Annotated in this window: 187 protein-coding genes, 9 tRNA genes, 2 pseudogenes and 1 riboswitch (1 of these 199 running past the window's edge); of the genes and pseudogenes, 122 read left to right on the top strand and 76 right to left on the bottom strand. The window is 66.6% G+C overall.

Annotation, left to right across the window (positions count from 1 at the left end; translation table 11 throughout):
* Positions 1-296: 296 nt before the first annotated feature.
* Positions 297-3,179 (top strand): hybrid sensor histidine kinase/response regulator, encoded by a 2,883-nt coding sequence (locus tag ORK51_RS06240; RefSeq protein ID WP_266084550.1) that lies wholly within the window; start codon positions 297-299, stop codon positions 3,177-3,179.
* A 15-nt stretch (positions 3,180-3,194) separates the two neighbouring features.
* Here the strand turns inward: ORK51_RS06240 and ORK51_RS06235 are convergent, their stop codons facing one another.
* The 10 genes from ORK51_RS06235 to ORK51_RS06190 all read right to left on the bottom strand — a co-directional run bounded on the left by ORK51_RS06235 (position 3,195) and on the right by ORK51_RS06190 (position 15,747).
* The gene (locus ORK51_RS06235; protein WP_070427419.1) at positions 3,195-3,575 is read right to left on the bottom strand and encodes a response regulator; all 381 of its coding nucleotides are present in this window, start codon (positions 3,573-3,575) and stop codon (positions 3,195-3,197) included.
* Positions 3,576-3,714: 139 nt separating this feature from the next.
* Positions 3,715-6,144, bottom strand: coding sequence for a hybrid sensor histidine kinase/response regulator (locus tag ORK51_RS06230; protein ID WP_261996870.1), 2,430 nt, complete (start codon positions 6,142-6,144; stop codon positions 3,715-3,717).
* Positions 6,137-6,610, bottom strand: a complete 474-nt coding sequence (locus ORK51_RS06225) for a response regulator (protein ID WP_019184186.1) — start codon at positions 6,608-6,610, stop codon at positions 6,137-6,139. Before ORK51_RS06225 ends, ORK51_RS06230 begins: the two co-directional genes overlap by 8 nt.
* Positions 6,607-8,844, bottom strand: a complete 2,238-nt coding sequence (locus tag ORK51_RS06220; RefSeq protein WP_266084549.1) for an ATP-binding protein — start codon at positions 8,842-8,844, stop codon at positions 6,607-6,609. Before ORK51_RS06220 ends, ORK51_RS06225 begins: the two co-directional genes overlap by 4 nt.
* Before the next feature lie 176 nt (positions 8,845-9,020).
* Entirely contained in the window at positions 9,021-11,579 is a 2,559-nt protein-coding gene (locus tag ORK51_RS06215) for a TonB-dependent receptor plug domain-containing protein (RefSeq protein WP_266084548.1), read from the bottom strand.
* Positions 11,580-11,716: 137 nt separating this feature from the next.
* Complete coding sequence (locus ORK51_RS06210) at positions 11,717-12,253, bottom strand: TlpA family protein disulfide reductase (protein ID WP_266084547.1); 537 nt, start codon at positions 12,251-12,253, stop codon at positions 11,717-11,719.
* Complete coding sequence (locus tag ORK51_RS06205) at positions 12,250-13,251, bottom strand: cytochrome-c peroxidase (protein WP_266084546.1); 1,002 nt, start codon at positions 13,249-13,251, stop codon at positions 12,250-12,252. The genes ORK51_RS06210 and ORK51_RS06205 overlap by 4 nt, the downstream gene beginning before the upstream one ends.
* A gap of 14 nt (positions 13,252-13,265) precedes the next feature.
* The gene (locus ORK51_RS06200) at positions 13,266-13,715 is read right to left on the bottom strand and encodes a protein-disulfide reductase DsbD domain-containing protein (RefSeq protein ID WP_266084545.1); all 450 of its coding nucleotides are present in this window, start codon (positions 13,713-13,715) and stop codon (positions 13,266-13,268) included.
* Positions 13,712-14,293, bottom strand: a complete 582-nt coding sequence (locus tag ORK51_RS06195) for a YceI family protein (protein ID WP_266084544.1) — start codon at positions 14,291-14,293, stop codon at positions 13,712-13,714. Before ORK51_RS06195 ends, ORK51_RS06200 begins: the two co-directional genes overlap by 4 nt.
* Before the next feature lie 113 nt (positions 14,294-14,406).
* Positions 14,407-15,747, bottom strand: coding sequence for a peroxiredoxin family protein (locus ORK51_RS06190; protein ID WP_266084543.1), 1,341 nt, complete (start codon positions 15,745-15,747; stop codon positions 14,407-14,409).
* Positions 15,748-16,058: 311 nt separating this feature from the next.
* Here ORK51_RS06190 and ORK51_RS06185 point away from each other — a divergent pair, with 311 nt between their 5' ends.
* From ORK51_RS06185 to ORK51_RS06145, 9 genes are all read left to right on the top strand, one after another.
* Positions 16,059-16,667, top strand: a complete 609-nt coding sequence (locus ORK51_RS06185) for a hypothetical protein (RefSeq protein WP_266084542.1) — start codon at positions 16,059-16,061, stop codon at positions 16,665-16,667.
* Between the two features lie 117 nt (positions 16,668-16,784).
* Positions 16,785-17,825, top strand: a complete 1,041-nt coding sequence (locus tag ORK51_RS06180) for a hypothetical protein (protein WP_266084541.1) — start codon at positions 16,785-16,787, stop codon at positions 17,823-17,825.
* 355 nt (positions 17,826-18,180) lie between these two features.
* Entirely contained in the window at positions 18,181-19,041 is an 861-nt protein-coding gene (locus tag ORK51_RS06175; RefSeq protein ID WP_266084540.1) for an STAS domain-containing protein, read from the top strand.
* Between the two features lies 1 nt (position 19,042).
* Positions 19,043-19,414, top strand: a complete 372-nt coding sequence (locus ORK51_RS06170) for an STAS domain-containing protein (RefSeq protein WP_261996861.1) — start codon at positions 19,043-19,045, stop codon at positions 19,412-19,414.
* The gene (locus tag ORK51_RS06165; protein WP_019184174.1) at positions 19,411-19,812 is read left to right on the top strand and encodes an anti-sigma regulatory factor; all 402 of its coding nucleotides are present in this window, start codon (positions 19,411-19,413) and stop codon (positions 19,810-19,812) included. Before ORK51_RS06170 ends, ORK51_RS06165 begins: the two co-directional genes overlap by 4 nt.
* Positions 19,803-20,819, top strand: coding sequence for an ATP-binding protein (locus ORK51_RS06160; protein ID WP_046273392.1), 1,017 nt, complete (start codon positions 19,803-19,805; stop codon positions 20,817-20,819). Before ORK51_RS06165 ends, ORK51_RS06160 begins: the two co-directional genes overlap by 10 nt.
* Positions 20,816-21,676, top strand: coding sequence for a sensor histidine kinase (locus ORK51_RS06155; protein WP_019184172.1), 861 nt, complete (start codon positions 20,816-20,818; stop codon positions 21,674-21,676). The genes ORK51_RS06160 and ORK51_RS06155 overlap by 4 nt, the downstream gene beginning before the upstream one ends.
* Positions 21,663-23,603 (top strand): response regulator, encoded by a 1,941-nt coding sequence (locus ORK51_RS06150; RefSeq protein ID WP_266084539.1) that lies wholly within the window; start codon positions 21,663-21,665, stop codon positions 23,601-23,603. Before ORK51_RS06155 ends, ORK51_RS06150 begins: the two co-directional genes overlap by 14 nt.
* 55 nt (positions 23,604-23,658) lie before the next feature.
* On the top strand, positions 23,659-24,447 hold the full coding sequence (locus ORK51_RS06145; protein WP_266084538.1) for a CHAD domain-containing protein: 789 nt from the start codon (positions 23,659-23,661) through the stop codon (positions 24,445-24,447).
* A gap of 16 nt (positions 24,448-24,463) precedes the next feature.
* On the opposite strand, the gene ORK51_RS06140 is transcribed toward ORK51_RS06145, so the two are convergent.
* The 3 genes from ORK51_RS06140 to ORK51_RS06130 all read right to left on the bottom strand — a co-directional run bounded on the left by ORK51_RS06140 (position 24,464) and on the right by ORK51_RS06130 (position 28,962).
* Positions 24,464-27,211 (bottom strand): UvrD-helicase domain-containing protein, encoded by a 2,748-nt coding sequence (locus ORK51_RS06140; RefSeq protein WP_266084537.1) that lies wholly within the window; start codon positions 27,209-27,211, stop codon positions 24,464-24,466.
* Positions 27,212-27,355: 144 nt separating this feature from the next.
* A complete protein-coding gene (locus ORK51_RS06135; RefSeq protein ID WP_070425360.1) occupies positions 27,356-28,570 on the bottom strand; it encodes an MFS transporter in 1,215 nt (404 codons plus the stop codon).
* A 164-nt stretch (positions 28,571-28,734) separates the two neighbouring features.
* Positions 28,735-28,962, bottom strand: a complete 228-nt coding sequence (locus ORK51_RS06130) for a hypothetical protein (protein WP_046273396.1) — start codon at positions 28,960-28,962, stop codon at positions 28,735-28,737.
* 211 nt (positions 28,963-29,173) lie between these two features.
* Here ORK51_RS06130 and ORK51_RS06125 point away from each other — a divergent pair, with 211 nt between their 5' ends.
* Positions 29,174-30,178: a GAF domain-containing protein gene (locus ORK51_RS06125; protein ID WP_254427884.1), complete on the top strand. Its 1,005-nt coding sequence runs from the start codon at positions 29,174-29,176 to the stop codon at positions 30,176-30,178.
* A gap of 93 nt (positions 30,179-30,271) precedes the next feature.
* Positions 30,272-30,799 carry a hypothetical protein gene (locus ORK51_RS06120; protein ID WP_261996856.1) on the top strand — a complete coding sequence of 176 codons (528 nt, stop codon included), beginning with the start codon at positions 30,272-30,274 and terminating at the stop codon, positions 30,797-30,799.
* Here the strand turns inward: ORK51_RS06120 and ORK51_RS06115 are convergent.
* The 4 genes from ORK51_RS06115 to ORK51_RS06100 form a co-directional block, all read right to left on the bottom strand.
* Positions 30,796-31,035 carry a DUF1653 domain-containing protein gene (locus tag ORK51_RS06115; protein WP_261996855.1) on the bottom strand — a complete coding sequence of 80 codons (240 nt, stop codon included), beginning with the start codon at positions 31,033-31,035 and terminating at the stop codon, positions 30,796-30,798. The genes ORK51_RS06120 and ORK51_RS06115 overlap by 4 nt on opposite strands.
* A 69-nt stretch (positions 31,036-31,104) precedes the next feature.
* A complete protein-coding gene (locus tag ORK51_RS06110) occupies positions 31,105-32,889 on the bottom strand; it encodes a putative bifunctional diguanylate cyclase/phosphodiesterase (RefSeq protein WP_266084536.1) in 1,785 nt (594 codons plus the stop codon).
* Positions 32,890-33,001: 112 nt separating this feature from the next.
* Positions 33,002-33,370, bottom strand: a complete 369-nt coding sequence (locus ORK51_RS06105) for a response regulator (RefSeq protein WP_019184164.1) — start codon at positions 33,368-33,370, stop codon at positions 33,002-33,004.
* Complete coding sequence (locus ORK51_RS06100) at positions 33,363-34,565, bottom strand: two-component system sensor histidine kinase NtrB (RefSeq protein ID WP_429000619.1); 1,203 nt, start codon at positions 34,563-34,565, stop codon at positions 33,363-33,365. The genes ORK51_RS06105 and ORK51_RS06100 overlap by 8 nt, the downstream gene beginning before the upstream one ends.
* A 108-nt stretch (positions 34,566-34,673) precedes the next feature.
* Between ORK51_RS06100 and ORK51_RS06095 the strand changes: the two genes are divergently transcribed.
* The 4 genes from ORK51_RS06095 to ORK51_RS06080 are packed head-to-tail and all read left to right on the top strand — an operon-like array spanning position 34,674 to position 40,307.
* Entirely contained in the window at positions 34,674-37,787 is a 3,114-nt protein-coding gene (locus ORK51_RS06095; RefSeq protein WP_266084534.1) for a response regulator, read from the top strand.
* Positions 37,760-38,608: a CheR family methyltransferase gene (locus ORK51_RS06090; RefSeq protein WP_172838023.1), complete on the top strand. Its 849-nt coding sequence runs from the start codon at positions 37,760-37,762 to the stop codon at positions 38,606-38,608. Before ORK51_RS06095 ends, ORK51_RS06090 begins: the two co-directional genes overlap by 28 nt.
* Complete coding sequence (locus tag ORK51_RS06085; RefSeq protein WP_070425354.1) at positions 38,608-39,192, top strand: chemotaxis protein CheB; 585 nt, start codon at positions 38,608-38,610, stop codon at positions 39,190-39,192. The genes ORK51_RS06090 and ORK51_RS06085 overlap by 1 nt, the downstream gene beginning before the upstream one ends.
* Entirely contained in the window at positions 39,189-40,307 is a 1,119-nt protein-coding gene (locus ORK51_RS06080; RefSeq protein ID WP_266084533.1) for a hybrid sensor histidine kinase/response regulator, read from the top strand. The genes ORK51_RS06085 and ORK51_RS06080 overlap by 4 nt, the downstream gene beginning before the upstream one ends.
* Positions 40,308-40,353: 46 nt before the next feature.
* Here the strand turns inward: ORK51_RS06080 and ORK51_RS06075 are convergent, their stop codons facing one another.
* From ORK51_RS06075 to ORK51_RS06065, 3 genes are all read right to left on the bottom strand, one after another.
* A complete protein-coding gene (locus ORK51_RS06075; protein ID WP_019184158.1) occupies positions 40,354-40,536 on the bottom strand; it encodes a hypothetical protein in 183 nt (60 codons plus the stop codon).
* A gap of 60 nt (positions 40,537-40,596) precedes the next feature.
* Complete coding sequence (locus ORK51_RS06070) at positions 40,597-40,776, bottom strand: hypothetical protein (protein ID WP_019184157.1); 180 nt, start codon at positions 40,774-40,776, stop codon at positions 40,597-40,599.
* Between the two features lie 123 nt (positions 40,777-40,899).
* On the bottom strand, positions 40,900-41,514 hold the full coding sequence (locus tag ORK51_RS06065) for a peroxiredoxin family protein (protein ID WP_070425352.1): 615 nt from the start codon (positions 41,512-41,514) through the stop codon (positions 40,900-40,902).
* 240 nt (positions 41,515-41,754) lie between these two features.
* Here ORK51_RS06065 and mntR point away from each other — a divergent pair, with 240 nt between their 5' ends.
* The 5 genes from mntR to ORK51_RS06040 all read left to right on the top strand — a co-directional run bounded on the left by mntR (position 41,755) and on the right by ORK51_RS06040 (position 45,604).
* Positions 41,755-42,213, top strand: a complete 459-nt coding sequence (mntR, locus tag ORK51_RS06060; RefSeq protein WP_019184155.1) for a manganese-binding transcriptional regulator MntR — start codon at positions 41,755-41,757, stop codon at positions 42,211-42,213.
* Positions 42,206-42,730 (top strand): tRNA adenosine(34) deaminase TadA, encoded by a 525-nt coding sequence (gene tadA, locus ORK51_RS06055; protein WP_070425351.1) that lies wholly within the window; start codon positions 42,206-42,208, stop codon positions 42,728-42,730. The genes mntR and tadA overlap by 8 nt, the downstream gene beginning before the upstream one ends.
* A gap of 99 nt (positions 42,731-42,829) precedes the next feature.
* Entirely contained in the window at positions 42,830-43,399 is a 570-nt protein-coding gene (gene orn / locus ORK51_RS06050; protein WP_019184153.1) for an oligoribonuclease, read from the top strand.
* A 105-nt stretch (positions 43,400-43,504) separates the two neighbouring features.
* Positions 43,505-44,374: an EcsC family protein gene (locus tag ORK51_RS06045; RefSeq protein ID WP_046273417.1), complete on the top strand. Its 870-nt coding sequence runs from the start codon at positions 43,505-43,507 to the stop codon at positions 44,372-44,374.
* Positions 44,375-44,491: 117 nt separating this feature from the next.
* Entirely contained in the window at positions 44,492-45,604 is a 1,113-nt protein-coding gene (locus ORK51_RS06040; RefSeq protein WP_266084532.1) for an alkene reductase, read from the top strand.
* A gap of 296 nt (positions 45,605-45,900) precedes the next feature.
* Here ORK51_RS06040 and ppsA read toward each other — a convergent pair whose 3' ends face one another.
* Positions 45,901-48,279: a phosphoenolpyruvate synthase gene (ppsA, locus tag ORK51_RS06035; RefSeq protein WP_266084531.1), complete on the bottom strand. Its 2,379-nt coding sequence runs from the start codon at positions 48,277-48,279 to the stop codon at positions 45,901-45,903.
* Between the two features lie 143 nt (positions 48,280-48,422).
* Here ppsA and ppsR point away from each other — a divergent pair, with 143 nt between their 5' ends.
* From ppsR to ORK51_RS06020, 3 genes are all read left to right on the top strand, one after another.
* On the top strand, positions 48,423-49,244 hold the full coding sequence (gene ppsR, locus ORK51_RS06030; protein ID WP_019184148.1) for a posphoenolpyruvate synthetase regulatory kinase/phosphorylase PpsR: 822 nt from the start codon (positions 48,423-48,425) through the stop codon (positions 49,242-49,244).
* A gap of 144 nt (positions 49,245-49,388) precedes the next feature.
* Positions 49,389-49,898 (top strand): DUF1249 domain-containing protein, encoded by a 510-nt coding sequence (locus ORK51_RS06025; RefSeq protein ID WP_019184147.1) that lies wholly within the window; start codon positions 49,389-49,391, stop codon positions 49,896-49,898.
* A 57-nt stretch (positions 49,899-49,955) separates the two neighbouring features.
* Positions 49,956-50,444 (top strand): NUDIX hydrolase, encoded by a 489-nt coding sequence (locus ORK51_RS06020; protein WP_266084530.1) that lies wholly within the window; start codon positions 49,956-49,958, stop codon positions 50,442-50,444.
* A 25-nt stretch (positions 50,445-50,469) separates the two neighbouring features.
* Here ORK51_RS06020 and ORK51_RS06015 read toward each other — a convergent pair whose 3' ends face one another.
* Positions 50,470-51,123 (bottom strand): class I SAM-dependent methyltransferase, encoded by a 654-nt coding sequence (locus ORK51_RS06015; protein WP_266084529.1) that lies wholly within the window; start codon positions 51,121-51,123, stop codon positions 50,470-50,472.
* Between the two features lie 377 nt (positions 51,124-51,500).
* Here ORK51_RS06015 and ORK51_RS06010 point away from each other — a divergent pair, with 377 nt between their 5' ends.
* Genes ORK51_RS06010 through phaC form a run of 3 tightly spaced genes read left to right on the top strand, consistent with a single transcriptional unit; the run spans position 51,501 to position 54,413 of the window.
* On the top strand, positions 51,501-52,115 hold the full coding sequence (locus ORK51_RS06010) for a CDP-alcohol phosphatidyltransferase family protein (RefSeq protein WP_019184144.1): 615 nt from the start codon (positions 51,501-51,503) through the stop codon (positions 52,113-52,115).
* Positions 52,116-52,167: 52 nt separating this feature from the next.
* Positions 52,168-53,349: a class III poly(R)-hydroxyalkanoic acid synthase subunit PhaE gene (phaE, locus tag ORK51_RS06005; RefSeq protein WP_266084528.1), complete on the top strand. Its 1,182-nt coding sequence runs from the start codon at positions 52,168-52,170 to the stop codon at positions 53,347-53,349.
* The gene (phaC, locus tag ORK51_RS06000; RefSeq protein ID WP_266084527.1) at positions 53,346-54,413 is read left to right on the top strand and encodes a class III poly(R)-hydroxyalkanoic acid synthase subunit PhaC; all 1,068 of its coding nucleotides are present in this window, start codon (positions 53,346-53,348) and stop codon (positions 54,411-54,413) included. The genes phaE and phaC overlap by 4 nt, the downstream gene beginning before the upstream one ends.
* Before the next feature lie 3 nt (positions 54,414-54,416).
* Here the strand turns inward: phaC and ORK51_RS05995 are convergent, their stop codons facing one another.
* Complete coding sequence (locus ORK51_RS05995) at positions 54,417-54,911, bottom strand: DUF4822 domain-containing protein (RefSeq protein WP_070425345.1); 495 nt, start codon at positions 54,909-54,911, stop codon at positions 54,417-54,419.
* A gap of 61 nt (positions 54,912-54,972) precedes the next feature.
* On the opposite strand from ORK51_RS05995, the gene ORK51_RS05990 reads away from it, so the two are divergent.
* From ORK51_RS05990 to ORK51_RS05960, 7 genes are all read left to right on the top strand, one after another.
* A complete protein-coding gene (locus tag ORK51_RS05990; protein WP_429000618.1) occupies positions 54,973-55,368 on the top strand; it encodes a YfeK family protein in 396 nt (131 codons plus the stop codon).
* Positions 55,369-55,415: 47 nt separating this feature from the next.
* Entirely contained in the window at positions 55,416-55,619 is a 204-nt protein-coding gene (locus tag ORK51_RS05985; protein ID WP_019184139.1) for a PspC domain-containing protein, read from the top strand.
* A 32-nt stretch (positions 55,620-55,651) separates the two neighbouring features.
* A complete protein-coding gene (locus ORK51_RS05980; protein ID WP_051010514.1) occupies positions 55,652-56,086 on the top strand; it encodes a hypothetical protein in 435 nt (144 codons plus the stop codon).
* Positions 56,087-56,218: 132 nt separating this feature from the next.
* Positions 56,219-56,434, top strand: a complete 216-nt coding sequence (locus ORK51_RS05975) for a hypothetical protein (RefSeq protein WP_019184137.1) — start codon at positions 56,219-56,221, stop codon at positions 56,432-56,434.
* 206 nt (positions 56,435-56,640) lie between these two features.
* Positions 56,641-59,016: a Tex family protein gene (locus ORK51_RS05970; protein ID WP_266084526.1), complete on the top strand. Its 2,376-nt coding sequence runs from the start codon at positions 56,641-56,643 to the stop codon at positions 59,014-59,016.
* Between the two features lie 251 nt (positions 59,017-59,267).
* Complete coding sequence (locus tag ORK51_RS05965; RefSeq protein ID WP_266084525.1) at positions 59,268-61,475, top strand: PAS domain S-box protein; 2,208 nt, start codon at positions 59,268-59,270, stop codon at positions 61,473-61,475.
* Positions 61,476-61,754: 279 nt separating this feature from the next.
* The gene (locus ORK51_RS05960) at positions 61,755-63,611 is read left to right on the top strand and encodes a methyl-accepting chemotaxis protein (RefSeq protein ID WP_323053982.1); all 1,857 of its coding nucleotides are present in this window, start codon (positions 61,755-61,757) and stop codon (positions 63,609-63,611) included.
* Between the two features lie 322 nt (positions 63,612-63,933).
* Here the strand turns inward: ORK51_RS05960 and ORK51_RS05955 are convergent, their stop codons facing one another.
* From ORK51_RS05955 to ORK51_RS05890, 14 genes are all read right to left on the bottom strand, one after another.
* Positions 63,934-64,962: a site-specific integrase gene (locus ORK51_RS05955; protein WP_266084524.1), complete on the bottom strand. Its 1,029-nt coding sequence runs from the start codon at positions 64,960-64,962 to the stop codon at positions 63,934-63,936.
* A complete protein-coding gene (locus tag ORK51_RS05950) occupies positions 64,962-65,180 on the bottom strand; it encodes a DUF4224 domain-containing protein (RefSeq protein WP_266084523.1) in 219 nt (72 codons plus the stop codon). Before ORK51_RS05950 ends, ORK51_RS05955 begins: the two co-directional genes overlap by 1 nt.
* A gap of 84 nt (positions 65,181-65,264) precedes the next feature.
* Complete coding sequence (locus ORK51_RS05945) at positions 65,265-66,365, bottom strand: DNA-methyltransferase (protein WP_266084522.1); 1,101 nt, start codon at positions 66,363-66,365, stop codon at positions 65,265-65,267.
* Complete coding sequence (locus tag ORK51_RS05940; protein ID WP_266084521.1) at positions 66,362-66,580, bottom strand: DUF7220 family protein; 219 nt, start codon at positions 66,578-66,580, stop codon at positions 66,362-66,364. The genes ORK51_RS05945 and ORK51_RS05940 overlap by 4 nt, the downstream gene beginning before the upstream one ends.
* Positions 66,577-66,762: a hypothetical protein gene (locus ORK51_RS05935; protein ID WP_266084520.1), complete on the bottom strand. Its 186-nt coding sequence runs from the start codon at positions 66,760-66,762 to the stop codon at positions 66,577-66,579. The genes ORK51_RS05940 and ORK51_RS05935 overlap by 4 nt, the downstream gene beginning before the upstream one ends.
* Positions 66,759-67,727 carry a DNA cytosine methyltransferase gene (locus ORK51_RS05930; protein ID WP_266084519.1) on the bottom strand — a complete coding sequence of 323 codons (969 nt, stop codon included), beginning with the start codon at positions 67,725-67,727 and terminating at the stop codon, positions 66,759-66,761. The genes ORK51_RS05935 and ORK51_RS05930 overlap by 4 nt, the downstream gene beginning before the upstream one ends.
* Entirely contained in the window at positions 67,720-68,100 is a 381-nt protein-coding gene (locus ORK51_RS05925; RefSeq protein WP_266084518.1) for a hypothetical protein, read from the bottom strand. Before ORK51_RS05925 ends, ORK51_RS05930 begins: the two co-directional genes overlap by 8 nt.
* Positions 68,101-68,460: 360 nt before the next feature.
* Positions 68,461-69,216 (bottom strand): hypothetical protein, encoded by a 756-nt coding sequence (locus ORK51_RS05920; protein ID WP_266084517.1) that lies wholly within the window; start codon positions 69,214-69,216, stop codon positions 68,461-68,463.
* Positions 69,213-69,755 carry a hypothetical protein gene (locus ORK51_RS05915; RefSeq protein WP_266084516.1) on the bottom strand — a complete coding sequence of 181 codons (543 nt, stop codon included), beginning with the start codon at positions 69,753-69,755 and terminating at the stop codon, positions 69,213-69,215. Before ORK51_RS05915 ends, ORK51_RS05920 begins: the two co-directional genes overlap by 4 nt.
* Positions 69,748-69,930 (bottom strand): hypothetical protein, encoded by a 183-nt coding sequence (locus ORK51_RS05910; RefSeq protein ID WP_266084515.1) that lies wholly within the window; start codon positions 69,928-69,930, stop codon positions 69,748-69,750. Before ORK51_RS05910 ends, ORK51_RS05915 begins: the two co-directional genes overlap by 8 nt.
* A complete protein-coding gene (locus ORK51_RS05905) occupies positions 69,918-70,052 on the bottom strand; it encodes a hypothetical protein (protein WP_266084514.1) in 135 nt (44 codons plus the stop codon). Before ORK51_RS05905 ends, ORK51_RS05910 begins: the two co-directional genes overlap by 13 nt.
* On the bottom strand, positions 70,049-70,285 hold the full coding sequence (locus ORK51_RS05900; RefSeq protein ID WP_266084513.1) for a hypothetical protein: 237 nt from the start codon (positions 70,283-70,285) through the stop codon (positions 70,049-70,051). Before ORK51_RS05900 ends, ORK51_RS05905 begins: the two co-directional genes overlap by 4 nt.
* Positions 70,282-70,521, bottom strand: a complete 240-nt coding sequence (locus ORK51_RS05895; protein ID WP_266084512.1) for a hypothetical protein — start codon at positions 70,519-70,521, stop codon at positions 70,282-70,284. The genes ORK51_RS05900 and ORK51_RS05895 overlap by 4 nt, the downstream gene beginning before the upstream one ends.
* The gene (locus ORK51_RS05890; protein ID WP_266084511.1) at positions 70,518-70,769 is read right to left on the bottom strand and encodes a hypothetical protein; all 252 of its coding nucleotides are present in this window, start codon (positions 70,767-70,769) and stop codon (positions 70,518-70,520) included. Before ORK51_RS05890 ends, ORK51_RS05895 begins: the two co-directional genes overlap by 4 nt.
* A 214-nt stretch (positions 70,770-70,983) precedes the next feature.
* Between ORK51_RS05890 and ORK51_RS05885 the strand changes: the two genes are divergently transcribed.
* A complete protein-coding gene (locus ORK51_RS05885) occupies positions 70,984-71,583 on the top strand; it encodes a YajG family lipoprotein (protein ID WP_266084510.1) in 600 nt (199 codons plus the stop codon).
* A 55-nt stretch (positions 71,584-71,638) separates the two neighbouring features.
* Here the strand turns inward: ORK51_RS05885 and ORK51_RS05880 are convergent, their stop codons facing one another.
* Positions 71,639-72,022, bottom strand: a complete 384-nt coding sequence (locus ORK51_RS05880; RefSeq protein ID WP_266084509.1) for a hypothetical protein — start codon at positions 72,020-72,022, stop codon at positions 71,639-71,641.
* A 1-nt stretch (position 72,023) separates the two neighbouring features.
* A complete protein-coding gene (locus ORK51_RS05875) occupies positions 72,024-72,707 on the bottom strand; it encodes a helix-turn-helix domain-containing protein (RefSeq protein ID WP_266084508.1) in 684 nt (227 codons plus the stop codon).
* 67 nt (positions 72,708-72,774) lie between these two features.
* On the opposite strand from ORK51_RS05875, the gene ORK51_RS05870 reads away from it, so the two are divergent.
* Complete coding sequence (locus ORK51_RS05870) at positions 72,775-73,224, top strand: hypothetical protein (RefSeq protein WP_266084507.1); 450 nt, start codon at positions 72,775-72,777, stop codon at positions 73,222-73,224.
* A gap of 4 nt (positions 73,225-73,228) precedes the next feature.
* Here ORK51_RS05870 and ORK51_RS05865 read toward each other — a convergent pair whose 3' ends face one another.
* Positions 73,229-73,432 (bottom strand): hypothetical protein, encoded by a 204-nt coding sequence (locus ORK51_RS05865; RefSeq protein WP_266084506.1) that lies wholly within the window; start codon positions 73,430-73,432, stop codon positions 73,229-73,231.
* Between the two features lie 17 nt (positions 73,433-73,449).
* On the opposite strand from ORK51_RS05865, the gene ORK51_RS05860 reads away from it, so the two are divergent.
* On the top strand, positions 73,450-73,617 hold the full coding sequence (locus tag ORK51_RS05860; protein ID WP_266084505.1) for a hypothetical protein: 168 nt from the start codon (positions 73,450-73,452) through the stop codon (positions 73,615-73,617).
* A gap of 212 nt (positions 73,618-73,829) precedes the next feature.
* On the opposite strand, the gene ORK51_RS05855 is transcribed toward ORK51_RS05860, so the two are convergent.
* A complete protein-coding gene (locus ORK51_RS05855) occupies positions 73,830-74,048 on the bottom strand; it encodes a hypothetical protein (protein WP_266084504.1) in 219 nt (72 codons plus the stop codon).
* A gap of 156 nt (positions 74,049-74,204) precedes the next feature.
* Between ORK51_RS05855 and ORK51_RS05850 the strand changes: the two genes are divergently transcribed.
* The 39 genes from ORK51_RS05850 (at position 74,205) to ORK51_RS05665 (ending at position 102,906) form a co-directional block, all read left to right on the top strand.
* A complete protein-coding gene (locus ORK51_RS05850; RefSeq protein WP_266084503.1) occupies positions 74,205-74,735 on the top strand; it encodes a hypothetical protein in 531 nt (176 codons plus the stop codon).
* A complete protein-coding gene (locus ORK51_RS05845) occupies positions 74,732-75,043 on the top strand; it encodes a winged helix-turn-helix domain-containing protein (RefSeq protein WP_266084502.1) in 312 nt (103 codons plus the stop codon). Before ORK51_RS05850 ends, ORK51_RS05845 begins: the two co-directional genes overlap by 4 nt.
* 3 nt (positions 75,044-75,046) lie before the next feature.
* The gene (locus ORK51_RS05840; RefSeq protein ID WP_266084501.1) at positions 75,047-75,934 is read left to right on the top strand and encodes a helix-turn-helix domain-containing protein; all 888 of its coding nucleotides are present in this window, start codon (positions 75,047-75,049) and stop codon (positions 75,932-75,934) included.
* The gene (locus ORK51_RS05835) at positions 75,924-76,577 is read left to right on the top strand and encodes a hypothetical protein (protein ID WP_266084500.1); all 654 of its coding nucleotides are present in this window, start codon (positions 75,924-75,926) and stop codon (positions 76,575-76,577) included. Before ORK51_RS05840 ends, ORK51_RS05835 begins: the two co-directional genes overlap by 11 nt.
* Positions 76,577-76,825, top strand: coding sequence for a hypothetical protein (locus ORK51_RS05830; RefSeq protein WP_266084499.1), 249 nt, complete (start codon positions 76,577-76,579; stop codon positions 76,823-76,825). The genes ORK51_RS05835 and ORK51_RS05830 overlap by 1 nt, the downstream gene beginning before the upstream one ends.
* Positions 76,822-77,751 (top strand): DHHA1 domain-containing protein, encoded by a 930-nt coding sequence (locus ORK51_RS05825; protein WP_266084498.1) that lies wholly within the window; start codon positions 76,822-76,824, stop codon positions 77,749-77,751. The genes ORK51_RS05830 and ORK51_RS05825 overlap by 4 nt, the downstream gene beginning before the upstream one ends.
* On the top strand, positions 77,751-77,984 hold the full coding sequence (locus ORK51_RS05820; RefSeq protein ID WP_266084497.1) for a hypothetical protein: 234 nt from the start codon (positions 77,751-77,753) through the stop codon (positions 77,982-77,984). Before ORK51_RS05825 ends, ORK51_RS05820 begins: the two co-directional genes overlap by 1 nt.
* On the top strand, positions 77,984-78,352 hold the full coding sequence (locus tag ORK51_RS05815) for a Ref family recombination enhancement nuclease (RefSeq protein WP_266084496.1): 369 nt from the start codon (positions 77,984-77,986) through the stop codon (positions 78,350-78,352). The genes ORK51_RS05820 and ORK51_RS05815 overlap by 1 nt, the downstream gene beginning before the upstream one ends.
* A complete protein-coding gene (locus ORK51_RS05810; protein WP_266084495.1) occupies positions 78,349-78,825 on the top strand; it encodes a hypothetical protein in 477 nt (158 codons plus the stop codon). Before ORK51_RS05815 ends, ORK51_RS05810 begins: the two co-directional genes overlap by 4 nt.
* Positions 78,822-79,130 carry a hypothetical protein gene (locus ORK51_RS05805; RefSeq protein ID WP_266084494.1) on the top strand — a complete coding sequence of 103 codons (309 nt, stop codon included), beginning with the start codon at positions 78,822-78,824 and terminating at the stop codon, positions 79,128-79,130. Before ORK51_RS05810 ends, ORK51_RS05805 begins: the two co-directional genes overlap by 4 nt.
* The gene (locus ORK51_RS05800) at positions 79,123-79,539 is read left to right on the top strand and encodes a hypothetical protein (protein WP_266084493.1); all 417 of its coding nucleotides are present in this window, start codon (positions 79,123-79,125) and stop codon (positions 79,537-79,539) included. Before ORK51_RS05805 ends, ORK51_RS05800 begins: the two co-directional genes overlap by 8 nt.
* Complete coding sequence (locus ORK51_RS05795; RefSeq protein ID WP_216359459.1) at positions 79,529-79,966, top strand: hypothetical protein; 438 nt, start codon at positions 79,529-79,531, stop codon at positions 79,964-79,966. Before ORK51_RS05800 ends, ORK51_RS05795 begins: the two co-directional genes overlap by 11 nt.
* Before the next feature lie 62 nt (positions 79,967-80,028).
* The gene (locus tag ORK51_RS05790; protein WP_266084492.1) at positions 80,029-80,574 is read left to right on the top strand and encodes a hypothetical protein; all 546 of its coding nucleotides are present in this window, start codon (positions 80,029-80,031) and stop codon (positions 80,572-80,574) included.
* Positions 80,575-80,722: 148 nt separating this feature from the next.
* Positions 80,723-81,211: a glycoside hydrolase family 24 protein gene (locus tag ORK51_RS05785; protein WP_266084491.1), complete on the top strand. Its 489-nt coding sequence runs from the start codon at positions 80,723-80,725 to the stop codon at positions 81,209-81,211.
* Positions 81,208-81,525, top strand: coding sequence for a hypothetical protein (locus ORK51_RS05780; RefSeq protein ID WP_266084490.1), 318 nt, complete (start codon positions 81,208-81,210; stop codon positions 81,523-81,525). Before ORK51_RS05785 ends, ORK51_RS05780 begins: the two co-directional genes overlap by 4 nt.
* Positions 81,525-81,995: a lysis system i-spanin subunit Rz gene (locus ORK51_RS05775; RefSeq protein ID WP_266084489.1), complete on the top strand. Its 471-nt coding sequence runs from the start codon at positions 81,525-81,527 to the stop codon at positions 81,993-81,995. The genes ORK51_RS05780 and ORK51_RS05775 overlap by 1 nt, the downstream gene beginning before the upstream one ends.
* Positions 81,992-82,216 carry a hypothetical protein gene (locus tag ORK51_RS05770; RefSeq protein WP_266084488.1) on the top strand — a complete coding sequence of 75 codons (225 nt, stop codon included), beginning with the start codon at positions 81,992-81,994 and terminating at the stop codon, positions 82,214-82,216. Before ORK51_RS05775 ends, ORK51_RS05770 begins: the two co-directional genes overlap by 4 nt.
* On the top strand, positions 82,216-82,665 hold the full coding sequence (locus tag ORK51_RS17910) for an HNH endonuclease (protein ID WP_429000617.1): 450 nt from the start codon (positions 82,216-82,218) through the stop codon (positions 82,663-82,665). Before ORK51_RS05770 ends, ORK51_RS17910 begins: the two co-directional genes overlap by 1 nt.
* 9 nt (positions 82,666-82,674) lie before the next feature.
* Positions 82,675-83,103, top strand: a complete 429-nt coding sequence (locus ORK51_RS05765) for a hypothetical protein (RefSeq protein ID WP_266084487.1) — start codon at positions 82,675-82,677, stop codon at positions 83,101-83,103.
* Positions 83,033-84,787, top strand: coding sequence for a terminase large subunit (locus tag ORK51_RS05760; protein ID WP_266084486.1), 1,755 nt, complete (start codon positions 83,033-83,035; stop codon positions 84,785-84,787). The genes ORK51_RS05765 and ORK51_RS05760 overlap by 71 nt, the downstream gene beginning before the upstream one ends.
* Positions 84,784-85,356, top strand: coding sequence for an HK97 family phage prohead protease (locus ORK51_RS05755; protein ID WP_266084485.1), 573 nt, complete (start codon positions 84,784-84,786; stop codon positions 85,354-85,356). The genes ORK51_RS05760 and ORK51_RS05755 overlap by 4 nt, the downstream gene beginning before the upstream one ends.
* A 107-nt stretch (positions 85,357-85,463) precedes the next feature.
* Positions 85,464-86,867 (top strand): phage major capsid protein, encoded by a 1,404-nt coding sequence (locus ORK51_RS05750; protein WP_266084484.1) that lies wholly within the window; start codon positions 85,464-85,466, stop codon positions 86,865-86,867.
* A 57-nt stretch (positions 86,868-86,924) separates the two neighbouring features.
* On the top strand, positions 86,925-87,281 hold the full coding sequence (locus ORK51_RS05745) for a hypothetical protein (RefSeq protein ID WP_266084483.1): 357 nt from the start codon (positions 86,925-86,927) through the stop codon (positions 87,279-87,281).
* A complete protein-coding gene (locus ORK51_RS05740; protein ID WP_266084482.1) occupies positions 87,278-88,711 on the top strand; it encodes a phage portal protein in 1,434 nt (477 codons plus the stop codon). Before ORK51_RS05745 ends, ORK51_RS05740 begins: the two co-directional genes overlap by 4 nt.
* The gene (locus tag ORK51_RS05735) at positions 88,704-89,570 is read left to right on the top strand and encodes a hypothetical protein (protein WP_266084481.1); all 867 of its coding nucleotides are present in this window, start codon (positions 88,704-88,706) and stop codon (positions 89,568-89,570) included. Before ORK51_RS05740 ends, ORK51_RS05735 begins: the two co-directional genes overlap by 8 nt.
* Complete coding sequence (locus ORK51_RS05730) at positions 89,563-89,958, top strand: hypothetical protein (RefSeq protein ID WP_266084480.1); 396 nt, start codon at positions 89,563-89,565, stop codon at positions 89,956-89,958. The genes ORK51_RS05735 and ORK51_RS05730 overlap by 8 nt, the downstream gene beginning before the upstream one ends.
* Positions 89,959-90,018: 60 nt before the next feature.
* Entirely contained in the window at positions 90,019-90,222 is a 204-nt protein-coding gene (locus ORK51_RS05725; protein ID WP_266084479.1) for a hypothetical protein, read from the top strand.
* On the top strand, positions 90,219-90,554 hold the full coding sequence (locus tag ORK51_RS05720; RefSeq protein WP_216636695.1) for a phage head closure protein: 336 nt from the start codon (positions 90,219-90,221) through the stop codon (positions 90,552-90,554). The genes ORK51_RS05725 and ORK51_RS05720 overlap by 4 nt, the downstream gene beginning before the upstream one ends.
* Positions 90,547-91,083, top strand: a complete 537-nt coding sequence (locus ORK51_RS05715; protein ID WP_266084478.1) for an HK97-gp10 family putative phage morphogenesis protein — start codon at positions 90,547-90,549, stop codon at positions 91,081-91,083. Before ORK51_RS05720 ends, ORK51_RS05715 begins: the two co-directional genes overlap by 8 nt.
* Positions 91,080-91,445 carry a DUF3168 domain-containing protein gene (locus ORK51_RS05710; protein WP_266084477.1) on the top strand — a complete coding sequence of 122 codons (366 nt, stop codon included), beginning with the start codon at positions 91,080-91,082 and terminating at the stop codon, positions 91,443-91,445. The genes ORK51_RS05715 and ORK51_RS05710 overlap by 4 nt, the downstream gene beginning before the upstream one ends.
* A 70-nt stretch (positions 91,446-91,515) precedes the next feature.
* Positions 91,516-92,232: a phage tail tube protein gene (locus ORK51_RS05705; RefSeq protein WP_266084476.1), complete on the top strand. Its 717-nt coding sequence runs from the start codon at positions 91,516-91,518 to the stop codon at positions 92,230-92,232.
* On the top strand, positions 92,229-92,648 hold the full coding sequence (locus ORK51_RS05700) for a phage tail assembly chaperone family protein, TAC (RefSeq protein ID WP_266084475.1): 420 nt from the start codon (positions 92,229-92,231) through the stop codon (positions 92,646-92,648). The genes ORK51_RS05705 and ORK51_RS05700 overlap by 4 nt, the downstream gene beginning before the upstream one ends.
* Before the next feature lie 29 nt (positions 92,649-92,677).
* Entirely contained in the window at positions 92,678-92,944 is a 267-nt protein-coding gene (locus tag ORK51_RS05695; RefSeq protein WP_266084474.1) for a phage tail assembly protein T, read from the top strand.
* A 6-nt stretch (positions 92,945-92,950) separates the two neighbouring features.
* On the top strand, positions 92,951-95,548 hold the full coding sequence (locus tag ORK51_RS05690) for a phage tail tape measure protein (RefSeq protein WP_266084473.1): 2,598 nt from the start codon (positions 92,951-92,953) through the stop codon (positions 95,546-95,548).
* Complete coding sequence (locus ORK51_RS05685) at positions 95,548-96,006, top strand: hypothetical protein (protein WP_266084472.1); 459 nt, start codon at positions 95,548-95,550, stop codon at positions 96,004-96,006. Before ORK51_RS05690 ends, ORK51_RS05685 begins: the two co-directional genes overlap by 1 nt.
* Complete coding sequence (locus tag ORK51_RS05680) at positions 96,003-96,485, top strand: DUF1833 family protein (RefSeq protein ID WP_266084471.1); 483 nt, start codon at positions 96,003-96,005, stop codon at positions 96,483-96,485. Before ORK51_RS05685 ends, ORK51_RS05680 begins: the two co-directional genes overlap by 4 nt.
* On the top strand, positions 96,482-96,859 hold the full coding sequence (locus tag ORK51_RS05675; RefSeq protein ID WP_266084470.1) for a nitrite transporter: 378 nt from the start codon (positions 96,482-96,484) through the stop codon (positions 96,857-96,859). The genes ORK51_RS05680 and ORK51_RS05675 overlap by 4 nt, the downstream gene beginning before the upstream one ends.
* Positions 96,856-99,921, top strand: coding sequence for a host specificity factor TipJ family phage tail protein (locus ORK51_RS05670; RefSeq protein ID WP_266084469.1), 3,066 nt, complete (start codon positions 96,856-96,858; stop codon positions 99,919-99,921). Before ORK51_RS05675 ends, ORK51_RS05670 begins: the two co-directional genes overlap by 4 nt.
* A 21-nt stretch (positions 99,922-99,942) precedes the next feature.
* Positions 99,943-102,906 (top strand): SGNH/GDSL hydrolase family protein, encoded by a 2,964-nt coding sequence (locus tag ORK51_RS05665; RefSeq protein WP_266084468.1) that lies wholly within the window; start codon positions 99,943-99,945, stop codon positions 102,904-102,906.
* 2 nt (positions 102,907-102,908) lie between these two features.
* Here ORK51_RS05665 and ORK51_RS05660 read toward each other — a convergent pair whose 3' ends face one another.
* Complete coding sequence (locus tag ORK51_RS05660) at positions 102,909-103,577, bottom strand: SOS response-associated peptidase (RefSeq protein ID WP_266084467.1); 669 nt, start codon at positions 103,575-103,577, stop codon at positions 102,909-102,911.
* Between the two features lie 96 nt (positions 103,578-103,673).
* Between ORK51_RS05660 and ORK51_RS05655 the strand changes: the two genes are divergently transcribed.
* Both ORK51_RS05655 and ORK51_RS05650 read left to right on the top strand, forming a co-directional pair.
* Positions 103,674-103,997, top strand: a complete 324-nt coding sequence (locus ORK51_RS05655) for a hypothetical protein (protein ID WP_266084466.1) — start codon at positions 103,674-103,676, stop codon at positions 103,995-103,997.
* Between the two features lie 540 nt (positions 103,998-104,537).
* Positions 104,538-105,332 (top strand): KilA-N domain-containing protein, encoded by a 795-nt coding sequence (locus ORK51_RS05650; RefSeq protein WP_266084465.1) that lies wholly within the window; start codon positions 104,538-104,540, stop codon positions 105,330-105,332.
* A 69-nt stretch (positions 105,333-105,401) separates the two neighbouring features.
* On the opposite strand, the gene ORK51_RS05645 is transcribed toward ORK51_RS05650, so the two are convergent.
* The 3 genes from ORK51_RS05645 to ORK51_RS05635 all read right to left on the bottom strand — a co-directional run bounded on the left by ORK51_RS05645 (position 105,402) and on the right by ORK51_RS05635 (position 107,667).
* Positions 105,402-106,652: a Y-family DNA polymerase gene (locus tag ORK51_RS05645; RefSeq protein WP_266084464.1), complete on the bottom strand. Its 1,251-nt coding sequence runs from the start codon at positions 106,650-106,652 to the stop codon at positions 105,402-105,404.
* Positions 106,636-107,118: a LexA family protein gene (locus ORK51_RS05640; protein ID WP_266084463.1), complete on the bottom strand. Its 483-nt coding sequence runs from the start codon at positions 107,116-107,118 to the stop codon at positions 106,636-106,638. Before ORK51_RS05640 ends, ORK51_RS05645 begins: the two co-directional genes overlap by 17 nt.
* Positions 107,119-107,580: 462 nt before the next feature.
* Positions 107,581-107,667 (bottom strand) — tRNA-Leu (locus ORK51_RS05635).
* 124 nt (positions 107,668-107,791) lie between these two features.
* Here ORK51_RS05635 and ORK51_RS05630 point away from each other — a divergent pair.
* Positions 107,792-108,172, top strand: a complete 381-nt coding sequence (locus ORK51_RS05630; RefSeq protein ID WP_070425340.1) for a response regulator — start codon at positions 107,792-107,794, stop codon at positions 108,170-108,172.
* 7 nt (positions 108,173-108,179) lie between these two features.
* Here the strand turns inward: ORK51_RS05630 and ORK51_RS05625 are convergent, their stop codons facing one another.
* Positions 108,180-109,136 (bottom strand): SOS response-associated peptidase family protein, encoded by a 957-nt coding sequence (locus ORK51_RS05625; protein WP_266084462.1) that lies wholly within the window; start codon positions 109,134-109,136, stop codon positions 108,180-108,182.
* Between the two features lie 114 nt (positions 109,137-109,250).
* Here ORK51_RS05625 and ORK51_RS05620 point away from each other — a divergent pair, with 114 nt between their 5' ends.
* The gene (locus ORK51_RS05620) at positions 109,251-109,667 is read left to right on the top strand and encodes a GNAT family N-acetyltransferase (RefSeq protein WP_019185021.1); all 417 of its coding nucleotides are present in this window, start codon (positions 109,251-109,253) and stop codon (positions 109,665-109,667) included.
* Between the two features lie 50 nt (positions 109,668-109,717).
* On the opposite strand, the gene ORK51_RS05615 is transcribed toward ORK51_RS05620, so the two are convergent.
* The 10 genes from ORK51_RS05615 to ORK51_RS05570 all read right to left on the bottom strand — a co-directional run bounded on the left by ORK51_RS05615 (position 109,718) and on the right by ORK51_RS05570 (position 113,724).
* Positions 109,718-109,793 (bottom strand) — tRNA-Glu (locus ORK51_RS05615).
* A 49-nt stretch (positions 109,794-109,842) separates the two neighbouring features.
* Positions 109,843-109,918 (bottom strand) — tRNA-Ala (locus ORK51_RS05610).
* Positions 109,919-110,022: 104 nt separating this feature from the next.
* Positions 110,023-110,098 (bottom strand) — tRNA-Glu (locus ORK51_RS05605).
* A gap of 49 nt (positions 110,099-110,147) precedes the next feature.
* A tRNA-Ala gene (locus ORK51_RS05600) sits at positions 110,148-110,223 on the bottom strand.
* Between the two features lie 139 nt (positions 110,224-110,362).
* Positions 110,363-110,438, bottom strand: a tRNA-Glu gene (locus ORK51_RS05595).
* Between the two features lie 52 nt (positions 110,439-110,490).
* Positions 110,491-110,566: transfer RNA gene (locus tag ORK51_RS05590), tRNA-Ala, on the bottom strand.
* Positions 110,567-110,709: 143 nt separating this feature from the next.
* Positions 110,710-110,785 (bottom strand) — tRNA-Glu (locus tag ORK51_RS05585).
* Positions 110,786-110,838: 53 nt separating this feature from the next.
* Positions 110,839-110,914 (bottom strand) — tRNA-Ala (locus tag ORK51_RS05580).
* Positions 110,915-110,995: 81 nt separating this feature from the next.
* The gene (locus tag ORK51_RS05575) at positions 110,996-113,329 is read right to left on the bottom strand and encodes a heavy metal translocating P-type ATPase (protein WP_266084461.1); all 2,334 of its coding nucleotides are present in this window, start codon (positions 113,327-113,329) and stop codon (positions 110,996-110,998) included.
* Positions 113,326-113,724 (bottom strand): heavy metal-responsive transcriptional regulator, encoded by a 399-nt coding sequence (locus ORK51_RS05570; protein ID WP_070425338.1) that lies wholly within the window; start codon positions 113,722-113,724, stop codon positions 113,326-113,328. The genes ORK51_RS05575 and ORK51_RS05570 overlap by 4 nt, the downstream gene beginning before the upstream one ends.
* A 211-nt stretch (positions 113,725-113,935) precedes the next feature.
* On the opposite strand from ORK51_RS05570, the gene ORK51_RS05565 reads away from it, so the two are divergent.
* The 9 genes from ORK51_RS05565 (at position 113,936) to map (ending at position 124,441) form a co-directional block, all read left to right on the top strand.
* The gene (locus ORK51_RS05565) at positions 113,936-115,000 is read left to right on the top strand and encodes a GlxA family transcriptional regulator (protein ID WP_083279761.1); all 1,065 of its coding nucleotides are present in this window, start codon (positions 113,936-113,938) and stop codon (positions 114,998-115,000) included.
* A gap of 114 nt (positions 115,001-115,114) precedes the next feature.
* Positions 115,115-115,915 (top strand): TlpA disulfide reductase family protein, encoded by an 801-nt coding sequence (locus ORK51_RS05560; protein WP_266084460.1) that lies wholly within the window; start codon positions 115,115-115,117, stop codon positions 115,913-115,915.
* Positions 115,916-115,956: 41 nt separating this feature from the next.
* On the top strand, positions 115,957-116,778 hold the full coding sequence (dsbG, locus tag ORK51_RS05555) for a thiol:disulfide interchange protein DsbG (RefSeq protein ID WP_019185026.1): 822 nt from the start codon (positions 115,957-115,959) through the stop codon (positions 116,776-116,778).
* A 473-nt stretch (positions 116,779-117,251) separates the two neighbouring features.
* On the top strand, positions 117,252-118,685 hold the full coding sequence (locus ORK51_RS05550) for a DcaP family trimeric outer membrane transporter (protein ID WP_266084459.1): 1,434 nt from the start codon (positions 117,252-117,254) through the stop codon (positions 118,683-118,685).
* Between the two features lie 51 nt (positions 118,686-118,736).
* Complete coding sequence (gene adiC, locus ORK51_RS05545; RefSeq protein WP_102789585.1) at positions 118,737-120,086, top strand: arginine/agmatine antiporter; 1,350 nt, start codon at positions 118,737-118,739, stop codon at positions 120,084-120,086.
* 21 nt (positions 120,087-120,107) lie between these two features.
* A complete protein-coding gene (locus ORK51_RS05540) occupies positions 120,108-122,396 on the top strand; it encodes an Orn/Lys/Arg family decarboxylase (RefSeq protein ID WP_266084458.1) in 2,289 nt (762 codons plus the stop codon).
* A 28-nt stretch (positions 122,397-122,424) separates the two neighbouring features.
* Positions 122,425-123,327, top strand: a complete 903-nt coding sequence (locus ORK51_RS05535) for a cation diffusion facilitator family transporter (protein WP_019185030.1) — start codon at positions 122,425-122,427, stop codon at positions 123,325-123,327.
* Between the two features lie 137 nt (positions 123,328-123,464).
* On the top strand, positions 123,465-123,677 hold the full coding sequence (locus ORK51_RS05530; protein WP_019185031.1) for a ParD-like family protein: 213 nt from the start codon (positions 123,465-123,467) through the stop codon (positions 123,675-123,677).
* Positions 123,674-124,441: a type I methionyl aminopeptidase gene (gene map / locus ORK51_RS05525; RefSeq protein WP_266084457.1), complete on the top strand. Its 768-nt coding sequence runs from the start codon at positions 123,674-123,676 to the stop codon at positions 124,439-124,441. Before ORK51_RS05530 ends, map begins: the two co-directional genes overlap by 4 nt.
* Before the next feature lie 27 nt (positions 124,442-124,468).
* On the opposite strand, the gene ORK51_RS05520 is transcribed toward map, so the two are convergent.
* On the bottom strand, positions 124,469-125,395 hold the full coding sequence (locus tag ORK51_RS05520; RefSeq protein ID WP_266084456.1) for a LysR family transcriptional regulator: 927 nt from the start codon (positions 125,393-125,395) through the stop codon (positions 124,469-124,471).
* Between the two features lie 141 nt (positions 125,396-125,536).
* Here ORK51_RS05520 and ORK51_RS05515 point away from each other — a divergent pair, with 141 nt between their 5' ends.
* The 5 genes from ORK51_RS05515 (at position 125,537) to pnuC (ending at position 132,399) form a co-directional block, all read left to right on the top strand.
* Entirely contained in the window at positions 125,537-125,926 is a 390-nt protein-coding gene (locus ORK51_RS05515) for a RidA family protein (RefSeq protein ID WP_019185037.1), read from the top strand.
* 72 nt (positions 125,927-125,998) lie between these two features.
* Positions 125,999-128,197, top strand: coding sequence for a translocation/assembly module TamB domain-containing protein (locus ORK51_RS05510; protein ID WP_266084455.1), 2,199 nt, complete (start codon positions 125,999-126,001; stop codon positions 128,195-128,197).
* A gap of 103 nt (positions 128,198-128,300) precedes the next feature.
* Entirely contained in the window at positions 128,301-129,437 is a 1,137-nt protein-coding gene (locus tag ORK51_RS05505) for a phosphotransferase enzyme family protein (protein ID WP_266084454.1), read from the top strand.
* A gap of 40 nt (positions 129,438-129,477) precedes the next feature.
* A riboswitch (TPP riboswitch) is annotated at positions 129,478-129,573 on the top strand.
* Between the two features lie 67 nt (positions 129,574-129,640).
* The gene (locus ORK51_RS05500; protein WP_266084453.1) at positions 129,641-131,806 is read left to right on the top strand and encodes a TonB-dependent siderophore receptor; all 2,166 of its coding nucleotides are present in this window, start codon (positions 129,641-129,643) and stop codon (positions 131,804-131,806) included.
* On the top strand, positions 131,803-132,399 hold the full coding sequence (pnuC, locus tag ORK51_RS05495) for a nicotinamide riboside transporter PnuC (RefSeq protein WP_266084452.1): 597 nt from the start codon (positions 131,803-131,805) through the stop codon (positions 132,397-132,399). The genes ORK51_RS05500 and pnuC overlap by 4 nt, the downstream gene beginning before the upstream one ends.
* Before the next feature lie 48 nt (positions 132,400-132,447).
* Here the strand turns inward: pnuC and ORK51_RS05490 are convergent, their stop codons facing one another.
* The 4 genes from ORK51_RS05490 to ORK51_RS05475 form a co-directional block, all read right to left on the bottom strand.
* Positions 132,448-134,502, bottom strand: coding sequence for a TonB-dependent receptor domain-containing protein (locus ORK51_RS05490; protein ID WP_266084451.1), 2,055 nt, complete (start codon positions 134,500-134,502; stop codon positions 132,448-132,450).
* Positions 134,503-134,693: 191 nt separating this feature from the next.
* On the bottom strand, positions 134,694-135,605 hold the full coding sequence (locus ORK51_RS05485; protein ID WP_266084450.1) for a hypothetical protein: 912 nt from the start codon (positions 135,603-135,605) through the stop codon (positions 134,694-134,696).
* 64 nt (positions 135,606-135,669) lie between these two features.
* On the bottom strand, positions 135,670-136,026 hold the full coding sequence (locus tag ORK51_RS05480) for a bleomycin resistance protein (protein ID WP_088433407.1): 357 nt from the start codon (positions 136,024-136,026) through the stop codon (positions 135,670-135,672).
* 10 nt (positions 136,027-136,036) lie between these two features.
* A complete protein-coding gene (locus ORK51_RS05475) occupies positions 136,037-136,414 on the bottom strand; it encodes an H-NS family nucleoid-associated regulatory protein (RefSeq protein WP_266084449.1) in 378 nt (125 codons plus the stop codon).
* Positions 136,415-136,638: 224 nt separating this feature from the next.
* Here ORK51_RS05475 and ORK51_RS05470 point away from each other — a divergent pair, with 224 nt between their 5' ends.
* The 4 genes from ORK51_RS05470 (at position 136,639) to ORK51_RS05455 (ending at position 140,045) form a co-directional block, all read left to right on the top strand.
* Complete coding sequence (locus ORK51_RS05470; RefSeq protein WP_266084448.1) at positions 136,639-137,016, top strand: glycine zipper 2TM domain-containing protein; 378 nt, start codon at positions 136,639-136,641, stop codon at positions 137,014-137,016.
* Between the two features lie 301 nt (positions 137,017-137,317).
* Positions 137,318-138,592, top strand: a complete 1,275-nt coding sequence (locus ORK51_RS05465) for a hypothetical protein (protein ID WP_266084447.1) — start codon at positions 137,318-137,320, stop codon at positions 138,590-138,592.
* A gap of 346 nt (positions 138,593-138,938) precedes the next feature.
* A complete protein-coding gene (locus tag ORK51_RS05460; protein ID WP_019185050.1) occupies positions 138,939-139,208 on the top strand; it encodes a membrane protein in 270 nt (89 codons plus the stop codon).
* Between the two features lie 81 nt (positions 139,209-139,289).
* Positions 139,290-140,045: a hypothetical protein gene (locus ORK51_RS05455; protein ID WP_266084446.1), complete on the top strand. Its 756-nt coding sequence runs from the start codon at positions 139,290-139,292 to the stop codon at positions 140,043-140,045.
* Positions 140,046-140,052: 7 nt separating this feature from the next.
* Here ORK51_RS05455 and ORK51_RS05450 read toward each other — a convergent pair whose 3' ends face one another.
* On the bottom strand, positions 140,053-141,537 hold the full coding sequence (locus ORK51_RS05450; RefSeq protein ID WP_266084445.1) for an FAD-dependent oxidoreductase: 1,485 nt from the start codon (positions 141,535-141,537) through the stop codon (positions 140,053-140,055).
* Positions 141,538-141,630: 93 nt separating this feature from the next.
* On the opposite strand from ORK51_RS05450, the gene ORK51_RS05445 reads away from it, so the two are divergent.
* The 3 genes from ORK51_RS05445 to acuI all read left to right on the top strand — a co-directional run bounded on the left by ORK51_RS05445 (position 141,631) and on the right by acuI (position 144,229).
* Entirely contained in the window at positions 141,631-142,071 is a 441-nt protein-coding gene (locus ORK51_RS05445; protein WP_266084444.1) for a MarR family winged helix-turn-helix transcriptional regulator, read from the top strand.
* A 70-nt stretch (positions 142,072-142,141) separates the two neighbouring features.
* The gene (locus ORK51_RS05440) at positions 142,142-143,005 is read left to right on the top strand and encodes a S1 family peptidase (RefSeq protein ID WP_266084443.1); all 864 of its coding nucleotides are present in this window, start codon (positions 142,142-142,144) and stop codon (positions 143,003-143,005) included.
* A gap of 237 nt (positions 143,006-143,242) precedes the next feature.
* The gene (gene acuI, locus ORK51_RS05435; protein WP_266084442.1) at positions 143,243-144,229 is read left to right on the top strand and encodes an acrylyl-CoA reductase (NADPH); all 987 of its coding nucleotides are present in this window, start codon (positions 143,243-143,245) and stop codon (positions 144,227-144,229) included.
* Positions 144,230-144,428: 199 nt separating this feature from the next.
* On the opposite strand, the pseudogene ORK51_RS05430 reads toward acuI, so the two are convergent.
* A pseudogene (locus ORK51_RS05430) lies at positions 144,429-144,872 on the bottom strand (aldo/keto reductase); the annotation flags it as partial.
* A 1-nt stretch (position 144,873) separates the two neighbouring features.
* Between ORK51_RS05430 and ORK51_RS05425 the strand changes: the two are divergent.
* Positions 144,874-145,194: pseudogene (locus ORK51_RS05425) on the top strand (helix-turn-helix transcriptional regulator); the annotation flags it as partial.
* Between the two features lie 271 nt (positions 145,195-145,465).
* On the opposite strand, the gene ORK51_RS05420 reads toward ORK51_RS05425, so the two are convergent.
* Together ORK51_RS05420 and ORK51_RS05415 are read right to left on the bottom strand one after the other, a co-directional pair.
* Positions 145,466-145,702: a hypothetical protein gene (locus tag ORK51_RS05420; RefSeq protein ID WP_019185061.1), complete on the bottom strand. Its 237-nt coding sequence runs from the start codon at positions 145,700-145,702 to the stop codon at positions 145,466-145,468.
* Positions 145,699-146,466 (bottom strand): YggS family pyridoxal phosphate-dependent enzyme, encoded by a 768-nt coding sequence (locus ORK51_RS05415; protein ID WP_266084441.1) that lies wholly within the window; start codon positions 146,464-146,466, stop codon positions 145,699-145,701. Before ORK51_RS05415 ends, ORK51_RS05420 begins: the two co-directional genes overlap by 4 nt.
* Before the next feature lie 88 nt (positions 146,467-146,554).
* On the opposite strand from ORK51_RS05415, the gene ptsJ reads away from it, so the two are divergent.
* Positions 146,555-147,883: a MocR-like B6 salvage transcription factor PtsJ gene (ptsJ, locus tag ORK51_RS05410; RefSeq protein WP_266084440.1), complete on the top strand. Its 1,329-nt coding sequence runs from the start codon at positions 146,555-146,557 to the stop codon at positions 147,881-147,883.
* Here the strand turns inward: ptsJ and ORK51_RS05405 are convergent.
* From ORK51_RS05405 to ORK51_RS05380, 6 genes are all read right to left on the bottom strand, one after another.
* Entirely contained in the window at positions 147,850-148,356 is a 507-nt protein-coding gene (locus ORK51_RS05405) for a hypothetical protein (protein ID WP_019185064.1), read from the bottom strand. The genes ptsJ and ORK51_RS05405 overlap by 34 nt on opposite strands.
* Before the next feature lie 110 nt (positions 148,357-148,466).
* Positions 148,467-151,568, bottom strand: a complete 3,102-nt coding sequence (locus ORK51_RS05400) for an error-prone DNA polymerase (RefSeq protein WP_261996812.1) — start codon at positions 151,566-151,568, stop codon at positions 148,467-148,469.
* Positions 151,565-152,980 (bottom strand): Y-family DNA polymerase, encoded by a 1,416-nt coding sequence (locus ORK51_RS05395; RefSeq protein WP_266084439.1) that lies wholly within the window; start codon positions 152,978-152,980, stop codon positions 151,565-151,567. The genes ORK51_RS05400 and ORK51_RS05395 overlap by 4 nt, the downstream gene beginning before the upstream one ends.
* Positions 152,981-152,989: 9 nt before the next feature.
* Complete coding sequence (imuA, locus tag ORK51_RS05390) at positions 152,990-153,607, bottom strand: translesion DNA synthesis-associated protein ImuA (protein WP_019185067.1); 618 nt, start codon at positions 153,605-153,607, stop codon at positions 152,990-152,992.
* Positions 153,608-153,864: 257 nt separating this feature from the next.
* A complete protein-coding gene (locus ORK51_RS05385) occupies positions 153,865-154,299 on the bottom strand; it encodes a VOC family protein (protein WP_070425312.1) in 435 nt (144 codons plus the stop codon).
* Positions 154,221-155,561: an MFS transporter gene (locus ORK51_RS05380; RefSeq protein WP_266084438.1), complete on the bottom strand. Its 1,341-nt coding sequence runs from the start codon at positions 155,559-155,561 to the stop codon at positions 154,221-154,223. The genes ORK51_RS05385 and ORK51_RS05380 overlap by 79 nt, the downstream gene beginning before the upstream one ends.
* A gap of 75 nt (positions 155,562-155,636) precedes the next feature.
* Here ORK51_RS05380 and ORK51_RS05375 point away from each other — a divergent pair, with 75 nt between their 5' ends.
* Together ORK51_RS05375 and ORK51_RS05370 are read left to right on the top strand one after the other, a co-directional pair.
* Positions 155,637-156,080, top strand: coding sequence for a winged helix-turn-helix transcriptional regulator (locus tag ORK51_RS05375; RefSeq protein ID WP_266084437.1), 444 nt, complete (start codon positions 155,637-155,639; stop codon positions 156,078-156,080).
* A 268-nt stretch (positions 156,081-156,348) separates the two neighbouring features.
* Positions 156,349-159,168 carry a beta-glucosidase gene (locus ORK51_RS05370; RefSeq protein ID WP_083279757.1) on the top strand — a complete coding sequence of 940 codons (2,820 nt, stop codon included), beginning with the start codon at positions 156,349-156,351 and terminating at the stop codon, positions 159,166-159,168.
* A 38-nt stretch (positions 159,169-159,206) separates the two neighbouring features.
* On the opposite strand, the gene ORK51_RS05365 is transcribed toward ORK51_RS05370, so the two are convergent.
* Positions 159,207-160,103, bottom strand: coding sequence for a LysR family transcriptional regulator (locus ORK51_RS05365; protein WP_266084436.1), 897 nt, complete (start codon positions 160,101-160,103; stop codon positions 159,207-159,209).
* A gap of 106 nt (positions 160,104-160,209) precedes the next feature.
* Between ORK51_RS05365 and ORK51_RS05360 the strand changes: the two genes are divergently transcribed.
* From ORK51_RS05360 to ORK51_RS05350, 3 genes are all read left to right on the top strand, one after another.
* Positions 160,210-161,565 carry an MFS transporter gene (locus tag ORK51_RS05360; RefSeq protein ID WP_266084435.1) on the top strand — a complete coding sequence of 452 codons (1,356 nt, stop codon included), beginning with the start codon at positions 160,210-160,212 and terminating at the stop codon, positions 161,563-161,565.
* Entirely contained in the window at positions 161,562-161,957 is a 396-nt protein-coding gene (locus ORK51_RS05355; RefSeq protein ID WP_266084434.1) for a hypothetical protein, read from the top strand. Before ORK51_RS05360 ends, ORK51_RS05355 begins: the two co-directional genes overlap by 4 nt.
* A gap of 99 nt (positions 161,958-162,056) precedes the next feature.
* Entirely contained in the window at positions 162,057-163,952 is a 1,896-nt protein-coding gene (locus ORK51_RS05350) for a CocE/NonD family hydrolase (protein ID WP_266084433.1), read from the top strand.
* Between the two features lie 100 nt (positions 163,953-164,052).
* Here ORK51_RS05350 and ORK51_RS05345 read toward each other — a convergent pair whose 3' ends face one another.
* Positions 164,053-165,147 (bottom strand): alkene reductase, encoded by a 1,095-nt coding sequence (locus tag ORK51_RS05345; RefSeq protein ID WP_266084432.1) that lies wholly within the window; start codon positions 165,145-165,147, stop codon positions 164,053-164,055.
* 208 nt (positions 165,148-165,355) lie between these two features.
* Here ORK51_RS05345 and ORK51_RS05340 point away from each other — a divergent pair, with 208 nt between their 5' ends.
* The 7 genes from ORK51_RS05340 to dld all read left to right on the top strand — a co-directional run bounded on the left by ORK51_RS05340 (position 165,356) and on the right by dld (position 172,661).
* Entirely contained in the window at positions 165,356-166,114 is a 759-nt protein-coding gene (locus ORK51_RS05340; protein ID WP_070425303.1) for an SDR family NAD(P)-dependent oxidoreductase, read from the top strand.
* Positions 166,115-166,213: 99 nt separating this feature from the next.
* Entirely contained in the window at positions 166,214-166,672 is a 459-nt protein-coding gene (locus ORK51_RS05335) for an MgtC/SapB family protein (protein ID WP_019185078.1), read from the top strand.
* Entirely contained in the window at positions 166,669-167,103 is a 435-nt protein-coding gene (locus tag ORK51_RS05330) for a VOC family protein (RefSeq protein ID WP_019185079.1), read from the top strand. Before ORK51_RS05335 ends, ORK51_RS05330 begins: the two co-directional genes overlap by 4 nt.
* 185 nt (positions 167,104-167,288) lie before the next feature.
* Positions 167,289-168,947 (top strand): L-lactate permease, encoded by a 1,659-nt coding sequence (lldP, locus tag ORK51_RS05325; protein WP_266084431.1) that lies wholly within the window; start codon positions 167,289-167,291, stop codon positions 168,945-168,947.
* A 67-nt stretch (positions 168,948-169,014) separates the two neighbouring features.
* A complete protein-coding gene (gene lldR, locus ORK51_RS05320; RefSeq protein WP_070427410.1) occupies positions 169,015-169,779 on the top strand; it encodes a transcriptional regulator LldR in 765 nt (254 codons plus the stop codon).
* Between the two features lie 3 nt (positions 169,780-169,782).
* The gene (gene lldD / locus ORK51_RS05315; protein WP_266084430.1) at positions 169,783-170,943 is read left to right on the top strand and encodes an FMN-dependent L-lactate dehydrogenase LldD; all 1,161 of its coding nucleotides are present in this window, start codon (positions 169,783-169,785) and stop codon (positions 170,941-170,943) included.
* A complete protein-coding gene (gene dld / locus ORK51_RS05310; RefSeq protein WP_266084429.1) occupies positions 170,940-172,661 on the top strand; it encodes a D-lactate dehydrogenase in 1,722 nt (573 codons plus the stop codon). Before lldD ends, dld begins: the two co-directional genes overlap by 4 nt.
* 79 nt (positions 172,662-172,740) lie before the next feature.
* On the opposite strand, the gene ORK51_RS05305 is transcribed toward dld, so the two are convergent.
* Positions 172,741-173,046: a hypothetical protein gene (locus ORK51_RS05305; protein ID WP_266084428.1), complete on the bottom strand. Its 306-nt coding sequence runs from the start codon at positions 173,044-173,046 to the stop codon at positions 172,741-172,743.
* 170 nt (positions 173,047-173,216) lie between these two features.
* On the opposite strand from ORK51_RS05305, the gene ORK51_RS05300 reads away from it, so the two are divergent.
* From ORK51_RS05300 to ORK51_RS05270, 7 genes are all read left to right on the top strand, one after another.
* Positions 173,217-173,711 (top strand): DUF1543 domain-containing protein, encoded by a 495-nt coding sequence (locus tag ORK51_RS05300; protein ID WP_266084427.1) that lies wholly within the window; start codon positions 173,217-173,219, stop codon positions 173,709-173,711.
* Between the two features lie 100 nt (positions 173,712-173,811).
* A complete protein-coding gene (locus ORK51_RS05295; protein ID WP_266084426.1) occupies positions 173,812-174,447 on the top strand; it encodes a decarboxylase in 636 nt (211 codons plus the stop codon).
* A 98-nt stretch (positions 174,448-174,545) separates the two neighbouring features.
* The gene (locus ORK51_RS05290) at positions 174,546-175,322 is read left to right on the top strand and encodes a CDP-diacylglycerol diphosphatase (protein ID WP_266084425.1); all 777 of its coding nucleotides are present in this window, start codon (positions 174,546-174,548) and stop codon (positions 175,320-175,322) included.
* Positions 175,323-175,623: 301 nt separating this feature from the next.
* The gene (locus ORK51_RS05285; protein WP_019185088.1) at positions 175,624-176,391 is read left to right on the top strand and encodes a SapC family protein; all 768 of its coding nucleotides are present in this window, start codon (positions 175,624-175,626) and stop codon (positions 176,389-176,391) included.
* A gap of 198 nt (positions 176,392-176,589) precedes the next feature.
* The gene (locus ORK51_RS05280) at positions 176,590-179,313 is read left to right on the top strand and encodes a TonB-dependent receptor plug domain-containing protein (RefSeq protein ID WP_266084424.1); all 2,724 of its coding nucleotides are present in this window, start codon (positions 176,590-176,592) and stop codon (positions 179,311-179,313) included.
* Between the two features lie 106 nt (positions 179,314-179,419).
* Positions 179,420-179,887 carry a GNAT family N-acetyltransferase gene (locus tag ORK51_RS05275; protein ID WP_019185090.1) on the top strand — a complete coding sequence of 156 codons (468 nt, stop codon included), beginning with the start codon at positions 179,420-179,422 and terminating at the stop codon, positions 179,885-179,887.
* Between the two features lie 127 nt (positions 179,888-180,014).
* Positions 180,015-180,449, top strand: a complete 435-nt coding sequence (locus ORK51_RS05270) for a hypothetical protein (protein ID WP_266084423.1) — start codon at positions 180,015-180,017, stop codon at positions 180,447-180,449.
* 17 nt (positions 180,450-180,466) lie between these two features.
* Here ORK51_RS05270 and ORK51_RS05265 read toward each other — a convergent pair whose 3' ends face one another.
* Together ORK51_RS05265 and ORK51_RS05260 are read right to left on the bottom strand one after the other, a co-directional pair.
* Positions 180,467-181,846 (bottom strand): serine hydrolase domain-containing protein, encoded by a 1,380-nt coding sequence (locus tag ORK51_RS05265; RefSeq protein WP_266084422.1) that lies wholly within the window; start codon positions 181,844-181,846, stop codon positions 180,467-180,469.
* 120 nt (positions 181,847-181,966) lie between these two features.
* Positions 181,967-182,356: the 3' portion of a DUF2968 domain-containing protein gene (locus tag ORK51_RS05260; RefSeq protein ID WP_266084421.1), read on the bottom strand. Its footprint extends 330 nt past the window's final position; the window shows 390 of its 720 coding nt (coding positions 331-720); its start codon lies beyond the right edge, outside the window; its stop codon occupies positions 181,967-181,969.

Here is a 182,356-nt window from a genome sequence, read left to right as displayed (position 1 = left end):
GCAGGCCGGGCTGCAGTGCGGCGCTGAGCGGCCGGGGCTGTACCCGCCGCCCGTGGCGCGGGACAATCCGTGGCCGTGGGCAGCGGTCCGTTACGGCTGCGGGCGTTGACATGGAGTTGGCCCCGCGTGGATTAAATTGCTCTCCCCCTACCGGCCGGCCGACCGCTGCCTGCCGTTCCCCCTGCTGCTGCGATGCCTTTCAGTTCAAGGTTCGGTGACCCGATGATGTCTGTCCTTCCCTGGTCTGTCGCGCGGCTGCGCGGCGCGCGTGCCCCGGCCGTGTTGGAGCAGCGCGCATGAGTGCAGGGGTGGGGCGTTTTCCCGGCAGCACCGGCCCGATGGCCGAGCAGGTGCGTGGATGGAACTGGCAGGCGACGCCGGTGGGCCCGATCGACCAGTGGCCCAGTGCGCTGCGCAATGCGGTCAACCTGATCCTGGCCTCGCCCGAGAGCATGTACGTGGTCTGGGGCGATGACCTGACATTCTTCTTCAACGATGCCTACAGCCCGATCCTGGGGCCGCGCCTGGAGGGGGCGCTGGGGGCGCCGCTGAGGCAGCTGTGGGCGGATGCGTGGGACGCCGTGCGCGCACCGATCGAGACTGCCTTCGCAGGCGGGTCCTCCCGCTACGAGAACCTGCCGGTCTCCATGAGCCGCCAAGGCGTGCCTGAAGAGACCTGGTGGACATTCTCCTTCTCGCCGATCTTCCTGGACGATGGCAGTGTCGGCGGCGCGTTCTGCGTGACCAACGAGGTGACCAGCATCATCGTGGCGCAGCAGCGCCTGGCCAAGGAGAACGAGCGCCTGATCGCGCTGTTCGACAAGTCGCCGATGTTCATGGCCTTCCTCAGCGGGCCGGAGCATCGCGTCGAGCTGGCCAACCCGGGCTACCAACGCCTGGTCGGCAACCGCCACGTGCTCGGGAAGTCGATCCGGGAGGCGCTGCCGGAAATCGTCGACCAGGGTTTCATGCCGTTGCTGGACGAGGTGTACCGCACCGGCAAGCCGTACATCGGCAGCGAGATGGTCTACGACGCGCCGTTCCCGTCCGATCCCTCATCGGCCCGGCGCCTGCTGGATCTCGTCTTCCAGCCGGTGGCCGGCGAAGACGGCAGCACTGCCGGCGTGTTCGTGCAGGGCCTGGATGTCACCTCCCACATCGAGCTGCAGCGCACGATGCGGCAGGTGGAGGCGCGCAATCGCCAGATCATCGACAGTGCCAGCGACTACGCGATCGTCGCCTCGGACCTGCAGGGCAACGTGACCCTGTGGAATGCCGGCGCCGAGCACATCTTCGGCTGGACGGAGGCCGAGATGCTGGGCCAGAAGGTGGAGCGGATCTATACCCAGGAGGACATCCTGGCCGACCGCCTGCGCCACAACCAGAGCGTCTCGATCGCATCGGGCGGGGTCAGCGGTGAGCGCTGGCTGGCGCGCAAATCCGGCGGGCGGTTCTGGGCCAGCGGCGCCATGACCGTGCTGCGCGATGAAGATGGCGCCGCGCTGGGCTTCGTCAAGGTGCTGGGCGACCGGACAGAAGAGCGCCGCGCCAGCGATGCACTGGCCCATAGCGAGCGACGCCTCGGCGCGCTGGTGAGCGCCTCCTCGCAGTCGCTCTATGCGGTCACCGCCGACTGGCGCGAGATGCGCCAGATTCTGGCCACTGGACCGGTCGCGCAGGACGACAGCCTGCCCGCGCTCAGCGACTGGAAAGAGCGCTACGTACATCCGGAGGATCTGGGCCTGCTGGAGCAGGCGATCGCCCGCGCGCTGGCGCAGCGGGAGCCGCTGGCGCTGGAACACCGCAGCCTGCTCGCCGATGGCAGCGTGCGCTGGGTGCAGATGCGCGCGGTGCCGCTGCTGGACGGCAACGGCGAGATCACCGAATGGTTCGGCACTGCCTCGGACGTGACCGAGCGGCGCCTGGCCGAAGACCAGCTGCGCGAGCTGACCTTGACCCTGGAAGAGCGGGTGCAGGCGCGCAGCGCCGAGCTGCAGGTGGCTGAAGAGCGGTTGCGGCAAAGCCAGAAGATGGAGGCCGTGGGCCAGTTGACCGGCGGCCTGGCGCATGACTTCAACAACCTGCTGACCGCCATCTCGGTCGGCCTGGAGCTGCTGGAGCTGCGCATCGATCAGCGTCGCTACGATGATGTGGGCCGGTACCTGGAGATGGCGCAGTCCAGCGCGTCGCGCGCCACCGCGCTGACCCAGCGGCTGCTGGCCTTCTCCCGCAGGCAGACGCTGGCGCCGACGCCGGTGGTGGCCGATGCCCTGGTGCGCGGGATGCTGGACATCATCTCGCGCACGCTGGGGCCGTCGATCGCGATCGCCACGCAGCTCGATTCGGATCCATGGTCGGTGCTGGTGGATGTGCCGCAGATGGAGAATGCGCTGTTGAATCTGTGCATCAATGCCCGCGATGCCATGCCCGAGGGCGGCCCGCTGATCATCAGTGCGGCGAACGTGACGTTGCAGGGCGAGGCTGCGGCAGCGCTGGATACGCCCCCGGGCGATTACGTGCGGCTGGCCGTCAAGGACGCCGGAACCGGCATGGAGGCGGCGGTGATCGAGAAGGTCTTCGAGCCGTTCTTCACCACCAAGCCGATCGGGCAGGGCACCGGCCTGGGCCTGTCGATGATCTATGGCTTCACCCGCCAGTCCGGCGGCCAGGTGCGGATTGATTCGCAGGTCGGCCAGGGCACGACGGTGGAGCTGTACCTGCCACGCTTCATCGGCGAAACCGCGGCCAATGCGGTGCAGGAGACCGAGCAGGATGCGCCCGCCACATCCACGCCCAGCGTCGGGACGATCCTGGTGGTTGAAGACGAGGGGGCGATCCGCGCGCTGCTCAGCGAGGTGCTGGGCGGCGCCGGCTATCGGGTGCTGGAGGCGCCGGAGGGCGGCCAGGCGGTCGAGCTGCTCCACTCCGGGCAGCCCATCGACCTGCTGATCACCGATGTTGGCCTCACTGGCGGGCTCAATGGCCGGCAGGTCGCCGATGCAGGGCGCCAGGTGCGGCCCGGGCTGCCGGTGTTGTTCATCACCGGCTATGCGGCGTCGGCGGCGGTGGGCGCCGGGCAGCTGGAGGAGGGGATGGAAGTGCTGACCAAACCCTTCACCACTGCCGAACTGGAGCGGCGTGCGCGCGCGCTGTTGGCGACTGCAGGCAGCAGCCAGTGACGGTGTTGGCTGCGCTCAGAGCAGGGACCTGACCGAGCTCACCAGCTGTTTGAGCGTGAAGGGTTTGCGCAGCAGTTTGATGTCCTCGCCGAGAAAGTCCGGCCGGGCCCCGGCCGCCCCGGCATAGCCGGTGACCAGCAGGATGGGCATGGCCGGGTGCAGCGTGGTGGCGATCGTGGCCAGGTCGCGGCCGTCCATTCCGGGAAGCCCGACATCGGACACCAGCAGGTCGAACGGGCCGTCATGCCTGAGGCACCCCAGAGCGGCCTCGGCGTCGGCAACGTCGAGGACCTCGAAGCCATCGTCGTTGAGGATGTCCTTGGTCATCTCCCGGATGGGCGCATCGTCTTCGACGAGAAGCACGCGGCATCGTGGGTGGGAACGGGCAGCAGTCATTGCGGGCGCGGATCCTCGTGGCATGCTGCCACCTGTGCGGAGCTCCACCTTAGCGCCCGCGCGCGTTAGCCGGCCGTGCATCGCGCGCCAGCCCGGCGTCATGATCCCCGGGAGGCGCCGATGACGGCAGCCTCCTTCATTACCCTCGGTCCAAGGTCTCACCGCCCTGGGCGGGGCTCTCGTCCTGCAGGGAGGCCCGGATCGAGCGGGCCAGATCGGTGCGGGTGAACGGTTTGGCGAGCAGCGCGATGGTCCGGCCGACCGTGCCGCTTGCGTCGATATCGCGCGGATAGCCCGAGGTGAACAGGACCCGCAGCCCCGGTTTCCGGCCGATCGCCTGCTTGGCCAGTGCCCAGCCGGACATGCCCGGCATCACGATGTCCGAGAACAGCAGGTCCACGCTCACGTCCGGCCGCTCCAGCAGGCGCAGGGCGGAGGGTCCGTCATGCGCTTCGAGCACGCGGTAGCCCAGCTGGCGCAGGGTATCCACGGTGTAGGCACGGACATCGTCATTGTCCTCGGCCACCAGCACCGTGGTTTCCTCCTCCACCTCGTAGGCGTTGGCTTCCTGCGCCTCGGCCTGGCGGGTGCCGGGCAGGGCCGAGGCCGAGCGCGGGAACAGCAGGGTGATCGTGGTGCCGCTGCCTTCGATGGAGTCGAGCAGCACATGGCCACCGGACTGCTTGGCGAAGCCGTACACCATCGACAGGCCCAGCCCGGTGCCGCGGCCGACCTCCTTGGTGGTGAAGAACGGTTCGAACACCCGGCCCATCACCTCGGCGGACATGCCCTGGCCGCTGTCGCGCACCCGGATCATGGCGTATTGGCCGGGCGGCACATCCGGGTGCTGCGCTGCGTAGTCCTTGTCCAGATGGATGTTGTCGATCTCGATCGTCAGGCGCCCGCCCCCGGGCATGGCATCGCGGGCATTGACCGCCAGGTTGAGGATGGAGGCCTCCAGCTGGTTCGGGTCGATCTCCACGCACCAGATATCCGGGCTGTGCAGCATGTCGATCTGCACCAGCTCGCCCAGTGAACGCTTGAGCATGTCCTGCATGCCGCGCATTTCTTCGTTCAGGTCCACCGGCATGTTCTTCAGCGGCTGCCGGCGCGAGAACGCCAGCAGGCGCTGGGTGACGTTGGCCGCGCGCATCACGCCCTTCATCGCGTTGTCCAGCGAGCGCGAGGAATTGCCCGCAGCGTCACCCAGGCGGTCGGTCAGCATCTTGGCGTATTCGATGTTGCCGGCGATCACGGTCAGGATGTTGTTGAAGTCGTGCGCGATGCCACCGGTCAGCTGGCCGACGGCCTCGATCTTCTGGCTGTGCCGCAGCGCCTCTTCGGCCTGCCGGCGCGCGGTGGTTTCCACCGCTTCGGAGACGACCGCGGTGATCCGCGCCTGATGGTCGAACAAGGGGCGGAAGGAGAAATCGAAGGTCCGCTTGCCGGTGGGCAGGCGCAGCTCCAGCTCATGACGAGAGGCGGTGCCGGCCGCCGCCTCGAGAATGGCCGTGCAGACCACGCCAGGTACCCCGGGGGTATCGGCGAACCAGGCAGACTCGCAGTAGAGGCTGCCGCGGACGTCTTCCTTGTTGGCGAGGATGGCCGCCAGCGACGCCGAATTGGTGTCGATGATGTGGCCATCCAGGGTCAGCAGGTTCTGGTGCTGGAAGCTGGATTCGAACAGCGCCTGCAGTCGGCTTTCACTGCGGTGCAGCGCCGAGGTCCGCTCGTCGACCTGGCGTTCCAGGGATTCGTTGTTGGCCCTGAGCAGCGCCTGCGCGTGCTTGAGCTCGCTGATGTCGCGCGCCATCGCGTAATAGCCGAGCACCGCGCCGTCCGGCGCCAGCTCGGGTACGCAGTCCACCTGCGCGTGGCGGGGCGTGCCATCGCTGCGCAGCGAGAGCAGGTCGAAGCTCACCTTCTCACCGAGCAGGACCCGGTCCAGGTGCTGCTGGATGCTGTTGAAGGTGTCCTCGCCGATCACCTCGCGGGTGTGCCGGCCGATCAGGCTCTCCGGCGTACGGCCGTGCCACTCGACATAGGCGTTGTTGGCGAAGCGGTAGCGATGGTCGTGACCGAAGTAGGCGATCAGCGCCGGCAGCGAATCGGTGATCAGCCTCAGCCGCTGGTGGCTCTCATGCAGCTCGGCCTCCACGCGCTGCAGCCGGCGGCGCTCCTGCGCTTCGCCGATGGCCCGGAGCACGGCATCGGGCAGGCGCTGCAGGCGTGACTTGACCACGTAATCGCGCGCACCGCGCTTGAGCGCCTGCACTGCGAGTTCTTCGGTGAGCGTGCCGGAGACGAAGATGAAGGGAATCTGGGGGGCGATCTCGCTGGCCAGGGCGAGCGCGGCGTCACCATCGAAGCCCGGCAGGACGTGGTCGGCCAGGATCACATCGAACGGCGTCGTGGTCAGGGCATCGAGCATGCCCTGGTGCGACCAGGTGCGCTCGGCGGTGAACGGCACCCCGGCGCGCTTGAGCTGCGCGGTGATCAGTTCTGCATCAAGTGCACTGTCTTCGACCATCAGGATCCTGATGGTCTTTGCTGTGGCGGCCTCAGCCATCGTGTCTACTCTTCCCGCCGAACAGCGTGCCGTGCGGTGGCGGCTGGTTGGTGATGCCCCAGAACATGCCCAGGCCCTGGATCGCTTCAAGGAATTCCTTGAAGTCCACCGGCTTGACCACGAACGCGTTGACGCCCAGCTCGTAGCTGCGGATCAGGTCCTGCTCTTCGCGCGAGGAGGTCAGCATCACCACCGGGGTGCTGCTGAGCGCACGGTCGGTACGGATTTCCTTGAGCACTTCCAGCCCGTTGAGCTTGGGCAGTTTCAGGTCCAGCAGCACGACCACCGGGCCGCCATGCATGGCCCCTTCATAACGCCCCTGGCAGCGGAGATACTCCAGCGCTTCCACGCCGTCGCGCACATGGGTCACGTCATTGAGCAACTGGCAGCGGGCGAGCGCGGCCATGGTCAATTCAGCGTCTTTCGGGTTGTCTTCTACGAGCAGGATCGGTCGCAGATCTCTCATAGGTGGTCTCCAGTAACAAAGGGAATGGTGAAATAGAATGTCGCGCCGGCGCCGACCTGGCCTTTCGCCCAGGTCCGGCCGCCATGGCGGGTGATGATGCGGTGCACGTTGGCCAGGCCGATACCGGTGCCTTCGTACTCATCGACGTGATGCAGCCGCTGGAACACGCCGAACAGCTTGTCCACGTAGCGCATGTCGAAACCACAGCCGTTGTCCTTCACGAAGAAGATGTCCTCCGTGTCGTTGCGTTCATGCCCGACCTCGATGCGTGGTTCGGGCGTGTCGCGGGTGAACTTGATCGCATTGGCCAGCAGGTTCTGCCAGACCAGCCGCAGCATGCCGGGGTCGGCCTGCACCTTGGGCAGCCCCGCGATCTGCCAGTCGATGGCGCGCCCGGCGTACTCCATGTCGAGTTTGTGGCGCACGTCTTCCACCAGGGCGGTCATGTCCATCGCGATCTGGCCCATCGTCGAGCGGCCCATCTGCGAGAAGCTGAGCAGGTCATCGACCAGGGTCCCAGCCGATTTTGCCGACTCCACGATGGTGTCGAGAAATCTCTTTTCTGAATCGTTCAATCTTTCGCCGGCCGAGGACCACAGCAGTTCCGAGTAACCGACGATGTGCCGGAACGGGGCGCGCAGGTCATGGCTCACCGAGTAGGAGAACGCTTCGAGTTCCTTGTTGCTGCGCAACAGCTGCTCGTTCAATGCCGCCATCTCTTCGGCCTTGCGCAGCACGATATCCACGATGGCCGTGCGCAGTTCCAGCGCAGCATCGCGGTCCACGTCGTTCCAGGGCAGCGACTGCTGGCGCACGGTCTGCTTCCAGCCCTCGAAGGAAGTGCGCGGCGACAGGGGCTGTCCGGTCTCTTCCTTGCGCGGGTCGCCGCCCCAGCGCACGGTGCGGACCACTTCGGGACGGAACCAGATCACGAAGCTGTCGTGGATCTGCGAGATCGAGATGGCCAGCACGCCGCTGGCCACGCCGGCGAAGGCTTCGGCCTCCTTCCAGTCCAGCGGCAGGGTATCGGTGCAGAAAATGTCGCCCTCGATCTGTTGCGCGGTCAGCCATTGCACCAGCTGCATCACGTGGCGCTGGCCGGGGCACTGGCCATGCAGGATGCACTCGCCACGGTGCACGATTGCCGCGCCGGTGGACTGGGTGAGCGCGAGCAGGCTCTGCTGGTCGCGGCCGAGTGCGGCCATGAAGTCGGTGTCACCGGCCATCCGCCCGAGCAGCCGGACCTGGATCGCGCGGCGTGCGATGCGCTCTTCGACCAGGACCGCGCGCTGTTTCACCGCGATCTGCAGCGACAGGATCTGACCGATGAACTCGCAGGCCGTACGTACGTGGTAGGGCACCCGGCGGGCGACCTGGTTGTGACAGGAAATCAGGCCCCACAGCTCGCCCTCGGACAGCACCGAGACCGACATCGAGGCGCCCGTGCCCATGTTGCGCATGTACTGCAGGTGCACCGGGGAGACGCTGCGCAGCATGGCCGGGCCCAGATCGATGGGCGCCGCATCGGCGAGGGCCGGTACGCGCACCAGCGGCACGGGGGTGTAATGGCTGTCGGCGATCAGGCGGACGCGGTTCTGCCGGTACAGATCGCGCGCCTGGGCGGGGATGTCCGATTCCGGGAAGCGCAGGTCGAGGTAGGAGGGCAACACGTCGTTGCGGTCCTCGGCCACCACCGCGCCGTTCCAGTCCTTGTCGAACTGGTAGATCATCGTGCGGTCGAAGCCGGTCAGCTCGCGGATATGCGTGGCAGCGAGTTCGCACAATGCCTGGGTCGTCGGCGCGTGCTCGATGGCGGCCATGAAGCGGCGGATCGAGGGATACAGGTCCTCCAGCGAGCCCGGTTCGCCCGGCACCGGGGCCTCCAGCTCGATGATGACGTCATCACCGATCCGGTGGGCCACGGTGTGGTGGTTGCCCGCCGTGCCCACCGGGTGCGCGCCCAGGAAATGCGAGGCACCCTCCTGCAATGCCTCCAGCACCGGCCTGCATGGCGCCAGAGTGCCGGCCAGCACCTGCTCCAGCGGCTGGCCCAGCGGATCGCCAAGCGCCTCCAGCAGGCCCGGCTCGGCCATCGCGCGGGCGTTGACCGTCAATGTCGTGTGATCGAGGACCAGGATCAATCCGTACGGCTGGATGGCACCGGGGGTACGGATCGGCTCACGCGCGCAGCTGGACAGATCCAAGGCGCTTGCGCCGGAATTCCTCGAGGACATTCATTGACTCCTGATCTTTACCAGTACTGGCCACCGCACGAATGGCACGGCTGCGCCTGGTTGTCAGGAGCACACACCGTCACCTGCGACGCGGCGTGCCACAGTTCCCTTATTTTTGCATAGGCGGGGGCCCGGATCTGTGAGGATGCGACGGTGTTCCTTGCGCTTCGCGCGGATCAGTCCCAGCGGTAACGGAGGGTGGCTGACCACAGCCCCCCCGAGCCATCGACCGGTCCGCCATTGGCATACCGGTAGTATTCGTTCGCGGCAAGCAGCGGCTCGGGCAGTCTGGTGACTTTGCGGTCGAACACGTTGTTGGCGTTCAGCGCCACGTCCCAGCCGCCGGGCAGGGTGGCCCCCAGCTGCAGATCGGTGATCCAGAGGCCGCCGATGTCATAGGCGATCTCGGCCTGGCCGGCATACGGCCCACTGCTGGCGACCGTGGTCGGCGAACCATAGCGCTGGATGTCGCCATAGCGGCTCTGGCGCAGGCCGACCCGGTAGCGGCCCAGGCTCCAGTCCAGGCCCAGCACCTGCCGGGACTTGGGCGCCTTGTAGAGCAGCTCGTTCTGCGATCCGGTGCTGAACACCGGCACATTGAAGGCGGCGAGCACGGCGGGGGTGGGGGCCAGGCCGGTGATCCTGGCGCGGTTATGGCTGCTGGCCAGCGTCCAGCGCAGGCTGCCGCCGCGGCCCAGATCGACGCGGCCTTCGAGCGTGGCTTCCACGCCATCGGTGCGGGTATCGGCGGCATTGATGAAGTAGCGCACCCCATCCTGTGCGCCGAGTCCCACCGAGGTGACCAGCACGCCGGAGCCGGGATACAGCCCCTCGCGGAAGGTGGTGGACAGGGCGATCCGGTCATCCACATCGATGCGGTAGGCATCCACCGTCAGTGATGCGCCCTGCCATGGCTCGGCCACGATGCCCAGGCTGAGGCTTCGCGAGGTTTCCGGGCGCAGCGGCTGCGCACCCAGTGCAATGGCCTGCGGCGAACCGGCCTGCAGGATGTGGTCGGTGTAGAAATTGCCGTTGGAGGTGTTGCGATACGCCTGCGCGGCCAGTGACGGCGCCTGGAAACCGTTGCTGATCGTGCCGCGCAGGGCGAGCCGGGGATGCAGCGCGAAACGGGTGGACAGGCGGCCGGTGGTTTCGCTGCCGAAATCCGAGTAACGCTCATGCCGGCCGGCCAGGTCCACGCGCCAGCGCGAGCCCAGGTCGGCCGCGACGCCGAGGTACAGCGCACCGCTGTTGCGGCTGACATCGACTGCGTCCTCGGGCCGGTAGCCGGGCAGCGCCTGCGAGCCGCCCAGGCCGATCCCCAGCACCGTGCCCGCGTAGGGACCGTCGAGCACCCGCTGCCCGCCATGGGTGTAGGACTGCACGTCGCCCGCGCCGATCCGGTAGCGCTCGTCGCGATACTCCGCCCCTGCACTGAGTTCCAGTGGCGCGGCCAGCCACGCCGTCTGCAGCTGGCGGCGCAGATCCAGGTTATGGGTCCAGGCGCTGTAGCGCAGGTCGCCGATGTAGAAATCGGTCTGGCTGTCCAGGCCGTAGGTGGGGTTGATGCTGTTGTGCAGGTTGATATCCATCGCATCGCGCCCGTAGCCGCTGCTCAGGTCCCAGTCCCACTCGCCGAACTGGCCGCGTACCCCCAGCGTGAGCGCGCCGTCGTTCTCGTCGATGTGCTCGGTCGGTGCAAAGCCATCCGGATCGATCGCGCGTACTACCTCATTGCGCAGCGGTTGGCGGAAGTTCTGCGGTGCCCAGGCATCACGCTGGGCCAGGGTCAGCAGCCCGTAGGCCTCTACCGTGGCAGCCAGTGGGATGCTGGCATTGGCCGTGGCGGTCTTCGTGCGGAACGCGCGGATGCCCCGGTTGCGCCAGGCATTGTTGTCGCGCGTGGCCTCGCGCGGATCCGGCGTCGCGCCGGGTGGCAGCGTCGGGTTGCTGGCCTGGTTGCCGCCGGGGCGGATCGCATTGCCGGCCGCGTTGCGCGGAAAGTAGTACAGGAATGTATCGCGTGCGGGGCTGGTGTAGTTGGTGGCTTCCTGGTCGTCCAGCTGCGCCGCCAGGTGCAGATAGCCGCCGTCGCCCAGGCCGAACCCGGCATCGGCCTGCACCACGCGCGCGCGGCCATCGCCGGCGAAGTAGGTGCCATCGCGGTAGGAGACGTTGCCGCCGCGGGCAGCCTTTTGGGTGACGATGTTGATGACCCCGGCGATGGCGTCCGAACCGTAGATCGCCGAGGCGCCATCGCGCAGCACTTCGATGCGTTCGATCGCACCGGTAGGGATCAGGGCGAGATCGGCGGGCGCCGCGCCACCGAAGCCACCCGCGCCCAGCAACGCGGTGGCGTGGCGGCGCTTGCCGTCCACCAGTACCAGCACGTGGCTGGCATTGAGGCCGCGCAGCTGCCCGGCACGCACCATGCTGTTCAGATCCCCGGTCTCCAGCGGCAGGTTGAAGCTGGGCACGGTGGTGTTGAGCACATCCAGCAGGCTGCTTGCGTTGGCGGCGCGGATGTCCTCGGCGGACAGGACATCGATCGGCGCCGCGCTTTCGCGCACGGTGCGGCCCTGTGCACGGGTGCCGGTCACGGTGACCGTATCCAGGGTGGCGGTGCTCACGCTGGTGGCAACCTCCACCTCGGCTGCGCCGTATGCGGCGAGGGGCAGGGACAACGCGGACAGGACGGCGAGAACCAACGGCAGGCGATGGTGCGTGGACAGCATGGAAGATCCCCAGGAGAAGGAGGGCCGATGCACAGCGGCATGCGGCAGGCAGGCGAGGGCGGATGGACCGGATCAGCCGGTGGCTGGCGTACCCGTGCAACAGCACTCGGCAGCGGTGGCGGCACGTCCGGTGCCGGTCATGGCGCACCGCCGGCCGCGGCAGCCCAGCGGGCGAGGTCGGCAGGATGCAGCGGGCCGTTGTGGACCTGCAGCACGGTGCCGTGCGCATCGATCAGCACCGAAAACGGCAGTGTGCCGATGCGGTTGCCGAACGCGGCGGCGGTGCCGGGCGGCCCGTCGCCCTCCGCCAGTTGCGGGTAGGTGAGGCGCAGCTGGTCGCGCAGGGCCTTGGCCGATTCCACATCATCGAGCGCGACACCAACCACGTGCACGCCGTTCGGCCGCGAGGTCTGCGCCTGCGAGAAATCCTGCAGGTCGGGCAGTTCCTTCAGGCACGGGCCGCACCAGCTGGCCCAGTAGTTGAGCAGCACCGGGCGGCCGCGCCATTGCGCCAGCGACGCCGGGGCGCCGTCGAGATCGGTCCAGTGCAGGACCGGTGCCGCCTGGCCGGCAGGCGCGGCCGTGGTGGGCGGGGCGGCGAACGATGCCATGGGCAGCGCGATCATCAGCACGGTAGCCAGCAGCGCCAGGCGGCGCAAAGCGGAAGAGGTCATGGAGGTGAGGCCGTCGAAGAGGTCGCGCGCGACGCGAAGCGGTCGTCGGTGAGGGTGTGCAGGAACTGCTCGATGTCGTCGATCTCCGCCTCGGTCAGGTGCAGCGGATCGCGCAGCTGCGCGTCCCGGCCGATCGAATCGGGGATGACCTTGCCGGGGTCGTCGTAATACACGATCACTTCGCGCAGGCTCTTGAACATCCCGTTGTGCATGTAGGGCGCGGTCAGCGCGACATTACGCAGGCCCGGCACCTTGAACTCGCCCTTCTGCGCCGGATCGCCGGTGATCCCGCCGCGGCCTTCGTCGTTGAACTCGCGGCCGTTGTAGATGCCGATGTTCTTGAAGCGGTCCGAGGTGAAGTCCTCCCCGGCGTGGCAGCTCACGCATTGGGCCTTGGTGATGAACAGCAGGCGGCCGCGCTTGGCCGCGTCGCTGATCGAGTCCTCCTGGCCCAGCGCGTAGCGGTCGTACGGGCTGTCCACGGTGTTGAGAGTCTTCTGGTAGGCGGCCAGGGCGCGGCCCAGCGTGCGCGCGCTGGGAGCGGTGCTGTAGGCATCCTGGAAGCGCGCCACCCACGCAGGATCGGCACGCAGCCGCGCCACCGCGTCATCCACCGGCAGGTCCATCTCCAGCGGGTTGGCGATCGGCGCGAGCGCCTGTTCCTCCAGGGTCTCGCTGCGGCCATCCCAGAAGAAGCGGGTGCGCCCGGCACTGTTCATCACGCTGGGCGTGTTGCGGGTGCCCAGGCGACCGTCCACGCCCAGGCTGAGCGCGCGGTCATCGGCGAAGGCGCGGGCCGGCTGATGGCAGCTGGCGCACGACACCGTGCGGTCACGCGACAGGATGGGATCGAAGAAGAGCTGTCGGCCCAGCTGGGCGCGCGGGTTGTCGGACAGATCGCCGTCGTAGGTCGGCGCATCGGCGGACAGCACCGGCGCCAGGAACGCGCCGCCGGCCAGTGCCGCAAGCAGGGAGAGGGACAGGGCAGGGCGTAGCATGGCGGGCACCGCGCTCAACGCGCGGCGATCTCCTGCTGGACCAGCTCGCACAGGCCGCTCTCTTCGAAGCAGACCTGCGCGCGCAGGGTGCCGTTCACCGGCGTGCCGCCCGCCGCCACGGGCAGGCGCAGCTGCCCTTGTTCGCTGAAATAGGTGTAGCGGTAGTCACCGGCGAAACTGCGGCCGTGGCCTTCGCGGGCATCGACCGAGCGCAGCGGGCCCTGCGTCTGCGCCCCGTCCGCCAGGATCACCCGCGCCGCGCGCGGGCCGATCTGCGGTTGCTCGAAGTCCGAGGCGTACAGGATCCAGCCCGGTTCGATGCGGGCATCGATGACCAGCTCGCGGGACCCGTCGGGCGCGGCCTCCAGCCGCGGCTGGAGGGCGACCTTTGGCGTATCGGCGGCGATCGCGTTGCCACCGCTCAGCAGCAACGCAATGCCCAGGGGAAGGATGCCGTACCTCACTCCTTGCCCCCTTGCGCCTCGGTGGTGATGCGCAGCTGCACTTCGTCGGCGATGTTGGGCAGGAACGCATCCAGCCCGAATTCGCTGCGGCGGATCACGCCCGTGGCGTTGAAGCCGATGGTTGGCACCTTGCGGCTGGGATGCTCGCCCACCTTGTTGAGGGTGGCGTCGAGCACGACCGGGCGGGTGACGCCATGCAGGGTCAGCTCGCCGGTGATCTTCAGGCGGCCGGCGCCCTGGGACACGACCGAGGTGCTGCGGAAGGCAGCCTGCGGGAACCTGGTGACATCGAAAAGTTTGTCGCTCTTCACGATCTCGTCGAGTTTTGGCACGTGGGTGGCCAGCTCGGCCAACGGCAGCTCGACCTGTACCTGCGAGGCGGCGGGCCTGGCGGCGTCGTAGACCAGTGTGCCGCTGCTGATCGCGGCGCGGCCGGTCGGGAACGAAAAGCCGTTGTGGTTCCAGGTGAACAGCACATCGGTATGGGTCGGGTCGAGCTGGTAGGTCACCGGCGCGGCGATCGCCACGGCAGGTGCGATGGCAGCGGTGAGCAGGGTCAACAGCACGGTGGTGCGCATGGGGCAGGTCTCTTTGTGGTGGCCCGCAGCCGCCCGCGGCATCGCGGGGAGGCCGGGCGTGCAGCGCAGGAGGGAGGACCGCGGCGGGCAGGCAGGCCGGCCGCCGCGGAGGGTTACGGGGCGACGGCCAGTGCCGGCGTCGTGGTTGCGGTCGCGGCGCTTGCCGCATACGGATCGGGCTCGGCAATCAGCCCGTCGAGCAGGCTGTTGAAGCGCGCCACATAATCCTGGTGATACTCCCCGGTCACGGTGCCGGTGTAGCCGGTGTAGATCTCGCGGACCTTGCCGTCACGGCCGATGATGATCGTGGTCGGGAAGGCGGCCATGTAATTGAGGCCCTTGAGTTTCTCGGTAGCGACTTTCTTGTCGGCGATGCCGCCGAACACGATGTCGTAGCGGATGTCGAAGTAATCCTTGAACGTGGTCAGGGTCTTCTTGAAGTAATCGAAGTTGTCTTCCTGCTCGAAGGCGACCGCCACCGCCTCCACGCCACGGTGCTGGTTCTGCTTGAACCACGGGGCCAGGAAATAGGTCTGGTCGGTGCAGTTCGGGCACCAGGTACCAATTACTTCAACGATGACCACCTTGCCGCGGTATTTGTCGTCGCGCAGCGAGACCTGCTTGCCCTGCAGGTCGGGGAAGCTGAAATCGATGCGTTCCTGGCCATCCTTGAGGAAGGTGAGCTTGTACGGATCCGGCAGCTCCACCTTGTCGCTCTTCTCGGCCTCGAACTTCACCACGTTGTAGATGCCGCTGCCGAACGCGCCCTGGATGTTGCCGTCTTCATCGATCGTGCCGCGGATCAGCAGCGGGCTGGGCCCACTGAAGCCGGACAGGTAGAAACGGTTGCCCTGCACGGTGCCTTCCAGCTCGCGGGTATCACCCACCACGGTCATGAACACGCCGGAGAGGCGATTCCCTTCCTGTTTGAGCAGGGCGATCTGGTTGCGCTTGTCCTGGCGGGCGGCCTTGTCGATGGTCTGCACGGCCCACTTGCCGCTGAGGTCCGCCGCCGGTGCCTCGTCCTGGCCGGGCTTGACGAAGCGCCATGCCGCGCCCTGTTCGGCGGTGAAGGCAAGGTTGCGCGCCCCGTTGCGGCTGGGCACCAGGTCCTTGTACTGGCCGACCAGGTGCTTGCCATCCTCGGAGACCTTGCCTTCGAGCACCGCATCGTAGGTGTTCATCCGCACCGAGAAGGTCCCGTCATCGCGCGGGGTGACCTTGAATCTGTCGGTGCGGCTGCCGTTGAGCAGGGTGAAGGTCGCGTCCTGCGCACGCTTTCCCTTTACTTCGAAGTTGAAGGGAATGGGATCGCCATCGATATTGAATTCGCCGCGCCACACCCCTTCCGCAGGAAATGGGGCGGTGGCTGCGGCCGCTGCAGGCAGGACCACGGACAGGCTTGAGGCGAGGAACAGGGCCGCGACGACGCGACCGGATAATGCCAGTGTCATGAGAGTGCTTCCAGATAATCCCCTTGGACGCGCCAAGTCGCCGGCGATGCAGCCCCCGTTCCACTGCATCCGCTGAAAGGCCATCCCTGGCCGGTCACGTGCCATCCGTGGCGTGACTGGATTATTGCCACGTGAATGTCGTAAAAGTTCATCGTGGCTTGGAACGCATGTTCATCAGCATATTCACCGGCGCGACGATGGCAGGCTGATAACCGTTTTGACATCAGCGCATTTGCCGCCGTGGCCGGCATCGAAGACCATGGTGGCCCGAGGCGCCCGGCCCCGCGCCGATACTGAGGAGGGAACCCGTCGTGAAGCCAAGGGAAGGTATCCAGGTCTCGGTTTATACCCGCTGGCACCAGCTGGCCGTCCCGCTCGCATTCCTGTTGGCTGCGGGCAGTTTCATGTTCATCGTGCTCAATCGCGGTCCGGTGGGTATCGCCATCGTGGTGGCACTGCTGTGCCTGGTGCTGCCGCCGTTGTTGGCCTTCCAGGGCTTCCCGACGCGCAATGAAGTGATGGTCATGGCCGATGGCCTGATGTTTTCGCGACGCGACGCAGTGCCCTTCGATCAGTTGTCCAGCTGGGGCACCGATGACTATCTGAAACTGGTGCGGCCGGGTCGGGCGACACTGATGGTGAGTGCAGCCGATCTGCAGAGCCGTGACCGCCTGCTGCGCGAATTCGAACACGCACTGGAGGCTTGGCAACGCAGGCAGCCTGCGCTCAGCGAGCCGATCCGGCGTACTCACTTCTATGGCTCGGCGCGTGCGGCGGCCCTCGGTGCGGTGATCATCGGGCTGGGCGCGCTGTGCATCGTCATGGCATTGCGGTTGCGTGAGCCGTCCATCGAGCTGGCGGTTGTCGGCGCGCTGGGTGGGCTGGTCGGCGTGATCATGCTGCTTGGCCGGCGGGTGTGAGTCTGGCGCGGCCGTCCACACGGTCTTGTTTTCAGCGTCTCGCGTATTTCACGACCTGAAGCGCAGCCTGCCGATGCGAGCTGCATCCGCAGCGCATGAAAAGGAGTGCCATCCGCTATGAATACCCGAGGCGATTACGCCCACCCCGAGCCCGTCGCTGCCGCGACCGTGGCCGTGGTCACCCCACCGCCGGTGGTGGATCTTCCGCGCGAGAGCGCCGTGTCATGGGGCGCTATCCTGGCCGGTGCCATCGCCGCAGCCGCGCTTTCGTTGATCCTGGTGATTCTCGGCGTGGGCCTGGGCCTGTCGTCGGTCTCGCCGTGGTCGTTTGAAGGCGTGACTGCCGAGACCTTCGGCTGGTCCAGCATTGCCTGGTTGACCTTCACCGCCATCGCAGCCTCCGGCCTGGGTGGCTATCTGGCCGGTCGCCTGCGCACGAAGTGGAGCAACCTGCACGGCGATGAGACCTACTTCCGCGACACCGCACATGGTTTCGTGTCGTGGGCGGTGGCTACCCTGCTGACCGCCGCACTGCTGACCTCCGCGATCGGCGGCATTCTCGGCGCTGGCGCCAAGGTGGCCGGTGCCACCGCAGGTGCGGCGGCGTCCACTGCCGGCGGTATTGCCGCAGCAGGCGCAGGCTCGGCCGCAATGGGCAACGAAGAGGGTGACGTGCAGTACTGGGTGGATTCGCTGTTCCGTGCCAACCCGACCGCAGCGCAGCCCGCGCCGCCGGTGGGTCCGGCCGATGCAGCGGCACCCCCGGCACCGCCGGTCAACGGCGCACCGCCGCCGCCGCGCCCGATGCCGGGTGCCGACCGTCGTGCGGACAGCCGTGAGGTGCGTACCGAGGTCAATCGCATCATCGTCAACAGCCTCAAGTCCGACACCATGGACCCGGCCGATACCCAGTACCTGGGCCAGCTGGTGGCGGCACAGACCGGGATGAGCCAGGCCGAAGCACAGGCCCGCGTGACCGATGTCCAGACCCGCCTGCGCGCTGCGCTGGACAACGCCAAGCAGCAGGCCAAGCAGGCGGCCGACGATGCCCGCAAGGCGAGCGCCTATGCCGCGCTGTGGCTGTTCATCACGCTGCTGATCGGTGCCTTCATCGCCAGCCTGAGTGCCACCTGGGGCGGCCGTCGCCGCGACCTGTGAACCTGACCATCCCAAGGGAGGAAACACCATGAAGTACATTCTGCTGTGGATGCTCGGCATTCCGATTCCGCTGCTGCTGCTGTTCGCGCTGCTGCGCTGACCGTTCCACCATCAGGCCGCCTTCGGGCGGCCTGATGCGTTGTGGCGGCCCGGCCTGGAAACGGGCCAGGCGAACAGCCCAGGTCCGGTCTTTCTGAATGAGTCAGGGAGGTGCAAACAACCTTCACGCCATCAGCATCTGCCGTCATGCCCAATCTTCCTGAATTCATTTAAGCTTGGATGATTGCGACCCCCATTCATATCGGTGATGGGTCGCCCGTCCACCCGGTGTTTCCCTTCTTTCAGGACCTTTTCCATGGCGGCTTTGCAGCAGCGCACGATCGATCTCATTCGCAGCCATCAAGAGCCCCTGCTGGCCGCATGGGCCGGCAATCTGGCCGGTTCCAGCCAGGCCCAGGACGGCCGCCTGTCCTCCCGCGAGCTGGACCAGCAGGTCCGCGAGTTCTGGCGTCTGTTCCTGGAGGCGCTGTCGGCTACGGAGGTCAGTTCCATCGCACGGGTCGAGTGGCAGGACATCCGCCGCTTCCTGGAGGAACTTTCCCGCGAGCGCGTGCTGAAGGGCTTCAACTCGTCGGAGACCGCCAGCTTCATCTTCTCGCTGAAGCGACCGCTGTTCGAGGTGATCCAGCAGGGCTACGCGAATGATCCGGCGCAGCTGGGCGACCAGTTGTGGGCGGTCTCCGAGCTGATCGACCAGTTGGGACTGCACACGGTCAGCGTGTTCCAGAAGACGCGCGAGGACGTGATCCAGCGCCAGCAGGAAGAGATGCTGGAGCTGTCCACGCCGGTGGTGAAGCTGTGGGAAGGCGTCCTCGCGCTGCCGATGATCGGCACGCTGGATTCGCAGCGCACCCAGGTGGTGATGGAGTCGCTGCTGCAGCGCATCGTGGATACCGGTTCTGAAATCGCGATCATCGATATCACCGGCGTGCCCACCGTGGACACGCTGGTCGCACAGCATCTGCTGAAGACCGTGACCGCCATCCGCCTGATGGGTGCCGATGCGGTCATCAGTGGCGTGCGGCCGCAGATCGCCCAGACCATCGTGCACCTCGGGCTGGACCTGCAGGGCATCGTCACCAAGGCCAACCTCGCCGACGCACTGGCGCTGGCGCTCAAGCGCACCGGCCAGACCGTGACCCGGACCGCCCGCTGAGATGGAACGCATCCCGATCCTGCAGATGGGCGATCTGCTGCTGGTGACCATCCAGGTGGACATGCACGATCAGCTCGCGCTGACCCTGCAGGATGACCTCACCGAGAAGATCCGCAACACCTCCGCGCGCGGCGTGCTGATCGATATTTCCGCGCTGGATATCGTCGATTCGTTCATCGGCCGCATGATCGCGACCATTTCGTCGCTGGCCCGGATCATGGATGCCACCACGGTGGTGGTGGGCATGCAGCCGGCCGTGGCGATCACGCTGGTGGAGCTCGGCCTCACCCTCAGCGGCGTGCGCACCGCACTCAACGTGGAGCGCGGCATGAAGCTGCTGCAGCGCACCGACGAAGACGAAGCGGCCTCATGAGTGCCAACAGTGGTTCGCTGCCGATCCGCATCGAGCAGGATGTGGTGCTGGCCCGCCAGGCCGCGCGCCAGGTGTGCGTGGCCTGCAAGCTGCGCCTGATCGACCAGACCAAGCTGGTCACTGCCGCCAGTGAGCTGGCCCGCAACGCCGTGATCTACGGTGGCGGCGGGACGATGGACTGGGACGTGGTCGAGAAGGGGCTGCGCAAGGGCGTGCGGCTGGTCTTCGCCGACAACGGGCCGGGCATTCCGGATGTCGCGCAGGCGCTGACCGATGGCTGGTCGTCCGGCTCGGGCATGGGCCTGGGGCTGTCCGGCTCACGCCGGCTGGTGGATGAATTCGAGCTGGAGAGTGCGCCGGGGCAGGGCACCCGCATCACGATCACCAAATGGAGCTGAACTTCGCAGGTCAGGTAACGCGGGTCGTGGTGGTCGAAGAAACCTCACAGGTCGGACAGGCGCGACGCGAAGCGCTGGCACTGGCCGATCATGTCGGCCTGGATGAAATGGACGCCGGCCGCGCGGCGCTGGTGGCGACCGAAATGGCGACCAACGTGCTCAAACATGGGCGCGGTGGCCGCATGTACCTGTCCGTGGTCTGCGGCCGCGGCGGCAACGGGGTGGAGCTGTGCACCGTGGACGCCGGCCCGGGCTTTTCCCTGGCCGAGTGCCTTCCGGACGGGTATTCGACCGGCGGCACCCAGGGCCTCGGGCTGGGCGCGATCCAGCGCCAGGCCAGCGTGCTCGATGCCTGGTCCGATGCCAAGGGGGCGGTGGTCGTGGCGCGGATCTACGCCAGCCGCACCCCGCGCGACATCGACGTGGCCTACGGCGCCCTGCGCCTGCCGATGCGCCACGAGCTGGCCTGCGGCGATGCATGGCATATCCGCGCAGACGCACGGACCGTGTCGCTCACGGTGATCGATGGCCTCGGCCACGGGCTTCCTGCGGCCGATGCTGCGTGGGCCGGTGTGGATGCGGTCGCGCATTCTGCCGCGGGCGGTGCACCGGCGTTGATCGGCGTGCTGCATGCCGGTATGTCCGGCACCCGGGGTGGCGCGGCAGCGGTGGCCTGCGTGGATGTGGCGACGGGCCAGGTGGAGTTCGCCGGCATCGGCAACATCGCCGCCAGCCTGTGCGAGCCCACCAGTTCGCGTGGGCTGGCCTCGCACCCGGGGATCGTCGGCGTGCAGTACCGCAAGGCACAACCATTCCATTTTCACGCGGCCACAGGCACGCTGCTGGTCATGCACAGCGATGGACTACAGGCGCGTTGGAGCCTGCGTGATTACCCCGGCCTGTTCCACCGTCATCCAGCAGTGATCGTGGCGGTGCTGCAGCGTGATTTTGATCGTGGCCGGGATGACGCCGGCATTGTTGCCCTGCGTCTTGGAGATCTGCATTGAGCGTCACCCCCAATGATGAGGAACTGCAGCGGCTGCGCCTGGAAGCCGATGCGCTGCGTGCCGAGTTGGATGAAACCAACCAGGGCGTGCTCGCGCTGTATGCCGAGCTGGACCAGCAGGCCGAGCAGCTGCGCGAGGTCTCCGAGCTGAAGAGCCGGTTCCTGTCATACATGAGTCATGAATTCCGCACGCCGCTGGGCTCGATCCTGAGCATGACGCGGTTGCTGGAAGACGGCATGGACGGCCCGCTGACCGACGAGCAGCGCCGCCAGGTGCGCTTCATCAGTGCCTCCACCAGCGAGCTGCGCGAGATGGTGGACGACCTGTTGGACCTGGCCAAGATCGAGGCCGGGCGGATCACCATTTCACCGGCCTGGTTCGACCTGATGGACCTGTTCTCGGCCCTGCGTGGCATGTTCCGCCCGCTGGTGGAAGGCAACCAGGTGGACCTGGTGTTCGAAGATCCGCCGGTGATGCCGTTGCTGTACACCGACGACAAGAAGCTGGCGCAGATCCTGCGCAACTTCATTTCCAACGCACTGAAGTTCACGCCCAATGGGCAGGTGGTGGTGTCGACCCGGTTGGAAGGGGAGAGCGCCGTGCGCTTCAGCGTGCGCGATACCGGCATCGGCATCCCCGCCGAACTGCAGTCCACCCTGTTCGAGGATTTCGTGCAGGTGGATACACCGCTGCAGAAACGGCTGCGCGGCACCGGGCTGGGGTTGTCACTGTGCAAGCGCTTTGCCGAGCTGCTGGGTGGGCACGTCGGGGTCGAAAGTGAAATCGGCGCAGGCTCGGACTTCTATGTGGTGTTGCCGCTGACCTTGGCCACGGAGGCCGCGAATGGCGAACCCTGATCGCATCCTGGTGGTGGACGACAACGTGGCGACCCGCTATGCGGTGCGCCGGGTGCTCGAGCATCACGGGTTCCATGTCGAGGAAGCCGGTACCGGCGGGGAGGGGCTGGAGCGCCTGGCCGAGCATGATTTCGATGCGCTGGTGCTGGATGTGAACCTGCCGGACATGAGTGGCTTCGATGTGGTCCGCCAGCTGCGCGAGAACGCGCGGCTGCAGCTGCTGCCGGTGGTGCACGTCTCGGCGGCCTCGATCGCGACCGGCGACATGATCACCGGTCTCAACGCAGGCGCCGATGCCTATCTGATCCATCCTGTGGACCCGGATGTGCTGCTGGCCACGCTGCGCAGCCTGCTGCGCGCCCGCCGCGCGGAGGAAGCGCTGCGCGAGACTGAAGCGCGCTTCCGCGAGATCTTCCGCCATATCAATGCGCCCATCGCGGTGCTCGATGCCGACCTCAACGCGCACGACGCCAACGACGCGTTCACCCGTCTGCTGGGCCAGCAGATCGGTCCGGGCCAACTCGATCAGCTGCTTCAGGATCAGGCCGCGCCGCTGAGTGCGTTGAAGGTCGCCCTCGCCGAGGGCGAGCGCTGGCAGGGAACCTTCAGCCTTCGCGTCGGCGGTGCGATCCGCATGACCGAGTGGCGGGTGACCCCCTATCAGGCCGCCGGCCAGGGGCTGGTGCTGATCGAAGACACGACCGAGCACCATGCGCGTGCCAACGAGCAGCGCCAGGAGCTGGAAAGCGCCACGTCCGAACTGGCCTTTCAGATCGCCGAGCGCGAGCGCACCGAGATCGAGCTGATGCAGGCGCAGAAGATGGATGCGCTCGGCCAGCTCACCGGCGGCATCGCGCATGATTTCAACAACCTGCTGACCACGATCATCTCCGGGTTGGACATGATCGAGATCGCCGCCTCCAGCGGTAAATGGGACAAGGCCTCGCGCTACGTCGAGATCGCCACCGGTTCGGCACACCGTGCCGCGGCGCTGACCCAGCGCATGCTGGCCTTCGCGCGCAAACAACCGCTGGACCCGCAGACCTTCGACGTCGTGGCGCGGGTGCGCTCGCTGGAAGACATGCTGCAGCGCTCGATCGGGGAGAACATCGAGCTTGAACTGGAGCTGGGCCCGGAGCCGTTGATCGCGGTGGCCGACCCGAACCAGTTCGAGAACGTGATCCTCAACCTGGTCATCAACGCCCGCGATGCGCTGGCCGGCCAAGGCCTGATCCGCATCCGCGCCGGGCGTGCGCAGATCGAACGTGACCATGAACTGGCCCCGGGCCACTACATCGCCGTGACCGTCCTGGACAACGGCGTGGGCATTCCCACCGAGCTGCTGACCAAGGTGTTCGAGCCGTTCTTCACGACCAAGCCGCAGGGCGAGGGCACCGGGTTGGGGTTGTCGATGACCTACGGGTTCGCGCGTCAGTCCGGTGGCAGCGCACGCATCGCCAGCGAGCGTGGCGAGGGGACGGAAATCGAGCTGCTGCTGCCGGAGGGCCAGCTTCAGCCGGTCGCCCAGGCATCGTTACCGGCACAGCTGCCCCGTGGCAGCGCCGAACGCATCCTGCTGGTGGACGATACCGATTCGGTGCGGATGATGGTCCGGGAGATGCTGGTCGAAGCCGGATACCAGGTGGTCGAGGCCATCAACGCGCAGCAGGCGCTGCTGGAACTGCATTCGGACCGTGAGCTGGACCTGCTGCTGTCCGACGTCGGCCTGCCCGGCATGAACGGCCGCGAGCTTGCCGATGCGGCCCGGGCCCTGCGGCCGCACCTGCCGGTGCTGTTCGTCACCGGCTATACGGAAAGCGCCGCTGTCCGCAATGAATTCCTCGGGCAGGGGATGTCCCTGCTGCCCAAGCCGTTCAGTGTCAACGAACTGCTGCGGGGCGTGCGGCAGATGTTCAACCCGGGCTGACAGGCTTCGCCCGCAGCCTGGGTACAATCCCCCGACGCCTCCGGGGGAAACCACCATGTCGCCACCCGCAATCGGCCCGGCCGCCCGCGCACTGGCGGCGCGTGAGTGTACGGCCATCGCCGAGGCGCTTTCGCCCCAACCCGATGTCCACGATGCCGTGCATCGCGCGCGCAAGACCATCCGCCGCCTGCGCGCGCTGCTCGCGCTGCTGGAGAACAGCCGTTTTGAGACAGGCCAGGCCGATGCGGCCCTGCGGCGCCTCGGGCAAGGGCTGTCGGCATTGCGCGATGCCCACGTGGTGGTGGACACCTGCCAGCGCCTGGCCGCGCAGCAGCCCGCCCTGCCATGGGCGGAGGTCGGCAGACGGCTGACGGTGCGCCGCGACGCACGCCTGGCCCAGGCGCTCGCACGCGACCCGGCGTTTGCACGCCGCCACGCGGCACTGGGACGTATCGTGCGGGATCTCCAAGGCCAGCCATGGGAGTCCCTTGCAAGGCGTGACCTGCGCAAGGGACTGGCGCGTAGTGAGCGGCGTACCGCCAAGGCGGAAAAGCGCGCCGCACGCAGCCGCGATACCGAGGATCTGCACCGCTGGCGCCGGCGGGTACGCCGCCTGCGCATGCAGCTGGAAGCACTGCCAACGCTGGACAGCGCGCTGGCTGCCTCGATCAAGCGCAGCCGCCCGGGCCGACAGGCGCGGGCACTGCACACGCTGGGCGATCAGCTGGGCTGGCAGCAGGACCTACGGATGCTGCGCAACCTGGTGCGGGTGATGCCGGGTGTGGAGGGCCGCCGTGCACTGCTCGCGCAGATGGATGCGGAGGGGGTGGCTGCGCTGGGCTGAGCCATGTGCGCGCCGCTCAGGCCCCCGCGAAGGTGCGCACGCCCGGGTGTCCCCCCGCCTTCGGCGGCTTGTACTCGCACCGCGGATACCCCGAGCACGACTGGAACGCGCCATACGGCCCGGTGCGCGGCACGATCACGCCCACCCTGCAGGCCGGGCAGGCCTGCTCGTGGATGGTCTCACCCGCCATCGAGGTGACGCGCACCGCACCGTCATTGACCAGCTCGGTCAGGAAGGCCGAGCGCCGACCCTGCACGGTGAACATCGCCACCGAGCGGCGCGCGCGCGTCAGCGCTACGTAGAACAGGCGGCGTTCTTCGCCCAGCGGATACGCATCGCTGTCCGGCATCGCCAGCGCGAGCACGGGATCATCGGCGCGGGTATTGGGAAAGCGCCGGTCCAGCATGCCGGGCAGGATCACATAGTCCGCCTCCATGCCTTTGGAGCGGTGCACGGTGAGGAAGCTGACCTCCATGTGCTGCCCGTGCCGTGCCCGCCACGTGGCCGGCAGCATCGCGCGGTCTGCGTTGTAGCGGCCGAGTACGAACACCGTGACCTTGCCATCGCGGCCGGGCGGCACCTGGCCGGACAGCAGCTGCTGGTGCAGTCGCTCCAGATACTGCTCGACCGCACCGGCCAGCCGGTCGCGCGAGGCGACCTGGTAGGCCTGCAGCACCGCGCCGTACGCCGGCGTGACCGACTGGACGTCCTTCGGGATCTGCGCAGGGTTACGGGATACGAAGGCACTGGACACATCGCACAGCGCCTGCGGGCAGCGGAACGTCTGCTGCAGCTTGAGCACCTGGCCCTGACCGAACCAGTCCACGAAGCCGGTCATCACCGACACGTCCGCGCCGGCAAAGCGATTGATCGACTGCCAGTCGTCACCGACCGCGAACAGGTGTTTTCCCGGTGCCTGCACCAGTGCCCGGCACAGCCGCGCACGGGCGCGCGAGGCATCCTGGAATTCATCGGCCATCACCAGGTCGAAGGGAGCGACGTAGCGCCCCTGTTCGAGGTGCTCGGCGGCCTGGTTGAGCATGTCTTCGAAATCGATCCCGCCCTCGGCCACCAGCGCATCGTCCCAGCCTTCCAGGATCGGGACGATCAGCGTGAGGAAGAGGCGGTAGCGGTGCTTGAAGTGATCGTCGGGCAGGCGGCGCAGGCGCTCGACCATGTCCTCCACGTGCAGCGTGTTGCTCTTGGCGTGGCTGATGAAGGTACGGACCAGGCCGATCAGGTCGCTGTCCGGCATCGGCGTCGCGCCGCCCTCGGGCAGGTCGCGATCGGGATTCGGGTCCAGTTCGATACCGCGCTGCGACAAGGCCTCGCCCAACCGCACGAACAGTTCGCCGGTGCGCAACTGCAGCGGGGTGGTCTCGATCCGCGCGATGCCATCGCGGGCGCCCGGCTCGCCAGCGCGAGGCGCGGGCGCGCGGTCGTGTCCCGCCGGGGCGAGGTGGTCGTGATACAGCGCAATGCCGGGGTAATGGAAATCCGGGCGGTACGGGCGGTACGCATCGGTCCCGGCATCGAATGCATCGCGGCGTGCATAGGTGTACGCCACGCCGTTGTAGAACAGCCAGTCGGCGATCACGCACGCTTCGATGCTATGCACGCGCTCGCCCTGCAGGGTGCGCACATACCCCTGGCCATCCTTGTCCCACTCCTCGGCGTCCAGCGACCCGCCGGTGACGGGCAGGTCCCGGCCGAACACCAGCCGGAACATGTCCCACTGGGTACGGAAGGCGAGCGAGCGGTCCTTGAGCTGGTCGATGATCTCGGCCAACCGATGGAAACCCTGGGTGGCATCGACCGCCCAGTCCGGCACCTGCGGCATCCGGCCGGTGGCCTGGGCGATGATGTGCCGGCCCAGCGCATGGAAGGTGCGCGCTTCCACCCGCACCTGATCCAGGCCGAGGCGCTGGAACGCGCGGTCCGCACGCGCCTGCAGCTCGGTGGCGGCCTCCTTGTTGAAGGCGAGCATGACGATGCGCTCGGGCGCGACCAGCCCGCGTTCGATGGCGTACGCCGCCTTGGCGACCATCGTGGAGGTTTTGCCCGAACCTGCTGCGGCCACCACCTGGACGCGGTTGTCGAAGCAGATCACTGCGCGGGCCTGCTCATCGGTGAGTGGCCGGCTTTCGATGCGGTCCAGAAACGCACGGCTGGCGACCCGTTCGCGCGCCTGATGGACCTCATTGCGGCGCGCCCACATCGTTGGCCAGTCGGCCAGCCACAGCATCAGCGCTTCTTCGATCGCGGCCGGGTCGCCATCGAGCTGGCTGCGCAGGTCGGCATCATCGAACACCGTCCACAGCGCGTCCTCATCCAGGGGCAGGGTGGGGCGTGCCTGCAGCAGTGCCTGCTGCTGCTCGCAGGTCAGCCACAGCGATTCCTCGTCGGCCAGATCGGTAGCCGCCTGCACCTGGGCGAGCCAGTGCTGGATGGCGGTGTGGGACTGCTGGAACAAGGCCACATGGTCGCGCTGGCGTTGCTTGCCGCTTCGCTCCTCCAGGGCCGACACCAGCAAGCGCGCGGCCGCAGCGGGCAGGCCGCCGAGGATCAACGGTGGGTGCCCTTCACGATGGAGGCTCAGCCGTGCCCAGGGCAGGCGCGGGTACACCTGCAGTGCATCCAGCGGCGCGTGGTACCGATGACCGTCAATGGTCAGTAGCAGCTGGTCGTCTTCCAGGCGCAGGCGCCAGTGCGGCGATCGCGTGAGGCGTTGGCCCCAGTCGCTCGGGGCCCATTCGTACGTCATCGGTGTTCCAGGTGCGGCCCGCGTTGCGGCCGTGGCCGGAACAGCATGGGTGGCGCGGTTTGATCGGATGCCCATGATAGGGGAAATAAAAAAAATCCCCGCCTGGGCGGGGATTCGGATCGAGCGGTGGTTCGGGGCGCGCGCCTACTGCTGCAGCACCGGCACGCTGCGCGCGCGGCGGTCCACCAGCATCGCCACGCACCACAGCAGCAACCCGCCCAGCGCGGTGGCAGCGCCAACGTAACCGGTCACCGCAGGGCTGAAGCCGGCGCCGATCGCCATGCCACCGAACCACGGGCCCAGTGCGTTGGCGGTATTGAATGCGGCATGGTTGGAGGCGGCGGCCAGCGTCTGCGCTTCGCCGGCCACGTCCATCAGGCGGGTCTGCAGCACGGCCGCCAGGGCGCCCATGGTGCCGACCGCAATGATCATCGGGAACACGCTCCACACCGATTGCGCGGCCAGCGGGAAGGCCAGCAGCACCAGGATCGACCAGACCAGCACGACGGCGGCGGCGCGGAACTGGAAGCGGTCCACCAGCCAGCCACCGGCGACGTTGCCGATGATCGCGCCGATGCCGAAGATGCCCACGGCCAGCGGCATCCACGATTCGGCCAGGCCGGTGACCTGCACCAGCGTGGGGGCGAGATAGGTGAACACGCAGAACATGCCGGCGAAGCCGACCGAACCGATCGCCAGTGCCAGCCACACCTGGGGACGATTGAAGGCACGCAGTTCGCGCATCGGCGAGGTACGCACCTCATCCGGATCGGGCAGCAGGAAGCGCGCAATCATCGCCACGGTGGCCATCGCCAGCACGCTCACCAGGGCGAACGCGGTGCGCCAGCTGACCTGCTGGCCGAGCCAGGTGGTGAGCGGATTGCCGACCAAGATCGCCACGGAGAGGCCGAGCAGCACTTTGGACACCGCCGCGCCACGCTGCGCTGGCGGGCTGATCGCCGCCGCCACCAGCATCGCCACGCCGAAGTAGGCGCCATGCGGCAGCCCGGCGACGAAGCGGGCCAGCAGCATCGTGCCGTAGTTGGGCGCCAGCGCGCTGGCCAGATTGCCGATGGCGTAGAAGCCCATCAGCGCCAGCAGCAGGTTGCGGCGCGCGAAGCCGGCGCCGGCAAAGGCCAGGACCGGGGCGCCGACCACCACGCCGATGGCATAGGCGCTGATCAGGTGGCCGACCTGGGTTTCGCTGATCGACAGCCCGCGGCTGATCTCCAGCATCAGGCCCATGCTGGCGAACTCACTGGTGCCGATGGCAAAGCCGCCCAGCGACAAGGCCAGCAGGATCAGGGTGCGCTCGCGCGGCGAGAGCCGGGCGGCCAGAGGGACGGAGGAGGAGCTCATGCAGGCGGCGGCGTCGAACGGGGAAGCGCGGCATTGTACTGCTGCGACGCAGCATTAATCAGCCGGGCCCATGGAACGCTGGATCTGCCTGGTGCGCGCTGCCCCCGTGAGCGGCCTACCGCAGCGTCCGGACAGCCCCGCCGCGCTTGGCTATCGCCGCCTTTTCACGGATACGGCCGCGCCCTGAACGGCTGCGGCTCGGGCGCCGCCGGCGGAAGGCGCTCGCCGTGCACGCGGCTGAGGATCTCATTGGTGCGCCGTTGTTCGGCCACGATCTGTTGCAGCAGCCCCTTGATGCCGAAGATGGCAAACGGAACGAACAGCCACAACAACCCGAGCAGCGCGCCGATGAGCGCGACCAACAGCGAAAACCCTGAACCCGCAGGACCCATGTCTTACTTCCTTGTCGTTGAGAGGTGCTAGATCACCTCAATGATAGCCGCAGCCTTTTGTACCCGGGCCGCATTGCGCGCCCAGGAGCATTGCCCGGTGTGCGGCGACGAAATATCACTAGTCGATCACGGCCAGTCTCGCCCATTCATGCGACAATTTGGCTTCAAGGCCACCCGTCGATGGCTGCGCGATGCCGCCAGAGAGGTTGCGATGTCTTCCAGTCCAGGCTTTCCTGCCCTTATCGGTTTCGATCTGCCCGGCCCACAGGCGGGGACCCGTTCGCAGCGGGTGATTGTCACCGCGTTGCTGGATGACACCCCGCGCGCTGACTGGCTGCGCATCCTGCACCGCCTGGCGTGGCCATCATTGCGGCTGGATCACGGCGTCGAGCAGATCCGCCTGGTCGGGCAGGGCCTCCATTTCGTGGGTGCGATCACCGATGCCAGGGCGTTGTCGGCCTCGGTGCGTGGCCTGTTCAACGAGGTCAACGCGAAAGCGCTGGACCGCCGCCTCGCCGCGATGGAGAACCCGCTGGATGACGATGGTCCGGGCAGCGCGCCTGCGGCGTCGTTGGCCCATGCCACGGATCCGCGCCTGGACGACGTGGCCGCACTGCTTGCGATGCCGGCCGTGCCGGGCATGCTGGAGCTGGCGAGTGCGATGACCGGCATGCGGTTCGTTGCAGTGGCCCGTGTCACCGCCGATCGGTGGACCGCCTGCGCCGTGCATGATCGTCTGGATTTCGGTCTGCGCCCGGGCGATGACCTGGTGCTGGAGACCACCATCTGCGATGAGATACGCGAGCATCGCCATCTGGTCCAGTTCGATCAGGCCAGCACCCATCCGGTGTTCTCCAGCCATCCCACGCCCGCGCTGTATGGGTTCGAGAGCTACATCTCGGTCCCGATGTTCCGCCGCGATGGTGGCTTCCACGGCACGCTGTGCGCGTTGGATCCCAATCCTTCCAGACTCGACGCCGCGACGGTGAAAGGCTTCGAGGTGCTGGCGGGGCTGATCGGCGCGCAGCTGGATGTGCAGGATGCGCCAGCCGGGGAAGGGCAGCCAGTGGTCAGCATGGCCGAGGCGCTGTCGGTGCTTTCGCGTCAGGTGGACGCGCTCGACGCGCTCGACGCGGCCGCGCTGCCGGAGCAGTTCCGCGCGGTGAGCACGCAGTTGCGTGCGCTGGTGGACGGGGCGCGGGCTGTGGCGGGCTGAAACAAGCGGGCCATTCCCGACGTGGCACGACGCGACAGCCCCAATGCTGAAACCTCTGGCTAGACTGCAAGGCCCTCTGAAGCAGCGCCACCGATGTCGCACGTTTTGTCATGCACCCGTCCGCGCGTCGTGGCTTCCTTGCTGACCGTCTTCTTTTCTCTTGCAACCCCGTCTGTGGAGGCGTACTCCCGCAGAGGCACCATCGACGTGCGCTGGATGGAGGGAAGCGCCTGTTTCGGTCTGCCGGCTGCCGAGCTTCGCCGTCTGAAGCGGGTAGTGAAGCTGGAATCGATCAGCGTCTTCGACCTGGAACGTTCGAGCACTGTCCCAGTCTGGCTGGATGAATATCCATGGAGTGAGCCTCGTCCACTGGATCCCGACGGATGCCTTCTCTTCGGCGATGCGCAAGGCAGCGCCGCGCGGAAACCGCTGCAGCCGCTGCGCGTCGGGGTGCCTTACGAGGTCGTCATGAAACTCGAGCGCACCAAGGGCACAGACCCGACGATGTTTCATTCTGCGCGCTTCTGCCTGCGTCGTCAGCTCGACGGAGAAACGGGTCTCATCACCCTCAAACATGTCGGGGCGAAGGGCTGGAACACCTGGGCCTGCGAACACACCTAGTTCCCAGCCTCCACCGGCGCAAAGCGCGCCCGCCAGTGCCCCTCCACCTCCACCCGTGCGACGAACATCTCGTACGGACGCACCCACAGGCCGACATCCGAATCCAGCGGCCGGTACAGCACCATCGGCGCCAGCGTTTCACTGTGGCGTACAACTCCGATCACCTCGTAGTTGCCGCCCTTGAAATGGCGGTAGTGGCCGAGCGGCAGGGTGGGCAGCGGGGAAAGATCGGACATGGCGGCGGTAGCAAAGACGGGCGGCCCATTATCGCCCCGCGCACCGGTTGGCGGTGATGTTCCGTCGGGTCAGCCGGCATCCGGCAACGGGCCGGCGCGGCAGGCGTTGACCAGGTGCAGCACCGCGTCGGGGTGCATCGGCCGGGCCAGCTGGTAGCCCTGCGCTTCATCGCAGCCCCACAGCCGCAGCAGCGAAAGCTCGGCCTCGTTTTCCACGCCTTCGGCCACGGTGCGGTAGCCCAGCTGCCGGGCCAGCTTGATGATGGCTTCCACCTTCAGCCGGGCGGTGCGTGAGCGCGCCAGCCCGGTGACCAGCGTCTGGTCGATCTTGATATGGCTGATCGGCACCTCGCTGAGATAGCCGAAGTTGCTGTAGCCGCTGCCGAAGTCGTCGATCGCGATGCGCACGCCGGCCGCCGCCATCTCACGCAACTGCGGCAGCGCCGCCGGATGGTGGTTGAGCCACTGGCCTTCCGTGATTTCGATTTCGATCAGGCCCGGGGCGAGGCCGTAGGCATGCAGCCGCTCGGACAGCACGCTCCACACGCACTGGTCATCGAAGTCGCGCGGGGAGAGATTGATGGACAGGCTGAAGCCGGGCACGGTCTTCTGCCAGTGCGCGGCCTGGGCCAGGGCGTGGTCGATGACCCAGCGGCTGAGCGCCGGCATCAGCGCCGTGCGCTCCAGCACCGGGATGAATTCGCCCGGGCTGATCGGGCCCAGCATCGGATGGGTCCAGCGCAGCAGGGCTTCGGCCGACACCGGCTGCCCATCGATCAGATCGAAGCGCGGCTGGTACACCAGGCTGAACTGGTGCTGGGCCAGGCCGCGTCCGGCATCGGAGGCCAACCGGTAACGGCGGCGCAGGGCATCGTCGCGTTCCTGCGAATACCAGCACAGGCAGGCATCGGTCTGCAGGGCATGATGCATGGCGACCAGGCATTTGCGGACCAGATCCGCGGTCTCCTCGCTTACCGCGCGGAAGTCGCAGACGCCGGCATGGAACTGCGGTGACATCGGGATGCTGCCGGCCATCAGCGGCCGGCGCATGCGCACGCGCAGGCGGTCGAGCAGGCCCTCGGTCTGGTGATGCGAGTGGTCCGCCAGCAGGAAGGCGAAGCGGGTCACTCCCACGTGGTAGACCTGCGTAACATCACGCAGCACGTCCTGCACGCGCAGCGCCGCCTGGCGCAGCAGGGTTTCCACGGGTTTCATGCCCAGGGCCTGGCCGGCGTCGTTGGCGCTCTGCAGGTCGAACACATCCAGCAGCACCGCCGTGAACCTCCGGCCTTCACCGCGGCGGGACAGGGAGGTGAGGTCGGCCTGGAACTGCTGCCGGTTGGGCAGGCCGCTGACCTGATCACGGCGGCCGAGCGACATCTTCAGTTCCATCTGCGCAACCACCACGCGCGAGAGCGTCTGCAACTGCACCTGCTCTTCGGCAGAGAGCCGCCGCGGCTCACGCCCCATGATGCACAGGGTACCCAGCGCGACGCCGCCCTTGGTGATCAGCGGCGTACCGGCATGGAAGCGCAGCTGCTCGGGGCCGGCGACCAGCGCATTGCCGGCAAAGCGCGGGTCCTGGCGAAGATCCTCTATCTGCAGCACCTGGCTGGAACCCAGCGCGTGCGCGCAGATCGAGGCATGCCGTTCGTTGCGGGTCAGCGCCAGCCCCACGCGCGAGATGAGGTGCTGGTGGTCGGCATCGAAGATCGACACCAGCGCGATCGGCACGCCGAAGGTGAAGGCCGCCAGTTCGGTGATCGGGTCCAGCGCCGTGCCCAGCGCAGGGTCCATCACGTTGAGTGCTTCGATCAACGCGATCCGGTCAACATCGTTGCGTCTGTCCAGCATGTACCGCGCCCTGTTCCGACTTCATCGCTACTATCACGATGGCAATGCAGAACCGGTGTGAAGCAGGGGCGAGGCGGATGAAGCGTTCACGCAGGCTGGGCGGAACCCTGGCTCAGAGCGGTGCGTCCGGCGACTGCAGCAAGGTGACCAACTGGCGCAGGCGATAGGGCTTGGGCAGGAATTCGACATGGTCCGGCAGTGGCGGCAGCTGCGAGCGCGCATAGCCAGAGGCCAGGATCATGCGCGCATTGGGCAGCACGTCGGCCACGTGCTCGCTGAGCTCCACGCCGCTCATGCCGTTGGGCATGCTGATATCGCTGAACACCACATCGAACCCACCCGGGTCCTGCATCAGGCGCAGGGCGGTCGGACCGTCGTCGGCCGTGTGGATTTCGATACCGAAGTCCTGCAACGCCTGGCCGATCAGTTCACGCAGGTCCTGCTGGTCTTCGACCATCAATACGCGTAGGGGCTCAGACATGCTCGACTTCCTCAATGACAGGTAACAACAGGCGGACGGTGGTGCCCCTTCCGGGGGCGGTTTGTACGTCGACGAAGCCGTCGCACTGCGAGACGAAGCCAAACACCTGGCTCAGGCCCAGACCGCTGCCCTTGCCGACTTCCTTGGTGGTGAAAAACGGCTCGCTGGCGCGCTCGGCGATGTCCGGGGGCATACCGTCGCCCTCATCGGTCACCGCGATGGCGACATAGTGGCGGCGCATGGGCTGGGACAGATCCGGTGCCAGTCGCTGTTCGACCTCGGCCGTGATCGTGACCGTGCCGCCCTGGGGCATCGCTTCGGCACTATTGAGCACCAGATTCAACACGGCGCTGTGCAACTGTACGCCATCGGTGACGATCGGTGGCAGGTCCGCCGTCAATTCCAGCTGCACCTCGATGCCAGCCGGGCAGGCGCGGCGCAGGACGGGCAGGGCATCGCGCAGGAACTCCTGCACGACCACCGGCTCGCGCACCAGGGTCTGATCGGCCGAGAACGCCAGCAGCTGGCGGGTCAGCAGCGACCCCCGGTCGGCGGCGGCCTGGGCCAGGTCCACCAGCTCCTGGGTGCGGTTGTCGGCGTCGGGGCGCAGGGCGATCAGGTCCAGTGCGTTGCCGATGGTGGTCAGCAGGTTGTTGAATTCATGGGCCAGGCCGCGGGTCAGCCGGCCCACGTTGTCCAGCTGCCGTTGCTGGACATGCGCGCGCTGCGCATCCTGCAGCAGGCGCTGGGCCTGGTAGCGCTCGGTGACATCCTGAGTGACCTTGACGAACCCGAGCAGGCAGCCGTCCTCGCGGACCGGCTCGATCACTTCGCCGGCACGGAACCGCTCGCCAGTGCAGCGCACCCGCCAGCCCTCGCCGACGAAGCGGCCATGGTCACGCGCATACGCCAGCGCCTGCTGGGGCACGCCCAGCTGTTGATCCTCGGGGGTATAGAACAGGCCGACATGCTTGCCGATCACGGCCTCGGCGGTGTAGCCCTTGACCCGCTCGCAGCCACGGTTCCAGCTGCAGATGTTGCCCTGCGTATCGAGCAGATAGATCGCGTGATCGCTCACGTTGTCGATCAACAGCTTGAGCTGCCGGCTTTCGTCGGCAAGCGGTGCAACGCTGGATACGGCCTGGACCACGACGGTTATCGACTCCCCGATAAGGGACCGAACCGTAGGGGCCATGATGTGAAGAAAATGTCAAGAACGTGCCGCAATCACGCTGACTTCTGGCGCTTAACACCCGTTTACCGCTTCGGGTACCATCAGGCCCCTTTTGAGCTGGAACACGGCATGAATTCTGCGCCTACCTCCCGTGACCGTTGGATCTGGCTTGCGTCGGCCGCCTTGATGGCCGCCACGCTGGGCACGGAGATGGTGGTGCCGCTGGGCTATGCGGTCTGGCTGACCTACTTCATGGCAGTCGGAATCACGCTGTTCCAGCGTCGCATGGAAGTGCCGCTGCTGGTGGCGATCGGCTCGTGCATCCTGCTTGCGGTGGGCTACAACGTGGCGCCGGCGAGCAGCAATTCGGCGTTTTCCTTCGTCAATCGCAGCATCGGTGGCGTCGCGTTCCTGATGATGGCGCTGACCGTGATGAAGGCCATCGGTGCGCGCCGTGAAGCGGCCGATGCGCTGTGGCTGCAGGCCGGAGAGAACGTGGTCGGCACCAGCCTGCAGGGCGATCCCACCCCGCGCGAGCTGGCTGACCAGGCCATGCGCGCCCTGTGCGCGCAGCTCAATGCCGATGTCGGCGCGATGTACCGCCTGCAGGGCGAGCGGTTGGTGCTGGTCGGCGGCTCCGCGCTGCCGTCGCAGCTGCCCGAAACCCTGCCGGCACATGCCGGGCAATGGGGCGAGATCATCCGCGAAGGCCGCGCGCGTCGCCTGGAGGACAGTGACAGCCCGCTGGATATCGATACGCCACTGGGCCGCACCACCGTTCACCAGCGCCTGCTGGGGCCGATCACGGCCGATGGCGTGGTGATCGGCGTGATCGAGCTGGGCCGTGCCGGCGTCTCGCCCGCGCGCAGCCTGGAAATGGCACTGCTGCTGCAGTGCGCCGAGCCGATCGGCATCGCCCTGCGGGCGTCGCTGCTCAATGCGCAGCTGGTGGAGCTGCTGGAAGAGACCCAGCGCCAGAGCGAGGAGCTGCAGACCCAGCAGGAAGAGCTGCGGGTGGCCAACGAAGAGCTGGAAGAGCAGAGCCGCAGCCTGCTGCATTCCCAGGCCAACCTGGAGCAGCAGCAGGCCGAGCTGGAGCAGACCAACGTGCAGCTCGAAGAGCGCACCCACGAGCTGGAGTCGCGCCAGCAGGCGCTGCTGCTGGCCCAGGCGCAGCTGGTCCAGAACAGCAACGAGCTGGAAGCCAGTTCACGCTACAAATCCGAGTTCCTGGCCAACATGTCCCACGAGCTGCGCACGCCGCTCAACAGCGCACTGATCCTGGCCAAGCTGCTGGCCGACAACAAGGACGGCACGCTGACCGCCGAGCAGGTCAAGTACGCCCAGGCGATCCACTCGTCCAACAACGATCTGCTGGCGTTGATCAACGACATCCTCGACCTGTCGCGGATCGAGGCCGGCCACGTGGAGCTGGTTGAAGAGAACCTGGCCGTGTCCAGCGTGCTGCAGCGCCTGAAGGAAACCTTCGAGCCGATGGCCTTGCAGAAGGGCCTGGCCCTGGAGATCAGCGCTGCCCCGGAGGCGCCGACCCAGCTGCTGGCCGACAGCCAGCGCCTGCAGCAGATCCTCAAGAACCTGCTGGCCAATGCGGTCAAGTTCACCGAGCACGGCAGCGTCTCGCTGAAGGTGCGCAGTGCGGGGGCAGGGCGGATCCAGTTCGCCGTCTCCGATACCGGCATCGGCATTCCCGAAGAGCAGACCGCGGTCATCTTCGAGGCGTTCCGCCAGGCCGACGGCAGCACCCGCCGGCGTTACGGTGGCACCGGGCTGGGGCTGTCGATCTCGCGCGACCTGGCCGCACGCATGGGCGGCAGCATCACCGTCTCCAGCGAGCCCGGCCGCGGCAGCTGCTTCACGCTTGAACTGCCGCTGTTGGCCGGTGGCGGCACGGGCAACGCCCAGCACGTGGTGCATGACGTGCGCCCGGCTGCCGTAGCAGCGCCGTCCCGGCCGGCTTCCACACCGCTGGGGCGGGCGCATGGCGAACCCACTGCCGCGCCGGCGCCGGCCCAGGACAAGGTGGTCGATGACCGCGGCCGCCGCAGCCGCGCCGGCCGGATGATCCTGGTGGTCGAGGATGACACTGCATTTGCCAGCGCCCTGGTCTCGATGGCGCACGAACTGGACTTCGACTGCGTAGTGGCCGGCACCGCCGAAGAGGCGTTGAGCCTGGCTGCCGAGCTGCGCCCGAACGGCATCCTGCTGGATATCGGCCTGCCCGACGTCTCCGGCCTGAGCGTGCTCGAGCGCCTCAAGCGCGACCCGGCCACGCGCCATATCCCGGTCCACGTGGTCTCCGGGCTGGAGCGCTCGCAGGTGGCGATGGAGCTGGGCGCGATCGGGTATGTGATCAAGCCGGCCACGCGCGAGCGCCTGGTCGGAGCGATCCAGCAGCTGGAAGCCACCAGCCAGCGCGACATGCGCCGCCTGCTGATCGTGGAGGACGACAGCGAGCTGCGTTCGAACCTGCAGCTGCTGCTTGGCCGTGACCAGCTGGAAATCACCGCGGTGGGCACCATCACCGAGGCGATGGCCGAACTGGCCGGGTCCACATTCGATTGCATGGTCACCGACCTCGCGCTGCCGGACGGCACCGGGTATGACCTGCTCGAGCGCATGGCCGGCAATGATGCGGTCGCGTTCCCGCCGGTGATCGTCTACACCGGCCGCGCACTGACCCGCGATGAAGAACAGCGCCTGCGCCGCTATTCCAAGAGCATCATCATCAAGGGAGCGCGCTCGCCCGAGCGCCTGCTCGATGAGGTGACCCTGTTCCTGCACAGCGTGGAGGCCTCGCTGCCGACCGACCAGCAGCGCCTGCTGCGCGAAGCGCGTCGCCGCGATGCGGTGCTCGATGGCCGTACCGTGCTGCTGGCCGAGGACGATGTGCGCAACATCTTCGCGCTGTCCAGCGTGCTGGAGCCGCTCGGCGTCACCCTGGATATCGCCCGCAACGGCCGCGAGGCGCTGGAGAAGCTGCGCCCGGAAATCGACCTGGTGCTGATGGACATCATGATGCCCGAGATGGACGGGCTGACCGCCATGCGCGAGATCCGCGCCGACAACCGCTGGCGCGACCTGCCGATCATCGCGTTGACCGCCAAGGCGATGCCCGATGACCGCGAGCACTGCCTGCAGGCCGGCGCCAACGATTACATCGCCAAGCCGATCGACGTGGACAAGCTGGTGTCGCTGTGCCGCGTGTGGTGCTCGCGCCGATGAATGAAGCGGAGCTGTTCGATCTGGAGCTGAAGGTGTTGCTGGAGGCGGTGTACCAGCGCTACCACTACGACTTCCGTGACTATGCGCTGGCATCGCTGCGGCGGCGCATGCGCCATGCCATGGCCCGGTTCGACTGCCCGACCATGGGCGCGCTGCAGCACCGCCTGCTGCACGAGCCGGACACCTTCGCCCAGGCGATGCAGTACTTCACCGTGCAGGTCTCGGAGATGTTCCGTGACCCGCCGTACTTCCGGGTGCTGCGCGAGCATGCCGTGCCGGTGCTGCGCACCTATCCCTCGATCAAACTGTGGATCGCCGGGTGCAGTACCGGCGAAGAAGTGTGGTCGCTGGCGATCCTGCTGCACGAGGAAGGCCTGCTGGACCGGGCGATCATCTACGCCACCGACATCAATCCCGAAGCGTTGCAGGCGGCCGAATCCGGGGCCTTCGCGCTGGACCGGCTGGCGCAGTTCAGCCGCAATTACCTGGCGGCCGGCGGCACCGGCTCGCTCTCGGATTACTACAGCAGCGGCTACGGCAGCGTGGTGTTCGATCGCCGCCTCAAGCGCAACATCGTGTTCGCCGACCACAGCCTGGCCACCGATACGGTGTTCTCCGAAGTCCACCTGGTGTCCTGCCGCAACGTGCTGATCTATTTCCAGCGGCCACTGCAGGATCGCGCCATCGGCCTGTTCCATGAGGCCCTGGTCCATCGCGGCTTCCTGGGCCTGGGCAGCAAGGAGTCGCTGCAGTTCGGCGCGCACGCGGATCTGTTCGAAGCCTGCGCGCGCGACCAGCGCCTGTACCGGAAGCTGGCCTGATGAGCACGGCCTCCCAGCGCAGCCGGTTCGACCTGGTGGTCATCGGCGCTTCGGCCGGTGGCGTCAGTGCGCTGCAGGCGTTGCTGTCGGCGCTGCCGGCCACGCTGGCGCTGCCGGTGCTGGTGGTGCTGCACCTGCCGCGCGACCGGCCCAGCCGCATTGCCGACCTGCTCGATGCCGGTTGCCCGCTGCCGGTGCGCGAGGCCGAGGACAAACAACCGCTGCGGGCCGGTACGGTGACGTTCGCGCCGCCGGATTACCACCTGCTGGTGGAGGACCGTGACACGCTGGCACTGTCGGTCGATCCACCGGTGCTGTTCTCGCGCCCGGCGATCGATCCCCTGTTTGAAAGCGCCGCCGATGTGTTCGGCGGCGGCGTGTTGGCGATCCTGTTGACCGGCGCCAGCAGTGACGGCAGCGACGGTGTCGCCGCGGTCCGCCAGGCCGGTGGCGAAGCCTGGATCCAATGCCCTGAGGAGGCCTATTCCTCGATGATGCCCGCATCGGCCCTGGCACACGCCGGCGCCGACGCGGTGCTCCCGCTCACCTCCATCTGCACGCGTATGAAAGGCCTTACCCGATGAACCTGATCGAGCCCGCCGGGTCGACTGCCACCACCGATTGCGTGAAGCTGCTGATTGTCGATGACATCCCGCAGAACCTGGTCGCGATGGAAGCGCTGTTGCGTCGCCCGGGTCTGGAGATCCTGTGTGCGCTGTCCGGTGCTGAAGCACTCGAGCTGCTGCTGGAGCATGAAGTCGCGCTGGCCCTGCTGGATGTGCACATGCCCGAGATCGACGGCTTCTCGCTGGCCGAGCTGATGCGCGGCTCGCAACGCAGCCGCGACGTGCCGATCATCTTCCTCACCGCTTCGCCGAATGATCCGGTGCGGGCCTTCAAGGGCTACGAATCCGGCGCCGTGGATTTCCTGCACAAGCCGATCGAGCCGCAGGTGATCATGAGCAAGGTCAATGTGTTCATCGAGCTTTACCAGCAGAAGCAGCTGCTCAAGGCGCGCAACGAGGCGCTGGAGCACGCGCTCAAGCTCAATGAAACGATGATGGCGGTGTTGACGCACGACCTGCGTACGCCGTTGGCGGCGATCCTGCTGTGTGCCGACAAGCTGTCGCTGGATCTGCCCGATGACAGCCAGGTCCAGCGGACCCTGGTTCATCTGGAAAACAGCGCACAGCGCATGGTGCGGATGGTCGAGCAGCTGCTGGATTTCTCCAGGATCCGTACCGGCGGCCTGCGCCTGCACAGCACCGAGTGCGACCTGGCTGAACTGGCCTCGGCGGTGGTGGCCGAGATCAGCCGTGCGCACCCGCAGGCGACCATCGAGCTGCAGGTACAGGGCGATGCCCAGCTGCAGGGCGATCCCGATCGCCTCGCGCAGTTGCTGTCCAACCTGATCGGCAACGCGGTGCTGCATGGCGGCGATGCGCCGGTGGTGGTGCGGCTGGAAGGCGAGCGCAGCGCGCCACTGCGGCTGCAGGTGCGCAATGCCGGTCAGATTCCGGAGGCATTGCTGCCGCGGTTGTTCGAGCCGTTCAAGGCCAGTTTCCACGACAGTCGCGGGCTGGGGCTGGGGCTGTTCATCGCCAGCGAGTTCGCCCGTGCGCATGGCGGCACGCTGGTGGCCCACAACATCGAGGGCGCGGTGATCTTCGAGACCGCGCTGCAGCGCCGGCCGCGCTGAGGCCGGAAAGAACCATCCCGGCGCAGGGCCGGGATGGTGGACGTGCTTACAGTGGCTCGCAGCACAGATACAGCCCGTGCCCACCGTAGGTGCAGCCCGGCTGGTCTTCACAGCCGGCCAGCGGCTTGGGCTGGCTGGAGGTAGCCAGCGCCTGGCTGGATGCGAAGGCCAACGCGCAGATCAGGGTGACGCCGCTCAGGGCTGACAACAACCGCGTTTTCGACTTCATGGTCTGTCTTTCCTTCTGTGGATGAGGCTGACGGGGCGCGTGTTGCCACGCAGTCACGCGTTACACCGGCTGGCAGCACCGGATCTCGCTGTGCCCGCCATAGGTGCAGCCGGGCTTGTAGGGACAGCCATCCAGCTGCTTGGGCTGGCTGGAGGTCGCCACTGCCTGGCTCGATGCGAACGCCAGGGCGCAGACAACAGCGATACCGCCAAAGACCGAAAGGAACTTCCTGGACTTCATGGTGCTTCTCCTGTTGTGGTGACGCGGATGCAACGGGAACACGGACGGAACTGTCGATCCGCCCCCGGCGAGCGGGCGCGGAGGGACCTGGTCATGTCGCCTTGGCGGCGACGTGGGATGACTTCAGCCTGCCGGCGCGGGCGCCTGGTTACGGGCGGCGTTGATCACGAATGCGCCGGTGATCGCATCCACCGAGCGCTCCTTGAGCTGGCCGACATGGCGGTAGATCACCTTGCCGTCCTGGATGACGACCACCATCGGCACCATGGTCGCGGTGTAGCGCTGCCGGAGCCGGTCATCGGTATCGTTCACCACCGGAAACGCGAAACCATGCTGGCGCGCGTAATCGGCAGCGGTTTCGTGGGGCGGCAGGCTGATGCCGACCATCTCGAAGGCGCGGTTGCCGTTGTTGCGACCGGCCGCGTCCAGCGCCTGGATCTGCGGCACCGAGGCCAGGCAGAACCTGCAGGCAGGGGAGAAGAAGTACAGGACCTGGCGACCGCTGGCCGGGCCGGCAAGGGTAACCGCCTGGCCGTCGAGTGCCGTGGTGGTGAGGGCCTCGGGCTGGGCGCCCTCGGGAAGGCCGTGGGCGGCCTTGGAGATCTGTTCGACCTTGCTCACCAGCAGCGCCTGCTCCTGGCGGAGCTGCCGGTTCTGTACCGCCAGCGCGGTCATCAGCACGGCCAGGACAACGATGAGCGCGAGGCTGCCGTACTTCCGGAATGCGGATGCGTCCATGCTGCTCCTTGGCCTTCGGCCGGGTCCATGGCTGAGTAGGTGGTGTATGTATCCGGCAACAAAAATCATTTGTCAAATACAAGATCCTGTGAATGAGACATGGGTTTCATTCTGGTCGTTGCCTATCGAAAGATCGGCGCGCGCGGCGCCCGCCGGGCCGCCCGGATCAGTCGCAAACCCCCGTGAGGTAAACTGTCCGGGCGCCGAAGCCCTTCGCCAGCGGCCATTGCTGGAGCCACCATGCCGTCCTCGACCCGTAAAGCCGTCTCGCCCCTGATCGACGCCCAGGTGCATGTCGAGGGCTTCGTGCAGGTGCGTGAAGCGCGCCGGTCCGAGCTGGTCGAGGATTACGTGGAGCTGATCGCGGACCTGATCGCCGATGGCCGTGAGGCCCGGCAGGTGGATATCGCGACGCGGCTGGGGGTTGCGCAGCCGACGGTGGCCAAGGCGCTCAAGCGCCTGGTCAAGGAGGGCTGGGCGATCCAGCGCCCGTACCGCGGCGTGTTCCTGACCCCGGCCGGCGAGCAGCTGGCGGTGGAGATGCGCGCCCGCCACCAGACCGTGGAGCAGTTCCTGCTGGCGCTGGGCGTGGATGCCGATTCGGCGCGCCGCGATGCCGAAGGGATCGAACATCACGTGAGCGAGGCCACCCTGGCCGCGTTCGACGCGTTCGTACGCAAGGCCAACGGCCATGGTTGAGCGCCTCGCGCCGCCGCCGCCGCTGGGCGTGCCGGTGCACGACCAGGACGAATACTGGATGCGCCACGCGCTGGGGCTGGCCGAGCGGGCCGAGCGTGAGTTCAACGAGATCCCGGTCGGCGCGGTGCTGGTCGGTGCCGATGGCAGCGTGCTCGGAGAAGGCTGGAACCTCAACATCGCCGACCACGACCCCAGCGCACATGCGGAGATCGTCGCGATGCGGCAAGCGGGCAGGGCGATCACCAACCACCGGCTGATCGGCAGCACGCTCTACGTCACGCTGGAGCCATGCGCGATGTGTGCGATGGCGATCGTGCACGCACGCGTGGCGCGGCTGGTGTACGCGGCCACCGATCCCAAGACTGGCGCCTGCGGCAGCGTGTTCGACCTGATCGGCGACCCGCGCCACAACCATCGCGTGGAAATCCACGGGGGCGTGCTGGCCAAGGATGCCAGCACCCGGTTGACCAACTACTTCCGCGCCAAGCGCGGCAAGCCGCCGCTGCTGCTGGAATAACGCCGCTGCAGCGACAGGGCCGTGACGCGTTGGCGGTATCATGGGCGCCTCCTCCATCCCGGTCGCGGCGCAAGCGGCGGCCCAGCACAAGGCGAACACATGGCCGACAACGGCGCAGAAGGCGAGCGACTGATCTGGATCGATCTGGAAATGACCGGTCTGGACACCGATAACGATGCGATCATCGAGATCGCCACGGTGGTGACCGATGCGCAGTTGAAGGTGCTGGCCGAAGGTCCGGAGTTCGCCATCCATCATCCGGTGGAGCGGCTGGAGGCGATGGACGAATGGAACCGCAACCAGCACCGCCGCTCGGGCCTGTGGCAGCGCGTGGTCGACAGCACGGTGACCCTCGGCCAGGCCGAAGCGCAGACCATCGCGTTCCTGCAGCAGTGGATCAAGGCCGGTGCCTCGCCGATGTGCGGCAACTCGATCTGCCAGGACCGTCGCTTCCTGCACCGTGAAATGCCGCGCCTGGAGAAGTACTTCCACTACCGCAATCTGGACGTGTCCACGATCAAGGAACTGGCCAAGCGCTGGGCCCCGAGCGTCGCGGCGGGCGTCGGCAAGACCGCCAGCCATACCGCGCTGAGCGACGTCCACGATTCCATTGAAGAACTGCGCCATTACCGCCAGTTCATGGGGGCGCTGTCGGGCCTACCGGCCTGATCCAGCGAACAGGGTCGGCACGGCACGCTGGCCTGTGCCGGATCGTTCAGCTGACGGCAGGCGAGGCGACGAGCGATGAACATCGGCGGCGCTATGATCGCGGCCATGAATGCCATCACCTCGCCGCAACCGCCGCCGCTGCCGTCCTCGATCCTGCCGACCTCGCAGGATTGGCGGGATCTGCAACGTGCGGTGGAGCTGCTGGAATCGCCCACGCTGACGGCCAAGATGGCCAACCTGATCGGCTCGCCACTGGAGTTCGCGGTCAAGCGGTTGCCTGATTCGGTATCGCGCCGCATCCACGGCGCGGTCGAGGCGGCGCTGTTCAAATCCGCCCAGGCCGCGTTGTGGAGCATGGACAACACGCCCGGCAAGGCCGCCTCCACGCGTTGGCACAAACTGGCGGCGGCGACATCGGGCGCGGTAGGTGGTGCGTTCGGCTTCACCACGCTGTTCATCGAACTGCCCGTGTCCACCACGATCATGATGCGCTCGGTGGCCGATGTCGCCCGCAGCGAGGGCTTCGACCTGCGCGAGATGAGCACGCGGCATGCCTGCCTGGAGGTGTTCGCGCTGGGTGGCAACTCCGGCAAGGATGATGCCAGCGAGACGGGCTACTACATCACGCGTGGCTTCACTGCCGAGGTGATGCGCCACTTGTCGGCCGAGCTGGCCGGGCGCGCGGTCGGCGGCAGCCCGGTGATGATCGGCCTGACCCCGAAAGAAGCCGGCAAATGGCTGGCCAAGATCGTGGAGAAAGTGGCGGCGCGCTTCGGCGTGGTCGTCACCGAGAAGTTTGCCGCGCAGGCGGTCCCGATCGTCGGGGCGGTGGCCGGCGCCACGCTCAATACCATGTTCACCGACTACTACCAGGACGTGGCGCGCGGGCATTTCATCGTGCGCCGGCTGGAGCGCAGCTACGGCTACGAGACCGTGCGGGCCGCCTATTCCCTGCTGGCCGCCGAGCGCAACTGAGCGATCGTTGCATCGGCGGCACAACTGTTTTGCCGCCGCAGGCCTGTTGGGCCGGCGGCCCTGTCCCCATCCTTGTCGGCATCACCGCTTCGGCGGCTCCCCCGATCAAGGATTGCCATGCTGTTCTCTCCCTATACCCGCGGCGCGCTGACGCTGCCCAACCGTATCGTGATGCCGCCGATGACCCGTTCGCGGGCCGGTGAGGGCAACGTCGCCACGCCGCTGATGGCCACTTATTACGCCCAGCGTGCCTCGGCCGGCCTGATCGTCAGCGAGGGCACCCAGATAAGCCAGCAGGGGCAGGGCTATGCCTGGACCCCGGGCATCCACGACGAGGCCCAGGTTGCCGGCTGGCGCGGCGTGACGGAGGCGGTACATGCCGCTGGCGGTCGCATCGTCGCCCAGCTCTGGCACGTTGGCCGCGTCTCGCACGTGGCCCTGCAACCGGGCGGCGCCGCGCCGGTGTCCTCGTCGGCGCTGTTGGCCGAAGGGGTCAAGGTGTTTGTCGATCCGGAGGGCCGGGGCCCGCAGAGCGGCGTCGGCGAGATGGTCCAGCACTCGATGCCGCGGGCCCTGTCCACCGAAGAGATCGCCGGCATCGTGCGCGATTACGCGACGGCCGCGCGCAATGCGATCGCCGCAGGTTTCGATGGCATCGAACTGCACGGTGCCAACGGCTATCTGATCAACCAGTTCATCGACTCCCAGGCCAACCAGCGTACCGACGGCTACGGCGGCTCGCTGCAGAACCGCCTGCGCTTCCTGCGCGAGGTGACCGCGGCGGTGGCCGCGGAGATCGGGGCCGAGCGCGTCGGTGTGCGCCTGGCGCCGCTGACCACGCTGCAGGGCGCGGTGGACGACACTCCGCAGGCGACCTACCTGGCCGCGGCGCATCTGCTGGACGAGATCGGCGTGGGCTACCTGCACATCGCCGAAGCCGACTGGGAAGACGCCCCGGTCATGCCGGTAGCCTTCAAGCAGGCACTGCGCATGATCTATCGCGGCACGCTGATCTACGCCGGCAAGTACACCGTGGAACGCGCCGAGGAGGCGCTGGCCAGGGGGTGGGCCGACCTGATCGCCTTCGGCCGGCCGTTCATCGCCAACCCGGACCTGCCGGAGCGTCTGCAGCAGGGCTTGCCGCTGAATCTCCCGGACAAGGCCACGTTCTTCGGCGGCGGCGCGGAAGGGTTCACCGACTACCCGGTGGCGGAAACCGCCGAGGCCTGAACGCGCAATGCGTAGAGCCGACCGTTGGTCGGCTGCCCTCCCATCCGACGCCATGCATACGTGATCCGCCGCGCGATGCGTGGCAGCCGATCAACGGTCGGCACTACCGGCGCTTAGGCCCACGATCCATGGTCGGTAGAGCTGACCGTTGGTCAGCTGCTCTCCCCTCCGGCGCCGCGCACACGTGATCCGCCGCGCGATGCGCGGCAGCCGACCAACGGTCGGCTCTACCGACGGCACACAAAACAAAACCCCGCTTGCGCGGGGTTTTGTTCGTCATCTCAAGGCGGGGAGGATCAGCCCTTGGCCTTGAGCTTGGCCAGGCGCAGCCAGGTGTCGACCACGGTGTCCGGGTTCAGCGACACCGACTCGATGCCTTCCTGCATCAGCCATTCGGCCAGGTCCGGATGATCGGACGGGCCCTGCCCGCAGATGCCCACATACTTGCCCTTGGCCCGTGCGGACTTGATCGCCATCGACAGCAGCTTCTTCACCGCCGGGTTCCGCTCGTCGAACAGGTGCGCCACGATCGAGGAGTCGCGATCCAGGCCCAGGGTGAGCTGGGTCAGGTCGTTGGAACCGATCGAGAAGCCGTCGAAGATCTCCAGGAACTCATCGGCGAGCAGTGCGTTGGACGGCACTTCGCACATCATGATGATCTTCAGGCCGTTCTCGCCCTGCTTGAGGCCGTTCTGTTCCAGCACCTCGACGACCTTGCGGCCTTCTTCCAGGGTGCGCACGAACGGGATCATGACCCACAGGTTGTCCAGGCCCATCTCGTTGCGCACGCGCAGCACGGCCTTGCACTCCAGTGCGAAGGCGGCCGAGAAGCTCGGGTCGACATAACGGCTGGCGCCGCGGAAGCCGATCATCGGGTTCTCTTCGTGCGGCTCGTAGTTGCTGCCGCCGATCAGGTTGGCGTACTCGTTGGACTTGAAGTCCGACAGGCGCACGATCACCGGGTTCGGGGCCACCGAAGCGGTCAGGGTGGCGATGCCTTCGGCCAGGCGGCCGACGTAGAAGCTGACCGGATCCGCGTAACCAGCGATCTTCTCGTCGATCTTCTTCTTGGTCGCCGCGTCCTGGCGGTCGTACTCCAGCAGGGCGTTGGGGTGGATGCCGATGTGGCTGGCGATGATCATTTCCAGACGGGCCAGGCCGATGCCGGCGTTCGGCAGCTGGCCGAAGTCGAAGGCGCGTTCCGGGTTGGCCACGTTCATCATGATCTTCAGCGGCGCCGGCGGCATGTTGCCCAGGTCCGTGGTGGTGCGCTCGAACTCGAGCTTGCCCTCATAGATGAAGCCGGTGTCGCCCTCGGCGCAGCTGACGGTCACTTCCTGGCCGTCCTGGATCACCTGGGTGGCGTTGCCCGAGCCGACCACGGCCGGCACGCCCAGCTCGCGGGCGATGATCGCCGCGTGGCAGGTGCGGCCACCACGGTTGGTCACGATGGCCGAGGCGCGCTTCATCACCGGCTCCCAATCGGGATCGGTCATGTCGGCGATCAGCACGTCGCCCGGCTGCACGCGGGCCATGTCGTCCAGGGTGCGCACCACGCGGGCGGTACCGGCGCCGATCTTGGCACCCACGGCGCGGCCTTCGGCCAGCACCTTGCCGTCCTTCTGGTTCAGCGCGAAGCGTTCGATCTGGGTGGCATGGCCACGCGACTTCACCGTCTCCGGGCGCGCCTGCACGATGAACAGCTTGCCGCTGACACCGTCCTTGGCCCACTCGATATCCATCGGGCGGCCGTAATGCTTTTCGATGACCAGCGCCTGCTTGGACAGTTCCTGCACGTCTTCGTCGCTGATGGAGAACGTGCTGCGCAGGTCGGCCGGGGTGTCTTCGATGCGCACGCGCTCACCGGGGACATCCGAATACACCATGCGGATCGCCTTGCTGCCGAGCGAGCGGCGCAGGATCGCCGGCTTGCCGGCGCTCAGCGTGGGCTTGTAGACGTAGAACTCGTCGGGGTTGACCGCGCCCTGCACGACCATTTCGCCGAGGCCGAACGAAGAGGTGACGAACACCACGTCGCGGAAGCCGGACTCGGTGTCCAGGGTGAACAGCACGCCGGAGGAACCCACTCCCGAGCGCACCATCAGCTGCACGCCGGCGGACAGGAACACATCCTCGTGCTTGAAGCCGTGGTGGACGCGGTAGGCGATCGCGCGGTCGTTGTACAGCGAGGCGAACACTTCCTTGACCTTGTGCACGACATCGTCGGCGCCGGTCACGTTGAGGAAGGTCTCCTGCTGGCCGGCGAAGGACGCATCGGGCAGATCTTCGGCGGTGGCCGAGGAGCGCACCGCGACGGCGACATCGCCGCCGCCGTTTTCACTGCACAGCTTGGCGTAGGCGCTGCGGATGTCCTGGTCCAGTTCCGGGTGGAGCGGGGCATCGATCACCCAGCCGCGGATTTCCTTGCCGGCCAGGGTCAGGGCACCGACATCTTCCACGTCCAGCGTGGCCAGCTTGTCGAAGATGCGCTTGGACAGATCGTTATGGGCGATGAAGTCCTTGAAGGCTTCAGAGGTGGTTGCATAACCGCCGGGGACAGACACCCCCAGACCGGCCAGGTTGCCGATCATTTCGCCAAGCGACGAATTCTTGCCGCCTACGCGGGCCAGGTCGGCCAGGCGCAGTTCGTGCAACCACAGGATGTTCTCGTTCAAGCGCGATGCTCCGTTTGGCCATCGCCCGAGGCGGGCTGGATGGCCACGTCCGTAGGAAGAAGCCGATATGATGCCGGGCAGACCGCTGTCGGCACAAGCTTGTATCGACAGCCTTTTTAAGCTTCGGAGGGGGTAAAAGCCGTATGTCGACGATCCGACCGGTGTTCTACGTGTCCGATGGAACCGGTATCACCGCTGAAACCATTGGGCATAGCCTCCTGACCCAGTTCTCCGGGTTCAGCTTCATCACCGACCGGATGTCGTTCATCGATGATCCGGAAAAAGCGCGCGAAGCCTGTGAAAGGATCCGTGCAGCGGGCGAGCGGTACCAGGTCCGGCCCATCGTGGTCAGTTCCTGCGTGGACAGCGGGCTGAGCATCATCCTGGCCGAAAGCGGCGGATTGATGCTGGATGTGTTCGCGCCCTTCATCGAGCCGCTGGAGCGGGAACTGGCCGTCAACCGGCATTCCCGGGTCGGCCAGGCGCACGGCATGGTGGACTTCGAGACCTACCACCGCCGCATCAACGCGATGAATTTCGCGCTGACCCATGACGACGGCATCGCCATCAACTACGACGATGCCGACGTGATCCTGGTGGCCGTCTCCCGGGCCGGCAAGACCCCGACCTGCATCTACCTGGCCCTGCATTACGGGGTTCGGGCGGCCAATTACCCGCTGACCGACGAGGACCTGGAGCAGGATCGCCTGCCGCCACGCCTGCGCCCGTACCGGAAAAAGCTGTTTGGGCTGACCATCGACCCGGACCGCCTGCAGCAGATCCGCCAGGAGCGTCGCCCGAACTCGCGCTACGCCAACCTGGAGACCTGCCGCCGCGAGGTCGCCGCCGCCGAGACCATGTTCCGGATGGAGCGCATCCCGACCCTGAGCACCACCCATACCTCGATCGAGGAGATCTCGAGCAAGGTGCTGGGCACGCTGGGGCTGCAGCGCGAGATGTATTGATCGGCGCGCCCCCTTGAACAGCAGGGAGGCGCTTGCTTCGTCCGGGGCCGGGGCTGCCCTGCGTCCGTGAACCGGTTGCGGGCCGCCCCTTTGGCCGGCGTGGTGCCGCCCCCACGTTGGGAGATCAACGTGTAGGATCGACCCATGGCCCAGGCATCGCCCCGTATCGAACGCATTCCCCGGCTCAGCCGCCTGAGCTGGCTGATGGGCCTGTATGCGGAAAACTACCAGCACCTGGTGCGCCTGTTCGCACCCTCCGAACTGGTGCCCGGCAGCTACGTCTCCTCGATCGGCGATGGGCTGGATGTGCGCCTGGATGTCATCGAGTGCCACCGCTATACGGTCGAGCTGCGCCTGACCTACGACTTCGCCGACCCGGTCACCGGGCAGCCGGACCCGTCGGCCTATGTGCGCCTGTACCGTGATGCCCGGCAGGCCGAGACCACCCATTGCTACGTCGGACGCCGCTGGCAGGACGTGGTGGGGATGTACCCGCCGCCGGCCGAGCTGATCAGCCACCGCATGCGGATGAACACCTTCCTCGGCAAATGGCTGGAATACCTGGCCGAACGCGGCCACGGCGTGGCCACGCTGCGCCGCGATGGCGAGGTGGCCGCACCGGCCGACGCGCGCCGCACCAGCCTGGTGCCGTGAGCCGCGGCCTGGCGGATCACGCATAATCGGGGGTCTGTGTTCCCGAGCGTGTGCGAAATGCCCTATACCCCCATCGTGGCCACCTTGGGCTACGTGCTGTCCGCCGACGGCAAGCAAGTGCTGATGATCCACCGCAATGCCCGCCCCGGTGACCTGCACCTGGGCAAGTACAACGGGCTGGGCGGCAAGATGGAGCGCGATGAAGACGCCGCCGCCTGCATGCGCCGCGAAATCCGCGAGGAGGCCGGCATCGAGTGCGGGACCATGCGCCTGCGCGGCACGATCAGCTGGCCGGGTTTCGGCAGGAACGGTGAGGACTGGTTCGGCTTCGTGTTCGTCATCGACGACTTCACCGGCACGCCGCTGACCTCCAATCCGGAGGGTACGCTGGAGTGGGTGGACGTGGACAGGATCGACAGCCTGCCGTTGTGGGAAGGCGATCGCAGCTTCCTGCCGCTGGTCTTCGACGACGAGCCGCGCGCCTTCCACGGCGTGATGCCGTATCGCGACGGCGCCATGCAGTCGTGGAGTTACACCCGCCTGTAGGGTGGTTGCCGGCCAGTGGCCGGCACTACAACCGCCGGACGAGCAGCAGATGGAAGTGTTTGTTCACTTCGCGCCCGTCGTTGCTGCGCCCGGTTTCGTGATGGGCACGCCAGGCCTGCACGGTCAGCCCGGCGCTGCGCAGGGCCTGCTCGACCTCAGCCAGTTCGTGCAGGTGGAAGCCATGTGCGGCAAACGGCAGGGTGCGCATGAACGCTGCATCGCCGAAGGCCAGGCAGAGCCGGCCACCGGGGCGCAGCACGCGCGCCAACTCGGCGAACGGGAGTTTCAGTTCCTCCCAGAAATACAGGGTGTTCACCGCCAGTGCCGCATCGATGCAGGCCTCATCCAGCGGCAGGGCATGGGCGTCGCCGAGGTGGAGCTCGGCCCGATCCTGTAGACCGTGCCCGGCCAGCAGTGCATTGCCGGCCGCCACCATCGTCGCGGAGACATCCACCCCCAGGTAACGACTGTGCGGCGCCCGCAGCAGCGCGGGCGCGAAGGCGGCATTGCCGGGGCCGATCTCCAGCACCTGCTCGCCGGCAGTGACCGACAGCAGCGCCAGGGCGGCGCGGTTGAGATCACCGTTGCTGCGGTTCATCGACTGGGCCACCGCAAGCGCGTGGATCCCATGCGGGTGGCGCAACTGGATCGCCAGATCATCGGGGGAAAGCACGCGCAAGACTCCTGTCGGTGGGCGGCAGGACCTGGCGGCGGCGGAGTCCATCGGCCAGCTTAGCCGACCGGGACGCTCGATGGGCGGCCGGGTGAAGGCCGATTTCCATCCGGCGATGAGGAACGGTGATCAACAAATCACCAGCGTCGCGGCGAATGAGACTGAGTTGTCCACAGGGGGTGTGGATGACTCGTGGGCAAGTTTGTGGATAAGCCGCGTCGGCCCCCGCCGGTGCTCGCTGTCAAGATGGGTGGCCAAAAATTCACCGCAGGTCGTGCTGGCGTGAACGGCGCGGCAAGGCCGGGGTACGGCAGCGTAGGGTGGGCTGTCCGGGCGCGGGCCGCTCGCGGTACTCTCTTCCGATTGCCGCCACCCGATCTTTCATGAAACGTCACTTCTCGATGTTGCGCGAGTTCCACCTGGCCGACTGGTTCACCCTGGCCAACGCGTTCTGCGGCACCGGGGCGGTCTTCGCCGCCATGCGCTACCTGCAGGACGGCGAGCGCAGCTATCTGCTGTTCGGGATGGCCCTGATCCCGCTGGCCTTCATTTTCGATGCCCTGGACGGGCGCATCGCCCGCTGGCGCAAGTCCAGCTCCACGCTGGGCCGCGAGCTGGATTCACTGTCGGACATCATTTCCTTCGGCGTGGCGCCGGCCGCGCTGGCCTACGCCTGTGGCATGCAGGGCGGCTGGGACTGGCTGGTGCTGAGCTACTTCGTCTGCTGCGGTGTCAGCCGCCTGGCACGCTACAACGTGACCGCCGAGGCGCTGGCCGGCGAAGGCGACAAGGTGCCGTACTTCGAGGGCACCCCGATTCCGACCAGCCTGGCGCTGGTGGTGGTGCTGGCGGTGGCGGCCAGCGTCGGTGCGACCGGGCCTGACCTGTGGCTGGGCCAGTGGCAGCTCGGGCCGTGGCAACTGCACCCGCTGGTGCTGCTGTTCGCGCTGTCCGGTTCGCTGATGATCAGCAAGACCCTGCGCATTCCCAAGCCGTGAGGCGCGGCGACGCGGCATTGCTATCATCGTTTCCCGAGACGGGAGGACGGTCATGACCACGGCGGGCAGCGGCAGCAGCGCAGGCGACGTAGAGGCCCTTGCGCGGCAGTATTTCAGTGCGTGGGGCGATGCCCTGCGGCACGCCGCAGCGCCGCCGGGCCAGGCGGCCGGCCCCGAGGGACAGGGAAACTGGCAGCAGGCGATCGACTGGTGGGCGCAGATGATGCCCAACGCCGCCAGCGGGCCGGCCGACGAAGCCGTGCACCGTTTCCGTGAACAGGCCGGTGGCTGGTACGGCACCATGCAGCAGGTGGCGGCCCAGTTCGCCGGTCGCGACACCACCAGCGCCGAAGTCGCGCAGGCGTGGCGCACGGCGGTGCTGGGGCAGGGCGACGGGCTGCTGCAGTGGATGCTGCAGGGCGCCCGTGGTCATACCCAGGCCGAAGGCCCGGACCTGCTGCAGCTGCTGGAAACCCTGCAGCGCCAGCTCGGCCCGTGGCTGCAGAGCCCGGCGTTCGGCCCCGGCCGCGAGCATCAGGCCCGCTGGCAGGCCCTGCTGCGTGCGCAGCAGGACTACCAGGCGCACTCGCGCGATTACGTGGAGCAGATCAAGCAGGCGCTGGACGATGCGTTCACCCTGTTCGAGCAGCGCCTGGCCGAACACGAACAGCCGGGCAATCAGTTGACCAGTGCACGGGCGATGTTCGATCTGTGGATCGACGCGGCCGAAGAGGCCTACGCGAAGGTCGCGCTGTCCGAACCGTTCCAGGCGGTCTACGCCGCGCTCGGTAACGCCCAGATGCGGCTGCGCGCGGCAACCCAGCAGGAAATCGAACGGCTGACCGAGGGCTTCGGTCTGCCGACACGCACGGAAATGGATGCGGCACACCGCCGCATCGCCGAGTTGGAGCGGCTGGTGCGGCGCATGGCCGGCGGCGCAGGCGATGGCAGGCCCGCCACCCGGCCGGCCGCCTCGAAGAAGGCAGCTCCGACGACGTCAGCTCCGAAGAAAGCAGCGCCGGAGAAGTCCGCTCCGAAGAAGTCCGCTCCGAAGAAGTCCGCTCCGAAGAAGTCCGCTCCGAAGAAGGCAGCCGCGAAGCAGGCAGCCCCGAAGAAGGCGGCACCAGAACAGAGCAAGGCACCCAAGACGGCTAAAGCCGCGAAAACCGCGAAAACCGCTACGGCCACCCAACCGGTGAAGGCCACCGCCAAACCCCGGAAACGCAGCGCATGAAAGGTCCCCTGGGCTTCAACGCCGAAGACCTGCTGCAGGAAACCCTGGCCATGCAGCGCAAGCTGTTGGATGGCCTGACGCTGCTGCCCTCGGTGGAGGATGTCGAGTACGGCGTCACCACCCGCGAGGAAGTGTGGCGCGATGGCAAGGTCGCCCTGTACCGGTTTGTCGGCGGCCAGGCGCCGGTACGGCGGACGCCGCTGCTGATCGTCTATGCGCTGGTCAACCGGCCCTACATGGTCGACCTGCAGACAGACCGCTCGCTGGTGCAGAAACTGCTGGCGCTCGGCCACGATGTGTATGTACTGGATTGGGGCTATCCGGACCGCTCCGAGCGCTACCAGACGCTGGAGGATTACCTGCTGCGGTTCGTCGATGGCGCGGTGGACCACCTGCAGGCGCACAATGGCGGTGAGCCGATCAACATGCTCGGCATCTGCCAGGGGGGCGTGTTCGCGCTGTGCTACGCCGCGCTGCGCCAGGCCAAGCTGGCCAACCTGATCACGATGGTCACCCCGGTCGATTTCCACACCCCGGACAACATGCTCTCGCACTGGGCACGGCAGGTGGACGTGGATCTGCTGGTGGACACGCTGGGCAACATCCCGGCCGATCTGATGAACGCCAGTTACCTGATGCTCAAGCCGTTCCGGCTCAACGTGCAGAAGTACGTCGGCCTGCTCGATATCCTCGATGACAAGGACGCGCTGGAGGATTTCCTGCGCATGGAAAAGTGGATCTTCGATTCGCCGGATCTTGCGGGCGAAGCGTTCCGCGATTTCATCAAGCAGTTCTACCAGGGCAACGGGCTCATGCACGATGGCGTACGCATCGGCGAGGAACATGTCGACCTCCAGCAGGTGACGTTGCCGGTACTGAACATCTACGCCGAACAGGACCACCTGGTGCCACCGGACGCATCACGCGCGCTGCGCGGCCGGATCGGCAGCCCCGACTACACCGAAAGCAGTTTCCGTGGCGGCCATATCGGCATCTACGTGTCCGGCCGCGCCCAGCGCGAGGTGCCCGGCACGATTACAGACTGGTTGCAGCAGCGCAGCTGAACTTCATGGTGAGGCGGCTGATGCAGTGGCCTGGACCTGCCACGGGCCTGCGTAAGGTGTGTGCACGACATGTACCGTGACCAAGGGCGCGCCCTCACGCATGCCGTGCGGCACCTGTCGGGAATAGGTGAATTCCGACGCGGTCAGAACCTCCACACGACGGCGTAGCGGCGTGCCGGCATCGGGCACGGTGTGCTGATGGCGACGGTCGCCGGTGAAGAAAAACCATCCTGCACCGCCGTGTTCGGCGCGCGAGCGGCCGGTGGCCGGATCGAAGTACTCGAAGCGATTAGTGCACGCGTCCCAGAGCGAAATGCCGACCACGCCGGGGTAGCGTGCGACCTGGTTGCGGCTGCGATCATCGCCTTCATACACGGCAGTGGTGATCCAGGTGCGCTCGGCCAACTGCCTCGCCTGCTCGGAGGCGCCCGGGCAGGCCGGCACGGTGGACGCCTGTGCAAACAGGAGCAGCAGGCTGGGCAGGATCGGGTATGGCATGAAAGGTTCCCGTGCACGAAGGCGAGGACGCTACATTAGTGGCCTGCACTCAGGAGGCACCATGCAACAATCGCGAAAACGCACGTCCGTGGTCCCCGGCATCCTGATCGGGCTGGTCGCCTTGCTGCTGGGCGGCACAACCCAGGCGGCGCCGGGCGAGGCCGCCCGCCGCGAGATCGCCGATCTGATCGGCGCACTGGATGGCTCCAGCTGCCGCTTCCAGCGCAACGGCAGCTGGCACGACGCCGCCGAGGCGCGCGCCCATCTGCAGCGCAAGTACGACTACCTGCTCAGGAAGGACAAGGTGGACACCGCCGAGCAGTTCATCGAGCGCGCTGCCAGCCAGAGCAGCATGAGCGGCAAGCCGTACCGGATCGCCTGCCCGGGCCAGCCGGAGCAGACCGCGGCGGTCTGGTTCACCGCGCGGTTGGCGGCCCTGCGCCAACGCACCCCGTAGACATGGTTCGCGCTAGAGTCGGCATCTACCGGCTCGAGACCCCGTGCATGAACACACCGCCGCGCCCGCTGTCCCGCTCGCTCAACGACCGCATGATCGCCGGTGTCATGGGCGGCATTGCACATCGTTTCGGCTGGAACGTCACCCTGGTCCGGGTGCTGTTCGTGCTGATCTCGATCGGTTCGGCCGCGTTTCCGGGCATCCTGGTCTATCTGATCCTGTGGCTGCTGATCCCCAACGAGGCCGATTGAGCCTGTCGCCGGTGCTGCTGCGGGCACTGCAGATGCTGGGCGCGGTCTGGACCTCGCCCAATACCCTGATCGGTCTCGCCGCGGGCACCACGGCGATGCTGGCTGGCGCACGTCCGTCCTGGAACGGGCGCGACTGCGCGGTCGTGTTCCGTGAATTTCCCTGGGGGCCGGGCGGGGCGATCACGCTGGGCAACGTGATACTGCATACCGGGCCGGTGCTCGACGTGCCGTGCCGGACCTACGCGCACCAGGCCGGTCACGCCACCGAGCCGGTGATCGGCCTGCACGACCACGAGCGCGCGCACGTCTACCAGTACCTGGTGCTGGGGCCGCTGTATCTGCCGGTGTACCTGCTGTGCGGCGGGGTCAGTGCACGCAACCCGTTCGAGCGCGCGGCCGATGTGTACGCGCTGCAGGGCCGCGGGTGGTGGCCACGGTGGCGTTATTTCCGCGTTAAATCCGTGTAACAAAAACGTCGGCAACGCGACGTCATCTGCGTGCAAAAAAACGTTATTAGCCTGCATGACGAATCAGTCAGGTTTGACGGGGTAAGCTTGCAGCGTTGTATGAGCAACCGTTTTTCTGGAGGAACACATCACATGGCAATCGTTCTTTATGTCGGTGGTAGCAAGGATGGCGACAAGGGCCTGGTGCCGCATGGCTTCAGCAAATCCCAGGCCGATACCGAGCAGGGCCCTGAGATCTACACCGAGCGGTTCATGGAACTGCAGGGCGTAGGCAAGGTGCGGGTGATGGCGCTGGAGTCGATGCGCGATGAGATCGTCCATCAACGCGCTGCCGTGCATTACCGGTAACCCGCAGCACCGCCAAGGCGCCCGTTGATCAAGGGCGCCCGCGCCGGCATCCCGGCCCCACGCAAGGATGCCGGCGTGAACGCAGGACCCCTCGTGTGGTCACCGCCACGGGGCGACAGGTTCGCACCGGACTGTCAACGGCTTTCCCCGGCCGCCCGGCATCGCCAGAATGGGTTCTTTCCGCAAAGCGGCTCCGGCCGGAAGCAATGCCTGACATCAAGCTCGCGCAGCAGATCGCCCAGACCATCGCCGATGAGATCGGTGCCCAGACCGCCCAGGCCCTGGCCGCCATCGCCCTGTTGGACGAAGGCGCCAGCGTTCCGTTCATCGCCCGCTACCGAAAGGAAGTCACTGGCGGCCTGGACGACACCCAGCTGCGCAATCTCGAAACGCGCCTGACCTACCTGCGTGAACTGGAAGACCGCCGCGCCGCGGTGCTGTCCAGCATCGACGAACAGGGCAAGCTCAGCGATGAGCTGCGCAACGAGATCCTCGGCGCGGACACCAAGTCGCGCCTGGAAGATCTCTACCTGCCGTACAAGCCCAAGCGCCGCACCCGCGCCCAGATCGCGCGTGAGGCCGGCCTTGAGCCCTTGGCCGATGGCCTGCTGGCGGATCCGGGTCTGGATCCGCAGGTCTTCGGCGCGACCTTCGTCGATACCGACAAGGGCGTGGCCGACGTCAAGGCAGCGCTGGAAGGCGCCCGCGCCATCCTGATGGAGCGCTGGGGCGAGGATGCCGCACTCGTCGGCGAGCTGCGCACCTGGCTGGGCGAGAACGGCGTGATCCGCGCGCGTGTCGCCGAGGGCAAGGAAGAGCAGGGCGCCAAGTACCGCGACTACTTCGAACATTCCGAATCGCTGGCGAAGATCCCGTCGCACCGCCTGCTGGCGCTGTTCCGCGCACGCCGCGAGGAAATCCTGTTCCTGGAGCTGGACCCGGGCAGCGATGCCGAGGCCGGCAATCTGTACGCCGAAGGCCGCGTTGCGCACAACGCGGGCATCCGCGATGCCGGCCGCCCGGGCGACCGCTGGCTGCTGGACGCCTGCCGGCTGACCTGGCGCGCCAAGCTGCACATGCACCTGCTGCTGGACCTGTTCAACCAGGCCCGCGAAAAAGCCGAGGCCGAGGCGATCTCGGTGTTCGGTGACAACCTCAAGGACCTGCTGCTGTCCGCCCCGGCCGGCCCGAAGGCCGTGCTCGGCCTCGACCCGGGCATCCGCACTGGCTGCAAGATCGCCGTGGTCGATGCCACCGGCAAGCTGGTCGCCACCGACACCATCTACCCGCACGAGCCGCGCCGCCAGTGGGACCAGTCGCTGCACACGATCAAGCAGCTGTGCGTGCAGCACAACGTGGAACTGATCGCGATCGGCAACGGCACGGCCAGCCGTGAGACCGACAAGCTGGCCGGTGAGGTGATCAAGGCGCTGGGCGATACCAAACTGCAGAAGATCGTGGTCAGCGAGGCCGGTGCCTCGGTGTACTCGGCCTCGGAGTTCGCGGCCAGGGAATTCCCGAACCTGGACGTGTCCATCCGCGGCGCGGTGTCGATCGCCCGCCGCCTGCAGGATCCGTTGGCCGAGCTGGTCAAGATCGAACCCAAGGCGATCGGCGTGGGCCAGTACCAGCACGACGTGGACCAGTACCGCCTGGCGCGCGCGCTGGATGCGCGTGTGGAGGACTGCGTCAACGCGGTCGGCGTGCACGTCAATACCGCCTCGGCCGCGCTGCTCTCGCGCGTGTCCGGGCTGTCATCCACCGTGGCCGAGAACATCGTGCGGCATCGCGACGACAACGGTCCGTTCAAGCGCCGCAAGGACCTGCTGAAAGTGCCGCGCCTGGGCGAGAAGACCTTCGAGCAGTGCGCCGGCTTCCTGCGCATCGCCGATGGCGACCAGCCACTGGATGCGTCTTCAGTGCACCCGGAAGCCTACCCGGTGGTGGAGCGCATCGTGGCGGCCACCGCACGCCCGATCAAGGCACTGATCGGCGACGGCAGCTTCCTGCGCGGGCTCAAGGCCGAGCAGTTCACCGACGAGACCTTCGGTGTGCCGACCGTGCGCGACATCCTGAAAGAGCTGGAGAAGCCCGGCCGCGATCCACGTCCGGAGTTCAAGGCGGCCCGCTTCGCCGACGGTGTCGAGGAACTGAAGGACCTCAAGGTCGGCATGGTCCTGGAAGGCGTGGTCAGCAACGTGGCTGCGTTCGGTGCCTTCGTGGACATCGGCGTGCACCAGGATGGGCTGATCCACATCTCCGCGCTGTCGGACACCTACGTCAAGGACCCGCGTGACGTGGTCAAGGCCGGTGACATCGTCAAGGTGAAGGTGCTGGAGGTCGACGTGGCGCGCAAGCGCATCGCGCTGACCCGCCGCCTGGATGACACCCCGGCCCCGGCCAAGGCCCCGGGCGAGCGCGACGCGCGCCCGGCCGGTAGCGGCCGCCGCGACGGTGGGGCGGGCAATGGCCCGCGCAACGGCAACCGCGGCGGCCCGTCCGGCCCCCGTCCGGGCAGCGCTGCACCGCCGGCCAACAATGCGCTGGCCGATGCCTTCGCCCGGGCCAAGCGCGGCGGCTGAGCCTGCTGCCGTTGCCTGCCAGGGGCCGCCTTCGGGCGGCCTTTGGCGTTTTCGGGGGTCTGGGTGGCCGTGGGCACTTCTGGTTTGACGCATGTTTACGCACACTTCCCGTTGAATGCCCGTAGGGTGGGTGGACGGCGGGGAGCCCAGATGACAGACGACCAGGCAGGACCGGGCAACCGGGCGGGCCGCAGCGCCGATCACCGCGCTGCGGCAGGGCTGTGCGCGGCCTGCCGGCGCGGAGGGCGCCCATGAGCCAGCCACCGACCAGCACCTCCGACGCTGCCGAAGCGGCCGAAGCGCTGCGTGAGATGGCCGAGCAGCGCCATCGGCTGGAAATGATCATCGAAGGCACCGCCGCCGGCACCTGGGAATGGAACATCCCGGGCGGGCAGATGCGGGTCAACGAGCGCTGGGCGGAGATCGTGGGCTACACCCGCGAGGAACTCGCCCCGATCACGCCCGAGACCTTCTTCCGGCTGGTGCATCCCGACGATCTGGCCCAATCCAACGCGCTGCTCAGCGCGCATCTGGAGGGCCGCTCGCCGCACTACGACAGCCTGTGCCGGATGCGCCACAAGCAGGGCCACTGGATCTGGGTGCAGGACCGTGGCCGCGTCTACGAGCGCGATGCGCAGGGCCACCCGCTGTGGATGGCCGGTGCCCATGCCGACGTCACCGATCTGCAGCAGGCCCGGCAGGACGCGGCCAACATGCGCCAGCGCCTGCAGGCGGTGGTGGATGCATCCGATGAGGTTGCGGTGATCGCCACCGATGTCGATGGAGTGGTCAACCTGTTCAATACCGGCGCCCAGAAGCTGCTGGGTTACCGGCCCGAGGAGGTGATCGGGCGGGTCAACCCCGGGCTGTTCCATGATCCGGACGAGATGCGTGCCTACCTGCAGCCCCAGATGGATGCGGAGGGGCGGATGCCGACCATTTTCGAGGCACTGACCGCGCACGCTGCCCAAGGCACGTGGTCGCACCAATGGACCTTCCTGCGCAAGGACGGCGAGCGGCGCCAGGTGCGGTTGTCGATCAGCCCACTGGACGGCGCGGGGGGCAGCCGGATCGGCTATGTCGGTATGGCGGTCGATCTCACCCCGCTGCTGCAGGTGCGCGAGCAGGCCTTCGTCGCGGCCGAGAAGTTTGCCGGGGCGTTCTCTTCGGCGGCGCTGGGCATGGCCCTGGTCTCGCTGGAAGGGCGTTGGCTGGACGTCAACGATTCGCTGTGCGGCATCCTCGGTTACACCCGTGCCGAACTGCTGCAGATCGACTTCCAGACACTGACGCATCCGGATGACCTGCACACCGACCTGGCCCTGCTCGGTGATCTGCTGGCCGGCCGTCGCGAGCACTACCACATGGAGAAGCGCTATCTGGGCAAGGCCGGCAACCTGGTCTGGGGGAGGCTGTCGGTCTCGCTGGTGCGCACCGAGAATGGCGAGCCGCTGCATTTCGTTTCGCAGATCCAGGACGTGACCGCGCAGCGGCTCAGCGGCCAGCAGCTGCGCGAATCCGAGCAGCGCACCCGCGTCACCCTGGATGCGGTGGCCGACATGGTGCTCACCCTGGATCTGCACGGGGGCATCCAGTACGCCAATGCCGCGGCCACGCGCGCGCTGGCCGGGGAGGGCGCCGAGGCCCTGGCCGGCAGCCAGCTGCAGGAGGTGATGGAACTCACCACCGAGTACGCGCCGCGCTCACCGCTGGATGTGGCCGTGCTGCTCGACCCGGACAGCAACGCGGTCGATCTGCATTCGGACCTGTTGCTGTCGGTCGGTGCCCACCTGCTGCCGGTCGACCTTACCCGTGCCTGGCTGCGCGATGAGCAGGGGCAGGTCAGCGGCGCGGTCTGGGTGATCCGTGATGTCACCCAGCAGCGCGCCCGCCAGCGCGAAGCCCGGCATCTGGCCGAGATCGACCCGCTGACCGAACTGAGCAACCGGCGCGGTTTCGAGGCGCACCTGCAACAGGCCATCACCCGGGTCGCGCGGACCGGGCAGTCGGCCTCGTTGATGTACATCGACCTGGACCATTTCAAGCCAGTCAACGATACCCACGGCCATCTGGCCGGCGATGCCGTGCTGTGGGCGGTGGCCAGCGTGCTGCGGCACGGCGTGCGCGATTCGGACATCGTGGCGCGGCTGGGCGGCGACGAGTTCGCGGTGATCCTGGCCGGCTGTTCGCTCAAGCGTGCCCGCCGCATCGCCAGCGACCTGCTCGAGGCGATGCGCGGGTTGTCCATCCCCTGGGATCAGCGCCGGTTGAGCGTGGGGGCCAGCATCGGCATCGCCCCCCTGTTCGGGGGCATGAGCGTGGATGATGCCGTGGCCGCCGCCGACGCCCAGTGCTACCGGGCCAAGGCGATGGGGCGCGACAACGTGCAGGTCGAAGCCCAGGCGCTGGGTGCGGTCGACCCGCTGGACGCCCTCGATGCCAGCGAAAGCGGCGAGTAGGCGCCGGGCCAGTCTGCATCACAGGGCGGGGATGCTGGCCCTAAAGCTTTCAGAACACGCGCCGTTATATGACTCGCAGTTGCTGCCTGTCTGCTCACGTGGATATCTGGCCGTACACCTTGTTCATGGTTCATGTTCACCGGCTTGCCCGGTGTTTGAAGTCCATCGAAGCAACGTCATCCCCACTGGCGGTCTTCGTGAGTCCCAGCCAACGGAATACCGCCACCGGGCCACCGCCCGGCGCTGACCTATTCGCTAACAGGACACCGAGGTCTAGAGATGATTACTTCAGGCTTGCACACGCATGTGCCAGGTCGTGGCAACGACGCCGACGCCGGCCCGTTGTGGCGTTCGCTCACGGCATTGTTCATTTCCCGACGCGCCGCCCAAGGCGCTGCGGCATCGGCCGCCCTGCAGCGGCAGGCCGAGCTGGAGCACCAGGTCAAGGCCCTGCATCGGGTCCAGGCGGTGATCGAGTTCCATCTCGATGGCACCATCGTCCATGCCAACGACAACTTCCTGCAGACGCTGGGCTACACCCTGGAGGAGATCCAGGGCAAGCATCACGCGATGTTCGTCGATGCCGAGTACGCGCAGAGCCGGGAGTACCGCGACTTCTGGGCCAACCTGGGCCGCGGTGAGTTCGATGCGGGCCAGTACCGGCGGATCGGCAAGGGTGGCCGCGAGATCTGGATCCAGGCGTCCTACAACCCGGTGTTCGACAGCAACGGGCGGCCGTACAAGGTGGTCAAGTTCGCGACCGACATCACCGCGCAGAAATTCCAGGCGGCCGACTTCGCCGGGCAACTGGCGGCCATCAACAAATCACAGGCGGTGATCGAGTTCGACCTTGAAGGTCGCATTCTGGCCGCCAACGAGAACTTCCTCGCTGCCATGGGCTACGCATTGGAGGAGGTGCGCGGGCAGCATCATTCGATGTTCGCCGACCCCGAGCATCGCCAGAGCGCGGAGTACCGCGCGTTCTGGGCGAAACTGGGCCGTGGCGAGTACGATGCCGGCCAGTACAGGCGCCTGGGCAAAGGCGGGCGCGAGGTCTGGATTCAGGCCTCGTACAACCCGATCTATGACATGAACGGACGCCCGTTCAAAGTGGTCAAGTACGCCACCGATATCACCGCGCAGGTGCGTGACACCCTGGCGCTGCAGCAGGCCGTCGCGCAGACACGCGAAGTGGTGGCCGCAGCGCAGGCCGGCGATCTGACCGGCCATATCGCCACCCAGGACAAGACCGGCCCGATCGCCGAACTGTGCGAGGGCATCAATGCGCTGGTCGAGACGATGGCCGGCATCATCGCCCAGATCAAACTGGCCGCGGACACCATCGCGGTGGGCGCCAGCGAGATCGCCGAAGGCAACAGCGACCTGTCCGTGCGCACTGAACAACAGGCGGCCTCGCTGGAGGAAACCGCCGTGTCGATGAAGGGACTGACCACCACCGTGCGCCGCACCGCCGACAATGCCCGCCAGGCCAATCAGCTGGCCGGTGGCGCGGTCGAGGTGGCGGCGCAGGGTGGGCAGGTGGTGCACGAGGTGGTTTCGACCATGTCGCTGATCAACGACTCCTCGCGCCGTATCGTCGACATCATCGGGGTGATCGACGGCATCGCGTTCCAGACCAACATCCTGGCGCTCAATGCGGCAGTGGAGGCGGCGCGCGCGGGTGAACATGGCCGCGGTTTTGCCGTGGTCGCCTCGGAAATCCGCTCGCTGTCGCAGCGTTCGGCCGAGGCCGCCAAGGAGATCAAGCAGCTGATCGGCGACTCGGTCGAGAAAGTCGGGGCGGGCACGCGCCAGGTCGAGAGCGCGGGGCGCACCATGGACGAGATCGTGGTCAGCGTGAAGCGCGTAAGCGATCTGATGGCCGATATCAGCGCCGCCGCCCAGCAGCAGAGCGAGGGCATCGAGCAGATCAACCAGGTGGTCGAGCACATCGACGAGAGCACGCAGCAGAACGCCGCGCTGGTGGAGGAGGCGTCGGCGGCCGCCCGCAGCATGGAAGAGCAGTCCACCCGGCTGCTGCAGACGGTGGCGGCGTTCCGGGTGGCGGGGACAGGTGCGCCTCGCGCGGCGCACCTCAACCCCACTGCTGGCCAGCCCGCACTGCGTCTGGTCTGACTGCCGTGCGGGAACCGCCGACCGCGCGCCGCGGCAAACAGACCCTGCCGCCGATTGCGCCGGCGGAGTAGTGGCCGCGGCGCTGTCGAGCCGCCGCACAACGAAAAACGCCCCGGATCCGTCGATCCGGGGCGTTCTGGTTTTCCATGGTGCCGAAGGTGGGACTCGAACCCACACGCTTTTAAGGGCGGCGGATTTTGAGTCCGAACAAGAATCGTTGCGGCACAATGGTTTCGTGACTATTTCCGCTCCGCAAACGACTATCTGCTAGGCCTTCGGGGGCATTGTGCGCCAATAGGCGCCGAGCAATTGCGGAGCGGAATTACCGCGTCGGGCTCGACTTGTGGCCCCTCCGCTGGCGGGTGTACTGCTCGGTCATCGTGATGGTCGTATGGCCCAGCTGGCGCTGTGCCTGACGGATATCGCCGGCGGAATCTGCCTTGTCCGTCGCTGCCTTGGCGCGCAGATCGCGGAACTGCAGGCCGGTCACGCCGGCCGCCGCACATGCCTTGGCCCACCGCCTGGACATCATCGCCACGGTCACAGGCCGCCCGCGTTCGCTCACGATCAGGCGGGTGCTGCGGACCTTGTGTCCGGCCTTCCGTGCGCGCAGGTGATCCAGCAGGGTGGCCAGCTCGCCCTCCACCGCGATGCGAAGCTTTGCCTTCGTCTTCGCCTGCCGGATGTTGATCACCCCATCCCGGACATCCATCTCGGTCAGCCCCAGGACATCGGCCGGCCGCTGCCCGGTCAGGTAGGCCAAGTCCATCGCGCCCTGGACGACGATATCGGCGCTGGCCCGGATAGCCTGGTACTGGTCGTCCTCGATGTAGGCGTCGCGGCCGGTCTCCTTAAAGCCCTTGATGCCCGCGCAGGGGTTCGGCAGCGCCGTGTAGCCCTTGTCGCGCGCGAAGTTCCAAATGTGCGACAGCAGGGCCTTCTCACGGTTCGCGCGCACCAGTCCCTTGCCGTCCTTCGTCCGCCACGTCAGGTACTGCCTTACCGTCACCGGCTGGATCGCGTCCAAGGGGCCGGGCGGGTCGTCGAAGAACTCCAGCAGGTTCGCCATTTCCTTCGCGTTGTCCTGCTGGGTTCGGGGCGCCTTCGTGATCATCACCTCCCGGCGATAGGCGTCGCACACCACCCGCAGCGTCAGCACGGCGGCGGCGGGCGCGTCGCGGTCACCCTCGATCTCGGCCCACTGCTTGATGGCCAGGCCGTAGTCGGCACCCAGCGGCATCTCCCGGCGCGGCTTTCCGCCAAGATCGTAGTAGTAGTGCACCACGCCCGATTTCTGCTTGCGGGCGCGGAACCGGGGGATGGCCCCCGGCTTGGTCGGCTTTCTTCCCATCACGCGGCCTTGTTCGGTTTCCAGGTGGCGATCGCTTTGGCGGCTGCCTCATCGCCAACGCCTTCGACCGTGGAGCGGAGCACCCGCGGCCGGTCGTCAAGCCCCTTGTAGTGCCGGATGCCGTTAGCCCGCAAGAAGGCAAACTGGCGGTCCTTAAGCGGGGTGCCACACAGCTCGCGCATCTCCTTTCGAGACAGGCAAAGCTCATTCGTGGTCATCGTCATGCTCCAAGTTGATGTGGCGCGCGCTGTGACCGGCGGCGCAGTCCGGCAGCGGCTCGGGGTGGCTGATGTGTCGCTGGGTCATGCTGCGTCTCCTAGTGCTAGGCCGGGCTGCACCGCGCGGATGCGTGCCTCGGCGATCGCGGCGTATTCGGGATCAAGCTCGATACCGATGAACTGGAAGCCCTCCATGAGTGCGGCCCGACCGGTACTGCCGCTGCCGGCGAACGGATCCAGCACCAGCCCCCCGCGCGGAGTGACCAAGCGGCACAGGTAGCGCATGAGGTCGGTCGGCTTCACGGTGGGATGGTGGTTGGCGCGGCTCGCAACCTGATAGCCCTCATCGCGCCGAGTCAGGTGTTGGCCGCTGGTGTTTGACGCCATGCCGGCCGCTGACTTGTTGAAGCCTTCCAGGCCGGCATCGCGGTCTGCGTTGGTGGCCTTGGCACAGTAGAAAAAGCGAGCGGCGCTGCCGCCGTCGGCCCCAGCGATTGCGTCGCGCGCGGCCCCCATGTCGCCGTAGATGCCGAGCGACACGCGATCGCGACTGTGGCCGCGAAGGTCGCCCTGTTGGCCAGGGGCTACCGGGAATGCTGCAAGGACTTCGTCGCTGCCGTCGTGGATCAGGTTGGCCGGCCAGCGGCCAGCATCGGATCCGTTCAATCCGGGCGTGGGTGTCCACCCATCGTCATTCAACCGTCCCAGGTCGTGCTCGGTACGAGCGCGCACGGTGGACTCGGAAGTCGCAATCCTGCATGCATCGATGTTCAGCGCGCCGGTTCCGTGCTCGCGCCAGTTGGCGACCACGGTTCCGTGCAACGGCTTCCGGGCAACTGTGATCGGCTCGAGCGCAGGCTTCAGCGCCGTGCCGCCCCATGGTCCGTTGTGGGACTTCGGGAATCCGCTGCCATAGACCCACGCGATCATGTCGCGGATCTCGAAGCCGGCATCTTCGATGCGCACGGCCATGCGGTGCTGGGTGCGGGTGCCAGCAAATGCGAGCAGGTAGCCGCCGGGCTTGAGAATTCGAAGGCACTCAGCCCAAATCTCAGTGCTCGGCACATCGTAGTCCCAGCGCTTTCCCATGAAGGACAGGCCGTAGGGAGGGTCGGTCACGATCGCGTCTACCGAGGCGTCGGCCATGCCGCGCATCACTTCGAGGCAGTCTCCGACGTGGATCACCGGCGCACCACCATGCGGTTGAAGAAGCGGCGCACCAGATAGCCGCGCACTATCGAGATCACGGTGTAGACGACGGTGATGCCGAAGGCCGTGCCGGCGCCGACCGAGTAGCCGAAGGCACCCATCACGAACGGCGTGACCGCCCAGGAGATCCCGAAGCCGATCGCCGTGCTGACGTTCGCCTCGAGGAACGATTGGAGTTTGGTCTGGCTCAAGCGAACAGCTCCGGTTTGATGGGAAGTGCCGGCGACGCCGGGCGGGGTAGCGTGGAGGCGCGGCGGCGAGCTGACTGGGCCATGCGGAACATGCACCAGAAGCCGTTGCCCGCCAGCCGCCGGGCACGCGCCTCACCGATGAGCACGCGCGCTGTGTGCTTGGCCTGGTCGACCATGTTCATGCGGCCGCCTTCAGCGCGAGGATGACTTCTCGTTCAACGGTCGGGCAGACCGCGTTCCCCAGCATGTGCATGGCATCGCGCTTGTTGTTCGGCAGCTTGTAGCTGGGCCGGAAGCTCATGGCAGCCCTGGCTTCCTCCACCATGACCATTCGCATGCGGCTTCCATCGATCACCGCCCATCGGTCGCGAGTGGTGATCGTGCCAATCGGGCGCGAAAGGCTACGGCCGGTCAGGCCAGAGCCATTGCCGAAGTAGGGGGCAATGAACTGATCGCCGAACGCCGCGCGCCCGGCCTTGATGCGGGCCAAGGTGGCTGCCGAGCGGCCCGGCTGCTCGATGAGCGACCATTTCCCGGCGTTGAAGTCGATGAAAGAACTTGCGGGCACGAGGTCACGGCGCGGAAAGCGTAGCTCCAGGGGGTGCTTGCTCTTCGTCAGGATGACAAACACCCGCTTCCGGTGTTGCGGTACGCCGAAGTCAGCCGCATCCAGTAGGTGCGGACTGACTGCGTAGCCAAGAGCCACCAGTGCAGCGCACCAGGCGGGGAACAGCTTCCATTTCAGGAACTCTGGCACGTTCTCGATCACGGCGGCCTCCGGGAGCCAGCGCTCCATGGCGGCGATCACTGCCCATGCGGTGGACCTGGTGGCGTCGTGGTGCGGCCGTTCCTTGCCGCGGGCGTGGGTGTGCCCTTGGCACGCGGGCGAGGCCAGAAGCAGGTCGAAGTGTGGCAGCAGCGAGAAATCCATCTGCTGGAGGTCTTGGCAGAAATGCTTGGTCTTTGGGTGGTTGGCGGCGTGAATAGCGATGGCGGTCGGCGAGTGATTCGCTGCGGCCACCACCTCACAGCCGGCCTGCTCGGCCCCGTCGGTTGCGCCGCCGCCACCGCAGAAGAAGTCCACGGCCTTCACCAGTGCAGACTGCTGCGGCACGGGGAAGCTGAAGGAGCGGGAGCCATCAGCCATGGGAGCAGTCCTTGTGTTCGGTATCGGGGCGCAGCCTGGTGCGCAGGTCACGCGGCGGCTTGACGGTTGCCAGAGTGGTGACGGCCTTGATCGGCCCGGTATGGCGGTAGTCGCGCAGCGGGTCGGCGACGAACCGGCCGGCCTCCTTGCGCTGCACGCTGTACTCGGGGAACGCCGCAGCCGGCAGCGCCGCCTGTGCCTCATCCATCAGCGCGACGAACTTCTCTTGCCAGTCGAGCGGCATGGACTGCAGCGTGCGGCGCGGCACCACCAGGTAGGCGGCGCGGCCAAGCCCGAACGCATTCCAGATCGGGCCGTGGTAGTACGGGTTTACCCCCACGACTTCGGCTTGGCTAGGATTTATGGCTCTCATCGCAATTCCTCCACCAGCTTGAATAGGGGGAGCGATATGCGATACATCGTGTCGCGTTGGACAACACACGAGGCAATGAAATGACGATGCACGACGTAGGCCACTTTAGAGTGGACATTGAGACTTCCGGAAACGGCCCATTCAAGGCGGTAGGCTTTTTGCGCCCTTACAAATCCATGGAGCCTTTGCAGCGCGTGGAGGCCTGCGGAGAAACCGAGGATGAAGCCAGGAACGCCGCGCTTGGACTGGCACAAACGGAATCTTCGAAAATGTGGTTGAGCGGTCGCTACCGGCGCCACATAGATTGACTTCTGGCGCCTAGAGGCATCGCGTGAGGATCGGTAGCCGAGCGGTGGAAGCTTAGCCATTGCCCACCCCCGGCGCTGCGTCGCGCTGGTCGATAAGGGCCGGCTGGTCCGGGTGCTGGGTCCAGTGCGTGTGGTAGCCGGGCCAGTCGCTATCGTTCGGCGTGCCGCACCACGCAGCTTCACCTGCCCAGCCTCGCCCACACCAGGCCCACCACATCACGTTGCCGTCGTCCTCGTGCCATTCCGCGAGGGCGCGGGCGATCAGCGGCCGTTGCTGCCCCAGGTCGATGCCCTGCGTGGGCGGGGCGCCGTAGAGAGAATGCGTGCCTACGGGGAGCGCATAGGCGACGTGTGTCGCCAACTCCATGCCAAACCCACCGTGGGTTACATGGACGGTTGCCACCGGCACCTGCGCCCCCGGCTGGCGGGCGGCGAGGGCGAGACGGCCACGCTCAATGCAGCGCCACACACTCGTGCGGGCTTCGCCGCCCACAATGCTGTGCAGCGTTTCCAGATACGGCATGGAGGCTTCCAGCGCGGCCCGGGCATCCCCCTGCACCTCGCCAACCTGCTGCTTGCCAGTTGCGGCCAGGTGCTGGGCCAGCGCGCAGGCGAAGTCCGCAGCCAGGCGCGTGCCGATGTAGTCGGTGAAGTCGTGCCGGCCCAGCTCAGTGGCGAAGAACTCGGCGATGTAGCGGCGACCGCCCTCACTGGTGCTGAGGTCATAACGCGCCACAGCTGTCGCGTTATCTCTGGAATTGCAGGGGCTGTGCGCCACCGATGGCGCGTTGTGCTTGTCAGTCGTCATGTCTGGCTTCCCTTCTCGTGATCGTTGATGCGGTCGATGAGGTATGTGGTTTCGTTGCGCCACTTGGCGCGGTCGGTCGGGCCGAGGTGCTTGGCGAGGTAGTGGAGCTTTTCGAGCGGCTCGATCAGCCAAGTGATCCGGAAAGGCATGTCGGATCGGTGGTCGCGGAGCGGGGCGAAGGGCTTGCAGTCGGGTCCGGCCAGCCACTCGACTTCGCCGCAGTCCAGGCAGTGGCCTTGGCCGCCGCTACCGGCCGGCCACCGGTGCTGTTGCTTGGCCACCGGCGGGTGCAGGTAGAGCGCACGGATCACCAAGTTGCGGCGGCGCGGGTGCGTCACGTCGCCCGGCTCGGCCTCTTCCCATGGATCGTTGCTGCCGCGCCGCCGGCATTCGTAGCGCACTGGCTTCTGCTGCCCGTACAGCGCCTCAATGCAGACCTTTGCCCACATGGCAACCATGTCTGCCGGCACCGGCTCGCCGGCGGCGCCTGCGCGGCGCATGGCACGCAGGCAGGAGGCGACGTTGAGTGGATCAGCCATCGCGGCCGCGCCTCCACGCGTCGGGCACCTGGGTTGCGCAGAGCAGGGCGCCCATGAGCAGGTAGACGCCGGTGTCCTGCATGCCGTGCCAGGCCATGGCGAAGGCGACAGCCAGCAGTAGGGCACCCAGCAGCACCAGGCCGCCGGCACGCCATTGGCGGATCAGCCCGCGCATCGGATCTGCTCCATCAGGGCGGCGAAGTGCTCTTCCTGGCGCCGCTGCAGCCAAGCGGTCGCCAGCAGGGAGCCGGCGGCGAAGCCGACGATCAGGCCGAAGGCGAAGTCGATCCCGCTCATGCGGCCCCCGGGGAATGGCTGCGGGCGCCGTGCGCCAGGTCGCGCTTCATGTCGGCGACGGCACGGGCAGCGCTCTTGTGGCCGTCCAGCACCTCGCGGCGGGCGAGGGCAGCGGCACGGGCGATGTGGTGCGGGCGGTAGCCCATGCGCTTGGCAGCTATCGCCACGGCCAGGCCGGCGCCGTTGGCGCGCTGGGCGGTGTTGGTGGGGAACTGGAGGATGACGGCGCTCATGCGGCACCGCCTTCGAGTCGAGCCAGCATGGTGCGCAGCTCTTCGATGCGGCGCCGATCCTTCGCCGCATCGCTCTGGTAGCCGGCTGCCACCCGCGCCGAGGCGGCGCGGTTCGGATTTGCTTGGTTGTTCGCGCGGCGTTCGAAGTGGCGCGCCCGGCGCAATGCGCCGTGCTCCAGACGAATCCACCATGCGAGGTTGCTGCGCAGTTGCTGGACCGCAGGGGAGGCATTCATGCCTGCACCTCGACCAAGTCGGTGTTGCCGCGGGCGATCTCGATGCCGCCGGCTGGGACCATTCCGCGTCGCGCGCGGGCGGTGCGGCTCAGGGCCATGGCGGCGTGTGCCAGGTCTTTGCAGAGCTGGGTAGCCTCATCGGGCGAGAGGCTGACGATGACGTCACCGGCTTTGATGACGACGGTGGCGGTACTGGTGCGGGCTTCCACGACTGGGTGGGCGCGCGCGCTGACGATGAAGCAGGCCATGGAAGTCTCCGTGCCCCGGCCCGGATGGGCTGTTACTGGGGCGACCGGGTCAGACTACAGAATCCTGTAAGGCCGTGCAACAGGATTCTGTAGCTTTTTGCAGTTGCAATTCGACGGGGCTACTGGATCGCGAGATGGGCGGATGTCACCATTCCCCCTTACGGCGGGCGCCGCGGCGCCGCGCGATGCATACGAATGGATACAGGGGAGAGGGATGAAGAAGGTTCTGATCGCAGTTGCCACCGTGCTGGCGCTGTCCGCATGCTCGTACACCAGGCAGCAGGCCAGCTTTGCTCCGACAGTGGTTGTGGCAAAGAGCCAGGAAGGGCAGGGCGCACCGGTTGGGCTACGGGTGGTTGACGAGCGGCCCACCAAATCCCTCGGCCATCGCGGCAACTTCCACGGCAAAGCGGCCGAGATCACCACAACGCAGGACATCGCCAAGGTGTTTGAAGAGCAGGTAGCCGAGGGGCTGACCAGCCGCGGGTTCAAGGTCGTGCCCTACTCGGAGTCCGCGACCAGGCTGTCGATCGAGATCCGCGCGCTGGAGTACTCGACCTCTATCGGTTTCTGGAGCGGCGGCGTCGCCGTCAACGCGGCCATGAAAGCTGTTGCGGCCAAGCCTGGCGACAGCTACGAAAAAATGTACATCAGCGACAAGGAACGCCGCGTTCTGTTTGTGCCCGCCGCTGGCAAGAACCAGGAAGATCTCAACAATGGGGTGTCGTCGGTTCTGGGCGAGCTGTTCGCTGACGCCAGCCTTTTCAAGTTCTTGGCGCCCAAAGAAAGTGCTAACGCCGGCGGCATCGAGTAAGGCATTCGTGCACCGCCGCCATTCGCAGGCGGCGGTGTATTGAGCGTCGCGCGGCTTACGAGAGGGCAGTACCCGTCCGTTCCTTCTCACACATTGCGGCGGCGACCTCGTCCATCGACATGATCAGCACGATCGTCTCGGACTCTGGCTTCATCGGAACCAGAACTCCGAAGAAAGGACTGTAGCCGGCGTATGCGCCATAGCTGTTCTTAGAGTTCACCTGTCCGCAAAGGGAGTGGACAGGCTCGGGGCCAGGCTTCACGTAGACGAGCACGTCCTTGAACTTGGCGGAATCAGCATCCTTGAGCTTGTTGTCAAAGCTTGAGCGGATGAGGGCTATCTCCTTAGCCGTAGCCGGCCTAGTTTTCGGCTCCGCGGAGCTAACGCCTGACGCGGCCAACCCGCATACCAGCATCCCTATCAGTACACGATTTTTCATCCTAGTTGAGCCTTTCTATCCGGTTGCGAAGGTAGACTTTTCCGCCGACGACCGTCGTCGCGGGTAACGGGAACGCTGGGTAGAGGGCGGCATTTGCACTCACGACGTACACCGCATCGCCGCGGTCCTGCAGCGCCTTGATCTGCTGGCCATTTCCCGTATTGATCAGGTAGATGCCATCGCCGTCGAAGGCGGTCACGCCCGTGTCGACGATCAGGGCCTCGCCCGGCTGAATCACCGGGATCATCGAGTCGCCCCGACCGGTAACCAGCACCAGGCGCCCCGGGGGCGGCACGAAGCCGACGACTGACCGGATATAGCCAGGCTCGAAGTCCATGGCCCGTACCACCTCCGGGTAATCCTCGTTGACTCGTCCTTCCCCCATGCCTGCTTCTCCGTCCAGTTGCTGGACGTGAACATAGTCCGGCGTGGTCTCAGACGCCGCGACCCTCGCGGAAGGGGCCGGCGCCCCGACTTCCTCCTTGGGGCCCTTGCCGGTTTCAAGCCAGCGCAGCGATACGCCCAAGGCATCTGCGATTACCCGCAGCTTGGTGCTGGTCTGCATGCCTCCCCGTTCCAGCTCGGCCAGGGTGCTGTAGCCGACCCCGGTCGTCTGCGCGAGCGCGGTGCGGCTGATGTTCTGCAGGGTCCGCTCTTTGCGGAGCCGGGTGCCGATGGTTTCCATCGAACAATGGTCACAGAACTCTGTAACAGAATGCTGTTGACTGGTATTACAGGATTCTGTAGTTTGCATGTCCATGGACTGGAAATCCCACATCGAAGGGTTGTTGAGCGCCGGCGCGACTGTTGATCAGTTGGCTGTCGGAATGGGCGTTACGCCCAATGCTGTTCGCGAAATCCTGGCTGGACGTACCAGGTCACCGCGCGCTGAAGCAGCTTTCAAGCTGGCGGCGATGAAGCCCGAGCACTACGGGAGCCACCGGGCCGTGATCGGCGCGGAGGTCGATAGCCGCATGAGCAAGCGCGCGCTGCGGGCGAAGTTCGGTTTCAAGACCGACGCGCCGCTGGCGAAGCTGCTGAGGTTGCCTGTTGAGCAGGTACAGGCCTGGCCGGAAGAGCAGAGCGTCCCGGCGCTGCCGCAGGTGATGAGGCTGCTGGGCGTGCAGGAGACGCAGCCGGCCGCCGAGGCCGCGCCGAGCGACCCGGACGCTGACCGAATCATCAACGTGGAGGCTGCCTGATGGCTTACACGCGCACAAGCCGCTCGCAGGTTGAAACGACCTCAAAGCCGTCTTCAACCGCATTGACCGCACTGCCGTCCGCCAGCGTGTACCGGGCAAGGCCTTCGACCCAGCTTCGGCCGCTGAGCCCTGAGGTTTCGATGCGGGTTCGGTGCTTGATGACCGATACCACGCGTCCGTCTTCCCCTCGCGTTTCGATTCGTTCCATGTCCATGGAGAACCCCAATGTCTGAGTTGACCCCCGAGCAGGCCCGGGAGCATCACCTGTCGCGCATTCGTGAATACGCAGTCAAGCGCGACCTGAGCGGTGAGCATATCGCACTGATCTTTCAGGCTGGCATTGCTGCGGCGGGCCAGCTGCGGCCTGACCTGATCAAGAGCGAGGCTGCCTGACATGCGCGCTCGCTTTCCGCGGATCTCGTCGCTGCTGGCCAAGGAGCCGCCGAAGAGCGCGGGTATTCGGCCTGCCAAAGCGTTTCCTTCCGCAACGACGGATGCAGGCATCCAGTGGACCCTCACTGAAGAACAGGTGAGGGATTCACTGGATTGGTGGGCCGGTGCGATCACCGCTGAAGAAATTACGGCGTGGCAGCGATACCACGCGGCTAGTGAGTCTCGCCGCGCTCCGCGAAGGTTTCGCGTAGCCGCGCGATGTGCGCGTCGAGTAGCGCTGATTGTTCGTCGTTTCCGTTGGCCTTTGAAAGCAGGGAGTTGAGCGAAAGCCTGGTCACGTAGTCCTCCACGTCCAGGACTTTTCGGTGATCCAGCGCCATCGCCAACGAAAGAACCGCCGTCATAGCCACTTCGTACCTTGCTTCGTCCATGTCGCCCTCCTTGCGGGCTGAGTTGTTCGCACTTCCAGCGTAACGCAAGGCGGGCGACGCCTTCCTTCCCTGAGTAGTTGTTGTCCATGGCGCGAATCCTGCGCCACCCGGGCCCGGCCCGAAACCTTGAAACACCCGTCCACCCAAGGTGAACCCATGACCTGCCGTACCTCCGCCCTCAACTGGATCGATGTCCTCTACAACTCCGTGCGTCGTACGCCCGGCGGCGTGGCTGACGCGGCCGCGTTCCTGGCCGATCGCCGCGGCAAGACCATGCACCCGGAGACGCTGCGCGCAAAGCTGCGCGGCCTCGAGGGTGAGTCGGTGTCGATCGAGATCGCCGAGCTGCTGACCGAGTGGATGCAGGAGAAGGCCGGCGGCAGCGAGTACGCCCTGGAGTGGATGCAGGCGCTGGCCGGCCGCTTCGGCATGGCCGTGGACGTGGTGCCGCCTCCGCCGGAGGGCGGCTGGTCCGACGAGATCGGCGCACTGCAGCTGAAGCTGCTGGACATCACCACCCGTGTTGGCCGCCTGACCGGCACGGCGGTTGAGGCAATGCAGGACCGCTGCATCGACAGCGACGAGGCCGAGTTGATGGTCAGCGAAGCCCGCGCGCTGCGGACGATGGCGCACCGCTTGGAGCGCAACGTGGCGCGGGCTGCTGCAAAGGGGAGGGTGACCCGATGAGCCATCTGGCCCGTTCAACCGATATCAGCGGCAGCCATGAGGCCGCTGCGCTTCTTGTCCGGAGCGGGCGCCATGCCGCGCAGAAAGATCGCACCGAGGCCGCAGTGAAGCGCTACCCGGGCATGACCAGCATGCAGCTGGCGCACGCCACCGGCATGGATCGATACATGGTCGCCCGTCGCCTTCCGGACCTGGCGAAAGAAGGCCGCGCTCACCGGGGCGCCAAGGCGCTTTGCCCCATCAGCAACATCACCGTCTGCACCTGGTGGCCAGTGGCCCAGGGCGACAACTACACCCTGGCGGTCTGAACCATGTCTACGATCATCATGAGCCAGTGCTGGCCGCTGCAGTGCCTGAGCGTCACGCAGAAGGCTGTCCTCATCTCCCTGGCCGATCAGGCCAACGACGACGGCGTGTGCTGGCCGGCCATCGGCACGATCGCCAAGCGCTGCTGCATGTCCGAGCGCGCAGTGCGCACCGCCATGGATCATCTCGAAGCGGTCGGCCTGCTGAGCCGTGAGCGGCGCTTTAACAGCAGCAACGTGTATTCGGTGACGCCGAGCAAGTTCGACGTGTCGGCGGCTGGCACGAAGGCGAAGCGCAAGGCCAAGAAATCGGGGGCTGCACCGGGCGCAGGGGGTGCAGCAGATGCAGGGGGTGCGCCCGATGCACCCGGGGCTGCGCCCGGTGCAGGGGGTGAGGCAGGGGGCGCAGGTCTGGAGGTGCGCCCCGTGCCGCCTAACCGTCATATAACCCCCATTGAACCGTCAGAAGAACCGCAAGTTCCGGCGCTGGCCGCGCCGCTGTCGAAGGCGGCCCTCGAAGCGCAGATGCAGGAAGCCTGCAAGCAGACGTGGGCTGCCTACCGCTCGGCCTACCGTCTGCGGCACGGCGTGGACCCGGTGCGCAACGCCAAGGTGAACACCAACGTGCGGGACCTGGTGAAGCGGCTGGGTCGGGAAGAGGCGCCGCACGTGGCCGGCTGGTTCCTGAGCGTCAACGAGCAGTACGCCGTGAAGCGGATGCACGATCTGGGCGTCCTGCTGGCCGGGGCCGAGGCATACCGGACGCAGTGGGCCACTGGCCGGCAGGTCACGACGACCAGCGCCCAGCAAACGGACCAGACCCAATCGAACCTGAGCGCCGCCGATGAAGCGATCGAGCTTCTGCGCAGCCGGATGCCGACTAATGCTGTCTGACCGCGAGCAGGAAGACCTGGTCAAGGGCCTGATGGCCACGGCCGAGGTGATTGGTGACCAGCTGCGCCCGACCGCAGCGGCCTACATGGTGCAAGACCTGTCCTGCTACTCGATGGCGGTGCTGGAGCGCGCGCTGGCCGGGTGCCGCCGGGAGCTGAAGGGGCGCCTGTCCCTCGCTGCAGTGTTGGAGCGCATCGACGACGGCCACCCGGCCCCGAACGAAGCATGGGCGGTGGCCATCCAGGCGGCCGACGAGCGCAATACGGTGGTGTGGACCACGCTCACCCAGCAAGCATGGAACACCGCGCTGCCGTTGGTGCAGGCCGGCGACAAGATCGCCGCCCGGCCCGCGTTTCTTGAGACCTACGGCCGTCTGCTGAAGGATGCGCGCGCTGCACGCCTGCCGGCCAGCTACACCCCGTCGCTGGGCTTCGACCTCACCAGCCGCAACGCGGCTCTCACGGATGCGGTGAGCAAGGGGCTGCTGGCGCACGACCAGGTGAGGGACCACCTGCAGCTGACCGCGGCGACACCTGCGTTCAACCCGGTGGCCCTGTTGGCTGGGAAGGTCGAGGCCTCCCCGGGCGCGAACGCGAAGATCCTGGCGCGTCTGGAGGAACTGGCACGGGAGCTGGCCGCCTGATGCGCTCGGACAACAACCAGCTCGACATCTTCGATCACGACCCGCGCCTGGCCGGGAAGAAGCTGGCCAGGCTCTACCGCGAGTCGGCCGATGAAGCGCTGAAGCAGTACCAGTTCAGCGCCTCAGTGAGGCAGGACCGGCACGACCACTACATCGCGGAGGCGGAACGGCTTGAAGCCACCGCCCGCAACGCACAACGAGCGGCCCGCCGCCGCACCCGCAAATCCAAAGGAGCAACAGCCCGATGAAGCCACTGGTCATCTACCACGCCAACTGCGCAGACGGCTTCACCGCGGCGTGGGCCGTGCGCCAAGCGATGGACGCCGAGTTCTACCCGGGTGTGCACGGCGAGGCCCCACCGGACGTGGCCGGCCGCGATGTGATCCTGGTCGATTTCAGCTACCCGCGTGCGCTGCTTGTCGGCATGGCTCAGGTCGCGCGATCGATCCTCGTGCTCGACCACCACAAGAGCGCCGAGGCCGAACTGCGCTCCGGTGAGATCAAAGTTGGCACCATCGGGCAGGTTGGATTGAAGGCTGTGCGGATTGTCCGACTCGACAATCTGCCGGAAGCGCGCGAGGCTTGGTTGCACTACGAGGACACGGCCACGGTTCACGATGGAATCGTGTGCGCCCTCTTCGACATGGACCGCAGCGGCGCGGGCATCGCGTGGGACTTCTTCCACCCTGGTGTATCGAGGCCCGAGCTGATCGACCACGTGGAGGACCGGGACCTGTGGCGCTTCGCGCTGCCGGGCACTCGCGAGATCCAGGCGGCGGTCTTCAGCTACCCCTACGAGTTCGACGTGTGGGACCTGCTGATGGAGACGCCGATGGAGACGCTGCGCGCCCAGGGCGTGGCGATCGAGCGCAAGCACCACAAGGACGTGGCCGAGTTGGTGAAGGTGGCGAAGCGCCAGATGGTGATCGGGCACTACGACGTGCCGGTGGCGAGCCTGCCGTACACCCTTGCCAGCGACGCCGGGCACCTGATGGCGAAGGGCCAGCCGTTCGCGGCCTGCTACTACGACAAGGACGGCGGCCGGGTCTTCAGCCTGCGCTCGACCGATCAGGGCGTGGACGTGAGCGAGGTCGCCAAGTTGTACGGCGGCGGCGGGCATGCGCGCGCTGCAGGGTTCACGGTCCCGCGCGACCACGAACTGGCGAGGGCGTGATGGACTTCACCGCTTTCAGCACCCGCAGCAAGTACGCCGCACAGATCAACGCCGGGTACTCGGCCCGATTGAACGGTGACGGGCTGAGCACCAACCCGCACATGGTGTGGGTGGACACCCAGGACGAGCTGGAGCCGCGCAAGGTGCAGCCGCTGGGGGAGAAGGCGCTGGCCTGGCAGCACGGCTGGCGTGCCGCCGACCGTGACGAGAAGCGCCGGGGAGGCCAGCGCTGATGTGGTCCAGCGCTCCACCGCCGACGAAAGCCGAGGGCGCCCGGATCGAGGCGGCCAAGGTCGGCCCTTGCATGGCGTGCCTCTCGCTGGCCGCCCAAGGCCTGCTCGCGCCCCACCAGGCGGTCTACGGCTGCGACTACAACCACACCAAGAGCGGGAACAAGCGCCGCGGGCATGCCTTCGGTTACGCCCTGTGCGTGTGGCACCACCGCCGTCACCCGATGCAGGGCAAGACGTTCGGCGAGATGCGCGACATCTACGGCCCGAGCCTGATGGATGGCTCGCGGACCTTCCACGAGACCTACGGGACCGACGACGAGCTGATCGAGCAGCAGACGGTGGTCAACCAACTGAGGGAATCAGCATGAATGATCAGTATGGGCAGCGATCCAAGGACCTGCGGGCAGTTTTCGCCTCGTGCCCAGGTGTGGCATTGGGCATGCAGGCGCTGTACGAGCGCATGGGTGCGGCCGAAGTCGGCAAAGCCAAGGAGCGCAAGAACATCCGCGACACGCTGCCATGGCTGGTTCGCTGTGGGTTCCTGCTCAAGGTTGGGCGCGGGAAGCAGGCGACCTTCCAGGCCAGCGGCGTGCCACTCAAGGTGCGTCGGAAGTTGACAGAGGCCGAGCTGAAGGAGCGCAAGCGGGTGCGAAATGCCCGGCGGCTCCCGTTGCAGCGGGTGATCAGGTCGATCGGTGTCCGAGACCAAGAGCCCAGCCCTTCGAAGAACTCGCCTCCGAGGTGGCCTTCACCGGTCGAGACCGTGGAGCAGTTCCTGGCGCGGGGCGGCCGGGTGCAGCGCCTGACGGCGCACTGGGAGCAGATGGAGTGCGCGGCATGAATGACATCGAGAAGAGGGCGCGGGAGCTGCTGGTGGTGGAGCTTGAATCAGCCGGTGATGCTGAATCCGCTGCATGGTTCCGAAGCGGTGGGGGAGACGGATGTGTGCCACTGCGCGCCATCATCGCCGCCCTCACGCCGCCCGAGGGCCACGTGCCGGAGCGCGCCATGCTGCGGGTCGCCACTGGCTTGCGTGAGAGAGCGTCGCGGTCGGCTCGCCCGCTGGAGCGCAAAACTCTGATCGCCTCTGCTGAGGCGCTGGAGAAGGCTGTCAGCGCCGCACGGCCGGAGGTGTCGGGTGGCTGAGCGCGCGCTGGAGCTGGTGCTGCCCTGGCCGAGCAAGGACCTGTCGCCGAACGTGCGGCTCCACTGGAGCAAGAAGGCCGCTGCGACTGCCATGGCCCGGCAAACCGGCGCGCTGCTGGCCCTCAAGGCAGGTTGGAAGGGAGTTTCGCTGCCCCCGGGCAGGCTTTTCCTGTGGCTGGACTTTTATCAACAGCCCCACAAGGCACTGCCCGATGACGACAACATGTTGAGGCGATTCAAGCCCTACCGGGACGGTATCGCTCAGGTCCTGGGGATCGACGACAAGGTGTTCATCACGCGCCACATGGTGCACGAAGAGCGCAGGAAGGGCGGGCAGGTAGTGGTGCGGATTACGGGCGGGCCGGAAGTGGCAGCCCCACAGCGACAGGAGCAGGGCAATGCAGGTTGATACGTTCGGGGCCTACGTCCGCGCGGAGCTCGAGCACTGGGGCAGGGAATATGCGCTGCATAGGGATGGTGAATACTTGGGTCACCAGTCGAAGAACGTGCTTCAGTTGCTGATCGAGCACAAGGGGGACATGCCGGCCCGAGCACAAGGATTCAAGCCTTCTCTGACCAGTCCCTCGGCTGAGAGGATCGAAGACATCGTGACTGACATCGCCCGCTTTGATATCCAGCGAGCATGTGTGCTTCGCGGCTATTACTGCGGCAGCGGGCGCCGAGGGGTAGAGCGTCTCGCGATAGCGGAGGATCTTTACCGGAAAGCGACCAGCAATCCGGACGCGACGCTTAGCAAGCAGCGCTACTTCGCCGAGCTGTCTTGTGGTGTGGCCCAGGTTAAAGGGTGCTTGTGGGGGATCGCTAAAGCCGCATAAGATGCCCAAAATGTGCGGTGGATCTTATGTCAAAACTCGTGCGGGCTCGCGAATCCTTGGGGATGGTCGATAGCTTCATCCAGTCACTAAAAGCGCCGAAAGATATTGCATCTTTTAAGATGGATTGGGAGATGTCTCTGGTTCACCTTGAGAGGGTATGGAACAGAGTAGAAGGAGCATTCGGTAACAGCGCAAAGTGGGGCGGATTCTCGGGGAAGTACCAAAGGGCTCGTAGGGAGGACCAGCTGCTGGCCTACTTGCGGATGGCCCGCGATTCCGCTGAACATGGGATCACGGAAATAACGAACACAATTCCCGGTGGGATGGCAATCAATCCTGTTGATAAAAGCAAGCCCGTTGTGATTCACAGCCTCCACGTTTCGGACGGTAGAGTCACTATGAGCGGGAGTGAGAATGCCCAAGTAGAGATAATTCCGCCCCACGTCGAATTGGTTCCTGTTACAAATCGCGGCGTTGTAAAAAATGTCCCGACTTTACACATGGGTATTTCCCTAGAAAATGTCACAATGGCGGAGGCTCTGCAGATGGCGAGAGACTACTACAGCGGCCTCATCGATCAGGCTGCCGCCTTCTTCGAGAAAGCTTGACAGGTCCGACTGAGGGCGCTTTAATTCTGTCACGATGACATAGAAGCCTCCGGTTCCCACCGGGGGCTTTTTCTTTGCCCGCTTCCCAGACCGGATCAACCCTTGCGCCCAGCCGGCGGCGGGGCGGGCGCCCTGACAGAGAAAGCCCATGGCTCGCATCACTCCCCAACAAGCAGGCGGCGTGAACGTCGTGGCGTTCCTGGACATGCTGGCCTGGTCCGAGGGCACCGACAACGGCAAGCAGCCCACCAAGGATCACGGCTATGACGTGATCGTGGGAGGCAGGCTGTTCACCGGCTATGCCGACCACCCGCGCGAGCTGGTGTCGCTGCCCAGGCTGGGCATCAAGTCCACGGCGGCTGGTCGCTACCAGCTGTTGTCGCGGTACTACGACGCGTACCGTCGGCTGCTGGGGTTGAAGGACTTTTCTCCGCTCAGCCAGGATCTGATCGCTATCCAGCAGATCAGGGAGCGGCGGGCGCTGGACCTGATCAAGGCTGGCCATGTCGTCAAGGCGATCGGCTTCGTCCGCAACATCTGGGCGAGCCTGCCGGGCGCCGGGTACGGGCAGCACGAGCGAAAGCTGGATGACCTGCTGGCGGCCTACCGCAAAGCCGGTGGCGTGGTCGTGTCATGACCGAGGAAACCGTCCCGTGGTGGATGGCCGGCGGCCTCGCCGCGTTCTGGGTGGCAAGGGAAACTTGGGGGGCGCTGCTCTCCCGCCGCAAAGAACGGACCGAGACGGACGCCAACGTCGACCTGTTGAACGGCTTGGTGCAGCGCGTGAAGTCGCTGGAGGAATCACAGGCGGCGACCACGCTGCAGCTGGCCGAGGAAATCAAGCTTCGCATGACCGCGCAGGAAGAGGCTCACCGACTGAGGCTGCGGGTTATGTCGTTGGAGTCGGCCATGCGCCGGGTAGGCGCGGTGATCCCGCCGGAGATGCCCTGATGATCCGTCTCTATACCCTGCTCGCCACAGTGGCGATGGCCTTGTCCTTCTGGGCGGGCTGGTCCTGGCGCGGCGACCGCGCCGAGGGCGCAGAAGCCCGACAGCAGGTAGGCGCCAGCGCCGCCGTGGTGGAGCAGGTCAACAAGGTCCGCGTGACCGAGCACACCCAGGCCGACACCATGGCCACCATCGGAGCGAAGCATGAAGAAGACCGCGCTGCGGCCCCGGCCGTCGTTGATGCTGTTGTGGCTGACCTGCGCTCTGGCGCTCTCCGCCTGCGCAACGACCTCGCCGCGTGCCACACCGACCTCCTGTCCCAGACCGCAGCCGGCGCCCTCGAACGTGATGCGGCAACCCAGCGCCGAGAAGAGTTTGCGGGCCGAGTTGTTCGAATCGGACGCGACGCCGACGACCAGCTCAGGGCCTGTCAGACAGTCATCGCCGCAGACCGTGCCGAGGTGAGGCCGTGAGTCCTATCGGCCTCCGGCATGGCAACCATATCCATACGGCCGGCGACGGCCGAGGGCTGCGACGCGTGAAGGTCGACGGCAGGGAGGTGGATCGAGTGATTTACGCCGACACCCGCAAGGGCATTGTTCGCCATCACGACAAGCCGTCGCGGCTCCACAAGCACGGCAAGCGGGTCATCGAGAGGACAAAGCGCGGCAAGGTCGAGGTGGAGTTCATCTGATGCCAGGCTTTCCATCCAGCCATAAACCGCTACCAAACCTCGCACCGATTCATGAAGCGCAAGAGGCGAACAGGTATGGGCGTGGGCGCGGAGGGAGGCCGTGGCGGCGGAAGCGTGAAGCCGTCATGGTCCGGGACAAGTACCGGTGCCAGCCCTGCCAGCTGGATGGCCGCGTGACGCTAGCGGTGGAGGTTGATCACATCGTGCCGCAGGCAGAGGGTGGAGACGACGGCGAGTCCAACTTGCAGGCCATATGCGGCGACTGCCATGAAGTGAAGACCAGGGCTGAGGCGGCGCGCGGCGTAAGTCGTTCGCGTTTCGGCGCGCGCCCGCGCGGCGCCAAGCCCACCACCCCAGGGGGGAGGGGGGAAATATCTGAGGCGATGTCACCGGACACCGTCTGCCCAGCCGTTTTATTGCACCGTCAATTCGAAAAATTCAGTTTTTGAGACCCAAACATGGCCCGCCCCCGCAAGCCCACAGCGCTGAAGGTGGTTGCCGGGACCGACAGGCCTGACCGTGCGCCGACCGAGGTGGCTGAACTGCCGCTGGTTTCGGACATTCCGAGGGCGCCGGACTGGCTGCCGAATGCCCACGCCATCAAAGAATGGGATCGGCTCGCGCCGATCCTCCACGCAAACAAGCTGCTGACCGAGGCCGGACTATCCGCCTTGGGCCAGCTCTGCGCCCTGCACGGAAAGACAGTGCAGCTGTACGCCGCCGGGGAGGCGCCAGTCGCATCCATGGTCGCCCAGCTCCGGGGCTTGATGAACGACTTCGGCCTTACGCCGGCAGCGCAAGGAAAAGTGAGGCCGAATGGCGACGCGGAAAAGCCCGGGAACGCGTTCACCGCGCTCGGCAAGCCGAGAGCCCACGCCGCCAAGTGATTACGTTGACGTAGCGATCGCGTATGCGCGAGCTGCTTCTTCAGATAGGTCCGGCCGATTTGGGCGGCTGATCAAGCTGGCGGCTAAGCGGTTTCTGGAAGACCTGAAGCGCGCGAAGAAGAAGGGCGCGCCGTTCTGGTTCTCCCGGGAACATGCGAACCATGCTTGTGGGTGGATCGAGCTTCTGCCGCACGTTGAGGGCAAGTGGGACACGCCGGAGATTCGGTTGCACCCGTCTCACGTGTGGTTCGTTGTCCAGTTGTTCGGGTTCCGAAAGGCTGACGGCACCCGCCGCTTCACGTCGGCGCTATTCGCCGTCGCGCGCAAGAACGCCAAGTCCACGCTCTCAGCGGCGATTCTTCTGTACTGCCAGTGCTGCGAGGACGAAGAGGGCGCGCAGGTTATCTCGGCGGCGACCACCGGCAGCCAGGCTCGCATCATTTTCAATGTCGCCAAACGGATGGCGGAGAAGATGGCGGACCTGCGCGATGCCTACGGGCTCGAATGCTGGGCCAACGCGATCAGCCGGGTCGAGACCGGAGCAACGTTCAAGCCGATCAATGCAAAGGCCAGCACGCAGGACGGGTTGAATCCCTCCCATGTCGGGCTGGATGAGATACATGCTCATAAGACGCCAGACCTGCTGAACGTTCTACAGTCGGCGGCCGGCGCCAGGCGTAACCCCTTGTGGCTCTTCACGACCACAGAGGGATACGCGAACCCTGGGCCATGGTCAGAGATTCGGCAGTTCGCGACCCAGTTGCTCGAGGGGGTGTTCGGCGAGACGGCGGATCACTTCCTGGCGATCTTCTTCGCCGTCGACAAGGATGACCCGGACTTCGACGAGAAGGCATGGCACAAAGCCAACCCGTTGATGGACGTGAACCCCCATTTGCTGGCGGCGATTCGCAAGGAGTCCGTCGAGGCGAAGGCAATGCCTTCGAAGCTCGCGGAGTTCCAGATCAAGAGGCTGAACCGGCCGGCAGCCGCGGCCAACGGCTTCATCCTGTTGCCCAAGTGGAATGCGTGCGCCGGAGAGGTGGACCTTGACTCGCTGAGAGATGCACCTTGCTGGGGTGGCCTCGATCTGGCGAGCACACGAGATCTCACATCGCTACGGCTGGTGTGGAGGGTGGACGACAAGATCATCACCTGGGGCCGTCGATGGGTTCCGGAATCGGCTGTGATGCAACGGACCGAGCGGGGCACTGTTCCTTACGCCGGCTGGGTAGCAGCTGGCCTCATAGAGCAGACCGAGGGCGAGGTCACCGATTACGCGGTGATCGAAAGGGCAATTCTGGACGTGCGGGAAAAATTCAACCTGCAGTCGCTGGCCTTCGATCGGTGGAACGCTACGGAGATGGTCAGCAGGTTGGTGGCGGCGGAGGTTCCACTGGTCGAGTTCATCCAGGGACCGAAGTCATATCACCCGGCGATGACTGAGCTGGAGCGCGCCTATATAGGCAAGCGTCTAGTCCATGACGGTGATCCTGTGCTCGCCTGGTGCGCAGCCAACTTGATCGCCCGTCAGGACGTGAATCTGAATATTGCTCCGGATAAGCGCCGCTCTCCGGACAAGATCGACGACATGACTGCTTTGCTGATGGCCGTCGGTATCAGCATTCCGGTCGCCGAAGAACCCAAGAAGAAGCTCGTCCTAATGACCCTGGGTGGAAACCGATGAATAACGAGAATCGCGCTTACAGCGTGTTGGAGGTCAAGTCCTACGACGACGACCAACGCATCATCACCGGCTGGGCGACCACCCCGGAGGCGGATCGCTACGGCGATATTGTCGAGCCGCTGGGGGCAAAGTTTGCCTCCGAGCTGCCGCTGCTGTGGCAGCACCGCCACGATAGCCCGGTCGGAATCGTCAAGTTCGGCAAGCCGACAGCCAAGGGCATCCCCTTCGAGGCCAGTGTCGCCAACATCACCACTCCCGGCGCGCTGAAGGACCTGTGCGACCTCGCCTGGCAGTCGGTGAGGGAAAAGCTGGTGCGCGGGGTCTCGATCGGCTTCCGCGCGCTGGAGTACAGCTACATGGACGGCGGCGGCATCCGGTTCACCGAAACCGAGATCTACGAGCTCTCCCTGGTCACCATCCCGGCCAACGCCGCGGCGACCATCCAGACCATCAAGGCCATGGACACCGCCGGCGGACGCCGCTCGGTGAACTACGGCGTGCCCCTCATCCAGCGCCAGGCGGTCCGGGTCGAGCGACCGGCCGGCGGCGCGGTGAAGCTGCTGCACTGAAGCACCGGGCCAGACGGCCCCGCGGGGTGGAACCCGCCTCCCAATATTGCAGGCACTGCCCGGCGTGGAACCCGGGCCGAACGGCTGCGCCATCAAGGAAAATCCCAATGAAAACCATTGCAGAACAGCTGGAAGCGCTCCGCGCGACCCGTGAAGCGCACCAGAAAAAGCTGGGCGAGATCGCCCAGAAGTCGATGGACGAAGGCCGTTCGTTCAACACCGCTGAACAGGAAGAGTTCGACGAGCTGGATGTCCAGATCAAGGCGCTGGACGGTGACATCGATCGCCTGAGTCGCCTGCAGGCCGTTCAGGCGAAGTCGGCCGTTCCGGCCGCGCAGATCGTCCAAGAGCAGGGTTCGGCCTCCGATCCGAAGCGTGCCGCCGGCAAGGGCCCGGCCCTGATCCACAGCCGCAAAAACGAAGAGCAGGGCATCGGCTTCGCCCGTTTCGCAATGGCGATGTACGCGGGCAAGGGTGACGTTTCGAGTGCCAAGGCCTTCTCGGACAACGTGTTCCGCGACGACGTGCGGCTGAACGAGATCATGAAAGCGGCGGTCGCCGCAGGCAACACCACCGATCCGTCGTGGGCCGGCAGTCTGGTGCAGTACCAGAACCTGTCGAGCGAGTTCGTTGACTTCCTGCGCCCGCGCACGATCATTGGCCAGCTCGGCCAGGGCAATGTGCCCGGCCTGCGCCGCGTTCCGTTCAATGTCCGCATCCCGGGCAAGAGCGCAAAGGGGCGCGCGCAGTGGGTCGGCGAGGGCTTCCGCAAGCCGGTCACCAAGTCGGGCTATGACGCGGCCGAGCTGAAGTGGGCCAAGATCGCGGGTATCTCGGTGATCACCGAAGAACTGGCGCGCTTCGCCGACCCGTCGATCCAGATTCTGGTGCGCGACGATCTGTCGGATGCGGTGATCGAGCGCATGGACGAAGACTTCGTGGACCCCGCCAAGGCAGCGGCCACCGGTGCAGGCCTGTCGCCCGCCTCGATCACCAACGGAGTGACGCCGATCGTCGCGACCGGTGACGTCTACGCCGACATCCAGGCGCTCTGGGCCACGGCCGACGATACCAACCTGCCTGTGTCCAGTGCGGTATACATCACCGACAGTGCGACCGCCCGGCAGCTGTCCGGCCTGCGCAACCCGCTGATGGCGCGGGAGTTCCCGAATGTCTCGATGACGGGCGGCGACATCGATGGCGTTCCGCTGGTTGTTTCCAACTACGTTCCGTCCGGCATGTTCATCCTGGCCTTCGGCAGTGAGATTTACCTGGCCGACGACGGCGTTGTCACGATCGATGTCAGCCGTGAGGCCACCATCATCATGGACGACGATGCGACCGCCACGCCCACGATGGCGCAGATCCAGAGCATGTTCCAGACGAACCAGCTCGCGATCCGAGCCGAACGCTTCGTCAACTGGAAGAAGCGCCGGCCGCAGGCCGTTGCCTACCTCACCGGTGTCTCCTGGACCAATACGGTCGCTCCGGACGCTGGCGGCGGCGCGTAACGCAGGGTGGTACTGACGGGGGCTTCGGCCCCCGTCTCCTTTCCCAGGAGCATCGAAATGTCGAAGATCCCAATGATCAGGCGCAATCGCGTGGTGAGTGTCGATGCGCGCTTGGCCCCGCTGCTGGAGCGCCATGGTGGCTATCAGCGCCGCGACATGCAGGCGCAGGCTCCAGCCGCGCCGCCGGCACAGCCGGACAGTCAGGCGCTCGAAGCGAAGCGCGGTGCAGCCCAGGCGAAGCGCGGTGCAGCCCAGGCGAAGCGCGGTGCAGCCCAGGCGAAGCGTGATGCAGCTGCAGCGGCCAAGGCTGCAGCGCAGGCCGCAGGCAAGCCGGCATCGAAGAAAGCTGCCAAGAAAGAAGTAACCAAGACCGCAGCGAGCAAGCCCGCGCCTGACAAGGACGCATCCGAATGACTGGTTTCTCGCCCCGTGAGCTGGCCACCGAGGCCGGCGTGCGCAAGTACGGCACCGACTACCTGAAATCGCTGTCTCCGGTAGCTGCTGGTCCGGGGCGAGATGGCTGGCAGCCGCTGGTGCGCGAGCCGTTCAGCGGCGCCTGGCAGCGGAACATGGAAGAGCGGCACGAGTCGGTAATGACCTACCCGACGCTGTACGCCTGCATGAATCGGATCAACAGCGACATTGGAAAGCTGCCGTTTGTCCTGAAGATCGAAGGTGCTGACGGCATCTGGCGGGTCGACACCACCAACACCGCCTACTGGCCGGTGCTGCGCAAGCCCAACGCGTACCAGACGGCCCAGCAGTTCCGTGAAGCCTGGATCCTGTCGAAGCTTGCACAGGGCAACACCTACGTCCTGAAGGGCCGCGACGAGCGGAACGTGGTCACGAGGCTGTGGGTGCTGGACCCCAACCGGGTGCAGCCGATGGTGTCCGACAGCGGCGATGTGTTCTACCAGGTCAACTATGGCAGCGGGAACAACCTGCTGCCGGAGAAGTATCCCGGCGACCAGCTGATCATCCCGGCCAGCGAGATCATCCACGACCGCATGAACTGCTTCCACCACCAGCTGATCGGCGTGCCGCCGCTGTGCGCGGCGAACTGGGCGGCGGTCAAGAACCTCAAGATTCTGAAGGACTCGACCACGTTCTTCTCCAACGGCGCCAACCCTGGCGGCATCCTGACCGCGCCGGCGGGTATGTCCGATGAGGACGCGCAGCTGGTGAAGGAGTACTGGAACACCGAGTTCAAGGGATCCAATGCCGGCAACGTCGCGGTGGTAGGCGCCGACATGAAGTTCACCTCCTTTGCCTTCAAGGCTGCCGACTCGCAGCTGGTTGAGCAGATGCGGTATTCGGACGAGCAGGTGTGCCAGCCGTTCGGCATTCCTCCCTTCAAGGTGGGCATCGGCAGCGTTCCCGCCGGCACGAAGCCGGACGAAGTGAACCAGATGTACTACTCCGATGCTCTGCAGGCCCACATCGAAGCGATGGAAAACCTGCTGGACGAGGGTCTGGGCATCAGCCGCCCGCGCGGCATCGAGCTGGACCTGGAACCGCTCCTGCGCATGGATGTCGGCAAGCAGGCGCAGGTGGAAAGCACGCTGGTCGACGGCGATATCAAGACCACCAACGAGGGGCGCAAGGTGTTCGGCCTGCCACCAATCGAGGGCGGCGACACGATCTACAAGCAGCAGCAGGACTTCCCCATCTCCGAAATCCGGAACAACAAGCTGCCGCCCACCGCGGCGGAAGACCCGGATCCGGATCCGGAGGTGGTCGATCCGCCGCCTGACGACAGCGAGGAACGCCGCGCGCTGGCCCAGGAGATCTTCATGTTGAGGGCCCTCGAGGCCGCACGAGCCGAGGTGTTCCGCAATGACTGACCCCAAGGAGTTCGGCAAGCACATCGGCGCGCTGATCCGAGAGGCCACAGCCGCGCTGCGGCTGGAGCTGGAAGAGCTGAAGGCGCGGCCTCTGCAGAAGGGTGAAGACGGCAAGGACGCGGATCCGGTGGACGTGGAAAGCCTGGCTGACCTGGTGGTCGACAAGCTTCTGGGCTCGCCGCGGTTGATCACCTTGCTGGATGTGGCCACGACCGAGGCAGTTTCGAAGCACTTCGAAGCCAACCCGGTGCAGCACGGACGCGATGCGGACCCGGCGGCAATCGATACGGCGGTCAAGGCCGCTGTCGCCGCACTGCCTGTGCCGAAGGACGGCCAGGACGCGCCGCAAGTCACCGACGAGCAGCTGGCAGCTCAGGTAGCCAAGCATCTCGCTGCAAACCCGCCACAGGCGGGCGCTGATGGTGTGGGTATAGCGGGGGCAATGATCGATCGCGGCGGGGAACTGGTGATCACCACCACCAGAGGCGAAGCCGTCAGGCTGGGCAAAGTCGTGGGCGAGGATGGCCGGGACGGCCTCAGCTTCGAATCGGCGGCTGGCGTATATGACGCAGAGCGCGGTTTTGTGATCACCTTGGGCGCCGGTGATCGCCGCGCTGAGCTGGTGCTTCCATACATGGTGCACCGGGGCTTCCATCGCGATGGCATGGGAATGAAGGCGGGCCAGTCGATCACCCACGATGGAGCGCTGTGGATTGCCAAGCGTGACAACGCCTCGAGGCCGTGCCTGGAGAACTCGGAGGACTGGATCCTCGCGGCTCGTAAAGGCCGTGACGGTAAGGACGGGAAGAGCGTCAAGGTGCCGGCCGGGCCGGTGAAGTTGGGCGCCGGCAATGTTTAAGTTCGTCACCGAAGCTGACGCGCGCGAGCAGCTGCGCCTCGACAGCGATGCAGACGAGCGCTGGCTTGCCTTATGGATCCCGGCCGTGTCGTCCTCCGTTGCGGCATGGCTGAAGCAGGAGTGGCGTCTGTACGTGTTGCAGCGAGATAGCAGCGGAGAGGTTGTCAGGGACGGTTCCGGCGTCCCGCTCCCTGTTTTGGACGGCGATGACCTGCCCATCCTGCAGCCGGCCGTGATTGCGGCCACGCTGCTGGAGCTGGCTTCGCAGTACCGCTATCGAGAAGGCGAGGGCGAAAACGTGGTTCCGGCGGACGCTGGGCACGGGTACGTCCTGTCGAAGGCAGCCACAGCACAACTTGCTCCCCTTCGCAGGACTACGGTCGCCTGATGCCGTGCCAAGGGTGTATGCGCCGCCGGGCGTGGATAGAGAAATGGATGGGGATTGCCAATGAACGAGCAAAACGAGCTTTCGGAAGCGCTGAAGGCATCGGCAGCAGCCCAACTGGCGCAAGCCGAGGCGATGATGGTTCTCGCCCAGGCGTTGGCGGAGAACGCGGAGGCGACCAACCGGCTGATGGACTACGTCTGCCAGAGTGAGGACGTCGAGGCTGATCCGGAGGCGGGCACCTACATGAGCGGGAAGCCGCGGTGATTGCCGCCGGCCGCCTTCGCCACCGGGTGCTGATACAGAACCCCGTGGAGAGCCAGGATCCCGGATCCGGCGCACCCATCACGACGTGGGCCGATCTGGCTACGGTGTTCGCCGAAGTGGTTCCGGCGTCCGTCCGCGAGTTCGTGGCCGCCCAAGCTATCGACAGCGAGGTGACCGCGCGCATCACCATCCGGCACCGTGCTGGCGTCACCGACAAGAGCCGCATCATCCACAGGGGGCAGGTCTACAACGTCCACGGCGTGCTGGCCGACCCGGTCAGCGGGCTGGAATACATGACGCTGCCATGCAGCGAAGGCGTCAACGATGGCTGACAACATCCGGTTCGACGTCAGTGGCCTGGACGGCGTGAAGGCGAAGATGGCCCAGCTGAAGAACGAGGCCAATGCCAAGGGCGGTCGCGCCGCGCTGCGGAAGGCGACCGCCGTCCTGCGTGCTCAGGCGCAGAGCAACGCCCGCCGCCTGGACGACCATGAGACGGGCGAGGAGATCTGGAAGAACATCGATCTGCGCTGGGACGGCCGAGCGTTCAAGCGCGACGGGCAGCTGGCCTTCCGGCTGGGTGTGCTCGGCGGTGCCAGGCAGTACGGCAACACCCGTGAGAACCGCCGCAAGCGTCGCACTGGCCAGACCTATGCCACGGAGGGCAGCTCCAGCAATCCCGGCGGCGACACCTGGTACTGGCGCCACGTGGAGCTGGGCACGGCCAAGGTGGCCGCCCGCCCATTCCTGCGGCCGGTGGCCGAGCAAGCCGGGCAGAAAGCGGTGGACACCTTCGCGCTTGAGTTCAACCGCGCGCTCGACCGCGCACTTGCCAAGCAGTCAAAGGCGGCAAAGAAATGATCGCCCCAATTTTCCAGGCCTGCATCGCCAACGCCGCGGTGCTGGCTCTGTTCGGCAGCAACCCGACACGGGTCTATCCGTTCGGACTGGTAGAGAAGCCGCCGGCGCGGCCCTACGTCGTCTGGCAGACCATCGGCGGAGAACCGGCCCAGTACCTGGGCGACCGCCCTGACGTGGACGGGTACTCGCTGCAGATAGACGTCTACAGCGACGACCCGGCGTCGCTGCTGCCGGCGGCGCGGGCGATCCGCGACGCGATCGAGGGACAGGCCTACGTGACCCGCTGGGGCGACCAGGTGAAAGACCCCGAAACCAAGCTGTACCGCTACTCGTTTGACGTGGACTGGCTCGTGCCGCGCTGAAGACGTTCGTCCGTTTTACCCACCCACACCCCGCACTGCGGGGTTTTTTTATGCCCGCAGGGAGACATTCATGAGCATGCTGACGCAAGGCACCCAGCTGTACGGCCTAATCAATGGCCAGATCCGCGAGATCGAGTGCATCACCAACTTCAACCCTGGCGCGAACCCGGCGGACCAGATCGAAGACACCTGCCTGTCCGAGACCAACAGCCGCACGTACAAGAAGGGCCTGCGCACGCCCGGCCAGGCATCGGTCACGATCAACGCCGATCCGCGCAACGAGAGCCACTACCTGATGTGGGAGCTGGGCGAGGCAGCGTCGGATGAGCTGATCCAGTGGGCGATCGGCTGGTCCGACGGCGTGGACGTCGCTCCGACCCTCACCGTGGGCGGTTCCATCAGCGGCATCAACGTCACCAGCGGCGGCACTGGCTACACCAGCGCGCCCACCGTGACCCTGACGGGCGGCGGCGGCACCGGTGCCACGGCGACCGCGATCGTGGACGGCGGCTCGGTGATCGGCGTCACCATCACCAATCCGGGCACCGGCTACACGACCGTGCCGACGGTGGCCTTCAGCGGCGGCGCCGGCACCGGTGCGGCGGCCACGGCCCAGCGCAACAGCGAGCCGGAAATGGTGCTGCCCGAAGGCCGCACCTGGTACACGTTCCGCGGCTACGTCGCCGACTTCGCCTTCGACTTCCAGGCCAACGCAGTGGTTTCCACGGCGGCGAGCCTGCAACGCTCTGGCGCCGGCGTCTGGGTCCGTAAGGTGGTGGCCCCGTGACCGCTACGAAGCCCCGGGGCCGAAAGCGGGCGGCGCCGCCGCCGTCGGTCCCGAAGAGCAAGGCGGTATCCCTTTCGATCGCTGGTCTGCTGCAGGCCGGCGCCTTCACCGGCCGCCCGGTCGAGAAGGAGATCAGCTGGCGCCAGGGCGAGCAGGAGTTCACCGCAACGGTGTTCGTGCGGCCGCTGGGCTTCCAGTCCGCCATCTCCGACGTGCTCGCCGCCGGCGGGCGCCAGGACAGCGTGGCCGGCCGCATCGCGGCCTCCATCTGCGATGAGCAGGGAAAGCCCGTCTTCACCGTAGGTGACATCACCGGTGCGTCGGATGCGGACCGCGGCGCGCTGGATGGCGCCCTGACCCTGGCGTTGCTGAGCGCCATCGGCGAGGTGAACTCGCTGGGAAAAGCTACGAGCTAACACCGGAAGACGAGTTCTGGTGCGAGCTGGTGCTCAACGGCATCGGCGGCGAAACCATTGCTGTGGCGAAGGAACGCCTCAGCGCTCGCGAGGTGAGGCTCTGGGCTGCATACCGGGAACGCCACGGAGGCCTGAACCCGATGATGCGCGCCGACTGGAACGCTGGCCTGCTGGCCAGCTTGTTCGCCAACAGCAAGCGCAAGCCGTCCGCCCCGGCATTCCAAGTAACTGACTTCCTTCGATACCAGAAAGCGGAGCCGATCGGCCTTGATGAGGCGATGGCGAGCTGGGGATAACTGCACATGTCACGACGTTCTCTCGGCACGCTGACCATCGACGTCATTGCCGAGATCGGCGGCTTTGCCTCCGGCTTGGACAAGTCGGAGCGCCAGACGGAGAAGTGGCGCAAGAATGTAGAAAAGCAGGCGAAGATGGCCGGCGTTGCCCTGGGCACGGCAATCGCTGCGGGGGTAGCCGGCCTGGCGGCCGGCATCGCCAAGGTGATCACCAACAGCGCCGCCGCCGAGCAAGAAGTTGCCCAGCTCGATGCGATCATCAAATCGACCGGCGGCGCCGCTGGATACACCCGCCAGCAGCTGCTGGATATGGCGGACACCCTTGCGTCCAAGTCCACGTTCAGCGGTGGCGAGATAGTCGAGGCTCAGACGCGACTGCTGTCCTACTCTGGCGTATTGGGAACCAACATCCCCCGCGCGATGCAGGCCATCATCGATCAGTCGGCTCGCCTGGGCATCAGCGTGAGTCAGTCAGCGGAGACCATTGGCCGCGCGCTGGAGTCGCCGGGCAAGGCCGCGGCGGCACTGGCGCAGTCGGGTTTCGGTGCGGCCTTCACGAAGGAGGTGCGTGGCACCATCGACGAGCTGGTGAAGGCCGGCAAGGAAGGCGAGGCCCAAGTGATGATTCTGGAGATCCTGGAAGAGTCCTACGGAGGTGCCGCCCAGGCCGCCCGTGACACCTTCGGCGGCGCACTGAAGGCGCTGCGTCACGCTCTAGACGACCTCACGACGGCAAAGGATGGAAGTCTCGGTAGCGCCACCACCGCTGTGAACGAGCTGACCACGGCACTCAATGATCCGCGCACCAAGGATGGGTTCGACAAGCTCATCTCCTATGCAGTAGATACCACCGGCAACTTTCTGCGGCTCACTGGCTCGCTTGTCGAGTTCATCGCCAAGACCCGTGATCTGTCACGGCTTGATGCCGGCGGAGCGCTGAAAGACGCGAGCGAAGGGGCGCTGAACCAGCAGATTGCCACGCTGACTGAGCGACTGAAGCTCGAACAGAAGACGACCTCCGGTTTCCTGGGGCTGCCGCTCACCGGTGCCCAGGAAGAAGAGCGCCTCAAGAGAATCAACGGCCTGACCCAGCAGCGCTTGGATATTCAGCGAGAGCTGACGAGCCGCTACCTCGCTGAGAACTTCAAGGGCGTCACTGCCACGGTGGACACCACGGCGGGAACACCTGAAGCCGCGGCTGAGGCAGCTCGAAAGGCGGCCGCAGCCGCGGCGGCCGATGCTGAGAGCGCCAAGAAGCGGGCAGAAGCCTACAAGCAGCTGCAGCGTGCCTATGCTGCCGCCGGTCTCGAGCTGAAGCGCCAGATCGAGCTGTTCGATACCAGTACCGATAAGTCAGGCAAGGCCACCGAACTCCAGAAGCTGAACTTCGACTTGGCCGAGGGCGCTCTGAAGGGTCTCAACGACCAAGAGAAGGAGCGACTGCGGGCGCTGGCCAGCACGCTCGATCGCCTCACTGCAGTGAAGCTGGCCAACGAGGAAGCCGCCAAGTCTGCCGAGTTCGCTCGGAACGCACAGGAAGCGCTGGATAACGCGCGCGACGCCCTTGCGGTTGACTTTGTGGGAGCGGGCGAGGGCGCACAGGCCAGGGAGCGCGCCAGAGACCTTCTTCAGATCGAGGCCGACTACCAGAAGCAACGGCAAGCGCTGTTCGAGCAGTACCAGTCCGGCGACATCACCGAGAGTCTCTACAAGACGGAGACCCAGACTCTTCAGTCTGCGCTGGATGAGCGGCTCCGGATGCAGGAGGATCACTACCGCAAGCTGGACGAACTCAGGGGCGACTGGCAGGCCGGCATGGCTGATGCCTGGGCTGACTATGCCACCAAGGCCGCGGACGCCAACCAGCAGGCCTACGACGCGGTGACGGGCTTCCTCGACACCACTACCGGCGACGTGGCCGAGAGCATCGCCGATCTCGTGAAGGGCAACGAGTCCCTGAGCGAATCGGTGAAAAACCTCGTCGTGTCCATGGGCGAGACGGTAATCGACACGCTGTCGCGCATGGCTGCGCAGTGGCTGGTGTACCAGGCAACCCAGAAGCTTGTCGGCGAGGCCACGAGCCAGTCGTCCACTGCTGCTTTGACCGGTAACGCAGTGGCCATGTCGGCCCAGGCGGCAATCGCAGCCTACGCTTCCACCGCTGCGATCCCGATCACGGGCCCCATCGCGGCGCCGGCGGCCGCCGCCGCAGCCCTCGCGGCCACCGCGCCCTATGTCGCCGCCGTCGCGGCATCGTCCGGGTTGTCGGGCATGGCGCACGACGGTATCGACTCGGTGCCACAGGACGGCACCTGGTTCCTGCAGAAGGGCGAGCGCGTGACCACGGCGGCCACCAGCGCGAAGCTGGACGCCACCTTGGAGCGGGTAAACCGAGATTCCAACAGTGTGTTCTCGGGGGCTCCGATCACCCAAGAGATTCAGATCAACGGTAACCCTGACAACCGCACCCTTGAGCTCGTCAGGAAAGCTGCTCTCGATGGTGCCCAGATGGGCTACGACAGGGTCAAAAGCGATATGGCTCGCGGAACAGGGATCTCCCGAACCATGCGTGGGACACACAACGTCGGAAGGAAGGTTCGGTAATGGCGCTGATCATGCAACCGCAGTGGCTGCCCGAGCCGCTGCGCGAAGGCTATGGCCTGCGCCACGTCTCGCCGCTGAAGCGGTCCACGTTCGTCAGTGGTCGATCGATGCCGCGCCGCGCCTATACGGCCACGCCGACAAACGTCGAGGTTCGCTGGCTGTTGGACAACGGGCAAGCCGCACTGTTCGAGAAGTGGTTTCAGGAAGGACTGAGCGACGGTGTCGCCTGGTTCGCGTGTCGGCTACGCAGCCCACTGGGGATGGACTATTACAAGAGCCGGTTCACCGATATCTACGACGGCCCGACGCTGACCAACAGCAACCTGTGGCTGATCACGGCACCGCTCGAGATCTACAGCCGGCCGCTGCTGGCAGACGGCTGGTCCGAGTATCCCGAAGGAATCCTGCAGGCCAACGTCATCGACTTGGCTGCAAACAGGGAGTGGCCCAGGCCATGAGCATTCTTGAACGGCTGTACGCCTCTGGCGGCGCGGAGGTGGAGCACGAAACCCTGGCGATCGCGGTCGGTAGCAAGACCCACTATCTCACCAAGGGCTGGGAGGACATCACCGCGGTGCTGGAGACAGGGCAGACCGTGACTTTCAAGGCCTGCGGCATGGATGTGGCCAAGCCCACACGCAACGCCGACGGGGTCCAAGACCTCCGCTTCGCACTGACCAACATCGATGGGGTGGTGAGCACCGAGATCCGGGCGGCGCTGGCGGCCCGGCTCGAAATGACCGTCACCCTACGGATCTACCTGAGCAACGACCTGCTGGCGCCGGCCAAGAAGCCGTTGTCGATGGTGATCAAGGGCGGGCAGTGGACCGCAACGGAGGTCCAGGTGACCGCCGGCTTCATGAACATCCTCGACACGGCCTGGCCGCGCGACCGCTTCAACCTCACCAAGCACCCGGGGCTGCGCTACATCACATGAAAATCGATCTGGAAAAGTACCTGGACGTGGTCTGGGTCAGCGGCGGCCGCAAGTTCCCGGAGCTGGATTGCTACGGCGTCGTCAACGAGGTGCGCCGTGACCTTGGCCTCGCGCCATGGGACGAGTACCCGGGTGCGACGCGCGCTGACCTGGCTGAACTGGCGAACGAGGCTGCCCTGCAGCACGCCGGCAGTGACCTCGTGGAAGGCGCGGTTGCGTTCTGCTATCAGGGCAGCGTGGTCACCCACGTGGCGGTGCTGGTGGAGGTCGAGGGCCGCATGTGCGCGCTGGAGTGCAACGACGGCCGCAACGTCACCGTGCTGCCGGTCGCCCGCTTCGAGTGCCGTTTCAACCGGGTGGAGTACTACGCGTGATCCAGATTTTCCCCTCACGCATGCCGGGCGAGGCGCTGGAGACCCATCGCCACGGCAGGACCACCATCGATGGGTGGCTGCGTTCCAACGTGCCGAGCTACGCGAGCGAGGGGCCCCACCCGATCGAGGTCGAGGTGTGCGGCGCTGCAGTGCCGGCGGACGCGTGGGCTTCTACGTGGATCGAAGCCGATAGCGACGTGCGGATCTACCCGATCCCCTACTACGAAGGCGCCGCCGCGGTGGTTTACTGGGTCGTGGTGGCCGTCATGGCTGCCTACGCGATCTATATGGTGGCCACCATGCCCTCGGGCAGCCGGTACGGCCAGGGCGACACGCTCAGCCTGGATACCGCACGGGCGAACTCCGCGCGCCTTGGCAGCCCCGTACGGGAGGTCCTGGGGCGGTGCCGGGTCTGGGCCGACTATCTGGTGCAGCCGGTGTCGCGCTTCGTCGGCGGCAAGACCTACCGCACGCAGATGTTCGTGTGCGTGGGCAAAGGGAGGCATGTGATCCCGTTCGGCTCCGCGCGGCTGGGAAACACCCCGATCAGTTCCTTCGGCAGCGACGTGGAGATGACAATCTACCCGCCGGGCGCCGACGTGGGCGGCGACGTGCGCTCCGAGAACTGGGTGAACTCGACTGAGGTCGGCGCCACCGCCTCCGGCACGGCCGGCCTGGACCTGAGCGACACGGCGGACGTGGCCACCAGCCTCAACGCCGATTCGGTGACCGTGTCGGGAAACGTGCTGACGCTGAACAACGCGACGGTCACCGATGCGAACGGCAAGGAGCGGCCGGCCACGTCCGTGCCGGCGTCCTGGACCGTCGGCGCTGTGCTGACGCTGAAGGTGGCGGCGACCTTTACCGCGACCACCAGCGGCCTCTATTCCGTCATCGCCGGTAGCGCGGTAGCCGAGCTGGCCCCGTATGTGGGCATGCCGGTGCTGCTGACCTACAACGGCGCCGACTATGGGTTGTTCGTGGCGAGCTATGCGCCTGGCACGCCGGCCGTGCCAGGTGCCGGCGGCAGCCCCGCGCGGCTCACTGGCTCGGCTGCGGCCACTGGCTTCGACTTCAGCGGCACGCCGGTCACCTTCGGCATCGGCTGGCGCGGCACCAGCTACAGCGTGGCGCTGGTGGCCAACTACATCACCCTGGGCGTGCTGCTCACCGCGATCAACGATCAGCTGGTGGACAGCGGCCTGGTGGCGACGCAGTCGGGCGGGGTGGTCACCATCGCCGAGGCGGCCAGCCCGTATGCCGGCGGAAGCATCACCTTCAGCGGACTGCCGGCGGCGGTGTTCGGCCCCAGCCCGGCGGCCACGGCGGGTGTGGCCACCACCGGTGGCACCCCGGCCACGTTGCCCCGCGTGACGCTGGCCTATGACGGCCCGGGCGGCACTGCCTTCGGCGGGCTGCCGCCGGGCAGCGTCTCGCTGGCCATGTCGCGCGGCCAGAGCGAGTACCGCATCACGGCCGTTTCTGGCCTCACCCTGGTGGTCCTGCGGCTGACCGAGGGCGGCGTGGTCGATACCAGCTGGCCGGGCTGGACCTCACGGACCGCAACCGACTACCGGGCGACGGGTCTGCAGGAGAGCGAAGAATGGCTTGGGCCGTTCCTGGTATGCCCCAACGGAGAGACCACCGACGCCTTCGAGTACGACTTCAACTTCCCGGGCGGCCTGATCTGGTACACGGACAAGGGCAACAAGCGCACCTTCACCGTGACCGTGCGGGTGGCGTGGCGTGTCTACGGATCGGGCGATCCATGGTCAGTGCGTACCCACAGCTACACGGCCACCTCCGAGGATTCGCTGGGCTTCACCGAGCGCATCACGCTGGGCACGCCGGGACAGATCGAAGTGCGCGTGCGCCGGGTGACCGAGCGCGGCGGCAACTCGGCGCGCGATGCCTGCTTCTGGCAGGGCCTGCGCGCGCGACTGCCGCAGCGGCCCACGCGCTACGACGACCTGACGACCATCGGCCTGACGGTGACCACCGGCACCAAGCTGGCGGCGCAGACGGACCGCAGGTTCAACGTCGAGGCGACCCGGCTGTATGACGATGGCACCGCCCGCAGCATCAGCGGGGCGATGACCCACGTGATGCGCTCGCTGGGGCTGCCAGCGGACCAGATCGACACCGATACGCTGACCCACCTGGAGAACACCTACTGGACGCCGCGCGGGGAGTTCTTCGACTTCAGCGCGGAGAAGTCGGGAACCAGCGCCCTCGACCTGTTGCAGATGGCTGCCCAGGCGGGCATGGGGTACTTCCTGCTGATCGACTCCATGTGCTCGGCCGGGCGCGAGGGAATCAAGGCCTGGCGCGGTGGCATCTCACCGCAGCGGCAGATGGAGCCGTTGACAACGGCATTCACCTCGCCGGGTCCGGATGACTTCGACGGCGTGGACGTGACCTACATCGACGAGGTGACGTGGGCGGCCGAGACGGTGGAATGCCGGCTGCCGGGCGGCGACACGTCGTGGAAGGTGGAGACCTTCGAGCTGCAGGGTGTGGGCACGCGCGATCGCGCTTACCGGATCGGCATGCGGCGTCTCATGAAGCACCAGGGCCAGCGGCTCACCTACACGACCAAGACCGAGATGATGGGCCTGGTCTACCAGTACGGCGACCGCGTGAAGCTGTTCGACGATATCCCCGGATCCAGCACCACCAGCACCATGATCGAATCGGCGCGCCTGGACGGCACGCGGGTGCTGATCGAGGTGGGCGAGTATCTGGACTGGAGCCTGCCCGCACCGCGGTGCCTGATCCGGTTCCAGGACGGCACGCTCTCCAGCGTGATCGTGCCGGCCCGCGTTGACGACCACCGCTTGACCATCGCCGCCTCGGCGCTGCCGGGCGAGCACGCCTTCAACACCTGGATCATGGACGACCCGACCATCGATCCCCCCGAGCTGATCTTCTGCGACAGCACGCGCGCTGGATATGACGCCGTGCTGGCCGAGCTCACGCCAGGCGAAGACGGCTCTGTCGAGCTGGCCGCCCTGCAGTACGACCCCGCCTTCTACCAATACGACGACGCGACCGCGCCGTAGCACCACCGGAGACGCACCCAGATGACCAAATACAACACCGGAAATCCGGTGGGCTCGAGCTCGCCCCTGGATTTGTACGACAACGCCGAGAACCTTGATGCGGGCATCAATGGCCCAGGGCATACGTGGGTTGACCGAAAGGGCGCAACGCGGAAGAGCTGGGTTGGGATCGAGTTCGACTTCCAGGCGTTCCTGGCCGATGGGAGCACGATCGAGTTCCCGACCTGGGCAGCAGCGGCGGCAGCTGCCGGGGCTGGGCAGATCCCCGCGAACCGGCAGGTGGCCGTGGTTGGAGACCCGGGCACCCATGCCGACCAAGTATCGGGGGTTACAGTTCCCAATAGCGGTCGATACGTCATGGTCGCCGCAGGGCTGCAGTGGGTTTCGGCGGAGGTTCTCAGCCAGAAAGCTGACCGCGGTTCGGTCGATGCGCTCTCCCAGCGGGTTGGTGCAATCGACGCTGGTGTGTTCTACCAGTCCATCAATGATGTGCCCGCAAGCTCCTACAACCTTGGGACCGACTTCTCCGGGGTCGGGCGCGCGTTCATTTCGATCTACCCTGTAATCAGCAGTGCAGCGGCTTGGATCAATCCAGCTGCGTCGGCTACGCGAATTCGCGTGCGGGTTTACACGCGCTCGTCTGCGGCATCCGGTCTTCCTGGATCGAGCATCGATACGCTCCAGCGGGAAATTGTAGTGCCGCTGGCCACGGTCCGAACCATGCTTGGTGGAACTGGGCCTGTCATGATCGAGGCCAAGTTTGCCCCGCTCGAAGTTGGCAAGACATTGCCCGTCGTTGTCACGTTCGAAGCGTTGGACGATGCGAATGCCTCGGCTTACATCGGTTATTACAGTGTTCCGGCTCCCAGTGGGTACTCATTCGGATATGTAAAAAGCAGTGCCAGCGGGAATTGGGTTGCGTTGGGTGCAACGCAAGCCGTGCTCGCATTGGTGGTGCAGCACAAGCCCGACGTCGATTCTGGCACTTCCGTTGGCCACAGCGACGTATCGTGGTCTGAGCCGAACAATCACGACTGGGAAGATCGAGCTTTCGCAGGCTGGGCCAGATCTTTCGTGGCGAATGCCGGCGCTAGCTTCAGCGCCGTCTCTGGATACTTCAGTGATGTCGCGTCCTGCGACTTGATTCAGATCAGGGTGTTCGCGCGTCGGATCACTGAAAGCGCAACACCAAACGTCCCTGGCTCCCAAGCGATTCAGGACATGCATCTAGGCACCTTCCGTTTTCCGGTATCGGAGATGGTGGGGACAGAGACTGCCGGAAAATTCCTGTTCGACGTCGGTCAGATCAAAATCCCTGGTGGCCGCTATCCGCTGGTCGAGGTGGTGGGTCTTCACCAGAACGGCACAAAGGCCGCGCTCGGTGCCGGGCGCACTGACTACGCAAGTTCGCCGGTCGATACGACTTGGATGCTGCCGTCTGCCGGCACGGCCGGCTTCACGCTCCTGGCTCAGAATCGAACTGTGAGCATCGGGCTCGCGAATGTTCTGAAGCGCGGTACTTCGGAGGTCGCCGGGCAGATGTACCCGCAGGTCGAGGCGCATGGCCGGGACATCGAAGAGATCCAGAAGCGGCTGGATTCGATCCTGGTGGGATCGAGCAGCGAGGGGATGGCTGATTCAATCAAACCGGTCTTGGCCGTGAGTGGGCTCTCGTTGAGTTTGGCTGGCAGCTCGGCGGTCATAGATGGTGTCGCAGTGGTCTTCTCAGGCGAATTTACCCTGGATCCTCCGGCGTCAGCATCCGGAAGCACGACTTCCCTGCCGCTGAAGTACAGCCAGTTCGGGGCCGGCTCATACCCGACGCAGAACCCGAATGCCATGCTGTGGCGTCGCCGTCTGAGCAGCGTTGTGGTCACTAGGCAGTCGGACGGGGTTGTGCTGGTGCAGGGCACCGACTACGGCGTGGATAGCGTCTGGGGCAAGCTCTATGGCATGAAGAACGTCGCTGATCAGGTGGTGGATGCGAGTTACAACTACACGCGGGAGCGCTATGACCTGCTGCAGCTGGATCCAGTGACCATGACGTGCTCGGTCGTAAAGGGGGCTGAGCGTGATCTCGATGCGCATGACTATGCGCCGGTGGCAAGTAATCGGTTCATCCCGCTCTATTACCTCTACGTCCGCGCCGGCACTATCACCCCCGTTCCGGTACATCTCTACCAGGACGGCGTGAGGAAAGACACGCGCGTTGTCTTCGATGGAACGTTGTCCAAGGGCAAGCGACTGATCGGCCGCACCAGGCGCAAGCTGCAGCGAGGCCAGGCAGTCAAGGTGCTTGGCTACGGTGACTCGATCACCAGCTGTGGAAACCTCGACCTGCTCTGGTATTTCGAGACGCTGCCTCCTGACAACCGCGCGGCAATCCCGACGTATAACCGCGGCGACAGTGGTGGCGCCTTCGCCACCCGCGTCTCGTGGAACTGGGTAGCCATCCAGGCGGTCAAGGCTGCCTATGGTTACGTGGACAGCCACGAGAGCAACCCGGGAGGCCTTCCGGTCCTGACCTACGTGAACAAGGGCATCGGCGGCACCAACTCGAGTGGCTCGGCAAACAACGGTAGCAATGCCACTCGGTTGGCCGACGCCCTCGCCAGCGGTGCGGACGTGATGGTGTTGGCTTTCGGTATGAACGAGATCGGGTCGGACAGCACCTTCGATAACATGGCGAGCATCATCCAGCAGGCTCAGGCTTCCGGGATGGATGTCCTGGTGATGGGCGTGCCGAAGACCAACGCCATTACCGACGTGCGCGATATAGCGCTGTGGCGGAAGACCAATCGCACGCTCCAGCTGGTGGCTGACGCGACGGGTTGCCCCTTCGTTCCCATCAACTGGTTGACCGATCAGGGGGGCGGTGGCCTGCCAGTTGCGCCAGAGCATCTCTGCAGTGCGAACTACTTCAACCATCCAGGGCTGATTGAGCTAAAGCACTATGGCCTGATGCTGTCGAAGTTCTTCCTTTAGACCTAAGCCGCCACCGGATCCAGAAGCGCCTCGCGGTTGTTCCGAGGCGTGTTTACCGCCCGGCTGACGCGGTAGGCCTCCATCGCCGGCGGCTCGCTGGCCAGCAGCATCGCCATCGCGTCGTCGGGCTCGGCCGCCAGCCACTCATCGGCCTGGCCGGCCGTCAGCCACACCGGCATGCGGTCGTGGATATCGGCAGACACACCACTGCTGTCGCCGGTGATCACGTTGAAGGTGCCCAGGTTGTCCGGGTCGAGCAGCGGGCTCGTGTCTTCCCACAGACCGGCCGCCAGCAGCGGCCCGGCCGCGTGGATGAACCACGGATCCTTCTTGCCGTCCTCAGCGTTGACCGACCACTCGTAGTACCCGGCCATGGGGATCAGGCAGCGGCGCTTCTTGAACGCAGACCGGAACGCGGGCTTGGTGGCCACCGTCTCGATGCGGGCGTTGATCGTGGAGCCCTGCAGCTTCTTGGCCTTGGCCCAGAAGGGAAGCAGGCCCCAGGAAAGCCGGGTGACCTGCAGGCCGGTGCCGCGATCGAGGATCACGGACGCGCGCTGCGTCGGCGCCAGGTTGTAGCTCTCCGGGATCGACAGCAGGTCGCCGACCAGCTGGGGGAAGCCCAGGGTGTCAGCGTTTCGGATCGGGGTCTGGACGAATCGGCCGCACATTGTGTGATCCCGTGCCCCAGTCAGGGACGCTTCTTTCGCATCACTTTGACCGGTCCCGCGTGATTATCCGATGCCCGGCCAGTGAAGGAGATCGCCATGACGCCCGGCGCCGAGAGAATTCTCGACCATTGGGCGGCCGCCCCGGATTTTCGCCAGATTACCGTCCGAGAGGCCGCGCGGCAGCTGCAGGAGTTGGTGCCCAGCTATCCCCATCCCTCCGATCACCCCGTGGCGATCTGCGTCAATGGCTACCGGTGGTTTGGCTCCGAAATGGAGGCCGTTGCCGACGCCATCTATCGGACGGCGAGGAAGCCTCATCGACTGGATGAAACGCTGGCCGGCCCGGATTGGGATGTGGAGCGCGATGATGAGGGCCGCTGGTCGGTGCCGGGCAGGTGTCTGGCGCGTACTTATATCTAATTGGCGGGGCGGACGTTCCTCGCATCGCGGTCGGCCACCACTCATTGCTCCCAAGCAGCCGACTGATGCATACATTGCCGCCGGTGCTTTCTCCCCAAGATGTTAGCTTCGCGTGAAGGTCGGAGTTCCAGTTCTGAGGCCGTGTATTTGCAAGTTCTGCCTTGACTGCGCAATCAGTTTCGACAGGTCCAGACCGCTTGTCGGACGCCCTTTACCTGCGGTCCTTGCGCCGCAAGGGATTAGGGAAATTCACTACAAATGGCGTTGACGACGCCTAGTACCCCCACTACCTTGTGGTCGTCGGATGGATGTCCATCCGCGCCCCAAAAAACAATGCCCCACCTAGTTGGCGCTAGGCAGGGCATAGGGGTCACTTGCAGTACCACGGTATTGGCGTACAGCTCGTTCTTGCGGATCGAGTAACCACTGAAATGGTGTCAACATCTGGCAATTGTGTCAATGCGACAACGGTCAGCTTTGTGAGCCCATGACAGATTTTTTGTGACGCCGTGCCGTGTATTTCCTAAAAGGAAATTCGCTATGCACAGCAGTAAACAGCTTTCTCTTCAACTGATCCATCGTCAGGTCGACAACACTCTTGTCGAGCAGCGGAAGGTGGATGGCTACATCAATGCCACCGCCATGTGTCAGGCAGTGGGCAAGCTCTTCGCAGACTATAGGCGCAACTCCAGCACGGTAGCTTTTCTGGAAGAGCTTTCGACCGATATGGGAATTCCCATATCGCAATTGATTCAATCAGTTAAGGGTGGGAGCGAGCCCCAAGGAACTTGGGTGCATCCTGACTTGGCGATCCACTTGGCCCAGTGGCTTTCACCGAAATTTGCGGTTGCTGTTAGCCGATGGGTGCGTGAATGGCTCTCCGGGAAGCAACCTGGCGGCGCACCTGCGGCTCCGCTCCCGCATCACATCCAGCGGTATTTGGCCAATCGCGACCGGGTGCCCTACACGCACTTTTCGGTGCTCAACGAGCTTACTTTGAACCTGATCGCGCCGTTGGAGTCCAAAGGCTACACACTGCCCGAAAACATGGTGCCGGACATTTCGCAGGGCCAGATGTTCGCCAAGTGGATGCGATCAAAGGGGGTGGATACCCATTCGCTGCCCCGCTATAAGCACCACTACGAAGACGGACGCGTGGTTGATGCAATCCTGTATCCCATTGGATACCTCCACGAGTTCCGCCTTCACTTCAACGAAGTTTGGCTGCCGAACCGCTCGCATAAGTACTTCCGAGAGCGTGATCCCTCTGCGCTTCCGTTCTTGGACCGGATGCTTCTTTCATCCCCTGGCGGCGTGATCGCTCCGGCCGCTTAAAGCTCAAAACCCCGCCAGCTAGTGCTGGCGGGGTACTCAACGTGTCTTCGACTCCTGTGCTGGTGCCGATTAGCAAGTGACACGGGGAAGCTCGTGTACCGAGGTCGTAAACCTCGCCGAAAGCATGTGCTGCCGCATTCCCCATGCGGGCTTGTCCTTCCAGCCCGAAGCGCCCAGCCCGGCCACGCCGCGGCCGAATTTCCGGTTGATCTGATCGAGCGTATCCATGAGCCTCTGGTCGCCGGCGACTGCCGGCGCGAACAGGTCCTGCTGAACGTCCTCGGGTCGCGCTAGATCGAGCAGGGCGACACCTGCCTTCTTGTACCCAATGCCTTCCTGCAGCAGTCCGCGAAGCATGCGGCGAACCATCCCCAGCACCAGCATGGTGTCGCTGGTCGCTGCCGGCAGAGCTATCGTCCTGTTGGCGGCGTGCTGAGGCAACTCCGGGCGGAAGGTGTCGGAGTGAGCGAAGATCCACAGACCGGAAGCGACCAGGCCTCGAGCGCGCAGCTTTTCGCAGGCCCGCACGGCGAAGGTTGCCAGTGCCTGGGCCACGGCCTCGTGGTCGTGCACCCGGTCAGCGAACGAGCGGCTCACCATGATCTGCTGCCGATCGGGCTCCACTTCCTCCAGTTCCATGCACGGGTGGCCTTGGAGCTCGCGCCGCGTGCGCGCCAAGGTCACCCCGAACTTGGCGAGGATGTCGTCCGCTGGCGCATCCCGGAGGTCGGCCGCGGTGCGGATCCCCATCGCCACCAACTTCGGCGCCAAGCGCCGGCCGACGCCCCATAGGTCTTCGACTGGAAACCTGGGCAGCAGTGCATCACGGGCCGCCCGTTCGCCGAGATCCACCACGCCCGTGCCGGTCTTCGCCGCCTTGTTGGCGAGCTTGGCCAGCGTCTTTGTCGGGCCGATGCCGATGCAGTTCGGTATACCGGTCCAGCGGTGCACCCTGGTGCGTAGCTCTTGTGCGAAGGCCTCGCGTCGGGGGACGCCTGTCAGGTCGATGAAGCTCTCATCGATGCTGTAGACCTCCACGCGTGGCGCTGCCTCCCTCAAGATGGAAACGACCCGAGCGCTCATGTCGCCGTAGAGGCCGAAGTTCGCCGATCGCATCTGCAGTCCGTGCCGCCGCACCAGGTGCTTCAGTTCGTGGGCCGGCTGACCCATCTTGATGCCCAGTGCCTTGGCCTCGGCCGAGCGAGCGATGGCGCAGCCATCGTTGTTGCTCAGCACCACCAAGGGGACGCCGCGCAGCTTCGGCTGGAACACGCGTTCGCAGCTGGCGTAGAAGTTGTTGCCGTCAACGAGGCCGAACATGGCCGCGCCTCCGCTGAATCTGGCGCACCACGCCCACCACCGCGAAGACCTCCACCTCCGTCCCTTGGTCCAGGACGATGGGAGGAAACTCGGGATTGGCCGAGTGGAGCTCGAGGTGGTGTTCGAAGGTCTTGAGCACCTTGCAGGTTGGCTGGTTGCCATCCCAGACCGCGATGACCAGGTCGCCGCCCTGCGGCGTCACAGAGCGGTCGATCACCAAGATATCGCCGTCGCTGATGCCCACGCCCAGCATCGACCAGCCATCGGCGCGGTATAGGAACGTGGCGGACGGATTGCGGACCAGCAGCCGGTGAAGGTCGATCGACTCGTCCATGAAGTCATCGGCGGGCGAGGGAAATCCAAGCCGAGCGCGCACGCCGGCCAAGGGTACGAAATGCGCCGGGCCATCGATCGAGGCGGGCCCGATGAAGGTGGCGAGGGTGTGGGGTGGGGTGATGGACTGCATGGGGGCGAACTCTGGCCGGTAGGTGCCTCACCGATGGAGACGGCGGGCATGTTAGTACAATTACTAACAAAACGCGCGTGACGCGACCGTGGTCAGGTGGCGTTGCCTCCGTATCGCCCCTTGCGACCGGCCGCATTCATCATCATCGCCATGACGAAAGCGACTGACGGCAAGGCGCGCTGGGCGCGCGCAAAGGCTGCGTCTCTATGGCAGCAGGCGGATGCTCTGGACCTGGAGCGAGGCGGCGACTGGCGGGCGAGGGCGACTCGGCGACGCAGCGCTGACCGCCTCCGCGCCGAGGCCGCGCGGTTCGACGGGATCGCCAGGCGCTTCGATCCGATGTCAGACGACGAGGCCGCCTGAAACGAAAAGACCTCGCCAAGGCGAGGTCTCAATCCGCAATTGCGGAGCGCATCGTTTTTTGCGGAGCGGTTCTGACCATCCAGAAACCCCGCAAACCATTGGTGCCGAAGGTGGGACTCGAACCCACACGCTTTTAAGGGCGGCGGATTTTGAGTCCGCTGCGTCTACCGATTCCGCCACTTCGGCTGGCTGGCCGCGTAGTGTATACAAGATGTGGAGGTTTGTGCAGACCTGAATGCTTAAGTCGGCGTCAGGGTTTCACCTACACAGGACGCTATACTCATCGCGCTGAACCATACAGGGAGTCGTCATGAGCGCGCTGCAGGATCTTCGGGTGCTGGTGGTCGAGAACGACGAAATGAGTGCGGCGCTGCTGCAGATGCAGCTGGCACAGTCCGGTGCCGTGGTGGTGGGGTTGGCCGCGTCGGTGCCGGAGGCACTGCGCCTGCTCGGCGAGACCCGGCCCCAGGTGGTGCTGCTGGATTACCGCCTGGCCAACAACGAGACCAGTGAGGCGGTGGCTGCGGCCCTGGCGGCCCGCCAGATCCCCTTCGTGCTGGCCACCGGCATGGCCACCGAGCATCTGCCCGAGGCCTTCCGCTCGGGCATCATCCTGACCAAGCCTTACCTGACGGCCGAATTGAACGCCGCGCTGGGGCGCGCACGGGCAGGGGACTCGGTTACCGGCTGAGTGGGCGTCACGCCGCTTCGGCGTGCGCCAGTGATACCGGTTCGCGGTCGTCCAGGATCCGGTACAGCGCGGCCAGGTCTGCCGGGTCGGGGTTCAACCAGGCATCGAGATGTTCGCGCCGGATCGGCACGATACAGCGGTCATGGCCGGTACGCGCCACCTCCGTGGGCGGCTCGTCGGTGATCGCGGCGAACGACAAGAGCCGGCCTTCCGGGCCTTCCCATTCCGACCACAGGCAGGCGATCAGCAGATCGCGCGGCGGCTGCGGGCTGAATTGGAGCACGACGTTCTCGGCTTTCTCGCCCGGCGACAGCGGGCGCTGCTCCAGTGCGTGACGCGGCACGTGTTCGTAGAACGACTGCACCACCACCACGCCATGCCGATGGCCGAACGCGGATTTCCAGTAGGCCTCCAGGCTGTCACGGCGAGCGTTGTACGTGCCGGGATAGAGCACGTCGTTGCGCGCGGGTTTGTCCGGCAGCCGGCACTGGTAGCGCATCGGTTTGATCACGCGCTGGCCCTGTTCGGACACGATCACCGGGGCGTAGACCCCCGGGAAAATGCGGCTGTCGCGCGGCACCAGGCCGGCGCGCTGCAGATCGGACAGGCGCGTCTGCGCGCGTTCGATCCGGTTGCCGGCCACGCGCACCTCGTTGCGTGCCTTCTGCGTGGGGCGTGCGGCCAACTGCTCCTCGGCCACGCGCAGGCGTGCGCCCTGCACGCGCACCTCCTCATCCAGTGCCTGCATTTCCTCGGCATGCCATTGCTGGATCCAGGCCACGATCTCCTGGCCCTGCGCGGTGCGGGCGCCGGCAAAGCCATCGTCCATTGCCTTGGGGGTTTTGGGGCGCTGCTTGCCGGCGTCGTGCGCGTAAAGCTGGGCGAACTCGTCCAGCGACATCATGGCGCCGTACTCACGGACCAGCTTGGTGTAGTCGGCGCGGATCTGGGCGGAATAGCACATGGCGGGGGCGGCAGCGCGCAGGGAGGGCGGAGGGGACAGGATAGGCCGATGGGTCGCAGATACTGCGAATCCGTTCGGGCATGCTGAGCGTCCATTCATTGCCGGATCCGCGTCATGTCGCTGCCTGCTGGTGTTCATTGCATCCCCCTGCCACCCAGCGTGGAGGAATACCGTGCCCTGCGCGTGCTGGCCGGGCTGAGCCCGAAAACCGCCGAGGCGGCGGCGCGTGGCCTGCCCAATACCGTCTTCGGTGTGAGCCTGCGCGAAGGAGATCGCCTGTTGGCGATGGGCCGGATCATCGGTGATGGCGGCTGCTTCCTGCAGGTGGTGGATATCGCCGTGGTCCCGGATCGCCAGGGGCAGGGCCTGGGCAAGGCCGTGATGGCCCAGCTCGATGCCTGGCTGCGCACGAATGCCATCGGCGCCTATGTGAGCCTGATCGCCGATGGGCAGGCGCATCGGCTGTATGCGCAGTTCGGTTTTACCTTGACCGCGCCGCGCTCGGTGGGGATGGCGAAGGTCGTAGCGTAGGGCCCATAAACAAACAGCCCAGACCGAAGTCAGGGCTGTTTGCTTGAAGCTGGCGTCCCCACGGGGATTCGAACCCCGGTCGCCACCGTGAAAGGGTGATGTCCTAGGCCTCTAGACGATGGGGACGCGTTAAACCGAATTTTGGCTTCCATCGGACGGCCTGTGTCCGGAGAAGTGGTGGAGCCAGGCGGGATCGAACCGCCGACCTCCTGCATGCCATGCAGGCGCTCTCCCAGCTGAGCTATGGCCCCACAGTTGTGCTGCGAGCCGCCTATCATAGCGGCGGATGTGCCGGATGGGAAGAGGCTCATGAAACAAAAAGCCCCGACCGAAGTCAGGGCTGTCTGTTTGAAGCTGGCGTCCCCACGGGGATTCGAACCCCGGTCGCCACCGTGAAAGGGTGATGTCCTAGGCCTCTAGACGATGGGGACGCGTTAAACCGAATTTTGGCTTCTATCGGACGGCCTGTGTCCGGAGAAGTGGTGGAGCCAGGCGGGATCGAACCGCCGACCTCCTGCATGCCATGCAGGCGCTCTCCCAGCTGAGCTATGGCCCCACGTTGTACCGCAAGCCGCCTAGTATATCTGCCTGTTCACGTTTGTGGAAGTCTTTTTGAGCACGTCCAGGTAACGCAACCGCAGGCGGCGGTGAACAAAAAGACCCGGCATGCCGGGCCTCGGTGTTCGTCTGATGAGTGGCGTCCCCACGGGGATTCGAACCCCGGTCGCCACCGTGAAAGGGTGATGTCCTAGGCCTCTAGACGATGGGGACGCATGAAACTCATCAAATTGTTCAGCACACCCGAACGGCCTAATGTCCGGAGTGGTGGAGCCAGGCGGGATCGAACCGCCGACCTCCTGCATGCCATGCAGGCGCTCTCCCAGCTGAGCTATGGCCCCACGATGCTGGAGGCGGAATTCTACGCGGCCGTGAAGCGTTCGCCAAGTCTTTTTTCTGAAATACCGAAGAATGAATGCATGCGGAAAAACCCACCACTGAAAACAAAAAGCCCCGACCGAAGTCAGGGCTGTCTGTTTGAAACTGGCGTCCCCACGGGGATTCGAACCCCGGTCGCCACCGTGAAAGGGTGATGTCCTAGGCCTCTAGACGATGGGGACGCACGAAAACTTCAAATTTTGTCACTGCAATCTGATCGGCCTAATGATCGGATTGGTGGAGCCAGGCGGGATCGAACCGCCGACCTCCTGCATGCCATGCAGGCGCTCTCCCAGCTGAGCTATGGCCCCACGTCGTGAGGAGCGAAATCATAGCGACGACGTTTTGGATTGGCAAGGAAAAAGTGAAGAAATATCGCTATTCGTTGCGACTCATCCGCCTGGCAGCCGCTGATGGCGCAGGCGCAACGCGTTGCTGATCACCGACACCGAACTCAGACTCATCGCCAGCGCCGCCAACATGGGCGACATCACGATGCCCAAGGGATACAGCACACCGGCCGCAACCGGAATGCCAAGTGCGTTGTAGAGAAACGCAAACCCCAGGTTCTGCCGCATGTTGCGCACGCTGGCGGTGGAGAGCTGGCGCGCACGCAGGATGCCGCGCAGGTCGCCTTTGACGAGGGTGACCTGCGCACTGGACATCGCCACGTCGGTGCCATTGCCCATCGCGATCCCGACATCGGCACTTGCCAGCGCAGGCGCATCGTTGATGCCGTCACCGGCCATCGCGACCGTGCGACCCTGCGCCTGCAGCGTGCGGATCAGCGCGGCTTTGTCGGCGGGGCGCATTTCGCCATGCACCTCCTCCAGGCCGAGTTCCCGCGCGACCGCTTCAGCGGTGGCGGTGCCATCGCCGGTGGCCATCACGATGCGCAGGCCATCGCGGTGCAGGTGCGTGATCGCTTCGGCGGTGGAGGCCTTGATTGGATCGGCGACGGCGAGCAGTCCACCGAGCTGTCCATCCACGGCCAGGTACATCACGCTTGCCGCGGTACTGCGCAGCTGCGCTGCACCTTCGCGCAACGCATCCAGGGCGATGCCGTGTTCGTCCATCAGTGCGGTATTGCCAAGCAGCAGCGCCTTGCCAGCGACCACGCCCTGCACACCCATGCCGGTCAGTGAGTCGAAGTCCGCCACGGCGGTCAACGTCATCCTGCGCGCCTTCGCTTCGGCAACGATCGCGGCGGCAAGCGGATGCTCGCTGCCCTGGTCCAGGCTGGCGGCCCACTGCAGGATCTGGTCCGCATGGAAGGGGGGCACGGCCTGCACATCGCGGAATGCGGGACGGCCTTCGGTCAGCGTGCCGGTCTTGTCCACCACCAGCGTATCGACCTGGCGCAGGGCTTCGATCGCTTCGGCATCACGGAACAGGACACCATGCTGCGCGGCACGGCCGGTGGCGACCATGATCGTCATCGGTGTGGCCAGGCCCAGCGCACACGGGCAGGCGATGATCAGCACCGCCACCGCGCTCAGCACCGCGTGCGTCCATGATGGCGCCGGGCCGAACAGGCCCCAGCCGAAGAATGTCAGTACCGCGACCGACAACACCGCCAGCACGAACCAGTACGCCACGGTGTCGGCCATACGCTGCATCGGTGCCCGCGAGCGCTGTGCCTGCGCGACCAGCTGCACGATCTGCGCCAGCATGCTGTCATCGCCGAGCCGGTCGGCGCGCACCACCAGGCTGCCAGTGCCATTGAGCGTCGCGCCGATCACGCTGTCGCCGACGGTCTTGCCCACCGGAACGGGTTCGCCGGTGAGCATCGATTCGTCGATCGAGGAGCGGCCCTCCATCACAGTGCCATCCACGGGCACTTTCTCACCCGGGCGCACGCGCATGCGGTCGCCGGGCTGGAGCGCTGCGATCTCGACGTCCTCTTCGTGCCCATCCTCGCGCAGCACGCGCGCGGTTTTCGGCGCCAGGCCGAGCAGGGACTTGATCGCGGCCGACGTCTTCGCCCGTGCACGCAACTCCATCAACTGGCCGAGCAGCGTGAGCGAGATGATCATCGCAGCCGCTTCGAAATAGACGCCGACATGTCCGTGCTGCTGGAACGACGGCGGGAACAGCCCGGGCGCAACGGTAGCCACCACGCTGTAGCCAAAGGCGGCCAGCACGCCGGTGCCGATCAGGGTCCACATGTTCGGGCTGCGGTTGCGGATCGACTGCGCCCAGCGCTGCAGGAAGGGCCAGCCGGCCCACAGCACGACCGGCGTGGCCAGTGCCAGCTCGATCCACACCCGCAGATCCGGTGAGAGCCCGTGCAGTACCGGTGTCATCGCCAGCATCGCCAGCGCCATCGTTGCCACGCTCAGCGGCAGGCTCCACCAGAAGCGCCGCCGGAAATCGGTCAGCTCGGGGTTTTCGTCATCCTCAAGGCTGGGCATCGCCGGTTCCAGCGCCATGCCGCACAGAGGACAGCTGCCAGGACCGTCCTGCACGATCTCCGGGTGCATCGGGCAGGTGTACCGCGTACCGGCGGGGGCTGGTTTGACGACGCCAGCGGGTGCGGCCAGATAGCGCTGCGGGTCGGCAATGAACCTGCGTCGGCAGCCATCGCTGCAGAACGCGTAGTCGTTGCCGTCATGGCGGGCTTGGTGGGGCGTGGTGGCCGGGTCGACCATCATCCCGCAGACAGGATCCCTGACGGTGCCGGCATCGGTCGCCGTGGCGCCGGGGTGATCGTGGGCGTGCGTCATTTACGGATGTCCGTCAACGCCGACAGGATCGGGCACTGCGCGTTGTCGCCGTGCCCGGGGCAGGCCTCGACCAGGTGCTTGAGCGCCCGGTGCATGCGCTGCAGCTCGTTGATGCGCTGTTCGATACCGGCGAGTTTGTTCACTGCACTGTCGCGGATCTGTGCCATGTCCTGGCCGCGCTGATCGCTGAAGCCGAGCAGGTCGGCGACTTCATCCAGGCTGAAACCCAACGCCTTGGCGCGGCGGATGAACTGCAGCCGGGTCAGGTCGGCCTCGCTGAAGACGCGGTAGCCGCCGGCGCTGCGGCGAGCGGTGGGCAGCAGCTGCTGCCGCTCGTAGTAGCGCACCGTATCGATGGGCACGCCTGCCTGGCGCGCGAGCTGTCCAATGTTCATGAGCACCTCGTGGATGACCCGGTCATTGTGGACCCTGGAGTCTGGTCAAGGGTCAAGCCTTGCTGGAACCCAAATGAAGATTCATCGCGCGTGAAATTTGCAATTAGTTGCATGGTCGTCCTCGCGGGACGCCCGTAGCCTCAGGCCATCTTATGTACAGACCTGTTCTGCCCGGCCCCGTGTCGGCAGGCATTGTTCAAGGAGAATGGCCATGGACGCACCCCGCAATACGCTGCAGCCGGACCGCCGGCCGGACGCGCCGACCCTGATGGAAGTGGCGGTCGTTGAATTCCCCGGCAGCCTGCGCGCCGCCGCACCGGTGCTGTCCGAACTTGCCCAGCGCTGCAACCGCACAGTGGCCGCGGGGCGCCGCACCGGCGCACGGATGCTGGTGACGCGATGGACGATGTCCAGCCGGGGCATGCAGCGCGTTGCTGGCGCCGAACTGTTCGGCGATGCACTGCCGGCGATCATCGTCATCCCCGGCAGCGAATCGAGCTGGTCCATGGCACCGCCGGACGAACGCCTGCTGGCGTGGCTGCGCGAATGCCACGATGGCTGCAGCCTGCTCGCGGCCTGCGACGAGGGTGGCCTGCTGCTGGCCGCGGCGGGCATCCTGGCCGGCCGCCCGGTCAGCGTGCCCGATCCGGCCCGTTGCCAGGCGCTGCGCACGATGGTGCCCAGCTGGCAGCCGTGTGAACGGACCCTGGTCGACGATGGCGATCTGCTGACCGCCGCCGGACCGGACGCATGGAAGTACCTGAGCCTGCGCCTGATCGCACGGGTCTATGGGCAGAGTGTGATGAATACCGTCATCCAGCAGTTGCAGCTGATGATTCCACGCACGGAACTGGATGATCTGGAACGCTTCAGCCCCAACTTCGCCCACGGCGATCGCAGCATCCTCAAAGCACAGCGCTGGCTGCATGGCATCGCTGCCCGGGGTGTGGGGCTCGACGACATCTGCGTGCAGGCCGGGCTGGAACCGCGCACGCTGCAGCGTCGGTTCCTGAAAGCCACCGGGATGCGCCCGATCGAGTATTGCCAGCGCCTGCGCATCGCCAAGGCGCAGCTGCTGCTGCAGGCCGGCGGCGTCGTGGACCAGGTTGCATGGGCAGTGGGGTACTCGGACCAGAGCGCGTTCCGCCGGCTGTTCCTGCGTATTGTCGGGCTGACTCCGGCACGTTATCGCCGCCAGCTCGCAGCCCAGCAGCGTGAGCGGGCGCACTCACGCCCGGTCGCCCGGGTGCTTGAATCGATTCGTCCGGCTGCCTGAATCGCACGACTGTCGCGTGCTTGATCCCCTGTCGGCTTGCTGGGACCATGCCGGCGGGCCCGATGCAACAGCCGTCGCCGCGTGGCAGATCACGGGCGGCGGCGGAGAAAAGCAATGATCAGCAGTGTAGGCCCGGTACCGCTTGCGGTCGTGTGGGTGTTGGTGGGTCTGGCCATCGCGATGCTGGTGGCCAGTGTGGTGCGTGCTCCAGCAATCGAAGGCGTGCCGCGTCCGCGGTCGCTGGTGGTGGACATGCTGCTGCTGGGGCTGCTGGCCGGACGTGCGGCGTTCGTGATCTGGCACCTGGGCGACTATGCGCAGGATCCCTTGGGCGTACTGCGCATTGGCGATGGCGGCTTCCTGGTGTGGCCGGCGATGGTGGCGGGGCTGGGATGGGGCGCCTGGCGCCTGCGCCGCTGGCCGTCGCTGCGGCGGCCGGTCGTGGCCGCCGCCCTGGCCGGCGTGCTGAGCTGGGCGGTACTGTCGGCGGGTGCTGGCTGGCTGCAGCAATCGCGGGTAACGCTGCCGGCGATCAGCCTGACTTCGCTGCAGGGTGAGTCGATCGCATTGGCCGATACGCAGGGCACCCCGGTGGTGGTCAATCTCTGGGCGAGCTGGTGTGGCCCCTGCCGGCGCGAGATGCCGGTGCTGGCGCGCGCGCAGCAGCGCCACCCGGACATCCGCTTCCTGTTCGTCAACCAGGGTGAAACCCGCGAAGAGGTCGAGGGTTTCATCGCCGCCGAGCAGCTGACGCTGGACAACGTGCTGCTTGACGAGGCTGCGCTCACCGCCGAGCGGCTGCAGGTGCACGCCTATCCGACTACCCTGTTCTTCGATGGCCAGGGTCGGCTGCAGCAGATCCATCTGGGCGAACTCAGTGCCGCCGGCCTGCAATCCAAGCTCGACAGCCTGTAAGGGTGGTCGCGTTGTCATGTTCCTTGAATCCAGGAGTCACCATGAAGTTGAAGTCCTCGCGCCCATTGGGCACCGTGCTGGCGGTCTCGCTGTTGATGGCCCTGGCCGGGTGCAGCCAGGCGCAGACGCCCAGCGCCGCTGATGCCGCGCCGGCCAAGGGCGGTGCCGATCGCCCGGCGGTGCTGAAAGGCATCGAGAAGCACGGCTTCGAGGTGATCGGCGAGTTCGACGCGCCCGGTGGCCTGCGCGGCTTTGCCGGCGTGGTCGGTGGGCAGCAGCCCGCGGCGGCCTACGTCACCGCGGACGGAAAACACGTCGTGGTCGGCAGCCTGTTCGATGCCAACGGCGAGGATGTGGGGGCGGCACCATTGGAAAAGCTGGTGGCCAAGCCGATGTCCGAGCGCAGCTGGAAGAAGCTGGATGAAAGCGCGTGGGTCCGTGACGGCCGCGCCGATGCGCCGCGCGTGGTCTACACCTTCAGCGATGCGAACTGCCCGTATTGCCATCGTTTCTGGGAAGCGGCGCGGCCGTGGGTGGACGCCGGCAAGGTGCAGCTGCGCCACGTGATGGTCGGCGTGATCCGTGAGGACAGTCCGGCCAAGGCGGCCGCGATCCTCACCGCGCCCAACCCCAGCGCCGCGCTGCTGGAGAACGAACGGCTGTTCGATCGCGGCGGGATCAAGCCGGCGGCTTCGCTGACCGCCGAGGTCGCCAACAAGCTCGATGCCAATCAGGTACTGATGATTGAGCTGGGCTTCCAGGGTACGCCGGGTATTCTGTTCAAGGATGCCCAAGGCATGGTGCAGCGCCGTTCCGGCATGCCCCAGGGCGATGACATGACCGTGGTGCTCGGCCCGCGCTGAGCCGAACCGGGTATCACTGCACACCGCGCCGGGCTCTGCCCGGCGCGCTTGGTTTGGGCGTCGTGCGGCCTGGCCCGGATGCGTTGACGCATTCGGCTTGATTTGGATCAAGGCTGAAAACGGGGCGGTCGCTAAGCTGCCCCGATGCGCTATTTCATGGATTGCCCCACACGCACCGGACGCGCGACTGCCCAGTCAGAAAACTGCCTGACAACATTCACGGCATTCTCACTTTGCGATTGTTACTCAGGGCGCTGGCTGACACGCACATGCGTGGCTGTCATCAGGGATGAGGGGATCCCGTGCGAGCGTACCCACGCACGCGATGCGTCCGCCGGCTTGACCGCCACCGGACCACGCGCAGGCGGAGGTCGCGCGCATTGCAGTGCCGGGCTGCGTGCCGGTTGCCTGCAGCGTCATGGACGCCTGCCGGAATCGACACGTGGAACTGTGTACGGTTCAAGGAGGACGTGATGCGTTTGTCTGTATTGACGGTCGCATGCGCGGCAGCACTCGCTGCGGCGCCGGTGTACGCGCAGGATTCGGCCGCCGCGTTGCGGCAGGATATCCAGACGCTGCGGCAGACGCTGGAGCAGATGGAGAAACGACTGCAGGCGATCGAATCCGGGCAGCCTCCACCTGCCTCGCCGGCCATCACGACGGCGACTGCCTCCGGTACGGGCGTCACGCCCGCCCCCTTGCCAGCGCCCCTGACGGCCCAGGCCCAGGTGCCGGGCATGGGCCAGGCGATTCTGCCGCAACGCGATTCCGTTGCCGATCCCTCCAGCGCCGCCTCCCGCCCGGACAGCGTCGCCGGGCCGACCGATCCCGAGCTGAAAGGCTTCTTCGCGATCCCCAATACCGATACGCTGATCCGCATCGGCGGCTACGCCAAGCTCGACGCGATCGCCGATTCGCGCGCAGCCGGTGACCAGGAACAGTTCGTCACCTCGTCGATTCCGGTCGGCAGTGCGCACCGGGATGTATCCAATTTCACGCTGCATGCCAAGCAGACCCGCTTCAGCTTCGAAGCGCGGCGCCCGACCACGCATGGCAACCTGCGCTTCTATCTGGAAAACGACTTCTTCGGCAGCAGCGACAGTTATCAGTTCCGCCTGCGCCACGCCTACGGGCAACTGGGCAATACCTACGCCGGTTATGGCTATTCCACGTTCATGGATGCCGACAGCCTGCCCGACACCCTGGATTTCGCCGGGCCGGGTGGGGCGGGGTACCTGCTCGTGGCCGGCATCCACCACAGCTTCGCAATGGGCAAGGGGAACACTCTCACCGTGGCGGCCGAGGATCCGGATACCCAGTTGAGCAACCCCGCCGAGGGGATCATGCCGGTGGACCAGCTGCCGGACGTCACCGTAACCGCGCGCATGGAGCGTGACTGGGGCCATCTGCAGCTGGGTGCGGTCGCACGCAGCCTCGGGTACGACGGTGATGCCGGCGATGGCCGGCGCTTTGCGGGTGGCCTGCAGCTCAGCGGCTCGGCCGCGGTGGGCGAACAGGACCTGCTGTTGTTCGGCATGCTCGGCGGCAAGGGCCTGGCCCGTTATACGGCCGACCTGACCGGTTCGGGCATGGACGCGGTGGTGAGCGCAGACGGGCGGCTGCAGGCGTTGTCGCTGTATGGCGGCTTCGTTGGTTACACCCATTACTGGTCGCCGCTGTGGCGCTCGAACCTGATCTACGGCCAGCTCACCAGTGGACGCAACGATGCGCTGGCCGCCGATGCGTTCCGCCAGAGCCGCTACGGCGTCTTCAACCTGCTCTGGAGCCCGGCCCCGTCCTGGACGATGGGCATGGAGCTGCTCTACGGGCAGCTGGAACAGCAGAGTGGACAACGCGGCGACACGATGCGGCTGCAGGGCAGCCTGCAATACAACTTCATCAAGTAACTCCCAACGCCCGGCATGACCGGGTCCCTGCCTGGCAAAGGAGCAAGCGTCATGGCAAAAGCGAAGAAAATCGGGGTGGTCGGTGCCACCTTCCTGGTGGCCGGCAACATGATGGGGTCGGGGGTGTTCCTGTTGCCCTCCAGCCTGGCCAAGATCGGCACGGCCTCGATCTGGGGTTGGCTGATCACCACCGCCGGCGCGCTGCTGCTGGCCTTCGTGTTTGCCAAGCTCGGCAAGCTGGCGCCCAAGGCCGGTGGTCCCTATGCCTACGCCAGGGACTGGTTCGGCCCTTACATGGGTTTCCAGACCAACACCATCTACTGGTTCGCCAACTGGATCGGCAACGTTGCCATCCCGATCGCGGCAGTCGGCTACTTCAGCTACTTCTTCCCGATCCTGTCCGAGCCGTTGCCGCGCTGCATCGCGGTGCTGGCGCTGGTCTGGGCGTTGAGCTTCGCCAACGTGGTCGGCCCCTCGTTCGTGAGCAAGCTGCAGACGGTGACCACCAGCTTTGCGCTGGTGCCGATCCTGGGCATCGCGATCTTCGGCTGGTTCTTCTTCGACCCGACCATCTTCAAGGGGGCCTACAACGTCTCCGGCGAGTCCAACTTCGGCGCGATCTCCAGTGCCGCGGCGTTGACCCTGTGGGCCTTCATCGGCGTGGAATCGGCCTCGGTGACCGCCGGGGTGGTTGAAAACCCGGAGAAGAACGTGGCCCGCGCGACGCTGGGTGGCGTGTTCCTGGCCGCGATCGCCTACATCGCCAGCTCCTCGGTGATCATGGGCATGGTGCCCAATGGCGACCTGCAGGTTTCCGATGCGCCGTTCGCGCTGGCGGCGGCCAATGCGGTCGGTGGCTGGGGCGGGGCGCTGGTGAGCCTGTGCGCCTTCGTGGGCGCGGCCGGCTCGCTCGGTGGCTGGATCCTGCTGACCGCGCAGAGCGCCAAGGCGGCCTCCGATGACGGCCTGTTCCCGAGCATCTTCAGCAAGACCAACAAGGACGACGTGCCGGTCAAGGGCGTGCTGATCGTGGCGGTGCTGATGACCCTGGCGGTGCTGGTCACCTCCACCTCCAAGACCGCCTCGGCCCAGTTCGATGTGATCACCTCGGCGGCGGTGGTGCTGACCTTGCTGCCGTACATCTACTCCTGCGTGGCCTGCTACTTCGTGGTCGAGCGCTCGCACACGCTGGTGCACACCGGCGCATTCTGGCTGCTGACCAGCGTCACCGTCGTGTACTGCCTGTGGGCGATCTTCGGGTCGGCCGGCAACATCGTGCAGTACGCCTTCCTGTTCGTGCTGTTCATCACGGTGTTCTACCCGTTCTTCAGCGAGGAGCGCCGCCGCCAGCGCGGCCAGCTGCCCGCGCTCGACGCCGCCGTCCGCACGACGCTTTCGTGATATTGCCCCAGGAGAATCCCTGTGTACTTCAAGTCCCTTGATTACCCGATCATCGTCATCGACGACGACTACGAATCCCCGCGCATCGGCGGCATCCTGATCCGTGCGCTGGTGGACGAGCTGCGCAAGAACGACCAGCGCGTGCTGTGCGGCCTGACCCTGGCCGATGCCCAGGCCGGCGCGCGCACCTACGTGGCCGCCTCGGCGGTGCTGATCTCCATCGACGGCACCGAGGAGAACCCGGAGCAGTTCCAGCGCCTGCTGGGCTTCCTGCGCGAGCAGACCGCACGCCGCGCGAACCTGCCGGTGTTCCTGTACGGCGAGCGCCGCACCATCGAGAAGGTGCCGAGCAAACTGCTCAAGTTCGTGCACGGTTACATCTTCCTGTTCGAAGACACCAAGAGCTTCATCTCGCGGCAGGTGATGCGGGCGGCCGAAGACTACATGGCCAACCTGCTGCCGCCGTTCTTCAAGGCCCTGATCCACCACGCCGCCGAATCCAATTACTCCTGGCACACGCCTGGCCATGCCGGCGGCGTGGCGTTCACCAAATCACCGGTCGGCCGCGCGTTCCACCAGTTCTACGGCGAGAACACGCTGCGCAGCGACCTGTCGATCTCGGTGCCGGAGCTGGGCTCGCTGCTCGACCACACCGGCCCGATCAAGGAGGCCGAGAACGAGGCGGCGCGCAACTTCGGCGCCGACCACACCTTCTTCGTCACCAATGGCACCTCGACCGCCAACAAGATCGTCTGGCACGGGACCGTGGGGCGGGGCGACGTGGTCTTCGTCGACCGCAACTGCCACAAGTCGCTGCTGCACGCGCTGATCATGACCGGCGGCGTCCCGGTGTACTTCACCCCCAGCCGCAACGCGCACGGCATCATCGGCCCGATCAGCCTGGACCAGTTCACGCCCGAGTCGCTGCAGCAGGCCATCGCCGCCAACCCGCTGGCCAGCAAGGCCTACAATGCCGGCTCCAAGCCGCGCATCGCGGTGGTCACCAATTCAACCTATGACGGGCTGTGCTACAACGCCGAAAAGATCGCCGAGGAAATCGGCAGCGCGGTCGATTTCCTGCATTTCGACGAAGCCTGGTATGCCTATGCCGCGTTCCATCCGTTCTACGAGAACCATTACGGCATGGCTAAGGGCAAGCCGCGCGAGCAGGATGCGATCATCTTCACCACGCACTCCACGCACAAGCTGCTGGCCGCGTTCTCGCAGGCCTCGATGATCCACGTGCGCAATGCCGCGACCCAGGCGCTGGATGCCGAACGCTTCAACGAAGCCTTCATGATGCACACCACCACCAGCCCGCATTACGGCGTGATCGCCGCGTGCGATGTGGCCTCCAAGATGATGGAAGGCGCCGCGGGCGAGTCGCTGGTGCAGGAGATGCACGACGAGGCGATTGCGTTCCGCCGCGCGATGCTGCATGTACGCGAGGATCTGGGGCGCGACGACTGGTGGTTCAGCGTGTGGCAGCCGGACAAGCTGGAACGTTCGCTGGCCAAGGGCGATGCGCCGGCCCCGATGGTGGCCAAGCGCAGCGAATGGTACCTGCAGCCGGACGCGCACTGGCATGGCTTCGATGGCCTGGTGGACGACTACGTGCTGATCGACCCGATCAAGGTGACCCTGCTCACGCCGGGGCTCTCGATGGATGGCGAGATGGGCCAGCGCGGCATTCCGGCCGCAGTGCTGAGCAAGTTCCTGTGGACCCGCGGCATCACGGTGGAGAAGACCAACCTGTACTCGGTGCTGTTCCTGTTCTCGATGGGCATCACCAAGGGCAAGTGGAGCACCCTGGTCACCGAGCTGATGGCCTTCAAGGAGCTCTACGACAGCAATGCGCCACTGACCCGCGCACTGCCGCAGCTGGCGGCCGAGTTCCCGATCGCCTACGCCGGGTGGGGCCTGCGTGACCTCTGCGATGCGCTGCACGCCTTCAACGGCGAGTTCGGCGTCGCCGAAGTGATGCGCGCCATGTACGTGGATCTGCCCGAGCCGGTGATGACGCCCGCCGAAGCCTATGACCATCTGGTCCGCGGCCAGATCGAACGGGTCGACATCGAACAGATCAGCGGCCGCATCGCCGGCACCATGCTGGTGCCGTACCCGCCGGGCATCCCGACCATCATGCCGGGCGAGCGATTCGGCGCCAGCGATGAGCCGATCATCCAGTCGCTGCGGATCGCCCGTGAGCAGAACGCGCGCTTCCCGGGCTTCGAGTCGGATGTGCACGGGCTTATCATCGACACCGACGGCGATGCGCCGAGCTACAAGGTGGAGGTACTGAAGGTCTGACGCCTGCGCGCAGGACCCTCGGCCAGCGATGGATACAGCACGCGAGCAGCGGGTCCTCAAATTCTCCATCGGGGTGACGATGGCGGTCAGCGCCATCGGCTTCATCGGTGGCCTGCTGGTGGGATCGCAGGCCATCCTGTTCGATGGCGTCTACAGCCTGGTGGACGTGGCACTGACCCTGGTGGCGCTGTCGGTACTGCGGCTGGTGGCGCGGGAAGAAAGCCCGCGCTTCCAGTATGGCTACTGGCACCTGGAGCCGATGGTGGAGGCGCTTGGCGGGGCGATCCTGTCGCTGGCCTGCATCTATGCGCTGGCCAACTCGGTGATTGGGCTGACCACGGGCGGGCATGAGGTCAAGGCCGGGCCTGCGCTGCTGTGGGCGGCCCTGCTGTGCGTGAGCAACCTGGCGATGGCGGCCTTCGTGCGCACCCGCGCGATGCAGCTGCACTCGGCGCTGCTGTGGCTGGACGTGCGGGCCTGGCTGCTCAGCGGCATGATGAGCCTGGCGGTGGTGCTGGCGTTTGCGATCGCGCTGTTGCTGCGCGATGGCGAGCATGCGCACTGGATACCCTATCTGGATCCGCTGGTGCTGGCCGCGATCAGCGTGGCGGTACTACCCGTACCGTTGCGCAGTGCATGGAAGGCCATGCGCGAAGTGCTGCAGGTGGCGCCGGATACGCTGGATGCGCGCGTGCAGGCGGTGATGAAGGACTTCGTCGCCGAACACGGCTATCTGGATTTCACCAGCCACGTGGCCAAGATGGGCCGCATGCGGTTCGTGGAGATTCACATCCTCACCCACCCGGAGACGGTGATCGGCAACATCGGCAATGTGGACCGGCTGCGTGATGAGATCGCCGAGCGCCTGGATGCGCGCGGCAGTGAGTTCTGGTTGACCATCGATTTCACTGCCGATCCGGCCTGGACCTGATCGATCCCTGACCGCGCACTCACGACCGCCCAGCACCGCAGTGGCGCGAAGACGGCCGGTGACGACCCCTGGGCGGGCCTGCACAGCGCTATACGAAACGTATATGATGTGTATATACCGTATGAGAGGGGTTGCCCATGGGCATCGTGAACATCGACGACGAACTGCACGACAACCTGCGCCGCGCCAGCGGCGTCTCGGGCCGCTCGATCAATGCCCAGGCCGGTTTCTGGATCAAGATCGGCATGCTGTGCGAAATGAATCCCGGCTCGACCTACCAGGAGATCGTCAACCGTGAACTGCGAGCCGCAGGGGTTGAACCTGGCGCCTTGCGGGTGGCCGAAGCATGATCAAGACCGCTGAAGAACAGGCGCTGATGCGCACCTCCGGGCGCCTGCTGGCCTCGGTGTTCGAAGCGCTGGACACGCTGCCGCTGGAAGGCATGAGCACGCTGCAGGTGAACGACTGGGTCGAGCGCTTCATCGTCGATGAGCTGCAGGCGCGCCCGGCGAGCAAGGGCCAGTATGGCTTCGGCTACGTGCTCAATTCGTCCATCGACAACGTGGTCTGCCATGGGGTGCCCTCGGCCGATGACATCCTGCGCAGCGGAAGCATCGTCAATCTGGATATCACCCTGGAGAAGGGAGGTTACATCGCCGACTCCAGCAAGACCTATCTGATCGGTGAGGTCGATTACGCGGCCAAGCGGCTGGTGCGGGTGACCCGCGAGGCGATGTGGAAGGGGATCGGGGTGGTGCGCCCGGGCGCAACGCTGGGCGACATCGGTTTTGCGATCCAGCAGCATGCCAAGGCCCACGGCTACAGCGTGGTCCGCGAATTCTGCGGCCATGGCATCGGCCAGCAGATGCACGAAGAGCCGCAGGTGCTGCACTACGGCCGTCGCGGCGATGGGCTGGAACTGGAGCAGGGCATGACCTTCACCATCGAGCCGATGATCAACCAGGGCCGTGCTGCCATCGACATGAGCGACGACGGCTGGACCGTGACCACCCATGACGGCAAGCTCTCGGCGCAGGCCGAGCACACCGTGCTGGTGACCGCCGACGGGGTGGAGGTGCTGACCCTGCGCACGGGCGAGCGGATGCCCGACTGAGGCGGGCATCCGTGGCTGCATCGTGCATCAGCCCGGCGGCGGTCGCACCACGGGTGCATGATCGGCCACGATCCCGCCGACCCAATCGATGAAGGCACGCAGCGTGGCGCTGACGTGGCGGTTGGGTGGGAAGGCCAGATGCAGTGGCATCGGCGGCAGCTGCCAATCAGCGAACAGGCGCACCAGCTCGCCTTCGGCCACGTGGGCGGCCGCCATGTACTCGGGCAGCCACAGCACCCCCAGGCCGGCCACGCCGGCGGCGAGGTAGGCGTTGCCGTCGTCCACCGCCAACAGGTACTGGCCGTGGACGGTCAGGGACACATCGCAGCGCTGCAGGGTATAGGGCAGCACGCCACCGCCGCGCGCACGGCGGTAGCCGACGATGCGGTGCGCGCTGTTTTCAAGATCGGCCGGATGGGCAGGATGTCCCATCCGGGCCAGGTAGCCGGGCGCTGCATAGAGGCCGGCCTGCAGATCGCCGATATGGCGGGCGATCAGCGACTGATCGGCGATCTGCCCGCCGCGGATCACGCAGTCCACGCTCTCGTCTATCAGGTCCACGTTCCGGTCGCTCACACCCAGATCCAGCTGGATATCCGGGTAGCGCGCCTGAAACCCGGGCAGGGCAGGCACCAGGATCAGACGGGCGAACGGTGCAGGAACGTCGATGCGCAGGCGCCCGCGAGGCGCCGCCGCCGCGGTCGACAGGCTGGTTTCAGCGTCGTCGATGTCGGCCAGCAGCCGGATCACCCGCGCGTAATAGGCCGCGCCATCGGCGGTGACCTTCACCTGCCGGGTGGTGCGGTTCAGCAGGCGCACCCGCAGCCGCGCTTCCAGTTGCTGCACCAGTTGCGTGACCGTGGTGCGGCTCATGTGCAGTGTCTCGGCCGCCTTGGTGAAGCTGCCCGTATCCACGACCCGGGCAAAGGCCTGCATCGCATCGAACCGGTCCATCTGCTTTCCACGGGGAGGATGATTGTTTGGATTCTACAAACAATGTTGGGCAGCAGACCGCGTTTATCCGGTGCCCCCTGTCGGTCTACCGTGGCCTTTCATTCTTGATGGGCCGGTATCGGCCCAAGGCAGAGGTGGTTCATGGCAACACGTGACGTCGTTTTCCCGCCGGGCCGCCAGGCGCTGTACGAGCGCAACCGCTATTCGCCGGCGGTACGCTCCAATGGCTTCCTGTTCGTGTCCGGCCAGGTCGGCAGCCGCGAGGATGGCTCGCCCGAACCCGACCTCGAGGCCCAGGTGCGGCGCGCGTTCGAGAACCTCAACGCCGTGCTCGGCGCCGCAGGCTGCACGTTCGAGGACGTGGTCGACGTCACCGTGTTCCTGGTCAATCCCGAAAAGATCTTCGAACGGGTCTGGGCGATCGTGCCCGATTACTGGGGCGAGGCCCCGTACCCGACGCTCACCGGCATCGGGGTGACCTGGCTGTACGGATTCGACGTGGAGATCAAGGTGATCGCGAAGCTGCCGTAGCACGCCTTCACGCGGTGACGGCTGCGCGTTGCCGATAGTGGGCCGTCATCCTGCTTCCTGTCGCGGATCCACATGCCCCTGATTCCCGAGCGCGTCCAGCGCTGGCCCCGGCCGTGGCGCGTGGCGTTGCTCTCGCTGCTGGCGCTGTATGCGCTGTACCTGCTGGCGGGCAACGTATTCCTCAACACGCCGCTGTTCGATGCGGTGACCAACCGCAAACCTGAAAAATTCACGATGCAGACCGGCCCGGCGGTGACCTTGATGCCGGGGCAGGCCGTGGTCTGGAACATCCGCATGCGCGGACAGGCCAATCGTACCCAGTACGTGTTCCGTGCCGATCGGGCCAGTGCGTGGATCGACCTGCCGGCGCTGTTGCGCAAGGAAGTGCGCATCCCGCGTATCGACGCGACCGGGGTGGAAGCGGAGGTCGAGCGGGTCGAGAACGCCATTCCACCGCCGCCGCGCGGCGACCGTGGCTGGACCCTGCGTTTCGATGCGATCCACAGTGACACGATCCGTAGTGGGCGCTTCGGCAAGCTGCTGATCGTCGGCCAGGGGCACGGGAATGTCGGGTTCCTCAAACAGCTCAAAGGCGGGCCTTCGGAGCTGTTCGACTCCACCGCCGGCTTCGATGACGCCCAGGTCAGCTTCGATGGCGTGAACGTGCTGGACGATGCCCATATCGCGGCACGGTTCCACTTCCCGCGGCATTACCGTGACGACGCGCCGGGCCTGCAGAAGCTCGGGATCACCTGGGCGCAGCTGCAGATCGACGCGCGCAGCCAGGGGCTGCGCATCGACACCGGCGGCCCGCACGTCAAGGTCGGCAGCGCGGTCTCCAATGCGCGCCTCACTGCGGATGTGACGTTGGAGCAGGGCGCGCTGCGTCCCGGCAGCCGTCTGGTCTGGCGTCTGCCATTGCACGCGGGGGTACACGCTGATGACCGCGGCCTGCTGTCGCTGCAGCTGGACGTGGCGCAGGACATGCGGGTGCAGGCGCGGCTGCCGCGTGACCCGGAGACGGGCAGTGAGCTCAACGCCGATCTCCGCGTGACCGGCCGGAAGATTCCGTTCCAGGCGCCTGCCGAGCTGCTGCCGCGGTTGTCCGGCAAGGTCCAGGGCGCATGGCAGTTCCAGTCGCTGAACTGGATCAGCGATCTGTTCGTGAAAAAGCCGTGGTTCCATCTCGACGGTGGCGGTCTGCTCAAGGCTGACATCATTCTTGCCGACGGCGAGCTCGCACCGGGCAGCACAGTGGATATCCCGCAGGTGGCGGCGGTGGCCGAAGTCGCCGGCGTCCGCATGCGGGGCGATGCCCAGGCGCAGGGCCGGATTGTCGAGGGCACGCCTGCGCAGGCCGAACTGAAGGTACAGATCCCGCGCTTCCAGGCCGCGCCGACCAATGCACCCAAGGCGCTGTTGTTCGATGGGCGGCAGCTTGCGTTGAGCCTGCGCGGTGATGCGCGCCTGAAGCAGCTGAGCGACGGCATGCGCGCCCAGCTCCGCTTTACCGATGCGCGGGTACCGGACCTGACCGCCTACAACCGTTACCTCGGCAATGACAACGTGCGCCTGCTCGGCGGGACCGGCCTGCTCAGCGGTGATGTGTCGCTGGATGCGTCCGGCCGGGTGGGCAAGGGCAGTGCCGATCTGCGCGGCACCGGTGCCCGGCTGAGCGTCGCCGGTATTGCGATGCGCGGCGATGCGCAACTCCAGGCGCGTCTGCAGCGTGCGGATTTCGACAGCCGCCAGTTCGATCTGGGCGGCACCACCGTGGAGCTGCGCAACATCCATGTGGGAGATGAAAAGAGTGACGGGCGCTGGTGGGGCAAGGTCGCGATCCGCAGCGGCCACATCGATGCGGCGGCGCCATTCCAGGTGGATGGGCTGGCCGACCTGCGCCTGCGCGATGCCGGGCCGTTGCTGGGCGTGTTCGCACAGCGCAGTGAGTACCCGCGCTGGGTACTCGGCCTGCTGGATTCCGGCGAAGTGCAGGCCAGTGGCCAGCTGCGCTGGCGCAGTGGCGAGCTGATCGTGGAGGACCTGCAGGCCGAGAATGAGCGGCTGTCCCTGCAGGCGCGGCTGGATCTGAGTCATGGCAAGCGCCGGGGCGACCTGTATCTGCGCTGGGGCGTGCTGGGCGCCGGCATCGAGCTGCAGGGCGAGCAGCGCAAGTGGCACCTCGCCGGTGCGCGTGACTGGTATGCCGAGCAGCCTCGTCTGCTGCCGGCCACGCCGGCCGCAGCAAAGGCGAGCGACAGCAAGCGCTGAGGGCAGGCATCTGCCTCCCCCTTGCCGGGCCCGGCTTGCTATCCTCGCCGCGCCCACTGTCTGGTGACAGCGCGCACTTTGCCCGTCATCGATCCGTCATTCCATGAGCAACAGCACCCACCGCGTCCAAGGCCTCAACAACGATGAGGTGGCCGCCGACTGGCCCGCCATCACCGAACGCGAGGTCAGCTGGCTGCGCGAGCGCTTCGCACCGCTGGCCGGCGCTGGCCGGTTGGTGTGGCACAGCCCGCGGCCGATGTCCGCCGCCGCCATCGTCGAGACCGACGGGGAGCGGGTGTTCGTCAAGCGCCACCATGGCAGCGTCCGCACGGCAGCCAGCCTGGCCGAGGAGCATCGCTTCATCCAGCATCTGGCCGATCACGGCGTGCCGGTGGTCGAGGTGTTGCGTGACCGCGATGGCGCCACGGCAGTGGAGCACGAGGGTTGGACCTACGAGCTGCATAGCGTGGGCCAGGGCCAGGATCTGTATCGCGATGCACCTTCCTGGACGCCGCTGACCGATACCGCGCAGGCGCGCGAAGCCGGACGGATGCTGGCCAAGCTGCACAGCGCGTCGGCCTGCTATCACGCGCCCCAGCGCAGCACCCATCTGCTGGTCGCACGGGATGATCTGATCCGTGCCGCCGACCCCATCGCCGCCATCCAGGCCGATCTTCCGGGTCGTCCCGGGTTGGCCGCCTATCTCGCGGGGCAGGACTGGCAGGGTGATCTGCGGCGGGCCATTGCGCCGTGGCACGCCGGCCTGGCCGCGCGGCTGCAGGCCGAGCCGCGCCTGTGGGCGCACAACGACTGGCATGTTTCCAATCTGCTCTGGCGCCAGCAAGGAGGTGCCACCGTGGTCGATACCGTGCTTGATCTGGGTCTTGCCTCACCGACCAGTGCCTTGTTCGACCTTGCGACCGCCATCGAACGCAACGCCATTGCCTGGCTGGCGCTGGAAAGCGGCGAGGCGGCCGTGCGCGTGGATATCGCGCTGGCGCTGCTGGCCGGCTACCGCGAGATCGTGCCGCTGTCGGCCGAGCGCGTGCATCTGCTGGCGGATCTGCTGCCCATCGTGCAGCTCGATTTCGCGCTGTCGGAAGTGGAGTACTTCCAGGGCGTGACGCACTCGCCTGCCAATGCCGACGTGGCCTACCACACCTTCCTGCTGGGCCACGCTGACTGGTTCAGCAGCGCGGCCGGGCAGGGCCTGTTGAAGGCGCTGCACGCGGCTGCCTGAAGGGCGGGCTCGCAAATCCGTACCATTTGTAGTGAAATAGTCACAGAAGCGGGGGTGCCTGGCGAAACCAGGCTGAGAGAGTCCCTTGGAACCTGATCCGGTTTGCACCGGCGTAGGGAGCTTTGAGCAGCAGGCATACCGCCGTGATGGGTCGGTGCGCGTGCGCGCCTTCGCTTCGTCTCCTCCAGCTGATGACGAATCGAATGAACCGCTGCTTCCGCCCTACGTTGTTGTCCGCCGCCCTCTGCGCCGCGCTGCCCCTTCATGCCAATGAACTCGCCGAGGCGCCCGAGCGCTCGCCGACGGAACTGGCCGCCGTGCGCGTGCAGGCGCATCAGCCGGCAGCCACCGCCACGCAGACCGGCAGCTTCGGCGCCGGCGACTGGAAAAGCACGCCGGCCTCGGTGAACGTGCTCGATCGCGACCTGCTGGACAGCCGCCAGGTCCGGACGCTGTCCGAGCTGGCCAGCAACGATGCCTCGCTGGGCGACAGCTACGCGCCGGTTGGTTACTACCAGAACATCGCGATTCGCGGCTTCCCGCTGGATACCGGCACCGGCTACCGCTTCAACGGGCTGGCCATCACCGGTGAGCAGCGGCTGGCGCTGGAGAACATCCAGGCGGTGGAAATCCTCAAGGGCGAGGCCGGCCTCGCCGCCGGTGTGATGGCCCCGGGCGGCATCATCAACTACGTGGGCAAGCGCCCGGCCGAGGTCCGCACTGTCACCCTCGGCACCGACTCGGAAGGCTCGCGCTACACCGCCGTGGATCTGGGCCACTGGCTCTCGCCGCGTTTCGGCGTGCGCTTCAATGCCGCCTGGGAAGACAGCGATTCCTACATCGACCATGCCGACGGTCGCCGCACCTTCTATTCGCTGGCCACCGACTGGCTGATCGGCGAGCGCGGCAAACTGGAAGTGGATGCCAACTACCAGACCAGCGCGCAGCGCTCGGCCTCGGGCTATCAGCTGCTGGGCGCCACCGAGCTGCCGCGCGGCGTGGACCGCAAGCACCTGCTGGGCTACCAGGCCTGGCAGCGGCCGGTCGGCATCGACAGCACCAACCTGACCGCGCTGCATACCTTCGATTTCAGTCCGAACTGGCAGTCGCGCGTTTCCGCCAGCTACAGCCGCTCGGTGATCGACGACAACGTCGCCTTCGCCTACGGCTGTTACTACGCTGCCGGCTGTGCGGATGGCAGTGTGCCGGGCAACTACTTTGCGCCCAACGGCGACTACGACATCTACGATTACCGCAGCCCGGACGACACCCGCCGCAACCTGGAATTCCGTGGCGAGCTGCGTGGCCGTTTCGCCACCGGCGAGATCCGGCACGAACTGAGTATTGGCGCGGATCGGTTCGAGCGCACCGTGGACAAGCGCCGCAACGTCAACGAGTACGTCGGCACGGCCAACATCCATGATGCACAGGTGCCGCAGTTCGACCCGTCGCCGCTGATGCCGGGCCCGTCCGCGCGGCGCCTGGACAGTGCGCAGACGGCGGTGTTCGCGCTGGACCGGATGAGCTTCGGCGATTGGCAGTGGTTGGCCGGTGGCCGCTTCGTCCGGCTGGACGAGCGTGCCTACGACAAGCGCGGCAATCCCGAGCGGCACAGCCGCCTGTCGCGGTTCCTGCCGCAGACCGCGCTGGTCTGGAAGGCGACCGATGAGGTCAATGCGTACGTCAGCTACGTGCGGGGCATCTCGCTTGGCCAGGAAGCGCCGTTCTGGACCTCCAACGACGGTGCATTCCTGCCGTCCGTGCTGTCGCGCCAGACCGAAGTGGGCATCAAGTACGTGCCCAGCGATGCGCTGACGCTGGGTGCGGCACTGTTCCGCACCTCGCAGCCGTTCCAGTACGCCAGGCCGGACGACGGCGACGCGGGCTACACCTTCGTCGAAGACGGGCAGCAGACCCATACCGGGCTGGAACTCACCGCACAGGGGCAGCTGACCGCGCGCCTGTCGCTGGCCGCCAGTGCGAGCGTCCTGCGGGCCCGCGCGCGCGATGCGGGCACGCCGGATTACGAGGGGCATCAGCTGATCAACGTGCCGAAGACGCGCGCGACCGTGCATGCGGAGTACCAGCTGCCGTTCGTCACGGGCCTGGGGCTGACCGGTGGTTGGCGCTATGCCTCCTCCAATGTGGCCACGGCCGACGGCCGCGTCAGTGCGCCGGCCTACAGCGTGTTCGACGCCGGGCTGCGCTTCAAACACCGGGTGGGTGAGCATCCGGTGACCTGGACCCTCTCGGTGGACAATCTGTTCAACCGCTTCTACTGGCGTGACACCGGCAGCAGCTCGGGCGACTACTACCTGTTCCCGGGCGCGCCGCGTCAGGCCCGGCTGTCGGTCACCTTCGCGCTATGAACCCGGCCACCCTGGAATGGTCGGCCGCCATCGTCAGCATGCTCGGCGTGTGGCTGATGACGCGGCGGGTGACCCTTGCCTGGCCGGTGGGGCTGATCTCGGTCGCGCTGTATGCACTGGTCTTTGTCGAGGCCAGGCTGTACTCGGACACGCTGCTGCAGATCGTGTTCGGTGGATTCCTGGTGTACGGCTGGGTGCGCTGGCGTGGCCAGGTCGAGGACGATGGCCGGGTCGCGATCGTGCCATTGGCGCGGGTCGCCTTGTGGCGTGATCTGGCCATCGGCGTGGTGTTCGGCCTCGCCCTCGGCGCGGCGATGCATGTCTACACCAACGCAGCGCTGCCGTGGCTGGATGCGATGCTCGCCGCGCTGAGCCTGGTCGCCCAGTGGTGGCAGGCGCGTCGGCACACGGCGGCGTGGTGGCTGTGGATCCTGGTCGATGTCGTCTACGTTGGGATGTACATGGTCAAGTCACTGCACGTGACCGCCGTGCTGTATCTGGTCTTTGTCGGGTTGGCGGTGATGGGGCTGCGCGCGTGGACGGCAGCGCGCAACGAGGCGGTGCTCCACAACGCAGCAGGGCGGCACGGATAAGTCCGCGCCGCCCTGCGTCACCTCAGGTCTGCATTGGACCCGGCGCGGTCAGAACCGCGCCGTGGCACCCACGAAGAAGGTGCGTGCACCGCCGTCGTAGTTGTTGCCTTCCTCGATGGTGGAGACATCGCCGAGGTTGAGCACGCCCGCGCGCACGGTCAGGTGCTCGTTGACGTCGTAGCCGGTGACCAGATCCCAGGTGGTGTACGCCTTGGCGAAGGTGGCGCTGGTGGAGGACACCAGCTGTTCGCCGATGTGCTGCGCGCTCAGGTTGAGCGACCAGGCATCGGTGACCTGCCAGTCCAGCGAGGTGTTTGCGGTCAGCTTGGGCACCACCAGCAGGCTCGCACCGGTGGTGCGGTTCTTCGATTCCAGCATGCGCGTGGCGTTGGTGATCCAGTTCAGTCGCTCATGCAGGGGCACGGTGACGCTGGCTTCCACACCGCGGGTGCGGGCCTTCTGGATGTTCTGCGCGACCGTCCACCAGAACCCGTTGACGAAGCTGGTCGTCTGGCCCGGAATCTCGCGCAGCGGAACCTGCTGGATCTTGTCATCGAAATCGGTCAGGAAGTAGGTGGCCGAAGCCGACCAGCCGTTCTTGTCGAAGCCCACGCCCAGCTCGTAGTTGGTGCTGGTTTCCGGTTCCAGGTTCGGATTGCCGGCCATATAGCAGCCGGTGGTGCCATCGGCGCTGACCGAGCGATTGGTCCAGCCTTCGGCGGTCAGGGCGGTGCAGCCGTTGCCACCGGACTGCGTCGCCGCGCCGGCCGTGCCCTGCTTCAACGTCGGCGCACGGAAGCCCTGCGAGACACCACCACGCACGGTCCAGTCATCGGACGGGTGCCAGACGCCGTAAACGCGTGGGCTGAGGTTGTCGTCGTAGTTGTCGGTGTTGTCCCAGCGCAGGCCCACGGTCAGGATGAAACGCTCGTGCAGGGTGATGTGGTCTTCGGCGAACAGCGCCCAGGAGTCGGCTTCACTGACCGGGCTGATCCGGCCCGTGCCGGTCCAGGTCACCGGCACCGTCCCGATGGTATCGCCGTTCTTGAGCTCCTCGCGCTTCCACTGGCCGCCCACGTTCAAGCTCTGCTCGAACCCCCAATGGAAGCTGCGGGTGAACGCGGTATCGAACACCGTCTCCTTGGAGTGGTTGCCGACAGCGCTGCCCTTGTCTTCGTAATCGTTCTGCACCAGCGTCGTCTTGGACGTGGCGGCATCGCCGTAGCGACCATCGTGCATGACCACATAGCCGGTCTGCACCAGCTTGGACAGGCCCCAGGCGCCGACATCCCCAGCGCCGCTGTTTCGCTGCTCGCCGCGCGAGGCTTCGAAGCCCACGGTGTGGTCATCGTTGATGCGCCAGTTGAGCAGGGCATTGGCGTTCTCGGCCTTGTTGCCCGGCGTCTGCCGCCGCCCGGTGTCCGATTCCCGATTGGTCACGTTGGCACCGACGCGCAGGCCCAGATTCTCGGTCAGCGGGCCGCTGAACAGCGCGCCCATCTGGGTGGTGTCACCGCGGGTCGGGGAATCCGGCTTGCTGTAGTTGTAGGTGACCGAGCCACCCCATTCGTTGGCGATCTTGCGGGTGATGATGTTGATCACGCCGCCCATCGCGTCCGAGCCGTACAGCGAGGACATCGGCCCGCGCACCACCTCGATGCGCTCGATCATGTCCGGCGAGAGCCAGTTCAGATCCTGCGGACCCAGGTCATCGCGGTAGTTCACGCCGGAGGAATTGCCCTGGCGGCGGCCGTCAATGAGGATCAACGTGTACTGCTCGGGCAGGCCGCGCAGGCGGATCTTGGACTGCGCGCCGGACAGCGCATAGCCACCGGTCACGCCGGGAACGGTGCTCAGCAGCTGGCCGATGCTGCTGACCGGCTTGCGTTCGATCTCCTCGCGGGTGATCACGCTGATGCTGGCCGGGGCGTCCTTGATCCACTGCTGGGCGCCGGTGGCGGTGACCACGACCGTATCCATCTGGCGGGGCGAGGCGGCGGCGTCCGCCGAAGCATCGGCATGCGCCTGGGCGGTCAGCACCAGGCCAATGGCAATGGCCAGGGTGGCGGCGGAACGACGGGGAGAGGGGGAGGGGTGCGACATCGCGAAAATACTCCGTGGCTATGGGAGCCCGCTGGCGATGGCTGGGGACGTCCGTGTGGGGGTTTCAAGAAATCTTAACAATCGTATCACGAACCATTCGCATTTGAAATGTAGTGATACATCTCCACAACATCGGATGTCGTTAGCGTTGCGCGCTGTCTATCACAGGAAAACCATGCCGACCGAGCGAATCACTCCACCAGGGTCAATTGCCGGGCAACGCTCGGCCGCAAGGCCAGCTTGTGGGTGACGCTGGTGATCGTGCGGCGCGGATCGGTCGGATGCGGCCGGGAGGCCGTACTGCTCCTGCCCTGGCGCCACAACCCGAACATCACGATCTCCGCACCCACCGGGAAAGACTTCAGCCACGCAGCATCGGTGTGCCCGACGCTGACCTCGTAGAAATCCCGGCGGTCGGTCACACCGGTGTGCTGATACTTCGGAGCACAGTTGAGGAAGGTGACGCCATGGGGATCACCGGGCTGCGGCGTGCGATGCGACCGCACGGTCCCGAGCAGTGCCATCGGCAGCTCGCTGGAGGCGGCGCCAAGCCGCTCCCATGCCGCGTCGTAGCGCTCCTGCCGGTAGAGGAAATTCGTCCAGTCCACCCGCTTCTTGCCCAGGCGCAGGGTCAGCTGCGCGGCCAGCAGCGTGTCGTCCTCGCACATCGCCTGCAGCGTGAGCAGGTCGGAGAGGGTGCGCAGGTAACCGTCCAGCGGTGCGTCTGCCGGCAGCAGCGCCGGGCCCGCACTGCCGCGTTTCAGGGCGTGTTGGAGGATGAGCAAGCGAAGTTCGCGCGTCCCATCATCCAGGGTCGTCAGAAACTCGGGATCGGCTCCGGCGGCAAGCAGGGCCTGCAGATGGGCGGGCGCGTTGTAGCGACACCCGGGCAGATGCCCGCTGCCTTTGTTCAGGGCGAGGTAGGCGGGCAAATGGAGGGGCGGGGCGCGGTCCACGCCGGGCCTGCTGTGCTCGGGAACGAATCTCACCGGCACGTTGCACCCATCGCACAGCAGCGTTGGCAGGGTCTGTTGCGCGTCATGACGCTTCTGCAGGTCGCCCACCCGGTGCAGGGTGCCGTGCGTGCCCACCGCCTTGCGCATCTTGATTCCGCGACTCATCTGCAACCACTGCTTCGTTCAATGGCGACCATCATAGTCGCTTCGATCAGTCACCCTGCGTGGCGAAGCGCAGCCGGTTGTGGTCCGGGTCGATCACCATCATTTCGCGCCCGCCCCACGGCACATCGGCCGGCGGTCGGAAGACCGGCGCGCCGGCCGCAACGAACGCGGCATGCAATGCGTCCACGTCAGGCACATGAAAATACACGGCGCCTCCCGGCTCGCAGTCGCCGGTGTGTTCGCTGAGGAACATCTGCTGGCCCTCACGGCTGATCTGCACGAACAGCGGCATGTCCGGTGCGAAGCGATGTTCCCAGTCGATCGCGAACCCGAGCCGCTGGTAGAACGGCACGCTGATCGCGGCATCGGTCATGCGCAGTTGCGGAATGACGGTCTGGGGCATGCGTGCGGCCTCAGCCAGGATAGGACGGGAAGCGTTGATCGGGGTGGGTCTTCTTCCATTCGGTATGCGCGACCGTGCCTTCCCAGGACAGGAAAGCATTCGGCACGCGCCCGCGGCCCGACCAGGTGGCGCCGCTGTGCGGCAACCAGAAACGGGGCGGCAGATCTTCCTTCGGGGCCTTGGCGGCCTTGGAGGCTTTCCCGCGCCTGGCCGCAGGCGCGGTGTCCAGCAGCGCCCGGATCCGTCGCTGCTGCTCGGGGCTGAAATCGGCATAGCTGGTGGTCAGCAGTACAGTCACCCGCTCATAGGCCTCTTTGGTCGCCGCCTTGAGCAGCGCCTGCTCGTCCAGTCCCGACCGCGCGACCGCCGCTGCCAGGCGGGTATTCATCGTTGCTGCGGAGGGGGCGGTGGAAGGCGTACGGGGCATGGGATTCCAGGGAGGAGGGGCTGACGGAGGGCACCATAACAAATGCGTACGTGAAGCGGCCGATGGCGTAACACGCCCTGCCCACGAAACCTGAACAGGGGTTGGTTCATCCGTAGGTACGCAATGTTCCGGCAACCTTCGGCGACCAGATTCGATTCAACACCGTTCCCCAGGAGCAACCCACCATGATCACCTCGACCCTTTTCAGTTTCCGCGGCCTGGCCCTGGCAGTGGCGTTGACCGCTGGCGTGACCGCGGCAGGCAATGCGGATGCGATGTCGCGCAAGGACAAGAACACGCTGGTCGGCGCCGTCGTGGGCGGTGTGGCCGGGCACGTGCTGTCCAACGGTGATCCGCTGATGACCGCCGGCGGAGCAGTGGCCGGTGGCGCCATCGGCAACGTGACCACCAAGGACCGTCGCGACAACCGCAATCATCGCTACGACCGTGATCGTCGCTATGACCGTGGCCACCGCTACGAGCGCACCAGCCATCACGATCGCCGCCATGACCAGCGTCGCTGGAACCAGGACCGCCGCAACCACAATCGCGGCTGGCGCTGATCCCCGCTGTGTCGCCCGGGCCCGGCGCGCCAAGCCTGCGTATCCGGCGCCCGGGCGCCCGCTGGGTGGTCGCGCGGCGCGCGCCATGAGATAGCGCGCCAGCGGCACGTCATGACATCGCGGGCTGGCGTGGGTTACCGTCCGGATCTGACGCAGCGCGGATGCTGTCAGGGAGAGGCCGGAGATGAGGGCAGGGAAGTCCACAGCGGAACGGGCAGGGCAGCAGCGGCGCCTTGCACGGCGATACAGCGTTGCTGCCGCCGTTGCAGCCAGCGTCGCCGGTCTCTGGCTGATGCCATGCGTGGCTGCGACCCAGCGTCCGCCGGTGGGCGTGGAGGAGGCGCTGGCCCGCATTGCCACCGTGGCGGACGCACCCGCCTCCACGCAGGCCGCACAGGCGCTGTGGCGCATGCCGCTGGACGCGCCGGTGATCGTGCATGACCGCGCCTCCGGGAGCAGTTGGCGCAGAGACTCCGCCACAGGGGCCGCGCTGCCTGTCGTACTGCGGAATGACCAGCCGCCCGCCAACACCTGCATCACGATCGATGGCGCCCCTGCCGTCCTGCTGCTTCTGCCGCTTCTCGGCGACCGGGACGGATTGGCGACGCTGTTCTGGCACGAGCAGTGGCACTGCGTGCAGGCGGCCCTCGGTCTGCCTGCCGCCGAGGGCGACACCGCACACCTGGATGGGGAGGCCGGTCGCACGGCGTTGCGGCTGGAGATGCGCGCGCTGGCGCAGGCGCTTTCCACGCGCGACGAGCACCAAGCGCGCCAGCATGCGGCAGCAGCGCTGGGCTACAGGGCTCTGCGTGCGGATTCCGCGGCACCGCCGACGCGCGCGCTGGACGAAGAAGCGAAGGTGGAGCGCAATGAAGGCCTGGCCGAGTACACGGGACGCGCGATCGCTGCGGCCACCCACGGTGGCGATGCGACAGCTGCCGCCGTAGGTGCACTCGCCAAGGCGGATGCGTCGCAGAGTTTCGTGCGTTCGGCGGCGTACGTGACCGGGCCCGCGTACGGACTGCTGCTCGAACGTTGGTCGCCAGCGTGGCGCCGCGGGTTGTCTGCCGGCACGACGTTGCCTGCGCTGCTGGCGGATGCGCTGGGCGTCACATGGCGTGGGGCCGGCATCGCACAGAACGATGCCGGCTATGGCGCCGATGAGGTGCGCGCAGAGGAACGCGAGCGAGCAAAAGAGCGGGAGCGACGCAGTGCCGGCTATCGCGAGCGTTTCCTCGGCAACGATGCGGTTCGTCTGCCCCTGCGCAACCCGTCGATCTCCTTCGATCCCCGCTCGCTGTTCCCGCTCGATGATGCCGGGACGGTCTATACGCCGCTGACGGTGCGGGATGAGTGGGGCGAGTTGACGGCAGTATCCGGGGGGCTTCTGTCCAGGGATTGGGCGTTGCTCAGCGTGAGCGGCGGCGTCGTGGACGGCGCGGGTTCCAGATGGACGGGACCAGGCTGGACGCTCGTACTCGGCGAAGGATGGCGCCTGGAGCGGGGCGGCGACGGGTGGGGTTTGACGAAGGGGTGGGGATCGGGCGTGGGCGATCCGGGCGACGCGGGTGAGTGACGTATCGGACAGTCAAATTCGTACGACCCTGCCGGCGAGGCAGGGCGTGCGCATGCCGTTGGCAACGCCGGATTGCGTGACAGTCACGACGACCACGCGGTGTTGGCGGCTCTGCTGGAACGGGCGGCAGGCGATGCGTGCGGAGCAGCGGCGTGGCCTTGCCTTTGCCATGTTGTCGCACCTGAAACGCGTTGCGATGGACGCGCAGGCCAATGGCCAATTCTGATCGGAAGCGTTCAGTTTCTTCACGTTCCCTCTACGTCTTTCGGCTTCAACTGAACCCCGGTCATGGCTCTGGCGATGAGGCCGCTATCGTCCGAACACCCCATTCGAAGGAGGCAGTGCAATGTTCCTGACAAAACAGCAACTGACAACGGCGCGTACGCTGACAGTGGCGTTGATCGCGACTGTGGGCCTGAGTGCCTGCGCTACGTATAAAGACGAGTTCGCCACCATCAACTCCCGCTTGGATCAACTCGACACGAAGGTGCAGGGCGCCGCCCAGAGTGCCGAGTCGGCCAACCAGTCGGCGCAGCAGGCCAACCAGCGTCTGGATCAGATCGAAGGTCGCGTCCAGCAGCTCGAACAGGCGCCCCGCCGCAAGCCGCGCGGTTGATCGCTTCTGCACCGTTTGTGTGCAACGTCTGAATCGGCGACCGGTGGCCTGTGCAGGCCACTGGTCTCCGTTGGTCGTGCAATGTCTTTTGCAAGGAAGTGTCCCATCCGTACGCACTCATCTCCTGCCGTCCTGGCCCTTCGCGGGGCGCTGACCCTCGCGCTGGCGTTCGCGAGCATTGGCGTGGCCAATGCCGACGAGGCTGTCGCGAAACCGGCCGCCGCCGTCGATGAACTTCCGCCGGGCCAGGAAGTCTCCAACACCGTCATTGACCTGGCCGGCTGGGTTGTCGCCACCAAGGACAGCCAGGGCTATCCGTTCGCCATCATGGACAAGGCCGCTGCGCAGATCCTGGTCTTCGACGGCGAAGGCAAACTTCGCGGCGCCGCCCCCGGGCTGTTCGGCTCGGCCACCGGCGACCATATCGCGCCCGGCATCGCCGGACTCGCCCTTCGCGAAATTCCAGGCCGGGATCGCACGACGCCCGCCGGGCGCTTCGTGGGGGGCTTTGGGCCGTCCATCGACGCGGGCCGCGTCCTGTGGGTCGACTACGATTCCGCCGTCTCCATCCACCCCACAGCGACAGGTGTCCCGAAAGAGCGACGGGCCGAGCGCCTGGCATCGGCGTCACCGGACGACAATCGCGTCACCCATGGCTGCATCAATGTCTCGCCGGCGTTCTACGCGCAGATCATTGAATCCACGTTCCAGCGGGGCGGGGTGTTCTACGTGCTGCCCGACAAGGCCTCGATAGCCGAAACCTTCCCGGAGTTCGCGAAGAGTCGCGAGGCGACCCAGGGCGATGAGGGAGCCCGCGCGGGTTCTGCCGGCAAGTAATGCGTCGTCACGGCGCATGGCGTTCAAAATGCGCCAGCAGCGCCGCCAGGTGCGGCGTGTCGACGACAGCGGCGACGTAGCCGTCGGGCCGGATCAGCAGCCAGTCGCCCGGTTGCACGCCATAGGCTTCGACGAAGTGCCCCTCCGCATCGCGCAGGTCGCCGCGGTGGCCGATGATATGGACATGCAACCCCTTTCTCGACGGTGCTGCGCCGCGGTCCGCTTCGTGACCCAGCAATGTCCAATGCGTTCCGCGCAGCACCTCGAACAGGCGCACGCGCTGTCCACCCGCGCCCTGCAGCGGCGCATCCGGCGCCCGGTTGCCCGGCGCAATGCGTCCGCTGCGGGCCTCGGCAGGCAGCGTGAGTGACGATTCAGCATAGGCGAGATCGAGCTGCTGGACCTCGCGCCCGCGGCGGTTGTCGCCGCGCCGGGCCTGGGCGAGCAGCGTCGTGGCAAGCCCGAGCATCGAGGCTGCAATGGGGCGGCGCTCTTGCTCGTAGGTATCCAGCAGGGCCTGCGGCGCACCCTTCAACACCGTCGCCAGTTTCCAACCGAGGTTGTAGGCGTCCTGCGCGCTGGTGTTCAGGCCCTGGCCGCCCGTGGGCGGATGCGTGTGGGCGGCGTCGCCGATGAGGAACACGCGGCCGTCGCGGTACCGGTCGGCCAATCGCGCGTTCATCCGGTACGCCGAGGCCCAACAGACATCGAGCACCGCGAGATCATTGCGGCCGGTACGCACGCGCACCATGTCCGCCAGCCCGTCGACGGAAAGGTCCACGTCACCGTCGAGCGGTACGGGGGCCTGCAGCTGGAACAGCGCCGTTCCCATCAGCGGGCACAGCGAGATCCGCCGCTGCGGGTCGTCTTCGTTGAAGTTGTGCCAGGCATCGCGCGGCAGACCGTGCAGCACGATGTCGGCCACCACCGCTCGCACGCCCAGTGTTTTGCCCGGGAAGCCGATGTCCAGTGCCTGGCGTACGAAACTCCGACCGCCGTCCGCGCCGACCAGGTAGCGCGTGCGCACGGTCTGCTCGCCCGTTGACGTGGCAAGGCGGACGCTTACGCCGTTGGCGTCCAGTTCCAACCCGATCACTGCGTGCCCGAACTGGACCCGGTGGCCCAGCTCGGCGAGGCGATCGCGCATCACGGCCTCGGTCAGGAACTGCGGCACCATCAGCGGCCGCCGATAGGGTTCGGCCGGTGTTGCCGGGGCGGCCTCGATGACCGCGGCGTCCGTGCAGGTGCCATCGGCATGGTGCGACCGCGAGACTGGATAGAGGCCGCCGGCGGCGAACAGTCTGTCGACGATGCCCATGTCCTCGAAGATTTCCTGGCTGCGCGGCTGGATGCCCTTGCCACGTGAGCCATGGAAGGGCTGTTCCCGCTGCTCCACAAGGCGGAATGCCACGCCGCGGCGGGCCAGTTCGATGGCCAGGGTGAGGCCGGCGGCGCCGGCACCACAGATCACTACATCAGGGGTATTGCCCATTGTGCCGCTCCAGGTGTGTGTAATATGCACTTACTTGGAGGGGATGCTATGCCTGCGAAAAATAAGGTGCAAGATACACATAATTCTTCCGCATTGAAGTCGCTGCACCTTTCCATGGTCAGCCTCGCCAGCGTGATGAACCGGCCGCGCAATGATGAGCGGCTGATCCAGGAGGCCGGGGTGACGCTGGACCAGGCCCTGTTCCGCCTGCTGGTGGTGATCGAGCGGGTCGGGCCGATCGGAGTGGTTGAGCTGGCCGATCGGCTGGGCCGCGACTACACCACCATCAGCCGGCAGGTCGCCAAGCTGGCGGCGATGGAGCTAGTCACGCGTCGTGGCAACCCCCAGGACCGCCGTATCCGGGAGGCGACCATCGCCCCGAAGGGCAAGGAGATGACGGATCGGCTGGACGCCGCACGCGAGCGGATCGGTCGTGAGATCTTCGCGTCGTGGCCCGCGCAGGAGGTATCTGAGCTGGTGCGTTTGATGGCAAAGTTCGCCAGCGCGCTGGAAGCCCGTGAGCGGGAGCCGTAACGACGCAGCGCAGATTTCAGCCCACCGCCCGTCGCTTGGACGCCCCTGTCAGACCCTCAAGGCATCACACGTGAAAGGATTCCTGCTTCTTGCCCTGCTCACGGTCGCGTCCTCGACCGCCCATGCCATCGTCATCCGCGACGACGTGGACGATGCGCGGTACCGCGTTCCCGCCACCGAATTTCCCGCCCTCGTGGACATGCCCGGCGAAGGCCACGGTGCGCTGATCGCACCGCAGTGGGTGCTCACCGCCGCGCACACGCTGCCGATGCATGCCGACCTCAAGCAGGTGGTGATCAATGGAAGTGCCCGGGACGTCGAGCGCGTCGTCACCCATCCCGGCCATCGCACGCTGCCGCAGACGTTGATCGACCAGGCCATGGCCAGTGGCGAGGCGATGCTGATCGTGGTGTTTCTGGCCTCGGGCGATGATGTTGCCCTGATCAAGTTGAAGACGCCCGTCACCGACGTCGCGCCTGTTGCGCTTTACGGCGGCAGCGACGAGGCCGGTCAGGTGGCAAAGATCCTGGGGAAGGGCGCGACGGGTACCGGTGCTACCGGGCACTCTCCCAATGGCCCCAATCGCACTGAGCTCCGGCGTGCATTCAACCGGATCACCAGTGCCTACGACCGCTGGCTCTGCTATGTCTTCGATGCACCACCAGAAGCGCTGCCGCTCGAGGGTGCGCTGGGCAACGGTGACAGCGGTGGCCCCGTGCTCGTCGAGCACGATGGCCAGTGGCTGCTGGCCGGGCAGGGGTCGTGGAAAGTCGTCCAGGGCAATGTGCTGACGGCCCGGCCCGGGCGATACGAGCAGGTGACGTGCAATGTGCGGATGAGTCATTACGCGGAGTGGATCCGGCGCGTGATGGATGAACACACCAGCCCACCTGATCCAACCGTACCTTCAGCTGATCGATCTCCGCCTCGCTGACGCCGATGGACTTCAGGTAGGCCTTCGGCACCGCCGTACTGCTGATGCAGGTCACCAGGAACAGCTCCATGTTCTCCGGTGTGGTGCCCGACATGCCGGCCATCTTCCTGCCGATCTCCGGGCGGAGCCCCTGCTCTGTACTGTGGAGTGATCCCAGCAATTTAACGCCACGGTACGGCCAGGTGCGCACACTGGTCTGGTCTGCACTGTCCCTCATGCACCGCAACCGGAGATCCCATGTCCTTCAACGCCCTCCTTGCCACCAAGACCGGCGATGCCATCAGCGCCGGTGTCGTCCAGTTGACCGAGCAGGACCTGATGCCCGGCGACGTCACCGTGGCCGTGGAGTACTCCACGGTGAACTACAAGGATGCCCTCGCGCTGAGCGGTCGCTCACCCGTGATCCGTACCTTCCCGCTGATCCCCGGTATCGATCTGGCCGGTGTGGTCGAGACCTCCAGCCATCCCGGTTACGCCGCTGGTGACCGTGTGCTGGTCAACGGCTGGGGGTTGAGCCAGACCCACCACGGCGGCTATGCGCAGAAGGCACGCGTGCCCGGCGAGTGGCTGGTGAAGATCCCCGAGGCGTTCACCAGCCGCGATGCGATGGCGATCGGTACGGCCGGCTACACCGCGATGCTGTCGGTGCTGGCGCTGGAGCATGGCGGTGTATCACCGGACCAGGGGGACATCCTGGTGACCGGTGCCAACGGCGGTGCCGGCTCCATCGCCATCGCGCTGCTGTCCACGCTTGGCTATCGAGTGGTGGCATCGACCGGCCGGCTGGAGGAGTCCGCCTACCTCAAGGAACTGGGCGCCGCCGAGATTCTTGACCGCGCGACGCTGTCCGAGCCGGGCGCGCCGATCGCCAAGGAACGCTGGGCCGGTGCGATCGACACGGTGGGCAGCCATACGCTGGCCAACGTGCTGGCGCAGACCCGCTATCGCGGCGTGGTCGCCGCCTTCGGATTGGCCCAGGGGGCCGATCTGCCGGGCTCCGTGCTGCCCTTCATTCTGCGCAATGTGACCCTGGCCGGTATCGATTCGGTGAACGCGCCGTATTCCGCACGCGAACAGGCGTGGACGCGCCTGGCGGCCGATCTGGATCTGGGCAAGCTGGCCCGCACCACGCAGATGATCAGTCTTGCCGAGGTGCCGGCGCTGGCCGGCCAGGTGCTGCAGGGGCGGGTGCAGGGCCGCACCGTGGTCGACGTCAACGCCTGAGGCGTGAATGCCCACGGTGGCCACCGCAGGTGACCGGCATACCAGCGAAGGTGCGGCGGCGTCAGGGGGCCTTCTTGGCGGGGATCCGGCGGAGGACACGTTCCCCTCGACCGCCGTGTCATCGCGCATGCGGAAGATCCAGACGTAGTCGTTGTGATACGGCTTGCCGTCCAGGGCGATCAGCGTAGCGGCAGCCGGCTCATCGGCGGATCTCCCCGCGGAGCGTGGCGGTGCCGAAGATCAACTGCTGGGCCATCGGCCGGCCGATGAAGCGGGCGGGGAAGATCGGTGCCGGTGCACTGGCCTCATCCAACAGGGCCAGATGCGCCTCGCTGAGGACGATCTCCAGCGCGCCGAGGTTGTCTTCGGCCTGCGCGACGGTACGGGCGCCGATGATCGGCGAGACCACGGCCGGATTGACCAGCGTCCAGGCAATGGCCACCTGCGAGCGCGTCACGCCCAGCTCTTCGGCCACCTCGCCCACTACCGTGGCAATCGCCAGCGAGCGTTCGTTGAGATGGCCGATTGACGCGATCACGCCCTTGCCACTGCTCGCCACGTCCGCACTGTTCTCATCGGAGAGATCGGCGTGGCTGTACTTGCCGGTCAGGATGCCACCGCCGAGCGGGGACCAGGGCAGCACGTGGATTCGCACGCACTTCCGGGAGGCCTGCCGGATCGAAGAGATCGCCGGGATCGCGGGCATGAGCCGTTCCAGTTTCCATGCGCACTTCAAGGCGGTCACGGCGATGAGTCCGCTGGATTTCAGGACGCAGCTGCGGATGCAGGAGGCGCGGCGACTGATGGTCAGTGATGGCCTGGATGCGGCCGGGGCCGGCTTCAACGTGGGCTATGAAAGCCCTTCGCAGTTCAGCCGGGACTACTCACGGCTGTTCGGCCTGCCCCCGGCGACCGATGCCCAGCGGCTGCGGTTGGCGGAGGGGAGGAGCTGCGGGACACCGTAGTGTGGCCGCACTCCCATGATGCCCGCGCAACTGCGGGCGGCCGCCGTCAGACCGGTGCGAAACCGCGGGTGGTCTTCTTTTCATTCTTTTCCGCCTTCTTTTCCTTGGCGGTCTTGGCAGGTTTCTTTTTCTGCTCTTTCTGTTGGTTCAGGCCTTTGGCCATGATGACGCTCTCCAGGTGGGTTGCAACGGGGCGAGCATGGCACATCCGGTGTCGGCCGGCGCATCGGCGTGCGATGGGTGCCCTGGAGTGAACCCGGGGTGCGGCCGTTCAGGGCGCAGGCATGTCCCGGTACACCGGCTCGCTGCTGAGCACCTTCAGTCCGTCCGGCCCACTGTGCAGCAGCCGTTGCTCCCCGATCGCCTGTTGCCACTGCAGACGGAAACCGTCCGCATCGGGGAGTCGGGCGGCCAGCGCGATGAGGTGCTCGCGGGCCTGCGGGCCCTCGCTGTCGAACTGGCCCCAGCGTTGATCGTGGCAATGGATGATCAAGCGATAGTGGCTCATGCCGGGCTCGGCCAGTAGAGGCTGTCCGGGGTGGAGCGCGCACCGAAGATGGCCTGGCCGACGCGCACGACGGTAGCCCCTTCTTCGATGGCGATCTCGACGTCGCCTGACATGCCCATGGAGAGTTCCTCCAGGCTGATGCCCGCCGGCAGCGTGGGGCGCAGCCGCTCGCGCAGGTCGCGCAGTCTCGCGAAGCATGGCCGTACCTGTTCCGGATCGGGCGAGAACACTGCCAGCGTCATCAACCCGCGTACGCGCAGGTTGGAGAACGCCGGCAGCTGCTGCACGAAATCGGCGACCTCGATCGGGTCCAGGCCGTACTTGCTGTCCTCGCCGGAGGTGTTGACCTGCACGAACACGTCCAGCGTGCGCTGCTCCAGTTCCAGCCGCTGATCCAGTGCCTGTGCCACGCGCAGGCTGTCCAGCGCCTGGAACTCACTGGCGAAGCGCGCCACGTCGCGCGCCTTGTTGGTCTGCAGGTGGCCGATCACCGACCAGCGCAGGCCGGGCAGGTCGGCCATGGCCGCGGCCTTGCGCTGGGCTTCCTGCACCTTGTTCTCGCCGAGCTCATGGCAGCCGGCGTCCCACGCCATGCGCAGGCGGGCTTCATCGACGGTCTTGCTGACCGGCAGCAGCCGTACGCTGGCCGGATCGCGGCCGGCCAGCGCGCAGGCGCGGGCGATGCGTTCGCGGACCGCCTGCAGGTTGTGGCGGATCTCGTCGACAGTGGTGGCCTGGGGCCAGGTGGGGGCAGCGATGGGCATGGGGAGCTCCGGAAGCGGGGACGGCTGCAAGGCGGCAGCGCACGTGCAACACTGTCCCGTGACGATGAGCATATTGGCATAGGACAAAATGAAAATCACCGGCCAGACCGCCAGTGCGGTGTTCGAGAGCATCCGCCAGCAGATCCTCAGTGGCGCGCTGGTGCCCGGGCAGCTGCTGCCCCCGGTCCGCGATCTGGCGCTCGCACTGGGGATCAACCGCAACACGGTCGCGTCGGCCTACAAGCGACTGGACGCGGCCGGTCTGGCCCAGACCCAGGGCCGGCGCGGCACCGTGGTCAGTGCACGGCCCAGCCCTGGGGCGCAGGAGGGCACGCAGGCGGGCTCGGCACTGCACGATCTGGCCAGTGGCAATCCGGACCCGCGCTGCCTGCCGGACCTGCGCGCGTTGTTGCCGGCGCGGCCGCCACGCCTGTATGGCGCAGCGACGATCGATCCGGTGCTGGCTGAACTAGCGCATCAGCAGCTGGCTTCGGATTGTCCGGCCGGCTATGCGCTGGAGCTGGCGCACGGCGCGGTCGATGCGATCGAACGTGTGCTGGCCTGCTGGTTGCTGGCCGGTGATCCCGTGGCGGTCGAGAACCCGTGTTTCCTCGGCAGCCTCAATACGATGCGTGCCGCCGGCTACGACGCGGTGGCGGTGGCGATCGACGACGAGGGCATGCAGGCCCAGGCGCTGGAACAGGCGCTGGCCGCCGGCGCGCGGGCGGTGCTGCTGACCCCGCGTGCGCACAATCCCACCGGCGCCAGCCTCAGCCGGCGACGTGCGCGCGCGCTGCGCCAGGTGCTGGAGCGCTACCCACAGGTGCTGGTGCTGGTCGATGACCATTTCGCATTGTTGTCCCGGCAGCCGTATCACGCGGTGATTCCGCCAACGACCCGGCGTTGGGCGTTGCTGCGCTCGCTGTCCAAGTCATTGGGGCCGGACCTGCGCCTGGCGTTGATTGGCTGTGATGCCGAAACCGCAGCCCGGTTACGCCTGCGGATGGCACCGGGTACCGGTTGGGTCAGCCATCTTCTGCAGGACGCGGCGGCCGCGGCGCTGGGGTCTGGCCGGGTGGCAGCGCGGATGAAACGGGCCGGGGATGATTACGTGGCGCGCCGGGAGGTGCTGCGGCAGGCGCTGCGGCCCGAAGGCATCGCGGTGGGCGCGCAGATGGATGGGTTGAACCTGTGGCTGCCGCTGCAGCGTGACAGCCAGCCGCTGGTGATGGCCCTGGCCCAGCGCGGCTGGCAGGTGCGCGGCGGCGAAGTGTTCTCGGTCCACACGCCGGTGCACGGGGTGCGGATCACCACCGCCACGCTGACCGCGACCGACGCAAGGCGCTTCGCCCGGGATCTGCGCGAGGCGCTGGCCGCCGGGGTTCAGGGGGCAGCGGCAGCGTTGGGGCTGACGTAGTGCGACTGTTCGTCCTCGTTGAGGAAGATCAGTTCCGGCTTGCCCTGCCAGGAGGTCAGCATCGCGCCGGTGCTGTTCTGGTGTTTGACCACCAGGGTCGCGCCGCGGTCCGGATTGGCGGTGACCTTGAACACTTCGGTGGTGCCGCTGGCATCGTCCAGGGTGAGGATGGCCTCGTCACCGACATCGGCGGTGCCGTAGCCGCCACGCTCGGAACCGTCGGCACCCAGCAGGATCAGGCCCGACAGCGGTGAGGCGCGCGGCCCCTGGGTGACCCCTTTGGTGAGTGGATCGGGCACCGGTGCGCCGAGGATCACCCGCGCCTGGCCGCTGGCATCGCGGATCACCAGGCCGCGTGCGGTGATGACGCGCTCATCGGACTGGCTCTGGTGCAGGCGCAGCGCGGTCCAGCCGGAGACGGCCAGGGCAAGGCTGGAGACGACCAGCGTGGTAAGCGTCAGGGCGCGCGACATGGGTTCTCCGGATCCTTGGAAGGTTGCGACCATAGCGGATAGGCCGTTGACGGCACCAGTCGGAAAATTCTGGAATTACCACCAGACCGTGAACCCGGTCACGGGATGGCTCAGCGGAAATCGCGGCTGTGGGTACGCACCCCATCGATCAGCGTATCGATGTTGTGCATCTGGCGCACGATCAGGTGCTGCACGCCGTCCACGCGTTCCAGGCGGCCATCGATCTGCATCATCCGGGCTTCGACCAGCACGCGGTGCTGCCGGTCGGCGATCTTGCGCCAGACCACCGCGTTGACCATGCCGCATTCGTCTTCCAGGGTGAGGAAGGTGACCCCGCTGGCGGTCTGCGGGCGCTGGCGCATGCGTACCAGCCCGGCAAAGCGCACGCTGCGCCCATGTGGCAATGCGGCCAGTTCGTCGGAACGGTGGCAACGGCGCTGACGCAGCTGGCTGCGGATGAAGGAGACCATGTGCCGGCCCAGCGTGGTGCCGGTGGTGTTGTAGTCGGCCTGCATGTCCTGGAAGGCGCTGGGCAGCGGCAGTGGCACGGCGGCTTCGGTGGTGGCACGGGCGGTCTCGAACAGCGGCAGCGGCTTCTCCACGCCGGAGACTTCCCAGCGCGCGCGATGGCGATGGCCGCTCAAGCCCTTGAGTGCGCCGGCATCGGCCAGCAGGCCTTGATGGCGACGGTCCAGCCGGGCGCGCTGGCTCAGGTCGGCGACGCTGTCGAAGGGCGCGCGGGTGCGTGCCTGCACCACGCCGGTGGCGACATCTTCGCTGAAGCCATCGATCAGGCGCAGCCCCAGCCGGATGCCGAACGGCCGGCCCGGCGAGGCGGGAGGCACCAGCGTGCAGTCCCATGCGCTGTAGCGCACATCCACCGGCAGCACCGGCACGCCATGGCGGCGCGCGTCCTGCAGGATCTGGTCCGGGGTGTAGAAGCCCAAGGGCTGGCTGTTGATCAGGCTGGCGGCAAACGCGGAAGGGTGGTGGCACTTGAGCCAGCAGCTGACATAGGTGATCAGCGCGAAACTGGCCGCGTGGCTTTCCGGAAAGCCATAACTGCCGAAGCCCTTGATCTGGTCGAACAGGCGCTCGCCATAGTCGCGGCTGTAGCCATTGGCGGCCATGCCGGCAAGCAGCTTGTCGCGGTGGGGCTCAAGCCCACCGTGGCGTTTCCACGCCGCCATCGAGCGGCGCAGTGCGTCGGCCTGCCCGGGGCTGAAGCCGGCGGCGGCGACGGCCAGCTGCATCACCTGTTCCTGGAACAGCGGCACGCCGAGGGTGCGCTTGAATACCTTCTCCAGGGCGGGCGGGTAGTCGATCTCTTCGATGCCTTCTTCCTTCAGCCGCTTCCGTCGATTCAGATACGGGTGGACCATGTCGCCCTGGATCGGGCCCGGGCGCACGATCGCCACTTCGATCACCAGATCGTAGAAACAGCGTGGCTGCATGCGCGGCAGCATCGCCATCTGCGCGCGCGACTCGATCTGGAACACGCCCAGGGTATCGGCGCGGCAGATCATGTCGTAGGTGGGCGCATCGCCCTGCGGAATCTTCGCCATGGTCATCGGCGGTCCGCCATGCGCTTCCAGCATCGCCAGGCATTTGCGCACCGCGGTGAGCATGCCCAGTGCCAGGCAGTCGACCTTCATCAGGCCGGTGACGTCCAGGTCGTCCTTGTCCCACTGGATCACGGTGCGGTCGGCCATGGCCGCGTTCTCCACAGGCACCATCGTGGACAGCGGATGTTCGGAGATCACGAAACCGCCCGGGTGCTGGGACAGGTGGCGCGGGAAGTCGACCAGTTCACTGGTCAGCGCCACCACGCGCCGCATCAACGGGGTCTCCGGATCGAAGCCGCGTTCGCGCAATGCCTCGGGCAGCGGCTCGTGGCTGCTCCAGCGGTCCAGGCAGGCGGCCAGTTCGTTGACCTGGTCCGGCGGCAGGCCCAGCACCCGCGCCACATCGCGCACCGCGCTGCGGCCACGGTAGCTGATCGCCACGGCGGTCAGTGCCGCACGCTCGCGACCGTAGCGGTTGAACACGTACTGCAGCACTTCCTCGCGGCGTTCGTGTTCGAAGTCGATGTCGATGTCCGGCGGCTCGTCGCGCTCGGCGGAGATGAACCGTTCGAACAGCAGCTCCATCTCGCTGGGATCGATCTCGGTCACGCCCAGCACGTAGCACACCGAGGAATTGGCGGCCGAGCCGCGGCCCTGGCACAGGATCTGCTGGCCGCGCGCGAAGCGCACGATGTCGTGCACGGTCAGGAAATAGGACTCGTACTGCTTGGTATGGATCAGCGCCAGCTCGTGTTCGATCTGGTGGCGCTGCCGGGGCGTCTCGCCCGCTGGCCACCGCCATTGCATGCCTTCTTCCACCAGTACCCGCAGCCAGCTGGCCGGGTCGTGGCCGGCCGGCACCAGTTCGCGTGGGTAGGTGTACTGCAGTTGCTTGAGATCGAAGTGGCAGCGCTCGGCGATGCGCAGGGTTTCGGCCAGCAGTTCGGGTGGGTAGAGCGTGGCCAGGGCCTGGCGGGTGCGCAGGTGGCGCTCGCCGTTGGGGAACAACCGCCAGCCGGCTTCGCCTAGCGTGCAGTGGTGGCCGATCGCGGTGAGGGTGTCCTGCAGCGCGCGGCGGCGGCGCACATGCATGTGCACATCGCCGCTGGCCACCAATGGAATGCCCTGGTCGCGGCCGAAACGACGCAGGCGCTGCAGGCGCGCGCGGTCGTCGGCCTCGCGGTGCAATTCAACCGCCAGCCACAGCCGCTGCGGGAAGCAGACCTGCAGCCACTGCGCATCCTCGATGGCCGGGGCAGGTGCCGGCCACAGGCACAGCAGGCCGGCGTGCAACTGCTCGATGTCGCTGCGCAGGCAGCGGTACTCGCCCTTGGGTGCACGCCGACGGCAGGTGGTGATCAGCTGGCACAGCGCGGCGTAGCTGCCCTGGTCGGTGCACAGCAGCACCAGTTTCGGGCCGTCTTCCAGTTGGAATTCGGCGCCGGTGATCAGGGGCAGCGCGTGCTTCTGCGCGGCCTGCCAGGCGCGCACGATGCCGGCCAGCGAGCACTCATCGGTGATCGCCAGCGCGCGGTAGCCCTGGCCCTTGGCACGCGCGAACAACTCCTCGGCGATGGACGCGCCACGCTGGAAACTGAAGGCCGACAGGCAATGCAGCTCGGCGTAGTCGGGCAGGGGCGCGCTCATGCGAACCAGCCGTGCAGCATGAACGGCCCGCTGCGTGCATCGGCGGCGGTATACGCCCACCCGCGTTGGCCCTGCGTGGTTTCCACCACGTAATAGTCGCGGCGGATGTCCCCGGCATCCCACCACCCCGATTCGATCCGTTCCGGTCCGGACAGGATGCGCAGGTGTGGATCCTGCAGCGCCTGCGGCTGGGCCAGCAACCAGCCCGGGCGCATTGGCAGCGGCGGCGGCGGTGCTTTGGGGGCGCCCTTGGCATCGCCGGTCGCGCGTTCGGGCCGATGGTCGGCGCGCAGCCCCAGCCCCTGCACGGCGTCATCGCCGAGCCGGGCACGCAGGCGTTCGCGCAACTGCTCCCATGGCATCGCCTGCTGCGGGCGCGGGTCGAACAGATCGCGTGCGGCCGGGACGAACGGCGGCAGCTGCTCGGCCTGCAGGCGCAGGCCACGGCTGCCGGCGGGCAACTGCAGATGATCGACGCGGTTGCGGGCCAGTTCGAACAGCATTGCCGGTTCGCGTTCGGGGGCGAGCAGGCCGATCGAGAGCCGTGTGTCGGGGTGGTTTTCGTGTTCGAACCACAGATCGAACTGCAGCACGCCGCCATCGCGCGAGCACAGGAACGCGGCCAGATCGGCGGTCAGGCGCCGCAGCGGGAACAGCATCGCCTGGGTGGACTCGACCTCGTACTCGAACTCGATGCGCGCATCGAAGCGGTCCGGTGGCTGGAAATAGCGCAGCGGTGGCGTGCTGATGCCGCGCAGTGCATCCAGATGCGCAAGGACCTGCGCTGGAAAGCGCCGGGCCAGGCTCTCGCGCGGCAGGCCGAACGCGGCGCCCAGCGTGCGCAGGCCCGAGCGCGCGAGCACCGTGACCGCCTCGGCCGGCAACCCGCTGCGTTCGATCGGCACCTGGGCCAGGGCCGCGTCCAGCTGGGGTGCAGCCACGCCGAGCCGGCCATGCACGCGGGCCAGCACGCTGGCGGCATGCGGATTCGGTGCGGCCACCAGCCGATGCCGGAAACCCAGTTCGGTCAGGCCACGGGTGAGCCGCTGCTCGACCTTCGGCCAATCACCGAACAGCGCGCGGCTGGCCCGGATTTCCAGCGCCATCGCATGCGGAAAATCCAGGCTGACCTGCGAGCTGATGCCGTACAGCCAGCTGGCCAGCAGCTGGCGGGTGGCCTGCTCGGCGCGTGGGTCGTACTCCACGATGAGCATGTCGCGGGTCAGCACCTGCGCGGCCGAGAGCAGCATGCCGCGGCGCAGCCCAAGCTGCCGGGCCGAGGGGCTGACCGCGTGCAGCACGCGCCGCTGCGCCGGGCCGGTGACCAGCACCAGCGGCGCGTCCGGATCGGGTTGCTGGCGCAGGGCGGCATCCAGCGCCAGGTGCGGCAGCAGCAGGCAGGCCCAATCCACGGCGGCGGCTCAATGGGCCACGGCCAGCGGCAGCGGCTGCGCCGGTGCCAGCCCGCCACGGCACTTGAGCACCCGCACCTGGCCATCGTCGAGCTGCAGGCGCAGCGCGGCCGGGGAGGGATTGCGCGCATGCCGGGCATCGCGGAAGGAAAAGCCCAGGCACTGGCCGGTTTCAGCGGCCACCTGCAGCCGGCGCAGCGCGCGGTCATCGGCCTGCTGCGGCCAGCACAGCACTGCGGCGCAGGCTGCCGAGCGCAGGCATTGTTCGGCCGCCCACAACGCATCGCGCGGGCTGGCCTGGACCACCTGCACCTGGCTCAGTGCCAGCCCGGCACGTGCCCAGGCCGGGGCATGCGGCAGGTGCGGCGGGGCGATCAGCACCACGGTCTGCTGTTGCTGGCTCAACCGCGCCAGGGTCGGCCAGACCAGCGCCAGCTCACCGACCCCGGGCGAGGCCAGCAGCACTTCCGACAGGGCCGAGGGCGGCCAGCCACCACCGGGCAGGCGGGCATCCAGTGCCGGGTGGCCGGTCGGGTGCGGCGCTACCTCGGGGAACGCCGTACGCGGCTGCCCCCGCCAGACCCGGCGGGTTTCCAGCAGCCGGTCCAGGGCCAGCACGGCGCCCATCAGCGGGCCTCCCGGCAGGGCTGGAGCAGGCGGAAACGGGCGGGAAACAAGGGCATGGCGGCGAGTATCGGCAGCACGCGTGTCAAAGGCTGAGACCGACAATCCTACCCGCAATTAGTAAAAATGCTAACGAATTCGACAGCCGGATTCCGAACCGGTTGAGGGTGCTGAATGCTTCAGCGAGAGCCTCCACGCATGGCGTGGATCTACACGGGAGGGGGGGCTCGGCGCCCTGTCGATGTACACCGAGCGGGGTCTTAGCGCCCCTGCGGATCAGGCCGGTGGTGCACGTACTCGACCACGGTGCCGTCCGGATGCACGGCGTTGAAGGCCGCGCCGGTCGGCACCACCTGCAGCGGGAAGATGATCTGCGCCCCGGCCGCCACCAGCCGGTCGTAGTACGGCTGCACGTCATCCACCAGCAGCGTGCCGGTGGTGGAAGTGAACGGGGCCAGCTTGTCCGGCGCGCCTTCGATCAGCAGGAACGCCCCGACCATCGCCAGGCGCAGGCCGGCCTCGGGGAACGGGAAACCCGCATCGGCCACCACGCCCTGCAACTGCTCGTAGAACGCCACCCGCGCTTCCAGTTCGCCCGGGCCGACGAACACCCGGATCAGCACCCGCGGGCTGCGTTGCCGGGAGGTGTCGTTGCGGTCGCGCCAGAGTTGATCGAAGTGGCGGTGTGGGGGCATGCGGTCGCTCCGGGACGTGAGCGGTCATTATCGATCGGCGATCCACCGGGAACCGGGCTGGGCTCATGACCACCGGTGATGGTGTGATAACCCCGCATCGCCCACCACGCCAGCAGTGCCAGCAGCGAGACGGCAGCGCCGGCCATGCACACCCCGGGCCAGCCGAAAGCGGCATACAGTGCACTGCCGGCCAACGCGCCCAGCCCGCTGCCTGCCGCGTAGAACAGCATGTAAGCGGCGATCACCTGTGCCTGCGCGTGCGGTGCGGCGGCCAGGATCCGGCTCTGGTTGGTGACGTGCAGCGCCTGCACGGCCAGATCGAGCAGCAGCACGCCCAGCACCAGCCAGCCCAGGTGATGGGACATCGCCGCGATCGGCGCCCAGCTCAGCAGCATCAGCCACAGGGCCCCGGTGGTGACCCGCCCGGCATGGCCCCGGTCACTCCAGTGCCCGCTGCGGGCCGCGGCCAACGCACCGAGCAGGCCGACCAACGCGAAAGCGCCGATGGCGGTGTGGCTGAGGGCATAGGGTGGCGCGCTGAGTGGCAGGCTCATGCTGCTCCAGAACACCCCGAACACGGTGAACAGCAGCAGGCCCAGCACGCCGCGCTGGCGCAGCACCGGCTGCTGCCGCAGCAGCGCGAACAAGCCGGTCCGCGCGCTGTGTGCGGCCGACACAGGCAATCGCGGCAGCCGTGCCCACAACAGGGTGCCGGTCACGATCATCAGCACTGCCGAGAGCAGGTACACCGCGCGCCAACCGCCCAGATCGGCCACCGCCCCGGCCACCACCCGTGCCAGCAGCAACCCGACCACCACGCCTGCCTGTGCGGCGCTGACCACCCGGCCACGCTCGTGCTCGCCCGCCGCGGCGGCGGCGTAGGCAATCAGCCCCTGGGTCATCGCGGTGCCGAGCAGGCCCACCGCCAGCATCCCCAGCAGCAGGCTCCAGGCCTGCGTGGCCAGCGCGACGGCCAGCAGCGCCAGCACCAGGCCGCCGGTCTGGACCGCCATCAGGCGGCGGCGGTCCATGCGGTCGCCCAGCGGCACGATCCATAACAAGGCGGCGACCGAACCGAGTTGGGTCGCCGCGATCACCGTGCCGACGCGGCCGGTGCTGATCTGCAGGTCGGCAGCCAGGGCGTCCAGCAGGGGCTGGGCGTAATAGACATTGGCCACGCTCAGGCCGGCCGCGCAGGCGAACAGCATCAGCAGGGACGAGGGGAGCGGGGAGGGGGCAGTGCCGGATGCGCTGGTCGCCATCAGTAAGTCTCAAAATAGAACCAGTTGATTCTGCAGGATGTGGTTCTAAAATGAAACTATGAGCGGAGAATCCTGATGGCCACCGAGTCGATGACACCCTGCCCGGTCGGGCGCGCGCTGGACCTGGTCGGCGACCGCTGGTCGCTGCTGATCGTGCGCGAGGCGTTCGATGGAGCAGGGCGCTTCAGTGATTTCCAGCGCCGCCTCGGGATGTCGCGCAGCATGCTCAGCCAGCGCCTGCAGGCCTTGCTGGAGGCCGATGTGCTGGCGCAGCAGCCGCTGGAGGAGGGGCGCAGCTACCAGCAGTACGTGCTCACCGAACGCGGCCGCGCGCTGTTCCCGTTGGTGGTGGCGCTGCGGCAGTGGGGCGAGGCCTTCCTGTTCGCGCCGGGCGAGCCGCGCTCGGTGCTGCAGGCCGACAGCGATGGCCTGCCCTTGGCGCTGATGCAGCCGCGTGACCAGCATGGGCAGGTGGTGGCGGCTGCCGACACCCAGGTGATCAAGCCGCCGTCGCCCTGATTCGGGGCGGGTTTCGCCGTCTCAAATGTAAGCATCCTGTTGACAGGCATGAACACGCTCGGACACTCTTCCGGGGTGAGGTGCCGGCAAGGGCCTCCCGGGTGGTGCGGCTGTCACGACGGGCGGAGGGGCCTGGACGTAGCCGTCATCGCCTTGCGTTGTAAACGGTTCCGCGCCCCTGCGCGTGGTTCCCGCCGATATGGCGCTGCACCCTTCTGCGGCAAGACTCCCTGGATTTATTGCGCAAGCAAAGGTGTTTCGTCCGCTCATGAAAACGATTTCAAAGCCCCTGGCCCTGACGGCCGCCATCGCGCTCTCGCTGAGCGCTTCCGCCTGGGCCGCTGCCCCGGCCGCCGCCACCGACGCGTTCACCGTATTGACCCTGGAACAGACCCCGGGTGAGCTGGATGCGGCCGTGGTCGCCGCACAGCTGGAACAGCTGCAGGTCGATGCCGTGACGGTGCGCAACGTGGAGCGCCGCGCCGACCGCGTGGATCCGCTGCAGGGTCTGGCCGATGCGCTGGGCTATCACTATCGTTTCGTGACCGCCGATCCGGCCGCCGCGCAGCAGACCGGCAGCGTCGTGCTGACCCGCCTGCCGATCGAGGCCGAGTCGGGCACCGAACAGCCGTCGCTGAATTACCTGCGCCTCAACGATGGCCGCCATGTGGTCGCGCTGTACACCAGTGCCGCCGATGCCGCGGCGCTGCCGCCGCTGGTCACCGGCTCACGCCTGGGCGCACCGGCCGTGCTGCTGGGCGCGGTGAGTGCCGATGCGGCCACCACCGCCGGCTTCGATCCGTCGCGTGTCGCGCTGGAAGCCAACGAAAGCTACTTCAGCGACGGCTTCCAGTCGGCTACCTCGGCCGCCATCAAGCTGCGCACCCATGACGGAAAGAAGGGCACCACCGCGGCCACGCTGCTGACCCTGGGCTACACCGCGCCGGTCGGTGGCGATACGCCATGGATGGACACCGGCCTGAACGCCGATGCCCGTGCCAAGGCACTGGTCGCGCAGATGACCGTGGACGAGAAGTTCCAGATGCTGCACAGCTACTTCGGGCTGGGCAAGGACGGCGGCCCGTTGCCCGAAGGTGCGGTCGGTTCGGCCGGCTTCGTGCCGGGCGTGCCGCGCCTGGGCATTCCGGCGCAGCAGTCGGCCGATGCCGGCGTCGGCGTGACCAACCCGGGTGGCCTGCGCAAGGGTGACCATGCCACGGCGATGCCGTCCGGCCCGTCCACCGCATCGAGCTGGAACCCGGACATCGCCTTCGCCGGCGGTGCCACCATGGGTCGCGAAGCCTGGCAGCAGCGCTTCAACATCCTGCTGGCCGGCAGCGTCAACCTGCAGCGCGACCCGCGCAACGGCCGCAACTTCGAATACGCCGGTGAAGATCCCCTGCTGGCCGGCGTGCTGGTGGGCGAGTCGATCCGCGGCGTGCAGAGCCAGCACGTGATCTCCACGATGAAGCACTTCGCGCTGAACGACATGGAGACCTCGCGCAATTTCCACAGCGCCGAGATTGGCGAGCAGGCGATGCGCGAATCGGACCTGCTGGCGTTTGAAATCGCCATGGACATCGGCAAGCCGGGTTCGGCGATGTGCTCGTACAACCGCATCAACGGCACCTACGGCTGCGAACACGATTACCTCATGAACGAGGTGCTCAAGCAGGAATGGAAGTTCCCCGGTTTCGTGATGTCCGACTGGGGCGGCGTGCACAGCGGCTCGAAGGCGGCGCTGGCCGGCCTGGACCAGCAGTCGGCCGGTGAAGTGTTCGACAAGGCGGTCTACTTCGATGAGCCGCTGCGCCTGGCCGTGGCCGGTGGCGTCGTGCCGCAGGCGCGCCTGGACGACATGGTCGGCCGCATCCTGCGCACCATGTTCGCGCACGGCAACTTCGACCTGCCGCCGGTGCACGAGCCGATCGATGACGAGGCCGGCTTCCTGGCCGCGCAGCGCACCGTCGAAGAAGGCAGCGTGCTGCTGCGCAATGCCGATGACCTGCTGCCGCTGGGCAAGGATGTGCAGCGCATCGTCATCATCGGTGGGCATGCCGACAAGGGCGTGATCGGCGGTGGTGGTTCCTCGATGGTGGGATGGACCGCCCGCGGCACCAATGCGGTGCCGGGCGTGATGCCGACCACCTGGCCGGGCCCGGTGATCTTCCACCCGTCCTCTCCGTTGGAAGCGCTGCGCGCCGAGCGTCCGGATGCCCGCATCGATTACGTGGATGGCCGCGATGTCGCGGCCGCCGCGCGCGCTGCCGCTGCGGCCGATGTCGCCATCGTGTTCGCCACGCAGTGGTCGGCCGAGTCGGTCGATCTGCCGCACATGCAGTTGCCGGACAACCAGGACGCGCTGATCGCCGGGGTGGCCAAGGCCAACCCGAAGACGGTGGTGGTGCTGGAAACCAATGGCCCGGTCGAGCTGCCGTGGCTGCAGCAGGTGCCGGCCATCCTGCAGGCCTGGTATCCGGGTATCCGCGGTGGCGAAGGCATCGCCGCGCTGCTGACCGGCAAGGTCAATCCGTCCGGCCGCCTGCCGGTGACCTGGCCGGTGGATGTCAGCCAGCTGCCGCGCCCGCACGTCAATGGCCTGGGCTTCAACCCGAAGAACAAGCCGGATGACACCATCGACTATGACATCGAAGGCGCCAACGTCGGTTACAAGTGGTTTGCCGCCAAGGGCCTGACCCCGCAGTACGCGTTCGGCCATGGCCTGTCCTACACCAGCTTCGGATACGACAACCTGACGGTGGTGGTGGAAGGCCAGCGCGTGGTCGCCAGCGTGGACGTGCGCAACACCGGCAAGGTCGCCGGTGCGGATGTGCCGCAGCTGTACCTGCAGCTGCCGCAGGGCAGCACCACTCCGATCCGCCTGATCGGCTTCCAGAAGGTGACGCTGCAGCCGGGCGAAAGCCGCCGGATCCGCATCGAGGCCGAGCCGAAGACGCTGGCCAGCTTCGACACCGCCGACAAGCAGTGGAAGATCGCCGGTGGGCAGTACGAAGTGCAGCTCTCGCGCGCGGCCAATGCACCGGTGCAGCGCGTGCCGCTGGAGCTGGCCGGGCAGGTGGTCCGCTGAGCTGACGGGCAGGGCACGACCGTGGGTCGTGCCTCCGGTCACCCCGGCAGGTGCTCACGCAGATGCGCCAGCAGCAGCCGGACCCGGCGCGAGGGCTGGGCGGTGTTGGGAAACACCGCATACACTCCCTGGCGCGGGAAGCGATGACGGCGCAGGATCGGCAGCAGCCGGCCCTGCGCCAGATCGTCATCGATCAACCAGTGCGGCAACACGGTCGCGCCGGCCCCGGCCAGCGCGAACGCCCGCAGGGTGGAGGCGTTGTCAACCGTGACCACCGCATGGGCGGGGTTGCAGGCAAACAGCTGGTCGCTGCCATCGGGCGCCACCAGTGGGAGATCCGCCAGGCGCGGATAGCCCAGCCTTGGCAGCGTGCGGACCCAGTCCGGATCATCGCGCGCGGCCTCATCGGGCAGCGTGGCCAACAACGATGGCGAGGCGACCGCGCACAGTGCGTGTTCGTCCAGCAGGGTCGCGCGCAGCTGCGAATCCTGCAGGCGCCCCAAGCGGATGGCCAGATCGAACCGCTCGGGAATCAGGTCCGCCGGCGCCGGTGAGGTGGACAGGTGCAGGCGCAGCTCGGGATGCAGGGCGCGGAATGAGTCCAGCACCGGCACGACCCGGGCGATCGCATATTCCGGCGTGGTGGTCAGGCGCAGCGTGCCGCGCAGTTGCATCTGTTCGCTGCGTGCTTCCTCGATGGCGAGCTCGGCAGTGGCCAACAGCGCCGTGCAGTGCTGGTAGAAGCGTTCACCGGCCTCGGTCAGGGCCAGGCTGCGGGTATTGCGTACCAGCAGGGTCACGCCCAGTTCCTGTTCCAGCCGCTTGAGGTTGAAGCTCACCACGGCGCGGCTCTGGCCGAGGCGCTGTGCGGCAGCGGTCAGACTGCCGGCATCGACAATCGCCTTGAAGGTCTCGAAGCGGTCCAGGCTGACCATGGGGGCGCTCTGACTGTCAAAAATGGTTTGACAGTCTTGCATCCGGTTGCCCGTTTATCCAGCCGCCGCCAACGCACATGCTGCCGCCTCGAAATCGGAGCGCGCCATGACATACCGGGCCAGAGTGGAAACGCTGTACCTGCTGGGATTCTCGCTGGATCTGGTGAACATGTTCATCGGCACCGTGGCCTATCCGGCCATCGCCGCGGAGCTGCAGGCCTCCGTACCGCAGCTGGCGTGGATCGGCAATGGCTACATGCTGGGCCTGACGCTGGTGATTCCACTGGGCAGTTGGCTGGCCGCGCGCCTGGGCGAACGCCGGGTGCTGTGCCTCTCGCTGGCCCTGTTTACCGTGGGCGCCGTGCTGGCAGGCACCGCGCCGAGCATCGAGTGGCTGATCGCGTGGCGCCTGCTGCAGGGGCTGGGCGGTGGGCTGTTGATTCCGGTGGGGCAGGCGATGGCCTACCGCGAATGCCCGCCGGCCGATCGTACGCGACTGACCGCCCGCATCATGGCGGTCGCACTGCTGGTGCCGGCGCTGTCACCGACGCTGGGCGGCCTGCTGGTGGAGTGGGGCTCGTGGCGCGGCGTGCTGCTGGTCAGTGTGCCGCTGGCCGTGCTGGCCTTCGCGCTGGCGGCCGCGTGGGTGCGCCCGGGTGCACCGGTGGCCGTGCCGGCATTGGACCGGCGTGGGCTGCTGCTGGGCTCCGTGGGCCTGAGCGCGTTGCTGGTCGCGCTGGGACTGCTCGCAGCGCCGGGGCAACGGATGCTGGGCGCGTGCCTGTTGGTGGTCGCCACCCTGGTGCTGGCGATGTATGCCCGCAGTGCGCGCCGGACGGATCATCCGGTCCTGCAGTGGTCGTTGCTGCGGCATGCGTCGCTGCGGCTGGCGATGACGGTCTACCTGCTGGTGCCCGGGACCTTCATCGGCACCCAGCTGGTGGCGACGTTGCTGCTGCATGGGCAAGGCTACGGCGCCGCCGCCATCGGTGGCTTCATGCTGCCGTGGGCGATCGCCTCGGCCTGTGCGATCGCCACGGCACGGCACTGGCTGCCGCGCATCGGGGCGCGCCCACTGCTGAGTGCCGGGATGGGATGCCAGGCCGTCGGTATCGTGCTGCTGATCGCCGTGCAGGCCCAGCAGCCCTGGCTTCCCGTGCTGGCCTTCGCGCTGATGGGCCTGGGTGGCAGCCTGTGCAGCAGCAGCGCCCAGACGCTCGCCTTCCAGAGGCTGGCCGATGCGGAGCTGCTGCCGGGCAGCGCGCTGTGGAATCTCAACCGCCAACTCAGCTTCTGCCTGGCCGCCGCGGTGCTGGCCTGTGTGCTGGCGGTGCTCTCTTCGGTGACGTGGGATCACGCCTTTGCACTCACCCTGGTGCTGGCGGCGGCCATGAGCCTGCTGCCGCTCCTTCCCTTGTGGCGCCTGCCGGCGTCCGCCCTTTCCTTGAGAACCTCCCCATGAATGACACCTTTGCCTTCAATGAGATCCACGACCTGCATGTGCTGATCGAAGACTGGTTCACCGGCTGCTCGCCGGTGGCGGCGCTCGATACCCTGCTGGCCCGTTTCAGCGAGGACTTCAGCATGGTCGGCATCCGTGGTGTCCGCCTGGACAAATCCACGCTGGCCGGCTTCTTCGCTGTCGCGCATGGCAGCCGGCCGGGATTGCGCATCACCATCGATGCAATGACGTACCTGCCGCTGGGCACAGGCGCATGCGCGGTGCGCTATCGGGAAGACCAGCGCGACGCACAGGGCACCGGCAATCGGCGCGAGTCCTTGGCCATTCTTGTTGGCGGCACCGACGGCATGCTGCGCTGGCAGGCTTTGCACGAAACGGTGGTTGGCGGCTGAATGGGGACGAAGGCCCTGCGCCAGGCCAATCGGCATCTACCGGTGCGGGCCGGGCAGCGCTAGGCTCCGGACGTTGCCTTCACTGCCGGGAGAGAGCCCATGCGTGTGCGTGTATTGCCAGTTGCGCTGTTGAGTCTGATGGTCGCCGCCAGTGTGTCGGCGCAGACCTCGCCGATGACCCCGGACATTCCGGCCAAGGGCTTCGTGACCCCCACGGCGCAGGACAACTACGACAAGCGCGTGGTGATGGTGCCGATGCGTGATGGCACGAAGCTCTATACGGTGATCGTGGTACCCAAGGGCGCCAGGAATGCGCCGATCCTGCTGACCCGCACGCCCTACGATGCGGCCAATCGTGCCAAGCGCATGGATTCGCCGAACATGCGTGACATCCTGCCGCAGGGCGATGAAGTGTTCGTGGATGGCGGCTACATCCGCGTGTTCCAGGACATCCGCGGCAAGTACGGCTCCGAGGGCGATTACGTGATGACCCGGCCGCTACGCGGGCCGCTCAACAACACCAAGGTCGACCACGCCACCGATGCCTGGGACACCATCGATTGGCTGGTCAAGCACGTGCCAGAAAGCAACGGCAAGGTGGGCATGCTGGGCTCGTCCTACGAGGGCTTCACCGTGGTGATGGCACTGACCAACCCGCACCCGGCGTTGAAGGTGGCCGCGCCGCAGAGCCCGATGATCGATGGTTGGATGGGCGACGACTGGCTCAACTACGGCGCGTTCCGGCAGGTCAATTTCGGCTACTTCACCGGCCAGTTGGCCAAGCGCGGCAAGGGCCCGGCGATTCCCAGCGTGGGCTACGACGATTACACCACCTTCCTGCGCGCCGGCTCGGCCGGTGACTACGCCAGGGCCAACGGGCTGGACCAGTTGCCGTGGTGGCACAAGCTGATCGAGCACCCCAGCTACGATGCGTTCTGGCAGGAACAGGCGCTGGACGCGCGCATGGCCAGAACCGAACTGAAGGTCCCCACGATGTGGCTGCAGGGCCTGTGGGACCAGGAAGACATGTGGGGCGCGGTACACAGCTATGCGGCGATGGAGCCGCGTGACACCGGCAACACGCTGAACTATCTGGTGATGGGGCCGTGGCGGCACAGCCAGGTCAACTATGACGGCAGCAGCCTGGGCGCGTTGAAGTTCGAGGGCGACACCGCGCTGCAGTTCCGCCGCGATGTACTCAAGCCGTTCTTCGATCAGTACCTGGTCGATGGCGCGCCCAAGGCGCAGACACCGCCGGTGTTGATCTACAACACCGGGGAGAACCACTGGGACAAGCTGCAGCAGTGGCCGCGCAGCGCGGCGCAGTCCCGGCCGCTGTACCTGCGCGCGGGCGGCAGGCTGTCCTTTGAAGCACCACAGGCGGGGGAGGCCACGTTCGAGGCGTATGTATCCGATCCGGCCAAGCCGGTGCCGTTCGTACCGCGCCCGGTGCGGTTTGCTGACCGCGATATGTGGACGAGTTGGCTGGTGAAGGACCAGCGTTTCGTGGATGGTCGCCCGGACGTGCTCACCTTTGTCAGCGAGCCGCTGACCGAGCCGCTGCGGATCGGTGGCGCACCGCAGGTGAATCTGCAGGCGGCCACGAGTGGCAGCGACAGCGACTGGGTGGTGAAACTGATCGATGTGTATCCGGACCAGACCCCGTCGACGCCGGAGATGGGCGGCTACGAGCTGTCGGTCTCGATGGCGATCTTCCGTGGCCGGTATCGCGAAAGCTTCAGCGACCCGAAGGCGATCGCGAGCAACCAGGTACTGGATTACAAATTCGGTCTGCCGACCGCGAACCATGTGTTCCAGCCGGGCCACCGGGTGATGGTGCAGGTGCAGTCGAGTCTGTTCCCGCTGTACGACCGCAACCCGCAGACGTTCGTGCCGAACATCTACCTCGCCAAGCCGGGCGATTACCAGAAGGCAACGCAGCAGGTCTGGCATTCGCCGCAGCAGGCCAGCTTCATTTCGTTGCCGGTGTACTGAACCCTTGAAGGAGGTGCCGGCCACCGGCCGGCACTTCCAGCATGCAGCGCATCTCGCCCTGGTGGGCCGGAACGTGCATCCGGCCCAACAGGATCAACACTCAACCGTCGATCGTCGGGTAGTCGGTGTAGCCGTGCGCGCCACCGCCGTACAGCGTGTCCTTGTCCAGCTCGGACAGCGCCACGCCCAGACGGAAGCGCTCGACCAGATCGGGATTGGCGATGAAGGGACGACCGAAGGCGACCATGTCGGCATAGCCGGAGGCGACCGCCGCTTCGGCACGCGCCTGGTCGTAACCGTTGTTGGCGATCCATGCGCCCTTGAACTTGGCGCGCAGCGCGGCGTAGTCGAAGGCGATGTTGTCGCGCGGGCCGCCGGTCGCGCCTTCGATCACATGGATGAAAGCGAGCGGGCCGATGGCATCCAGACGCTCCACGGCGCGTTCGAACAACGGCTGCGGGTTGGAGTCGGCAGCGTCGTTGGCTGGCGTCACCGGCGAGAGACGTACGCCGGTGCGTTCTGCACCGATTTCCGAAACGATCGCGCTGACCACTTCATCCAGCAGGCGGGTGCGGTTTTCGATGCTGCCACCGTATTCGTCGGTGCGCTGGTTGCTGCCATCACGCAGGAACTGGTCGATCAGGTAGCCGTTGGCAGCATGCACTTCCACACCGTCGAAGCCGGCCGTGATGGCGTTGCGTGCGGCCTGGCGATAGTCCTGGATCAGGCCGGGAATCTCGTCCAGGCGCAGGGCGCGCGGCTCGGAGACATCTTCAAAGCCCTTGGCGGTGAAGGTCTTCGCATCGGCGCGCAGGGCACTCGGCGCCACCGGTACCTCGCCCTCGGGCAGCAGGCTGGTATGCGAGATGCGGCCGACGTGCCACAGCTGCAGCACGATCTTGCCACCGCGCGCGTGCACGGCGTCGGTGACCTTTTTCCAGGCATCGATCTGGTCCTGGCTGTAGATGCCGGGCGTATCCAGATAGCCCTGGCCCAGCGGACTGATCTGGGTGGCCTCGGCGATGATCAGCCCGGCGCTGGCGCGCTGTTCGTAGTACTGGATGGCCAGAGGATTGGGAATGCGGTCCTTGATGGCGCGGTTGCGGGTCAGCGGTGCCATCGCGACGCGGTTGGCGACGTCGATGGCCCCCAGACGGGTGGGGGAGAACAATTGGCCGTCAGTGGAATCTGTCATGGGCTTACCTTGGGGGAGGGCGACCGCCAGCGGCGGATGAAAGAAAGGATGTGGGCGTACGACCCCGAGCATAGGGGCAGGTGCGTTGCAGCGATGGGAAGGATTGTTGCGGAGCACGCTGTGCACGTTCTGTAACGTCTTCGCGGCGTATGGTCGAGGCATGGGCAGGCAGTGCCCGCAGCCTTATTCCAACCCGAGGAACAACGCGATGATTGATTATCAGCTCAAGGGAAAGGTCGCCATCGTCACCGGCGGCGTCTCCGGTATCGGCCTGGCCGTGGCCGAACTGCTGGCCGATTCCGGCGCGGCGGTGGCGGTGTGGGATCTCAAGGCCGACGCCGTCGAGAAGACCGCCGAGGCGCTGCGCAGCAAAGGGGTGAAATCGATCGGCATCGCCTTGAACGTCACCGACGAGCACGCGGTGGAAGCAGCCGTGAAGCAGACCGTGCAGGAACTCGGTGGGCTGGACATCGCAGTGAACAACGCGGGTATCGGCGGGCCGTCGGCGGCCAGTGGCGATTACCCCGTGGATGGCTGGAGGAACGTCATCGACGTCAATCTCAACAGCGTATTCGTGTGCCAGCGGGCGCAGATCCAGGCGATGCGCAGCGCGGGCAAGGGCGGCAGCATCATCAACATGGCCTCCATCCTGGGCCAGGTCGGTTTCAACAATTCGGCGGCCTATGTTGCGGCCAAGCATGGCGTGGTCGGCCTGACCCAGACGGCGGCGTGGGAACACGCGGCGGACAAGATCCGCATCAATGCGGTGGGCCCGGGCTTCATCGCCACCCCGTTGCTGGACAAGATGGACCCGAAGGTGAAGCAGGCGCTGGAAAGCAAGCATGCGCTGGGACGCCTCGGCAAGCCGGAAGAAGTCGCCGCACTGGTGGCCTGGCTGGCCAGCGCGGATGCGGGTTTTGCAACCGGCACTTACTACGCGATCGATGGCGGATACCTGGCCCAGTAAGACACGTGGTGGCAGGCTCACCCGGGCCTGCCGCTGGTTTCACGGTCCCCAGACGCCCCTGTCTGCGACGCTCCGTCCATTGCCGGATGAGAGACGCAGATGGGACTGGAACAAGATCTATCGATCCTGCTGCGGATTGCCGTGGCCATGCTGCTGGGCGCCACGCTCGGCATCGAACGCGAGATGGGCAAGCACGCCGCCGGACTGCGCACGCACATGCTGATCGCCGGTGCAGCCGCACTGATTGTCGGCTTGGGCGACAGCATTGCCGAACACTTCCAGGAGGAACGCTACCGTGACCTGCTGCAGGTCGATCCGGTGCGTCTGATCGAGGCGGTGGTGGCCTGTGTCGGCTTCGTTGCCGCCGGCACGATCCTGCGGGGCTCGCGCGATGACCAGGTCAGCGGCCTTACCACCGCCAGTTCACTCATCATGTCCGCCGCGATCGGTATCGCGGTTGGCATCGGCGAGTATGTGATCGCTGTCGGGGTGAGTGTGTTGTGCCTGATCGTGCTGGTGGTATTCAGCCGTATCGCCAGAAAACTGGAGTCGTCATGAGCAGCGAACGTCCCTTCGAGATCCAGCGCATCGACCATGTGGTGCTGCGTGTGCAGGATCTGCCCCGCGCGGTGCGCTTCTACTGTGACGTTCTGGGCTGCACCGTCGCCCGCGAACGGCCGTCGCTGGGCATGGTGCATCTGCATGCCGGTGAGTCGCTGATCGATCTGATCAGCGTGGACGGTCCGCTGGGAATCAAGGGCGGTGCGGCGCCCGGGCGGGAAGGGCGCAATGTCGAGCATGTCTGCCTGCGCGTGGAACCGTTCGATGCCGAGCAGGTGCGCGTGCATCTGCAGGGACTGCAGGTAGAGCTCAGTGGGCCGGCCGAGCGCAATTACGGTGCCGAGGGCGATGGCCTCTCGCTGCGCCTGCGCGATCCGGACGGCAACTCGGTGGAACTCAAAGGTCGTTCGAACGACTGCGGCTGCTGAATGGTAGGACCAATATTCGGACGTAGACCTATGGTCTAATAGGCTCGTCTCGCGTTTGGCGTTTCAATGCGGGCAGTTCCAACAGGCAGTTTGGTTATTGGTACTACCAATAATCGCTGTTGGACGTTCTCGGCTCGCGCGGTGCTGACCGCGCGGACCCCTGTCCGTCTTGATGAGATCCGCCGATGCAGGCCTGGCAACAACTGTATGACCCCGCTGGCAACCTCTGGCTGTCCAGCCTGATCGCGCTGCTGCCGATCGCCTTCTTCTTTGTCGCCCTGGCCGTGTTGCGCATGAAGGGATGGCTGGCCGGCACGATCACCGTGGTGATCGCGTTGGCGGTGGCCCTGCTGTTCTATCGGATGCCCCTGTCGCAGGCGCTGGCAGCAGCCGGTTATGGCTTCGTCTACGGTTTGTGGCCGATCGCCTGGATCATTCTGGGTGCGGTGTTCCTGTACAAGGTCTCGGTCAAGACCGGACAGTTCGACATCATCCGGGCGTCGATCCTGTCGGTCACCGAAGACCAGCGCCTGCAGATGCTGATGGTCGGCTTTGCGTTTGGCGCGTTCCTGGAAGGGGCGGCCGGCTTCGGAGCGCCGGTGGCGATCACCGCTGCGCTGCTGGTCGGGCTGGGCTTCAAGCCGCTGTATGCCGCCGGCCTGTGCCTGATCGTCAATACCGCGCCGGTGGCCTTCGGCGCGATGGGCATTCCGATCATCGTGGCCGGGCAGGTGACCGGGCTGGATGCATTCGAGATCGGGCAGATGGCCGGGCGCCAGCTGCCGTTCCTGACCGTCATCGTGCTGTTCTGGATCATGGCGATCATGGACGGCTGGCGCGGCATCAAGGAAACCTGGCCAGCGGTGCTGGTGGCCGGTGGTTCGTTCGCGATCGCCCAGTACCTGACCTCCAACTTCATTGGCCCGGAGCTGCCGGACATCACCGCCTCGCTGACGTCGCTGGTCTGCCTGACCCTGTTCCTGCGCAAGTGGACGCCGGTGCGCATCTTCCGCTTCGATACCGAGACCAGCGCACACGCTGCCGCCCAGGCACTGGAGGCACCGCGCTATTCCACCGGCCAGATCGTCAAGGCATGGTCGCCGTTCCTGATCCTGACCGCGATGGTCACGATCTGGAGCATCAAGCCGTTCAAGGCGCTGTTCGCCACCGGGGGTGCGCTGGAGCACTGGGTGCTGAAGATTCCGGTACCGGCGCTGGATCAGCTGGTGCTGAAAATGCCGCCGATCGTGCCGGTCCCGACCGGCTACGAGGCGGTCTACACGTTCGATGCGGTCTCGGCCACCGGCACGGCGATCATGCTGGGCGCGGTGATCGCGATCGTGCTGCTGAAAATGCGCCCGGCCGCGGCGCTGCGCACATTCGGCGAAACCGCCCGGGAGCTCAAGGTGCCGATCTACTCCATCGGCATGGTGCTGGCGTTTGCCTTCATCGCCAACTACTCGGGCCTGTCGGCCACGCTGGCGCTGGCCCTGGCACATACCGGCAAGGCCTTCACCTTCTTCTCGCCGTTCCTGGGCTGGCTGGGCGTGTTCCTGACCGGCTCGGATACGTCCTCCAATGCGCTGTTCTCCGCGCTGCAGGCCACCACTGCCCAGCAGATCGGCGTATCCGAGGTGCTGCTGGTCGCGGCCAACACCACCGGCGGGGTGACCGGCAAGATGATCTCGCCGCAGTCGATCGCGATTGCCTGCGCGGCAGTCGGGCTGGCCGGCAAGGAATCGGACCTGTTCCGCTTCACGGTCAAGCACAGCCTGATCTTCACCGTGATGGTCGGCATCATCACCACGGTGCAGGCCTACTGGCTGACCTGGATGATTCCCTGAGCCCATGCGCGGCAGTCCGGCTACCGGCATCGACCCCATCGCCCGCCACGCGGGCGACAATGGCGGCATGAAGAACGAACGCCTGTCCGACAAGGTGGCCGCGCAGCTGCGCAGCCTGATCCGTGAGCAGAACCTGCAGCCGGGTGACCGCCTGCCGGCCGAACGACCGCTGGCGGTGCAGCTGGGGGTCTCGCGCACGGCGCTGCGCGAGGCGATCGCGCAGCTGGCCAGCCAGGGCCTGCTGAGCGCGCGGGTCGGCGGCGGCACCTACGTGAGCGAGCCGGCGGCCCGTGCCCGGCAGGCCATCGATGAGCCGTTGATCCCGTACCTGCCGCTGTTCCAGGGCGACCCGGAATACCGCTTCGACGTGCTGGAAATCCGCCACGCGCTGGAAGGGGCGACTGCGTGGCACGCCGCCTTGCGCGCCACCGACGAAGACCGCGCGAAGATCCGCCAGGCCTTCGACACCATGATGGCTGCGCATGGCAAGGACGATCCGGCCGGCGAAGCGCAGGCCGATGCCGCCTTCCACCTGGCCATCGCCGAGGCCTCGCACAACCTGGTGCTGCTGCAGGTGATGCGTGGCCTGTTCGAGCTGCTGCAGACCAACATCTCGCAGAGCCGCGAGAAGCTCTATACCTCCGCCCGCACCTTCGAGCCGCTGTCCGTCCAGCACCGCGAGATGATGGATGGCGTGCTCTCCGGCGACCCCGAACGCGCGCGTGCCGCCGCACACGCGCACCTGGAATTCGTGCACACCTCCCTGCGCACGCTCGATGACAACGAGGCCCGGCGCGCACGTGCGTCACGGCTTCCTTCTTCCCACGGTTGACCCATGATCATTTCCGCCTCCACCGATTACCGCGCAGCGGCACAACGCCGCCTGCCGCCGTTCCTGTTCCACTACATCGATGGCGGCGCGTATGCCGAGCACACCCTGAAGCGGAACGTCGCGGACCTGTCCGAGATCGCGCTGCGCCAGCGCATCCTGCGCAACATGTCCGATCTGAGCCTGGAAACGGAGCTGTTCGGTGAGCGCCTGGCGATGCCGGTGGCGCTGGCGCCGGTCGGGCTGACCGGCATGTATGCGCGCCGCGGTGAAGTGCAGGCGGCGCGGGCGGCGGCGAGCCGGGGGATTCCCTTCACGCTGTCCACCGTGTCGGTCTGCCCGATCGAGGAAGTGGCCCCGGCCATCGATCGGCCGATGTGGTTCCAGCTGTATGTCCTCAAGGATCGCGGCTTCATGCGCAATGCGCTGGAGCGGGCCAAGGCGGCTGGCGTGACCACGCTGGTGTTCACGGTGGACATGCCCACGCCGGGCGCGCGCTACCGCGATGCGCACTCGGGCATGAGTGGCCCGAACGCGCCGGCGCGGCGCATGCTGCAGGCGATGACGCACCCGCGCTGGGCATGGGACGTGGGCCTGTTCGGCCGCCCGCACGATCTGGGCAACATCTCCATCTATCGGGGCAGCCCGACCGGCCTGGCCGATTACATCGGCTGGCTGGGCAACAACTTCGATCCGTCCATTTCGTGGAAAGACCTGGAGTGGATCCGCGAGTTCTGGAGCGGACCGATGGTGATCAAGGGCATTCTTGATCCGGACGATGCGCGTGACGCCGTTCGCTTCGGGGCCGACGGCATCGTCGTCTCCAACCACGGCGGTCGTCAGCTGGACGGGGTACTGTCCACCGCGCGGGCGTTGCCGGCGATCGCCGATGCGGTCAAGGGTGAGCTGAAGATCCTGGCCGATTCGGGCATCCGCAACGGCCTGGACGTGGTGCGCATGATCGCGCTCGGCGCCGACAGCGTGCTGCTCGGCCGTGCGTTCGTGTATGCCCTCGCGGCGCAGGGCGAGGCCGGCGTGGCCAATCTGCTGGACCTGATGGCCAAGGAAATGCGCGTGGCGATGACGCTCACCGGCGCCAGGACCATCGCCGATATCAGCCGCGATTCGCTGGTGGACGCCACGCGTCGCCTCGCGGCCGCACCATGAACGCGGCATCCCGGGGCACGGCAGCCTTGCTGGCGCAGCTGCGCGCGATCGTCGGTGATGCACACGTGCTGTGCGGCGACAAGCCGACCCGGCGCTTCCGCAAGGGCTACCGTTTCGGCGATGGCCCGGTGCTGGCCGTGGTCCGCCCGGGCACGCTGCTGGAACAGTGGCGCGCCCTGCAGGCCATCGTGGCGGCCAACGCGATCGTGATCATGCAGGCGGCCAACACCGGCCTCACCGGCGGTTCCACGCCGGATGGTGCCGACTATGACCGTCCGGTGGTCATCCTCAACACGCTGCGCCTGACCGGTGTGCAGCTGATCAACGAGGGCCGCCAGGTGGTCTGCCTGCCCGGGGCGACGCTGGACCGGCTGGAGAAGGAGCTGGCGCCACTGGGCCGCGAACCGCACTCGGTGATCGGCTCGTCGTGCATCGGTGCCTCGGTGCTGGGCGGGGTCTGCAACAACTCCGGCGGCTCGCTGGTGCGACGCGGCCCGGCCTATACCGAACTCGCGTTGTTCGCCCAGGTCGATGCCAACGGCAAGCTGCAGCTGGTCAATCATCTCGGCATCGCGCTGGGCGATACCGCCGAGCAGATCCTGGAGCGGCTGCAGCGCGGCGACTACGCGCCCGCCGACGTGGACAACGGCAACGACCGCGCCGCCTCCGACCCGCGCTATGCCGAGCAGGTGCGCCAGGTCGATGCAGCCACGCCGGCCCGCTACAACGCCGATCCCTCGCGCCACTACGAAGCCTCCGGCTCGGCCGGCAAGCTGGCGGTGTTCGCGGTGCGGCTGGATACGTTTGCGCGCGAGCCCGGCGAGGTGTTCTACATCGGCAGCAATGCGATGGAGGATCTGACCGCGATCCGCCGCCATCTGCTGACCGCGTTCGAGCGCCTGCCGATCTCGGGCGAGTACCTTCACCGCGAGGCGTACGACATCGGCGAACGGTACGGCAAGGACACCTTCCTGCTCATCGATCGCTTCGGCACGGCCAGGGTGCCGGCGGCGTTCGCGCTGAAAAGCCGCGTCGATGGATGGTTCGAAAGCCTTGGCCTGCGCGGGGTCACCGACCGCGTGATCCAGTGGGCGATGCGTTGCCTGCCACGCCATCTGCCCGCGCGCATGGGCCGGTTCCGTGACCGCTACGAGCACCACCTGCTGCTCAAGGTGTCGGCGGTGGATGCCGCCGCCACCGAAACCTTCCTGCGCACTCACTTCGCTGACAGCGAGGGCGACTTCTTCCAGTGCACGGCCGAGGAGGGGCGAAAGGCGTTCCTGCACCGCTTTGCGGTGGCCGGCGCGGCCGTGCGTTATCGCGAGGTGCACCGGCGCGAGGTCGAGGACATCGTGGCCCTGGACGTGGCACTACGGCGCGATGACCGCGCGTGGGTGGAACACCTGCCGGCCGAACTCGACGCACGCTTGGCCGGCAAGCTGTATTACGGGCATTTCCTGTGCCATGTGTTCCATCAGGACTACATCGTGCGCAAGGGCGAGGATCCGCTGGCCATCGAGCACGTGATGTGGGCGCTGTTGGACGCGCGTGGGGCGGAGTATCCGGCCGAGCACAACGTGGGCCATCTGTACCCGGCCAAGCCGGCACTGGCGGCGTTCTACCAGCAACTGGATCCGAGCAATACGTTCAACCCGGGCATCGGCCAGACCGCGAAGACGCGCGGATGGGGCAGCTGCGACTGCACCCCCCACGGGTAGAGCCACCCCATGGGTGGCTGCCCTGAAACCTGCGATACGCCGGCACAGCCACCCATGGGGTGGCTCTACCCGCGGGGCTTCATTCGCAGCGGACGGCGGTAATCACGTTGTCCTTGTCGATGAACACCCGCAGCCGATCCTGGCGCAGGTCACGGGTGGTGATCGTGGCCGGGCCGATCGGGTTGATCAGGCCGGCGCCGCTCTGCACCAGCAGCTTGCGCATGTTCGCCTCGTCGGCCGGCTGGCCGATGGCCCAGCCCAGGGCATCGGCCTTGCACACGCCTGGACCCTTGATCTCCGGGCCCGGCGTGCTCACGCACGCGGCCAGCGAGAGGGTGCCGGCGAGCGTGATCGCGGCGAGGGGGTAACGGAAAAGGGATGCCATCGGGTCGCTCCTGCGGGGTCAGGCGCCGACCATACCACCGCGGTGTGCATCGGCGTGTGGTGGGCACCCCGCGACCGTTGGACGCAGCCCACGCGGCTGCTGGGGCAGGGCGCAACGGCCACCGGCGCTACACTGGCGGCCTCTCAGATCGGCCATGCCGGGAGTCGCAGGTGCTGCACGTGTTCATGCTGGGTGGGCGACATGCCCGCGCCCGGATCGAGGTCCACGACGTGGCCTTCGCCAACGTCGATGCCATTGAAGAGGCCTACCCGCAGCTGCGCCAGGACTGGTTCGGTGAGCGGAAAGGGCTGCATCTCGATGGCTGGCTCGCGGTGGATGGGGTGGAGGCGTACCGGGTGCGCTTCGGCGACGCGGCCCCGGCCGTGGGCGCGCCGCGCCTGTACTTCCTCAATCTCGGCGGGTATGCCGCCGGCGCGCTGGGCGAGGCGCACGATTACCGGCTGCTGGTCGCCACGGATGCCGAGGCGGCCAAGCGCAAGGCCAAGGCCCTGCGCGATACCAGCTGGTTCAAGCCGCATACCGATGCCCTGCTGGAGGTGGACGACTGCATCGCCATCGACCAGGTCGGTGGCCGCCACGTGCAGCTTGAGCGCGGTGAGCACCGCGGGATCACCCTGGTCAGTGACTACATCGTGATCGGCTGAGCGGCGCCGATTGCCCGCCGGCCCGCTGCTGGCGCATAGTGTCGCGGTCTTGTGAGGTCCGGCGATGTCGCCGCGACAGGTCAACCAACGGAAGTAGCGCATGCACAGCAGGAAGATCACGGCCGCATTGATCGTGACACTGGGAATGACGATGGCCGGCAACGCCGTGGCGGCCGAGCCGGACGCACCGGTGTTCGGTGGCTGGCGCAACCTGCATTCGGCCAGTGGCGCCGAGCCGGTCCTGAGGAACCAGCCGTTTGCGATCCTGCCGCGCGAGGTTGCCAGGGGCGAGCGCTTCGCGATCCTGGACCGCGAAAACAAGCAGGCGGTCTGCTGCCTGGTGGTAGACAGTGACCGTCTCGATGCGATTGCCCTGGAAACCAGCTACCGGCTGCCCGGGGTGTGGATCGCCGATCTGCTCGGCAACGAGGACTACAACCGCCGCCACGGCGACCCGCATGTGTTTGCGATGAAGCGCGAGGGCGACCTGGTCGACCATGTCTTCTCGCAGGAAGGCGGCGGTTACAGTGACCTCGGCGGCCTGCTGCTGCCGGCCGGTGCCGCGCTGGATGCCAGCGGCGGCAGCGTCAAGTTCGGTACCACCACGTACCGCCTGCAGGTGCAGTCACAGCGCTTCGCCGATGACAATGGCGCGCTGGACCGCTACACCCTGCAGCCGCCGGCGCCGGCGCCGGCCGCACCGGTGGTGGTCGAGGTGCCGTACAGCACCTACTGACACGGAAGCGACAGAAACGGCGCGGTACAATCACGCCCGCCCATCGGCACGGCCGGCTGGGCCCGCATTCCTGTCCGAGCTTGTCCGTGATCGCCCGATTGTCCTTGCCCTGTGCGGTGCTGCTGTTGGCAGCCTGCGCCACGCCGCCCCGGCCGCCGGCCAGACCGCCTGCCAATCCAGACGCCCTGTGGGGCATCATCCAGCGCGACTGCGCCGGCGAGGCCGCCCCCCGCGGCAGCTGCCTGGCCGTGTCTGCCCAGGCGCAGCGGCGCGATGTGCTGCTCAAGGATTCGCACGGTCACTACCAGTTCCTGGTGCTGCCGTTGGACCGCATCTCGGGCATCGAAAGCCCGGCGCTGCTGCGTGCCGGTGCCCCCAACTACTTCGCCGCCGCGTGGAACGCGCGCAGCCACACCGAGCAGGCACTCGGGATGGCACTGCCGCGCGATGTGGCCAGCCTGGCCCTGAATTCGCCCCATGGCCGCTCCCAGCACCAACTGCACATCCACGTGGATTGCCTGCGCGCGGATGTCCTGGCCCAGCTGCGCCGGCTGCAGCCGGTCATCGGCGCCAGCTGGCAGCCGCTGCCGGAGCCGTTGCGCGGGCATGCCTATCTCGCCCGCCAGTTGCCCGGTGCCGAGCTCACCGCGAACCCGGTGCGTCTGCTGGCCGCCCATCTGTCCGATCCGGCCGATATCGGCAACTGGTCGCTGGTGGTCGCCGGGCAGACCGGCCCCTCCGGTGCGCCCGGTTTCGTGTTGCTGGCCACCCGATTGGACCTGGCGGCGGGCAACAAGGCCAGCGGTGAGGAGCTGCAGGATCACGCCTGCGCCGCATTGACCGGTGCCGCCGGCCCGCTGGACGGTGTGCTGTGAGGCGGTGCCAGGGCAGGGCGCGCAGCATCGGCTTGCGCATGGCCGGGTAAAAACGTCGCACCTGCGCACCGTGTTGGATCCGGCCTGCTCCTGGCGGCGTGCATCTCGCTTCCCGGACGACGCCTGTATCGCCGATCAGAGGCAGTGCCGGGCTACCGTGGAATCACCGGACGATCGCGGGGCGCGGGGAATCCAGCGCGATTGAAATAAAAACCTCGGACGTGGCACGTTATAGTGGCCGTTCTATGCGGTTCCCGCTTTCGCGCCCGGGCTGACTGGCGCGACGTATCCGACTTAATCCATGACTGCTGAAACCACGACTCCGCCCGCCGCTGCGCCGTCCCAGGCCACCGGTCCGCTGTTCTACCAGGCGCCCGTTCCGCTGCGCTCGGATCTGCACGCCGCCTGGCGCCTGGTGCCGGACACCGCGCATTTTGCCGGGGAAACCAACGCGATCCCCGCCGTGATCGGCGAATTCGGTTCGCTGGCCCAGCATTACCCGATCATTTTCACCGGCAAGGACGCGATGCCGCTGGTCGCCGTCGGCCTGGCACAGCGCAACCTGTTCGTTACCGATGGCGTGTGGGACGAGCAGAGCTACGTGCCGGCCTACGTGCGCCGCTATCCGTTCGTGTTCATGCAGGCCGGTGATCAGGACGAGTACGTGCTCGCGCTGGATTCGGCCGCCAGGCAGGTCAACCAGGGCCAGAGCGAGGACGGCGTGCCGCTGTTCCAGGATGGCAAGGCCACCGAGATCGTCGACAACGCCATGCGCTTCTGCGGCGATTACACCCGCGAGCATGACCAGACCCGCCGCTTCACTGCCGCCCTGATCGAAAACGAACTGCTGATCGACCGCAACATCGACGTCACCCTCGCTGACGGCCGGCAGATGTCGGTCAACGGTTTCCAGGTCGTGGATGTGGAAAAGTTCGCCGCGTTGCCGGACGCCACCGTCGTGGCCTGGCATCGCAGTGGCTGGCTGGCGCTGGTGCACCACCACCTGAGCTCGCTGGCACGTTTCAGCGCACTGGTGAACCGCCAGAGCGCACTGCCTGCCGACGCCTGAGTCCGGGCGCACGGCGTGTCACGGAAACGGCGGCCGCAGGGCCGCCGTTTTTCGTTGCTTAGGCGAAATATCGATAAGCATATCGCGGGCGGTCATTTCCTCCTTTTCCGCCTGTTCAGCAGAATCACGGCCCCTCCCTCACTACGCTCCGGCACGGGCCCGACCCCGCCGGCACGTACGTCTTTACCGGAAATCTGCATGTCTGTGCTGTATCGCCCGCTGCGTCGGCGGGCCCTGGTTGTGTCGTTGTTGCCTTTGCTTGGTGCGGTATCGCTGGTCCACGCGGCCGATGCACCCACCCAGCTGGAGGCCGTCACCGTCACCGGCTCGCGCATCCCCCGCGCCAGCGTGGAAGGTCCATCCCCGGTCACCGTGATCACCCAGGAGCAGATCGAGGCGCAGGGCTACCGCAGTGCGTTCGAGGCACTCAGCGCGCTGACCGAGAACACCGGCAACGTGCAGGGCGAGGATTTCGGCAACACCTTCACCCCGGCTGCCAACACCATCAACCTGCGCGGCCTCGGCCCCAACCGTACCCTGGTGCTGGTCAACGGCCGCCGGCAGTCGGACTACCCGCTGGCCTACGAAGGCTCGGTCAACGTGGTCAACCTGGCCAACATCCCCAGCGCGCTGATCGACCGGATCGAAGTGCTGGCCGGAGGCGCCTCGGCGGTGTACGGCTCCGATGCGATCGCCGGCGTGGTCAACATCATCCTGAAGAAAACCTATGACGGCGTCGGGATCAATGTCCGCGCCGGCACCACCGAACAGGGTGGCGGCGACAACCAACGCCTGCAGGCGGTCGGTGGCGGTTCGGGTGAGAACTGGGACGCGATCTTCGGCCTGGAGATCGCCAACCGCAAAGCGATCTACGGTTCGCAGCGCGACTTCATGGATTCGCTCACCGACGATCCGCGCGGCGTGGCACCGCTCGCGACGGCCGTGGCGTATCGCCGCAACGCCTCCACCAACAACTACATCGATCCCGGTGCCGATGGCTGCGATGCCGCCAGCACGTTGTACGGCGGCAGCGTCTTCCGTGCGCAGAATCCCCGCCAGGGCTGGTACTGCGGCAGCAATGAAGCCGCGCCCACGTTCTGGACCGTACAGACCGAGAAGCGCAACATTGATGCGTACAGCGCGGTGACCTGGCGCTTGAATGACCGTCAGGAACTGTTCGCCGATGCGGCGATCGGCACTGCGCGCATCTACAACAACACCCGCGCACCGAGCTGGACCTCTTCGCGCAATTATTTCTACAACCAGAACAGCGGTCAGCTGGAAAGCTGGTACCGGCGTTTCGCGCCCGAAGAGATCGGTGGCGTGCAGCGCAATGCCAACCGCTTCCTGGAGCAGTCGTGGTCGTTCAACGTCGGCGCCCGTGGCAGCATCGGCGGCTCGGACTGGGATTACGAAGCGGCCTACAGCCGCTCGCGCTACGAGAACAGGACGCAGCGCCCGGGCCTGCTGGTCGGCATCAATGCGTACCTGCTGGGCCCACAACTGGGCACCCGCGATGGCGTTGAAGTGTATGCGCCGGATCCGTCGCGCCTGTACCAGCCGCTGACCCCGGGCGAGTACGAGGGGCTGTCGGACCGCTACGAGAGCCGCAACGCTGCGTGGCTGCAGACCGCCAGCGTCAGCGTCAACGGCCAGCTGTTCGATCTGCCCGGCGGCCGTGCAGCGCTGGCCGCCGTGGTCGAAGCCGGAAGCCAGGGCTACCGCAACCGCCCGGACCCGGCCTTGGGACAGGGCGTGTTCTGGAACCTCGACGCCGGCATCCCGGCCGGTGGCGAGCGCGATCGCTATGCCGCCGGGGTGGAGCTGCAGCTGCCCTTGCTGGAGCGCCTGACCGCGACCGTGGCCGGTCGCTACGACCAGTATCGTGCTGCCGGTGATCATCTGGGCAAGGCCACCTGGAGCACCGGCCTGGAGTTCCGTCCGTTCGATACGCTGCTGCTGCGCGCGAGTGCCGCAACCAGCTTCCGTGCGCCGGACATGAACTACGTGTTCGCCACCGAAACGCGCGGCTACAACCCCGGCATGACCGATTACTGGCGCTGCCGCAGTGCCGGCCAGGCGTACGACGACTGCGATTTCAGCGGCCTGGCGATCGACTACACCAGTGGTGCCAATCCGCAGCTGCAGCCGGAAACCGCCAAATCGTATGGACTGGGTTTTGTGTGGTCCCCGTCGGCCAATCTGGACTTCACGGCCGATTACTACGACATCCGCATCGACGATGAGGTCACCAACCTGGATGCCACCCGCATCCTCAAGGATGAAGCCGATTGCCGCCTCGGCCAGACCGTGGGTGGCGACGCACGCGATATCGGCTCGGCACAATGCCAGGACGCGCTGCGTCGCGTGATCCGCAACCCGGCCGACGCGGCAGTGCAGCCGAACCAGGTCGTGCGCGTGCTGATCAACCCGATCAACGCCGCCTCCGAAACCGTGCGCGGCATCGACCTGAAGTCGAACCTGCGCTGGGACGCGGGCCGCTATGGTCGTTTCTCCGCCCGCGTCGCGTACTCGCTGGTGATCGATCACAGCTACCGCCAGTTCGCCGGCGATGACGTGCAGGACCAGCGCAACTCGCTGGATTCCTACCAGTGGCGCAGCAAGGTCAACGGCAGCGTGACCTGGGCGATCAACGACTGGACCGCCACCCTGTACGGCATGCGTTACGGCTCGTTGCCGAAGACCGACGGCAGTGGTCGCATCGCGCCGTACATGACCTACAACGCCAGCCTGTATCGCAAGCTCAACGACAACGCCACGCTCGGCCTGATCGTCAACAACCTGCGCGACAGCCGCCCGCCGGCGGACAAGAACGGCGGCGGCTGGCCGTTCTATCCGGTCGGCAACTACGACCCCTACGGCCGCCAGCTGTGGCTGGAGTTCGATTACCGCTTCCTGTAAGTCCCTCGCGGGCCCGGCAATGCCGGGCCCGCTGCGTTTGGGTCTACAGCGCATGCGACGGTATACTGCGCGCCGCCGAGTGTTGCGGCGGTTGCAGGAAGCACGCATGACCCACCCGATTCATTACCGTCGCGCCGTGCCGGGCGATGCCGCTGCCTGCATCGATCTGCGTGGGCGCACCCGCGAAAATGCGTTTTCCGCGGCCGAGCTTGCCGGACTCGGCATCACCGAAGACAGCTGGGCGGCCGGTATCCGTGACGATGTACTGCCGGGGCATATCGCGCTGGAAGGCGAGCACATGGTCGGCTACTGCTTCGGCGATCGCGACGGCGGCGAGATTGTGGTGCTGGCAATGCTGCCGTCCCATGAAGGGCAGGGCATCGGTCGGCGGCTGCTGGATATGTCCATCGCCGATCTTGTCGAGGCCGGGCATTCGCGGCTGATCCTGGGGTGTGCGGCGGACCCTGCGGTGCGCTCGCATGGCTTCTATCGCTACCTGGGCTGGCGGCCGACCGGCGAGATCGACGCCCTGGGTGACGAAGTGCTGGAACTGCACGTGGGCGCCAGGCCATAGCACCTGGGTAGGGCATGGCAGTAATGGCGTGTCAGGGGCATGCGCATCGCCCGCTCACTGTGCAGCCGGTCACGGCTCGGTGATCCGCCTCTGAAACATGCTGGGCGCATCTGGACGGAGCGATGCGATGCCCGCGTGGTGGCTGACCCTGATGATGAGCGCCACAGCGGTGGATCTGCCGCCGCGACAGGTGCATACCTGCCTGGTCGACGGCGCGCGTCATTATCAGTCCACCCCGTGCGAGGGACGCACCGAGCGCATCCGCGAGATGCCGCCGCCCGCCGATACCTGGGCCAATGAGATCCATATCGAGTCGCTGCGGCAGGAACTCCAGGCCAAGCGGCGTGCTGAGGCTGCGCCCGCGCGACAGAAGCGTCCGCCGCGACGCAGTGTCCGCCCGACGCCCGCGATCCGGGGGGCGGTCATCTCCGTGCATGCCGATCCTGTCCGTTGCGCCGCCGCGCGACGCCAGCGCGAGACGGCCTACCGGAAAGTGGGCGGCCGGCCGAGCCTGGCGCTCAGCCGGCGAATGGATGACCTGGTGCACGATGCGTGCCGGTAGTCAGCCGGCACGCACGCTCATGGCTGCGCCATCAGATACCGCGCCACGGCATCAAAGGCGGGCAGGGTGGTCGGGTCGTTGGCGCTGTTGGCTGCGACCGGATGCGAGCCGAAGCGCGCGATCACCACCCGTGCGGTGGGGTCGATGTACAGCGCCTGGCCATGCACGCCGCGCGCCATGTAGGCGCCATGGTCGTTGTGGGAGATCCACCACATGCCGCGATAGCTCCAGCCCGGCAGCTGCGCGTAACCGGCCTTGGCAAAGGCCTGTTTGCTGCCGCCGGCCCGGATACGGGCGATCGCGGCGGCGGGCACGATGGGCTGGCCGTCGACCTTGCCGTCGTCGAGCAGCAGTTGGCCGACACGGGCCAGATCCCGCAGGCCGGTATTGAAGCCGCCGCCCGCAAACGGCGTGCCGGTGGAATCAACGGTGTAGTACGCGTCCTGCTCGGCGCCCAGGCGTTGCCAGATGCGCGACTGCAGCAGCTGTGCAACCGACTGCCCCGTGCGCCGGGCGATGATCCAGCCCAGCGCGTCCGTGTTGATCGTCTTGTAGCCGAAGGCCTCGCCGTGGCGGCCCTGCTTCTGCACGGTCTGCAGGTAATCGTAATAGCTGCGTGGCCCGGTGTAGCCGGGGGCCGGGGGCAGGGTGCTGCCCGCGGCGGAAAATGCCCAGACCTCGGCGTTGGGGTCGGCGTAGTCCTCGCTGTAGCGCAGTGCCGTGGTCATCTCCAGCACCTGCCTGACCGTGGCATCGCCGAACGCGCTGTCCTTCAGCTCGGGCACAATCGCGCTGACGCGCTGGGTTTCATCGATCACCCCCTCGGCGACCAGCATCTCGCCGAGCAGGCCGGTCATCGATTTGCTGACGGACATCGCGCCGTGCTGGCCGTGCTCGTCCAGGCAGCCGCTGTAGCGCTCGTAGACCACCACCCCGTCGTGCAGCACCACGATGCCGTCGGTGTAGTTGGCCGCCAGTGACTGTGCCCAGGTCATCTGACGGTGGGTGCCGGTGGGCGTGAACGACAGCGCGTCGATCGCGGCATCCAGCCGGCGCGGCAGGTCACGGGCCGCGCCGGGGCCCCGGCTGACGCCCACGGTGGGCATCAACTGGCGGAAATGGCAGGCCGTCCAGCGCAGCTTGGGGAAACTGAAATAATCGTCATCCGTGTAACGGATGCGCTTGTCTTCCGGCGGCGGCGCGCCCTGCATCCAGCCGAGCAGCCTGGGATCGGACGCTTCGGCCGACAGCGGCGGCGAGGTGGGCGAGGCCGGAGCGGCAGTGGCGGCGCCCGGCAGGGCGAGCACCGCGACCAGGGCCGCGGCCAGCCGGGCGCGGGATGACGCCAAGGCGGCGCGCACGCGGGTCAGGGCGATGTGGAGGCGCGGAACGGGCATGGGGCACTCCTTGCTGATGCGCAGGACGTCTGTGCCACCAAGGGTACTGCACCGGAATGAAAGACGGCGCCATCGGCGCCGTCCGTGACGTGCCCTGCCGGGGCAGGGCGCGCGATGCCGTTACGGGGTGCCGGGGTTGCCCTGCGGCGCCGGTGCCGGCGTGGCCGACTCGGCTGACGGCAGCGACAGCGCCGGGTTCAGCTGCTGGGCCTGCAGCATCTGGATGCGCTGGTTGAGCGCGTCCAGTTCGCTGTGGCTGCTGCGCAGGTCGGTGCTCAGGCTGACCGCCTGCTGCTTGGCCTGTTCCAGCGAGGCGCTGACCTGCAGCGACTGCTGGCGCTGGAGATCGGCTTCCTGCTGCAGGCTGCGCAGCCGCTCTTCGTTGTAGGCGACCAGGTTTTCGGTATAGCGCTTGCCGGCCTGCAGGCGGGTGGTATCGATATACACCTGGGCCAGCTGTTCGGTCTGTTCGACGAAGGTGCGGTAGACCTTCTCGGCGTTGTCGACCGA

The organism is Stenotrophomonas sp. RIT-551 (assembly GCF_026241915.1).
Taxonomy (GTDB): domain Bacteria; phylum Pseudomonadota; class Gammaproteobacteria; order Xanthomonadales; family Xanthomonadaceae; genus Stenotrophomonas; species Stenotrophomonas bentonitica_A.
Note: the sequence above shows the minus strand (reverse complement) of the source record. Positions and strands in the feature narration are given on the sequence as shown.

What these genes read in the sequence shown, in the direction of transcription:
- ORK51_RS05995 (WP_070425345.1), bottom strand. Translation starts at nt 54,911, where the DNA reads ATGCCATACCCGATCCTGCCCAGCCTGCTGCTCCTGTTTGCACAGGCG.
- lldR (WP_070427410.1), top strand. Translation starts at nt 169,015, where the DNA reads ATGAAGAACGAACGCCTGTCCGACAAGGTGGCCGCGCAGCTGCGCAGC.
- ORK51_RS05295 (WP_266084426.1), top strand. Translation starts at nt 173,812, where the DNA reads ATGCACAGCAGGAAGATCACGGCCGCATTGATCGTGACACTGGGAATG.
- ORK51_RS06010 (WP_019184144.1), top strand. Translation starts at nt 51,501, where the DNA reads ATGAAACGTCACTTCTCGATGTTGCGCGAGTTCCACCTGGCCGACTGG.
- ORK51_RS05980 (WP_051010514.1), top strand. Translation starts at nt 55,652, where the DNA reads ATGCTGGGCGCGGTCTGGACCTCGCCCAATACCCTGATCGGTCTCGCC.
- mntR (WP_019184155.1), top strand. Translation starts at nt 41,755, where the DNA reads ATGCCGTCCTCGACCCGTAAAGCCGTCTCGCCCCTGATCGACGCCCAG.
- ORK51_RS05285 (WP_019185088.1), top strand. Translation starts at nt 175,624, where the DNA reads ATGACTGCTGAAACCACGACTCCGCCCGCCGCTGCGCCGTCCCAGGCC.
- ORK51_RS05675 (WP_266084470.1), top strand. Translation starts at nt 96,482, where the DNA reads ATGAAAATCGATCTGGAAAAGTACCTGGACGTGGTCTGGGTCAGCGGC.
- ORK51_RS05330 (WP_019185079.1), top strand. Translation starts at nt 166,669, where the DNA reads ATGAGCAGCGAACGTCCCTTCGAGATCCAGCGCATCGACCATGTGGTG.
- ORK51_RS05415 (WP_266084441.1), bottom strand. Translation starts at nt 146,466, where the DNA reads ATGCCCATCGCTGCCCCCACCTGGCCCCAGGCCACCACTGTCGACGAG.
- ORK51_RS05270 (WP_266084423.1), top strand. Translation starts at nt 180,015, where the DNA reads ATGCCCGCGTGGTGGCTGACCCTGATGATGAGCGCCACAGCGGTGGAT.
- ORK51_RS05725 (WP_266084479.1), top strand. Translation starts at nt 90,019, where the DNA reads ATGAACGAGCAAAACGAGCTTTCGGAAGCGCTGAAGGCATCGGCAGCA.
- ORK51_RS05925 (WP_266084518.1), bottom strand. Translation starts at nt 68,100, where the DNA reads ATGAGAGCCATAAATCCTAGCCAAGCCGAAGTCGTGGGGGTAAACCCG.
- ORK51_RS05890 (WP_266084511.1), bottom strand. Translation starts at nt 70,769, where the DNA reads ATGGCCTGCTTCATCGTCAGCGCGCGCGCCCACCCAGTCGTGGAAGCC.
- ORK51_RS05835 (WP_266084500.1), top strand. Translation starts at nt 75,924, where the DNA reads ATGCTGTCTGACCGCGAGCAGGAAGACCTGGTCAAGGGCCTGATGGCC.
- ORK51_RS06205 (WP_266084546.1), bottom strand. Translation starts at nt 13,251, where the DNA reads ATGCTACGCCCTGCCCTGTCCCTCTCCCTGCTTGCGGCACTGGCCGGC.
- imuA (WP_019185067.1), bottom strand. Translation starts at nt 153,607, where the DNA reads ATGGGCGCCGTGCTGGCCCTGGACCGGCTGCTGGAAACCCGCCGGGTC.
- ORK51_RS06110 (WP_266084536.1), bottom strand. Translation starts at nt 32,889, where the DNA reads ATGCTGGACAGACGCAACGATGTTGACCGGATCGCGTTGATCGAAGCA.
- phaC (WP_266084527.1), top strand. Translation starts at nt 53,346, where the DNA reads ATGAAAGGTCCCCTGGGCTTCAACGCCGAAGACCTGCTGCAGGAAACC.
- ORK51_RS05535 (WP_019185030.1), top strand. Translation starts at nt 122,425, where the DNA reads ATGGATACAGCACGCGAGCAGCGGGTCCTCAAATTCTCCATCGGGGTG.
- ORK51_RS05715 (WP_266084478.1), top strand. Translation starts at nt 90,547, where the DNA reads ATGGCTGACAACATCCGGTTCGACGTCAGTGGCCTGGACGGCGTGAAG.
- ORK51_RS05730 (WP_266084480.1), top strand. Translation starts at nt 89,563, where the DNA reads ATGTTTAAGTTCGTCACCGAAGCTGACGCGCGCGAGCAGCTGCGCCTC.
- ORK51_RS05625 (WP_266084462.1), bottom strand. Translation starts at nt 109,136, where the DNA reads ATGTGCTATTCCGCCCAGATCCGCGCCGACTACACCAAGCTGGTCCGT.
- adiC (WP_102789585.1), top strand. Translation starts at nt 118,737, where the DNA reads ATGGCAAAAGCGAAGAAAATCGGGGTGGTCGGTGCCACCTTCCTGGTG.
- ORK51_RS05915 (WP_266084516.1), bottom strand. Translation starts at nt 69,755, where the DNA reads ATGGCTGATCCACTCAACGTCGCCTCCTGCCTGCGTGCCATGCGCCGC.
- ORK51_RS06165 (WP_019184174.1), top strand. Translation starts at nt 19,411, where the DNA reads ATGAGTGCCAACAGTGGTTCGCTGCCGATCCGCATCGAGCAGGATGTG.
- ORK51_RS06180 (WP_266084541.1), top strand. Translation starts at nt 16,785, where the DNA reads ATGAATACCCGAGGCGATTACGCCCACCCCGAGCCCGTCGCTGCCGCG.
- ORK51_RS06190 (WP_266084543.1), bottom strand. Translation starts at nt 15,747, where the DNA reads ATGACACTGGCATTATCCGGTCGCGTCGTCGCGGCCCTGTTCCTCGCC.
- lldP (WP_266084431.1), top strand. Translation starts at nt 167,289, where the DNA reads ATGCAGGCCTGGCAACAACTGTATGACCCCGCTGGCAACCTCTGGCTG.
- ORK51_RS05305 (WP_266084428.1), bottom strand. Translation starts at nt 173,046, where the DNA reads ATGGCATCCCTTTTCCGTTACCCCCTCGCCGCGATCACGCTCGCCGGC.
- ORK51_RS05520 (WP_266084456.1), bottom strand. Translation starts at nt 125,395, where the DNA reads ATGGACCGGTTCGATGCGATGCAGGCCTTTGCCCGGGTCGTGGATACG.
- acuI (WP_266084442.1), top strand. Translation starts at nt 143,243, where the DNA reads ATGTCCTTCAACGCCCTCCTTGCCACCAAGACCGGCGATGCCATCAGC.
- ORK51_RS05375 (WP_266084437.1), top strand. Translation starts at nt 155,637, where the DNA reads ATGGCCACCGAGTCGATGACACCCTGCCCGGTCGGGCGCGCGCTGGAC.
- ORK51_RS06175 (WP_266084540.1), top strand. Translation starts at nt 18,181, where the DNA reads ATGGCGGCTTTGCAGCAGCGCACGATCGATCTCATTCGCAGCCATCAA.
- ORK51_RS06125 (WP_254427884.1), top strand. Translation starts at nt 29,174, where the DNA reads ATGTCTTCCAGTCCAGGCTTTCCTGCCCTTATCGGTTTCGATCTGCCC.
- map (WP_266084457.1), top strand. Translation starts at nt 123,674, where the DNA reads ATGATCAAGACCGCTGAAGAACAGGCGCTGATGCGCACCTCCGGGCGC.
- ORK51_RS05265 (WP_266084422.1), bottom strand. Translation starts at nt 181,846, where the DNA reads ATGCCCGTTCCGCGCCTCCACATCGCCCTGACCCGCGTGCGCGCCGCC.
- ORK51_RS05470 (WP_266084448.1), top strand. Translation starts at nt 136,639, where the DNA reads ATGATCACCTCGACCCTTTTCAGTTTCCGCGGCCTGGCCCTGGCAGTG.
- ORK51_RS05685 (WP_266084472.1), top strand. Translation starts at nt 95,548, where the DNA reads ATGGCGCTGATCATGCAACCGCAGTGGCTGCCCGAGCCGCTGCGCGAA.
- ptsJ (WP_266084440.1), top strand. Translation starts at nt 146,555, where the DNA reads ATGAAAATCACCGGCCAGACCGCCAGTGCGGTGTTCGAGAGCATCCGC.
- ORK51_RS05450 (WP_266084445.1), bottom strand. Translation starts at nt 141,537, where the DNA reads ATGGGCAATACCCCTGATGTAGTGATCTGTGGTGCCGGCGCCGCCGGC.
- ORK51_RS05880 (WP_266084509.1), bottom strand. Translation starts at nt 72,022, where the DNA reads ATGAAAAATCGTGTACTGATAGGGATGCTGGTATGCGGGTTGGCCGCG.
- ORK51_RS05740 (WP_266084482.1), top strand. Translation starts at nt 87,278, where the DNA reads ATGACTGGTTTCTCGCCCCGTGAGCTGGCCACCGAGGCCGGCGTGCGC.
- ORK51_RS06240 (WP_266084550.1), top strand. Translation starts at nt 297, where the DNA reads ATGAGTGCAGGGGTGGGGCGTTTTCCCGGCAGCACCGGCCCGATGGCC.
- ORK51_RS05655 (WP_266084466.1), top strand. Translation starts at nt 103,674, where the DNA reads ATGACGCCCGGCGCCGAGAGAATTCTCGACCATTGGGCGGCCGCCCCG.
- ORK51_RS06045 (WP_046273417.1), top strand. Translation starts at nt 43,505, where the DNA reads ATGAATGCCATCACCTCGCCGCAACCGCCGCCGCTGCCGTCCTCGATC.
- ORK51_RS05560 (WP_266084460.1), top strand. Translation starts at nt 115,115, where the DNA reads ATGATCAGCAGTGTAGGCCCGGTACCGCTTGCGGTCGTGTGGGTGTTG.
- ORK51_RS05935 (WP_266084520.1), bottom strand. Translation starts at nt 66,762, where the DNA reads ATGAACATGGTCGACCAGGCCAAGCACACAGCGCGCGTGCTCATCGGT.
- ORK51_RS06145 (WP_266084538.1), top strand. Translation starts at nt 23,659, where the DNA reads ATGTCGCCACCCGCAATCGGCCCGGCCGCCCGCGCACTGGCGGCGCGT.
- ORK51_RS05780 (WP_266084490.1), top strand. Translation starts at nt 81,208, where the DNA reads ATGACCGAGGAAACCGTCCCGTGGTGGATGGCCGGCGGCCTCGCCGCG.
- ORK51_RS06135 (WP_070425360.1), bottom strand. Translation starts at nt 28,570, where the DNA reads ATGAGCTCCTCCTCCGTCCCTCTGGCCGCCCGGCTCTCGCCGCGCGAG.
- ORK51_RS05400 (WP_261996812.1), bottom strand. Translation starts at nt 151,568, where the DNA reads ATGAGCGCGCCCCTGCCCGACTACGCCGAGCTGCATTGCCTGTCGGCC.
- ORK51_RS06215 (WP_266084548.1), bottom strand. Translation starts at nt 11,579, where the DNA reads ATGCTGTCCACGCACCATCGCCTGCCGTTGGTTCTCGCCGTCCTGTCC.
- ORK51_RS05660 (WP_266084467.1), bottom strand. Translation starts at nt 103,577, where the DNA reads ATGTGCGGCCGATTCGTCCAGACCCCGATCCGAAACGCTGACACCCTG.
- ORK51_RS05930 (WP_266084519.1), bottom strand. Translation starts at nt 67,727, where the DNA reads ATGGCTGATGGCTCCCGCTCCTTCAGCTTCCCCGTGCCGCAGCAGTCT.
- ORK51_RS06170 (WP_261996861.1), top strand. Translation starts at nt 19,043, where the DNA reads ATGGAACGCATCCCGATCCTGCAGATGGGCGATCTGCTGCTGGTGACC.
- ORK51_RS06075 (WP_019184158.1), bottom strand. Translation starts at nt 40,536, where the DNA reads ATGAAGTCGAAAACGCGGTTGTTGTCAGCCCTGAGCGGCGTCACCCTG.
- ORK51_RS05420 (WP_019185061.1), bottom strand. Translation starts at nt 145,702, where the DNA reads ATGAGCCACTATCGCTTGATCATCCATTGCCACGATCAACGCTGGGGC.
- ORK51_RS05845 (WP_266084502.1), top strand. Translation starts at nt 74,732, where the DNA reads ATGAGCCATCTGGCCCGTTCAACCGATATCAGCGGCAGCCATGAGGCC.
- ORK51_RS05875 (WP_266084508.1), bottom strand. Translation starts at nt 72,707, where the DNA reads ATGGAAACCATCGGCACCCGGCTCCGCAAAGAGCGGACCCTGCAGAAC.
- ORK51_RS06120 (WP_261996856.1), top strand. Translation starts at nt 30,272, where the DNA reads ATGTCGCACGTTTTGTCATGCACCCGTCCGCGCGTCGTGGCTTCCTTG.
- ORK51_RS05795 (WP_216359459.1), top strand. Translation starts at nt 79,529, where the DNA reads ATGCAGGTTGATACGTTCGGGGCCTACGTCCGCGCGGAGCTCGAGCAC.
- ORK51_RS05815 (WP_266084496.1), top strand. Translation starts at nt 77,984, where the DNA reads ATGTGGTCCAGCGCTCCACCGCCGACGAAAGCCGAGGGCGCCCGGATC.
- ORK51_RS05785 (WP_266084491.1), top strand. Translation starts at nt 80,723, where the DNA reads ATGGCTCGCATCACTCCCCAACAAGCAGGCGGCGTGAACGTCGTGGCG.
- ORK51_RS05900 (WP_266084513.1), bottom strand. Translation starts at nt 70,285, where the DNA reads ATGAGCGCCGTCATCCTCCAGTTCCCCACCAACACCGCCCAGCGCGCC.
- ORK51_RS05385 (WP_070425312.1), bottom strand. Translation starts at nt 154,299, where the DNA reads ATGCCCCCACACCGCCACTTCGATCAACTCTGGCGCGACCGCAACGAC.
- ORK51_RS05460 (WP_019185050.1), top strand. Translation starts at nt 138,939, where the DNA reads ATGTTCCTGACAAAACAGCAACTGACAACGGCGCGTACGCTGACAGTG.
- ORK51_RS05345 (WP_266084432.1), bottom strand. Translation starts at nt 165,147, where the DNA reads ATGACAGATTCCACTGACGGCCAATTGTTCTCCCCCACCCGTCTGGGG.
- ORK51_RS06085 (WP_070425354.1), top strand. Translation starts at nt 38,608, where the DNA reads ATGAGCACGGCCTCCCAGCGCAGCCGGTTCGACCTGGTGGTCATCGGC.
- ORK51_RS05360 (WP_266084435.1), top strand. Translation starts at nt 160,210, where the DNA reads ATGACATACCGGGCCAGAGTGGAAACGCTGTACCTGCTGGGATTCTCG.
- ORK51_RS05970 (WP_266084526.1), top strand. Translation starts at nt 56,641, where the DNA reads ATGCCTGACATCAAGCTCGCGCAGCAGATCGCCCAGACCATCGCCGAT.
- ORK51_RS05990 (WP_429000618.1), top strand. Translation starts at nt 54,973, where the DNA reads ATGCAACAATCGCGAAAACGCACGTCCGTGGTCCCCGGCATCCTGATC.
- ORK51_RS06230 (WP_261996870.1), bottom strand. Translation starts at nt 6,144, where the DNA reads ATGGCTGAGGCCGCCACAGCAAAGACCATCAGGATCCTGATGGTCGAA.
- ORK51_RS06225 (WP_019184186.1), bottom strand. Translation starts at nt 6,610, where the DNA reads ATGAGAGATCTGCGACCGATCCTGCTCGTAGAAGACAACCCGAAAGAC.
- ORK51_RS05950 (WP_266084523.1), bottom strand. Translation starts at nt 65,180, where the DNA reads ATGACCACGAATGAGCTTTGCCTGTCTCGAAAGGAGATGCGCGAGCTG.
- ORK51_RS05885 (WP_266084510.1), top strand. Translation starts at nt 70,984, where the DNA reads ATGAAGAAGGTTCTGATCGCAGTTGCCACCGTGCTGGCGCTGTCCGCA.
- ORK51_RS05530 (WP_019185031.1), top strand. Translation starts at nt 123,465, where the DNA reads ATGGGCATCGTGAACATCGACGACGAACTGCACGACAACCTGCGCCGC.
- ORK51_RS06150 (WP_266084539.1), top strand. Translation starts at nt 21,663, where the DNA reads ATGGCGAACCCTGATCGCATCCTGGTGGTGGACGACAACGTGGCGACC.
- ORK51_RS05485 (WP_266084450.1), bottom strand. Translation starts at nt 135,605, where the DNA reads ATGCGCAAGGCGGTGGGCACGCACGGCACCCTGCACCGGGTGGGCGAC.
- ORK51_RS05865 (WP_266084506.1), bottom strand. Translation starts at nt 73,432, where the DNA reads ATGGAACGAATCGAAACGCGAGGGGAAGACGGACGCGTGGTATCGGTC.
- ORK51_RS06025 (WP_019184147.1), top strand. Translation starts at nt 49,389, where the DNA reads ATGGCCCAGGCATCGCCCCGTATCGAACGCATTCCCCGGCTCAGCCGC.
- ORK51_RS05775 (WP_266084489.1), top strand. Translation starts at nt 81,525, where the DNA reads ATGATCCGTCTCTATACCCTGCTCGCCACAGTGGCGATGGCCTTGTCC.
- ORK51_RS05905 (WP_266084514.1), bottom strand. Translation starts at nt 70,052, where the DNA reads ATGAGCGGGATCGACTTCGCCTTCGGCCTGATCGTCGGCTTCGCCGCC.
- ORK51_RS05575 (WP_266084461.1), bottom strand. Translation starts at nt 113,329, where the DNA reads ATGACGCACGCCCACGATCACCCCGGCGCCACGGCGACCGATGCCGGC.
- ORK51_RS06095 (WP_266084534.1), top strand. Translation starts at nt 34,674, where the DNA reads ATGAATTCTGCGCCTACCTCCCGTGACCGTTGGATCTGGCTTGCGTCG.
- ORK51_RS05665 (WP_266084468.1), top strand. Translation starts at nt 99,943, where the DNA reads ATGACCAAATACAACACCGGAAATCCGGTGGGCTCGAGCTCGCCCCTG.
- ORK51_RS05505 (WP_266084454.1), top strand. Translation starts at nt 128,301, where the DNA reads ATGAGCAACAGCACCCACCGCGTCCAAGGCCTCAACAACGATGAGGTG.
- ORK51_RS05355 (WP_266084434.1), top strand. Translation starts at nt 161,562, where the DNA reads ATGAATGACACCTTTGCCTTCAATGAGATCCACGACCTGCATGTGCTG.
- ORK51_RS05490 (WP_266084451.1), bottom strand. Translation starts at nt 134,502, where the DNA reads ATGTCGCACCCCTCCCCCTCTCCCCGTCGTTCCGCCGCCACCCTGGCC.
- ORK51_RS05820 (WP_266084497.1), top strand. Translation starts at nt 77,751, where the DNA reads ATGGACTTCACCGCTTTCAGCACCCGCAGCAAGTACGCCGCACAGATC.
- ORK51_RS05690 (WP_266084473.1), top strand. Translation starts at nt 92,951, where the DNA reads ATGTCACGACGTTCTCTCGGCACGCTGACCATCGACGTCATTGCCGAG.
- ORK51_RS05920 (WP_266084517.1), bottom strand. Translation starts at nt 69,216, where the DNA reads ATGACGACTGACAAGCACAACGCGCCATCGGTGGCGCACAGCCCCTGC.
- ORK51_RS17910 (WP_429000617.1), top strand. Translation starts at nt 82,216, where the DNA reads ATGCCAGGCTTTCCATCCAGCCATAAACCGCTACCAAACCTCGCACCG.
- ORK51_RS05650 (WP_266084465.1), top strand. Translation starts at nt 104,538, where the DNA reads ATGCACAGCAGTAAACAGCTTTCTCTTCAACTGATCCATCGTCAGGTC.
- ORK51_RS05550 (WP_266084459.1), top strand. Translation starts at nt 117,252, where the DNA reads ATGCGTTTGTCTGTATTGACGGTCGCATGCGCGGCAGCACTCGCTGCG.
- ORK51_RS05510 (WP_266084455.1), top strand. Translation starts at nt 125,999, where the DNA reads ATGCCCCTGATTCCCGAGCGCGTCCAGCGCTGGCCCCGGCCGTGGCGC.
- ORK51_RS05640 (WP_266084463.1), bottom strand. Translation starts at nt 107,118, where the DNA reads ATGCAGTCCATCACCCCACCCCACACCCTCGCCACCTTCATCGGGCCC.
- ORK51_RS05480 (WP_088433407.1), bottom strand. Translation starts at nt 136,026, where the DNA reads ATGCCCCAGACCGTCATTCCGCAACTGCGCATGACCGATGCCGCGATC.
- ORK51_RS05810 (WP_266084495.1), top strand. Translation starts at nt 78,349, where the DNA reads ATGAATGATCAGTATGGGCAGCGATCCAAGGACCTGCGGGCAGTTTTC.
- ORK51_RS05565 (WP_083279761.1), top strand. Translation starts at nt 113,936, where the DNA reads ATGGACGCACCCCGCAATACGCTGCAGCCGGACCGCCGGCCGGACGCG.
- ORK51_RS05340 (WP_070425303.1), top strand. Translation starts at nt 165,356, where the DNA reads ATGATTGATTATCAGCTCAAGGGAAAGGTCGCCATCGTCACCGGCGGC.
- ORK51_RS06235 (WP_070427419.1), bottom strand. Translation starts at nt 3,575, where the DNA reads ATGACTGCTGCCCGTTCCCACCCACGATGCCGCGTGCTTCTCGTCGAA.
- pnuC (WP_266084452.1), top strand. Translation starts at nt 131,803, where the DNA reads ATGAACCCGGCCACCCTGGAATGGTCGGCCGCCATCGTCAGCATGCTC.
- ORK51_RS05805 (WP_266084494.1), top strand. Translation starts at nt 78,822, where the DNA reads ATGAATGACATCGAGAAGAGGGCGCGGGAGCTGCTGGTGGTGGAGCTT.
- ORK51_RS05500 (WP_266084453.1), top strand. Translation starts at nt 129,641, where the DNA reads ATGAACCGCTGCTTCCGCCCTACGTTGTTGTCCGCCGCCCTCTGCGCC.
- ORK51_RS05280 (WP_266084424.1), top strand. Translation starts at nt 176,590, where the DNA reads ATGTCTGTGCTGTATCGCCCGCTGCGTCGGCGGGCCCTGGTTGTGTCG.
- ORK51_RS05895 (WP_266084512.1), bottom strand. Translation starts at nt 70,521, where the DNA reads ATGAATGCCTCCCCTGCGGTCCAGCAACTGCGCAGCAACCTCGCATGG.
- dld (WP_266084429.1), top strand. Translation starts at nt 170,940, where the DNA reads ATGAACGCGGCATCCCGGGGCACGGCAGCCTTGCTGGCGCAGCTGCGC.
- ORK51_RS05960 (WP_323053982.1), top strand. Translation starts at nt 61,755, where the DNA reads ATGATTACTTCAGGCTTGCACACGCATGTGCCAGGTCGTGGCAACGAC.
- ORK51_RS05630 (WP_070425340.1), top strand. Translation starts at nt 107,792, where the DNA reads ATGAGCGCGCTGCAGGATCTTCGGGTGCTGGTGGTCGAGAACGACGAA.
- ORK51_RS05755 (WP_266084485.1), top strand. Translation starts at nt 84,784, where the DNA reads ATGAATAACGAGAATCGCGCTTACAGCGTGTTGGAGGTCAAGTCCTAC.
- ORK51_RS05860 (WP_266084505.1), top strand. Translation starts at nt 73,450, where the DNA reads ATGTCTGAGTTGACCCCCGAGCAGGCCCGGGAGCATCACCTGTCGCGC.
- ORK51_RS05760 (WP_266084486.1), top strand. Translation starts at nt 83,033, where the DNA reads ATGGCGACGCGGAAAAGCCCGGGAACGCGTTCACCGCGCTCGGCAAGC.
- ORK51_RS05475 (WP_266084449.1), bottom strand. Translation starts at nt 136,414, where the DNA reads ATGAATACCCGCCTGGCAGCGGCGGTCGCGCGGTCGGGACTGGACGAG.
- phaE (WP_266084528.1), top strand. Translation starts at nt 52,168, where the DNA reads ATGACCACGGCGGGCAGCGGCAGCAGCGCAGGCGACGTAGAGGCCCTT.
- ORK51_RS05680 (WP_266084471.1), top strand. Translation starts at nt 96,003, where the DNA reads ATGAGCATTCTTGAACGGCTGTACGCCTCTGGCGGCGCGGAGGTGGAG.
- ORK51_RS05710 (WP_266084477.1), top strand. Translation starts at nt 91,080, where the DNA reads ATGATCGCCCCAATTTTCCAGGCCTGCATCGCCAACGCCGCGGTGCTG.
- ORK51_RS05910 (WP_266084515.1), bottom strand. Translation starts at nt 69,930, where the DNA reads ATGCGCGGGCTGATCCGCCAATGGCGTGCCGGCGGCCTGGTGCTGCTG.
- ORK51_RS05350 (WP_266084433.1), top strand. Translation starts at nt 162,057, where the DNA reads ATGCGTGTGCGTGTATTGCCAGTTGCGCTGTTGAGTCTGATGGTCGCC.
- ORK51_RS05975 (WP_019184137.1), top strand. Translation starts at nt 56,219, where the DNA reads ATGGCAATCGTTCTTTATGTCGGTGGTAGCAAGGATGGCGACAAGGGC.
- ORK51_RS06115 (WP_261996855.1), bottom strand. Translation starts at nt 31,035, where the DNA reads ATGTCCGATCTTTCCCCGCTGCCCACCCTGCCGCTCGGCCACTACCGC.
- ORK51_RS06100 (WP_429000619.1), bottom strand. Translation starts at nt 34,565, where the DNA reads ATGGCCCCTACGGTTCGGTCCCTTATCGGGGAGTCGATAACCGTCGTG.
- ORK51_RS05335 (WP_019185078.1), top strand. Translation starts at nt 166,214, where the DNA reads ATGGGACTGGAACAAGATCTATCGATCCTGCTGCGGATTGCCGTGGCC.
- ORK51_RS05750 (WP_266084484.1), top strand. Translation starts at nt 85,464, where the DNA reads ATGAAAACCATTGCAGAACAGCTGGAAGCGCTCCGCGCGACCCGTGAA.
- ORK51_RS05965 (WP_266084525.1), top strand. Translation starts at nt 59,268, where the DNA reads ATGAGCCAGCCACCGACCAGCACCTCCGACGCTGCCGAAGCGGCCGAA.
- ORK51_RS05620 (WP_019185021.1), top strand. Translation starts at nt 109,251, where the DNA reads ATGTCGCTGCCTGCTGGTGTTCATTGCATCCCCCTGCCACCCAGCGTG.
- ORK51_RS06160 (WP_046273392.1), top strand. Translation starts at nt 19,803, where the DNA reads ATGGAGCTGAACTTCGCAGGTCAGGTAACGCGGGTCGTGGTGGTCGAA.
- ORK51_RS05645 (WP_266084464.1), bottom strand. Translation starts at nt 106,652, where the DNA reads ATGTTCGGCCTCGTTGACGGCAACAACTTCTACGCCAGCTGCGAACGC.
- ORK51_RS05705 (WP_266084476.1), top strand. Translation starts at nt 91,516, where the DNA reads ATGAGCATGCTGACGCAAGGCACCCAGCTGTACGGCCTAATCAATGGC.
- ORK51_RS05870 (WP_266084507.1), top strand. Translation starts at nt 72,775, where the DNA reads ATGTCCATGGACTGGAAATCCCACATCGAAGGGTTGTTGAGCGCCGGC.
- ORK51_RS05955 (WP_266084524.1), bottom strand. Translation starts at nt 64,962, where the DNA reads ATGGGAAGAAAGCCGACCAAGCCGGGGGCCATCCCCCGGTTCCGCGCC.
- ORK51_RS05455 (WP_266084446.1), top strand. Translation starts at nt 139,290, where the DNA reads ATGTCTTTTGCAAGGAAGTGTCCCATCCGTACGCACTCATCTCCTGCC.
- ORK51_RS05365 (WP_266084436.1), bottom strand. Translation starts at nt 160,103, where the DNA reads ATGGTCAGCCTGGACCGCTTCGAGACCTTCAAGGCGATTGTCGATGCC.
- ORK51_RS06020 (WP_266084530.1), top strand. Translation starts at nt 49,956, where the DNA reads ATGCCCTATACCCCCATCGTGGCCACCTTGGGCTACGTGCTGTCCGCC.
- ORK51_RS05515 (WP_019185037.1), top strand. Translation starts at nt 125,537, where the DNA reads ATGGCAACACGTGACGTCGTTTTCCCGCCGGGCCGCCAGGCGCTGTAC.
- ORK51_RS06130 (WP_046273396.1), bottom strand. Translation starts at nt 28,962, where the DNA reads ATGGGTCCTGCGGGTTCAGGGTTTTCGCTGTTGGTCGCGCTCATCGGC.
- ORK51_RS05745 (WP_266084483.1), top strand. Translation starts at nt 86,925, where the DNA reads ATGTCGAAGATCCCAATGATCAGGCGCAATCGCGTGGTGAGTGTCGAT.
- ORK51_RS06105 (WP_019184164.1), bottom strand. Translation starts at nt 33,370, where the DNA reads ATGTCTGAGCCCCTACGCGTATTGATGGTCGAAGACCAGCAGGACCTG.
- ORK51_RS05840 (WP_266084501.1), top strand. Translation starts at nt 75,047, where the DNA reads ATGTCTACGATCATCATGAGCCAGTGCTGGCCGCTGCAGTGCCTGAGC.
- ORK51_RS05790 (WP_266084492.1), top strand. Translation starts at nt 80,029, where the DNA reads ATGGTCGATAGCTTCATCCAGTCACTAAAAGCGCCGAAAGATATTGCA.
- ORK51_RS06070 (WP_019184157.1), bottom strand. Translation starts at nt 40,776, where the DNA reads ATGAAGTCCAGGAAGTTCCTTTCGGTCTTTGGCGGTATCGCTGTTGTC.
- ORK51_RS06065 (WP_070425352.1), bottom strand. Translation starts at nt 41,514, where the DNA reads ATGGACGCATCCGCATTCCGGAAGTACGGCAGCCTCGCGCTCATCGTT.
- ORK51_RS05830 (WP_266084499.1), top strand. Translation starts at nt 76,577, where the DNA reads ATGCGCTCGGACAACAACCAGCTCGACATCTTCGATCACGACCCGCGC.
- ORK51_RS06220 (WP_266084549.1), bottom strand. Translation starts at nt 8,844, where the DNA reads ATGTCCTCGAGGAATTCCGGCGCAAGCGCCTTGGATCTGTCCAGCTGC.
- ORK51_RS05985 (WP_019184139.1), top strand. Translation starts at nt 55,416, where the DNA reads ATGAACACACCGCCGCGCCCGCTGTCCCGCTCGCTCAACGACCGCATG.
- ppsR (WP_019184148.1), top strand. Translation starts at nt 48,423, where the DNA reads ATGTCGACGATCCGACCGGTGTTCTACGTGTCCGATGGAACCGGTATC.
- ORK51_RS06080 (WP_266084533.1), top strand. Translation starts at nt 39,189, where the DNA reads ATGAACCTGATCGAGCCCGCCGGGTCGACTGCCACCACCGATTGCGTG.
- ORK51_RS05765 (WP_266084487.1), top strand. Translation starts at nt 82,675, where the DNA reads ATGGCCCGCCCCCGCAAGCCCACAGCGCTGAAGGTGGTTGCCGGGACC.
- ORK51_RS05275 (WP_019185090.1), top strand. Translation starts at nt 179,420, where the DNA reads ATGACCCACCCGATTCATTACCGTCGCGCCGTGCCGGGCGATGCCGCT.
- ORK51_RS05735 (WP_266084481.1), top strand. Translation starts at nt 88,704, where the DNA reads ATGACTGACCCCAAGGAGTTCGGCAAGCACATCGGCGCGCTGATCCGA.
- ORK51_RS05380 (WP_266084438.1), bottom strand. Translation starts at nt 155,561, where the DNA reads ATGGCGACCAGCGCATCCGGCACTGCCCCCTCCCCGCTCCCCTCGTCC.
- ORK51_RS06195 (WP_266084544.1), bottom strand. Translation starts at nt 14,293, where the DNA reads ATGCGCACCACCGTGCTGTTGACCCTGCTCACCGCTGCCATCGCACCT.
- ORK51_RS06140 (WP_266084537.1), bottom strand. Translation starts at nt 27,211, where the DNA reads ATGACGTACGAATGGGCCCCGAGCGACTGGGGCCAACGCCTCACGCGA.
- ORK51_RS05405 (WP_019185064.1), bottom strand. Translation starts at nt 148,356, where the DNA reads ATGTCGCGCGCCCTGACGCTTACCACGCTGGTCGTCTCCAGCCTTGCC.
- ORK51_RS05570 (WP_070425338.1), bottom strand. Translation starts at nt 113,724, where the DNA reads ATGAACATTGGACAGCTCGCGCGCCAGGCAGGCGTGCCCATCGATACG.
- ORK51_RS05855 (WP_266084504.1), bottom strand. Translation starts at nt 74,048, where the DNA reads ATGGACGAAGCAAGGTACGAAGTGGCTATGACGGCGGTTCTTTCGTTG.
- dsbG (WP_019185026.1), top strand. Translation starts at nt 115,957, where the DNA reads ATGAAGTTGAAGTCCTCGCGCCCATTGGGCACCGTGCTGGCGGTCTCG.
- lldD (WP_266084430.1), top strand. Translation starts at nt 169,783, where the DNA reads ATGATCATTTCCGCCTCCACCGATTACCGCGCAGCGGCACAACGCCGC.
- ORK51_RS05850 (WP_266084503.1), top strand. Translation starts at nt 74,205, where the DNA reads ATGACCTGCCGTACCTCCGCCCTCAACTGGATCGATGTCCTCTACAAC.
- tadA (WP_070425351.1), top strand. Translation starts at nt 42,206, where the DNA reads ATGGTTGAGCGCCTCGCGCCGCCGCCGCCGCTGGGCGTGCCGGTGCAC.
- ORK51_RS06040 (WP_266084532.1), top strand. Translation starts at nt 44,492, where the DNA reads ATGCTGTTCTCTCCCTATACCCGCGGCGCGCTGACGCTGCCCAACCGT.
- ORK51_RS05370 (WP_083279757.1), top strand. Translation starts at nt 156,349, where the DNA reads ATGAAAACGATTTCAAAGCCCCTGGCCCTGACGGCCGCCATCGCGCTC.
- orn (WP_019184153.1), top strand. Translation starts at nt 42,830, where the DNA reads ATGGCCGACAACGGCGCAGAAGGCGAGCGACTGATCTGGATCGATCTG.
- ORK51_RS05825 (WP_266084498.1), top strand. Translation starts at nt 76,822, where the DNA reads ATGAAGCCACTGGTCATCTACCACGCCAACTGCGCAGACGGCTTCACC.
- ORK51_RS06210 (WP_266084547.1), bottom strand. Translation starts at nt 12,253, where the DNA reads ATGACCTCTTCCGCTTTGCGCCGCCTGGCGCTGCTGGCTACCGTGCTG.